Origin of the sequence: Roseovarius gahaiensis (assembly GCF_011601345.1) — a bacterium.
Lineage (GTDB): Bacteria > Pseudomonadota > Alphaproteobacteria > Rhodobacterales > Rhodobacteraceae > Roseovarius > Roseovarius gahaiensis.
In genome coordinates this window covers 1-228101 of sequence record NZ_JAAORB010000002.1, presented here as the reverse complement: position 1 = coordinate 228101, position 228101 = coordinate 1, and the positions used below count along the sequence as shown (strand labels likewise).

Sequence of the window (228101 nt, the reverse complement as noted above, 5' to 3'; positions counted from 1 at the left end):
CTGACGCCCTTGGCTGCCAGATCGGCAGCCGTGCGCCATCCGTCATCGTTGTTGGTGAACACCGCCACCTGTTGCCCCGGCGTCGTGCCGAACCGGTTGGCATAGGCGCGCACGGCCCCGGCCAGCATGACGCCGGGCCGGTCGTTGTTGCCAAACGCGATTGGCCGTTCCGTGGACCCGGCGGCCAGCACGGCACGTTTGGAATAGATGCGCCACAGCACTTGGCGTGGCTTGCCGCCCGCATCAGCCAAATGATCGGTGCAGCGTTCCAACGCGCCGTAAGTGCCGTGGTCGTAAGCGCCGTAAACCGTGGTGCGAGGCATCAGGCGCACATTGTCCATTGCGGCCAGTTCCGCCACCACTTGCGCCGCCCAGTCGGCCCCGGCCATGTCATCCACGGCCAATGTCTCGGCGTTCAGACGGCCACCCAGTGCAAAGTCTTCATCCGCAAGGATCACCCGCGCGCCGGAACGCGCCGCGGTCAGCGCCGCCATAAGGCCCGACGGCCCCGCCCCAATCACCAGAAGATCACAATGCAGAAACCCCTTGTCATAGCTGTCGGGATCATCCTGCATGGACAGGCGGCCAAGGCCCGCCGAGGCGCGGATGACCGGCTCGTACAGCTTTTCCCAAAAGGCGCGCGGCCACATGAAGGTTTTGTAGTAAAACCCCGCCGACAGGAATGGCGACAAAAGATCGGTTGCCGCCATCAGGTCAAATTCCAGCGGGCCACGGTGGTTTTGGCTGGTCGCGCTCAGGCCGTCGAACAGCTCAACCGTGGTGGCACGGGTGTTCGGCTCTTGATGGGCGCCGCTGCGCAATTGAACCAGCGCGTTCGGCTCTTCCGACCCGGCGGTGAAAATGCCGCGCGGGCGGTGATATTTGAACGACCGGCCCACAAGGCGCTGACCATTGGCCAGCAGTGCCGAGGCAAGCGTATCGCCGGGATGGCCCGTCATCCGCTTGCCGTTGAAGGTAAAGCTGATGCTGCGGGCGCGGTCGATCTGCCCGCCGGAAATGCGGTTTGTCTGGGTCATTTGTCGCGTCCACGGCTGCGGGCCACATCGCGGGCCAGTTGCACATCGGTGATGTCATGGGTGGTGGTGTCGCGCGTGACGACCAGCCACGAACGATCGCCCTGTTCGTGATACCAAAGCTCTTGGTGGGGGCCGGCGGGATTGTCGCGCAGATAAGCGTAGTCGTGAAACTGCTGCATCGCATCCTCGGCCTGCCAATCGGGGCGGTCGATCAGCGCGGCATCGCCCAGATAGATGAATTCGGCTGCATCGCGAGGGCCAAGCAGGGGGTGGTTGATGATCATCTTATGTCCCTCCTCAATGCAGGTTGGGCTGGTTGCCCATACCTTTTTCGTCGATCAGATTGCCCGCGACGAAACGATCAAGGCGCATTTGCGTGGCTGTCGGGTGCGGTTCGTCTTTTGCCAAAAGATGGGCATAACAAAAGCCGCTGGCCGGCGTAGCCTTGAAGCCGCCATAGCACCAGCCCCCATTGAAATAGAGGCCTTCGACCCCGGTCTTGTCGATGAAAGGAGAGCCGTCCATAGACATATCCATGATTCCGCCCCACGAGCGCAGAAGCCGCGCGCGGCCAATCATCGGCATGATCGCCATGCCGCCCTCGGCCACGTCTTCGACAACCGGCAGGTTGCCGCGCTGCGCGTAGGAATTGTAGCCGTCCAGATCGCCGCCAAAGACCAGACCGCCTTTGTCGGACTGGCTGACATAGAAATGACCCGCGCCAAAGGTGATAACGCCGGGAATGACCGGTTTCAGCCCTTCGGTCACGAAAGCCTGCAAAACATGGCTTTCAATCGGCAGACGCATGCCCGCTTTTTCCATCACCCGCCCCGACGACCCGGCGACGCAGACCGCCACCTTCTTCGCCCGGATCGCACCCCGGCTGGTTTGCACACCGGTGCAACGGCCGTTTTCGATGTCAAATCCGGTAACCTCGCAATTCTGGATGATATCGACGCCGCGCGAATCCGCGCCGCGCGCATAGCCCCAAGCCACCGCATCGTGGCGCACCGTGCCACCGCGCCGCTGGTAAAGGCCGCCCTTTATGGGAAAGCGCGCGTTGTCGAAATCGAGAAACGGCAATTCGGAACGCAACTGATCGGCATCGGCCAGTTCGGCATCGGCCCCGGCCAGCATCATCGCATTGCCACGCCGCACAAAGGCATCGCGCTGCGCGTCCGAGTGAAACAGGTTCAAGATCGAGCGCTGACTGATCATGGCATTGTAATTGAAATCCTGTTCAAGCCCTTCCCAGAGCTTGAGGGACATCTCATAGAACGGCTCGTTGCCCGGCAGCATATAGTTGGAGCGGATGATCGTGGTGTTGCGCCCGATATTGCCCGACCCGATCCAGCCCTTTTCAAGCACGGCAATGTTGCGCATGCCGAATTCCTTGGCCAAATAATAGGCAGTGGCCAAACCATGCCCGCCGCCACCGACGATGACGATGTCATATTCGGGCTTCGGGTCAGGCTCGCGCCAGACCGGTTTCCAGCCTTTGTTGCCGGTCAGCCCCTCGCGGAAAATCCGGAATGCAGAATAGCGCATTTGCGTTCGGTCCCATGTCAAAACTAGCTCTCAGCGTGACCCATATTTCGCGATTGCACTTTCACGAAAGGGTCGGATACGTTTCTGAAATGGACAAACCTACGCCCTCCAGCCGCCCGACCCGTGAAAAACGCAGAATCGGCATTCTGCCGATTCCCGGCTTTGCGATGATGGCCTATGCCGCCCTGACCGAACCGATGCGCGCCGCGAATCTGCTGGCTGGCGACGATTTGTATGAAATGGTGACCATCGGCACCACGGGTGATCCCGTGGTCAGCTCCGGCCACGGGCTGGTGGCCGTGCAGGCCATGGCCGGGGACGATCTGAAACTGGATTACCTGTTTGTTGTCGCGGGTGGCGATCCAACGGCCTTTCGTGACCGGGCTGTGACAGGCTGGTTGCACCGCGTCGCCCGTCAGGGCGTGGTTCTGGGCGGGGTGTCGGGTGGGCCTGTCATTCTGGCACATGCCGGGCTGATGGACGGGCGGCGCATGACCGTGCATTGGGAACATTCCGCCAGCTTGACCGAGGCGCAGCCCGATCTGCTGATTGAGCGCACGCTTTACGTGATCGACCGCGACCGGGTGACCTGTGCCGGTGGCACCGCACCGATGGATTTGATGCATGCGCTGATCATGCAGCACCACGGCGCGCCATTTGCCCGGCTGGTCAGTGACTGGTTCATGCACACCGAAGTGCGCCCCTCGATCGGGCCGCAGCGGGCCGGACTGGTCGAGCGCGTAGGCACCACCGCACCCGCCATTCTGGACGCGGTGGAGGCGATGGAGGCCAATCTGGGCGATCCCTTGCCGCTGGCACGGCTGGCCGAGGTGGCGGGCCTGTCGCCCCGACAGTTGAACCGTCTGTTCACCGACAAACTGGGCCGCCCGGCGATGCGCTACTACAGGGATTTGCGACTGGACATGGCGCAGAACCTGTTGCGCAATTCAGCCTTGAGCCTGACCGAAATCGCATTGGCCACCGGGTTTGGCAGTTCCTCGCATTTCTCACGGGTTTATGCACAACGGTTTGGGCAGCCGCCATCAGCCTACCGATAGCGCGTACTCGTCCGGCTCTGACGTGCCGGCCTCGTGGTGGCCAGCGGGGTTGGGGGCGCTGCCCCCGTCGCCTTACGGCGACTCCCCCGGAGTATTTTTGGAACAATGAAGCCGGGTATCAGCCCTGCGCCCAGTCATCGGATTGCATTTCGCGCAGGCGGCTGGCGGTGCGTTCAAACTCGAAGCTGCCTTCGCCTTCGAGGTAGAGGTATTCCGGTTCGGCTGCGGCCGAGCAGATCAGGCGCACGCCGGCCTCGTAGAGCGCGTCGATCAAGGTGACGAAACGCTTGGCCTCGTTGAAGTTCGAGCGGCCCAGTTGTGGAACATTGTCGAGCAGGAGCACGCGGGCGGCCTCGGCCAACGCAAGGTAATCAGCGGGGCCAAGCGGCTTGCCGCACAGATCGTAGAAGTTGGCGCGGGCCACACCATTGTGGAAGGCGGGGATTTCGACGGCGCGTTTCTTGATGTGCAGGGTCAGCGGCGTAGCGGGGGCATCATCGGTGAGATCATCCCAGACCGCCTGCATCTCAGCGCGGGCATCGGCCCCAAGGGGGGTGAAATAGGTCGGGCTGCCCGCCAGCCGGTTTTGGCGATAATCGGTGGGGCTGTTCATTTCATGAACGACCATACGCTCTTTCAGAAGGTCGATGAAAGGCAGGAACAATTGCCGGTTCAAGCCGTTTTTGTAAAGGTCATCGGGGGGCCGGTTCGAGGTGGTCACCACAACAACACCGGCATCGAAAAGCGCCTGAAAAAGTCGGCCTACGATCATTGCATCGGTGATATCGCTGATCTGCATCTCGTCGAAGGCCAGCAGACGCAGATTATCCGAAACCGATTTGGCGACAGGGGCCAGAGCGTCTTCGATGCCCTCTTGGCGGGCCACGTGCATACCAGCATGAATTTCTTGCATGAAGGCGTGGAAATGCACCCGGCGCGCAGGCACCGGCAAGGTTTCAACGAACAGATCCATCAGCATGGATTTCCCGCGCCCCACGCCGCCCCACAGGTACAGCCCCTTGGGCGGTTCGGGCGCGCGGCGGAACCAGCGCTTTCTGGTCGTCGTGTCGAGACCTTCGACGATGCGGTCGAACAGGGGCAAAACGGCCTGCTGGGCCGGATCGGGCGTCAGCGTGCCGTCTGCGACCTTGCGGTCATAAAGAGTGGTGAGACTGTCCATGCGGCCCCGCATAGCGCGGTCTGGCGCGCAAGAAAAGCCGCAAGCGCCCTGTCATGGCGCTGTGATGGCGGCCATCACAAAGGCTGAATTGACGGCCTGCCGGTTTTCCCTAGATTGTCGCGGCGCAGCAACAGGATACCGTGATGTCTTCGAAACCGTCTATCTTTACGCCCGTCTTGATTGCGGGGTGCATGATCATGCTGGTGTCGTTCGGCATCCGGGCCTCGTTCGGGGTGTTTCAGATCCCGATCGCCGAGGAGTTCGGCTGGCTGCGGGCAGAGTTCAGCCTTGCGATTGCCATTCAGAACCTTGCTTGGGGAATCGGACAGCCAATTTTCGGCGCGCTGGCCGAGCGGATGGGCGACCGCAAGGCAATTGTTTTGGGGGCTTTGGCCTATGCGGCGGGGTTGGTGTTGTCGTCCTTTGCGATGTCACCAGAAGCGCATCAGGTTTACGAAATTCTTGTGGGGTTTGGCATTGCTGGAACCGGCTTTGGCGTGATTCTGGCCGTGGTCGGGCGGGCCAGCTCGGACGAGAACCGGTCGATGAGCCTTGCCATTGCCACCGCCGCCGGATCGGCCGGGCAGGTCTTTGGCCCGCCGGTGGCCGAGGCGTTGCTGGGCGTGATGAGTTGGCAGATGGTGTTCATCGTGTTTGCCGGGTTGATCCTTGCGACGCTGGCCTTGCTGCCGATGATGCGCGCCCCCGAGGTCGCCAGCCGCGCCGAGCTTGAGGAAAGCATCGGCGCGCTTTTGGGGCGGGCGTTTCGCGACCCGTCTTATACGCTGATCTTTCTGGGCTTTTTCAGCTGCGGCTATCAGTTGGGCTTCATCACCGCGCATTTCCCGGCTTTCATCACCGAGATGTGCGGCCCAATCGCCCCCCGTGGCGTGCTGCATTCAATCGGGGTGACGACCACGTCGGCGCTTGGCGCGATGGCGATTGCGGTGATTGGGCTGGCCAATATCGCGGGCACGCTCAGCGCCGGGTGGCTGGGCAAGCGGTATTCCAAGAAATACCTGCTGGCCGGCGTTTACGCCGCGCGGACCGTCGTGGCGGCGGCGTTCATCATGACACCGATGACCCCGGCAACAGTTTTGCTGTTTTCGGTGTCCATGGGGGCGCTGTGGTTGGCCACGGTGCCGCTGACCAGCGGGCTGATCGCCCATATCTACGGGCTGCGCTATATGGGAACGCTTTATGGGATCGTGTTTTTCAGCCATCAGGTTGGCAGCTTCATGGGGGTGTGGCTGGGAGGTCGGCTGTATGACGTATACGGCGACTACACGCTGGTTTGGTGGGTCGGCGTGGGGGTTGGCGCGTTTTCGGCGCTGGTACATTTGCCGGTGAAGGAAAAGCGTGAGTTGCCCCCTTTGGCAGCCTGATCGCCTGCGTGTTCAGCGGATCAACTGGGTGCGTAACAGCTCCAGCACTGCGGCATCATGGGTATAAGCAACCGCATGGCCTGCGCCCTCGATCACCTCTTGGCGGGCGGCGCGGTTCCATTCGGCCAGTTTGCCAAGACCGGCAATCGGGATCACCTCATCCTCGCGCGCCCAGATGGCCAGCACCGGCAGGCCCGCCGCTGCGATAGCATGGTGGGCGGGCTGCATGTCTTCGTCCAGCACCCCGCGCAGCGATGATAGGACAGCCGGGCGAAACCCGCGCAACTCAAGCTCGGCCAGTTGCAGGTCAACCGCGTCGGGGATGGACGACGCCGTATCGCGTTCGGCCTCAAGCGCGGCGCGATAACTGCGGGCATAAAAGGCCATGAACAGCCATTGCCCCAGACGGTTGTGATTGACCACCAGCCGCGCGACCGGGCCCAGATCGTGGCCCATCCCGGCAGGCGCCAGTAGAACAAGCTGACGGATGCGCTGTATGTGCTTGGCGGCAAAGGCAGCCGCGATGGCCCCGCCCATGGAATACCCCAACAGCGTGACGGGCTGATCAACGCCAAGGGCATCCAGAAGATCCTCAAGTTGTGCCACGAAAAACGCCGCGTCCTGCGCGCCACGTGGGCGGGCGGAATATCCGCGCCCGTAAAGATCGTAGCTGAGCACGCGAAAGCCCTGCCCTGCCAACCCCTTGGCAATCGGACCCCATACAAACGACGGTGTGGTCAGGCCGTGGATACAGACCGCCATCGGCCCGTCCTGCGGGCCGGTCCATTGATAATGCGTGTCCCCGCGCGGCAAATGGGCCACCTGCCCCGGTGCATCGGGCCGCGCCTTGGCGACTGTCGGGCGGGCCCGTTCAAGCAGAAAGGGCGCGGCGGCAATGGCCAACGCGACCGCCGCCAGCGCCCACCAGATCATTGCGCCGCCAGCCACGCGTCAAGGATATAGCGGCTGGTCATCAGGTCCAGATGCGCACCGCCACCGTTCTTGAACAGGGTGATCTCATCATCAGACGTGCGGCAAAACTGGTCGGGCTGATAATGGTCGGCGATCAGATCGTCGCGGGTGATCGTGCCCTGTTCCAGCGGAATCTTAATCTCGCCGATATGGCCGATGGTGGTGTCGTAGCTGTCCACAAAGAGGCGCGCACGCTTGAGCCCTGCGTCATCAACTTCGCGCATATCCGGGCGATAGGCGCCGATCAGGTCGACATGCTGACCGGGCTGAAACCAGTCACCGCGCAACACCGGATCGGTCGACATGGTGGCGGAGGTGACGATATCGGCATCGCGCACTGCGCGTTCCAGATCGTCGGCCACGCGCAGGCCGGGGCAATCCTGAACCATCGCCTCGGCATTGGCGCGGGTGCGGTTCCAGACGCGGAAGCGGGCGTTCGGGAAGGCTGCCGAATATGCCTGAAACAGGGAACGGCCCACTGTGCCTGCGCCGACGATCAGGATATTTTCGCTGTCGGGGCGGGCCAGCTTGCGCGCGGCATACAGGCTGTCACCTGCGGTTTTCCATTTGGTGACAAGGTGGAAATCCACCAACGCAGCCAAGGTTCCACCCGCGTCGTCGTAAAGATTGACCGCGCCGTTGATCATCGGCGCGCCTTTCTTGGGGTTTCCGGGAAAGATGGTGGCGGTTTTCACGGCCATGCCCATGCCGTCGATCCATGCGGCACGGTTCAGCATCGTGTCAGGATCGCGATACAGGAAATTGTCGGCGATTTCGGCCTTGGGCAGTTTGTGACCGGCCTCGAACGCATTGCATAGGGCCAGCCAGTCAAGGTGCTTTTCGCCTTCGTCGAAGGGGATGATGGTGATGGTCATGCGGCCTCGTCCTTTGTCAGTAATCCATGATTGACCAGACAATGCGCCCAACCAGCGGGGCCGTCAAACAGGTGAGTGCGCCGCGATCTGCGCCGATGGTTTCGTCTCCGATGTGGAAAATCACGACATTAACGGTCATGCGGTTACCTGCGTCTTGGGGCCTTGGCCGCAACCATGCGGCCCTTAGCGGTTTTGCGCCACAGCAGATACAACCCCGACCCGATGATCAATGCGATACCCGCCCAAGCGGTCGGGGCCGGCCATGTGCCAAACACCGTCACGCCCCACATGATCGCCATCGGCATAGCGACATATTCGAACGGGGCAGCAAAGGCCGCTTCGGACAATCGGTAGGCTTGGCTGATGAAAAATCCGCCCATCACGCCTGTCAGGCCCAGAAGGCCAAAAAGCGGCCAGTCACCGGGGGCCACCGGCCCCCATGCACGCAACAAAAATTCCAGCGACGGGTGGCCCGAGCCTGCAAAGTTTCCGTGGCCAAGGGTGGTGCCAAAGATCAGGCTGGCCACGATGAACGTGGCCTGAATGTAGAACGCCATGGTGGCCGCGCTTTCGGTGCCGCCGATCTTGCGCGCAACAATGTGGATCACCGCATAAAGCGTGGCCGCCGCAACCGGCAAAAGCGAGGCCAGCTGAAACGCCGCCGTGCCGGGGCGCACGATCACCAGCACGCCGATAAAGCCTACGGCAATCGCCGCCCAGCGCCGCGCGCCAACGGTTTCGCGCAGGAAGATCACCGAAAAGATCGTGATCACCAGCGGCGAGACAAAGAACACCGCCACCGCATCGGCAATCGGCATCGCGGCCAGCCCCAGAAACAGGCACATATTGGCAAACACGACGCAAACGCCGCGCAGCAGGTGCATTTTCAGACGCCGTGTGCGGATCAGGGCCAGCCCGCCGCTGAGAGGCATGATGAGGCCCAGAAAGATCAGCGTCCCGATGGTCGAACGGATAAAAATAACTTGGTGCAGCGCATAGCTGTCGGACAGAAACTTGATGCCCACATCATTGAGCGAAAAACACATCACCGCCACAAGCGCACAAAGCGCGCCCATCAGGTTGGATCGCTGAACGCTGGCGGATGTCATGGGTGACCTCGAAGTGAGTTATCGGACCGCTGCACGCACGGCCCGTTCCAATGCATCCAGAAAACGAGAGCGGTCCGCCTTTGTAAACCCCTTGCCGCCACCCTGCCGGAACGGATCAGCAGCTCGTAGGTCGGTCATCAGGTCACGTGTGGCCAGTATGTTGCCGATATTGGCGGCTGTCAGTGCCTCGCCGTTGTGTTTTAACACCTGCGCGCCGGCCTCGACGCATTTGGCGGCCAGCGGGATATCCCCGGTGATCACTATGTCGGACGGGCCTGCGCGATCGGCGATCCACATGTCGGCCACATCCGGGCCATCGGGCACGATGACCGTTTCGACCAGCGGGTTTTGCGAGGGGCGCAAGCCGCCGTTCGACACGATGAACACGCGAACCCCATGCCGTGTGCCGACCTTCTCCGCCTCGGCCTTGACCGGGCAGGCATCGGCATCGACATAAATGCTCACCCCTTGGCCTGCTTGGTTTGGCCCTCGTCACGCTTGACCTTGTATTCCTTGGGAATTGGCATGCGGTTGAACGCGTCCAGCCCGGCGATTTTATAGGCTTCGGCCAAGGTGGGGTAATTAAAGGTGTTCTGAACAAAGTAATCCACTGTCCCTTTAAGGTTCAGCACTGCCTGCGCGATGTGGATCAGTTCGGTCGCGCCCTCACCCACGATCTGCACGCCCAGAACGCGGCGTGTTTTCAAGCTGAACAACATCTTCAGCATGCCATGTTCCAGCCCCATGATATGCCCGCGCGAGGTTTCGCGGAACCGCGCAACACCCACTTCGTAAGGAATGCCACGTTCCTGCATTTCTTCTTCGGACATGCCGCAGGTCGAAATCTCGGGCACGGAATAGATGCCATAGGGAAACCACGGGCTTTCGGGCAGGGTTGGCGTATCCAGCGCATGGCAGGCCGCAACACGGCCCTGTTGCAACGAGGTGGACGCCAAAGACGGGTGCCCGATCACATCACCGGCACCATAGATATGCGGCACTGCGGTCTGGTAGGTCTTGCGATCGACTGACAGGCGACCCCGGTGGTCGGTTTCCAAACCCGCCGCCTCGACGTTCAGCTTATCCGTGGCCCCCATCCGCCCGGCGGCGAACAACAGCATTTCGGCGCGCACATGGCGTCCATTGGCAAGGCTGACTTCGATATGGTCGCCCGCATCCTCGGTTTTCTCGATCGCGCTGCCAAGCCGCAAATCAACACCGTTTTCACGAATTTGGTGGGTGAAATCCTCGATCAGGTGCTTGTCGATGAAATCCAGAAACGTGTCGCGCGGTTCAATCAGGGTCACCCGCACATCCAGCGCCGAAAACATCGTGGCGTATTCCACCCCGATCACGCCCGCGCCCACCACGATCAGGCTACGCGGGATGCGGGCAAGTTCCAGAAACTCGTCACTGTCCACAACTGTTGTGCCATTGAAGGGCATGGTATCGGGGCGGTATGTCTTGGTGCCCGTGGAAATCAGGAACTTGTCGGCGGACAATCGGGTGGTTTCACCGGCTTCGGTTGCAACTTCAATTTCCGTGTCCGACACAAACCGCGCCAACCCGTCAAGCGTATCGACATGGTTGCGCGCGAACTGATGCTCCAGCACGTCCACCTCGTGATCCAGCGTCATATGCAGGCGCGATTTGAGGTCTTGCGCGCCGATGTCATCCTTGACGCGGTAAGAACGGCCATAAAAGCTGCGCTCGCGCCAACCCGACAGGTTCAGCACAGTTTCGCGCAGGGTTTTCGACGGGATCGTGCCGGTGTGCACCGACACGCCGCCGAACCGATCCTTGCGGTCGACAACCAAAACCCGGCGTTTCAGCTTCCCGGCCTGAATGGCGGCAGCCCGGCCCGCAGGCCCCGAACCAATGATGATCAGATCATAATGAGACATGGGTCACTTCGCGTATAGCGCCTCGGCATGGAAAGCGACGTGATCTTCCATGAAGGTCGAGATGAAGAAATAGCTGTGGTCATAGCCCGGCTGCATCCGCAACGTCGCGTGCTGGCGGCGTTCGGCGCAGGCGGCGGCCAAAGCCTCGGGGCGGAGCAGGTCAAGAAATTGGTCATTGGTGCCAGTATCGACCAGCACCGGCCCATCAAAGCCCCGTTCGCGCATCAGCAGGCTGGCGTCATGGGCAGCCCATTGGCTTTCGTCGTCGCCCAGATAGGCCGCGAATTGCTTGCGGCCCCAATCGCTGGCCGTGGGGTTGGAGATCGGCGCAAAGGCCGACACGCTGGTGAAACGCCCCGGCAGCGACATTGCCAAGGTCAACGCACCGTGCCCGCCCATGGAATGGCCGGTGATGGCCTGCCGTTCCTCGTCGATTGAAAAATTGGCGGTCAGGACGCGAGGCAATTCATCGGCGATGTAATCCCACATCTGAAAATGCGGCGCCCAAGGATCTTGGGTGGCGTTCACATAGAACCCGGCACCTTGGCCCAGATCATAGGCGTCGTCATTGGCCACACCGTCGCCGCGCGGGCTTGTATCGGGAAACACCAACGCAATGCCCTGCTCGGCGGCCCAGCCTTGGGCGGCGGCTTTGGTCATGGCATTTTCGTGGGTGCAGGTGAGGCCCGACAGATACCACAGAACCGGCACCGGGCCATCCTTGGCCTCGGCGGGCAGGAACAAGCCAAATGTCATGTCACAAGCGCAAGCCTTGGAGGCGTGGGTATAGACCCCCTGAACCCCACCAAAGCAGGCATTTTCCGATACGGTTTCCATGGCGGTCCTCATCTTTAAAACTTCGGTTGCCCGACACTGACCATGCTACAGGGGGCAAAGGCAAGCCCGCAGGCGTCACTGATCAGTAAAGACCCGACACCCAGCCAATAACCAGCGATACGGTCAGCACCGCAAACGCGGTCGAGATCAGGATCGACGCCGAGACCCGGTGCGGGGCAACACCATAGTGATGCGCAAGGATATAGACATTGCCCGCCACCGGCAGGGCAGCGGCGGCAATCATCACCGCAGCGGCATAAGGTTCAACCGGAAACAGCAACAATGCCGCCACCGCGACAAAGGCCGGGTGCAGGATCAGTTTACACAAACTAAGCCACCCCGCCACCACCGGGCGTTCGGCGGATTTCGAGGCCAGCGATGCACCGATGGCGAACAACGCACCGGGGGTTGCCGCCCCGCCCAGCAAGATCACGAACTGGTTCATCGGATCGGGGATCGGCAAGCGCAGCGCAGACCAGCTAAGCCCCAGCGTGACCGACACGATCATCGGGTTTTTCAAAAGGCCCAACCCGACCGTGCGCAAGACACCGATGGACATCCGCCCGTCTCGCGACCCGGTGATCAGGATCACCACTAGCGAGCCGAACACAATCAGATCGACCGCCAGCACCAACATGACCGGCACGATCGCCGCCTCGCCCATCAGCATGACCAGCATCGGAATGCCAAGGAAACCGACATTGCCGATCACCGCGCATTGCGCCTCGATCGCGGCCTCTTCGACGCTGAGTCGCCGAACCAATGCCACAATCGTCGCAATGCCGTACACAAAGGCCGTGCCCCACAGGTAGGCCATGATGAAGTGCCAATCCAGAACCTCGGCCAGCGACAGGTTGGCCGAGAACCGAAACAGCATCGCCGACAGCGCGAAATAGAACACGAATTTCGTCAGCCACGCCGTCGCTTCCTCGGTGAAAAAGCCAGTGCGGCCCGCGCCATAGCCCAGACCGATGATCAAAAAGAACGGCAGCGTTTGGAAAAAGATATCCAGCATGCCCACTTGGTAGCAGGTTGCGCCGGGGGGTCAATCTTGGGCCTGCCGCGCGCGTGGTCTGCGATTAGAGGTCAAATCGAAAAACTGTGGGTGGCTTTTCAGAAAACCGCCCTTCGATATGAAAGCAGTGACCCAGGGGGGAGGCGGGTTCCAACACCAGCCGCGCATCGTCGGGCCGCGGTGCGGCGATCCAACCGCTGAGCCGAAGCACTTTATCCCAACCACTGGCGCGAGACCTGCAAGCAAAGCGCATTGAACAACCAAATCGCCGTGCCGGGGGGGGGGCGGGCGGCCCGGCGATGCGCGGCCGCGCTCCGCGCCTGGAGTCCGCGCAAGGGAATACTCGCTTCGGGGCTGACTGCCGTCATCTGGCAGTTTCAGTCGGGCATTCTGGTCAAGCCAGGCCGCCTGAGCGGCAGCTCTGCGCAGGGAGTGGGCTTTGCAAAGTGGCACCGCCGCTGACCTTTTGCGGGATGGAGCAGACGCCGGATCAAGCCGCGCATTGCCGACGCGCGCGGTGGCGAAGCTACGATAGGGCTGGGCACTTTATGTCAGCCAAACCCGAACGACATCCAAGCGATGCGCCCAGCGTCACCAAATCGCCGCCGCGTGGGGGCGCGTCGGCGATGCGCGGCGGGGTTCGCCCTCGAGTCCGCGCAAGAGCTTCGCTTTCCCATGTCCTCTCTGGTGGCTGCCGCCATTGCCGCCCATCAAGCCAAAACCGTTCCCACCCCCGCACCCTCATAACTCAGGTGTCTTGCAGCGGGGGCCGTCAGCGCCCCTGCCCTAACCGCTGCCGATCAGCACGCCTGCGGCAAACACCAGCGCGCCGCCCAGAACCACCTGAAACGCCGCGCGGAAGAACGGGGTTTCCATGAACTTGTTCTGAATCCATGCAATCGCCCACAACTCGACGAACACAACGATGATGGCGATGATCGTGGCTGTCCAGAAATCTGGGATCAGGTAGGGCAGCGCGTGGCCCAGCCCGCCCACGGTGGTCATAACGCCCGAGGCAATGCCGCGTTTCATCGGGCTACCCCGGCCGGACAATTCGCCATCATCGCTGGCCGCTTCGGTAAAGCCCATGGAAATGCCCGCGCCCACGCTTGCGGCCAGCCCCACAAGGAAGGTCGTCCACGTATCCTGCGTGGCGAACGCGGTGGCAAAGATCGGGGCAAGTGTCGAAACGGACCCATCCATCAGCCCCGCCAGACCGGGCTGCACCCATGTCAGCACGAATTGCCTTTTGGCGGTGCGGTCCTCGGCGTCGCGGGCGTCATCGCCCAGATGCTCGGCCTGCAACTCCTCGGCGCGGGTTTGGTGGCCCGCCTCGGCAGCCGCCAGATCGCCAAGGAACTTGCGGGTGGCAGCATCGGATGTCCGTTGCGCGGCCTTGAGGTAAAATGCCTCGGCGTCGCGTTCCATCGCTTCGGCCTCGTCCCGGATGCGTTCAATCCCAAGGTTTTCCATCAGCCACACAGGCCGACGCGCGTAAAAGCCCGCCACATGTTCACGACGAATGAGCGGGATGACATCGCCAAACCGGCTGTTGTGCAGGTCAATCAACGCGCGGCGATGCGCATCCTCTTCGGCGGCCATGCCATCGAACACCTTGGCGGTATCTGGGTAGTCGCTGCGCAGACGTTCGGCGTAGTTGCGGTAGATTTGCGCGTCATCTTCTTCGGACGAGATGGCAAGCGCGAGAATCTCTTGTTCACTGAGGTCTGAGAAGCGACGGCGGGAACTGACTCCGGGGATCATGGGAAGCCTCTTTTTTAGAACAATTCTAAATTAGCGCCTGAGCAACAAAGTGCAACCCAGCAAAACTAAACTACATAGTTCACTTTTACTTGCAAACTGAACAGAACGGTTTAGAAATGCAAAAGTGAACTATGTAGTTTAGATAGGAGAACGCTGTGAAACCCTTGCTAACCGTCCTTGTTGTTGCCCTGACTGTCACACCCGTCATCGCCGCCAGTATCGACATGGGCACCCTGACCCCGACCCTGACGTACCCCGAACCAGCACCCGCCCCGGCCCCTGTCACCAAGGGCAAAGCAGGAATAAACCAGTAGGATCCAAGGTTTGACGTGCCGACAGGCTTGCGGCCTCCCCTTGCGCACGACTACACTGCGTGGGCTTTGGGGAGGTTACGCATGACGGCTATGGCCGCGGAAATCAAAAAGGGTCGGAAATTCGATCAGGTGCTTGAAGGCGCGCGTGAGGTTTTCATGCGCGATGGATTCGAAGGTGCCAGCGTCGATGAAATCGCCCGTGTGGCGGGCGTGTCCAAAGCCACGCTTTACAGTTATTTTCCCGACAAACGGCTGCTGTTTTCTGAAGTGGCCCGTCTGGAATGCAACCGTCAGGCCGAAGAAGCCCTGCAAGAAGTTGGACAGGACGACCCTGTCGAGGATGTTCTGCACGAGGCCGCCGACCGGATCGTGCGCTTTTTTCTGTCGGATTTTGGCCAGCAGGTGTTTCGCATCTGCGTGGCAGAATCGCATCGCTTCCCCGAATTGGGCTGCCGGTTTTATGCCTCGGGCCCGGCCATGGTGCGCGAGCGGCTTTCACAGGTGTTGACGCCTTACGTGAACAAAGGCGTGCTCAAGATCGACGATATGGATCTGGCCGCCAACCAGTTTGGCGAGCTGTGCAAAAGCGATTTGTTCGTGCGCTGCCTTTGCGGTGTTTGCACCGACGTGACAGAGGCCGACATCAAGCGCGTCACTGACGGCGCGGTTGAGATGTTTTTGGCCCGCTACCGGGCGTAACGGTTGAGCGGGGCCAAGGCGTTTTCAAACGCCTTGGCACAGACGCACAGGTCAGGCGCCGACGTCGATGATCGCCTTGGCCAGAACCGGCACGGTGTCCTTGTTCAACCCGGCAATGTTGATGCGGCTATCGCCCACCATGTAAATCGCGTGTTCGTCGCGCAGGCGGTCCACCGTTTCAGGTGACAGGCCCAAGCGCGAGAACATGCCGCGATGCTGCGCGATAAAGCCAAACCGGTCGGACCCAGACAGGCGCTGCAATTCGTCTGCCAGCTGTTCACGCAACGCCAACATGCCGGTGCGCACCTCTTCCAGTTCCGCCTGCCAATCGGCGCGTAAATCATCATTGGTCAGCACCAACGACACCAGCCGCGCGCCGTGATCGGGCGGGAAGGAATAGTTCTGCCGGTTCAGATAGGCCAGATTGCCTTGCGTGACGGCGTGCATTCCCTTGTCTTGCGCCACCGCCATCAACAGGCCGGTGCGTTCGCGGTAAATGCCAAAATTCTTTGAACAGCTTGCCGCGATCAGGGTTTCGGGGCAGCCCGATGCGACGGCGCGGGTGGCCTCGGCATCGGCTTGCAGGCCATCGCCAAAGCCCTGATAGGCAATGTCGATCATCGGCGTGGCACCGGTGTCATTCAGCAGGTCGATCACCGCCTTGAACTGCACAAGGTTCAGGTTGGCGCCGGTGGGGTTATGGCAACAGCCATGCAGCAACACCACATCACCGGCCCGGACCTGTGCCAAATCGGCCATCATGCCGTCGACATCGACACCGCCTGTCGCCTCGTCAAAATAGCGATAGGCAATGGTTTCCATACCCAGATGCTTGAGAATGCTCAGGTGGTTGGGCCATGTGGGATCGGACACGAACACCCGTGCCTGCGGATTGGCCATGCGGATCAACTCGAACGCCTGACGCACCGCCCCGGTGCCACCGGGCGTGGCCACGGCGGCCACCTGATCGCGGGCCACGGCATCGCCCAAAACCAAAGCGATCATCGCATCGGCAAAGGCGGGATCCCCGGCAAGGCCGGTATAGGCCTTGGTTGTTTCTTCGTCCCACCAGCGGCGCTCGGCCTCTTTTACCGCGCGCATGATCGGGGTGACGCCTTGGGCGTTTTTGTAAACGCCAACACCAAGGTCGATCTTGGTGTCACGCGGATCGTCGCGATAGGTTTGCATCAGCGCAAGGATCTTGTCCTTGGGTTGGTCTTTGAGATGTTGAAACATCAGTCCTCTCCGGTGGCGACGGGCACAGTGGGGAACGCGCCCCATTCGGTCCACGACCCGTCATAAAGCGCATGGTCGGTCTTACCGATCCGTTCCAGCGCAAGATTGATGATGGCGGCTGTCACGCCCGAGCCGCAGCTGGTGATCGCAGGTTTGCCCAGATCGACGCCCACCTCGTCCAACACCGCGCGCAGCCCATTGGGGCCTTTCATGGTGCCGTCATCGTTCAGCAAACGACGATAGTGGACGTTTTTCGATCCGGGAATATGCCCGCTGCGCAATCCTTCGCGCGGCTCGGGCTCTTCGCCGCGGAAACGACCGGGCGCGCGCGCATCAAGGATGCTGTAATCGCCCAGCTTGGACGCGGCAGAGACCTGCGTGACATCCTTGACCATCTGGTTCTGGCGGCGAACGGTCATATGCCGGTCGCGCACGATGGGCGACATGTCTTCAACCGGGTGTCCCTCGGCCTGCCATTTCGGCAGGCCACCGTCCAGAACGGCGATATTTTCTTGACCCATCAAGCGAAACAGCCACCAGACGCGGGCCGCCGAAAACAAACCTTGCGCATCATAAACGACCACCTGATGACCATCGCCCACACCCATAGAGCGCATGCGCGACATGAATTTTTCAACCGACGGCACCATATGCGGCAAGTCCGAGCGGTGGTCGCTGATATCGTCGATATCAAAAAACCGGGCACCGGGAATATGCGCCGCGTCATATTCGGCACGGGCGTCGCGGCCATCGGCGGGCATGAACCATGTGCCATCCAGCACCCGCAAATCCGGGTCTTTCAGGTGATCGGCCAACCAGCCAGTTGAAACAAGTGTTTTTGGATCGTCATGTGCCATCAGCGTCCCCCGGTTTCGGACGTCAAAGCACTAGCGCGGAGGAACGTTGAGGGCAAGCGCCTCAAGCCAAGATACGCGTTATCTTGCAAGCGCACGACTGATCAAGGCGACCACCACCAGCACAATCGCACCGCCAACCGCACCCGAGGCCGCCTGCCCAATCAGCACCCCGGAGTCGGTGCTACCGGCCGCCTTGGTAATAGCAGCACCGTCCAGAAGGGACAGGGCCTGACCGCCCAGACCACCGCCGACAATCCCGGCAATCGAATTGGCCAGAACCCCAAGGTTAATATTTTTGAAAAGCCCTCCGGCCATGTTGCCGCCAACCGCCCCGGCAATCAGGCTTATAAGCAGTTCCATCGGCATCCCCCCCAAAACAACCAACTGGACCCAAGCCTAGCAAGGCGATGCCCCAAGACAGAAGGGGAATTCACCTATGGCGATCCCCTGCGCTTACCCGTTGTCTTTAAGCAACCGTTGCTTTTGACGGTTCCAATCGCGTTTGGCTGCCGTTTCGCGTTTGTCATGGGCTTTTTTGCCCTTTGCGATCCCGATTTTCATCTTGGCCATGCCACGGTGATTGAAATACAAAACCAAAGGCACCAGCGCCATGCCCTTGCGCTGCGTTTCATTCCACAGCTTGGACATTTCTTTCTTGGATACCAGCAATTTGCGCTTGCGCTTTTCTTCGTGGGCAAAGGTTTTCGCCTGCTCGTAGGGCGCGATGTAGGAATTCACCAACCACAGCTCGCCATCTTCGACGATGGCGTAGCTTTCGGCGATGTTGGCGCCGCCGTTGCGCAGGGATTTCACCTCGGAGCCTTCAAGAATGATGCCGCATTCCAGATCTTCCTCGATCGCGTAATCAAACCGCGCGCGACGGTTTTCGGCGACCACCTTGTAATTCGGGTTATCCTTGGGCTTGGCCATCGGGGGTGTCCTGTATCTGGTCTTGGGCGGCGGGCGCGAAGCGGCAAGATAGACCTTCGGCTGCGCCGATCCAAGGGGGTGCGACTGGAATCGCACGCCACCGGCCATAAAGCCCACCGGATCAAGGCCCGGCGCGCAGGGCCACACCATGCTGAGCCACCGCAGGCATCGGCGCAATGGCTTGGCGCATTCCGCGGCATGGGCTAGGCTTGCGCACAGAAAAGCCGTGCGACAGGAGGGGACGACCCATGAAAATGAACGACGAGCGGATCATCGAAGCCGACCGCGCCACCGTTTGGGCGGCGCTGTTGAACCCCGATGTGCTGAAAGAATGCGTATCCGGCGCCCAAGAGGTAACGGGCAATGCAACCGATGGGTTTGAGGCGACGGTCACCCAAAAGGTCGGGCCGGTGAAAGCCACGTTCAAAGGGGCCGTCACCGTGTCGGACATGGTCGAACACGAACGCCTGACCCTGACCGGCGAAGGCAAGGGCGGGGCTGCCGGATTTGCCAAGGGCGCCGCCGATGTGCGTCTGGAAGAGGTGCCCGAGGGCACCAAGCTGATCTATGATGTCGAGGCCAAAGTCGGCGGAAAGCTGGCACAGCTCGGCAGCCGACTCGTTGACGGTTTCGCCAAGAAAATGGCCGACAAGTTCTTTTCCCGGCTGGAAGAGGTGATCGAGGGCCCGAAAGAAGATGACGACACCGAAGAGGCCGAAAAGAAAGGCTGGCTAAAGCGATTGATCAAGTCGTAGGCACCCGCCTAGTCGCCGATGAGCTTTGCAATACGCTGGCCGATGGCCCGACTGCCCTTGACCGAGGGGTGGATCAGATCAAGCCCATGATAGGATCGGTCGCCATGTGGCACCAGATCGGCCAGCGACACAAAGTGCACACCGCGATCCAGTGCCGCCAAGCGGGCAAGGCGGCGATCCATTTCATCACCATCATCGGTGCAGCCTTCGATGGGCGACCGAACGCCGGGGGTGCGAAGATACCCCACAAAAGCCACCTGTGCACCCGTTTGGCGCAGCTTTGAGACAAAGCCCGGAATGCGCCCCCGCGTGCCATCCTCAGAGATCAGGCGACTGATCCGGCGATCGCACGGCCCACAGCCACAGCCCATCCAGATGTCGTTGCCACCGCCGTTCAGCACGACCCAATCCCAATCACCGGGCCGATATTGCTTGGTAATGTTCAGGCCCAGACTGCCTGAAACAGGCAAGGCATAAAGATACCGCGCCCCCGACACAGACCTGTCGATCACCGGCTCGCGCAGTTCCTGTTCAATCGCATGGGAAACGCCCATACCTTTCAAACTGTGCGTGGCCATCAGCGAATCGCCCAGCAACAAAATCCGCGCCTGCTGGTCCCGGGTCACAGGCTCGGTACAGGCGGTCAGCGTGAGCAGGGCGGCAAATGCGGCAAGGCGTCGGATCATGACAGCAGCGTTCTTTCGGTCAAGCGAGAGCACTAGACTATCACAGGGGATCGTGACCGAGTCCAGCGTTGGCGGATTTCAGCCTGGAAACAGTTTGATCACGGGCCCAGAACGATCAGTCATGCATCAGCGCACAACCGGGGCTGCGCATCTGCGCCTTGGACCATACCAGCCTTTCACCTAGTTTACCGGAAAATAACGAGGCACAGCATGACATCCACCCCCATCGTAGATGTAAGGGATCTGCGCAAGGTTTATGACGACGGGTTCGAGGCACTGAAAGGTGTGAACCTGTCAATTCGGTCCGGCGAGATTCTGGCGCTGCTTGGCCCCAACGGCGCGGGCAAGACGACGCTGATCTCAACGCTCTGCGGCATCACCAGCCCCACGGGCGGGCATGCGCTTGTGGGCGGGCATGATATTATCACCGGCTACCGCGGGGCGCGGGCCATGATCGGTTTGGTTCCGCAAGAGGTGGCGCTTGAGCCGTTCGAGAAGGTGATCAACACAGTCCGGTTTTCGCGCGGGCTGTTTGGCCAATCCCGGAACGAGGCCTTGGTGGAACAAGTTTTGCGGCAACTGTCACTGTGGGACAAACGGCATAACAAGCTCAAGGAATTGTCGGGCGGCATGAAACGCCGTGTGCTGATCGCCAAGGCCTTGGTGCACGAACCCAAGGTGCTGTTTCTGGACGAGCCGACCGCCGGGGTAGATGTGGAGCTGCGTCGTGACATGTGGCAGGTGGTCGAAGGGCTGCGCGCTCAGGGCGTAACCATCATTCTGACCACCCATTATATCGAAGAGGCCGAGGCCATCGCTGACCGCATCGCCGTGATCAACAAGGGCGAGATCCTGTTGGTCGAGGACAAGGCCGCGCTGATGCAGCGCATGGCACACAAGACATTGCGGATTGATCTGGCTGATCCGATCCACGCGGTGCCGGACAGCTTGCACGACTATGGGTTGGAACTGGCGCCGGACGGCCGATCCGTTACCTATCATTACGACACACAAGGCGGAAATGGCACCGGCATCACCCGGTTGATACAATCACTGGCCGCCGAAGGGCTACATCTGCGCGACATCCACACGCAGCAATCCAGCCTAGAAGAAATATTCGTCGGGCTGGTCAAGGAGGGCGCGGAATGAACCTATATGCGATCAGGGCGATTTACGTTTTCGAAATGAAACGCTTTTTCCGCACCCTTATGGAAAGCCTGCTGTCGCCGGTGATCTCGACCTCGCTTTACTTCGTGGTGTTCGGCTCGGCCATTGGCAGCCGTATCGACCAGGTCGAAGGGGTCACCTATGGCGCATTCATCGTGCCGGGGCTGATCATGCTCAGCGTGATGACCCAAGCGATCAGCAATGCCAGTTTCGGCATTTATTTCCCGAAATTCATCGGCACGGTTTACGAGCTTCTGTCAGCGCCTGTGAACTTTTTTGAAATCGTTCTGGGCTATGTTGGCGCGGCGGCCACCAAATCCTTGATGATCGGCGTGGTGATCCTGCTGACAGCCGGGTTTTTCGTGGATATGGATATTCAGCACCCTTGGGCGATGCTGGCCTTTCTGGTGCTGACCTGCCTGTCGTTTTCGCTGTTCGGGTTCATCATCGGGATATGGGCCGAAAATTTTCAGCAACTGCAAATCATCCCACTGCTGGTGATCACGCCTTTGGTGTTTCTGGGTGGCTCGTTCTACTCGATCTCGATGCTGCCGCCGCTTTGGCAAACGCTGACGCTGTTTAATCCGGTCGTTTACCTGATTTCAGGGTTTCGCTGGTCGTTCTTTGGGCAGGCGGATGTGCCTGTTGGCCTTAGCCTGCTGGCGATTGCCGGGTTTACAGGTATTTGCCTTGCACTGGTGTGGCTGATTTTCCGCACCGGCTATCGGATCAAGGAATGATTGATCCGTATGGCGTGACTTATTTGCCCGTGTTTCCCGACTTTTTCTAAACTTGGTGAAATGGCCATGGCCTGCCGTCTTGTTTGTAGGGGGCGGGCATTCTACATCAAAGCTATGAAAATTCGTATTCCGTACCTTAGCCGCCTGTTCGAACGCGGCCCCTTGGTGGCCGTCATCCGGCTGAACGGCGCGATCGGTGCCGGTGGCCGCGCGCAATTGAATGACGAGGCTATGGCCCCTGTCATCGAAAAGGCATTCAAGCGCGGCAAACCCAAAGCCGTTGCCTTGCTGATCAACTCCCCCGGAGGGTCACCTGTGCAATCGTCGTTGATCGCGGCGCGTATTCGGCGGCTGGCGGATGAAAAAGATATCCCCGTTCACGCCTTCGTGGAAGATGTCGCCGCCTCGGGCGGGTATTGGCTGGCCAGTGCCGCCGATGACATCTGGACCGATGAAGCGTCGATCGTCGGGTCGATCGGCGTAATCTCGGCCGGGTTTGGCGCGCATGTTTTGTTGTCGCGGCAAGGCGTGGAACGGCGGGTCTATACCTCGGGAAAATCAAAAAGCTTCCTTGACCCGTTCCTGCCGGAAAAGCCCGAGGACATCGACCGCCTGACTGGACTTTTGGAACAGATGCACGACGTATTCGAACGCCAAGTCAAATCCCGTCGGGGCGACAAACTGGCGAAAGACGACGCGCTTTTCACCGGGGAGTTCTGGCTGGGCCACCGCGCGGTCGAGTTGGGGCTGACCGATGGTATTGGCCATCTGACACCCAAGATGAAAGACATCTACGGCGACAAAGTGCGCTTTGCACAATATGGCCGCAAGCGTGGTCTGTTCCAACGGTTTGGCATGGCCTTGGCCCAAGACACGATAACCACCATCGAAGAACGCGCCGCCTATGCGCGGTTCGGGCTTTGACATGATCGTAAAAATCGTCGTTCTATTCCTCGTATTCATGGGCGTCATGGCGATGTTCGGCAAACTGCGCTTTCCCGGACAACAAAAGCTGGCCTCGGCTAAATGTCCCAAATGCGGGCGATTCCGGATCGGGAAAGGCCCCTGTAGCTGCACGAAAGGCAAGCGCAAATGATGCCATGGATCTTGTCCGCCCTTGGCCTTTTGATCCTTTTGCTGGCCGGGGATGCACTGGTCAAAGGCGCGGTGAACCTGAGTTTGCGGGTCGGCATTCCAGCGCTGATCGTCAGCCTGACAATCGTAGCCTTCGGCACTTCGGCCCCCGAACTTCTGATTTCCATCAACGCCGTTCTGCTTGATAAGCCGGGGCTGGCCCTTGGCAATGTCGTAGGCTCGAACACGGCCAATATCCTGCTGGTCCTTGGTATTCCGGCGCTTTTGTTTGGGCTTCATACAAGCGGCTGCGAAACGCGCAAAACCTATGTTTTCATGCTGGTCGGGTCGGTGTTGTTCATCGGGCTGGCCTTTTTGGGTGAATTCACGCTGGTGTCGGGCCTGATTTTGCTGGCCGCTTTGGCGTTCGTTCTGACAGATTCGCTGCTTGAAGCGCGCAACCACCGACGCGAAACTACGGCGTTGGCGCTGCTGGACGCGCAAGACGGCGAAGACATCGAAGGTGCCGACCCGGATATGCCGTGGTGGCAGATCATCGTCTTTCTCGTGCTTGGGCTTATCGGCCTTCCGCTTGGCGCTGATCTTTTGGTCGACAACGCGTCGATCATCGCGCGGCAATACGGGGTCAGCGATACGGTGATCGGGCTGACGCTGGTGGCGCTTGGCACCTCTTTGCCGGAACTAGCGACCACCGTAATGGCCGCGCTGCGCCGACAGGCGGATGTGGCGCTTGGCAATGTCATCGGGTCGAACATGTTCAACCTGCTGGCCATTATCGGGGTGACCACGCTTGTTGGGCCAATCCCGGTCGACCCCGGATTCCTGCAATTTGATCTTTGGGTCATGCTGGGTGCATCGCTGTTGATCATCCCGTTTGTCTTTTTCAAACAGGATATCGGGCGTATTTGGGGTGTGATCTTGACCGGCCTATATCTGGCCTATGTCTTGATCGTGCTTTCATAAACGGGGACAGAACACATGACACGGGCATTGGTAACCGGCGCTGGTAAACGTCTGGGGCGCGCTATGGCGCTGGAACTGGCGCGCCGCGGCTTTGACGTGGGAGTGCATTACGCCACCAGCGAGGATGAGGCCAAGGCCGTCGCAGCCGAAATTCGTAGCATGGGCCAACGTGCCGAAGTTTTGCAAGCCGACCTTCTGGACGAAGACCAAGTGCGGGCGCTTCTGCCCAAGGCGGCCGAGGCCCTTGGCGGCCCGGTCACCTGCCTGATCAACAACGCCTCGATCTTTGAATATGACAACATCCAGTCTGCCACGCGCGAAAGCTGGGACCGGCACATGGAAAGCAATCTGCGCGCACCTTTTGTTCTGACGCAGGCACTGGCGGCGCAAATCCCCGATGCGGCCCGCTGCGAGATGGATGAACCCTTGGCGCAGGGGCTGGTCGTCAACATGATCGACCAAAGGGTGCGCAAGCTGACCCCCGAATTCATGACTTACACGGTGGCCAAGATGGGCCTTTGGGCCTTTACCCAAACCGCAGCCCAAGCGCTTGCGCCGCACGTCCGCGTCAACGCCATCGGGCCGGGGCCAACCTTGCAGGGTCACCGCCAAACCGACAGCCATTTTCAACGGCAACGGCAGGCGACCGTCCTGAACCGGGGCGCGAATGCCAGCGATATCGTCGCGGCGCTGGCTTATTTTTTGGAGGCCCCAGCAGTGACCGGGCAGCTTTTGTGCGTCGATGGCGGCCAACATCTGGCATGGCAAACACCCGATGTGCTTGGGGTGGAGTGAGCCGATTACCGTAAAGTTGTGCACCTGTCGCAACTTCGTTACTGAAACGTTACAAAAAGCTGTTTGTTTTCAATATTTTGCGGGCGGTTAACAAATTTATTGTTTGTTTTCAATAGACTAAAATATCGCCTAAAAATTAAGCAAATCAAGGAACCCACGTAGAAACAAGGGAATTTTGCCGTTCCCTGAAACTTGCCCCCACACTTATCCACAGGAATCGGGGACAGCTTTTCTCTTGCCCCAAGTCCGATAAGATTGCAGCGACGACCAAGAATCATATCTGAAAGTATATGCCCGAGCAGCCAACGGATAACGCGCCTAAAACCGGCCATCAGGTGATCCACGATTACCTGCGCACCCTGGATTCATCCCCCGGGGTTTACCGCATGCTCGATGCGCAGGCGCGCGTGCTTTATGTTGGAAAAGCGCGCAATTTACGCGCCCGGGTGTCCACCTATGCCCGGCCTGCTGGCCACACGCCGCGGATCGCCCGGATGATCAGCGAAACCGCAAGCATGATGTTTTTGACAACGCGTACCGAAACCGAGGCGCTGTTGCTGGAACAGAACCTGATCAAGCAACTGAAACCGCGCTACAATGTGCTTTTGCGCGACGACAAAAGCTTTCCGAACATTCTGGTCACCGCGCATGATTACCCGATGATCAAGAAACACCGTGGCGCGAAAAAAGAGAAAGGCCAGTATTACGGTCCGTTCGCCAGCGCGGGTGCGGTCAACCGGACCTTGGCCCAATTACAAAGGGTGTTTCAGCTACGAAATTGCACCGACACACAGTTCGAGACGCGCACGCGCCCCTGCCTGCAATACCAGATCAAACGCTGCACCGCCCCTTGCGTGGGGTATATCAGCAAGGCCGACTACGCGGCGGCGGTCAAGGATGCACAGCGGTATCTCTCGGGCCGCTCAACCGAGATACAGGACAAACTGAAAACCGAGATGGCCGAAGCCTCGGACGCCATGGAATTCGAGCGCGCCGCCGCCCTGCGCGACCGGATCAAGGCGCTGACGCAGGTGCAAACAGCCCAAGGCATCAATCCCCGCACCGTCACCGAGGCCGATGTTCTGGCGCTGCATCTGGAAAAAGGGCAAGCCTGCGTGCAGGTGTTTTTCATCCGTGCCGGGCAAAACTGGGGCAACCGCGATTTTTATCCCCGCGTCGGCGCAGATGTGGAAGAACCCGAGGTGCTGGAGGCCTTTATCGGGCAGTTCTATGACACCAAGGAACCGGCCCGGCAACTGATCCTGTCGCATGGCATCGAAAACGCCGATCTGATGACCGAGGCGCTGAGCGAAAAACTGGGCCGCAAGGTTGAATTGCTGGTGCCACAGCGCGGTGAAAAAGCCGAGCTGGTGGACGCGGCCCTGCGCAATGCCCGCGAAAGCCTTGCACGCAAGATGTCGGAAACCGCCACGCAGGGCAAATTGCTCAATGGGCTGGCCGAAGCCTTTGGCCTGCCCAAAGTGCCGCAGCGGATCGAGGTGTATGACAACAGCCATATTCAAGGCGCACATGCCGTCGGCGCGATGATCGTAGCCGGCCCCGAAGGGATGGAAAAAAACCACTATCGCAAGTTCAACATCCGTGGGGATGATCTGACCCCCGGCGATGATTTCGGAATGATGAAAGAGGTGCTGAAACGGCGTTTTAAGCGGTTGCTGAAAGAAGACCCGGACCGCGCGCATGGCCAGTGGCCCGACCTGTTGCTGATCGACGGCGGCGCGGGGCAGGTCAGCGCCGTGGCGCAGATCATGCGCGAAATGGGTGTCGAGGATATCCCGATGGTGGGCGTGGCCAAGGGTGTAGACCGCGATCACGGCAAAGAGGAATTCCACCGGACCGGCCAGCGTCCCATGGCGCTGCGCCACAATGACCCCGTGCTGTATTTCATCCAACGCCTGCGCGACGAGGCGCACCGCTTTGCCATCGGCACGCACCGCGCCAAGCGCTCCAAGGCCGTGGGGGCCACCCCGCTGGACGAGGTGCCGGGCGTGGGCGCGGCGCGCAAGCGTGCCCTACTGGCCCATTTCGGCAGCGCCAAGGCGATCAGCCGCGCCAATCTGGCCGATCTCAAGGCGGTGGATGGCGTATCCGAAGGCTTGGCGCAAAAGGTCTACGACTTTTTCCATGAGAAGGGCTGAGCGAGCGCTTACTTGCCCCCATGCCTTTAGCGTCTGACAGGCAGGCGCACCATCGCCCGCCCCGGCGTGATACCGGGTCGCCTTGCGTCATGGGCGCAGCTATCGCCATCGAAGGCGGTGCAGACCCAGCCGTCATAATCCCTTGGCAGCAGCCCACGATCAGCGCCACACCGAGTCGCACAACGCCCAAGCCGCCGCACCACATCTTCTTATGGCAACAAGATTGGGGATACCCCGCTGATGCAGATGCGTGGCACCAGACGGCTTGGTGCGGACGATCAGTGTTTATAGCTTCAAGACGGGCTAAATAACCGGTCTTTCAAGCCTTTTTGCGCGCGCAGGCGATAGCCGTATTCAGCTCATGCTCTGTCTTTCCACGGCGGGCAATCCGGGCTAGAACGGGGCCATGATCTGGACGGTGCCCAATATTCTGACGGTTTTGCGGCTTCTGGCGGCACCTGGTGTCGCGGTGATGTTTTTGTATTTCCATCGCCCATGGGCGGATTGGTTCGCGTTGACACTGTTCATCAGCGCCGCGATTACCGACTGGTTTGATGGCTACCTTGCAAGAGCTTGGAAACAAACAACAAAACTGGGCACGATGCTGGACCCGATTGCTGACAAAGCGATGGTTGTGATCGCCTTGATGGTGATTGTCGGATATTCCAGCATGTCACCTTGGTTGGTTTTACCCGCGACCGTGATTTTATTCCGCGAGGTGTTTGTCAGCGGATTGCGCGAATTTTTGGGCGATACTGCGGGCTTGTTAAAGGTCACAAAGTTGGCCAAATGGAAAACCACCGCGCAAATGGTTGCGATTGCTGTGCTTTTTGCCCAAGGCGTGTTTGAACACTATTTCGGAGCGCAAACGTTTGGTGCGGTCGCACTGGGCCATGTGGGGCTGTGGCTGCTATGGATCGCTGCCGCACTGACATTGATGACAGGCTACGATTACCTACATAAAGCAAGGCCATATCTGAAGGAATAAACCATGGACGTGCTGTATTTTGCATGGGTGCGGGAACGGGTCGGGCGGCCGAAAGATAAACTTGAGACCGACGCAGAAACCGTGCGCGACTTGGTGAACGAACTACGTGAAAAAGAAGAACGCTACGCCGCCGCCTTTGCCGATCTGGACGCCCTGCGGGTGGCTGTCGATCAGGAATTGACCGATTTTGATGCGCCATTGAAAAACGCCCGAGAAGTCGCGTTTTTCCCGCCGATGACAGGGGGTTAACTATGGATATCCGCGTTCAGGAACAGCCCTTTGATCTGGGGGCCGAGGCCAACGCCTTTGCCGCCAAACAAACAGGCATGGGGGCGTTGGTCACGTTTACCGGCATCGTGCGCGACCTTGCCGAGGGTGATCTGGACACCATGGAGATCGAGCATTATCCCGGCATGACCGAAAAAGCGATTGAGACAATCGCGAACGAAGCGCTAAGCCGTTGGACGCTTGGCGATATTCTGGTCATCCATCGCTATGGAAAACTACACGCCGATGAGGTGATCATGATGGTCGCCACCGCTGCCCGACACCGGGCCGATGCGTTCCAAGGCGCTGAATTTCTTATGGACTTCCTGAAATCCCGCGCGCCGTTCTGGAAAAAAGAAGTCAGCGGCACAGCGACCGATTGGGTGGCCGCCAAGGACGAGGATGAAGACGCGCTGAGCCGCTGGTAAGATGCGGGCGTTTTGTGCGACATTCGCGAAACGCCCCCCCATCTGACGTAGGGTTCCAATTGCCCCTGACATGAATTTCGCCAAGCTTCCCGCTGGAAAGTCCGTAGCGTGAGGCAAGTATGAACGACATCATCCAAAGCTATATCGAAACCCTGACCCCAAAGGCGCGGGGCACGATCAAGGGCACTGCCAAACTGGTGATCACCGACGCCGGTAGCGTGATGCTGGACGATACCGGCGCGCGAGCGGGCAACGAAGACGCCGACGTGGTCCTGATTGCCAGTGACGAGGTGTTCCGCAATATCCTGTCGGGCGAGCAAAACCCGGTGATGGCATTCATGTCTAGCAAGCTGAAAGTTGAAGGCAACACGCAGCGCGCGTTGAAAGTGAGCAGCATTTTGACGGGGTGAGGGATTGGGGCAAAAGACAAAGCCCTGATCCGCGCGACAGCCGATTTCTTGAAAAGAAATCGAACCGGAAACTTGAAAAGTTTCCGGCGTTCCGAGCAGGTCGGCACAGGCGTGTCTGACCTCGCGCGCTGCTGCCTCTGGACAGGAGCGCCGCGCAGGTGCAACAGTTTGATCAAATTCCCGACTCACGGATCAAACGGAGCTGCACGATGAAAGACGACAATTTCCTGCGCGAGATGAACGCCAAGCACCTTTGGCATCCGATGGGCCATCCCGGTGAGGCGCGCGAAAATGCGCCCCGCATCATCAAGGGGGCCGAGGGCGTCGAGATTATCGACATAGATGGGCATCGTGCGGTGGATGCCGTGGGCGGGCTTTGGTGTGTGAACCTTGGCTATTCCAACGATGCGGTGAAACAGGCGATTTCCGATCAGCTTTGGGAACTGCCGTATTATTCGGCCTTTGCTGGCACCAGCAACCCGACAGCAATCGAAGCCTCTTACGCGGTGCAGGAGTTTTTCGCCGAAGACGGCATGGTGCGCAGTTTCTTTACCAGTGGCGGATCAGATAGCGTGGACACCGCGCTGCGGCTTGCGCGGCAGTATCACCGCCTGCGTGGGGAACCCACACGCACCAAGTTCCTGAGCCTGAAAAAGGGCTATCACGGCACGCATTTTGGCGGGGCTAGCGTGAACGGCAACAACCGGTTCCGCATCAATTACGAGCCGCTTTTGCCGGGCTGTTATCACCTGCCCAGCCCCTACACCTATCGCAACCCGTTCGACACCATCGACCCCGAAATGCTGGCCCGCAAAATCGCCGCAGCCGCGGTGGACGAGATCGAATTTCAAGATCCCAGCACCATCGCGGCCTTCATAATGGAGCCGATCCAAGGCGCGGGCGGGGTGATCGTGCCTGACGCCAGCTTTATGAAACTGATGCGCGAAGTTTGTGACAAATACGGTATCTTGATGATCTCGGACGAGGTGATCACCGGCTTTGGGCGCACCGGCGACTGGTCGGGCGCGCGGCATTGGGGCGTAAAGCCCGACATGATGACCTGTGCCAAAGGCATCACCAGCGGTTATTTCCCGGTGGGGGCGGTCATGATTGGCGAAACCGTGGCTGATGTGTTCGAAAACTCGGGGCCCGAAGGCGCAATTTGGCACGGCTATACCTATTCAGCGCATCCGGTGGGGGCAGCGGCGGTTGTGGCCTGCCTGTCAGAAACCTTGCGGCTGGATACGAAAACCAACGCGGCGGCACGCGGTCAGCAATTGTATGACGGGGTGTGCGACCTGGCCGCCAAGCATGACATCATCGGTGATGTGCGCGGCGGTCATGGCCTGATGACCGGGATCGAGATTGTCAGCGACCGCGATGCCAAGACCCCGATGGATGCCGCCACGATGAAGCGCATTCACCAGACAGCTTACGAAAGCGGCGCAATGGTGCGTCTTGGGGGCCATAACATCCTGATGTCCCCACCCTTGACCATCACCGAGGCCGAGGTGAACCAGATCATCACCGCACTAGACAAAGGATTTGCCGCAGCCTGATCGGCGCGGCGCATCCGACACCACATGCGCGCCCTGTTATAAGGGCGCGCATTGTGGCTTCGGATCAGCTAAAGCGTTTCCAAGCGTTCTGCATGGCTTCGCTCATGGACTCCCACGCCTTGTCGGCACCGGCCTTCACGTCGTTCCAAGCAGCGCTTTGGGCATCCTGAAGCTTCTCTAGCTCGTCCTGCATTGCATCCCGGCGCTTTTTCAGATCGTCAATCTGTTCCTGATATTCGATTTTCGCATCAGCCTGTGCGCCTTGCGCCTTGGCTTGAAGCTTGTCAATTTCGGCCTTCCACTCGTCCAGCTTGGCGTTAAGCTTGTTCTGATAGGCTTGTTTATCGTCCATTGGTCGCTCCTTCAGGTCTGTTGATACCGTAAGGCAAAGGTAAGAAGCCTTGGTCTTTGGTTCAACATGTCAGTCAAAGCCGGGCATTGGGCGACGGCCTGAGCCGATAAAAAAGGGCCGACGCGTCAAACGCCGGCCCCTGTTTTCATAGTCTGTGAAGGTTAGTGGAACTTCTTGATTTCACCCGCCTTCAGACGCTCAAGATAGCTGTGCAGTTCGCGCCGAACGATAGGCATCAGGAAATAGAGCCCCAACACGTTGACCACCGCCATCGCAAAAATCGCCGCATCCGAAAAATCGATCACCGGGCCAAGATTGGCCGAGGCCCCGATCACCACAAAGATGCAGAAAATCACCTTGAACACGATCTCTTTGTTCTTGCCCTCGCCAAACAGGTAGGTCCACGCCTTGAGCCCGTAATAAGACCAGCTGATCATCGTCGAGAAGGCAAACAGAACAACCGCCAGTGCCAGCACGTAGGGGAACCAGCCAAACGCGCTTGCAAACGCCGCCGAGGTCAGGCTGACCCCCGAGGTGCCATCCGCAGTCTGGATCATACCCGACTCGCCAACCAGATAAAGGCCGGTCTCAGGATCGGTCAAAAGCTGCCCCGAAATGATGATGACCAATGCGGTCATGGTGCAGATCACCACCGTGTCAATAAACGGCTCAAGCAGTGAAACGAAACCTTCGGTGATCGGTTCCTTGGTGCGCACCGCCGAGTGGGCGATGGCCGCCGACCCGACGCCTGCCTCGTTCGAAAACGCGGCCCGCTTGAAGCCTTGGATCAGCGCGCCAACCATGCCGCCGGCAACGCCAAGACCGGTGAACGCGCCCTGAAAAATCTGTCCAAACGCCCAGCGGATCATATCGGCGTTCATGATGATGATGACCAGAGCGGCCAACACATAGGTCACGCCCATGAACGGCACGACCTTTTCGGTGACGCGCGCAATGGATTTCAGGCCGCCGACGATGACCGCGAACACCACCAACGCAAAGATCACGCCGGTGATCCAGCCGGGATAATCGCCGACGATACCGCTGATCTGCTGATGCGCCTGATTGGCCTGGAACATGTTACCGCCGCCAAGCGCGCCAAGGATACAGAAGATCGAGAACATGACCGCCAGAATCTTGCCGCCCGGCAAACCGCGTTCGGCAAAACCCTTGGTCAGGTAATACATCGGGCCACCTGAAACGGTGCCGTCTTCATATTCGTTACGGTATTTCACACCCAGCGTACATTCGGTGAACTTGGTGGCCATCCCCATCAGGCCCGCAAGGATCATCCAGAACGTGGCCCCTGGCCCGCCGATGCCGACAGCCACCGCGACCCCGGCAATATTGCCAAGACCCACCGTGCCTGACAGCGCCGTGGCAAGTGCCTGAAAATGGCTGACCTCGCCTGCGTCATTGGGATCGGAATAGTCGCCCTTGACCAGTGATATCGCATGCCCAAACGCGCGGAACTGAATGAACACGAAATAGATGGTAAAGACCGTGGCGGCGATGACCAGCCACGCCACGATCCAAGGAAAGGACGTGCCGGGAAAGGGGCTGAAGATAAAGCTGACGAACCAGCCGGTTGAGTTGGCAAAGATTTGGTTGACGGTTTCGTCAACGGATTGGGCAAATGCCGGCGCTGCGCCTGTCAGGCAAAGGCCGGCGGCGGCACCGGCCGCGCGTGAAATTGTGCGATACATGGAATGTTCCCTGCTGTTCTATGGCATTTACGGCACGATGGTGCATGGCACCGGGGCCGTTTGCACAAGTGCGCTTGCGACCGATCCAAAAACCCGCGCGCCCCAGGCCGAATGGCCGTTGCGCCCGATAAAGATCTGGCCAGCCTCGTTTTCCTTGGCGATATCGCACAGCACTTCGGCGATGCGACCGTAACGAATGACGCTTTCGATCTCGGCGCCTTTGCCCGACGCCGCCTTGACAACCGGGGCCATCAACGCGGTTTCAGCGCGCTCCAACTCTTCGCGGCGGCGTTTGTGACGCTCTTCCAGTTCGTTGGGCGTCAGGAAGGAATAGGGCGACCATTCCAGAACATGCGCAATCAACACGCTGCCCCCTTGCGCCGCAGCGCGATCAATTGCGAATTCCAGCGCGCGTTGCGCGGCCTCGCTGCCGTCATAGCCGACGACGAATTTTCCAGACATTTGTGAACCCCCTCGTTCTGTTGTTCTCCGCGGCGCAGAAAATGCGCGACGGAATGACGCATACTAGCACAGGTTGAGTGTGCGTTTTTCCCAAAATATTGTGGACTCTGGCCAATATGGTCGGATTTTTCGCCGATCAAGCACAAAAACACCTGCACATACCGCGCATGGCAGTCTTATCGCCACTCCAAGCGCTTAATCATAAGGCACAGCCTTGTGAATGCCGCAACAGATCCGCCCCAGCATTGAAATCGGATGGCATTTCGGCCCATATGGCCGGGCAACCCAAGGAGGCGCGCTATGGACATTCGCCAGATCACACCGGATTACGCGGTCAGCCCGCAGATCAAGGCCCAAGACATTCCCGACATCAAGGCCGCCGGGTTTCGCTCGATCATGTGCAACCGCCCCGATGGCGAGGAGTTCGGGCAACCCGACTTCGACGCCATTGCCAAAGCCGCGCAGGATGCCGGGCTAGAGGTGCGCTGTGTGCCGATCGTGTCAGGCATGGTCACACCGCAAGCTGCACAAGACTTCGCCACAGCGCTGGATCAGATGCCCAAGCCGATGCTGGCCTATTGCCGATCCGGCACGCGCTGCACGATGCTTTGGTCCATCGTCAATCATGGCGAATTAAGCGGTGAGGATATTGTCGCCGCCACGCGAAACGCAGGCTATGACATGGCTGGACTGGTTCGTCAGTTGGATCGGGGCTAAGCCATGACGAAATGGATCCTCATGGGCCGTGACGGCACCGGGGTGGTGGCCTATGCCATGCAAGGCCCAACTCTGATCCGCAGCGCCCACGGCCCCGATGAGGCTGGCGCGCTGGCGCATCTGGCCTTTGATGCGGCCAGAACGATACATGTCGGCGACGGCGCGCCAGATACGCTGCCCTGCACCATCCTACCCGAAAGCTGCACACGACTCCCCGCCCTGACCCAAACCAACCCGCCCGATGTGATCGGCGCATGGGTGCGCGTCTGGATTGCCGGGGCACTGGCAAATCGGTCAAACTGGGATGGCGTGATCTGCGTAACGCAAGGCGATGTGCGCCACTGGATTCATGTCAGCGCAGGCGAAGCTGTCAGCTGCCAAAGCACACTGACACCGCAATTAACCACAGCCCTTGAGGGCATAACGCCGCCGGATGCCAACGCGGTGGCCGATAGCCTCAGCCGCCCCGAACGGCTGGCCGCGCATCTGCGCGCGGCGCAGGTCACGGGCAACTGCCCGGCGATCACCGGCCACCTGATCGGGGCCGAATTGGCAGCAGCCCGGCCTTATTGGCTGGGCCAACAGGTCATCCTCGTCGCGCCTGAAGGCGACGCCTCGGGGATCGCGTCTGCGCTTTCGGATCAGGGCGTACCGGTGGAAACCCACGCGCCAGAACATCTTCTGCCCGCCGGATTGTCCAAGCTCGCAGCGGCCTTCAATCTGACCTCCTAGCCCTTCTTCTGTTCAAAAATATCCCGGGGAGTTTGAGGGGCAGCGCCCCTCATATAAACAAATCTGCGCGCCGAAGGCGCCCCTTTTTTCAACCCTTTGTGCGACACGGTCCAAAGACCGCCGCCAGCGCCAGCAGCACACCCGAGAAGGTGGCGATCATACCAGCCGCACTGACAGCATGTGTGCCGCCCAACCAGATCGGTCCATAGCCCGCCAGCACGTAGCCCAGCAGCGCAGACAAGGCGGCAAAGCCCATGCTCCACCACACCTGCCGCTCCAGCCGGTTGGTCATCAGCCGGGCCGCAGCAGGCGGGCAGATGAACATCGCAATCACGATGATCGACCCCACCGCATCAAACGCGGCCACAGCGGCGATGGCGGACATCGCCACAAGCAAAAGGCCGATCCCGCGCACGGGCAAGCCAAGAGTTTGCGCGAAACCTTCGTCAAACGTGGACAGTTTCAGCGGCCGCCAAAGCAGTGCAGTCAGCGTGGCCATTCCAACCAGAACCACGGCCATACGCGGCAATTCCGACGGCACGCCCTGCAAGGCTTTTGGATCGGTAAGCGAACCCCAACCAGCGGCCTCCAGCCAGATCAGACTTTCCAGATTGCCATAAAGCGCGTGTTGCACATCCAGATGCACGCTTGAGGTATCGCTGAGCTCAAGCAGCAAAACACCACCAGCGAACATCGTGGTAAAAACCACGCCCATGGCGGCCCCCGGCTCAATCCCGCCAAGGCGGCGGATGACCTCGATCAGCAAAACAGCGATCAGCGCCGCGCCCCCCGCCCCCAACATCATCGGCCATGTGGCCACAACGCCGGTCAGCAGGAAAGCCACGACTATACCCGGCAGCACGACATGGCTGATCGCGTCACTGATCAAAGCCTGACGACGCAACAGCAAAAAATTGCCCGGCAGCGCGCAGGCCATCGCGGACAGCGTGCCGATCAGCATCGGCGGCAAAGACAGGGCGACGAATTCAGCGCCCATCACGCGCGCACATTGTGGCGGCGCATGGCCACGGCCAGCACCCCACGCCGGGGCGCCGCCAAAAGCGATAGGGTAAATACGCCAGCGGCCACCAGCACGATGACCGGCCCGGTGGGCAGGCCCGGCGCGGTGGCCGAAATCGCCGCCCCGCCATAGCCCGACACCGCGCCGATCACCCCGGCCAATGCGATGACACCGCCCGCCCGATCCGTCCAGAACCTTGCGGCGGCCGGTGGTATGATCAGCAGCGCCACGATCAGGATCAGCCCGACAACTTTCAGCCCCACCACGGTGATCGCCATCGCCAAGACCATCATTGCCATCTCAACCCGCCGGACGTTTACCCCCTGTGTGGTGGCATAGCCGGGATCGAACGCCACCATCAGCATCGGGCGGCGCAACAAAAACGCCAGCGCCAACACCAGCGCCCCACCCAACGCAATGATCAGCGCATCGGCACGCAACATTCCGGCGGTCGCGCCCAGAAGGAAGGTCTCAAGCCCCGCCTGACGACCCGCGCCCAGCGTCTGGATCACCGTCAGAAGCACCACGCCCGCGCCGAAGAACACCGATAGGACCGCCCCGATCGCCGCATCTTCGGTCAACCGGGTTCGGGCGGTCAGCCAACTGACGCACACAAGGCCCACCCCAGCCGAGAGCGCGGCCCCCAACAACAGCCCCGGCAGCGCGCGACCATCGCCTCCCAGCGCGACCATGGTCAAAAAGGCCAGCGCGATACCGGGCAATGTGGCGTGGCTGACCGCATCGCTGACCAGCGCGCGTTTGGCCAAAAACAGGAACGTTCCAACAGCACCCGAGGCAGCCCCCAGAAGGCCTGCGCCAATCGCCACAAGCGTGGCGTTGTAACCAAGTTGTAAGGTCAGGGCGTCAATCAGCATGGGCGGCACATTGGGCTGACGTGCGAGGGGCCAGCCCCTCGCGCTCCCCGGGATATTTTTGAACAGAAGAAGGCAGAGGGATCACGACCCTGCCCCCGGCAGCGTTGCGGCCAGCCGCCCACCATACGTGATGTGCAGGTTGGCATTGGTAAAGGTGGTCAAGACCGGGCCTTCGGCAATCTGGTGACGGTTGAGTAGCAGCACACGCTCAAAATAAGTGGACACGGTAGAAAGATCGTGATGCACGGCCACGATGCTGCGCCCTTCGGATTTCAGCGATTTGAGCACGTCGATGATGGCCTTTTCGGTGGCGGCGTCGACCCCGGCCAAGGGTTCGTCAAGCAGGTAGAGATCCGCACCCTGCGCCAAGGCACGCGCGAGGAACACACGCTGCTGCTGCCCACCCGAGAGCTGGCCGATCTGGCGCGTGGCGAACCCCTCCATACCGACGCGCGACAGGCAGGCCATGGCGGCATCGCGGTGGCGGGCACGGACCCGGCCCAGCAGGCCAAGTTGACGGTAGAGACCCATCAGCACCACATCAAGCACCCGCGTGGGAAAATCCCAATCAACGCTGGCGCGCTGTGGCACATAGGCGATGCGATAGCGTTGGCGCGACAAGGGCCTGCCCCAGCAAGTGACCCTGCCGGATACGGGCCGCACGATGCCAAGCGCGGATTTCAACAAGGTGGACTTGCCCGCCCCGTTGGGGCCGATGATGGCGGTCATCTGCCCCGGTTGAAACGTTGCGTCCACGGCTTCGATGGCGGGGCTATCGCCATAGGCGACTGTCAGACCACGCAGGGCCAAGGGGCTGTCGGCAAGGTCAACCGGTTCAGGATCAATAGCTTGGGTGGCGTCCAGCATCATCCTAGAAGCCTTCGCGCAGCTTGCCATCCATGCCGCGCGGCGGCACTTGCCCGCCAAGGGCCGCGGTGATGGTGGTGGCGTTGTGATCAATCATGCCCATATACGTGCCTTCGTAGGTTTCGGGCGGGCCCATCGCATCGGAATAAAGCTCGCCTCCGATCTGCACCTTGTGGCCACGTGCAGCGGCACCTTCGACCAGCGCGCGAATGTTGCGATCCGAGACCGAGGTTTCGACGAACACCGCGCGGATCCGGCGGCGAACCAGAAGATCGACCAAGCTGCGGATCCGGCTAAGCCCAGCCTCGGATTCGGTTGAAATGCCTTGGATTCCCATAACCTCGAACCCGTAAGCGCGGCCAAAATACCCAAAGGCATCATGCGCTGTCAGCAACACGCGCGATGCTTCGGGGACAGTCGCCAGAACCCCGGCAACATAGGTGCCAAGGCGATCCAGCTTCGCAAGATAGGCATCAGCGTTGGCCGCAAACAGATCGGCGCGGTCGGGGGCGGCGGTGATCAGCGCATCACGCACCGCGCGCACCACATGCGCCCACAGATCGGGCACCATCCAGACATGCGGATCAAATTTGCCGCTGTAATCCTCATGGGCGATCAGGCTGTCGCGCGGCACCGCCTCGCCCACGGCAACGACCTGGACGCGATTGGACAATTTCAGCAACACGTCCTGCATCTGGGCCTCAAGATACAAGCCGTGCCACAAGACCAGATCGGCCCGGGTCAGCGCGACGATATCACTGCGCGTCTGGCGGTAGGAATGCGGATCGATGCCGGGGCCCATCAGGGCCTGCACCTGAACCTCGGCGCCACCAACGACACGGGCAGCATCAGCAATCATTCCGGTGGTGGCGACCACAACCAGCGGTGCGGATTGCGCGCGGATCGGGCTGGCGGCCACCAGCGCAGCGCTTGAGGCCATAGCCAGAACGCCACGTCGGGTGAGGGGTTTGGCATCCGATGTCATCATGACGCGCAATATGTGGCCGGGGATAGCGAGAGTCAATGCAATTGCGAACTATTCGCATTTGCATTTATATATGCGCTGTGCTTGCCATGAATAAAGCGCCGTGCGACGTTGGGGGGCGACTTTCCACCCTTCATCCGGACATATCTATGCAAAGCCTTGGACAGGATAACGTCAGCCACCTGCCGCAAGCGATGATGCCGCGCAATGACGGGATCGGTCTTCATCTTGGCTGGCTGAAATCACTGCGCGTGAACCCTGCCGCCGTGCATGAGCGGGCCAACGCCCTGCCAGGCCTACGCCGCCTACCCGCTGAGGATAGGGCGCAATGGCTGTGCCGTGCCATTGCCTGCATGGACCTGACCACCCTGTCGGGCGATGACACCGCTAACCGGGTGCGCCGTTTATGCACCAAGGCGCGCCAGCCGCTGCGTCCCGATCTGGCGCAGGCCCTTGGGCAAGAGGCGCTGACCGTCGCAGCGATTTGCGTCTATCACGAGATGATCGAACCGGCGCGCACGGCACTGGAGGGGTCTGGCATTCCGGTGGCCGCCGTCTCGACCGGGTTTCCGGCGGGCCTGTCACCATTTCACCTACGCGTGGCCGAGATCGAGGAAAGCGTGAGCGCCGGCGCGCAGGAAATCGACATCGTAATTTCGCGCCGCCACGTGCTGGAAGGCAATTGGAAGGCGCTTTACGATGAGCTGCGGACGTTCCGCGACGCCTGTGGCCCGGCGCATATGAAGGCAATTCTAGCCACCGGCGAATTGGGCGATCTGCGCAATGTGGCGCGGGCCTCGCTGGTGGCGATGATGGCGGGCACGGATTTCATCAAGACCTCGACCGGAAAAGAGCCTGTGAACGCGACGCTGCCGGTTGGGTTGGTCATGCTGCGGATGATCCGCGCCTATCATGCGCGCACGGGTTTTCAAGTTGGCATGAAACCGGCGGGTGGCATTTCACGCGCCAAAGATGCGCTGACATGGCTGATCATGGTGCATGAAGAATTGGGCATGCCATGGCTCTCGCCCGCGCTGTTCCGCTTTGGTGCGTCGTCGCTGTTGAGCGATATCGAGCAAGAGTTGGACCGCATGGTAAGCGGCCATGGGTCGGTCGGGTGGCGCCATGCGATGGGCTGACGCGCCGGAGTGCGGCGGCAGGGTTTCAACGAGTCAAATCGGGATAAAAACATGACCGAACACCAAAGTGATCCGGTGCTGCGCTATGGCCCCGCCCCCGAAAGCGCGGCAGATGCGTTGGCGTGGCTGGTGGATCAGGGCGACCGTTTCGGACAGTTCATCGGTGGCACGTTCACCCCACCGGGCGACGGGCCAGACAGCCGAAACCCCGCCACGGGCGAGGTGCTGGCCACACTGACACAAGCCCGGCAAAGCGATGTCGATGCGGCCTTGGCCGCAGCGCATAAAGCACAGGATGCGTGGGCTGATCTGGGCGGCATGGGCCGTGCGCGCCATCTGCGGGCCACGGCCCGAACGGTGCAAGACAACGCGCGACTGTTAAGCGTGATGGAAGTGCTGGACAGCGGCCAACCTCTGCGCAGGGTGCGGGATGTTACCTTGCCACTGGTCCAGCGGCAGTTCGAGTATCACGCAGGGCTGGCCCATGCGATGCCACGCATGTTTCCGGATCGGACTGCACAAGGCATCTGCGCCCTGATCATCGGCGACACTGCGCCACTGGCCACACTGGCGGCTCGGCTGGCCCCGGCGCTGGCGGCCGGGAATACCGTGGTCGTCAAGCCCTGCGATAAGACCACGTTAAGCGCGCTCCTGCTGGCCGATCTGTGCCACGCTGCGGGGCTGCCCAGCGGGGTAATCAATATCATCACCGGCGATGCGCGCGTGGGCGACATGCTGGCCCAGCATGAAGGTGTGGACATGGTCGCCTTTGAAGGGCCAACCGATGCGGGGCGGTCCATCCGGCAACTGACCGCAGGACACGGCAAAACCGTGACGCTGGAATTGGACGATACGCCGCCGATCCTTGTGTTCGACGATGCCGATCTCGACTCGGCCATCGAAGGTATCGTTGATGGTATGACGCGCGACGGCGGCATCGGCAGGGCGCGCCTGCTGATACAGGAAAGCGCGGCCCGTCAGACACTTGAGGCGCTGCGCATCCGGATAACACGGCTACGGGTGGGCAATCCGTTGGATGCCAACACCGATATCGGCGCCCTGACCGATCCGGCGTGGCGCGACCATTTGGCGGCATTGGTGCAACGCGCGGGCGGTCAGGTGTTTGCGCCGGATATGGACCTTCCGGACACCGGTGCCTTTTATCCGCCAACCCTGATTTCCGGGCTGTCCCCCGCCGATCCGGCGATGCAAGCGGCCTTTCCCGGACCAGTGGTGGTCTCCGACACGTTCCGCACACAGGCCGAAGCCGTGCAAATGGCCAATGCCACAGGGTGTGGCCGCACCGCCATGATCTGGACCGAGGATATCAGCCGCGCCCTGACCGTCGCGCCGCAATTGATGGCCAGCCTTGTGACCCTGAACGGGACCACCGTGATGGACCCTAAGTTGCCGGTGGATAGCTTGCGCGACAGCGGCACCGGCGTGATCGGCGGGTGCGCGGGCCTGATGGCCTATACACGGCGCACCGGGCCACGTGATCACCACCCCGGTCGTGACGCGCAGGATACTCCGGCGCGCATTGCCCTGCCCACATCACTTGATGCAGCGATCAAAGCGGCGCATGGGGCGGTGGGCTGGCGCAGACTTGACGGCACCGCGCGGGCCCAAGCCCTGAACCAAGTTGCCGAGGCCCTTTTGCAACACCAAACAGATCTGACGCAACATGTCAGCGCCCAAGAAGTGCAGGCCAGCGCCGATCAAATCTTCACATTCGCCGCCCTTGCCGAGACACGTCACGCGCCCCCTGCGCCGAGCCGGACCTTGACACTGCACGACCCGCTTGGCGTTATCGGTATGCTTTACAGCAAAGACGCAAAACCGCTGTTGTCACTGATGACTGCCCTCGGCGCGGTTCTGGCATCGGGGAACTGCACTGTGGTGGCCCTATCGAAACGCGGCCCAGACCTGTGCAAGCCGGTTGCGCGGGTGCTGGGCGAGGCCGGGCTGCCAGCCGGGGCTGTAGCTCTGATGCATGCTGATCTTGACGATCTGGCCACACCCATCGCCGGGCACATGGGCATTGACGCGATTTGGAACCTGTCCAGCCCGGATTTGACCGGACGGATCGAACATGCAAGCGCTGGCAATTTCAAACGGGTTTTCACCGCCTATGGCCCATGCGACGCGGAACATTGCATTCAAGACATGCTGACTGCGGCCAGCCGGATCAAATCCGTGCACCTGCCAGACCTGCCCTGACACAACGACGTGCACCAAACAAGAATGCCCGGCACGGCTAGGCCTACCGGACATTGCAAGTTTTGCGGGGCATCAGCCTGCGTTCCGCGCCTCATCGCGAAAATCGGTTTCATCGGTCACGGCAAACCGCCCACCCTTGAGCTTTTGCAGCTTACCATCACGCAAAAGCTGGCCAAAGCTGCGCAACCCATCCTCGCGCGAAAAACTGTCTTGGCTGACCTCTTTCAGCTTGCCCATCAGCATCGGGCGCGAAAACTGCGGGCGGCCTTCAACATCGGACAGATAGGCCGCCGCCGCCTCAAGCAGATCGGGCAGGCGTGTTGCGCCCATCTGCTCGGCGAAATCGGCAAAGCCGCTATCAGTCGCAAGGTCAGCAGTCTGAGCCGGGATCATCGTCGCGGACGCAATACGGCGCGGACGCACCGGTTCGCGCGGCGCTTCTGCATCGACACGCTGTTCGGCAACCAATTTCAGCGGCGCGGCGCGCTGATCTTCGGGCCGGGCCGAGCGCGCGGCACCGCCGGCTTGTGGACGGCGCGGACGCACGACCTCTTGCAGATCGGACCGATAGGGCGTGTCATCAACATTTTTGTCGAGGTCAGAGCCTGCGTTCTTTTCGGCGCGCGTGGCGGCCACGGCGGCGCGCAGGTGGCGGATCACACTGCGGCGCTGGTTCGATTCAGGCTCCTCAAGATGCGTGTCGGCCTTTTCAAAGATGCGGTTGACGTCCGCCGGTGGCGCTTGCTCATGGTCCAACTTGTCCCGACCACGCGGAGCGCTGTCATCCTGTTCGCCGGCAGGCTGGGAGTCGGCCTGTGGCTGTGCTTGGTCGGCGGGGTCGATCTTGTCGGGCTGCGTGCCCTGCGCATCTGCGATATCTTGCAGCGTGGCGTCCTGTTCCGGCGTGGCGTCCATGCGCAGTTCGGCCTCAACCTCGGCCAACTCACGCTGCAACTCGGCCTCTTCCTCGGATGAGAGGCCTGACTCGTCACTATCGGAATTGTCACCGTCATCGCGAGTCGCCTCGTTAAAGACATTCCAAGTCTCGGTCTCGTCTTCATCCTCTTCGATATAACCCTCGGCCAACGCAGCCTCGAATTCGCTGCGCTTCATCTTGACGACGCGGGCGCGCAGCACCGGCTGGCCCTCGGGCTGATCATCCGTGTCTTCGGCAACGTCAACCGCTTCGGTTGGGTCGTTGTCGGCGGAACCGTCTTTGTCCGCGGTGTCTACGGTATCAACGGCGCTGTCGGGGCCAAGACGCAGCGGCGCGCCCTCATCGTCTTCGGCCTCCTCTGGTCGATCCTGCGGGTCATCCTGTGCGGGCATGGCATCGGCCAGCAACTGGGCCAGCGTATCCTCGGCCAAGTCAACACTGTCGCTCTGCGGTTCAGGCTCCGACGAGTCGGGCGTGCTGGCCATCGCATCCTCGTTCGTGTCGTCGTCAAAGCGCGCCAACAGGGCATCCAGATCGTCACTGTCGTCCGGCATTTGCTCGGGCTCAGCCTGCGCTTCTTCGGCGATATCGGCGGCTTCGTCCTGTCCAAGCGCATCATCCAGTTCGGCGGCGGTGGCATCGACGAAATCCTGTGCGTGTTCGTCCTCGGCGTGTTCGTCTTCGGTATAGTCACTGTCGCCATAATCCTGCTCGGCATGGGAGACGACCGACCGAATCCGGCGCAGTTTGGCGGCAACACTATCGGACTCGGCCTCTGGCTGGTCTGCAACCACAACACTATCGGATTCGGCATCGGGCTGATCTTCAACCGCAGCGGCGATCGGCTCTGCCTCTGGCGGCTCGGCCGAGGCTGCGGACGGCTCATCCTCCGCTGCAACCTCTTGGGCTTCGGTTTCTGACTCGGGGTCGTGCTCGGCTGGCGCTTCGGCCGCGGTGTCGGATTGAGGCGCCGGTTCCGGCTCATCTTCGGCCTCGGTCTCGACAGCCTCTTGCACGTCACTGTGTTGAGTGTCTTCCGCACCCTCATCGGCAGCTGGGCTGGTGTCGTCCACCGCGTGATCCGACTCGGCGCTAGCAGCATCCCCAGCTTCAGTCTCGTCCGGCGCATGCGCAATGGGCGTTTCGTTTTCGACAGTTTCGTTTTCGACAACGGCATCGTCTGCTTCGACTGGTTCCGTCACCTCTTCGGTGGCGTCCTGCATGTCTTCAGGCGGTTGCGACGCAGCGGTGTCGTCGCTTGCAGGCTCTTCCACTTGGTCGTGTGGCTTGGACGCGGGCGTTTCTTCGGCAGGCTGGTGTTGCGGGGCTTGCGCGGCGGCCAAGCCAGCCAAAGCGGGCGCGTCCCCGGCACGCAGCACGATTTTACCCTCGTTTTCATGGGCCTCAACGCGGCGCGCAATCTCACGTTCAGCGATGCGGGCCAGCATATCGGCGTCTGGCGCCGGGGGTTCAGCCCCGAAATATCGATCATCGGCTGCAAGATCCCGGAAATATTCGGCAATCGCTTTCATCGTATCAAAGGAATCGTCGAATCCCTCAAGCGTGCACGAAAAAGTGCCATAAGAAACTGTAAGAATTTTACTTGTGTTAACCATAGGAATGCTCGCTTTACTTTGCCTGCGACACTCGTGTTTACCATCCCGTACGCGTCGAAAGCGGCTCGATTCTTAGAATTTTACAGTATCATTTCGTGGTCAGAATGTGTTCTGTTTCCGAAATATGCGTTAATTCCGGTTTTTACAGATGATTGTTGACGAAAAACGCCCCATTACCCTTGTTGGCGGCGCTGAGGTTACCAAGGCCACGCTGAACCGGGCACGTGCGCTGGCCCCGGTGGTTGTGGCTGCCGATGGCGGGGCCGACGTGGCATTGATTAACCATGCTGTGCCGCAAGCGGTGATTGGTGATTTCGATTCCCTCAGTGATTGGGCGCGTGGACAATTGCCAAGCAGCGCCCTGCATCCGATCCCCGATCAGGACAGTACGGATTTCGACAAATGCCTGCGCAACATTCACACGCCGCTGGTGATTGGCGTGGGATTTTCCGGCGCGCGTCTGGATCATCAACTGGCGGCGTACAACACGTTGGTGCGCCACCCGCATCGACGCTGCATTCTTCTGGGCACCGAAGAACTGGTGTTTCTGGCCCCGCCCGAGTTGCGACTGGACTTGCCCAAGGGATGCGAGGTGTCGCTGTTTCCGTTCGGCGCGGTCGAAGGCGTGTCGGACGGGCTGAAATATCCGATTGGTGGGCTGAATTTCGCACCCGACGGCCGGGTCGGGACATCGAACCACGCCACCGGCCCGGTCAGCCTGTCGGTGACAGCACCCAAAATGCTGGTGATCCTGCCCCAGATAATGCTTGAAATCGCTGCCGAGGCCCTTTTGCACGCGCGGGCCGACTGGCCCGAAAATTAACTCAGACCGGCGGCAGCGGACGACGACGGATGCTTTGCAGACGCTCGCGCGTGAAAACATAAAGCCCCGAGCCGACGATGATCGTGATTCCAACCCACGTCAGAGCATTGGGGAAATCGCCAAACCACCAATAGCCCACGGCGGTGGCCGCCACGATTTCCAGATATTGCAACGGCGCCACCGTGGCCGCCGGGGCCAGCCGCACCGAAAAACTGATGAACAGATGCGACACGGTCGAAAGCAGCCCGACGCCCAGCAGCATCCAGACGGCGAAACCCTGCGGCATTGCCGGATCCAGCAGCGCGTTTCCGGTGCCGTCAAAGGCAAACAACAGCGGCCCGATGATCAGCATCGCCGCAAGCGCGGTATAGGCTTGCAAGGTGATCGGATGGGTGGCGCGGGCCATGTTGCGCGTCATCACCATGTAAAGCGCAAAGCATAGCGCCGTACCCAAGGGAAACAGCGCCACCAGCCCCAGATCCTGAAAGCTGGGTTGGATTACGAAAATTGCACCGCCAAACCCGACCATACAGGCCACGATTCGACGCCAGCCCACCTCTTCTCCCAGCAGAAAACCACCCAGCAGGGTCAGAATGAACGGCTCGACAAAGAAAATTGCGATGGCATTGGCGATGGGCATGTAGCGGATGGCGGTGAAAAACAGGCCCGTCGCCACCACGATCAGAACGGCCCGCATCATATGCAGCCCCAGTTCGCGCAGGCCGGGACGATGCGCCATACGCAGGCTCAACGCCAGCGGCAAAAGGCACAGCCCCTGAATGCCAAAACGAAAGGCCAGAATTTCCATGACCGGAATGTAATCCGGCGTGGCCTTGGCAAAGGCATCCATGATCGGCGCAATGGCTGCAAAGGCAACCATGCATAAGATTCCCAGCAGGACACGATCATTCGGTTGGGTCATGGGGCACTCCGCCGTTGGGTTGCCCCAAGGCTTAGGATGTGTGCCGGCCCCACGTCCAGCCCAAATGCGACAGTGTGGCGCGGCTTAGCAGTTGGGGACGTTCACCGCCAAGCCACCCAACGAGGTTTCTTTGTATTTCTCGCTCATGTCGGCGCCTGTCTGGCGCATGGTCTCGATACAGGCATCCAGCGGCACCAGATGCGTGCCATCGCCCCGCATGGCAAGGCTCGCGGCACTAACCGCCTTGATCGCACCCAGACCGTTGCGTTCGATACAAGGCACCTGCACCAACCCTTTGACGGGGTCGCATGTCATGCCCAGATGGTGCTCAAGCGCGATTTCGGCGGCGTTTTCGATTTGCGCGGGCGTGCCGCCCAAGACGGCGGCCAGCCCTGCCGCCCCCATCGCAGCAGCGCTGCCCACTTCGGCCTGACATCCCGCTTCGGCCCCCGAGATCGAGGCGTTGTATTTCACCAGCCCGCCGATGGCAGACGCGGTCAGCAGAAACTCTTCGATCTGCGCCTCGGATGCGCCAGGGACATGCTCAAGCCAATACTTGATCACCGCAGGCACCACGCCCGCCGCGCCATTGGTGGGGGCGGTCACCACCTGCCCGCCAGCGGCGTTTTCTTCGTTCACCGCCATGGCGTACAGGCTGATCCAATCGTTGATCTTGTGCGGCGCTTGCAGGTTGGTGCCGCGTTCAGCCAGCAGGGCATCGCGGATGCCCTTGGCGCGGCGGCGCACCATCAGGCCGCCGGGCAATTCGCCTTCGGTGTGCATGCCCCGTTCGATGCAGTCATCCATCACCTGCCAAATCCGCGCCACGCCCGAGCGCAGGTTCTCTGGCCCGCCGCGGGAAATCTCGTTGGCCTTTTTCATCTGCGCGATGGACTTACCCGCGCGTTCGGACATTTCCAACATCTCAGCGGCGGATTTGAACGGATAGGGCACCGGATCGCCCTCGTCGGTGTTGCGGCCTTTGGCAAGCTCGCCCTCGGTCATCACGAAACCGCCACCGATGGAATAATAGGTTTCCTGCAAGATCACGTCGCCTTGGGCGTCGGTCGCCATCAGGATCATCCCGTTGGCATGGCCCGGCAAGTTTGGGCCAAAATCAAAAATTAGATCATCCTTGGGATGAAATTTCAACTCTGGCAGACCGGGCGGGCGAACACTGTGCGTTTCGCGAATTTGCCTCAGCGTTTCTTCGGCCGTGTCGTGATCGTAATCTTCGGGCCTGAACCCGGCCAGCCCCAAGATCGTGGCACGATCCGTGGCATGGCCCACCCCGGTAAACGCCAGCGAGCCGTGTAGGGATCCGCGCACGCCATGCGCCTCGAAAGGCGCGGCGCGCATCTTGTCCAGAAACCGCGCAGCGGCCACCATCGGCCCCATCGTGTGCGAGGATGACGGGCCGATCCCGACCTTGAACATCTCGAAAACCGAAAGAAACATGTGAACCTTCCTGTTGCTGGTCACGCTCCGACAGGCGGACCTTGGGGCGTTATGCCGCATAGTGACGGGCCTGCCGCATGCAAAAGCGACCCCGTTGGCAAAATCTGCGCCAACCCTGCCAATGTCGGAGGGGTGGTGCGGGAATTCAACGGGTTTGCCGGCTCAGGTCGCGCTGCCCTCGGGTGGGTTGGGCATTTGCGGCGCGGTAAAGGGAGTTGGCCCCAGCCCTTCGGCCTGAATAGCGGCGCGGGTGCTGGCGCGGCGCTCTAATCCTCGTGCCATGGCGCGCAGGCGCGGCCATTGGGCAAGGTCGAACCAATCGGTTTCGCCCGGCGGGTAAAGGGCAGTCCAGCGCAAGACCGGACCAAGGTAAAGGGCAATCACCGTCGGCGCGGCCCCGTCGAACAGCGCAGGCACATCGCCTGCCGCCTGCTCAAGCGTATCCAGATGGCGCGTGATTTCGCCGCGCATGTGAATACGCATCCGGGTTTGCGCCGCCACTTCGGACCCAATGTAACGCTCTGGATGAAAACGCATCCCAAGCGCAGGGTGCAGGGTGTTGGACACGAAAAACAGCCATTTCAACGCGCCGGCGCGCGACGGATCCTTGGGGCCGGGGGCCAGCCCGCCGTGGCGGTCGGTCAGCCACAAAAGGATCGCGCCAGTTTCAAAAATCGGGCCGTCAGCGGTTTCAAGCACCGGGATCAACCCGTTGGGATTAAGCGCGCGATAGGCGGGGCCTTCGTGTTCACGCGCGGCGCGGTTTACCAAAACGGTCGCATAAGGCTGGCCCAACTCCTCCAATGCCAGGCGGATGATCAGCGAGGCGTTATCGGGCGCGTAATGCAGGCGGTAGGTCTGTGTCATGGCGCCACGATACCGCGCAGCGGGCTACATGCCAGCCTGAAAACGACACCCATGCGCCGGGCATGTCCTTTGCCTCTCGCACCCGGCGCTTAACTTGCCTATAACCGGGGCCGAACCATACGAGGAGTCGCTGCCATGACCGGGGAATTGTCACCCATCGACAAGGCCAAATTCGTCGCTGCAAAGCGGTCTGTTGACTATGTAGAAGATGGCATGCGGGTTGGGCTTGGCACAGGATCCACCGCGGCATGGATGGTGCGCTGCCTGGGCGAGTTGGTGCGCGATCAAGGTCTGAAGATCAAGGGCGTGCCCACCTCGACCCGCACCGCCGAATTGGCCCGCGATGTCGGGATCGAGGTGATCAGCCTTGATGAGGCCAAGTGGCTGGACCTGACGATTGACGGCGCCGACGAGTTTGACGCCAACCTGAACCTGATCAAAGGCGGCGGCGGTGCATTGTTGCAAGAAAAGATCGTTGCAACCGCCAGCGACCAGATGATCGTGATCGCCGATGTCGGCAAAGAGGTTGAAACGCTGGGCGCCTTTCCCCTGCCCGTCGAGGTGATCCCGTTCGGCTGGGAAACCACCAAATCACTGATCGAGGAAATGCTGATCTCGATGGATGTGCTGGGGCGCGACGCATCTTTGCGGATGAACGGAGACCGGCCTTTTGTCACAGACGAGGGGAATTATATCCTTGATCTGCACCTTGGGCGTATCGGCGCGGCCAATCAGTTGGCCATGGTGCTGAACCAGATGCCGGGTGTGGTAGAAAACGGCCTGTTCATCGACATCTGCGATGTGGTGATCCTTGGCTTTGGCGACGGGCGCGTGGAAACCCGCGACATCAACGAAGGCACCGTGGAAGAGGGCAAGCTGGATTTCCTTGAATCCGACAACCTGTTCACCGATCTGCAAGACTGACACGACTGACCTGAAAAAGGGACGCACATGGCATTCGACTACGACCTTTTCGTAATTGGCGGCGGCTCGGGTGGGGTGCGCGCAGCGCGTGTCGCGGCCCAAGGCGGGGCCAAGGTGGCACTGGCCGAAGAAGACCGTTACGGCGGCACCTGTGTGCAGCGCGGCTGCGTCCCGAAAAAGCTGATGGTCTTTGCAAGCGAATACCCCGGCCAAATGGAAGATGCGCAGGCCTATGGCTGGACAGTGCATGCCGGTGGCTTCGACTGGCCAACCTTCCGAAACAAGCTGCACAGCGAACTGGACCGGCTGGAAGGCATTTATCGTAACATTCTGGGCAATGCCGGGGTGCAAACCTATGACGCCCGCGCCACCGTGGCCGATTCACACACCGTGGCCCTGTCCACCGGCGAGACGTTCACCGCCAAGCACATCCTTATCGCCACAGGCGGCTGGCCCGTCAGACCACCCGATCTGCCGGGCACTGAAGACACGCTGACCAGCAACGAAATTTTCCATCTTGAGGATTTGCCGCGCTCGATCCTGATTGTCGGGGGCGGCTATATCGCCAGCGAATTCGCCTGCATCCTGAACGGCCTTGGCGTGCAGGTGACGCAGTATTACCGCGGCGCGCAGATCCTGCGCGGCTTCGACGAAGAGGCGCGCGGCCTGATCGCTGACGAGATGATCCAGAATGGCGTCGATCTGCATCTGGGCTGCAACATTGTTGACATGGAAAAGCGCGATGGCGGTTTTTGGGTCAAGGCCACCAACGGTGATGAGCGCATGTTCGACCAGATCATGTTTGCCACCGGACGAGCCCCCAACACCACCGGTCTGGGTCTGGAAGAGGTCGGGGTCAAACTTGGTCGCAAGGGCGAGGTGATGGTCGACGACTACAGCCAAACAAGCGTGCCCTCGATCTATGCCATTGGCGACGTAACAGACCGGGTCAACCTGACGCCGGTGGCAATCCGCGAAGGCATGGCCTTTGTCGATACGGTGTTCAATGGAAACCCCACGCCCGTGGATCATGCGATGATCCCCACCGCGATTTTCACCCAGCCGGAATTCGGCACCATAGGCCTATCGGAACAGGACGCGCGCGACCAAGAACCCATCGAGGTCTATGCCACGTCGTTCAAGCCAATGCAGCAGGCTTTTGCAGGCCGGGCCGACAGGGTGCTGATGAAACTGATTGTATCCAAGGCCAGCCGCAAGGTGCTGGGCTGTCATATCGTCGCGCCGGGCGCGGGCGAAATGATCCAACTTGCCGGCATTGCCGTAAAAATGGGTGCCACAAAAGAGGACTTCGACCGCACGGTCGCAGTCCATCCAACCATGTCCGAGGAATTGGTCACAATGCGCGATCCGGTGCGCAACGCTTGATTTTTCGGACATGCTGCACAGTTTAGAAACACAGCCTTGTGTGATACGCAGGGCAAAAGGTCAGTAAAGGGAAATATATTCATGGCTGGACAGTCTGGCGGCCCTTGGGGCGGCGGCGGAAACTCAGGCGGCGACGGGGATGATGATCGCCGTGGCAATCGGGGCGGGCAGCGCCCCCCTGAAGGCGGGTCGCAAATCCCCGAAATCGACGAACTGGTGCGCAAAGGCCAAGACCAACTGCGTGTGCTGATGGGCGGCCGCGGTGGCGGCGGCAATAATGGCGCAGGCAGCGGCGGCGGCGGTGGGCCAAGCATCGGCCGCGGCGGCATCGTGATCGGCGTGATCATCGCAGTGGTGTTGTGGGCTGCAGCCAGCTTTTACACCGTCAAACCCGAAGAACAATCGGTTGAATTGTTCTTGGGCGAGTATTCCTCGACCGGGCAGCCGGGTCTGAACTTTGCACCTTGGCCCTTGGTCACGCACGAGGTGATCAACGTCACCTCGGAACGGACAGAAGATATCGGCCAAGGGCGCGGCAGTGGCAATGATGGGCTTATGCTCACCACCGACGCCAATATCGTCGACATCGACTTTCAGGTGGTGTGGAACATCAACGATCCTGCCAAACTGCTTTTTAACATTCGCGACCCGCAGCTGACCGTGCGCGCCGTGTCCGAAGCCGCGATGCGCGAGATCATCGCCGCATCGAACCTTGCGCCGATCCTCAACCGTGATCGTGGCCTTATCGCTGACACCGCGCGTCAAAATATTCAGGGCACGTTAGATGACTACGAAAGCGGCATTACGATCGTGCGGGTGAACCTTGATACTGCTGACCCCCCGCGCGAGGTGATCGACTCGTTCCGCGAGGTGCAAGCCGCCGAACAGGAACGTGACCGACTGCAACGTCAGGCCGATGCCTACGCAAACCGCGTTCTGGCCGAAGCCCGGGGTGAAGCCGCACGGGTGATCGAAGCCTCGGAAGGGTACCGCGCCCGCGTGGTCAACGAATCCATCGGTGAGGCCAGCCGCTTCATCGCCGTGGCACAGGAATTCAACCGCGCGCCCGAAGTTACACAGCGTCGTCTTTATCTGGAAACGATCGAACGCACGCTTGGCCAGTTGGACAAGGTGTTGATCGATGAAAGCAGCGGTAGCGCGAATGGCGGTCAGGGCATTGTGCCTTACCTGCCCCTGAATGAACTGCGCCGCGGTAGTGGCGCATCCTCCAACACCAACACCGGAGGCTCGAACTGATGCGTAAATCCGCACTTATCCTGCCGGTCGTCGTCGTCGCCGTAATCGGTGTGCTGTCGTCGATCTTTATCGTGGACGAGCGTGAAAAGGCGCTTGTCCTGCAATTCGGCCAAATCCGTCAGGTGGTCGAGGAACCGGGGATCGGGTTCAAGATCCCGCTCATTCAGGAGGTCGTGAAATATGACGACCGAATCCTGTCGTTCGACACTGACACGATCGAGGTGACGCCTTCGGATGATCGCCGCTTGGTGGTTGATGCCTTTGCCCGCTTCCGCATCGCAGATGTGGTGCAATTTCGGCAGGCCGTTGGCGTGGGTGGCATTCGCGCCGCCGAAGACCGCCTGTCGTCGATCCTGAACGCGCAAATCCGCGAGGTTCTGGGTGCCGATCAGGTCACCTCGGATACGATCCTGTCGCCGCAACGTGGCGATCTGGCCCGCCGTATCCGCGCACAGGCCCGCACCAGTGCCGAAGGCCTTGGGTTGGAAATCGTCGACGTTCGCCTGAAACAAACCAACCTGCCGCAGCAAAACCTTGAAGCCACCTTTGCACGGATGCGCGCCGAGCGTGAACGTGAAGCGGCCGACGAGATTGCCCGCGGTAACGAGGCCGCACAGCGCGTGCGCGCCGCAGCTGATCGAACAGTGGTTGAAACGGTGTCCAGAGCCGAGCGCGAGGCGGAGATCACCCGCGGTGAAGCAGACGCCGAACGTAACCGGATTTATGCGGAATCGTTCGGGAAAAACCCGGATTTCTTCGCCTTCTACCGGTCGCTGGCTGCGTTCGAAACCTCGCTTCAAGGTGAAAATTCCACATTGGTCTTCTCACCCGATAGCGAATTTCTGTCCGAGATGTTCAACTCGATCCGCGCCGATGGCCTGAGCGAGGTTACGCTTGAGGATATTGACATCGATAGCCTGCGTGACATGGCGCCCGGGATGGAAATCTCGCCCGATCTGCCTGACGCCGAGCGCCAACGGCTGGAGGAAGACGAGGCAAAGCGAAACGCCACTGACGAAGAGGCCGAAGCAGAGGCCAACAATTGATCGAAACACTGCTTCTGGCCCTCGGGCTGGTGCTGATTGTGGAGGGGCTGGTCTATGCACTGGCCCCTTCGCTTTTGGAACAGATCCTTGCCGCGCTGGCGCAGCTGCCAATTGACCAAAGGCGTCTTTTGGGGCTGGCGTCGCTGGCGGTGGGTGTGGTGATGGTCTGGGCCGCAAAACAGCTTGGCGCTTGATTTTCTGTTCACTACGCATTCACATGAGCGTGACACAGTGTTGCGAACTTTGCGTTCCTGCAGACACTACCTAAGTAAGACGCACATCAATGCGCCGCACCGGAACCACCCGATGCGACCCAAATCGGACAAAGGCAAGGAGACGTGACCGTGATAGCCCAATCCGCCACCCTTTCAAAAACCAACCCCGGCGCCTTGCGCGCCCTGTGGGTGACGGCGCTGACCATGGCGCTGGTCATCGCGCAGGCCATCAGCGCCCAAGCCCGCCCCGAAAGCTTTGCCAATCTGGCTGACCGGGTCAGCGAGGCCGTGGTTAACATCACCACCTCGACCGTTGTCGCGCAGGGGACCGGCCCGGCACCTATGGTGCCCGAAGGCTCCCCGTTCGAAGATTTTTTCCGTGAATTTCAAGATCGCAATGGCGAGGGCAACAGACCGCGCCGCACCTCGGCACTTGGTTCGGGTTTTGTGATTTCCGAAGACGGCTTTGTGGTGACAAACAACCACGTGATCGAAGCCGCCGATGAGATCATCATCGAATTTTTCTCGGGCGAAGAACTGACGGCCGAAGTGATCGGCACTGATCCGAAAACCGATATCGCCCTTCTCAAGGTGGACACCGATCAGCCGCTGCCCTTTGTCAGCTTTGGCGACAGTGACACCGCCCGCGTTGGCGATTGGGTGATGGCGATGGGCAATCCGCTTGGTCAGGGCTTTTCAGTCTCTGCCGGGATCGTATCCGCCCGCAATCGGGCGCTGTCGGGCACCTACGACGACTATATTCAGACCGATGCCGCCATCAACCGCGGCAACTCGGGTGGTCCCCTATTCAACATGGACGCTCAGGTAATCGGTGTGAACACCGCCATCCTGTCGCCCACCGGCGGCTCGATCGGGATCGGGTTTTCGATGGCTTCGAACGTCGTGACCCGCGTGGTCGATCAGTTGAAGGAATTTGGGGAAACCCGCCGTGGCTGGTTGGGCGTGCGGATTCAGGATGTGACTGACGACGTGGCCGAAGCCATGGAATTGGAAGAGGTCCGCGGCGCATTGGTCACTGATGTGCCTGAAGGCCCCGCAGCAGAAGCGGGCATGGAAGCCGGGGACGTGATCCTGTCTTTCGACGGCAAACCCGTCGACGATACGCGTGGCCTTGTCCGTCAGGTCGGCAACACCGAGGTTGGCAAAACGGTTCGCGTCGTGGTTTTCCGTCAGGGCAAAACGCAAACGCTGAAGGTGACACTTGGCCGCCGCGAAGAGGCCGAAGGTGCCGTGCCCACCGCACAGCCCAATGCGGACACTCCGGAAGAACCCGACAGCGCCAACATGATGGGCCTGACCCTTAGCCCGCTGGATTCAGAACTGCGCGAGCAGCTTGAACTGAACGACGATGCGACAGGTCTTGTTGTCACCGATGTCGACAATCTTTCAGACGCCTACGAAAAAGGTGTGCGCGCCGGTGATTTGATCACCGAAGCAGGACAGCAGAAAATCGCGTCGATTTCTGACCTGCAAGATCGGGTGACCGCCGCCCGCGAGGCTGGCCGCACATCGATCTTGCTGCTGGTGCGCCGCGCAGGCGAGCCGCGCTTTGTGGCCTTGCCGGTGGCAAACGACGATTGATTGTCCCGAAATATACGATGAAAGGGCGCCCACGCGGGCGCCCTTTTTTTTGCAACAGAACCAAGCGAAATCGAGTCAGTCTGGTCTGAAAGCTGCCTGATTTGTGCATGAAACCATACCTTGAACGAGGCACCGTTCAGGGTAAATCATCCAACATCATCGGGTAAACCAAACCGCCTGCGGACGCCCCCGCCCCCAGATAATCCACCCATTGATCGGTGGCCGCATTGTATCTGCGGTAACGCTCGATTTTCTCATATAACTCGTTCACAACCGTCTGCTGCTCCGAGATCGACATGCGCACCCAATCCGCCTCGGTGATCGCCATGATCCGGGATTTATAAGGCAGGTCTTCGATGAATTCGGATACGTTCACAGCCTCCGCCAGCGTTGGATCAGATCGGCGCGAGACCTTGTCGGGCCGACGGCTCATATCTGCGGCCGCCCCAAGAACCTGACCAAAAAAGTCATCGGGATTGATCACGTTTTCCTCGGCTTTTTCAATGATGATGCGCAATGCCTCGTCCAGATTGCTCAGCTCGGCCTTGGTCAGCAAAAGACGGATCGACAAAGGTTTCAGGCCGGGGCGCGCGAAATCGCGGTCTGCGACAACCGCCTCAAAAACATCCGGGGCCTCGGAACCGCGCGAGCGGCCAAGATATTCCAACTGCATCGTGCGGCCCGCCGCCCGAAAGGCCTTGGTATCCTCGTCAATAGTGTCATCGTCATCAGAAAAATCGCGGGGATCCTGACCACCACGAAAGCGGTTGACCTGATCTGCAACGATCTGACCAAGCTGACGCGCTCTGGCCTGATATTCGTCGCGGTCGCCATTTTCTATGGGAAAATACAACGGCGGCACGTTGGGCTGGCGTGTCAATTCACGATAGGCGGCTTCCGCCCGGTCGTGGTCATTTGGCCCTTGCGGTGTGCGCAGATGCATCACCGCGATCGCCCCGTTGATATTTTCCCGTACCAACGTTCCAAGTCCCTTAGCACTGAGGCGCGTTTTGGAATAGCCGTCATTGGCTTCACGCGGGCTTGCATCGGTCACCAGAACGATAAATTTCGCCCCGAACGGCGACCAGTCCATGGCTTGCAAGGCGTGTTCGATCCCGGCATAGCTGTCTTCGCGAAAGTTCCGGCTGGATGCGCCCGCTTCGGTCATACGAGTGATGCCATTCAGGAACGCCGACGCATCAAAACCGGCATTCAGATCGACAAAAGTCTGAACGTCATAGCCAAGGCCGGGCGCAGCCTGAAGGTTGTCGCGAAATCCGATCAGCCCGAATGATACCGCCTCTTGCGCTCCGGTACGCCGAACCCCGTCATATACCTCTTCCAAGGCGGCCTGTGTTCGACGAATAAACGGCTCCATGGAAATGGTCGTATCAACGACGAACACAACCCCGGCCCGAAACGCGCCTTGCGCCTCTTCCGGGGTCACGTCGGCGACCGGATCATTGTCAATCGGCGCATCATCCGGTTGTGCGCGCGCCACAGCAACCTTCAACAGGTTCACGAACGAGCCGTTTTCAAAAATAGCCTCCTCGGTTTCAAGGATCGGCATGACATACAGATTGTCGCGCAAATTAACGGCATCGCGTGGGCCCAAGGCTACGATCCGTTCAGAATCGCCATTGGCCGTTTCAGCGGCTTCCGCCTCTTGGCGCAGAGTTTGTGCGGACAGGCCGGGGGCTTCGCTTTCGACAACATCATAAATTGCGTCATAGTCCGAAAAGAACAATGTCCGATCCAAATTCGCACTGGTTTGCAACGTGGCCACGATATTTTGCCGCCACGGTGTGACGGTGTTCGCCGGAACCCAGAATAGATCATCGCCCTTGTCGCCGCGCGCTACACGCAACCAATCCCCGCTTTCGGCGTACACATAAAGCGGTTGCAACGGCCGCAATTGCCCGCTGCCGCGCCCGTCAGGCGCATCGAACATCGCGGTGCTGTCTCGGACAAGAACGCGTTCGAACAACGACTCCTTGCCATCCATAAGCAACGGGCGATCAGCGGCGCTTGCCATCGACCCCCAGAGAAACGCGCCCAGAACACCAGCTAAAACAACGGTTTGCAGCACTTGTGAAGCACGATTAATCATCACCGGTTTCCTTTCAATCGGACAACCGCGCAAGCGCTTGCGCGGCAGAGTTGGAGCCCAGATCAGCGGCCCGCTGATAGTGCCGTTTGGCCGCCAAGGGATTCGCGCTTGGAAACGGAGAACGGGCGGTGTCATGTGTCGCCGGGTCATACATTTCCGCAATCATGATATTGGCGCGCATCCGGATGTCGGCGGATTGACTGTCATCACCGGACAGGGCCATCAAGGCGCCAAACGCGGCATTCAGGTTATCCGCACCCGAGGCCGCGATCAGTTTTTCAGCCTCGGTCAATGGATCGTTGGATTGGGCCGCATCCTGTGCAAGCGCGGCCTGCCCGGTGCTTGCATCCGAGGTTGCACTGGCCCCCGGCCCCATCAGGAAAAACCACGCAGCCCCACCCGCTATAATCACGAATCCAGCAATCAAAGCCACGAAAGGCGCTGTGCGTGCGCCGGTGTCGGGCTTGCGGTCTTGGGCGTCCGGCGCCGATCTGTCCGTATGTCCGGCGGGCTGATGCGCCTCGGCATTTTCGGCGGCCAATGCCTTGCGCACAAGGGCCAGTGGATCGTCTGGCCGCAACGACGGATCGGCCCGCAGGAACGCCTCAAGCACACCTCGCAGATTGCGCGACACCCGGTCATCGCGAATTTTGATATCTTCACGGCGGTCATCAATTGCGGCCCAGCCCTTGCCATCACCCGGCACGGTGAGCCCCGCACAACGCATCAAGACCAACCCCAGCGCGTAAATATCTGTTGCAGGGGTGATCCGATTGTCGAACAATCCCAGTTGCTCGGGCGCGCAATACCTTAGCTTGCCCGCAAAGTCGCTGCCCAAGATAGATTTGTCCGTGCCCACCGAATCCGACGCCAACCCAAAATCAATGAATTTGGCTTTGGAAACATCCTCATCCGGGACCAGAATATTGTCTGGCGCAACGTCCCGATGCACGATTCCAAGCGCATGGATCGCCGCCAACCCCGAAGTCAGGCGCGCGGCAAGTTTCAACACATCCTCCGAGGCCAATCTTGCGCCCTTGTCGAGGTAGTAAAGAAGTGGCTTGCCGGATAAATACTCCATCACCAGATAAAGCTTGCCCGCCTTGTCCTGCAACGTTGTTTCATATCGAACGACCGCGTCGTTCTGAACGGTCCGCAGCAGGCTGGATTCCCTGCGAAACAATTCAACCGCACGGGAATTGCGCGCGAACTCCGGTGTCATCACCTTGATCGCCACGGCATGACCTGCCGCCGTGTTGGTGCCACGAAACGTTGCGCCCATCCCACCCTCGCCCAGCAAGCTGTCAATGCGATACGTGTCCTGGATCATGTCGCCGGGTTTCAGCCCCAGTACGGTTTTTTCCATCTGTCTAACTCCATCCGCATGTAAACAAGGCCGTCACCGGCGGGCCGATTTGCGCAGGCCGATTGCCGTGTGCTTGGTAAATTCGCGAATATCCATGATCTGGAAACAGATGCCCGCAAACACAAAAGACATCGTGACCCCGAAAATGATGGTCAGGAAACCACCAATCACTGCCCAAATATCAAAGCTGTAAATTGCTCCGCCATAGCGAATGATCATTGCGCCAGAAAAGCACGAACTGAGGATGAAAAACCCGGTCGTGATCCAGATCAGCATGGGCATGGCATTGTTCAGCATATCTCGCATAGGTCACCTTTTTCTTGTCTTTTGGTCATCGTCTCACTCCGCCGCTTGCTCGACCGCAATGTTCTGAATATCCAGCGCAATCAAATCGACATCCGACTGTCCCGCCGCCCTGCGGGCCGCAAGATGGGTCGACATCAACCCAAGGCACTGGGTCCGGCGCGCGCCTTCCGCTTCGACCTCGGGACGTATGAAATCGGTTTGCTTGTCCAGCAAGGCGCGCGAGTAATCCTCGGACAGCCCTTCGATCAGGTTGGCATATTCCACCACGTTGGCCACCGCCTTGCGTTCCAGACCGGCCAACTGGTCCTCCGCCTCTCGCTTGGCCTCAAGCACCTGCTGCAAAAACGCATCATCGCCCGCGCGGCGGGCGTCGTCCTCTAACTCGGCCAGATCGTGTTGAATGGTCAGGGCGGCGGCAAGGGCGTTCAGATACCGTTGCACCGCCTGATCACAGACCAGAACCGCAGAATTCAATATCAAGCGAATGGATTTGTCGCGCAGGGTGTTGCGCGCCACCTGTCCGCGTTGCAGCGTGGATTTGATGGCATCCAGCCTGCTTTTGTCTCGTTCCGAACCGGCGGCGTCGCGCATCGCGTCCAACAGGGCAATCACCTCTTCCTCGGATGATGCGGTGCTTAGCGCAGGGTCGGGCTTGGCAAGCTCTTGCAGGCTGCTGTTCAAAGCGTCGGCTTGCGCGGCAGAAGTGATCGCCAGTCCGGCCACCACCAAGCGCGTCGCCGCGAACCTGTCCTGCGTGGGTTCGTTGGACAGCACATCGAACGGCGGCAGCTCGTCTCGCGTGGCGCTGGTAATTGACGACAAGGGCGTACGCGCATCGCCCCCGCGCTTGACCAAACCACCGGCCTGCCCGTGCTGGCGCCCGTGTCGGATCAGTGAAAACGGCGTGCCGACAATTTCGGCGGCGTTGCCCAGCATGTCGTGCAGCCCCAAAGGGTTGGCCGCAAGCGAGCCAATCACCTGAATGCGGCCCGCAGCACTGTCTGACCCGCCATGCGCAATGTATTCACTTTGCTGCCGACCATCGGGAATGGGTGGCCGTGTCTTGCGAAACAATGCGCTTTCCACGTTCATGCCGCCGCGTGCGGCAAATTCCCACTCCTCTTCCGTTGGTAAGCGCAAATAGGCCCGTGTTTCCCCGACTTGCGGCAGGTGTTCCGGTGCGTTCTGCATCAGCCACAGGCTGTAGGCTTGGGCAAAACTTTGATACTCCAGTTTCGTCTGACCCACCTTGGGCAAAAACGCCCGTCTGCGCGGGGTCTTGTCAGGGCAGCCCGACATGACGACATCGTATTGCGCTTCGGCCAGTTCATATTTGGCCATGTAGAAATAACCCTTGGTCGGGCTGCCATCATCAGAGAAGGCACCGGATACATAAGACCGCCAAACACCATTCAGATAGGGCCGATCGTCGCCCTCCTGCCCCAAGGTCACAGGCACGTCACCAATTGCACCATCGACATTCGGCGTGGACACTTTGCGGAACACCATCGCCCCACCGCAGGGCATGGGCAGGATCAGATCATCATCGGCAGGCTGCGGGTTGTAATAGCTGTCACGCCATTCAATGCCCGTGGTCTGGGCCATGACAGGCCCTTGGGCAACAAGGACAGTGCAAACCGCCAAGACGGTCCTGAAAAATGGCAATCGCTTGATGGGTTTCTGGTCAACCATGGCGCAACACCTCTGCTTTCTCAATTCCCTTGACGGCCCAAACGGCCCAGCCTGACGCTGTGAAGGCGGTCAGCAGTCCGACACCACAGGTCGCAATCAAATCTTGCGCTCCCAATGTGGCGATCGCATTTCCCGTGCTGGCCGAAAACATGCTGTTGATGATCAACGTGGCCGGAACGACCAGACAAAATGTCAAAAAGATACCAGCCATGACCAATATCAGCCCCTGACACACCGGAATCAAAATGCGGCCGCGACGCGACAATCCAAGCAGTCGCAACAGGCTGAAGGCAATGCGCTGCCGTTCGACGGCACCGCGCAGATTGGCCGCCATCGAGGCCCAGAACCCGGCCGCAGCCAAAATCGCAACGCCCGTGTAAAGCACGTTCAGATTGTCGCGAAAGGCCAGCAACAAAGCCGCGTTTTGCGCACGCAAGCGCGTTGTGATCCCTTGGTCCTCCAACCAGCCGCGAAGGCCCTTCAGCTGGTCAAGTTCCTTGGCGTAAAGCCTGAAACTGGCATAGGCCACGGGCGCGGGACGATCATTCATCCACGTGGCAGGGGTGATCGCGGCATCATCGCGGAACCGCTCGATCGCCAACAGGTCGGGCAGTGACAAAAACAGGGCATCGCGCCCATACATGTCGTCCGGAACGAGACCCAGAACCTCCAGTTCCCGGCGGGCCAGCTCCTCTCAGCCGTCAATCTCGCGGCCAATCAGAATCTCAAGCATTGCCCCGGCGCGCAGACCGCCCAACGCCTCAGACAGTGCTGCGCTGACATATACCTGACCCGGGCCAACAGGCGCGAACGCGGTGATCAACGGATCGCCCGCAGCACTGGGCACAAGCGGCACAGCGCGTTCCAACTGACGGTTCGCCATGTTTTGCACGGCATCCGCCGATGTGTTGATTGACCGTGTGGCAGGCATAGCAAACTCAACATCGCCGCGTGCAGCAAGGGCGTTGAAAAAATCCTGATCATACCGCCCGGCCCCGACCGCCAGAATTTCACGGTTCGACGGGTCTTCGACCAGACGGCCAACCATCGTGCCGATCACACCGTTCTTTAGTGCCAGAACAATCAACAAAGGCGCCAAAACGCCGACCAACGCCGCAATAAAACACACGGCCGCTTGCCAATCATGGCGCAAATCCTTGAGCGCAAGGGTTATCGGCAGATACGTCATGCGGCGCGCTCCTGCGTCAAGGAGCCGCCAAAAACCGAATATGTCACCTGTTGGTGGCTGAAAACACTATGCGTGCCCCGGCGCGCGTCTTCAAACGCGCCACTTTGTGATTGATGGCTGGCCAAAACCACTGCCGATCCGGCCTCTTGCGCGAGAATGGCAATCAATTGCTCAACCTGAGCGACATTGGCAGGATCAAGCGCCGAAACAGGCTCATCCAACAGCAACACCCGTGGCCGGGCCAGCAGCGCACGCGCGATCGACGCCCGCTGTCGTTGACCAACCGAAATTTGCGCGGGCTTGCGCGCAAGAAGACCTGAAATCCCCAAGGCTGCGATCAAATGATCGTGCCAGTCCTGATCTGGGGTATGCCCCTTTATGGCAAGCGGCAGACGAATATTTTCTTGGATCGAAAGATACGGGATCAGGGCGTTTGTCTGAAGAACAAAGCCCATGACATCAGGGGCCGCCACTGCGGCACGGCCTTGCGGTGTGAACAGATCATGCCCAGCCACGCGATGGTCACAATCGGCAAAATCATCCGGCGCAATCGCACCTGAAATCAGGCCCAGCACCGTGCTTTTGCCGGTGCCACTGACCGCATCAAGAATCAATGTTTCGCCGCGCTGCAAATTCATCGTTTCGATCACGACGGCAAAGTCATGCGCCAAGCGCACGCCGAGGTTACGGATATGCAGCACGGCGTCCGTCATGATTTACCCGGCTTTGCCAGCTTGAGCGGGATGCCCCCCAACCGAATATCCGAGGCCGTCGTGACCTGTACGGGCGTATTCGGGGTTAGCTTCTGACCATTCACGGTGGTTCCGTTTGTCGTCCCCATATCAGTCACGCGCAGCACACGGTTTTGCAAATCTATGCGCGCGTGAACGCGGCTTAGCCCCTCTTGGTTGACCACAAGGGCATTCTCAGAGGACCGCCCGATTGTGACCCCGGCTTTCAGCTGTCCAGCGGTCAGGGTTGTGTCAGGGCTGCCAGCCATCCGCAGCCGCAGCGCGGCTTTGCGGCCCCGCCCCACTGGTTTTATACCTGTGGCACCCTGCGTCTTGTTCGTAAGAAACAGGGTTACCCCGCCCCCGATCAGCGCAACGCCGATCACCCCCGCAACGATGTAAACCCAAGCTGGCACGCCGCGAGTCATCGCCGAGCCAGACGCCCCCGACGCGTCAGACCCACATGAACTGTTTTCAACGTAATAGGGCACTTTGACAATCGACAAGAAACCCGCAATCGAATTTGACGACGAGGCCCAGAACGTGCCGTTTGTGGGGAAGCCGCTTGGCGTCTCCTGTGAAATTTTAGTGTTGACCCCAATCACCTGTCCGCACGAATCCAGCAACGGGCCACCCGAATTCCCCTTATTCACAGAGGCCGTGTGCTGCACAATTTCAAGCGACGATCCATCACGCACCCATGTGCCCATGAACACCTTGGACACCGCGCCTTGGGTAAGCGTAGTCTCGAACAGCGCCGGGTTTGCATCATTTGAAACTATCTCGTCAGCCGAGCCAGGATAGCCAAGCGCGGCCACCGGCTCACCCTTGCGCATGTCGCGCGATGCAATCGGCAAGAACACCGGGTCGGGCAGGGTATCGCCGTCAGGGCTTAGCCGTAGAACCGCCAAATCCAGCCCCGCGCTGGTGTGCAATACCTTTGCGTTGTATTGAAAAATCTCGCCATTGCTTGAGAAGAACACAGCCAGCGCTCTGCTACCCTCAATCACGTGTTTGTTGGTCAGATAATAAAAATCTGAACTGTCCGGCACCGGCGCCAACAAAAATCCAGATCCAGTGATAAGCTCGGCGGTAACCGTCCGACCCATCGCTTTGTCAGCCGTCACTACGATCTCTTCAAAGTCTTCCGCCGTGACAGACGACACGCCCGTCATCACCCAGACCAACCCCACGACTGCCGCAAAAACGACCCTTCTTACAAACATGCTTCAGTAGTCCCTCATAATGAATCCAACAGCCGCAGCCAGACAGGCAAGCAGTATGATAATCATCAAAATCGCGGCCTGGCCTTTGAATTTCCGTTGTCTTGTTGTCTTGCGTGAGCGCCCGGCAGGCACCCCTGCCGGACGCAATTCCGACCCTTTGGACGATGGCACGGGTTGATGGCGCGGCGGCGAAACGACCGGGCCGTCGGCCACGCGCGCGGTGAACCGCCGCGCATTGCTTGGCCGGTCTTCGGGCATCAGCGCGCAGCCTTCGTCGATCATGTCCAGCAAAGGCGCGGGGTAACTTGCATCCACCCGGTTGCGCCGCAAATTTTCGCGGACGGGCACATATATATCGCGCCCTGTAGACTTTAGCGCCTTGAAACGTTGATCCGCCGATGGCGGCAAACTGGTCGAAACCAGCTCATACAGCATGACCGACAATGCAAAAATATCTGCCTGTGGTCCTTCTTGGATGGAGCGGGGCAGCGGCACCACCTCACGCGGGAATTGTTCGATCGCCGCATATTTGCGTGTGAACATCGACCCCATCGATACCGTGCGCCCCAAAGGCCGGGCGGCCCCGAAATCAATCAAGATCGGCTGACCATCGCGCCGGATCATGATGTTGCCCGGTTTGACATCACGATGGATCAGCCCCACCTGATGAACGGCGCTCAGGGCATCGCCCAACGACGACGCCACCGAGCGCACCAACGCTTCGGGAATAGGTGTCCCCCTTTGCGAAAATCGAGCCGCCATCCGATCAAGCGGATCGCCCTCGATATAGTCCATGATACAATACGCCGTGCTGTGCTTGCTGAACGCGGCCCGAACACGCACAAGGCCCGGCACATTGGGCAGATCACGCAGCAGATTTGCCTCTTCGAAAAAGGCATCAAGGCCCATGTGGTAGAATTTCTTATACTGTTCGCGCGGCGCGACACTCAGGTCCAACTCGCGCACGGCGTGTTCATGCGGGAAAAACTCCTTGATCGCCGCCGGTTCACCGAATTTCAGATTCTCAGCCTTATACGTTATCCCAAAGCCGCCTTGGCCCAGAACATCAACAATCTGGTGCCCCGCTATTTTGGTGCCTCTTGGAAGGCGGTCCGACATATCGCCTTCTCCTTGGTCAAGACCCACTGTCACTATCGCGGGTCGCATCCCCCAAGCTATCGTCAACCGGGTCCGCGCCTTCGGGGCCGACCGATGACCCCGCTGGATCAGGTGACGCATCAGACGGCGGCGTGTCGTCCTCGAAGCTTTGGCTCTCGGAATTCGGATCAGGGTTGGTTTCCCCGATGGCATCGTCTTGCGCCGGGTCGACGGGTTGCCCCTCTTGCAGTTGGTCACCGTCATTTTCGGCCCCATCGCTGTCGGTAATGGCGCCTTCGGACCGATCCACCGTGTCCACGGACCTATCAGAGGGGGCTGTCTGCACAGCCTCGGGCTTGCCGGAAAACCCAACCACCCAGATCATCAGCCCCAACAAGATGACACCGATTGCCACAGCCCCAGCCGCCAACATGCCACGCAGTCCGGAAAACCGCGACGAGGCATCGCGCAATGTCCAACGGCTGTCGCGGTAAAGGCCGCTCATACCTTCATGGGCGTGGCGATACATCACGACGGTCGTGTTGTCCTGCTTGGGCTTGGCACGTTCATCGACCGCGTTCAGCAAATCCGAACAGACACCGCGCACATCACCGATCTGGTCACGCTCCAAAATCTGCCGAATGGCGTCATCCTCAAGCGTTTCGAGACCATCCGAGGCCAGCAAAACAGCATCCCCGGCCTGCAACTCTAGCCCCGACAGATCAATAAGCGCCAGCTTGTCCCCCATCACTGCAGAGCGCAGCGAATTGCGTTTGGGATGATGATCGGCCTCGGCCTGCGTGATCTTTCCGGCACGGACCATTTCCAGCAATTCACCATACAGCGAATGGTCAGCATTCAGCCGGCGCAAGCGGTTGTTGCGATATAAAAACAAAACGCTGTCACCGACGCTGGCCCACAGCAGCCGATCGCCGATTTTCAGAACGGCGAGCACAGTACACCCCATCCCGCGCAGTTTGGGGTCTTGCGCCACACGCTGTCCGATGGCGTCATTTGCGGCAATCACCGCCTCGTGCAATCGCTTCAGAGGTTTCGGGTTTTGAGAGACAGATACGAAATGTTTTTCAATGCTTTCGAGCGCCAGATTAGAGGCAACCTCGCCCCCGGCATGCCCGCCCATCCCATCGGCCAACAACAACAGGATATCCGCTTTCGGATCTTGTTCGCTTTGAAGAATGATCCGAAATGCGTCTTCCTGTGTCTCGCGTTGCCCTAAACTTTGTTTACCGCCGACGATGCTCATTTCTGGTCGGTGTTTTCAGCAACATCTGACCAATCAAAATCTTCGTTGCAGAAGGCCACAAACCTGACATGCGTTTGCTTGCTCAGGCGGATCAACGAATAATTCTCAAGAGGTTGCGGCGTTGCCACGATTTTCGTCCCGATCTTTGTGACGTTCGAGCCACTGCCCGGCGCGATCAGAAATTCGCGGGACTCATCATCATAGATCACGCGCACATGGTCCTTGGACGAAATCAATGTATCCCCGAACGGCAGCGCCACACGCTCGTCGGGGTCGCGTCCGATTGTATTCATCCCCGAGCCCAGATTGACCGATTGCCCGATACCCGGCCCCTGCACCACCACGAACCAGCCGACAATTGGATCGACCATGTCATCAAATTCGGCTTTTTCTGAATACTTGCCAGCAACGCCACCGTGATAGATTTCGGTTTTGTCGGTGCTTGGCACGAACTGGGTTTCAGCTTCGTTTTCACCAAAGCCCAGATAGGCATGCGTCGGTGCATCGCCAGAATGCTGCATGCTCTCGGTGAAAACCCCTGTGCTTTCATCGCCCAAGCCCAGATCATCACCTGTATCGTTGTCGGTTTCGTCAAACAGCCAACTTGTCTTGTCTTTTCCCATAACCCATCCCCTTTTTGCCGTGGCCATTCTCCCAACAAGGGATTTAGGCCTTTACGATGCTTGCCCTGACCGTTCCAAAACCCAACGTGTCGCCGATATTCACCTGCCGCGTTCCCGAGACTTTTTTCTCGTTCACAAAGGTGCCGTTCAAGCTGTCCAGATCTGTCAATGAAAACCCGCCGCCGCGCCCAGTGGCCAATTGCGCATGCACGCGGGACACGCTTGGATCGGTTAGCGTGATACTGTTTTCATTCGATCTGCCGATGCCCACGCCGCCGGCATGAACCGGCAGGCGTTCCCCCGTTGGCTTCAAAACAAGGAATGCAACCGGCGGCGGCGCATTTTGCGGGCGCGCAGGCGGTGGAACAAAACTGGTGCTGTCGGTATCGTCGAAAACTGGGTGACTATCGTCCTCGTGCAGGTCCAGTTCCTCGGTGCTGCGCGGTTTTCGCAGCAGCAAAAGCGCCAAAAGCAGCAATAAAAGCGCGCCCAGCACGCCCGCGGCGATGTAAACATAAAGCGCAGGATAGCCGAATATCAAATTCTCGGCATCCTTTTGCGTTCCGGTGTCTTGCGGGCTGTCTTCTGCAACCGATGGTGCCGGGTTTGGGGCGTCGGGCACAAAGCTGGCCGTGATCTGCTGCTCGTCAAAGCTGCCCTCCTGCCCCGGCACGGGCACTTGCATGGTCACCGTGATTTCGGCTGGCGCGGGCTCACCCACAGGGACAATAAGGCCCGATTTCCCGATCGAAGAATTGAAGCTTTCAATGAAACGGCCAACCTCAATCCGCGCTTGTTCGGGTTGAAGCAAACGCACCGTGCGGTATGATCCCAGAGACCCTTTCGTCAGCTCTTCCAAGAAATCAATGTGCGTGCCGGTCTGTGGATCTCCCAAACCGGCCCAGATCATCCCCAGCGCTGAAATCGTAACCCCAGCATCTTGCGCTGCCTCGTTCAACGAGGCAATCGAACTGGCCCCTTCTTCAATCCCATCCGTGATCACGACCACGTTTTTCAAAAGAACATCCGACTGGTCATCCAGCACTGATACGATATCGCGGACATTTGTTGCGATCCGGGTGTTTAACCCATCCAGTTGCATATTCTCGATCGCCGACAGAACCCGGTTGCGATCCGATGTGAAATCCACCAACCGCTGCAGCGTTTCGTCAAAGGTATAGACCGCCACTTGCTCGTCAGACGGAAGCGATTGCGCCAGCCGCCGCGCATGCGCGCGCACTTGCGGCCATGTCGCGCGACGGGCACCATTCAACCCCGGAGTACGATCAATCAACAAGACCGTTGCCGATACGTCGACATCAGACGGAAACAGGTCGTCGCCCGATCGCACAAACCTGAATTCGGCTGGCCTGTCGCTTGTCGGACGTCTGGTCAATTTCCCGCGCGTTTGGTTCGGGGGCACACGCACAATGCAACTGTCGGCGGGCGCAGGTGCGGCAGGGCTGCAATCAAGCAGGGGCATACCGTCCACCGGGACACGGGCCGGGGGCGTGCCATCACCGACAGCTTGTGCTGAAACACGGTCGGTTTCCGCCGCCAAACTCATTATTGCCAGACCAAGAGTAGCAATCAAACGCAAGAAATTCATGCGCGGGAACCTCGCTATGGTTTCAAATAAATCAGCTCAAGCGCCAGCGATCAGCTCGTCAAAGCTGAAATCGCCAAGCTTACACGGCTCAGTTCCGAACGCGTCGCCGCCGAGACCGAGCCCGTGTTGACATCAGACTGAATTCCCGAAAGCTGCGCCTCAAGCGCGTTCAAGCGCTGAACCTTCGCCGGATCCGAAGCCACCTTTGCCCGCGCCGCAGCCGCCTGTGCCTTGACCTGTGAAAGTTGCGATTTCAGTGCCGATATCTCACCGGCGTTGCTGGAAACTTGGCGCTCCTTCGAGTCGATCCGGCGCTGGCTGGCCTGATTGTTGGCGATGATTGCCTGTGCCTCGCGGTCTTTTTCGGCGATCTGGCGATCATACTCACCGCTGTTCAAATTCTTGATGTTGTCAAACAGCGAGGCCGTTTCCGGATCGGTCGAGCCGGTGCACCCGGCCAAAGCTCCGACAAGACCCGCAGCAATCAGACCTTTGAACGAAAACTCATATCTGTTTCTCCTCTAAACCATTTAATACATGCCCGGTCACAGTTTGCGCCCGGGCAAAGTTCCAAGCCTTACTGGATCAAGCGCAGCTTTTGTCGGTTGCGCGCCAGACGGGATTGATTGCTTGCCGCCGCCTTATCGAGCGACACCAGCCCGGATTGACCTTTTTGCTGTGCAACACGAATTTCATTTCGCGTTTTGACAATGTTGTTTTCACTTTTCTGCAACTCATTCTTCACCGTTTGCCGGTTCGAATTGATGGCACGAACACGCGCGTCATACTCAGATTTCGACACCTGCTGTGCGTTGACCCGACGCCGCAATGAACTCAGTTCTGCGTTTTGCGAATTCAAGACCCGGTTCAAACGCGTCTCGACCCCATTAAGGCGCTGGCTGACACCACGCAGATTGGCCAGAACCTTGTCGCGTTGGACAAGTTCCACCTTCTTTTGTGCGGCTTGCCGACCAACGGCGTTGCCTCCAACGCCACCGATAACACCCCCGGCTGCCGCGCCTTTGGCACAGTCGCCGCCATCGCCGCCCAGCAGCAACGCGATACCACAGCCCGCCGCAGCGCCGATAACGGCACCCTCGACTGTGTTTTACACAATTATGTTTTTCGTGACTTGGTTCAGGCTGCGTGCTTCCGCTTCAAGTTGCCGTTCTTCCTTGGTCTTAGCACCCGATCCCGACAAAGAAGCCGCCGGTCCACCCGTCTGCTCCATGCATCCCGCAAGCAGCATCGGAACCAAAAACAAAATGCCCCACACATATGCATGATTCACTCGCCCCGCGCGAAACACACAATTCGCGCATCACGTTGACAAAGCGCCGCAAAACAGTCGTCATGAAGCTACCAAACTCAATCCACTCACTGGCAGACCTGACGACGCTGATCATCAACGGTGTGACCATTCTTGGAACATTGGCTGCCGCATTGGCAGGCACCTCGGCCACGGTTGCCGGTTTGTCCGGCATGCCACAAATTTCCCTGCATGATGTCGCATTACCATGGCGCCTTGTAGCGTTCGGCCTGCTGGCCGCAGCCCTCGGCTGGGGATTGGGGGCCATCGTTCGGCATTACAGCCAATCGCATCGCGAAGGTCTAAGGCTATTGTGCCCAATCGCAGGGTTATGCTGGGGCGGGCTTCTTGTTGGAACAGCGCAATGGGCAACGGCAGGCGCGGCCACCGAATTTCCAGAACTTGTGTTCTTTACACTTGTCGGGTTGGGTCTGGTCTTCCGTCTTGCAGTGTTCCAGTTTCGCTCGGAAATCGGCCCAACCACCGGCACGACAATCCGGTTGCGCAGCGATGCATTGTTGTTTTTCGCCGCCTCCGCAACGGTACTTTTGATCCTGACTGACGTCGCGGGGGGACAATGAGCAAACCCGGACGTCTGCCAGAGCCCATCTCATCCCGGCTGTTGCTGACCGCAGCCCTGATGGACGCCGTGTTCGTTTTGTTTTTGACGCGAGTGATCGGCCCCACCATCGTTGACCAACTCACACGCCTGTTTTCCACCACCCCACCCGAAGCACTTTGGCTTGGCGTGTTTGCGCTTCTCCTCGTGATCTACGCGATCATGTCCGATGTCGTTCTCGGCGGAGCCAGCCTTGGCCGTATCCTCCTTGGCCTAAAAATGCGCGACACCGCGGGACAGCCAGTCAAAGCCGGGCGCAGAACCCTGCGCGCGATCAAGAAATATGCGCTGATGGGTTTGGGGGGCATACGTCTGGACAGCGCCGCCAGCTACGACAAATCGACCGGGATCGCGTGGTTCTCGGAAATGGCCCCCCGCGGATATCGTCACCCCAAAACCTGGAACATTATCGCCATCGGGCCCAAAAACCAAAAAACAAAGTACACCCTTGGCAACATCGCCAGATTTGCATCCAAAGGCATGGTGCATGTCGGACGCGATCCGGGTTGGGCCGATATCGTCCTGCCACGCGATGCAATCAGCGTATCGGGACGCCACTGCATGCTGCGGTACCACAAGGGTGAACTCTACCTAAGGGACGGCGACGAAAACGCCAAAGCCTCCAGTAATGGCACCGCCATCAACGCAAAGCGCCTGCCATCTGGAAAATGGATACCACTGCGCGGGATACAGGCATTCAACGCAGCCAACGTCACAATCACGCTCGACCGCTCGGATTGATAGACCCCCAAGCCCTTTCATTGTTCCAAAAATACTCAAATCCGACAGCGCCCCAACCGGGCTGCCGTCATCTATCTGCACCACAGCCGCCCCACACGGTCCGAGGCGGCGGCCACAGGCCGACGACGAGACAACCAGCGCGCGAGCTTGCCCGCGCTCATTTTGATTGGGGGAAATCCCTCAGCGGGGTGTCCTTGCGCAGATATAGCGGATGTTTGGCCGATCCGTCCTTGTTCAGGCCCAGACATTGCAACGGCTTGCCCGTGGCTTGCATGGCGCGCAGCACCTCTTGAACCACGGGCTGGAACCGCTTGTGCAGCTTGCCATAGGCCAGCACGATCAGTTCGGCTTCGTGCGCCATGTCCACAAGCGCGCGGATATTGGCCGGGCTGCAGGCCAACGCCGGGTCGGCGGGGATATCCTTGGGCAAGGTCGCGCGCCAATCCAGCACATTGCCTTTCAGGTACCGGGTAAAACCCCAATCGCGGGCGAACATCAGCTCGCGGTGGCAGGTCGGGTCCGACACGTCGGCGGCGGCGACCGACGGGTTCATGCCCACGAACAACACCGCGCGCGGCGCGGCGCCTTCTGGCGTCCAATCGCGAGTCAGCGCCTGACGGTAGCGGCCACACTCTGAAAACGTCGCACCGCCCACCACCCCGTCGGGTAGTTTCAGGCGCACCTTGCCGCCGGGGTCATGCGCCCCTGTGTCTGTCACTGGTTGAACACCCGGCTGGGGTGCAGCTCTCCGGCCTTGAAACGGCCGACGGCCACGGCGCGGCCATCATATGACGCCCAGCATTCCTCGCCATATTCGACATCATGGGCGATCACCATGCCGGGGTTGCCGTTCTTCAGTCGGGCCAGCCCCGCCTCCGTGCAAGTCACCTGCGGCAAGTCGTGCAACCCCTCTTCAAGCGGGCGGATATACGCGTCCAGATCCGGGCTATGCGCCATCTGTTCGATCTGTTCCAGCGTCAGGCCATCACTTGCCTGAAACGGCCCCGACCAGACCCGCCGCAGCCGCGTGACATGGCCATAGCATCCAAGTGCCTCGCCCAGATCCCGCGCGATCGACCGCACATAGCCGCCCTTGCCACAGGTCATTTCCAGCGTGACATGATCGGCATCGGGCCGGTCGGCCATCAACAACGCCTCCACCCAAAGCGGGCGGGCCTCGACCTCGAACTCCTCACCGTCGCGCGCAAGTTTATAGGCGCGCTGCCCGTCGATCTTGACGGCGGAATATTTGGGCGGCACCTGCATGATCTCGCCAACAAAGGCGTTCAGCGCGTCCTTGATCACCGCATCATCGGGGCGCGTATCACTTTCGGCGATCACCTTGCCCTCGGCGTCATCGGTGTTGGTGGCTTGGCCCAAGCGCACGGTAAATTCATAGGCTTTCAGCGCATCGGTGATGTAGGGCACGGTTTTCGTGGCCTCGCCCAATGCCACGGCCAGCACGCCCGTCGCCTCCGGGTCCAGCGTGCCGGCGTGTCCTGCCTTTTTCGCCTGCAACGCCCAGCGCACCTTGTTGACCACCGAGGTCGAGGTCATGCCCGCAGGCTTGTCCACCACCAGCCAGCCGGAAATATCGCGCCCCTTGCGTTTGCGTCCCATGGTCTTGCCCTTTTGCCCGATGAAGGCGGCGGCGTAGCCCAAGCCCTGCACACTGTCAATTCGGCATCCGGGGCAGCGCCCGCATTAGCCGTAGCGCGGGCAAGCGCACGACAACCCAGTTCAGACGCAAAAGACCAACCGCGCGAGCCGCCACCAGCGCGCCCCATGCGCCGGCCAGATTGGCCATAACTGTCGCCGCCAGAATGCCGCCATAGCCCAGCAGCAAAACTCCGGCCCACGCCAGTGGAATGAACACCACCGCAATGCGCAGCGTGCTTAGCCCCATCGACCAAAGCGCGCGGTCGCGGGCATTCATCGCCGCGTTGGCCGTCACCAACATGCCGTAGCCAAAAAAGCCCCACGCAACGACCCTCAGGTAATCGGCGGTATAGGCCATTGCGCCCTCTTCTGCAGTCATCACCCGCGCAATCGGTTCCGCCAGCACAACCATGCCAAGCGCCACAACTAAACCATAGCCAAGACACAACCCAAAGCTCAGTCGCAGCGCGTCGCGCGCACGCGCTCGGTTGCCCGCGCCCCATGCTTGTCCCACCACCGGGCCGATACCCGATGACAGCGCCAGCATTGGGACGAAAAGTAGCGATTGCACCCGTGCCGCCGCCCCGAACCCGGCCACCGCAGTATCTCCGATGACGGCCACAGCTGCCGTCACCACTGTCAAACCGGCCGGGTTGATCGCATTTGACACTGCGGCAGGCATGCCAACCCGCGCAATTCTGCGCAGGGATTTGGCGATGTCCTGAAACGGGGCACAGTCCAGCCGGATCGCCCCGCGCCATAGGGCAAAGGTCACCAAGCCTGCAAAGGCAAGACTTCGCGCCAAAAAGGTCGCAAGCCCTGCGCCCTCGGCCCCTAGATCGGGGAGCGGGCCCAATCCGAAAATGAAAATCGGGTTCAGAGCCACGTTCAAAATTGCTTGCAGGCTCATCACCGTCGCGGCCACCTCGCTGCGCCCCGCCGCGCGGAACACCGCGTTCAGCGCCATGCCGGTCACCATCGGCGGAAAGCTGAGGCACCAATAGGGGACATAACCCAGAACAGCCTCCAGCACCGGGCCCTTGGCCCCCATCGCCGCGAACAAATAAGGTGCCCCCAGCCAGAACAACAGCGACAGCGTGCTTGACAGCATCGCCGCCAGTGCCATCGCGTGCAGGGTCAGGCGATAGCGCGCCGCGCCGCGCTCACCCCTGCCGATGGCCTGCGACACCACGGCGTTGGTGCCTGCGGCCAAACCGATAGACAGCGACACTAGTGCGACGATCACCGGATAGATAAACCCGATGGCAGCCAGCGCCGAATTACTATGGCGCGCCAGAAAAAAGCATCAGCCAGCCCAACGGACAAAACACCCAGAATGCCCAGCGTCATCGGCGCGCTGACTGAGATCAACGCGCGGCTGACTGGCCCCGCGTTCAGATCGCGATCAATGCTCATCTGATGCTCCGCTGTGTCATTTACCCCGATCTAGCGCTTGGGGCGATATGTTCCACCAAGGCAGTATGCGCGGGATCAATCGGCGTTTTCCACGACACCCACGATCGGCCCCATCGGAAACCCGCCGTCATGCCGCCCGATGCCCGGCGCATACAAGCGCGAGATATTGCCATCAAAATACAACGCCTGCGGCGTGTTCAGCACGTCACGAAACAAGATGCCGAATTCATGAAAGGTCACCCGGCCTTGCGATATGGCGAACACCACGCGACTGCCATCGTCGGATGTGCCTACACCGTTGCGGATATAGCGGCTGTCGCTGTCAGGCAAAAAGCGCGGGTGCAATGCCCCGTCGATCACCAGCATCGGCCCCGACTGCGTGGCATCCCGGCACTCGGGCGCCTCGCGGTCAAACCGCAGGGTTTCGATGACATCGGCACGGCCTTGGCGGACACAGAACACCCCGTTGGGCAGCAGCCCAAAATTCCCCGGTCCGGCCGAGGTGACCAGCCGCGCGCTTTCTTGCCCGTCTTCGACGTAAAGGCCCACCGGGCTGCGATCGGTGTGATACATGCCAGCATTCATGCCAAAACTCAGCCGCTTGCCATCCCGGACCAAAGCGGCCTCGACATTGCGAAAGCTTGCCAGCGGCGTTCCGCTTTCGGGATCAGTCAGAAAAAGGCGGATATCTTCGCGTGTGGCGTCCACCTCGCAGACGGTAAAGGTCTGCCCAGCATTGGCAACGTCGCGGCATTCCAGCGCCGTTGCCACCGACCCTGCAAACAGCGCACCCAGCACCACCAATCCGCACAGGATGCTCTTAGCTTTCGACATCCCGGCGCACTTTGTCTTGGTCGAACAACCGTCGGGTTTCGTCCATCTGGTCAAAGGTCTTGTCGATGCGAAAGCGCAGATCAGGCGAAAACTTCAGCCCCAGCTTTTTGCCGATGCTCCGGCGCAATTCACCCTTGTTGCGCGCCAACAGGGGGACAATATCGTCTTGTCCATCACCGCCCAGCGGCAGCACATACGCCGTGGCAATCTTCAGATCGGGCGAGACACGCACCTCGCCCACCGTCACCGACATGCGGTTCAGGTCAGGATCGTGAATATCGCCGCGCATCAAGACCTCGGACAAGGTCCGCCGGATCAACTCGCCTACCCGAAGTTGCCGTTGCGAGGGGCCGGGCCCATCATGAAATTTGTTATTAGCCATGCCCTGCATCTAATCGCTCTGCCACCCTTTGCCAAGGTGAATGCAAGGGCTGGCCGACGTTCATCGCGGGAAAATATGCCCCGGCCACCCCCCACGCTTGCCCATTGTGCGCGCCCCCCGCACCGCGCTACACAACACCAAAACCACAAGACGGAGACCCCGACCATGACTGACCTGCCCGGAATCGTTGTCACCGGCGCCTCGGGGCGCATGGGCCAGATGCTGATCCGTACCGTGCTTGACAGCGCTCGCGCCCGCCTTGTCGGCGCGCTGGAACGTCCGGGCCACGACTGGATCGGGCAGGATGTCGGCCAAGCCATGGGCGGCGCGGCCATCGGCGTTCACGTCACCGACGACGCGCTAGAAGCCTTCGCCAAGGCCCAAGCGGTGGTTGATTTCACCGCGCCTGCTGCAACGGTTGAATTTGCCGGCATCGCAGCGCAGGCGCGCTGTGTGCATGTCATCGGCACCACCGGCATGACCGATGCCGATCTGGCCAAACTCACCGCCGCCGCGCGTCACGCCACCATCGTCCGCGCCGGCAACATGAGCCTTGGCGTCAACCTGCTGGTGCAACTGACCAAAAAGGTCGCCGCGGCACTGGATGAAGATTACGACATCGAAGTGATCGAGGCCCACCACAACCAAAAGGTCGATGCCCCCTCGGGCACCGCGCTGATGCTGGGTCAGGCCGCCGCCGACGGGCGCGGCGTGTCGCTGGATGCGGTGTCAGACCGTGGCCGCGACGGGATCACCGGCAAACGCGAACGCGGCCATATCGGCTTTTCCGCCATTCGGGGCGGCGATATCGTGGGCGAACATGACGTGATGTTCGCCGCTGCGGGCGAACGCGTGATCCTGCGCCACGTTGCCACTGATCGGGCGGTCTTTGCCCGCGGCGCGCTTAAGGCGGCACTGTGGGGGCAAGGGCGCAAACCCGGCGAATATGACATGCTGGATGTTCTTGGGTTGAGCGACAACTGATCCAATCCGCAAATGCGCGCGTAATACCCTTGTATATACGAAGGGTGAGTCGCCATGCGTTTTCTTATGATGTTCTGCCTGTCTTTGGCCCTATCCGCCCCGGCCAAGGCCCAAGGCTTTTCGCAAGTAAGCGAGCGGCAAAAATTCGTATCCTTGGTCGAAGGCCGCAAACTGACCCGATTTGGAATCAAGCTGGACGTCACAGGCGATGGCCGCATTATCGGGCGTGCCTTTGGCCGCCCCGTAACAGGCGCATGGAATTGGCGGTCGGGGTATTTCTGCCGCGATCTTTATTGGGGCGATTACGCGATTGGTGCAAATTGTCAGGCGGTCAAGGTGCAGGGCGAAACACTGCGCTTCATCTCGGATCGCGGCGCCGGACAATCGGCCGACCTGCAACTGCGTTGACGCACCTCATGGCGAGGCTGGCCATCAGGCCGGACAAGCCGCGCTTGGATCAGAAATCTATCGCAATCCCTTTTTTCTCCCAGTCGCCATAACGGACAGGCTCTAGCCCCTCACGGCGGCCACCCAATTCTTTGGGTAATGCCAGCTCTGCGGCTTCGCGGCGGCGTTCCTCGGCCTCGGCCAAGGCCCGAATGGCCTCGGGCGGCAGATCGCGTTTTTCCTCGCTCATGGTCAGGCTTCCTTTGATCCAATACCCCTGATATATGCCCGCACCAGCCCAAGGCCAAGGAAAACCAATGTCGCAGCGCCCTCCCCAACCCTCTGCCCGCCGCAGCGCGGTCTATCTTCTCGATCAGGTTCTGGGCGAAGGGCGGCTCACGTCCGAGCTTATCGCCTCGGGCGCGCTGGATCATCTGAGCCCTGCAGACCGCGCCCGCGCGCGACGTCTGGCCAACGATACGCTACGCGGTTTGGATCGCGCTGACCGTCTGCTCAAACGCCACCTGCGCAAACCGCCGCCGCTGCATGTGTTCAACATCCTGCGCCTCGGCACGGTCGAACTGTGCAATGGCGGAGACGCGCATGGCGTTGTCAACGATCTGGTCGGGTTGATCGACGGGCACAAACGCTATGGCAAGCTCAAGGGGCTGGTCAACGCGGTCCTGCGCAACATGGCCGATGGCGCGGGCCGCTCGTGGAACGATCTACGCTTGCCACGGTTGCGCGATTGGCTGCGCGATCCGTTGGTTCAGGCATGGGGGGCCGGCCCTGTGGGCGCGATGGAAAAGGCACATTTCAACGGCGCGCCGCTGGACCTGACGGCCAAGGGCGATGCCGCCGATCTGGCGGCACGGCTTGGCGGCACGCTTTTGCCAACCGGCACGGTGCGCCTGTCCGATGCCGGGCAGGTGTCGGCATTGCCGGGCTATGACACAGGTGACTGGTGGGTTCAGGATGCCGCCGCCGCCCTGCCCGCACGGGTTTTGGCCGCCCAGCCCGGGGAAACCGTGCTGGACATGTGCGCCGCGCCGGGGGGCAAAACCCTGCAACTGGCCGCCGCCGGGGCGGATGTCACGGCGCTTGACCTGTCCGAGCGGCGGATGCAGCGGGTCCGCGAAAACCTTGCCCGGTGCGGGCTGTCGGCCAACTGCATCACCGGTAACGCGCTGGAACAGTCCGGCGGGCCCTATGACGCAATCCTGCTGGATGCGCCCTGTTCCGCCACGGGCACCATCCGTCGCCACCCCGACCTGCCCCATGCCAAGGACGGATCGGAATTCGGGGCGCTGATCGAATTGCAGGCGGCAATGCTGGATCATGCGCTGACTCTGCTTAAACCCGGCGGGCGGTTGGTGTTTTGCACCTGTTCGCTTTTGCCAGACGAAGGGGAATGTCAGGTTGACGAGGCGCTGGCGCGGCATCCGGGCCTGTCGGTTGACCGCACAGCCCTGTCCGATCTGGCGGGCGTCGATCCGGCATGGATCACCGAAGAGGGCGGCTTGCGCCTGCGGCCCGATTACTGGCCCGATCTGGGCGGGATGGACGGTTTCTATATCGCCTGCCTGCGCGCCTGACAGCCGGGACAGTAGACAAAATCGGCACCCGTTTCACATAGCGCCTGCGTTGTGTTCGCCACCCCGCTGCAATCTTTCGGTGACTCGGCACGCGGGGCGGTCTATACTGCCGCCAACAGCGCCGCAAAGAGCGCTTAGAGGTCAGGTCTATGTCGCATTCCGAAACCATGTCGGCGCAGCTTTCGCGCGTGATGAACCGGCTTGCCGCGCGCCGCGCGGCATGGTCGCGCCCGGCGACCGCCTTTGTCTCTCAGCCCGAACCACGCACCATCGGCAGCTTTGCCCGCGGGCGGCAGTTATGTGCAGGCAACTTTTTGTTTTCCGGCCACCTTTTGCAACATCCCAACACCAATATGTGGGATCTTTCAGCACCCGATACGGCCTTTGCCGAGGATCTGCACGGCTTTGGCTGGCTGGATGATCTGGCGGCAGCGGGCGATCTGTCGGCGCGCGCACGCGCTCAGGATTGGGTCTGGACGTGGATAGACCGCTACGGCAGCGGCAAAGGCCCCGGCTGGACCCCCGATTTAACCGGGCGACGATTGATCCGTTGGATCAATCACGCCTTGTTCCTGCTCAATGGCCATGATGGCGATGCGTCTGCCGCATTCTACAAATCCTTGGCACAACAAACAATTTTCCTTGGCCGAAGGTGGAAAGCCTCGCGCCCCGGGCTGCCGCGGTTCGAAGCGTTGACCGGGCTTATCTATGCCGGTCTGTCGCTTGAGGGCATGGAACTCCATGTCGACCCGGCGGTCCGTGCCTTGGCCCGCGAATGCAACAGCCAGATTGACAGCGCAGGCGGCATTCCAACGCGCAACCCCGAAGAGTTGCTGGATGTTTTCGCCCTTCTGACGTGGGCTTCGATCGCCCTGTCCGAGTCGGGCCGCGCCGCCAGCGCATCGCATTGGGCCGCAATCGAACGGATTGCCCCCACGTTGCGCACCCTGCGCCACGCCGATGGCGGGCTGGCGCGATTCCACGGCGGCGGTCGCGGACTGGAAGGCCGATTGGATCATGCCTTGGCCAATAGCGGGGTCAAAACCAAGCAACCTGACGGTTTGTCCATGGGATACGCGCGCCTTAGCGCGGGCCGCACCAGCCTTGTCATCGACGCGGCCCTCCCGCCCCAAGGACGTGCTTCGATCCATGCACATGCATCAACCCTCGCGTTTGAACTGACCTCGGGCCGCCGCCCGCTGATCGTGAATTGCGGCTGCGGCGCACAGTTTGGCGCACAATGGCAACGCGCAGGGCGCGCCACGCCATCGCATTCCACCCTTGTGGTGGCCGGGCAATCCAGTTCCCGTCTGGGCAGTAGCGCCAATCGTCAAGAATGGCTGACCCAAACCCCCCAAAACGTGCCGATAACCATCGGCCACGCACCTGACGGGCTGCGGTTTGAAGGGGGGCATGACGGATACCTGAAAACCCATGGCCTGACACATGCGCGCACGCTGGACATGACGTTTGATGGCAGGGCCGTCGCCGGAGAAGACATGCTGTTGGCGCTCAGCGAGGCCGACAAGCGCCGCTTTGACAAGGCGATGGACGCTGTCACGTTACAAGGCATCCGATTTGCTGTGCGGTTTCACCTGCATCCCGATGTCGATGCCAGCCTTGATATGGGCGGCGCGGCCGTGTCGATGGCCTTGCGTAGCGGTGAAATCTGGGTGTTTCGCACTGATGGTCAGGTGAAATTATCGCTTGAATCCAGTGTTTATCTGGAAAAAACCCGCCTCAAGCCGCGTGCGACCAAACAAATCGTTCTATCCGGGCGCATGATGGAGTATGCGACGCGCACAAGGTGGTCATTGGCCAAGGCGCAAGACACCCCCATCGGGATACGCGACCTCACACAGGACGCGGTTGAGCCTGCGCCGGTCTATGACAACGACTGAACAGAATGTAACTGACTCTAGGATCCGCTGCCAATGACCGATCTCGCCCCCGTGCGCCGCGCACTTCTTTCCGTTTCCGACAAAACCGGACTGGTCGAACTGGGCCAAGCCCTGTCAGACCGTGGGGTCGAACTGCTGTCGACCGGCGGCAGCGCCAAGGCGCTGCGCGATGCCGGACTGCTGGTCAAAGATGTGGCCGATGTCACGGGCTTTCCGGAAATGATGGATGGCCGGGTGAAAACCCTGCATCCGGGGGTGCATGGCGGGCTGTTGGGTCTGCGTGACAACGATCAGCACATGGCGGCCATGACCGCCCACGGGATCAAGCCGATTGATCTGCTGGTCGTCAATCTTTACCCGTTCGAAGACACCGTCGCCAAGGGCGCCGATTATGACACCTGTATCGAAAATATCGACATCGGCGGCCCGGCCATGATCCGCGCGGCGGCCAAGAACCATGCGTTTGTCAACGTCGTGGTGGATGTCGAAGACTATCTGCCCCTGCTTGATGAATTGGCTGCCAATGACGGCCAAACCACCTATGCCTTCCGCCAACGGCTGGCGCTGACGGCCTATGCCCGCACCGGTGCCTATGATGCGGCGGTATCGACGTGGATGGCCGACACCCTGAATGCAAAGGCCCCGCGCCGCCGCGCGGTGGCGGGCAAGCTGGCCCAGACCCTGCGATATGGCGAGAACCCGCACCAAAGCGCGGCCTTCTATCTGGATGGCAGCAACCGGCCCGGCGTGGCCACCGCCACACAGCTTCAGGGCAAGGAACTGAGCTATAACAACATCAACGATACTGATGCCGCGTTTGCACTGGTCAGTGAATTTCTGCCCAAGGACGGACCGGCCTGCGCAATCATCAAGCACGCCAACCCCTGTGGCGTGGCACGGGGTGAGACCCTGAAAGACGCCTATATGCGCGCCTTCGATTGCGACCGAACCTCGGCCTTTGGCGGGATCATCGCGCTGAATTCGACCCTTGATGGCGAAACCGCCGAGGAAATTTGCAATATCTTCACCGAAGTCGTCATCGCCCCCGGCGCGCATCAAGATGCCAAGGATATCTTTGCCAAGAAAAAAAACCTGCGCCTGCTGACCACACCGGGCCTTGCCAACCCCGCCGAGGCGGGGCTGATGCTGCGGCAGGTCTCGGGCGGCTATCTGGTCCAAGACAAGGACAACGGGCGGCTGGATTTGTCAGACCTCAAGGTGGTTACGAAACGCGCGCCCACTGATCAGGAACTGGCCGACATGCTGTTTGCATGGCGGGTGGCAAAACACGTGAAGTCAAACGCGATTGTCTATGTCAAAGACGGGGCCACCGTCGGCGTCGGTGCCGGCCAGATGAGCCGCGTTGACAGTTGCCGCATCGCCGCGCGAAAATCACAAGATATGGCCGATGCTCTTGGCCTTGCGGCCCCTTTGACACAGGGCAGTGTCGTGGCGTCTGACGCGTTCTTTCCGTTTGCCGATGGCCTGCTGACCGCGGCCGAGGCCGGGGCAACAGCGGTGATTCAACCGGGTGGGTCTATGCGTGATGACGAGGTGATCGCCGCCGCGGACGAGGCCGGGCTGGCCATGGTCATGACCGGCATGCGCCATTTCCGGCACTGACACAGGAGCACGTGATGCGGTTGGTATTCTGGGTAGGGCTGTGCACCTTCGTGATCGATCAGGCGACCAAGTACTGGATCGTGCATGGCCTGAATCTGGCGCAGGTCCGCGCAATCGACGTATTTCCACCCTATCTGAACCTGCGCATGGCGTGGAATTACGGAATCAACTTTGGCCTTATGGGCCATGACAGCCCGGTGACCCGTTGGGTGTTGATTGCCGTCGCCTTGGTGATCTCGGGTGCCGTGTTGTGGTGGGTCCACCGCGAACCCGGTGGCTTGTGGCAGAAAATTGCCGCGGGCCTTTTGGTTGGCGGCGCGCTTGGCAATGTGATCGACAGGCTGATCTATGGTGCCGTTGCGGACTTTTTGAACATGTCATGTTGTGGGCTGAACAATCCTTATGCGTTCAACGTGGCCGATATTGCGGTTTTTGTCGGCGCATTCGGCATGGTCGTGTTCAGCGCAGATGATAAAAAGGCCGCGTGACGTCGGGCGCAGGATGCGTTACATCTGATCGCGAAATTGCAGGAGACGGACGATGGGTTTGCCGCGCATCACATTTTTGATCCTTTGTCTTGGCCTGGCCGCGTGCAGCAGCCGGGACGATGATATCGCGCTGAAGCGGATCAAGGACAAAGGCAACGGCCCCAACGAATTTACCATCCTGCCCACCAAGCCGCTGCAATCACCGGACGATTTCAATACCCTGCCGACACCTGCGCCGGGGGCCGTCAATCTGGTGGACCCGCGCCCCAAGGAAGACGGTGCAGCAGCCTTGGGCGGCAACCCTGCCGTGATGCAAGGCACCGCACCGGCCGCGTCGGATGGCGGGCTTGTGCGCCACGCCAACCGCTTTGGCGCGACCGCAGGCATTCGTCAGCAGGTTCGTCAGGAAGACATCGAAACCCGCCGCAATCATGGCCGCGTCAATTTGATCCGTATCGGCAATTCGGATGACTACACCGATGCCTACAAAAACCAGTGGCTGGACGCATCGCGCGAAGAACGCCGCTTGCGTCAGCGTGGGATCGAAACGCCAAGCGCGCCGCCGGAAAAAGACTGACCGTCGCGCGCTTTCACGACATTGTCAGCGCGCTTGAAACCCCGCGACGGCAACGTATCTATACATCAACGTTCGCCGAAAACGGAGTTTGCCATGCGCCGACTGATTGCCAGCGCCTTATTGTCTATCGCCATAACCCTGCCCGCCGGATTGCGTGCCGCTGAGGATCAGGTCAGCTCATTCACCTTGGACAACGGGATGGACGTGGTCGCGATCGAAGATCACCGGGCCCCGGTTGTTGTGCATATGGTCTGGTACCGGGCCGGCGCAGCGGACGAGATGCCAGGCGTGTCCGGCGTGGCACATTTTCTGGAACACTTGCTGTTCAAAGGCACCGAAACCATGGAGCCAGGTGAATTTTCCGCGACCGTCGCCCGCAATGGCGGCAGCGACAATGCGTTCACCAGCTATGACTATACCGCCTATTTTCAGCGTGTTGCGGCCGACCGTCTGGATCTGATGATGCAGATGGAAAGTGACCGTATGGTCAATCTGCAATTGGGCGAAGACGACATTAAAACCGAACGCGACGTGATCATCGAAGAGCGCAACCAGAGGGTTGAAAACAACCCCGGTGCCTTGATGCGCGAACAGAAGAATGCTGCGCAATATATGAACCACCCCTACGGTGTCCCAATTATCGGCTGGCAATCCGAGATGGAGAAACTGGGCCTGCAAGATGCGTTGGAGTATTACGAAACCTATTATGCTCCGAATAATGCCATCCTGATCGTCGCGGGGGATGTGACCCCCGAAGAAGTGCGCACACTTGCCCAGACACATTACGGGAAATTGCCCGCCAACCCCGACCTGCCCCAGCGGGCCCGCCCACAAGAGCCGCGCCAGATGGCGGAAAGACGGCTGGTGTTCGAAGATCCGCGCGTCGCGCAACCTTATGTGACCCGGTCATATCTAGCACCCGAGCGGGACAGTGGCGCGCAAGAAAAGGCCGCCGCGCTGACCCTGCTTGCCGAGGTTTTGGGCGGGGGGTCAACCTCGGTTCTGGCAGAGGCGCTGCAGTTCGACACCCAACAGGCGGTCAATACCGCAGTTTACTACAGCGGGACGTCTTTGGACGACACAACCTTCAATCTTGTTGTTGTCCCCGCCCCCGGCGTGACCTTGCAACAGGCCGAAGACGCGATGGACGACGTTCTTACCGGGTTTTTGGAAACCGGGATTGATTCTGATCAGCTGGATAGGATCAAGATGCAGTTGCGGGCGTCGATGACCTATGAACGCGATGACGTAAACCGCATGGCCAATCGGTATGGCCGGGCGCTGACCCAAGGCCTGACCATTGAAGATGTGCAAGCATGGCCCGACATCGTGCAGGCCGTGACACCCGATCAAATCATGGCCGCGGCCCGTGATGTGCTGGATCGCGACAACGCCGTGACTGGATGGCTGACCGCGCCGGAGGTGACCCAATGATACGTCTGTTATTGCCCGTCTTGGCACTGTGTGCGGCGCTGCCGGCATGGGCCGAAGTGAACATCAAGGAAATGACCACACCGGGCGGCATCGATGCTTGGCTGGTCGAAGAACATTCTATTCCCTTTGTGGCGCTTGAACTGCGCTTTCAGGGCGGCACATCGTTGGATCCACAGGACAAAGACGGTGTGACCAATCTGATGGTGGGGCTGTTGGAAGAAGGCGCCGGTGACATGGACGCGCGCGCTTTTGCCCGCGAAACCGAAGCCCTTGCAGCCTCATTCCGCTATGATGCCTCTGATGACAGTGTTGGCGTTTCCGCACGCTTCTTGACGGAAAACCGGGACGAAGCCGTCGCTCTTTTGCGCGAAAGTCTGGTGAACCCCAGCTTTGACCAAAGCGCCATTGATCGCGTGCGCGCACAGGTCAATTCGATCATCCGCTCGAACCAGAAAGACCCGCGCGATATCGCTGGCGATGCCTTTGCCAAACTGGTTTACGGCGATCATCCCTATGGCCGGCCCGAATATGGAACGCTGGACAGCGTGGCCGAATTGACGCGCGAGGATATCGTCAAGGCCCATCGGGCTGCGCTGACCCGTGACCGGCTGTATGTCAGTGCCGTGGGCGACATCACCGAACAAGAGCTTGCCGCCCTTTTGGACGATCTTTTGCTTGACCTGCCCGAAACCGGCGCTGGTCTGCCGGGTGCCGCGGATATCAATATGCCCGGCGGCATCCAGATCGTGGAATTTGACACACCGCAATCGGTTGTCATGTTCGGCCAGCCCGGCATTGATCGCGATGATCCTGATTTCTTTGCAGCCTACATTCTGAACCACATTCTTGGCGGTGGATCTTTTGAAAGCAGGTTGATGCAGGAAGTTCGCGAAAAGCGCGGTTTGACCTATGGTGTCTATTCCTATCTGGCGAACAAGGACCATGCAGACCTTTGGCTGGGGTCTGTCGCCTCGGCCAATGGCCGCATCGCTGAATCGATTGACGTGATCCGGTCCGAGTGGGATCGCCTGCGCAGCGAAGGGGTCACACAGGCCGAACTTAACGATGCGAAAACCTATCTGACCGGCGCGTATCCACTGCGGTTTGACGGGAACGCCCCGATTGCCAATATCGCTGTTTCAATGCAGATGGAGGGGCTGGAAACTGACTATATCAGCAACCGTAACGATATGGTCAATGCGGTCACGCTGGAGGATGTCAACCGGGTCGCCCAAGAGTTGGTGGACCCGGCAAAGCTGACGTTTGTCGTGGTGGGTCAGCCGGAGGGGCTGACCAGCTCGATCAAACCCGGCGGTTGATCTTTAGCGCAAGCCGTCGCGGGCAATCGTCAGCGCCAGATCGCGCACCGCTTGGCCGCGCGCGGCGGCAATGTCTGTCGCGCCAGCCTCGCCAGCAATCGCAACGCTAAGATCGAACAGTTTTGCTCGGTCGCGCCCGTTTTCCGGGGCCACGAAATACTGACCGCTTAGCCTGAACGTATTGTCAGAAAGCGCCAGCATATCTTCGATCCGAACCTCGATGTCCGCATCAGGGTAGCCTTCAAACGGCCATGGTGCCGAGGCAACCTGCGCCCCTGTAATCTGGGACAGGTAGCGCGAAAGCTCTAGCGTGATGGCCCGGCTTGGATCGTCGGCCCACAAAAGGCCCGCTGTCATGCTGAGGCGGCCATTGGCATCGGCCACATAAATATCCTCTGAGGCGGCATAAGTCGGGAGTGACACCTCACGCAGCGCAACCGCGTCGTAGCTGATACGCTGTGTTGCATCGACCTGCGCCTTGGGTACGGTGATCCGTTGATCTTGGGCCCCACTGCACGCGGACAGGACAAAAGCCATTAGAACGAACGGGGTAAATCCAATTTTGCGCATGATACTCATCGTCCTGTAAGGAGGGAATTCGGGTTTCGTTCAATCGCGCGCGCCAGCGAGGCGACCGCCTTGGCGGCTTTTTGCACCTCGATCAGGGCCGTGCGCGCATCGCGACCAAGGCCATTGCTGGCCTCGTAGCCTTCCAATGTGGAATTGGCACGCGCCAGAACCCCTTGGGCCTGCTTGATCAGGTCGGGCAGGTCTCGGCCCGCCTCGGCAACGGTGTCGGCGGCCTGACTGGCAGACGCCAAGGCGTTCGTGGCGTTTTCCACAACGCCGCCTTCGCGCAATTGCGCCAGAACAGCACTCAGTTCAGACAAGGCACTGTTCAACTTGGTGGGCAATTCAGCCGCAGCATCGCTGGCCAGCAAGGTTTCGGTGGTGGTCAACAACGCGCTTAAATCATTGGCCAGCCGGTCAATCTCAACCGTTTCAGCCTTGGCCGCCACTGCATTCAGTCTTTCGATCAAATCGGGAACACCAGATACCGCCGTGGTGACACCTTCCGCAGCTTCGGTCGCGCTGTCGACGGCATCGGTCAGCCGTTCGACTGTCTGCGCGTCGTTCAACCGGGTCAGCGTGTCCTGAAGGTCGGCAACGACATCGTTCAATCGAGCGGGCAGTGTTTGCACATCATCCGACGTCACCAAGCCGCGCGCATCCCCAAGCAATCCGTTCAAGGTTTGCGGAACATTGCGCAGATCCTCATTGGTGATCAGGGTATTTGCGTTGTCCATCAGGTTGATGGCTTGTGCCATCACCTCCTCGACCGGCAAGGCATTGATGCGTTCAAACACACCTTGGGCGGTGGCCGACACATCGGCAATGTCACTTTGCGTGGTCGGTATATAAAGCGCGCCCGAGTCGCCGGTTTCAAGTTCGGCGGCAGAAGCATCGGGGACATCAATCAATTCAACTTTCAACCCGCCCGTCAGGATCGAGGCGGTGGTCAGCCGCGCGCGCAATCCCTGTTCCACCCGCTGGCGCAAAAAGTCCAGCGCCGCTTCGGTGCTGGCCTTGCCAGCAAGGCCAAGGCGGCCGGGGCTAATCGACAGGGTCACGATCAACCGCACCTGCGTATCACCAAATGCTTCGGGGTCGACCAACCCGTTCAATGCGCTGACCCGACCAATGCGCAGGCCGTTCAACTCGACCGCAGCATCTGTTGCCAAGCCTTCGACGTTTTCGTCGAACACTGCAGATATGGTCAGGTTTTCGCTATCGTCGCGGGCAAAAATACTGGACCGCGCCGTCGATTCATCAGGGTGCACAACAAAACTGTCGCCGGGGTCAACCGCTTCGCCGCCCGACACCATGGTTTCAAACGTCACCCCACCCGAAACCAACGAGGCGAGCGACGAAAAATCAAGCGCAGCGCCATTCTGGCCAAGCGAAAAAGAAAACCCCGACGCGTCCCAGAACCGTGTTGCAGAACTGATCAACCTGTCGTGTGGTTTGAATATCAGGGCCTCCGCCTCGGCGGCGGAGCCATCTTGCGCGATCTTCGTCTTGCCAAGTCGGCCAACGGTGATCCCGCGATACAGGATTGGTGCGTTTTGGGTCAGCGTGGCCTTTCCCGAAGCGCGCAACGTGATGCGCAAACCATCTTGGCCTGCTTTTTCCAAGGGCGCGTCAGGCAAACCGGAAAATTCGTAGGTGACGCCGTCTGGCGTATTGTCCCACAGGCTTTCGATATAGACCCCGGACAGAACCGTGTTCAGGCCCGAGACACCTTGCGCCGTCACTTGCGGGCGCACGACCCAAAACTGAGAGCTTGCATCAACATAGGGCGCCACATCCTTATCGATCCGGATCGCCACAAGCACACGATCCAGCCCGTCAGCAAAGCTGACATCTTCAACCAAACCAACAGTCACATCCCGATAGCGCAATTCGGTCGTGCCCGGCTGAATACCCGATGCGTTTTCAAAGCTGACGGTGATCAGGGGGCCACGATCAAAATACGCCTGTGCGGCAATGGCCAAAACAGCCACCACGGCAATCAATGGCACGATCCAAACGATCGTGACCCGCTGGAACAGGGTTTGGTCGCCTTTTTTGATCGGGGGCGTCGGGGGATGTTGGCTGTCACTCGTCAAGCTGAAAGGTCTCCTTTGACATCAACAGCAGGTGTTCTGCGGTTGGATGCAATATCGGATTGGCCAGTATCCCAAATCAGACGGCTGTCAAAGCTTTTGGCCGCAAGCATCGTGAATATCACCGATAGGGCGAAGAACAGGCTGGCCCGGCCCGGCGTGATGGATGCCAAGGCTTGAAGTTGAACCAGCGACGACAGGATCGCAACGACAAACACGTCGATCATGGACCAGCGCCCGATATACTCAACAATCTCATACCAGAAATGACGCTGCCCCTCGGGCACCTTTGGCCCCAACCACACGCCAAGCGCCAACCCGGCGACAATTACGAACTTGACGACGGGTATCAAAACGCTGGCCACCAGAATAATCGCCGCCACGCCCCAATTTCCGTGACGCGCCAAATCTACTGCGCCGCCCACAATCGTGTCACTTTGGACACTGACAAGGGTGCGCGTCTCCAACATAGGGTATAGATTGGCGGGAATGTAACACATCAAACCCACCAGCCACCACGCCCAGACCTTTTGCAATGACAGCCTGTCCCGCGACTGCAAAGCACTGCCGCAGCGGGGGCAATGCGCCGTGCCGCGTGACGACACACTGTAACACCGGGTGCAGCCAACAAGGCCCATATCCCGCGCGGTTGTTACTGATCCAGAGACTTCCATATCGAATACCTGCACATCAAGGAATCGGTCACAACAACAATCACAACGAGAATCGCAAACAGCCACGCCGCCGGACCGTATTGAACCTGCGCCAAATCACTCAGCTTGACCAAGGCGACAGCGCAGCCAAGTGCGAAAATTTCTGCCATCGACCAAGGGTTCAACGCCTCGGACAGGCCAAAAGCACGTTTGGCCCACCGGGCCGGCGGGCGATCGCGGATGATGGGGGTCAGCACATAAATCAGCAAGATCAGCCGTAGCATCGGAATGACGACGATGAACATCATCACGGCAACCGACAGGCCCAGCAACGCGCCCTCGAATGCAAACGCCGTTTGCAGGATAGACGCGTCATGGTGCATGCCACCAGCATCAATGGCTAGAAATGGAAACAGCGTGGCGGCGGTGATCAGGATCAAAACGGTCAGAGCCAAGGCAATCAATTGCTTTCCAGCCTTGCGTCTTGGCGCAATCAAAACCGTGTGGCAGCGCCCGCAATATGCCTTGTCTTGGGACTCGACCGTTGGCGTCGTGTAAAGCGCATCGCAATTGGGACAGGCGATAAGGCGGTCCAAATCAATTGGTGGTGACGGTTGTTGCGTTGGCATCTGTGGCGTTGTCATCGGCGGTTGGGAACGCTCCTAATTTTGGCGTTATGGCTTTTTGGCGTGGCGGCACAACTTGGCCCGATCAGCACCGATTGTCACGTTATGCTACGGCAAACTATGTTGCGGTGCCTGCGTGCAGCCTAACGCAAGCACGATCTATCCGCGACCGCTTTCCATGCCGGTGGCTGCAAACACGTGCTATCAAACAAAAAATAAGGGCGGCCCGATCGCCGCCCTTCAGAAGAAACATGCACAAAACCTTTGATCAGAAATCAAGATTTTCCACGTTCAGCGCATTTTGCTGGATGAACTCGCGGCGCGGCTCAACAACGTCGCCCATTAGCTTGGTGAACAGGTCATCGGCTTCGGCCACATCGTCGATCTTGACCTGCAACAATGTACGCGCCTCAGGGTCCAGAGTGGTTTCCCACAATTGGCCCGGGTTCATTTCACCCAGACCTTTGTAGCGCTGCATCTGCAGACCTTTTTCGCCTTCTTTCAGAATGGCATCCAACAAATCCAGCGGCCCGTAGATATTCTGAACACGGTCTTTGCGCACCAAGGTCGCCGGGTGGGTGTAGATATCCCGCAGCCCCTGTGTCAGTTGGCCAAGGCGTCGCGCATCACCGCCACGCAGAACCGGGCCATCCAGCGTGCGCACCTCTTCGACACCACGCACCGTGCGCGTCAGACGAATGCCGTGATCTTGGGTCGGCCGGCCTTGCCAGCCACGTTCATATTCCAACGCGATCAGGTCCAGACGTTCTGCGATGGTATCCGCCACGCCTTGTAGGTCGGCATCGACGCGGCCGGGCAAGAACGCCTCGGCAATCGCGGCCTGCTCCAGAATGTGACGGGGGTAGTGGGTGGGAAATGACTCGAGGATGCGTTTGGTTTGCCGGGCCTCTTCAACCACGCGCACCAGATCCTGACCAATGATTTCCTCGCCCGTTCCCAGACGCAACACTGCATCATCGGTGCCCTGCTGAATCAAGTAGTCCTCTAGCCCGGGTTCGTCTTTCAGATACACTTCGGATTTTCCGCGGGACACTTTGTAAAGCGGTGGCTGCGCGATGTAGAGATAGCCGTTTTCGATCAGCTCGGGCATCTGCCGATAGAAGAACGTCAAAAGCAACGTGCGGATATGTGCGCCGTCAACATCGGCGTCTGTCATAATAACAATCTTGTGGTAACGCAGTTTCGACAGGTCGAATTCATCACGCCCGATGCCTGTGCCAAGCGCCATCACCAGATTGCCGATTTCCTGACTGCCCAACATCCGGTCAAAGCGCGCACGTTCGACATTCAGAATTTTACCGCGCAACGGCAAAACAGCTTGTGTCGAGCGGTCACGCCCCGTTTGCGCCGATCCGCCGGCGCTGTCACCCTCGACAAGAAACAATTCTGTCTTGGACGGATCTTTTTCCGAGCAATCCTTCAGCTTCCCGGCAAGGTAGTTCACGTCCATCGCGGTTTTGCGCCGGGTCAGTTCACGGGCTTTTCGCGCGGCTTCACGGGCCAATGCCGCCTCGATGATCTTGCCGACGATCTGTTTGGCCTCGTTCGGGTTTTCCTCGAACCACTCCGACAGTTTTTCCGTCACCAAGCTTTCGACAGCCGGTCGCACTTCGGAGCTGACAAGCTTGTCCTTGGTCTGGCTGGAAAACTTGGGATCGGGGACTTTGACCGACAAAACACAGGTCAAACCTTCGCGCGCATCGTCGCCGGTAAAGTTTACCTTTTCCTTTTTCGCGATCCCGCTTTCCTGCGCGTATTTTTGAATGGTGCGCGTCAGCCCACCGCGGAATCCGGCCATGTGTGTGCCGCCATCGCGTTGTGGAATGTTGTTGGTGAAAGGCAAAACCGTTTCGTGATAGCTGTCGTTCCACCACATCGCGACCTCGACACCGATATCGTCGCGATCTCCGGTGATAAAGATCGGATCTCCGATCATCGCAACCTTATGCCGGTCAAGGTATTTCACGAATTCTTTGACGCCACCGTCATAGTGCAATTCAATTTCCAGCGGCTCTTCGGGGCGTTCGTCACGCAGAATAATGCTTACGCCGGAATTCAGAAACGCCAATTCGCGCAGGCGCTTTTCAAGCGTTTCGAAACTGTATTCCAGATTCGAGAACGTATCGGTCGAGGCCATAAAGCGAACCTCGGTGCCTTTACGCCCATTGGCCGGGCCAAGCTCGCGCAGATGTTCAACAGTATAGCCGTGCTCGAAACGGGCGTAATGTTCCTTGCCGTTACGCCAGACCCGCAGTTCAAGCCAATCGGACAGGGCGTTCACCACCGATACGCCAACACCATGCAAGCCGCCTGACACTTTGTAAGAATTCTGGTCAAACTTACCGCCCGCGTGCAATTGGGTCATGATGACCTCAGCGGCGGAAACGCCTTCTTCTTCATGGATCGCGACGGGAACACCGCGGCCATTGTCGCTGACCGATACGCTGGAATCCGCGTGAATCGTGACGTTCACGGCATCCGCGTGACCGGCCAAAGCCTCATCAATGCCGTTGTCGACAACTTCGTAAACCATATGGTGCAGGCCCGACCCGTCATCGGTGTCACCGATATACATGCCAGGGCGCTTGCGAACTGCCTCTAACCCTTTGAGAACCTTGATTGATTCCGCGCCATAGTCTTCAGGCGACGGTGCTACTTCGGCCATGCTTTTGTCCCTTCGCACTTTTATGATTTTATACGATTTTCTGGTGGGAATGTCACGCGTTTACCCCAATATTTAGGGGTTGCGCCACAAGGGAAGAACGCCGCCCGTCAACGGCGCTGTCAGGTCAGCGCAATCGCGGCACCAACCACGATCAGCAACCAACCCGAAACGATGTTTGTTCGGCGGATGGCGCCCGGCGAACTCATGATCCGGCGGATGCGATCCACGAACAGGGCAAGTGACAAATTGCCGATCAACGGGATCACAAACGACAAAAATACGATGGCCGCGATATCCATCGGCGTGATCCGGGACAGATCAAAAAACCCCGGCAAGACGCCCATGTAAAACAGGATCGCCTTGGGATTACCAAGGATTGCGGCCAAGCCGGCCATGAAGCCCGCCAAGGTTCCCGGGCGGGTCAGACGGCTGTCAGCAGCGATGGAACGGTCCGCATTGCGGATCAGCAAGAAACCCATCCCGACAAACATCGCCACAGCCAGAATTTGCAGCGCCAGCATGAAGCCCGAAAACACCGATACAATCCAACTGACGCCAAGAATGGCCAAGAAAGGCCAAAGCATATCGCCCACCACCACGCCAAGGGCCAAAGGCCACGCCGCATGAAACCCGCCCGACATGGAACGCGCCAGCATCGCTAGCCACACCGGACCGGGGGTAAGGAACAGCACCAGCAAGGCGCCCGCATAAAGCGCGAGATCAGACAGTGAGAGGGTCATTCAGCCCTCGGCAAGGTCAGGCTGCCATCTGCGGCCAAGGACCAAAAAGGATTCATCGCCAACTCCCAGACATGACCATCTGGGTCGGCATAATAGCCCGAATACCCACCCCAAAACACCATTTCCGGGCGCTTCAAGATCGTCGCGCCTGCGGCGACCGCCTGATCAAAAGCGGCATCCACCTCGGCTTGGGTGTCGAAGTTCTGCGCCAAGGTCATCGCACCCGTGCCCAGATTGGCATCCGGGCGGCCCTGATCCTTGGCCAAGTCCTCGCGCCCGAACAGGCCGATGACCTGCCCGTGCATTTGGTAAAACACGATACTTGGCGTTTCTTCAGCGGGACGCCAACCAAGCGCGGCATAGAACGCTTTGGCCCGGTCCAGATCCTGAACACCAAGAGTGATAAGCGTCACGCGTTGCGGGGTCATGGGGCAGGCCTTTCGTTTACGGTGCTGATACCGTTTGTTTCGGTCACTTCGATGAATTGCGCCCTGCCGTCCAGTTCGGCAAAAAGTTCCGGTCCGGTGCCCGTCATCCAAGCCTGCGCGCCAAGCGCACAGATTTCATCGTAAAGCGCGGCCCGGCGACCAGCATCGAGATGGGCAGCGACCTCATCCAGCAACAATACGGGCGGCGCACCGAAATCGCGGGCAAGCGCACGCGCATTGGCTAGGATCAAAGACACCAAAAGCGCTTTTTGCTCGCCTGTTGAACATTCGCGCGCGGGCACGCCCTTGGCTGCATAAACCGCGTATAGATCGGCACGGTGCGGCCCCACCAAGGTGCGCCCTGCCGCCAGATCACGAAACCGGCTTTCGGCCAAGGCATCGGCCAGATCAGCCGGTGTCTCGGGCAGGGTGCCTTCGGTGGCGATCAAGTCAAGCGCGGCCACGGGAAAGGCGGTTTCCGCCTCATCCTGCGCGGCCTGCAATTGGTCGATTGCAAACAATCTGTTGGCATGGATTGCCGCGCCGCTTTCGGCCATCTGCCGTTCAAGCGCGATATACCAATGGGAATCGCGCACCTGATCTTTCAATAGGCGGTTGCGTTCGCGCATGGCTTTTTCATAGCTCAGAGTGGCATCTGCGTGATCGGGCCGGAAGCTGAGCGTCATGCGGTCCAGAAACCGGCGACGGCCTTCGGTTGCCTCGATCCAGAGCCGATCCATCGACGGAATAAGCCAAAGAACCCGTGCAATGCGGCCAAGCGCCGTTTGCGACGCAGCTTTTCCGTCAATACGAACCTGCCGCGCGCCGCCCTCTTCTGACCAGGTTTCAACCTCGTGAACCTGATGCAGCGAATGCAAAATACCGCTGACCTTCCAGCCCAACGCCTCGGGGCGGCGGGCCATATCCTGCGCGGCCGCGCGGCGCATCCCGCGACCGGGGGAAAACAACGACACCGCTTCGAGTATATTGGTTTTCCCGGCCCCGTTTGGGCCATGAATGGCCACAGGCCTGCCGTCGAACGCAAGCCGCGCGCCTTTGTGTGAGCGGAAATGCGACAGACGCAACTGAGACAGATACAGGCCAGTCATGACCCAGCCCTATTTTCTGGACAGAAAACAGGCAGGTTCACACCCGCATCGGCATCACGACATAGACAGCGCTGGTGTCGTTGCCTTCACGCATCAGCGTGGGGTCACCGGACGAGTTGAACATGAACACGGCGTTTTCGCGATCAACCTGACTGGCAATCTCCAGCAGGTATTTCGCGTTGAACCCGATCTCCAGCCGCTCGTCGCCATAGGCCACGGCCAGTTCTTCTTCGGCGGCGCCGCTGTCGGGGGCGTTCACGGACAGGATCAAGCGATCCTCATCCAGTGTCAGTTTGACGGCGCGCGAGCGTTCCGAGCTGACAGTCGCCACACGATCAACCGCTTTGGCGAATTCGGCGGCGTCCACCTCTAGTTTGCGGGTGTTGCCCTGCGGGATGACGCGGGTGTAGTCGGGGAAGGTGCCGTCAATCACCTTGGAGGTTAGGGTGATGTCGGGTGTGGCAAACCGCACCTTGGTTTCGCTGACCGACACTGCGATTTTCATGTCATCGTCTTCCAGCAATTTCCGCAGTTCGCCCACGGTTTTGCGGGGCACGATCACACCGGGCATATCCGCCGCACCTTCGGGCAAGTCCGCGTCGATCCGGGCCAGACGATGACCGTCCGTCGCCACGCAGCGCAGAACCTTGCCGCCTTCGGCATCGGCGACATGCATGTAAACGCCGTTCAGGTAATAACGGGTTTCTTCGGTGGAAATGGCAAATTTCGACTTGTCGAACAGACGGCGCAAAACCGGGGCCGGGGCGCTGAAATTGCTGCTGTATTCCGACGAGGCCATCACCGGAAAATCTTCTTTCGGGAGGGTCGCAAGATTGAAGTTCGAGCGCCCAGCCTCAACCGTCAGGCGGCCCGCGGCGCTATCGTCGGTCAAGGTGACAAGCGCACCATCGGGCAGCTTTCGCACAATTTCATGCAGGGTCACCGCGCTTACGGTTGTCGCGCCGGCCCGTTCGACCTGTGCGAGGGCCTTATCAACCACTTCGATATCCAGATCGGTCGCGCGAAAATGCACCGACTCGCCTTCGGCTTCGATCAAAACATTTGCAAGAATTGGAATGGTGTTGCGCCGCTCGACGACGGATTGCGCCTGCGACACGGCCTTGAGCAGTGTCCCGCGTTCAATGCTGAGTTTCATGCCCTCGCTCCCTGCAAATGGGTCACCGGCTTTGTGCCGGAGGGGCACGTTAGCAACTTCCCCTTTCGGCTCAAGCCTTTTGTTGTGTTTTGAGTGCTAAATGCCTGAGCGTCAAGTGCAGCCCGGCCTTAGGGCCACGCTGCATCTAAGAAGCTTGCAAAGCAATAACATATCAACTTTCCAAGGTGCGCCGCAGAATTTCAAGATCTTCGGAAATCTGAGCATCCTGAACCTGCAACTCGTCGATGCGTTTGACGCCATGCATCACGGTGGTGTGGTCGCGGCCCCCAAACCGGCGCCCAATCTCGGGCAACGAGCGGCTGGTCATTTGCTTGCACAGATACATTGCCACCTGCCGCGGGCGCGCAAAGGCGCGCAAGCGTTTCGGGCCAATCATATCGCTCAGGCGGATATTATAGTGGTCCGCAACTTGCCGCTGAATTTCCTCGACACTGACTTTGCGTTCTGACGCCCGCAGCACATCAGCCAGACAGTCTTGCGTCAGTTCCAATGTAATCTCATGTCCAACCAGTGATGCAAAGGCGAACAGCCGGGTTAGCGCCCCTTCCAGAACACGCACGTTCGAGCTGATCCGATGGGCGAGAAATTCCAAAACACCGTCGGCCAATTGAAGGCCCGGATAGGTTTTGGCAAACTGTTCGGATTTGGATTGCAGAATGCCCAAGCGCAATTCGTAATCCGTTGGATGCAGGTCAACCACAAGGCCACACTGCAGGCGCGACTTGATACGGTCTTCCAGATTGGCAATCTCACCGGGGGCACGATCACCCGAGATGATGATTTGTTTGTTATGGTCAACCAAGGCGTTGAATGTGTGAAAAAATTCTTCTTGCGTGCTATCCTTGCCAGCGATGAATTGAACATCGTCAACCATCAGCACATCAACCGAGCGGAACAGTTCCTTGAAATCCATCATCTTGCGGTCGCGCAACGCTTGAACAAAGCGATACATGAACTGCTCGGCCGACAGATACAGCACGTTGATGTCCGGTCGGCGGCTTTTCAACTCCCACGAAATGGCGTGCATGAGGTGGGTCTTACCAAGTCCAACACCCCCGTAAAGAAACAGCGGGTTAAATGTGACGGGGCCACCCTCGGCAACACGCTTGGCAGCGGCATGGGCCAACTCGTTCGGTTTCCCAACCACAAAGGTGTCAAACGTGAACCGTGCATCCAAAGGCGCTGTATTCAGGCGCGTATCAAAGGCCGACGGCTTTTCAGCAGTGGCCACGGCCGCTGGCGTGTCTTGGCTTGGGCTGGCAGGTTCGTTTGCTGAATGGTTGGCGGACGGTTTACCGCTCATGCTGGCCGCGCTGAACTTGACCCGCCTGATCTCGGGCGCAACCCTGTTCATCTGGTACAAGATCAGATCACCGAAGTTTTGCGACACATAATTGCCAAGAAAACTGGTCGGAACCGAGAACGTAGCGACACCTTCTGAAACATCCGACAGCTCAAGAGGTTCGATCCAGTTCGCGTAGTTGTTCTTGCCGATCGTTTTGAGGAGCTCTTGTTTCAGTTGGCCCCATTGTTCTTGCGTCATTACTGTCCCGTCCCGTGCTCTTCGCGTTATCCATTGCCCGCGCGTGTCACGCGCCGGTCGTGTGCGATCGCCTTGGGCCGTCGACAAAACAATACTGCTTAGCTCCGTTGTCGAAGACAACGGATCAAAGACCTGTTCGAGGCTCAACTTATCAATAGACACAATGGCGTGCTGATTGATGCCCGTCCCCATACGGCTGCAATATACATACCATCACTTTACGTATCGTGGACGTCACGCGAAACGGTCGAAATCCGTTTGCGCGCCCGGCAGTGACCCAGACCATTTGGCCTTGATCGCCGATTGTCCCCCCAAGCGTGAATCGCAGGCTAAAGCTAGCAATTTGTAGCGCATTGCGGCAACTGTTCTTAGCGCTTGACATGACGTTTGCGTGAAAAGAATCTCTTGGGTGTTTCCAAGAAGCGCACACAAAAAAAAGCGCCGGTTCGACCGGCGCCTTTGGTATCAATGATTTAGCCCGAAAGCTTTAGCCAAGCGCCTTCACGCGGGCGGCCAAGCGCGATATTTTGCGCGAGGCGGTATTCTTGTGGAAGACACCCTTGGTGACGCCACGCATCAATTCGGGCTGGGCATTGCGGAGGGCGGTCTGGGCCGCGTCCTTGTCACCCGAGGCCAGCGCCTCTTCGACTTTGCGCAGGTAGGTACGGATGCGCGAACGACGGGCTTTGTTCACTGCATAGCGGCTTGCATTCTGGCGCGCGCGCTTTTTGGACTGGGGCGTATTTGCCATTTAAATCAGACCTCTTTCAGGTTTGCGTTGTCTTAAAGCGCGTCGCGAACCTACAGGCCGGCACCTAAAGATACCGTAACTGATTCTGGCCAAAGCGGGCCGCACGCGCATGTATAACGCAGCCCTATAGAGCAGTTTCGCAGGCTTGCAAAGCCGAATCTGGCCAGTCTGCGCACAGGCAGCCCTGTCTTGGCGTGGTTCGAAAGGTGCGAAATGGCAGCGCGTTTCGCACAAAACGCAAAAGGGACGCACCAGTCAGGCGCGCCCCTTCAAGCCCAAAACGCCACAAGATCACTTGTCGCGGAACTGGGGCTCTCGTTTTTCGACGAAGGCGGCCATGCCTTCAGATTGGTCTTCAGTCGCGAAAAGTGAATGAAACACCCGACGTTCGAACAGCAGACCTTCACGCAAGGTCGTCTCATAAGAGCGGTTCACCGATTCCTTGACCGCCATCACGGTGATCATGGATTTTTCAGCGATCTTGTCGGCCGCGCTGCGGGCTTCTTCCATCAGCTTCTTGACGGGCACAACCCGGCTCACCAGACCCGATCTTTCAGCCTCTTCCGCGTCCATGAAGCGGCCCGTCAGGTTCATGTCCATCGCCTTGGACTTACCGACAAAGCGGGTCAGACGTTGGCTGCCACCAAGGCCCGCCATAACACCAAGGTTAATCTCGGGCTGGCCAAACTTGGCGGTATCCGATGCGATGATGAAATCACACATCATAGCCAACTCGCAGCCACCGCCAAGCGCATATCCCGACACCGCGCCGATGATAGGTTTGCGAATGCCCATGATGGCATCGCTTTCGGATCCGAAAAGGTCTTCGGTGAACACATCGACAAAACCCTTGCCGCTCATCATCTTGATATCGGCCCCGGCGGCAAACGCCTTTTCCGAGCCGGTCAGGATGATGCAACGCACCTTGGCATTCGTCTGTGCCTCTTTCAACGCCTTGCACAGCTCGGTCATGAGCTGATCGTTCAGCGCATTTAGAGCATCAGGGCGATTGAGTTTTATGAGGGCGACGTGGTCTTCTATTTCGACGATGATCGTCTCATAGGCCATGAAATCTGCTTTCGCTTGTTTCTGTCAGGACCGATTCCTTATCACGGTCTGCGGCTGGATCAACCTCATCTTTGGCAGGAAGGACAATAGAAACTGGACCGCCCCGACTGAACGACGCGGCGGATCGTGTCGGAGCAGCCCGTGGTCCGACATGGCTGCGCTTCGCGGTCGTACACATCGAAACTGTGTTGAAAATAACCAAGTTCTCCGTCTGCCTGCCGAAAATCACGCAGCGATGATCCACCCGCAGAAATGGCATCGCGCAGCACATCGCGGATGATCGGGACAAGCGATTCCGCCCGCATCCGCGAAATGTTGCTGGCGCGCCGTTTTGGCGAAATCCCGGCCCGATATAGCGTTTCGCACACATATATATTGCCAAGCCCCGCAACGATTCGCTGATCCAACAGGGCCGATTTGATCGGCGTTTTTCGGAATTTCAGGGCCTCGGCCAGATAGGAGGGGTAAAACGCATTCCCCAATGGCTCGGGGCCCAGCTTGGCCAAAAGCGGGTGCATGTCTGCGGTGGACGTCTCTATCAGGTCCATCGCCCCAAAGCGGCGCGGATCGTTGAAGGTGATGCGCGCGCCGTTCGACATATCCAGCACAACATGATCATGCTTTTCCGGCGCAGGGTGATCGTGATGAAACCGGCCCAAGGGATCACCCGAAACGGTCATGCGGCCCGACATGCCAAGGTGAACCAAAAGGGTCTCGCCACTCGACAGATCGGCCAGAACATATTTCGACCGCCTGCGCAGTGCTTGCACGGTTTGGCCGGTCAGGCGCTGCGCCATGTTTTCCGGGAAAGGCCAACGCAGATCGGGGCGGTTGACCTGCGCGCAGATGATCTGCGCCCCTTCCATGGCAGGGGCAAGGCCGCGGCGCACTGTCTCAACCTCGGGCAATTCGGGCATTTGCTGCATCCTGTGACAAATGGGGCGCATTGTAACCACCCCCAAGCGCCCTATAAGAAGGGCGTGAGCGATCAACGGCAAGCCCCGAGGCAACAATGACCGAGAAAACCACCCATTTCGGATTTCAGGACGTGCCAGAGGGCGAAAAGGCGGGCCGCGTGCGCGGCGTCTTTGGCTCGGTCGCGTCGAAATACGACGTTATGAACGATGCTATGTCTTTCGGTATTCACCGTGTCTGGAAAGATGCGATGATGGATTGGCTGGCCCCGCGCCCCGGCCAGCGGCTGCTGGATGTGGCGGGCGGCACGGGCGACATCAGCTTTCGCTTTCTGAAACGTGCGGGTCACGGCCATGCCACGGTGCTGGACCTGACCGAACCGATGCTGGTCGAGGGCCGCAAACGCGCCGAGGCAGCAGCCATGGCCGACAGTCTGGATTGGGTCGCAGGCGATGCAATGGCCCTGCCGTTCGAGAATAACAGCTTTGATGTCTACACCATCAGTTTCGGCATCCGGAACGTCACCCGCCCGCAGGAAGCCCTGAACGAAGCCTTTCGCGTGCTAAAGCCCGGCGGGCGGCTGATGGTGCTGGAATTCAGCCAGATCCCCAATGACCTGATGCAGCGCGCCTATGATCTGTATTCGTTCAATATCATCCCGCGCATGGGGCAGGCGATTGCGGGCGACCGGGACAGCTATCAATATCTGGTCGAATCGATCCGCAAATTTCCCGATCAGGAAACGTTTCTGGGCATGGTCCGCACCGCCGGGTTTGAAAACGCCAAGTATCGCAACCTAAGCATGGGCATTGCCTGTTTGCATTCCGGCTGGAAGATCTGAGGATGCGTGGACCCCACAACATTCTGCGCCTGATCCGCACCGGCGCAACGCTGGAACGCACGGGCGCAATGGGCGTCGTGATGGAAGCCATGGACGCGCCGCCGCAGGTGCGGGCGATCATGCGGTTTCTGGCTTGGCCGTTCCAATGGCTGGGCTATCGCGGCAACCCGGATATGCCACCGGCCACGCGTGCACTTTCGGCGCTGGGTCCGGCCTACATCAAGTTCGGGCAAATTCTATCGACCCGGCCCGATCTGGTGGGCGATGAGTTGGCCATGCAATTGCGCGTCCTGCAGGACAAGCTGCCACCTTTTCCGGTGGATGTGGCCAAGCGCTCGGTCGAAGAGCAGCTGGGCAAGCCCGTGGAAGATGTTTTCGATGAATTCAGCCCACCGGTGGCAGCGGCCTCGATTGCGCAGGTGCATAAGGCCCGGCTTCGCGAAACCGGCGAGGCGGTGGCCATCAAGGTGCTGCGCCCCGGCATCGAAAAGGCGTTTCGCACCGATATCGACGCGTTCTATTTCGCCGCGCGCATGATCGAAGTGCTGTCGCCCGCTTCACGGCGGTTGCGGCCCACCGATGTGATCGCGCATTTCGAAGGCGTGGTCATGGGCGAGCTGGATTTGCGGCTTGAGGCATCATCAGCCAGCGAGTTCGCCGCCAACACCAACGGGGATGAAGGATTCAAGCTGCCAGCCATCAAATGGCCCCTGTCAGGACGCCAGGTTATGACCATGGGCTGGGCCGATGGCGCGCCTTTGGGCGATAACGCCGCGCTGGATGCCGCAGGGCATGATCGCGTCGCGCTGGGCGAGCGGGTTTTGCAACTGTTTCTCAGCCATGCACTGCGCGACGGGTATTTCCATGCCGACATGCATCAGGGCAATCTCAAGGTCGCGCCAACTGGCGAGATCATTGCTTATGATTTCGGGATCATGGGGCATATCGATGAGTATACACGCAAAGTATATGCAGAAATCCTGTATGGGTTCATCAAGCGGGATTACCGGCGTGTGGCCGAAGTGCATTTCGAGGCCGGATATGTGCCACCCGATCGCGATGTAAACGAGTTTGCCCGCGCCCTGCGCGCCGTGGGTGAGCCGATTTTCGGTATGGACGCCACCCAGATCTCGATGGGCAGTCTGCTAAGCTACCTGTTCGAGGTCACGGAACGGTTTGGCATGGAAACACGGACCGAGCTGATTTTGCTGCAACGCACGATGGTGGTGGTCGAAGGTGTCGCGCGGTCATTAAGTCCGCAGATTAACATCTGGCAAGTCGCCCGCCCGGTGGTTGAGGATTACATTCGCAAGAATATCGGCCCGCGCGCCGTCGTCCACGATTTGCAAAAAACCCTGGCAGTGCTTGCGCGCTATGGTCCGCGCCTGCCGGGGATCGTGGAAAACGCACTGATCCGGCAGTCCATGCCGCTTGAACCGCCGCGCGCCCCAAATCGCCTGTCGCCTGCTATCTGGGCCGTGGGCGGGGCTGGATTGGGCGGCGCAGCCGTGCTGGTCGCGCTTTTGCTGGGCTGACTCACACAATCCATAGCGCGAAAAAGTGACACTCTGCACAAACAGGCATGGAAATTTCCTAGAGGCGAGTTGTTGTTTGGCGGCCTCACCGCTAGGGTGCAAATCTAAAGATCTACTTGGAGTGGCAGAGTGACGCGTTTTTCCAACAGGTTTGCCCTCGCTGCGGCTGTGGCACTGTGCCCGGTTCTGGCGGCAGCCGATAACCTGACAACGACTGTAACCAACAGCTACGGTGTGCCGGGTGGGCTTATTGACATGCCGACGGCAGAAATGGCCCCCGATGGGCAACTGTCGGCAACAGCATTTTATTTTGACGGTTTCGGGCGCAGCACGCTGTCGTTTCAAATCACGCCGTGGCTAAGTGGCAGTTTTCGCTACGCAGGAACCAAAGACCTGACGCCACAGTTTTCAACCTACTACGACCGCAGTTTCGATCTGAAATTACGGCTGTTGAAGGAAGGCACATACACCCCCGCAGTGGCCATCGGCTTGCAGGATTTTCTAGGCACCGGTCTTTTGGGGTCGGAATATCTTGTCGCCAGCAAATCGTTTGGCGACCGCCTGACCGTGTCCGGCGGTTTTGGCTGGGGGCGTTTGGGGTCGCGCAATAACTTTGACGGGTTTGGCACACGCGATCCGTTCAGTTTTGCCGGTATCGGCACGGGCGGCGATGTCGATACCTCGAACTGGTTTCGCGGCGATATTGGCGTATTTGGCGGGTTCACCTATGACATCACGGACCGGCTCTCGTTTGCGGCTGAATATTCATCCGACGGATATGATATCGAACAGGCGGCGGGCGTGTTTCGGCGCAGTTCGCCCTATAATTTCGGCCTGACCTACAAATTAACGCCAGATGCCAACCTGCGGGTGTATTCGCTCTATGGCAACGAGGTGGGCGTCAGCCTGTCCTTCGGCCTCAACCCCAAGAACATGCCCGTTCCCGGTGGGACCGAACAGGCACCGCTTCCGGTGGCCGTCAGAGACCCGGACGCCGCGCGCGATCTGGGGTGGTCGGTGCAGCCAACCGCCCGCAAAGCACTGTCAGAACAGTTGCAGGAGATGCTGGCCACAGACCAACTGGACCTTGTCGGGCTAGAGATAAGCGGCACAACGGCACATGTGGCGATTAACAATCCCACCTATGATCAACCCGCGCAGGCGATTGGCCGAACCGCGCGTATCATGACGCGGGCCCTGCCCGCCTCGGTCGAGACGTTTCATATCACGTTTTCCGATATGGGCGGCATGCCAAGCACCACCGTCAGCTTCAAGCGCAGCGATCTGGAAAGGTTGGAACACGCCTCGGCAGATCAGGCGTTGGCGGCAGCCAGTTTTGATGACAGCCTGCGGTTCGGCGGCTTGCCGGCCCCCGTGGCCGACCGTTTTCCCCGCTACAACTGGTCGATTTCACCGTTCACCCGCATCAGCCTGTTTGACCCCGACAACCCTGTTCGGGCCGACGTGGCGCTGCGGTTTCAGGCACAGGCCGAATTGGGACAAGGCTGGGTGGCAGATGGCGGCATATCGGTCAAATTGTTCGGCAATCTGGACAAGACCACCCAGACCAGCGATTCACGCTTGCCACGCGTCCGGTCGGACGCCGCGATTTACGCGCGCGAGGATGGTCCGCGTCTGGATTGGCTGACACTCAGCAAATATCATCGCCTTGCGCCAGATGTCTTTGCCCGCGCCACGGTGGGATACCTTGAACAGATGTACGCCGGGGCATCGGCCGAAGTCTTGTGGCGCCCGCTGAACAGCCGCTTAGCCGTCGGCGGCGAAGTGAACTATGTGCAGCCGCGCGATTTCGATGGTGGTTTCGGATTGCGCAGCCGTCGCACCGTCAGCGGCACAATCCCCGAATTCAACGGTCATGCCTCGATCTATTACGATTTCGGCAACGGATTTCACGGCCAATTGGATGCAGGCCGGTATCTGGCCGGTGATTGGGGGGCCACGATTTCGCTGGATCGCGAATTTGAAAACGGCTGGCGCGTCGGGGCCTTCGCCACGAAGACCGACGTTTCGTCGCAGGACTTTGGCGAAGGCTCGTTCGACAAGGGCATCCGGATAACTGCGCCTTTGTCGTGGCTTTTGGGAAAACCGTCACGACAAGCCCCAACCGCGGTGATCCGCTCTTTGACGCGGGACGGTGGCCAGCGCCTGAATGTGCGCGGGCGCTTGTATGACACCGTGCGCCCGTCACGGCAGACCGATATCGCTGACAGCTGGGGGAAATTCTGGAGATGACCGTGACATGCACGACTCGACTGGCCCTTTTCGGCTGTGTTGCCCTTTTGACCGCATGCAGCAATACGCAAGGCGATGAAAACGTATTCACCGTTGGCAAAGCGCTGTATCAGAACATGAAAACCGAGGCGACCACAGAGCCAGACCCGAATGCCGTAGCGCAAGTGGCCCAACATGCCTTGGCCAATAGCGACGGGGCGCTGGCCATCTATCGCTTGGAAAAGCGCAAAGCGGTCGCGGTCATCCGCCCGATTGCGGACAACGGCGCCTATCGAAGCTGGGCCTCTTATGGCGTATCCGACCGACGCAGCGTGAGTAGTCGAAATGGTATTCTGACCTCAACCCGCGGGCTTGGGAATGATCTGATATCCTCGGACCTGTCGGCCCTGCTGAGCTTGGTCGCAGATCGCAAAGAAGGGGAAGCCCAGATTGAACAGCGGTATCTGGATGGTGAAAACCAGATTGTCACCATTGCATCGGATTGCACCGTAACGCGCGGTGATCGCGCGCATTTCGCCACCCCGGTGGAGCCACATGTGCACGTGACGCGAATGACGGCGGCGTGCAATCAAGACACGCAGACTGTGAACAACTGGTATCTGGTGACCGATTCCGGCGACATTGTGCAGTCTCGGCATTGGGCCGGGCCAGATTTTGGATACAGCACGCTACAGCGCCTAAGGTAAATTCCGATACACAAACGGGCCCTTAAAAAGGGCCCGTTTATTCATGTCAGAAACTGAAGTTACAGCTTGGAATTCAGTTTCAGTACGATGTGACGGTTGTCGGAGTGCCATCGCTACCCGACGCCGCAACGGCACCAACAAGAATGACACCGCCGATGATGGCCAGCGTGGTCCCGGCGCCAGCGCCGGCCAGGGCGAAGGACGGCACGGCACCTTGGGTGGACACAAACGGATCTGCATTCACGTTGGCTTTGGATTCTTCAGCAACAACCGGAGCGGCAGTTGCAACAGCGATGGAAGCTGCGGCTGCGATCGACAAAAACTTATTCATAACACTCTCCAATCCATGGATGGGCAATTTACACCTCAAAGAGGACTGGCTTCAGTATGTCACACGAGACTATGAAAACAACATGAATTCATGTGTATTTCCCCAAAAAGCTGTGTTTTGCGTATTTTTACAACAACAAAATGCTCAACCAAACGCACGAATCACGGTTGTGACGCTTGCGTCAAACATATCTGCTCTGCCTGTGCCGCAGACCGGGCCCTTCTGTCGCCGCGTTCGTATCGCCACAAGCAATAGGCGAGCATGCGCCAGTGATACCATGGCGCAAGAACACGATATCGCGCCACTGTGTCGGCACAAGGGTAGCTGACAAGAAAGGCCTCTCTTTCCACCGGGCTAAGCGCGTGACCGCGATAGGTCATCTGCATCGCAGGCGACAGAAAAATGGCCAAATCATTGCAGGGATCGCCGATGGCGGGACATTGCCAATCAATGTACTGAACATCCCCATCAAGCACGATCATATTGCCGGGCACGGGATCACCATGCAAAAGCATTCGGCGTTCGGAAGGTGCCACCGGTAGACCGGACGGGGCGAGGCTGGCGGCGGCCCGGGCAGCGTTCGAGGTGCACCGATCAAGGATGGCGCAGGTTTGGTCCGTCAGCGCGGCGCTGCCGTCCGGGGCACACGGCAACCCATCGGGCGCGGCGACATGATGCAAGCGATACAGCGACCGCGCCGCCATAGCGACGCCCGTTGTCCAGTTGGCCCCAGAAATATACCGGTACACAAGACACGGGCCATCGGACGTCTTAAAGGCATCCAGTATCCGTGGAGCGATGTCATGACCGGCCAGCCAATTCAGCATCTTGCCTTCCACATCAGGGTTGTTGTGAAACAACGGATTGTCCGTGGCGGGCGCGTAAAGTTTGACGACGACAAAGCGACCGTGTTGCGTTTCCACGCGCCATGCGCGGTTCGTTCGCCCGCCGGAAAGGGGCTGCCAGTCGCCCCCGATGTCCAAGACGCCCCGTTCCTCGATCTGCCGACGCAGCCTTTCAACTAACGCCGGATCGGTATGTTGGGGTGAAGCCGTCATGAAAAGCATGGCACCTTGACGTGTAAGGAACGCCGGACGCTAGGCCACCACGTTGATCGAGGCAAGGGCGCTTAGCCGTCCGGCGCGCGCAAGCTGAGGATTTTCTCAGATGCCACCTCTTGCCCGCCGTCCATCACCAAGGTGATTTGACCATCGGCATTGCGGGCTTCCACTATCCGTCCATGCACCTGCACCGGACTGTCAGACAGATGTTGACCACTGTTGAATGATGCAAGTTCAGCCGTATAACGCCCTTCCGGCAACGGAACCCCGGCGGCGTCGACACCTGTCCAAATCGCTTGGTCAACCTGTGGAGCAACATCAATCAGTTGCACGACGGTTCCGTTTGCGTCCGAGACCACCAACTGCGCGGCATCCGCCAGCTTATCCGGCGTCAACGTCAGGGTAACCGGTGTGCCATCGAACTGCACAGGCACTTGCGCGCGCGCCTCCATTCCGACCCACCCGGAAAGCTGCGCCATGCCCATCGCGCCCATCCTGTCACCCAAAGATTCGAGTAACTGATTGGTGCGCACCTGTTGTTCCACATTCGAAAACGTCGCCAATTGCACCGCGAAATCGGCCGATTCAACCGGGTTTAAAGGATCTTGATTGCGCATTTGGGCTGTCAACATCTTGAGAAACGTTTCAAAATCCGAACTTAGCGCAGGCTTTTCAGACCCAGAATTAGTAGTGCTGTTCGAACCGCCGGTGGCGGGTTGTGGATTGGTTGTTGGCGCAGGTGTTTGTGTAACTGTATCCATAATTTCTGCCTCGTTAGAGTCGAATATCTACGCGATCCGCGTTCAGATGCATGGGCCGCGGCGATCCGTCGGATGATGAGATGGTATCGCTTGGCACCACGGCCCCACTGGCCGCACCGTCCTGCGCCCCGCCCTGCCCATCAGAATTCTGTCCAAACGCGAATTCGGTGGAACCATATCCAAGATCATGAAAATCCTGCGCAAGCTGATCCGCATGACGCCGCATCAGATCCAGCGTTTCCCCACGTTCGGCCAGAACAGTTACGATAATCGTACCATCGCCGGGCGCCATACTGATACGCACCCGCCCCAACTCGGCTGGGTTCAGGGTAACTTCGATGGGCCGGTCGCCACTGCCACTGCGATGTACGGCCTCGGCCAGTTGCGCCGCAACGTGACGCGGCAGATCACTTCGGGCTGGCGCATCGGATCGGCCTGTATGCACAATTTCTGTCAAGGCGCGTTGATCGGTCACTACCCCGATGTCCGGCTGAAACCCAACGCGGGACAGGCGTACCTCTTCCATAAGCACGGCACCTTTTGAGACCGCAGGCAATGGCGAAGCGGGCGGAGAGGCCGCCTGAACAGGCTTGGAGGTTAGGCCATCAACCACGGCTGGCGTGCCTGCGGCAAGTATCTCGTCGCGCTTTGCAAAATCCCCCAATACGCCATCGTGCCGTGGTCGCATTTCCAGTTCGGGCAGCGCTTGGCGTGCTGCAGACAAACCAGCCAAAGGCGTTGGTCGGCCACTCTCTGTCGCCGCGGGGGTTATGACGCCACGGTCCACCATGGAAAATCCAGGCTCTGAAGCGTTTTCGGACGCCCCCCAGACTTGACCAGACAAAGCAGCCCGAACAGGTGCCCTTGCCTTGGTCTCTGCCATGCCGAGCACGTCTGGTGCCGCACCGCGCATCATTTCCACTGGGCGCACCGGATCTCGGACGCGTTGGACAGGTATGCCGTTTTGGGCGTAATCAGTAACTGAATCCGCCGTCTGGCCTTGCACCATGGAAGGCGGGTTCGCAGCGGCAGACGGCACCGAAGGTGCAGACCGTGCAGCCAGATCAAAGGCCGTAACCCGGCTGGCTTGCGTTGACATTTCGACCTGCGGTTTGGGGCTATCCGCCTGCTCAGCAACAGTCGGTCGCGGCATATGGGGCAAGACATCATCGGGCATCACTGCCAAAACGCGCCCGACCTCAGGTGTCTCGATTTTTCCTGATGCGGCCAACTTCGGATTGTCAGGCGCTTCGCCTGCATGCCCCTCACCCTTTGCCCCTTCTGATCGCTGGATCGTTATTTGAGGCGCTTCAGGGTCGATCATTTCGGGCATCAGTTGGTTATCTGGCGTTTCCATAAGTTCAGTGTCGGGAAGATCCAACGCGTCATCCTCTGACTTGTCCTGTTGCCCAGCCTCAATGGTCTGGCTTGGGTGTGGCCATGGGTGTGCTGGCAAAGCTTTGGCCGGTGCACCACTGAGGGAAAAGACCACGTCAAAACTGTCATGCTGGTTCGGATCGACGCGGAACATATCCCCCTCCGCCTCGGGCTGTGCCGACATGTCATTAGGTGCCAGCGGCAAGGTCACCGCACCGGTTGCGGAGGGGTCGAAATATGTCAGGGATAGGATCATCACATGCTCCGGGATTTCTTCCTCAGTGCCTTGAGCATGTCAGACATCAGTTACTGCTTCTTTACCGCTTTCGGCTTGAATGAGGATCAGTTCTCTCAATTCGAGGTAATACAGTGACTGATTTTTTACCGATTCCCGCGACCACCAGCACTCAAACACGGCAGACCGGCACAAAACCCGTGATGACCGCCGCCAAACAGCTTGAGGCCGGTTTTTTGGCCGAAATGCTCAAATCAGCCGGTTTTGGCGAACAAGAAAACGGCTTTAGCGGCAGCACGGGTGAGGATCAATTCGCCTCATTCCACCGACAAGCCATCGCCGACCGTATGGTTGAAAACGGCGGTATCGGATTGGCCGAGATGTTTTACAAATCCCTGATGGAGAAAGCCAATGACTGATACCACAGCCCAAGACCTGATCGAAAAACTGGACAAGCTATTGGAAACCGAGCGCGTGGCGCTTTTGGCCGGTGATCTGGAAACGATTGGCGAGCTTCTTGAACAAAAAGAAGATCTGATTGATCGCCTGAACATAATTCAGCCGCAAAACCAGCCCGCACTGGCGGGGCTGCACGACAAGGTAACATGCAATCAAGCCCTTTTGGATGGCGCGCTGCAAGGCATTCGAAAGGTGGCCGCACGCATGGCCGCGATGCGGCGAATTCGCCGGTCGTTGGAGACCTATGACAAAAGCGGGCAGCGTCAGACGATCGAAGGCGAAGTGCTCCACAAGGTTGAAAAACGGGCCTGATGAAATTGTGTCAAATGCTGGCAATCTGGGCCTCTAGGCTTAGCATTCCATTAGCACTTGCACGCAATGCTGGACGAGCATCCGAAACCGGGTGGCGCGGCGACGGTTCCGCCAAAGCTGCATAGGTCAGAACGACACCCAAACCGGCAACATTCAGCCGGACAGTTCAACCGGTGCAAAGCACCAAAGTTCAAAGGAAAATGCTATAGCGACTTTCCACGCACCCCCATGGTGCCCGTCACCGCCTGTGATCTTTTTCCTCTTGATGATGACTGGCGCGACGTTATCGCCCGGCGCGCGCATATCCACCACCTTTCAACTCACCCAGATCAAGACGTAACAGGTTAGGTGTTATTGCGACGTTAACGTTTAAAGTTTTCAGATTTCTGGCGACACGGAGAAACCTACGGGAGCACCTATGCGCTTGGATGTAGACAGCCAAAATAAGCCATAAAAAAAGGGGCTGTAAACCAGCCCCTTTTTGTCTTGATACGAAAAGCTTAGTCCAACTTACGTTCAAATTCTTCACGTTCGAAGATTTCGATCACATCGTTGGGTCGGATGTCTTCGTAGTTTTCGAAGGCCATCCCACATTCCTGACCCGATTGAACTTCGGTCACTTCGTCTTTGAAACGCTTAAGCGTTTTCAATGTGCCTTCGTGAATCACAACATCGTCACGCAACAGACGCACACCCGCCGAACGACGCGCAACACCTTCGGTCACAAGACAGCCAGCCACCTTGCCGACGTTGGACACCTTGAAGACCTCTTTGATCTGCGCATACCCGATGAACTTCTCGCGCACTTCCGCGCCCAACAAACCTTCGGCAGCCGCTTTAACATCATCCACAAGGTCATAGATCACGCTGTAGTAGCGAATTTCCACGCCCTTCTGGTTGGCGCTGTTACGGGCCGGAGCATTCGCACGGACGTTGAAACCCAAAACCGGAGCGCCTGATGCTTCAGCAAGGCTGATGTCTGATTCGGTGATGGCCCCGACACCCGAGTGCAGAACGCGAACGCGAACCTCTTCGTTGCCGATTTTTTCCATCGCCTGAACAATCGCCTCGGCACTACCCTGCACATCCGCCTTCATCAGAATCGGAAGTTCTTTGACGTTCTCGTCTTCCTTGGCCTTAGCCAAAAGTTGCTCCAACGACGTGCCAGCACCGGCTGTAGCGCGTTTTTCCTTGGCCGCTTGTTCGCGGTACTCGGCAATCTCGCGCGCCTGTGCCTCGGTATCGACCACGTTCAACACGTCGCCGGCCTCGGGCGTGCCATTCAGGCCCAAAACCTCGACCGGAACCGATGGGCCCGCCTCTTTGACGCGCTCTCCGCGGTCGTTGATCAAGGCCCGCACCTTGCCCCATTGCTCACCGACGACAAAGATATCGCCCTGATGCAATGTGCCTTTCTGAACCAGAACCGTTGCGACAGGACCACGGCCCACATCCAACTGCGCTTCGATCACCGCACCTTCAGCCGCCCGAGTCGGGTTGGCCTTCAGTTCGAGAATCTCGGATTGCAGGGCAATCGCCTCAAGCAGTTCGTCCAGCCCTTGACCGGTCTGTGCCGACACTTCGACATCCTGCACATCACCCGACATCGCCTCGACGACCACTTCATGCTGCAACAGATCGGTGCGTACTTTATCCGGGTTCGCCGCGGGTTTGTCGCATTTGTTGATCGCCACGATGATCGGCACCTCGGCGGCCTTGGCATGGTTAATCGCCTCAATCGTTTGTGGCATCACCGCGTCATCCGCAGCTACAACAAGCACGACGATATCTGTCACCTGCGCCCCACGAGACCGCATGCTGGTAAACGCGGCGTGGCCCGGCGTATCAAGAAAGCTCAGAACAGCGCCGCTGTCGGTCGTCACCTGATAGGCGCCGATATGCTGCGTGATTCCGCCAGCTTCGCCTGCCACAACCTTGGCATCGCGGATCGCATCCAGAAGCGACGTTTTGCCGTGGTCAACGTGCCCCATGATCGTGATGACCGGGGGACGCGATTTCAGATCATCAGGATTGTCTTCGACCGAAGCGATCACGTCTTCGACGTCCGAATCGCTGACGCGAACCACACGGTGGCCAAACTCTTCGATGATCAATTCAGCCGTATCGGCGTCAATCGACTGGTTCTGCGTGACCATCATGCCGTTGTTCATCAAAGCCTTGACGACATCGCCGACGCGCTCGGCCATACGATTGGCTAATTCCGAGACAACAATCACCTCGGGCAACTGAACGTCACGAACGATCTTTTCACGTTCTTGCGTGCCACCCATAGCTTTTTGGCGCGCGCGCTCTTGTTTGCGCTTCATCGCGGCCATGGATTTCTGACGGCCACCTTCGCCACCAGACAAAGCCTGATTGAGCGTCAACTTACCGCCACGGCGTCCGCCGTCGTCGCGGCCTTTGCCGCGCCCACGGTTTTGGTCGCGCTCCTTGTCGGTTTTCTCGACTTTGCGCGGGGGCTGCTTGGCCGGTGCGCGCGCCTCTTCAGGCTGCGGCGCAGGGGCGGCTGCAGCTTTTTCAGATTCAAGGCGCTTGCGACTTTCCTCATCGGCCTTGGCGCGTGCGCGCTCTTCGGCCTCACGCTGCTCGCGCTCTTTGGCTTCAGCCTCATCGCGGCGGCGCTGTCGCTCTTCCTCGCGCTCTTTCTCTTCGGCTTGTCGGCGCGCGGCGTCTTCTACCTCACGGGCCTGTGCAGCCTGCAAAGCCTTCATCCGGCGTTCCATCTCGGAATCCGAAATCCCAGCCGGACGCTTGGAAGAACCGCCAGTAGATCCCTGCGACGAACCCGAAGCACCGGTACTCGGCTTGGGTTTGACGACACGCTTGCGCTTGGTTTCCACCACGACGTTCTTGGTCCGGCCATGGCTGAAGCTTTGCTTCACGTTCCCTGCACGGGGACCGCCACGAACACCCAAAGTCTTTTTTCCGTCGTTGTCGCTCATATGGTTCAACTTCCTTTCCGACGGGTCGGCCCGCCGTTAAAGACGCGCAGGCCCTTCAACCTTGCCGCCTCATCTACAACACGTTGGGACAAACCTCCAGCACCCAGTGCGGCGTGTATGGTGGTTTGTCGCCCAAATGCACGCCCCAGTTCACCGGCGGTTAACCAACCGATGAATGTTCCATGGTGAGGCGTGCTTAATTTCGACTTTCCCCGTTCAGATCCATCGCTTGCCTGAATCAAAACAGTAGCTTGTTCCTTGGATAGCCAATCCTTTACCTTTTCATAGCCGGATACAGCGCCGCCGCCCTTGCGGGCAAGACTGATCAAATTCACAACGCGTGCGGCCAACTGGTCTTCGACAAAACCAACAAGATTGTCCGGCACTGTCACGGGCTGGCGCGCTGCGCGGGCAAACAGGCCTTTGTTCACGGCCTTTTCGAGTGCGCTGCGATCAGACGACACCCAAATACCACGCCCGGGCACTTTCTCGGCGATATCCGGCGCGATTTGCCCATCCGGCCCAATAACAAAACGTATCAGCCCATGCTGAGGGCGCACCTCACCTGTGGCGATACACTTGCGTTCCGGACCATTCGAGTGGTCCTTGGGTTGCCCTGCGCGACCCATCAAAACCTCCGAGGCCTGACGGATCAGGCCTCGGCCTCCTGTTCATTGCCTTCGAGGTCACCCTCTTCGGCCTGATCTGGCTCAAGCTCGGTCGGATCAACCCAACCCAGCATAACACGTGCCGTCATCACCATGTTCTGCGCTTCCTCAAGCGAAACCTCGAACGGTTCAAGCACGCCGTCATCTTTGACGCGCTCACCATCGACTGTGGTCCAGCCGCCGGCCAATTCCCAATCAGCGCAGGTTGCGAAATCTTCCAGCGTTTTCACGCCGTCTTCGGCCAATGCAACAATCATCTGGGGTGTCAGCCCGTCAAATTCAATAAGGCTGTCCTCTGCCCCCATAGCACGCGCTTTTTCCATTGCTTCACGGGCCTGCGCTTCCAGCATGTCGCGCGCCCGTGCTTGCAATTCGTTGGCTGTATCTTCGTCAACGCCATCAATGACCAAAAGTTCATCGAGCTCAACATAGGCAACCTCTTCGAGGTTCGTGAACCCTTCGGACACCAGAAGCTGCGCAAAGAATTCATCAAGGTCCAGCGTATCCATGAACAGCTTGGTGCGCACTTCGAATTCTTTTTGGCGGCGCTCGGAATCCTCAGCCTCGGTCATGATGTCGATGTCAAGGTGGGTCAACTGACTTGCCAGTCGCACGTTCTGACCACGACGACCAATGGCCAGCGAAAGCTGATCCTCGGGCACGACAACCTCGATCCGCTCGGCCTCTTCGTCCAGCACCACTTTGGAAACTTCGGCGGGCTGCAAAGCGTTGACCAAGAATGTCGGCTGATCTTCGTTCCACGGAATGATGTCGATCTTTTCGCCCTGCAATTCGTTTACAACGGCCTGCACACGGCTGCCGCGCATCCCCACGCAAGCGCCGACCGGATCAATAGAGCTGTCATGAGAAATGACAGCAATCTTGGCGCGGCTGCCCGGATCGCGGGCCACGGCCTTGATCTCGATGATGCCATCATAGATTTCCGGCACTTCCATCTTGAACAATTCGGCCATGAATTCCGGTGCCGTCCGGCTGAGGAAAATCTGAGGGCCGCGCGCTTCGCGGCGGACATCTTTGATATACGCGCGCACACGATCACCGTTGCGATAGCTTTCGCGCCCGATTTTATCGTTGCGGCGCAGGATCGCTTCGCCCTGGCCCAAGTCAACGATCACGTTGCCGTATTCCTCGCGCTTGACAACACCGTTGATGATGGTGCCGGCCCGATCTTTGAATTCTTCGTATTGACGATCACGCTCGGCTTCGCGCACTTTCTGCAAGATCACCTGTTTGGCCGACTGCGCCGCAATCCGGCCCAGATCAACCGGCGGAATCTCTTCGATGTGTTGATCACCGACGGCGGGGTTTTCCAAATACTGTTTGGCCTGCTCAACGGTCATTTCAGCTTGATAGTTCTCAAGCTCATCGTCTTCGACCACTGTGCGCACGCGGGTAAAGGTTGCCTTGCCCGTCTTGCGGTCAATGCTGACACGAATGTCCATCTCGGCACCGTAGCGGCTCTTGGCGGCTCGTGCGAGGCTTTCTTCCATCGCTTCGACAACCAAACCGGGGTCGATCATCTTTTCGCGGGCCACCGCATCGGCGGTTTGCAACAGCTCAAGCTGGTTTGCAGAGGTAATTGCCATTGTCTCAGTCCTCCTCAGACCCATCGGTCTCGATCTCGTCAAAAGCGTCTTCGTTCAGTGTACCGGCAGCTTTGCGCGCCTTCAGCATTTCCTTGATCAACTCATCGGTCAGCACCAACTTGGCATCCGACAACCAGTCAAACTTCAGACCTACAGTGCCTTCTTCGATGTTGATCAGCACCTCGTCGTCCTCAACCCCGGTCAAAACGCCCTTGAAGCGCTTACGCCCGTCGATCAATTCGGATGTTTCCAGCTTGGCCTCGTAGCCCTCGAACTCTTCAAAATCCTTCAACCGGGTCAAAGGGCGGTCGATGCCCGGGCTGGACACTTCAAGCGCGTAGGCATCAAGAATAGGGTCTTCGACATCCAATACCGCGCTAACCCCGTTCGAGATATCGGCGCAATCGTCAACTTCGATACCACCATCGGGTTTTTCCGCCATGATCTGCAAGATTGACGTTTTACCAGACATCAGCCGCACACGCACCAGCTCATAACCCATGTCTTCAATGACAGGAGTTATGATTTCGGCCAATCGGCGATCAATCGCGGCTTTGGCAATCAGGTCGTTGCTCATGACTTTTCCAAGCACAAAAAAACGGGCGCGCGGCCCGTTGGAATTTCCCGGTGGAACCTGCCGGTGTGGACCCGACGGCGCCGCTGTTAAAGGCGATATACGCATGTTCACCCGAGTCTGCAAGGCCAACCGGCACAAACATGTTGCTGAACACAAACAATCGCCAACATGGCCGGTTTGAATCTGGCTTTTGACAAGTCAGACAGGCGATTTGCGCCGGGCAAGCTCATTCATGACTTTTACCAGTTCTGCACTGATCCCGGGTTCTGATAGGGCATGGCCAGCTACGGGAATCATCCGCAGATCTGCATTCGGCCAATTGTCAGCCAGATGATACGCCGCAGCCGGGGGGCAAATCATATCATAGCGCCCCTGCACGATCGTGCCGGGAATGTGGGAAATCTTTGGCATATTGCGAAGGATCTGGCCGTCGGATTCGAGAAAGCCAGCATTGATGAAATAATGGTTTTCCAAGCGCGCAAAGGCGCGGGCATATTCAGCCGGGCTATCAACCATGCTTCCGTTGGACTGCACCGTTGCCAAGGCGTTTTCCCATGCCGACCACGCCCGCGCATGGCGCACCTCGTCGGCCTTGTCCCCGGAAAACAGACGCCGATGATACGCCGCGATCATGTCGTGCCGTTCGCTCTCGGGGATCATGTCCCGAAATCGTTTCCACGTTTCGGGCCAAAATTTTCCGGCACCTCCGCCGTAGAACCAATCCAATTCCGACTGCGTCATGGTGAAAACGCCGCGCAAGATCAAATGACGCACAGGCTCGGGATGGGCTTGGGCATAGATCAGGGCCAGCGTTGCGCCCCAACTGCCACCAAAAACCAACCAACTATCAATCTGCAAGTCCTGACGGATCATTTCGATGTCCGAAACCAGATGCCACGTGGTGTTGGCCTCGACGCTGGCATGTGGCTTTGACCGGCCGCACCCGCGTTGATCAAACAAAATGATCCGGTAAACCGACGGATCAAAATAGCGGCGCATGGCAGGGCTGCTGCCACCACCGGGGCCACCGTGGAACACGATCACCGGAACACCATCCGGGTTGCCGGATTGCTCAATATAGATCTGGTGCCCGTCGCCCACATCCATCATACGCCGATCAAAAGGCTCGATCGGGCGGTAGAGAAACTGCGCTGCGCTCTTTTGGCCTGAGAATTTATCCATGAACGTCCTATATATGGGTTAGTGAACAAAAGAGCACACGGAGAGCAGAATGCAAGCCGCTCAGACCACGATTGACCCTGCCGAGGTCGCCAAGTTCGAAGCCATGGCCGCCGAATGGTGGGATCCGAACGGAAAATTCAAGCCCCTTCACATGCTTAATCCCTGTCGGTTGGATTACATAACATCCCAAATCGCCGCTGAATTCGACCGTGATCTTGGGGTTGATTCGCCCTTTGCCGGGCTGCGCATTCTTGACATCGGGTGTGGCGGTGGCCTGCTGTCCGAGCCGATGGCGCGCCTTGGTGCTGATGTTGTCGGGGCCGACGCCGCCGAGCGTAATATACCCGTCGCGCAGGTTCACGCCGAACAGTCAGGGCTGACCATCGACTATCGCCACACAAGCGCCGAAGCGCTTGCCGCGGCCGGAGAACAGTTTGACGTGGTTATGAATATGGAGGTGGTCGAGCATGTTGCCGACCCGCAAGCGTATCTGACCGCATGCCAGCAACTGCTTAGGCCGGGCGGGCTGCAGATCTGTTCGACCATCAACCGCAACGCCAAAAGCTATGCCATGGCCATCGTGGGCGCAGAATATGTCATGCGGTGGCTGCCCAAGGGAACGCATGAATGGAAAAAATTCATCACGCCGGATGAGCTGTATTCACTGCTTGAAAAGGCCGGATTGTCGCCGGTTGACCGCAAGGGTTTTGTCTTTAATCCAATCAGCTGGCAATGGTCCTTGTCTGCCAAAGACCTGAGCGTGAATTACGTCACCGCCAGTGTGAAACCAAGCTAACGCTTCAGTCACTTTCCAGTTTCGCCCTCAGCTCGCGCAGGACCGGCAAAGTCGCCCGAACTTTCTCATCCCCCAACTCTCCGACAAGTTCGGAAATCATCGGGGTAATGGCAGCAATCGCCGCCTCGCGGGCCTGCCGCCCTGCCGGGCTGATCGCGACCATCTTGCGTCGCGCATCATCCCAATCGGGCCGGATATGCACGTAACCCGCCCATTCCAGTTTGCCCAAGGTGTTGGTCATCGCACCACGCGTGACATGAAAACTTTTGGCCAATTGGGCCGGGCTTTTTTCGTCACCAACACGGGCCAAGTGATTCAAAACGGAAAAATGGCTGATTTCCATACCCTTTGGCAACACACGGCTTAGCCGATTGCGGATCAACTGATCGTTGGTCAGGATCTCGCTGAACAGGGCGACGGCCAGTGAATTGCTGCTACTGTCGTTCATTTCGGATTGCCATAATCAGGCGTCGCAAACAGCGACGGTATACGTTGTCTGGCTTGTGACACTTCCGAGAGGTCCAAATCAATGTATATGACACCCGGCTCGGTTCCGGCATCGGCCAAAACGTCACCCCACGGACCAATCGCCATGCTGTGACCATAGGTTTTCCGCTGTTTCCCACGAACCGCATGATGCGCCCCGGTTTGCGCCGGGGCCAGAATGTAGCAGCCGGTTTCAATCGCGCGGGCGCGCAGCAAGACCCCCCAATGCGCGGCCCCCGTGACCGGCGAAAATGCCGAAGGCACGGTTAGGATTTGGGCACCGGCCTGCGCCAGTTGTCGGTATAAATGCGGAAAACGGACATCGTAGCAAACGGTCAGGCCAACCTTACCAAACTCCGCTTGCGCCAAAACGCTACGGGTTCCCGGCCGGTAGCCTGCGGATTCGCGGTATGTTTCCTTGGCCGAGACCTGAACATCGAACATATGGATCTTGTCATACCATGCAGCGACCGCGCCATCGGGGCCAATCAGAAACGACCTGTTGGCAAAACGGCCATCGGGATCATCGGTTTTCAAGGCAAGCGACCCAATCAACAGCCAGATATTCAAATCAGCCGCCTGCTGCCGCAGGGCCGCAAGGGTTATATCCGCCTGTTCGGTTTGCAGCACCTGGGACTGTCGGGTTCGGCTTGCTGAAACACAGTTTGTCACCTCTGGTGTGAGGATGAATCTGGCACCGTTTTCAGCAGCACTAGCGATAAAAGCCTGCGTCGTGGGCAGGTTTTCTGCCGGATCATCACTGCTGTTGAGCTGGACAAGTGCGGCGCGCATGGTGCTTACCCGTTCAGCAATGAATCGAGTTTGCCAGCCCGCTCCAACGCATAAAGTTCATCACATCCGCCAACATGCGTCGTGCCAATAAAAATCTGAGGAACAGTTTTCTTGCCATTCGCGCGCTGAATCATTTCAGGTTTACGTGAGGGATCAACAAGCACGTCAACTTCAGAAAAGTTTACGTCCTTTTGTTTCAACAGACGTTTGGCCGCGTGGCAAAACCCGCAGAGGGGTGAGGTATAGATTTCGACAGGTTGCATGTGTTCCATTTCCATAAGCTTGATTTAACCGGAACTTAAGCATCCTTGCCCACACGCGCCAGTGTGACAATGCAAACGTCTGCGGCACCGCCCGAAAAACAGGCTTGCGTTGCCGCCGACAGGGTCGCCCCCGAGGTCATGACATCATCCACGATCAAAACCGGACGGCCTGCTATATGCTGACGCCTTTTCGGGTGCACCGTGATCGCGCTTTGCAGGGTGGCATATCTTTGATCGCGGCCCAGACCCTCAAGACTGCGGGTTTGGACCGTTCGCTGCAACAGATCCGGGCAACACGGCAACCCAAGCTGCTTAGACACGTCGTGCGCCAAAAGCGCCGCCTGATTAAAGCGTCTGCGCAGTAATCGTGTCCAATGCAGTGGAACTGGGACCACCAGTGTATCTGGCGTGACCACTGGGCGGATTGCGTTTGCCATCCACAGCGCGGCGGGGCGCACGATATCGTGCCGGTCACCATGCTTGAGCGACAAAACCAGTTTCCGTCCATTATCACGATACAAGAGCGCCGCGCGCCCCCTGCTCCACGGTCGGGCAATGGTCAGGCAATCATCGCATAATTCCGTGGTTCCAGTGTCTTGCCCCAGCAATGGGACACCGCAGGCATCGCAACACAAACCCGAAACAAACGGCGTGTCCCGCCAGCAAGACCCACATAATCCAAAATCGCTTTCGACAGGCACTCCGCACAAAGTGCAGCGAGGCGGATAAACCAAACGCAAGGCCGTTTGAAAAGCACCTCTCAACACACTATCCTTTCACCATGACATCGCACCTGACAGACCACGAGGCTTTGGCCCGCAATCGCCGCCGCGCCCTGCGCGGTCCTGAGTTTTTTCTTCAGCAAGCCGCTGCTGATGACATTCAGGATCGCCTAACCTTGGTTAACAGAACCTTTAAAAACATCGCCGTGGTTACAGGGTTTCCCGATTTCTGGAAGAAACAGTTTCCGGACGCCGTTTGCATCGAAGATGGGGACTATCTTGATCTTTCTGAAGGCGGTCATGATCTGGTCGTGCATGCGATGTGCATGCATTGGTCAAACGATCCGGTTGGCCAGTTGATACAATGCAGGCGTGCCTTGCGGCCGGATGGGTTGTTTCTGGGTGTATTTTTTGGCGGTGAAACGCTGCATGAACTTCGAAGTTCCCTTGCACAAGCAGAAGCCGATGTGATCGGGGGGCTATCGCAAAGGATTGCGCCGATGGGCGAAATTCGCGATTTGGGCGCACTTTTGCAAAGGGCTGGGTTTTCTTTACCCGTAGCAGACACCACAACGCTGACGGCCTCTTATGACAGCGCGTTGGCGCTTATGCACGATTTGCGCGCCATGGGGGAAGGCAACGCCTTGAATGGGCGGCCCCGCTATATGATGCGCCGCGATGTTTTGCGCCGGGCCTGCGATATTTATTCAGATCATTTTTCCGGGCCAGACAACCGCGTTCAGGCGACGTTCGAACTGATCACGTTGACAGGTTGGGCCCCGGACGAAAGCCAACCCCAACCTTTGCGCCCCGGATCGGCCACGGCGCGACTTGCCGACGCACTTGGCACAAAAGAAACAGCAGTCAAAGATTGACGGCGCTATCTAAGCGGTTATCTGAGTACCAACTCCGCAAAAAAGGGACAGACAATGCTTGATTCAAGCTCAACCGCAAAACGGCCGGAGCATGCCCCGGCGGATCACCCCGCCATTCCGAAATATAAAACCGGCATCCTTTTGGCCAACCTGGGCACGCCCGACCACTATTCTTACTGGTCGATGCGCCGCTATCTGAATGAATTTTTGTCTGATCGACGTGTGATCGACTATAGCCCGTGGATATGGCAGCCACTGCTGCAACTTGTCATTCTGACGAAACGCCCGTTTTCCAGCGGTGAGGCGTATAAGTCGATCTGGAATGAAGACAAAAACGAAAGCCCGCTGATGACAATCACCCGTGACCAGACCACAAAAATGGCTGAGTCGCTTCACGAGCGCTATGGCGATCAGGTGATGGTCGATTTCTGTATGCGTTATGGCAACCCATCCACGACATCCAAGGTCCGTGAAATGGTTGCGGCGGGCTGTACCCGTATCCTGTTTTTCCCGCTTTATCCGCACTATGCTGGCGCAACGTCGGCCACGGCGAACGATCAGTTTTTCCGCGCTTTGATGGCAGAACCATGGCAGCCAACAGCACGGGTTGTAGAGCCGTATTTTGAAAACCCCCTTTACATCGAAGCCTTGGCACAATCTGTCGAAAAGGCTTATGCAGAGGTCGAAGACCGGCCTGACATTCTTGTCGTTTCCTATCACGGAATGCCAAAGCGGTATTTGAAGCAGGGCGATCCGTATCATTGCGAATGCCAGAAAACCACGCGTCTGCTAAAAGAGCGTTTGGGGTGGGATGACACGCAAATCACCACCACATTCCAGTCGGTTTTCGGGCCCGAGGAATGGCTGAAGCCTTACACCGTCGATCATGTGGCCGAACTGGCAAAGCAAGGCAAAAAGAAGATCGCCGTAATGGCACCGGCGTTTTCAGCCGATTGCATCGAAACACTGGAAGAGATCAACGAAGAGATCAAAGAAAGTTTTGAGGAAGCAGGCGGCGAGCAGTTCACCTATATTCCCTGCCTGAATGACGACGATGCGCATATTCACGCGCTGAGCACGATTGTTCAGGACAACCTGAAGGGCTGGTTAGACTGAAGACGCTTTCAATCCTTTAGGACAAACAAAAAAGGCAGTGGTTATCCACTGCCTTTTTCATATTCAGTATGTCGACTGACTTAGTCAGCGGCAACTGCGGCTGCGATGATCGCCAAAACGACCAGCGGAACCCAAACACCAGCTGCGGACGAGCTTGCGTTGGTTTCTTCAACAACCACTGGGGCCTCCATGACGGGCTCTTCCATGTTACCGGCAAAAGCAGTCGAAGCAGCAGCAGTCAGAGCAGCGGCGAGAACGAGTTTTTTCATAGTATCCTCCAGAAATTTGCTTGCACGCCGATGGTTCGGCGCCAAGCACCCAAGACTTACCTCGTAAAGTTGTCTAATCAGCAAACTTTGCCGATTGCAAATGTAACTTATATATACACACCGCTACAGTCTCAAAATTTCGTCAAATTAGCAACACTTGCGTGCCAACTTTTGTCATCGAGAACAACTCGGCAATGTGTTGATTATAGAGGCCAATGCAGCCATTCGAAGACCGACGGCCAATTTTGCGCGTGTCATGCGTTCCGTGTATCCGGTAATAAGTCCAGCTGAGATAAAGCGCGTGCGTCCCTAACGGATTGTCGGGCCCAGGCCCCACATAGGCAGGCCAATCGGGGTTTCTTTTCAGCATGGAAGGCGTCGGTCGCCAACTTGGGCCCTCCACTTTGCGAACAACACGGGTCCGCCCAAGGCGCGTAAGATCTTCGGATAGCGGCACGCTGGATGGATAAAGCTTGTAGGTTTCCCCATCTTCAGACCAGTAGTGCAATGCCCGCGACGAGATATCGACCAAGATCGCCCCGTTCGTAAGGTCGGAAAAATATGGCCGCCAGTCCAAGGCGCGAAAGCTGGAAATGTTACGCCGCGCGGTCTGTGTCACGTCACTTTCCATCTCGACGGTGTCACTGCCGTTGAGGTCTTGCGCCAGAGCCGGAGCGCCAATTGCTGCCGCCGTTCCTGCCAAAAAGTTTCGACGGCTTAAGCTGGTGATGAATTTCGTGGACATCTTTTTGACTCCAGTAGCTTGGCTATCCAAGCCTATAACATATGGCGATAATGCTTCAGTCGCAAATCAAAGAGTCGTCATTTGGCGTTTGAACGTGCGACAGGGGTTTGAAAGCGTGACCCAGCCAAGGTAAAGCGTTTAAAACACTTATCAGGGTAGTCACACTTATGGCACGCATTCTTGGTCTTCTCTTTTCCGCGCTGATCGTCTTGTCGGCCTGTGCCGCCCCGCCCGCCGAACCGCAGTTGGGCCCGGATGGCAAGCCTTTGCCTAAAATGTATCGCATCCGTTCAGGCGACACGGCAGATATTCAGTTCAGAATGCTGGATTCGATAAACTCTTTACGACAAGCTGCCGGCCAGACGCCTGTGAGCATGAACGCGAATTTGACCGCGGCCGCAGCCACACATTCGCGGGATATGTCGATCCAAAACCGCCCATGGCATTTTGGGTCGGATGGATCCTCTCCCATCGATCGCATCCGTCGTGTCGGGTATAGCGGCAACCTTATCGGCGAAAATATCTCCGAAACCTATGAAACCGAGCTTGAGACTCTGGCGGCTTGGATGGAACAGCCTGCGACACGCGATGTCATTTTGTCACCGCAGGCCCGGGAAATGGGCTTTTTCTGGATACAGGAACCCAACGGCAAAATTTGGTGGACCTTGGTGATGGGCGGTTAAACGCCGGTCTAAGGGGTGACCAGAATGGGTGTACCGTTTCTTACCATGGCGTAGATGTCTTCCATCTCGCGATTTGTGACCGCGATGCAACCCCACGTCCAATCCCGTTTTGCGGCAAGCCCGCGTTTGGACTCACCATGGATAAAGATATCACCGCCAGGGCTTAGTCCGGCCATTCTGGCACGGGTCACATCCGCCGGGTTTGGGTAGGATATACCAATCGAAAGGTAGAACTGACTGTTTGGGTTGCGGCGATCAATTACATACTCACCCTCGGGCGTTTTGCCATCCCCCTCAAACTCCTTGTGCCCTTCCGGAGCAAATCCCAGATCTACGTCGTAGGATTTCAACAGTTGATCATGATGCAAAAGATGCATTCGACGGTCGGCTTTATTAACCACAACCTTGGTCACTTCAGGGCCATTGTATGTGCGGAATTTTGATGTGCTGCAGCCAGCAAGGCCCACAGACAGCACAATAATCATCACTGCCCCGAAAACGCGCATGTCTTTTCCTGATTTGCCTGCTTTATCTGCTCTGCCTGAACATTAGCTTGGATTTGGCAAAATACGAATATCACTTTTCCGCATGATTCAATTTACCGCATGAAGTGCGCCACTAATTCAACATGCGAAGACCACCGGAACTGATCGACGACCCGCAACGCCTTGAGTTGATAGCCTTGATCAACCAGATACTTTGCGTCCTTGGCAAAGGTCACCGGGTTGCAGGACACATAAGCAATCTTTGAAATATCGGATTTTGCCAATTCTGCTATTTGGGCACTGGCCCCTGCGCGCGGCGGGTCAATGACCGCCGCATCGAATTTGGCCAATTCATCCGGCATCAAAGGACGCCGGAACAGATCGCGCGTTTCATGCGTCACCGCTTTTAGCCCCTGCGCCATGCGCCAACCCGAATCCAGGGCAGCCATCATGGCCTGATCGCCTTCCACCGCATGCACAGCCGCATTCCGCGCCAAGGGCAAAGCAAAGGTTCCGCACCCGGCGAACAAATCTATCACTTTGGCGGAAGCCCCAACGATATCCTGCACGTCTTGGCGCAGCGCCTCTTCCCCTTGTTTAGTGGCTTGCAAGAATGCACCGGGGGGCGGAACCACATGGATATCACCAAACTCCTGCTCGGGCGGAAGGCGGGTTGCGATTACCTCGTCCTCCCATGTCAGTCGGGCCAGCGCGTGTTGTTCGGCCAAAGCCGCCAGTTCAACACGCAATGGCCCATCCAGCGGTTTGCCATCGGCTACGCAAATATCCAGCCCCGACGCTGACAAAGTGGTCGCAACGGAAATACTGTGCTTTCGGCTGGCCCCGATCTGGGCCAAAGCCTTGGCCACGGGAAGTGCGGCCATCAAATCAGGATGCAAAAGCTGACAATCGGGAATCTCCACAAGGGTATCCGACGCCCGCGCGTGAAACCCCGCCATAGCCCCCTTCTTGGTGCGCCGTGCCGCAAACGTCGCACGACGCCGCGCCTGTGGCGGCGACACGGCGATCGGCAAAAAATGAGTCTCCAACCCGTTGGACGCCAAAGCCGTTTTAACGACCTCCTGCTTCCAATTCTGCAAAAACCGATCAGAGGCATGCTGTAACTGACAACCACCGCAAGATTTGAAATGGCGGCACGGCGGGCTGACCCGGTCCGAAGACGGCTCGATAATCCGGATCTCCTCCAGCTTTTTGCCAACCGGTTGACCAGTCACAACCTCGCCCGGCAATGTGAGGGGGGCAAAAAGCGGGCCATCTGCGATACCATCCCCGTGATGGCCCAACCGTGTGATTTTGAATTGATCCATAGACTGTGCCGGTTCTGTCATTTCAATAGTTCATCTTTGGTCAGCTTAAAGCCAGACGCGATCCAGCGCTTTTCAAGTTCTTTCAAACGCGCACCAAGTGCGGGGCCAGAATAAGTGGGCATCAGATCACGCGCGCTGACAGGAAATTCAGCCTGCGCGCCAGTTTCGGCCAAATGACGCGACGACGGATCAAACGCCGTTTCCAACATGGCATCACGCAACACCACGATATCAAGCGCCACATCCACGCCGTGACGATAGCCCAATTCGGCGATCGTTGCAGGGCTCTGCATACCCTCACGTAATATCTGCAAACGCTTTGCCTGTGCTTTGCTCAACCGCAACAAAGGGGCCGGATCATCGCCACCAAGGCAGGCGAGCCTGCGCATCGGCTCGGCAGCCAAATTTGCCGATTGTTCAAGATGCACCAAAAAGGCCAGCATCCGATCATCCGCACCGGGCAACACAGCCGTCAGAACACCAGCCGCCCGCATGGCTGCAACCGATGGCGCAGGATCAGACGCCGATAGAAGTTTGACCATTTCAGACCCGACGCGTTCGCGCGATAGCCCTTGCAGCCCCTCAAGATGCGCCGCAACAGCCGCCAACCCTTCTCTGTCCAATCCATTGGATGGGTCGCCATACCATGCGTGAAATCGGAAAAACCTCAGGATTCTAAGATAATCCTCGCGAATACGCTGATCCGGATCGTCGATAAACCGAACATGGCGGGCCTCAAGGTCCGGCAGACCCGCCAATGGGTCCAACACTGTGCCATCGGGCCGCGCATAAAGGGCATTCATGGTGAAATCACGCCGCTTTGCATCTTGCGCCACGTCATTGGAATAGGCCACCACAGCATGCCGACCAAAGGTTTCCACATCTTGCCGAAAGGTTGTGACCTCATGCGGCAGATGGCCCGACACAATCGTGACAGTGCCGTGATCAATACCCGTTGGCACCGCTTTCAAGCCCGCCGCAGCCGCAAGCGCCATCACGGTTTCGGGGTGCGCATCCGTTGCAATATCAATGTCATGCACCGGGGCATTCAACAAAGCATTGCGCACACAGCCGCCGACAAACAGCGCCTGATGGCCCGCTTTGGTCAGCATATGACACACAGCTTGGGTTTCGGTCATGTGAATCCACTCGCCCGCAATCTTCATCACATACCCTTCGAGGCATCTGCCAAAGTGCGCAAGATACGCGCCGTCGCCCCCCAAATGTAATAGGGGCCAAACGGAATTGTATAATAACGCCGAGCGCGGCCACGCCATCGCCGTGACTGGATGCTGAAACGGGCTGCGTTCAACAGATGATCAAGCGGAACATCAAATACTTCGTCCACTTCACCAATTTCGGGCCGCGGCTGAAACGGTTCGCGTATGCGCGCAACAACCGGCGTGACATCAAACCCGGTCACCGTTTCATGCGAGGGCATAAGCCCCAAAACGTCAACATTGTCCCGCTCAAGCCCGATCTCTTCATGTGCTTCACGCAAGGCGGCGGCAGTGATATCAGGATCGCCCGCATCTTGCTTTCCACCGGGAAACGCAATCTGGCCCGGATGATGCCGAAGGGCCGATGAGCGTTTCGTCAGATAAACGCGCGGGTTCGGCGCTTCGCACAAAATCGGAATCAATACGCCCGCAGGACGCAGGCGCCGCCCAGCGGGCAAAACGGTATCGGGGTTCAGATCATAATCCGATGAGGTCTGCCCCCCCTTTGCCAGACCCGCACGCACATGATGCAGAGGGTCACTCATCTTTGTCGTTTGGGGTTTGCGCTTCGAATCCAAGCGTCTTTGGGTCCATCCGGTAATGCGCACCACAGAACTGACAATCGGCGGTAACTGTCCCCTCGTCGGTGGTCATTTTTTCGATATCTTTAGCCGAGTAAATCGACAAGCTGCTGCGCACGCGATCCTCGGAGCAGGTACAGCCAAACCGAACGGCCTGAACATCGAAAACACGGGGGGCTTCTTCGTGGAACAAACGCACAAGCAAATCGCTTGGCGCAACAGACGGCCCGATCATTTCCAAGTCTTCTGCCGTATCCAAAAGCATGTTGGCGCGATTCCAGTTTTCCGCATCATCGCCTTCGACGATATCTGATGCTACCAATACCCCGCCTTCGCCCGACGCGCCGCCTTGGGCGAATGGCGATGCCTTTGGCATGTGCTGCAACATTACACCGCCAGCGCGCCAATGCTCGACCCCGCCTTTTTCTTTCGATTTACCAAAGGACAACTTGAACCGCGTCGGAAGCTGTTCGGACTGGGCAAAATATGCTTCGGCACAGGCCCTTAGGCTACCTGCGGCAACCGGGGTAATGCCTTGATACGGCGCGGTTCCCTTGCCTTGATCAATCAAGACGGCGAAATAGCCTTGTCCCAATTGATCGAACGGGGATGTATCTGTGACACGATCCCGATCAAAGCTGGCATAGGCGCGGATACGCGCGGGTTCACCCTCGCTTGCGGGTGCATAGTAATCGGTTGCGATCATCCGAACCGCGCCCTTGGTCTGGACCTGTAAGGAAAGTTTCCAGCGCAGCTTTATGGTTTGTCCGATCAACGCCGTCAGAAGGGCCATTTCAGCCACCAACGCTTCGACCGGTGCGGGGTAATTGTGTTGCTTGAGTATGCCATCAAGCACCCCGTCAAGCCGTGCGACGCGCCCGCGAATATCCGCGTTGTCCAGCTGGAACGGCAATATCGTGTCGTCCCAAGCGATTTTCTGTCCAAGTGTCATGGGGTTTCCTTGTGTGCCTGAAATTGGCATATCGCGTCTATATAATCAGAACAACACTATGGCCAAGGGGAAGCAGGCAATGATCCGGCGATTCGGCGACAGTCCAAGGCATGACACGCGGTATACGCGCCGCGCCGGTGTGTACGCGATCCTGCCGCGCAACAGGCAGCTTTTGCTGACGCATCAAGCGGACCCAACACCCGAGCTTCAGCTTCCCGGCGGCGGAATTGACCCCGGTGAATCGCCAGCGCAAGCGTTGCACCGTGAAGTGCTGGAAGAAACCGGCTGGAAGATTGGCGCTATTCGCCGCGTGGGGGCCTTTCGGCGATTTACCTACATGCCGGAATATGACCTCTGGGCCGAGAAACTGTGCTTGATCTACCAAGCGCGCCCAATACTGGAACTTTCCTGCCCAAGCGAGCCGGGGCACACTGCAGTTTGGTCTGATTGGACCATCGCGGCACAGGAATTGGGCAACGCCGGAGACCGGCATTTTGTCAAACAGCTATGGGCGAAGGTTTGAATTCAAGCAAAACTGCGGAGACGTCATCGGAAAAGTCCTCGGTGCCAGCAAAATCGGCCAACTTCCAGACAAGGGATTCAAGGCAGGCCATCCCGTGTGTTTGGCGAAGCTCGGACAGGATTTGCGCAAGGCCCATATCGTCAAGCAGCACGCCTTGGGCATCGGCACATTCAACAACACCATCAGAATGGATTATCAGCCGATCACCGGGATGCATCGTAACAACCGTCTGGTCATAGGTCGCACCGTCAACCAACCCAACAGGCAAACCACCGACGCCCACCATCTCGACTTGCCCGTTTGCACGCTGAAGCGCCGGATATGGATGGCCCGCTTGTGCCATGGTGACCTGACCACTGGACAGATCCACATCAGCCAGCAGCATCGTAAAATAATGCTCTGTCTCCATCTCACCAAGGATCAGTTGATTCAACATCGCAAGTGTTTCAGCCGGCGGATAGCAACCGTATCCACCACCCGGCAGGCGCCGTAGGGCCAGGTTTTGTTCAGGTGCCGTGGCAGACAGATATCCAGCCAATCGCGCCGTCATCAGCGCAGAACTGACACCATGGCCGGATACATCAATGCCATACAGGCCAATCCGCGTTGCATTGACAGGAAACATACCCACCAAATCACCACCAACATGCCCACTCGACCGCAGCATCAATGACACCTCGGCAGGGCCAAAATCGCGATAGCGGTCACTGACCAAGGATTGCTGCAGCTTCTTGGCCTCGATCAAATCGCTGTCCAACGAATCGTAAAGCGCTTGCAGCTCATCCAAGGTGGATTTCACAAGACGGTTCTTCTCGGTCAGCTCGCGTTCCATGCGCAAAATACGATCGCCCGCGGCGATACGGGCGCGCAACTCAGTGGCATTAACCGGTTTGGTCACGAAATCATCAGCACCAGTATCCAGACCGTGTGCGATTTCGTCTTTCTCAGATTTGGATGTCAGCAGGATAAAATATCCGTAGCTGTCGCGCGGCATGGCGCGGAAGGCCCGGCAAAATTCCAGCCCGGTCATGCCCGGCATCATCCAATCACTCAAAACCAGATCTGGCTGAATATCTTGGCACAGCTGCAGCGCCTTTTCACCCGATGCGGCCTCGGTCACAATATACCCCCAACGTTGCAACAAGGCCGCCAATATGTGGCGCTGTAGGCGGCTATCATCGACGACCAGAACCTTGCGAATAGCCTGGCAATCTATGTGTTCCGACGGGCAAGATTGCGCATTTCCAACTGACATGACGATATGAAACCCCATTTTCTATCGGAGATAGCGCACCGACGTTTAACGCAGGGTGAATGTTAAAATTGTCCGGTTTTCGTGGCCCACCTTGGGAATTTGTTAAGCCCGTGATCCGACAATCGACGCGAGCAATGCAATGGACACGACATGATCAACTGGAACAGGGTTCGGGAACTGCGCGATGAAATCGGCGAAGCAGAATTCGCCGAGGTGGTTGCGATATTTCTTGAAGAAGTCGAAAGCGAGATCGACGTTTTGCGACAGCAGCCCGATCTGCACAATCTGGAAGCACAATTACATTTCCTCAAAGGCAGCGCTTTGAACCTTGGGTTTGCCGATTTCTCAACGCTGTGCCAGCATGGTGAAGTGGCGGCCCGCCAAGGCCAGACCAGCCTTGTCGACATATCGGCGATATTGCGATGTTATGAACAATCCCGCAGCGTGTTCGTTCATGGGCTGCCTGATCTAGTCGCCGCCTAGATCAGAAATTCCGCCAGAACTTCGTCGTTGGTAATATCACGATAATCAAACCCTGCCGCGTCAAGCTGTGTTTCGATATGTCCAAAATTCTCGGGGTTTGTGGTTTCTATCCCGATCAGGACCGACCCAAAGTTGCGCGCGGATTTCTTGAGATATTCAAAGCGTGCAATGTCATCATCCGGGCCCAGCATTTCCAGAAAATCCCGCAAAGCGCCGGGGCGCTGCGGCATCCGCAAAATGAAATACTTCTTGATCCCGGAATAGCGCTGCGCGCGCTCTTTGACCTCGGGCAAGCGTTCGAAATCAAAATTACCGCCCGAGGTAACGCAAACAACGGTCTTGCCACGAATTTCCGCTTCCATATCCTTTAACGCATCAACCGCCAAAGCCCCCGCAGGTTCCAGCACGATACCTTCGACATTCAGCATCTCAAGGATGGTGGTGCAAACCCTGTCTTCGTTGATCGTCAAGACGTCGGCAGGGTTAGTATCGCGCAACCGCTGAAACGTCTTCGCGCCAATCTGCGCCACGGCGGCCCCATCGGCGAAGGTATTCACGTGATCAAGTCGCGTGGGCTCGCCAGCCTTCAATGCCGCCGCCAAACAGGCCCCGCCTTCAGGCTCGACCAAGGTCACGGCGGTGCGATCCCCTAGATAACTGCACACGCCAGACGACAGGCCACCACCGCCAACCGGCATGATGATCCGATCAGGAAGATCGGACAGTTGCTTTTCGATCTCAACGCCGACCGAAGCCTGACCTTCGATCACGTCCTCATCATCGAAGGGCGAAAGGAAATGCCCGTTTATCTCGTCGCAATAGGCCTGCGCGGCGGCAAGCGTATCATCGAAATAATCGCCGGTCAGACGGATCGACACGGCATCACCGCCAAATTTTTCGGTCTTGCCGATTTTCTGCTGGGGTGTTGTCACCGGCATAAAGATCACGCCCTTGACCCCGAAATGCCGACACATGAACGCAACACCCTGCGCATGGTTGCCAGCGCTTGCGCAGACGAACTGTGTTGTTTCTGGATTGTTTTCCAAAACCTTGCGCATGGCATTGAACGCCCCGCGCAATTTATACGACCGCACCGGCGACAGGTCCTCACGCTTCAGCCAAATGTCGGCCTTGTAGCGATCCGACAGGTGATCGTTGCGCTGCAACGGCGTGGCGTTGAACACGCCGCGCATCGCGGTTTCGGCAGCTTGGGCAAGGGTACGAAAATTTGTCATATGTCTTGATTGGCGCAATGTTTGCTGGCTGGCAAGGGCAGGGCGCAAAGCATACCGAAGAATACCGACCAGGCGACCGTCTTGCCCCTTTCGCCAAAACCCGGTATCGCCCGAACGCGTATTTGACGGAAGGAAAAACGATGTCCGCGCCCAAGAAAGTCGTGCTGGCCTATTCCGGGGGCCTTGATACCTCGATCATCCTGAAATGGCTGCAAACCGAATATGGTTGCGAAGTGGTGACATTCACCGCCGATCTGGGGCAGGGCGAAGAGCTTGACCCGGCGCGTAGGAAGGCGGAGCTGCTTGGAATCAAACCCGAAAATATCTTCATCGAAGATATCCGCGAGGAGTTTGTGCGCGATTTCGTGTTCCCGATGTTCCGCGCCAATGCGGTGTATGAGGGGCTGTATCTGCTGGGCACCTCGATTGCCCGGCCGTTGATTTCCAAGCGTCTTGTCGAAATTGCCGAAGAAACCGGTGCCGATGCCGTGGCGCATGGCGCGACCGGTAAAGGCAACGATCAGGTGCGGTTCGAATTGGCCGCCTACGCGCTGAACCCCGACATCAAGGTGATCGCGCCTTGGCGTGAATGGGATCTGACCAGCCGGACAAAACTGATTGACTTCGCAGAAAAAAATCAAATTCCAATTGCCACAGACAAGCGCGGTGAAGCGCCGTTCTCGGTGGACGCAAACCTGCTGCACACCTCGTCCGAGGGGAAAGTTCTGGAAGACCCGGCCGTGGATGCCCCCGACTACGTGTATCAGCGCACCGTTAACCCAGAGGACGCCCCAAACGAGCCCGAGTTCATCGAGATCGGCTTTGAAAAAGGCGATGCCGTCAGCATCAACGGTGAGGCCCTGAGCCCCGCAACCCTGTTGACCAAGCTGAACGAGCTGGGTGGCAAGCACGGGATCGGCCGGTTGGATCTGGTCGAGGGTCGATTCGTAGGCATGAAATCCCGAGGGATTTATGAAACCCCCGGCGGCACCATTTTGCTGGAGGCGCACCGCGGAATCGAGCAAATCACGCTGGACCGTGGCGCGGCCCATCTGAAAGATGAACTGATGCCGCGCTATGCCGAGTTGGTTTACAACGGCTTTTGGTACAGCCCAGAACGTGAAATGTTGCAGGCGGCGATTGATCACTCACAACATCATGTGACGGGAACGGTGCGCCTGAAGCTGTACAAAGGGTCGGCCCGAACGGTTGGCCGCTGGTCCGAGCACAGCCTGTATTCCGAAGCGCATGTGACCTTCGAAGACGATGCAGGTGCCTACGATCAGAAGGACGCCGCAGGCTTTATTCAGTTAAACGCCCTGCGCCTAAAGCTGCTGGCCGCACGCGAACGCCGCCTGAAAGGCTAAGTCGAATAGGCTGCGCGCGGGGTTAGCACATTACAAAATCAACGTTGCGCCCAAATGGGCGCAACATCCTAAATCGCGACGGCGCGAAGACGTTGATAGGCCGGCATCGCGGCCTTGGCCAATGCGGCACGCGGGCCGTCTAAATCGGGCAGATCCCCCTCGGGGCCAGCAAAACCGGTTGAGCCATGCACAGCAGCATACCAATGTGTCGCCCAAACCCCATCGGACGGATGGCCGCCAGCGGGCCATGACAGCATCGCCGGATCCCACGCCAGACCAATCGCATCACAAAGCCGCCGCAACATGATTTCGGGGTCTTTGCGAATGTCATGGGAATCGATCACCACAGGGTTTGCCCCCCCCGCCTGAAGCTGGTCGTAAAGTTCGACCTGCTGAACAAAGCCTATATCGGCCAGCGTGGGGTTGTCATATTTGGCGGAAAAACTGGTGGCGACGCGGGTAGGGTGGCGGATAAGAAAGACATTGGTAAGCTGGGAAACCCAATCACGGGGGATACCGGCGATCATATGCTGCGACATGTGTTTTTGATAAAAATGCGGTTTTCCCTCTGGAATTGGCCCAAGCAATTGATCAATCACCTGCACCGGATCGGTGCTTTGCGACGCAAGGATCGCCTCGCGCATCGGGTGGGCCAGCCCGGTTTGGGCAAGGTAAGCGGCATAAAACGGTTCATCCACCACGGCGAAATCTGACCGCGCGCCAAAGGAATACATCATTGCCGTCGACAGGTTGCGAGGGCCTGACCACATGGCAAGGCGCATGGGATATCTCCTAACGTAAGGGGTTGGCGGGGCTGTTCAGGCTGTTTCACACTGAATCAGAGCCTTGTATAAGTCTTGAATGCGTTTGGTGACCGGGCCCAGCCCACCGTTACCAATGACGCGCCCGTCGATATCACTCACCGGCGTTTGTGCACCGAACGTGCCTGTCAAAAACGCCTCGTCCGCGCCGTAAGTATCGACAAGGGAAAAGTTTCGCTCAAACACCGGAATATCATTGGCGCGGCACAGGTCGATCACCTTTTGCCGGGTGATGCCATTCATGCAGTAATCGCCAGTGCTGGTCCAAACCTGCCCTTTGCGCACGATAAAAAAGTTACAGGCGTTGGTCGTGTTCACAAAGCCATTTACATCCAACATCAAGCCTTCGTCTGCACCGGCCTTTTCGGCGGCAATACAGGCCAGAATACAATTCAGTTTGGAATGAGAATTCAGTTTTGGATCCTGCGTCATGGGCAGGCCACGGATATGCGGGACGGTGGCAAGTCGGATCGGACGGGCAATCTTGGGCTTGGAATGCTCCATGATAATGGTCACGGTCGGCCCGTGCTGCGACAGTGACGGATGCTGAAAGGGGCGGGTTTTCACGCCGCGTGTCACCATCAGGCGGGCATGTGCATCGGTGGTCATGTCATTGGCGCTTTGTGTGTCTAACACGGCCTGAAGCACCTGTTCGCGGGTCATTCCGATATCAAGGTCGATGGCCTTGGCGGCCTCGAACAAACGATCGAGATGTTCGTCGATAAAGGCCCATGTTCCATTATAAAGGCGCAGCCCCTCCCACACCCCATCGCCCAGCATGAAGCCACTGTCATAAACGCTGACCTTGGCCTAATCTTTGGGCAGGATATCCCCGTTAAGCCAGATCTTGATGGTTTCATTGCGCGCATCTTCGGCAGCCTGATGGGTTGTTTGGTGGTCGGTCATTGGGGCCTCTCGCATCTATTCGATGGCCCGACGCTAGGACGGGGCGCAAATGGTGCCAAGCGGTAAATTCTGATCACCAAGCCGTGACAACACAGGGGCTTGAATTGGCCTATCGCCAGCAATGCGGCACAATAAGGTTAATCGGAGGGCTAAGTTGATGAAAGATAAATTGGCAAACTTGAAAGCGGTGACACTGGCTGCGCTGATCGTGTTGGGTTTTGGCCTTGAGCACGGCAAGGCCCATGCTGCGTCCACCGAGGTGCTGACCGTGGCAGGCGGGTGTTTTTGGTGTGTCGAGGCCGATTTTGAAAAGGTCACCGGGGTGCAAGAGGTGGTATCAGGTTACACCGGTGGCACCGTCGAAAACCCGACCTACAAGCAAGTTGTACGCGGCGGGACCGGCCATTATGAGGCCGTGGAAATTATGTATGATCCAGCCAAAGTGTCAGCGCGTGACTTGTATGATCTGTTCTTCCGATCTGTTGACCCAACGGATGCAGGCGGGCAGTTCTGTGATCGCGGTGAAAGCTATCGCACAGCGATTTTCGTCTCGAACCCAGCGCAAAAGACAGCAGCAGAGGCCGCCAAGGCCGATGCGGCAAAAGCATTAGGCCAAAAAATCGTGACGCCGATTCTGGACGCCAGCCCATTTTACGAGGCCGAGGCCTATCATCAGGATTACTACAAGGGCGAGAAACTGATCCTGACACGGTTCGGCCCCAAGTCACAGGCATCCGCCTACAAACGCTACCGCGACGCCTGTGGCCGCGATGAGCGCCTGCGCAAGCTGTGGGGCAATGCCGCACCTTTCGTGAACTGAGTCGAAGGCACGGATGTGCTGGCTTAACCCACCTTGCAGGCTGCCAGCACCGCCATGTTCAACACGTCGCTGGCCGTTGACGTGGATGAACAAATTTGAATCGACTTGTCGATGCCCGACAAGATCGGGCCGATCACAGTAGCACCAGCCATTTCCTGCATCAGCTTGACCGAGATCGAGGCCGAGTGGCGCGCAGGCACAACAAGAATGTTGGCCGGGCCGGTCAGACGCTGAAACGGATAGGCGTCCTGCGTGCGGGCGTTGAGCGCGACATCAACCGTCATTTCGCCCTCGAACTCAAAATCGACACCGCGCCGCTCCAACACATCAGGGGCGAGGTGCATTTTCTCGGCCCGTTCGGATTTGGGATAACCAAACGTCGAGAAGCTGACAAAGGCAACACGCGGTTCAAGTCCAAGATGCCGCGCAACCCCGGCGGCGCGGGTGGCGATGTTGGCAAGGTCTTCTTCGTCGGGCCATTCATGCACCAGCGTATCAGCGATCAGGACGATCCGGCCTTTGTGCAAAAGAGCGGTCACACCGGCCACGCCGTTTTCTGCATTAGCGTCAAAGACGTGATTGATCCGCTCCATCACGTGCGCGGATTTACGGGTTGCGCCGGTAACAAGACCATCGCCATGCCCATGCGCCAGCATGAGGGCCGCAAATACGTGGCGGTCACGTGCGGCCATACGGTGGATATCGTGGCGGTCGTGGCCTTTGCGTTGCAGGCGCTGATACAAGAAATCCTTGTACTCATCCAAGCGGTCGGTTTTCGCTGCGTTGACAATCTCAAGCTCACGCACGGCATCGCCAAGGCCAGCCGCCTCAAGTTTGGTTTTCACGTCGTCATCGCGGCCCACGACAATCGCCTTGCCAAGGCCCGAACGCTGATATTGGACAGCGGCGCGCAAAACGCGAGGGTCATCGCCTTCGGCAAAGATCATGCGGGCCTGTGCATTGCGGGCGCGCGCGTTGATCGAGCGCAAGATGCTGGCCGTCGGGTCCATGCGCGCAGCAAGCGTTTGTTCATAGGCATCCATATCAACGATGGGCCGCCGCGCGGCCCCGGTGTCCATACACGCTCGCGCCACGGCAGGGGGCACGATATGGATCAGCCGGGGGTCGAACGGGGTGGGAATGATGTAATCGCGCCCGAATGCCAGCTTGCGGCCATAGGCCATTGCCACCTCATCCGGCACATCGGCGCGGGCCAATTTGGCCAAAGCCTCGGCGCAGGCGATTTTCATCTCGTCGTTGATGGCACGGGCGTGAACATCCAGCGCGCCGCGGAACAGGTAGGGGAAGCCCAGCACGTTATTGACCTGATTGGGGTAATCGCTGCGCCCGGTGGCGACGATTGCATCAGGGCGCACCTCGTGGGCTTCTTCCGGCGTAATCTCGGGGTCGGGGTTGGCCATCGCAAAGATCACCGGGTTATCGGCCATCGAGGCCACCATATCCTGCGTAACAGCGCCCTTGACCGACACGCCAAGGAACACATCGGCGTCTTTCATCGCCTCTTCCAATGTGCGCAGGTCGGTCTTGATGGCATGGGCTGATTTCCATTGGTTCATGCCTTCGGTACGACCCTGATAGATCACGCCCTTGGTGTCGCAAACAATACAGTTTTCATGCCGCGCACCCATCGCCTTGAGCAATTCAATACAGGCAATGCCAGCGGCCCCGGCACCGTTCAGCACGATCTTGCAGTCTTCAATTTTCTTGTCCGACAGATGCAACGCATTGATCAGACCTGCCGCACAGATCACGGCAGTGCCGTGCTGATCGTCGTGGAACACCGGAATATCCATCTGTTCCTTGAGCGCCTGTTCAATGATGAAACATTCGGGTGCCTTGATGTCTTCAAGGTTGATGCCCCCAAAGGTGGGGCCCATCAGCTTGACCGCATTGATAAATGCCTCGGGGTCTTCGGTATCAAGTTCGATGTCGATCGAGTTTACATCGGCAAAACGTTTGAACAGAACCGCTTTGCCCTCCATCACCGGCTTGGACCCCAGAGCCCCCAGATTGCCAAGGCCCAGAACCGCCGTGCCGTTGGAAATGACCGCCACCAGATTGCCCTTGTTGGTGTAGTCATAGGCCAGTTCGGGATTGGCGGCGATTTCCTCGCACGGGACGGCAACACCGGGGGAATAGGCCAGCGACAAATCGCGCTGCGTGGTCATCGGCACGGTGGCCGTGATCTCAAACTTGCCGGGGGAAGGTTCAAGATGGAAGGCAAGCGCCTCTTCACGGGTGAACTTGGGTTTGGACATGTCGCGGCCTTGTGTCATTTGTTCGGTTTTTCCCTCCATAGCGAGGGTTTGCGCCAGCCTCAACTGCGCATCGGTTTTCGGGTTTTCGGCAAAGCCTTGGCTTTGTAAGGTCTGCGGCAACCAAACCGGGGGCAAATGTGAATACCGCCAAAACCAATGTCACGCCGATGATGGCGCAGTACCTTGATATCAAGACCGAGTATCCGGGGGCGCTTCTGTTTTACCGGATGGGCGATTTCTATGAGCTGTTCTTTGACGATGCCGTGGCAGCCGCCGAGGCGCTGGACATCGCCCTGACCAAACGCGGCAAGCATCAGGGCGACGATATCCCGATGTGCGGGGTGCCTGTGCATGCAGCGGAAAACTACCTGCTGACTCTGATCCGCAAGGGATTTCGCGTCGCGGTTTGCGAGCAGATGGAAAGCCCCGAAGAGGCTAAGAAACGCGGCTCCAAATCTGTGGTCAAGCGGGGTGTTGTGCGGCTGGTCACTCCCGGCACATTGACCGAAGAAAGCCTGCTCGATGCGCGGCGGCACAATTATCTAGCCAGTTTCGCCCGTGTCCGCGGCGAAGGCGCGCTGGCTTGGGTGGATATTTCGACCGGCAGTTTCCGCGTGATGCCACTGGCCGAGGTTCGGCTGGGCCCCGAACTGGCGCGGCTGGCCCCGTCCGAGGTGGTGTTGGCCGAGGGCGATGAGGCGGTTTTGGGTGAAATCGTGACTGAATCCGGCGCGTCCAGCACCGAACTGGGGCGCGCCGCCTTTGACAGTGCGGGCGGCGAGCAAAGGCTGTGCGAGTTGTTCAAAGTCGGCACGTTAGAGGCCTATGGACAATTCACCCGCCCCGAACTGGCCGCGATGGGCGCAATCGTGGACTATCTGGACATAACGCAAAAGGGCAAGCTGCCGTTGCTGCGCCCGCCCCAGCGCGAGGCACAGGGTCGCGTGATGCAAATAGATGCTGCTACGCGGCGTAATCTAGAGATCACGAGCGCACTAACCGGCGGAAAAGCAGGTTCGCTACTGTTAGCGGTAGACAGAACCGTAACCGCTGGCGGGGGCCGCTTGCTGGAACGGCGCCTGTCTAGTCCCAGTCAGGTTTTAAGCGTGGTGCAGGATCGGCTGGATGCTGTTGGCTTTTCGGTAGAACAGTCTCGATTCAGTGATAATTTGCGCAATGCCCTACGCAAGGTGCCTGATCTGGATCGGGCATTGTCGCGCTTGTCACTGGACAGAGGCGGGCCACGTGATCTGGCCGCAATTCGCAATGGGCTGACCCAAGCGGTGGAAATTGCAGCCCTTGCGACCAACAATGACATGCCGCGCCTGATGAAAGACGCGGCCAGCGATCTGACCGGACACGAAGACTTGTTAAACCTGCTGGATCAGGCGCTGGTTGCGGAACCGCCGTTATTGGCGCGCGATGGCGGCTTTATCGCACCCGGCTATGACGTTGAGTTAGACGAGGCGCGAAAGCTGCGGGACGAGGGGCGCGGTGTTATTGCAGGGATGCAAAGCGAATATCAAGACCTGACCGGAATCCAAAGCCTGAAGATCAAGCATAACAACGTATTGGGCTATTTTGTCGAAGTCACAGCAACCCATGCCGAGAAAATGCTATCGGCCCCGCTGAACGAGACATTCAAACACCGCCAGACCACGGCCAATCAGGTGCGGTTCACCACTGTACCGCTCAGCGAAATGGAAACCAAGATTCTGAATGCCGGTGGCCGGGCACTGGACATCGAAAAACGGCTCTACGACAGCTTGAAAGAGGCTATTCTGGGCGCCTCGGCACATATTTCACAAACAGCACGCGCACTGGCAGAACTGGATTTGACGACCGCCTTGGGCGATTTGGCGCGCGGTGAAAACTGGTGCAAGCCCCACGTCGACGAAAGCCATGCCCTGAACATCCAAGGCGGGCGGCACCCGGTGGTGGAACAAGCCCTGCGCAAGACCGGAGAGCCGTTTATCGCCAATGACTGCCAGTTGGGGCAGGGGAGCGATATCTGGCTTCTAACTGGCCCCAACATGGCCGGTAAATCCACCTTTTTGCGGCAAAACGCGCTGATTGCGTTGCTCGCGCAGGCGGGTAGCTATGTGCCCGCCAAGGCCGCACATATCGGTATGGTCAGTCAATTGTTCAGCCGGGTTGGCGCAAGCGATGATCTGGCGCGTGGGCGTTCAACCTTCATGGTGGAAATGGTTGAAACTGCTGCGATCCTGAATCAAGCGGATGATCAGGCACTGGTGATACTGGATGAAATCGGGCGGGGCACCGCCACCTATGACGGGCTGTCGATTGCTTGGGCCACGTTGGAGCATCTGCACAATGTCAACGGAAGCCGCGCCTTGTTTGCAACGCATTACCATGAAATGACGAACCTCAGCGACAAGCTGGACCGGGTTGAGAACGCCACAGTGACCGTCAAAGAGCATGACGGACAGGTGATTTTCCTGCACGAAGTGCGGCGCGGCGCAGCCGATCGAAGCTACGGGGTTCAGGTGGCCAAATTGGCCGGCCTACCCGATGCGGTGGTCGAGCGCGCGCGCGTCGTTCTGGACGCACTTGAAAAAGGCGAGCGCGAAGGCGGAACCGCGCAAAAAGCACTGATTGATGATCTACCATTGTTTTCGGCGACACCAACGCCCGCACCGCGACCGACGCAGGAGTCGGAATTGGACAAGCGCTTGGCGCGCGTCCTGCCCGATGAGCTGACGCCGCGCGAAGCGCTTGACCTGATCTATGAACTGAAAGGCTTGGCCAACGAACCTTAGCCGGGGTTCGACGACACACCAACCTGCGCAGGGCGCAGGATGCGATCGTGCAGCATGAAGCCTTCGGCAGAAACTTGAATGATTTCGCCTGCTTTGGTGCCGGGCACCGGGGCTTCGAACATGGCTTCGTGTTGCTGCGGGTCAAACTTATCGCCGACCTCGGGTGTGATTGGCGTAATTCCGTGCTTGGAAAAAACGTTGACCAACTCGCGAAGCGTTAACTGGATACCTTCGATCAATGCCGCCGATACCTGCTTTTGTTCATCGGTCGCAGAACCAAGCGCACGTTTCATGTTGTCGTAGACGGGCAACATGTCACGGGCCAGTTTGGAACCGCCGTAATTTTCTGCTTCGCGGCGATCTTTTTCACTGCGCTTACGGGCATTTTCGGCATCGGCCAACGCGCGCATGAATTTGTCTTGTAACGCGTCACGCTCGGCGCGAAGCGCTTCCAGTTCGGCGTCTTCATTAAGGATTTCTTCCTCAGAGATCGCCTGCTCTTCGGCCTCGGCCTGCTCAATATCGTCAAGAAAGTCGTCGTTCTTAGGCTCTGCCATGTCTCACCTCTAACTGCGGTCGGCGATCAGTTTGCCAACCAGCTGTGCCGTATAATCCACGATCGGAACAATCCGACCGTAGTTGAGGCGCGTGGGGCCGATCACACCCACCGCGCCAATGATCTTTCGGTCAGCGTTCATATAAGGAGACACCACCAGAGAGGAACCCGAAAGTGAGAAAAGTTTGTTCTCGGAGCCAATAAAAATGCGCACACCTTCGCCTTCGTCCGCAAGTTCGAGGAATTCAGCGATATCACGCTTGCGTTCGAGGTCGTCAAACAGTGTCCGGATACGTTCAAGGTCTTCTTCTTGGGCCTCATCGCCCAACAGATTCGCACGCCCCCGGACGATCAGGCGTTCGTAATTGGCACCCTCGTCATCCCAGACGGCAAGGCCGCTTTTCACCAACGCTTGCGCCAGTTTGTCGATCTCTTGGCGTCGGTCTTTTATCTGGCGGGTTATCACGGTCTGCAGTTCAGACAGGGTCCGCCCTTCGGCCAAAGCGTTCAGGAAGTTGGCCGCTTCGCGCATCGAGCTGGGCGTCTGACCCGGCGGAGGCGTGAAAATACGATTCTCCACATGGCCATCCCCAAAAACCAGAACCGCAAGCGCGCGATCTTGGGCAAGGCTCACGAACTCGATATGCTTGATCGGGGCCTCATGTTTCGGCGCCAGAACCAAGGACGCGCCTTGCGTCGCCCCCGACAACGCGGAGCCGATCCGATCCAAAATACCCGACACATCCTGTGAATTGCTGCCAAGGGTGGCATCTATTTTCTGGCGATCGTCGCTTTGCAGATCACCGACCTCAAGCAGACCATCAACGAACATGCGCAAGCCTTGTTGCGTGGGAACACGCCCCGCGCTGATATGCGGACTTTCCAACAGACCCAGGTATTCCAGATCCTGCATGACGTTGCGGATCGTGGCCGCGCTTACCTTTTCGCTGAAATCGCGGGTTAACGAGCGCGACCCAACCGGCGCACCGGACAGAAGATAGGAGTCAACGACACGACGAAACACCTCGCGTGAGCGGTCATTCATTTCCTCCAGAATTTTACCTGTATCGGTCATATCTTTGGCGTGTTCGCTTTCCTGTGTCATTAAAGACGCGTGAGGCAAAAGGTCAATCGGGGTTGCTATCTGCGGCGTGCCGGCTGTATCCCCGGCATGAAGATTAAAAAGGGATATCACATGCGGCCTTCGGGTAGAAACTTAAGTGAAATGCGCGCAGTTTCAATCGAGACTGATGTCACGAAACATGCAGAAGGATCATGCATGATCCGTGTGGGAGATACCCATGTGCTGTGCACCGCCAGCCTTGAGCCCCGCGTTCCGCCGTTTCTGAAAGGTGCTGGGCTTGGCTGGGTCACCGCCGAATATGGTATGCTACCGCGTTCAACGTCGTCACGGATGCGGCGCGAGGCTACGGCGGGCAAGCAAGGTGGGCGAACCGTGGAAATCCAACGGCTGATCGGGCGCAGCCTGCGCGCCGGGGTGGACCGCGTTGCGCTTGGCGAACGTCAGATAACCGTGGATTGCGATGTGATTCAGGCCGATGGTGGCACCCGCTGTGCCGCAATTACCGGGGGGTGGGTTGCCCTGCGCCTTGCGGTCAACAAGTTGATCAAAGCTGGGGATATCCTAAGTGATCCTTTGGTTGACCCTGTCGCGGCTGTTTCCTGCGGCATTTATGCTGGGCAGCCTGTTCTGGATCTGGATTACCCCGAAGACAGTGAGGCCGGCGTTGACGGCAATTTCATCATGACCGGCAGCAAGCAATTGATCGAAGTTCAAATGAGCGCAGAGGGTGCCACCTATAACCGTGACCAGATGAACCAGTTAATGGATCTGGCGGAAAAAGGGGTTTCCGAACTGGTCAGCGCACAAAAGGCCGCAACGAATGCGTGAATTCAGCGGCGATACCCTACTGGTGGCAACCCATAACGCGGGCAAGCTGGAAGAAATCGCCAATTTGCTGGAGCCCTACGGCGTGAACGTGGTCGGCGCAGCAGAAAAAGGGCTGAGCGAACCAGACGAAACCGAGACCACTTTTGTTGGCAATGCGCGGATCAAGGCCCATGCAGCGGCCAAGGCAACCGGGCTACCCGCGTTATCGGATGACTCGGGGATCGAGGTTGATGCGCTAGATGGTGCGCCGGGCGTTTATACCGCGAATTGGGCCGAAACAGACAAAGGCCGCGATTTTATCATGGCCATGGGAAAAACCCACGACAGACTGCGTGAAAGCGGTACCCCGCAACCTTGGGCCGCGCGTTTCTGTTGCACGCTTGTTCTGGCGTGGCCGGACGGCCATTATGAAGTGTTCCCCGGAACGGTGGAAGGTCAAATCGTATGGCCCATGCGCGGCGACGAAGGGCATGGATATGATCCAATTTTCCAACCCAAGGGATATGAGATGACGTTCGGCGAAATGGACCGGTGGGAAAAGAACAAGATCAGCCATCGCGCAGATGCGTTTGCCAAACTGGTAAAGGGTTGTTTTGATTGAGGATTGGCAACATGGTGGCTTTGGCCTGTACATCCACTGGCCGTTTTGCGAGGCCAAATGCCCCTATTGCGATTTCAACAGTCATGTTGCGCGAGAAATTGATCATTACCTCTGGTTAAGAGCCTATTTGGCCGAAATTGATCGATATGCCGAGGCACTGCCGGATCGGGTTTTGTCATCAGTATTCTTTGGTGGCGGCACGCCAAGCTTGATGGATCCCGACGTTGTTGCCAAGATTTTGGAACATGTGCGCAAATCCTGGCCCACGGCCAATGATTTGGAAGTCACGCTTGAGGCTAACCCCGGATCTGTCGAAGCCGGACGCTTTCGCGCCTTTGCACAAGGCGGCGTATCCCGGATTTCGATGGGCATTCAGGCGCTGAATGACGATGATCTCAGGCGGTTGGGCCGCATACATTCAGTATCTGAAGCCATCCAAGCCTTTGATATCGCAAGGAAAAACTTTGATCGTGTCAGTTTTGACCTGATTTACGCACGCCAACATCAAACGCTAGACGCATGGCGCGCTGAGTTGCGTGAAGCGCTTTCCATGGCCATTGATCACTTGTCACTTTACCAGCTAGCCATCGAACCTGGAACCGCGTTTGGCGATCGATACGACAAGGGCGGCTTGCGTGGTTTGCCCGAGAACGACCTTGCCGCCGATATGTATGATACCACACAAGAGATATGCGAAGCCGCAGGTCTTGGAGCCTATGAAGTGTCAAACCATGCCAAATCCGGCGCGGAATCGCGACATAACCTGATCTATTGGCATTATGGGGATTATGCGGGCATTGGCCCCGGCGCCCACGGGCGGATCACCATGCAGGATCAACGCCATGCAACCGAAGCCTGGTCAAACCCCGAACGCTGGCTTCAGGCTGTTGAGGCTGGAAACGGCGAAAAACGGCGCGGCGTTATTGCACAGTGTGATCAGGCCGACGAATACCTGATGATGGGCTTGCGGGTGACCGGCGGTATCGACCGGCACCGGTATATTCGGATGGCTGGCCAAGATTTACCGCAAGATCGTATGGCCTACTTGGAAGATTTACGTCTGATCGAACTGACAGATACAACCGTCAGGGCCACGCAACGGGGGCGCATTGTCTTGAATTCTGTGCTACGCGAACTCATCGGGGGTTAGGTCATGCGGTTTCTTTGGGCGACAATAGGGCTCGTCTGTGTCGGGCTTGGGATGCTTGGTGTTATTTTACCGCTGTTACCCACGGTGCCATTTATGCTTCTGGCGGCATTTTGCTTTGCGCGCTCCTCAGAGCGACTGCATAACTGGCTTTTATCCCATCCGCAGTTCGGACCCGCCATAACGGATTGGCAGGATCGGGGCGCGATCAACGCGCGCGTCAAACGAATATCGACAATCGCCATTGCCGCCGTTTTCGGCTTGTCGGTTATTATGGGCGTGAAAACCATTATTCTGGGTATTCAGGCGCTCGTTTTGTGCTGCGTTTTACTTTTTATCTGGACTAGGCCGGATTATTAGACGTCAGGATACGACACAGGGTGTCTAGGTCTTCCAAGTTATCATAGCTGATGGTCATCTGACCTTTTTCTTGTCCTGGCTTATGGTTTAGGGACACTTTCATTCCCAAATTCGCCGCCAAATCCCCTTCAAGCGCTTTTGTGTCAGCATCTTTGGAGGGCGATTTGCTTGTCTTAGCCTTTCCGCTTTCGGCAGTGTTAGTCCCTACCGGCTTCTTGGCAAGCTTCTCTGCTTCCCTGACTGACAGGCCTTTCTTGATCACCTCACGCGCAAGTCCCGCTGGGTCGTTGGACGTGATTAACGCGCGGGCATGACCTGCCGACAGTTTGCCTTCGCTCAGATAAGTTTGCACTTCAGCCGGAAGGGACAGAAGTCGAACTGCATTGGCGATATAGCTGCGGCTTTTGCCAAGAACTTCGGAGAGTTTTTCCTGCGTGTGGCCGAATTTTTCCATAAGCTGGCTATATCCGGCAGCCTCATCGACTGGATTAAGGTCGGCCCGCTGGACGTTCTCAATAATCGCGACTTCGAGAACCTCAATATCGGTGAAATCCCGCACCAAAATTGGTATGTTATGTAGTTTTGCCTTTTGCGCAGCACGCCAGCGGCGTTCCCCTGCGACAATCTCGAACTCGCCATCCTTGCCAGCCTTGGCGCGGACGATCAAAGGCTGAATAATGCCCTTTTCCTTGATCGAAGCCGCAAGATCATCCAAGGCAGATTGATCAAAACTGCGTCGAGGCTGGTCTGGGTTCGGGGTGATTTTTTCAATCGGCACGACCCGGTCTGCAGTTATGGAACCATCCTCTGATTCCGGGGCGGCTTCGTTTACATCGGCCATAAGCGCAGATAGTCCGCGCCCCAGTCCGCGTTGCTTGGATTTCTTATCGGCCAAGGTCACGTTCCTTATTGTATTATGCAGCTACGCGGCTCTGGTTTGTCATCAATTCGTCGGCCAAAGCTCGATAGGCCTGCGCCCCTTTGGAGGTACTGTCATATTGCAAAACAGGCAGCGCATACGAAGGCGCCTCACTTACTCGCACATTACGAGGGATTCGGGTTTGAAACACCAGGTCACCAAGGTTGTCGCGCGCGTCCTGCTCAACCTGTGTCGACAGGTTATTCCGAGCATCAAACATCGTCAAAACAATCCCTTCAATTCTGAGGTTTGGATTTGCCGATTGACGGACTTCCCGGATGGTCAGCATTAATTGTGACAGACCCTCAAGCGCAAAAAATTCGCTCTGCAACGGCACAAGAACAGAATGGGACGCGACCATCGCATTTACGGTCAATAGATTGAGCGACGGAGGACAATCAATCAGAATGTAGTCCAATTCATATCTATCCATATCCGCTTGCCGTAAGGCATCATGCAAAAGGTAGCTTCTTTTTTCATTTGAAATCAACTCGATATCGGCGGAGCTAAGATCAACGGTCGCAGGCACAATACGTAGATTTTCAATTTCCGTATCTTGGACAACCTGAGACAGTTTAATCTCTTCCAGCAGCAATTCGTATGTCGTGTATTCTCTTTCATCGGGCTCAATGCCAAGGCCTGTTGATGCATTTCCCTGCGGATCTAGGTCAACAATCAGCACACGCTGCCCCGCCTCAGCCAGTGCCGCACCAAGATTGATCGTTGTCGTCGTTTTACCCACGCCGCCTTTTTGGTTTGCAATGGCGATAATTTTGGGGCCGTGAGGGCGGGTTGGGTCAGACACGATTTATTCCTGCAATGGTCAAAATAACGGGGCCAGCTTCTGTTTTACTTTTAACAACCTGGTGGCTGAAATTCCACGTGCTTTGTGCAAGTGTCAGCTCTTTTGTCCAAGACGCGCCTTTTGGAAAGATTGCTATGCCGGATTGATTAAGATGTCGCTCCGCATAACCAAGTAAGCTCGAAAGGTCGGCCAAAGCCCTGGCGGATACGACATCGGCTTCCAGCGGTGGAATATTTTCGACGCGATCATTAATTATGGTCGCTGGCGCTCCTGTTTCGCGAACAACGCTACGCAAGAAGGCGCATTTACGGGTGTCGCTTTCTACCAAGGTTACATTTACGGGTGATTTTTTCTCAACGCCCATGATTGCGATGACAAGTCCAGGAAAACCACCCCCAGACCCGATGTCGACCCAGTGATCAACAGGGTGTTGCGCAAGCCCGTAGATTTGCATGGAGTCTAGAATATGCCGATTCCATGACTCCTTTAGGGAGGCTTGCGACACAAGATTAATCCGAGGATTCCACTTGTGTAAAAGGGCTTCGTAGAGCTTTAGACGTTCTACTGTTTCACGTGAAACATTCAGGTCATCCACATCGATCATGCGGATCTTTCCCGTTTTTCAGCCCGCAATCGAGCCAAAATAAGCGTCAGAGCAGCCGGCGTCATCCCATCAACACGGCTGGCTTGCGCAAGGTTCGCTGGTCTTGCGCTTTCAAGCTTGAGTTTAAGCTCATTCGATAATCCATCAATGGACTTGAAGTCGAAGAAAGAGGGAATATCCTGCGCCTCATCACGCTTCAACATCTCTACATCGCGCTTCTGCCGTTCAATATAATTGGCATATAGCGCATCTTTTTCAAGCTGAGTGCGCGAGCCACAATCAATATCCGACAGCGTAGAATCAAGATCGATAAGCTGATCGAAACCGATGTCCGGGAAAGCCAGAAGCTGAAAACCAGTTCGCCGCGATCCGTCTTGGTTGACCTTAAGCCCAATTTTCCAAAGATCGCGCGGTGTGTAGCTTTTGTTTTCCAAACGCTCTCGCGCAGCTGTTAAGCGCGACATCTTATTTTCAAAAGCTTGACGGCGGCCGTCCCCCACGCATCCAACCTTGATCCCAAGCGGGGTTAGCCGCTGATCCGCATTATCGGCACGCAACGACAGCCGAAACTCTGCGCGCGATGTGAATATGCGATAGGGTTCGGTCACTCCGCGCGTGATCAGATCATCAATCATCACGCCAATATAGCTATCTGACCGGCTGAATAGGATCGAGTCATCGCCCTTCGACGCAAGCGCAGCATTCAAACCAGCCACCAGACCCTGCGCTGCTGCTTCCTCGTATCCAGTAGTTCCGTTAATCTGCCCAGCAAGATACAATCCAGGAACCGATTTCACTGCAAGCGTTCCATCCAAAGCGCGCGGATCGACATAATCATATTCAATTGCATAGCCCGGTTGAAGGATTGATGCGTTTTCCAAACCCTTAATTGAGCGGACATAATCCAACTGAACGTCTTCGGGAAGTGACGTAGAAATCCCATTGGGATAAATCACACTATCCGAAAGACTTTCAGGCTCAAGAAAAATTTGGTGTGATTCTTTATCCGCGAATCGAACGATTTTATCCTCAATCGACGGGCAATATCTTGGACCAACGCCATCGATATGCCCCCCATACATTGCGGAACGGTCAAGGTTGTCGCGGATAATGTCGTGCGTGCGCGCATTGGTGTGCGTAATCCCACAAGAAATCTGCTTGGCCTCTGGTTTGTTTGACAGGAAAGAAAAAAGCGTTGGCTCGTCATCACCCGGTTGATGATCAAGCTCAGCCCAATTGATTGTCTTCCCATCCAAACGCGGCGGCGTCCCCGTTTTTAACCGCCCAAGAGAAAGCGCAAAGGTGTCAATTCGCTTAGCCAAATTGATCGACGGCTTATCGCCCATACGACCACCGGGACGAGAAACATCCCCGATATGAATCACACCCCGAAGGAACGTACCTGTCGTCAAAATGACTGTGCTTGCAAGAACTTCAGATCCATCCGCGAGCGTGATACCCACGACACGGTCACCATTCATGACAAAGTCCGACGCTTCCCCCTCGATAATCACCAGATTTGGTTGATTTTCCACTTCTGTCAGCATCGCTTCGCGATAAAGTTTGCGGTCTGCCTGAGCGCGTGGCCCTTGCACTGCTGGTCCTTTCCGACGGTTTAGTAATCGAAACTGTATGCCTGCTTTATCCGCAACACGCCCCATAACCCCGTCAAGAGCGTCAATCTCACGGACGAGATGGCCCTTACCCAAGCCACCAATCGCCGGATTGCATGACATAACACCGATGCCGGATTTTTTAAGTGTTACCAGCGCCGTGGACGCACCTAACCTAGCCGCTGCATGCGCCGCCTCAGAGCCAGCATGACCACCGCCGATCACGACGACATCAAAATGTTTCACGTGAAACACTCCTTATTTTCCAAGGCAAAAGCTTGCGAAAATTTCATCCAACACGTTTTCGATATCTATCCGTCCTACCAGAGAATCAAGCGCACGAATAGCAATTCGTACCTCTTCGGCTGCAATATCCGCTTGATCCTCCCCTTCGGGTAACAGAACCATCACCGTGTTCAACGCCGACAAACCCCTGTCCATAGCATCCCGGTGTCGCGCCCGTGTCGCAAGGCCCGCATTTGACGCCCGGTCAACTAAGACGTCGGTTATCTGGTTTATCAGATCTGAAACGCCTGCCCCTGTTTTGCCGGATATAGCGCCTGTGCCATCTGTCAAAAGGTCGGCTTTGGCACGCAGAATAATATCGTCCGTTTCCACTGATAACTCCGGCAGCTGGTCCTGATCCACAAGGAATACCCGGAGGTCTGCCAGTTTCGCCCTTTGTTTTGCACGATTTATACCGATCGTTTCGACAGCATCCTGTGTTTCCCGCAAGCCAGCCGTATCAAGCACCGTGACAGGAAGACCGCCCAAATCCATACGAACTTCGATGACGTCACGCGTTGTTCCGGCAAATTCCGATGTAATCGCCGCATCCCGCCCCGCAAGCGCATTCAACAGCGTGGATTTGCCAACATTTGGCGCTCCAACAATCGCGACCTCAAAGCCAGAGCGCACACGTTCAGCGGTAGATACACCTGAAATTTCGTTCTCGAGATCAGAAATCACCGCGGTTACCAGATCTGATACCTCTGGCGACACATCAACAGGCACCTCTTCGTCCGCGAAATCAATCGTCGCTTCCAAAAGTGCTGCGGCACGTATCAGGTTTTTACGCCAGCCTTCCGCCCGTCGACCAAGATCACCGGAAAGGACTCGTAACGCCTGACGCCGCTGCGCTTCGGTCTCGGCGTCGATCAAATCTGCCAAGCCCTCAACCTGCGCCAGATCAAGCTGCCCATTTTCCAACGCGCGCCGGGTAAATTCACCCGGCTCGGACAAGCGAAGATTCCCCAAGGCGGCTAAACAATTCATCACAGCGGCAATTACGGCCGTGCTGCCGTGCACCTGCAACTCAGCCGTAGGTTCACCCGTAAAGCTGTGGTTTTTCGCGAATGTCAAAACAAGTGCTTCGTCCAACCGCACGCCTTGCGCATCCGTCAAAACCCGCAGCGAAGCTTTGCGCGGGGCCGGCACGTCACCCGCTAACGCCTGCACAGCCTCAAACGCGTGTGGCCCAGAGATACGTATTATTGCAACGCCAGCTTTGCCTTGCGCTGTTGAAAGAGCGTAGATCGTATCCATCGGGTAGGCCCCACGCCAACGCGTCAGGTGTTCATTGAATCAAAGAACTCGGCGTTGGTTTTGGTTTGCTTCAACTTCGACAGCAAGAATTCCACGGCATCGGTGGTGCCCATCGGGTTCAATATCCGCCGCAGAACGAAGGTTTTCTGCAAATCGACCTTGTCGATCAATAGTTCCTCTTTCCGCGTGCCGGACTTCAATATGTCGATTGCAGGGAAAACACGTTTGTCAGCAATCTTGCGATCCAGCACGAGTTCCGAGTTCCCTGTGCCTTTGAATTCTTCAAAGATAACTTCATCCATCCGGCTACCAGTATCAATCAGGGCGGTCGAGATGATTGTAAGCGATCCACCTTCTTCGATATTCCGCGCGGCACCAAAGAAACGCTTGGGGCGTTGCAGCGCATTTGCATCAACACCACCCGTCAAAACTTTGCCTGAAGACGGGACAACAGTGTTGTAGGCCCTACCAAGTCTTGTGATCGAGTCCAGTAGAATAACAACATCTCGTTTGTGTTCGACCAGACGTTTTGCCTTTTCAATCACCATTTCAGCCACAGCCACGTGGCGCGCGGCGGGTTCGTCGAAGGTCGAGCTTATCACCTCGCCTTTCACAGACCGCTGCATATCGGTAACTTCTTCCGGCCGCTCATCAATCAACAGAACAATCAAATAGCACTCGGGATGGTTCTTCTCGATGCTGTTGGCGATGTTTTGCAAAAGCACGGTTTTACCCGTCCGCGGGGGCGCAACAATCAGCGACCGCTGGCCTTTGCCGATAGGCGCCACCAGATCAATAACACGCGACGAGCGGTCTTTGAGCGTCGGGTCGTCCACTTCCATATTCAGGCGCTCATCGGGGTAGAGCGGCGTCAGGTTATCAAACGCTATTTTGTGGCGCGCGCGTTCAGGATCTTCAAAATTGATCTGCTCAACGCTGGTCAATGCAAAATAGCGTTCTTGATCCTCTGGGGCGCGAATTTCACCTTCGATCGTGTCGCCGGTGCGCAAGGAATGCTGGCGGATCGTGTCGGGGGACACATAAATATCGTCGGGGCCGGGCAGGTAATTTGCCTCGGGCGACCGCAAGAAACCGAACCCATCTTGCAAGACTTCCAAGACACCATCGCCGTATACAGTCCAACCTTCATCTGCGCGTTCACGCAGAATCTGAAACATCATCTCGCCCTTGCGCATGGTCGAGGCATTTTCGATCTCAAGCTCTTCCGCCATGGAAAGGAGGTCTTTTGCAGCATGCGCCTTGAGGTCGGCTAGATTTAGGCGGTCGTCGGACATGGTGGAAATCCTTGTGACACAAAATACAAAGGCCTTCGCCTGTGATGGTGTCATTATCTGATCTGGAGAATAGGCAACCCGGACGGGCGCTTAAGTTTCCATAACCAGACCCAAGCCCGGAGTCAATGATGCTAGAAACGCACCACCACGGCCAGAACGATCAAAACCATCAATACTGTCGGAACTTCATTCATCATCCGGTATTGACGGCCCGTCAGGGTGTTCTGGCTTGCGGCAAAGTCTTTCATACGCAACCCAAGCCAATGATGAAACCAAGTCATCGCCACGATGCTGGCCCCCTTTACATACGGCCAGACGGCACCCCAATCTACGATCCCAGGCGTAAAGACCAAGACCAGACCGGCACCCCACGATGCGATCATTGCTGGATTCATGATCACCCGCAGCAGCTTTGTTTCCATAACCTGAAACACTTCGTCGCGGCTGTCACCCGGCGTCGATTGTTCCGCATGATATACGAACAAGCGTGGCAGATAAAACAACCCTGCCATCCATGAGATTACCGACATGATGTGGAATGCCTTGGTCCACGGATAGAGCGTAATCAAGAAATCGGTCATGTCAGCGCCTTCTCTTCTGATCCTTCTCTATAAATAAAAAAGAATTTTAGAAAGGATGATGTTTAGGTAGGGATCATAAGGTCTGTGGATTAACCGGTTTTCCCTGTTTCTTGCACAGAAGTCTTGGAAATGGGATAAGTTTGGGGATAAATACAGTATATCACGACTTCACTGAAAAAAGATTATTTATCAACAACTTACATTTTATTATCTGCGCAGCTTATGTACAAAGCTTAGGGTTTATTTGGTAAAACCCTCAGTGGTCACGAACATGACTTTATCCTAATCCACAGATGCATGACTGACTGATGACACGGTGAAAGTTACCCGGTTTGATTTATAAACTGGATCGGTGTGGAATTATCAGCCGACTGTTCTTAAACATACGTTAAATTATCCAAGAGGTTGTCCACACCATGTCGAAAATCGTATTGGCCTCTAGCTCGGATATTCGGGGGCAGCTGTTACGTAATGCGGGCGTGAGCTTTGATGTCGTGCCCGCCCGCGTGGACGAAGAGGCGTTCCGCGACGCGATGCTGGCAAGCGGATCAAGCGCGCGGGACATTGCCGATGGTTTGGCTGAGATCAAGGCGCAAAAGATCAGCGCCAAAAGACCTGATGATCTGGTTATCGGCTGTGATCAGGTCTTGAACTTTCAAGGTCAGCTGATCAGCAAGCCTGATAGTCCTGATACAGCCCTAGAACAGCTGCGCCAGATGCGCGGAGCGCGGCACGAACTTTTGTCCGCTGCCGTGATTTGTGAAAACGGACAACCGATTTGGCGCCACGTTGGCGTTGTTCGCCTGATGATGCGCTCGTTTTCTGATGAATACCTAGAGTCTTATGTCACAAGGAATTGGGACAGCATCCGGCATTCTGTTGGTGCTTATAAACTGGAAGAGGAGGGCGTGCGGCTTTTCTCTCAGGTGCAGGGCGATTATTTCACGGTTTTGGGCCTGCCACTACTAGAGCTGCTGTCTTATTTGACGCTTAGGGGGGATCTGGACGGATGAGTTACGATAAAGTTCCGCTGGCGGGTGTGATTGGGTCACCCATCGCGCATTCCAAATCGCCACAACTGCATGCCCATTGGCTCAAAGTGAACGGCTTGAAGGGTTTTTACATCCCGATGGATGTAGCATCCGACGATCTTGAAACCGTCCTGCGCACTATGCCCAAAATGGGTTTCGTTGGGGCCAATGTGACGGTCCCGCATAAAGAAAAGGTCATGGAGTTGGCCGATCTGGTCACAGACCGCGCCACGCTGATCGGGGCGGCGAATACATTGATTTTTCGCAAGGATGGCAAAATTCACGCCGACAATACCGACGGCTATGGATTTATTCAAAACCTGCGGGAAAACGCCCCAGATTGGAACCCAAAGACTGGGCCAGCGGCTGTATTGGGTGCCGGCGGTGCGGCGCGCGCCGTTGTTGCATCTCTTTTGGATGCCGGTGTTCCTGAAATTATGATTTCAAATCGAACCCGCGTCAGGGCCGAGGCCCTGCAAGCGGACTTTGGCAGTCGTCTGACAGTCGTGGATTGGGTGCAAGCCGGCAACATGCTCGAAGACGCTTTGACTGTGGTGAACACAACGTCGCTTGGGATGGTCGGAAAACCACCCCTGCGCGTGCCCCTTGATGGGCTTCGTAAAGATGCCGTTGTTACCGATTTGGTTTATGCGCCCCTGAAAACCCGGCTATTGCTTGAGGCGGAAAAGGCGGGCTGCACAACGGTCGATGGTCTGGGCATGTTGCTATATCAAGCTATTCCAGGCTTTGAACGTTGGTTCGGTGTGCGCCCTGTCGTCGACAGCGCCACACGCGCGGCGGCATTGCGATGACGTTTTGCTTGGGGCTGACGGGATCGATCGGCATGGGCAAATCGACCACCGCCCGCATGTTTGCCGATGAAGGGTGTGCGGTTTGGGATGCAGACGCGGCTGTGCACCGGCTTTATGCCAAGGGCGGTGCAGCGGTTGAGCCGATACGCGCCGCTTTTCCAGACGCGGTTGTCGATGGGGTTGTATCGCGGGACAAGCTGAAAGAGATCCTTGCAAAGGATGCCACCGCGCTGAAACGTATCGAGCAAATCGTTCACCCTCTGGTGGCCCGTGATCGCGCTGACTTTATAGATCAAAACAAAGCGGAGATCGTGGTTTTGGACATACCGCTGCTGTTTGAAACAGGTGGGAATGCCAAGATGGATGCCGTTGCATGTGTGACTGTTTCACCAGAGCAGCAGAAAAAACGCGTGTTGGCGCGCGGAACAATGACGCTTGAACAATTTGTGGCCATTCGAGACAAACAAATGCCAAACGATGAAAAATGCCGACGCGCGGATTACGTGATTGAAACCGATACCCTTGAGTACGCGCGCCGACAGGTTCAAGATATTGTCAAACAGATCAAGAACAGGCTGACCCATGCGTGAAATCGTTCTCGATACCGAAACCACCGGCTTTGATCCGCATAAGGGAGATCGCATCGTCGAGATCGGTGCGATCGAACTGTATAACCATATGCCAACAGGTCGAATCTACCACCAATATATCAACCCACAGCGCGACATGCCCCATGACGCCTTTGAGGTTCATGGGATTGGCCCTGATCTGTTGATCGAACCACGTCCCCCCAAGCAAGGGGAGGTCACCCTGAAAGACAAACCTTTGTTTGCGCATGTTGCACAAAGCTTTGTCGAGTTTATTGGCGATGCGAAGCTGATAATTCACAATGCTGCGTTTGACATGAAGTTTTTAAACGCTGAATTGGGCTGGATGAATTTGCCACAGCTGCCGTGGGAGCAGGCGATTGATACGCTGGATATGGCGCGCAAACGTTTTCCGGGCTCACCCGCCTCGCTGGATGCGCTGTGTCGCCGATTTGCGATCGACAACGCATCACGCACCTTGCACGGCGCGTTGCTTGACTCGGAAATTCTGGCCGAGGTGTATCTTGAGCTGATTGGCGGGCGACAGCCAGATTTCGCCTTGGCCACAACCGCATCAGGACGATCAGGGCAGGCCGGTGGTGATAGCGATTGGCGCCCGCAACCTCGGGCGAACCCGTTACCGTCGCGATTGACTGAAAAAGAAACCGCCGCCCACTCCGAATTCATCGAGAGTCTGGGCGACGGTGCGCTTTGGAAAAAGCTGGGCTAGATCAAGTGACCGGTTGGTCTTTTTGTTCTGCCTGAGCTTCCGCCTGACGGCGGGCGATTTCGTTGCGATAAAGCTGGACGAAATCAATGTTTTCAAGGTTAAGCGGCGGGAAGCCACCATCGCGGGTGACATCGCTGATGATGCGGCGAATGAAGGGGAACAACATTCGCGGGCACTCGATCATAAGGAACGGGTGCATTTGATCATCAGGCACGCCTTCGATGTGAAATACGCCGGCATATTCCATTTCCAGAACGAAAAGTGCCTCTTCGCTACCTTTGTTTTTGGAATCAACGCGCAGTTTAACGATCACTTCATACTGGTTTTCGGTCGTGCGCTTCTTGGCGTCGAGATTGACAGCCACTTGCATCTCAGGATTGACTTCGCCGCCAGTGCCGCGCTGTGACAAGACATTTTCGAACGACAGGTCGCGTACGAACTGCGTAAGCGTGCTCATCTTGACTTGCGGTTGCTGTTCGGCTGCGCCGTTTTCTTGTTCGGCCATGGGCTATCTCCGATGTAAAAAACTATTAGGACGACGGTTAGCAGGATGGCTCGGGGGCCTCAATGCTTTGTCGACCACCCTGAAGCGCCTTTTGTGTCGGGCTGATCATCCCCAACCTCGTAGTAATCCGCATCAATGATGTCAGGCGTGTGCGGCGTTTGTGGATCATTGGGATGTCGCGGACCGTTTGGCCCCATATCAAAGCGTTGGACGTGAACGCGCTTGCGAATGAATGCAAACACCGCGTGCCGCACCGCCGGGACCAAAAGTGCAAAACCAATGGCATCGGTGAAAAAACCCGGCGTCAAAAGAAGAGCGCCTGAAAACAGGATCATTGCACCATGGGCCAAGGGTTCGGTCGGATCATCAAGATCGGAAAACGAGCGGCGCAACTGCCCCATCGCCAGTGCGCCCTGCGTGCGCACCATCCATGTGCCGATCACGGCAGTTATCACCACGATGGCCAGTGTTGGCCATAGTCCAATCAAATCGCCTACCTGAATGAACAGGCCAATCTCGATTAAGGGAACAGCGATGAAGGCCAGAAGCAGCCACATTGCGAAAACTCCGTTATTATGACCGCGTGCAAGGTGGACTTGACCGCGCCTGTCACCTACATAAGGGCGAGTAACGCACGATACCATGCCCCGCATGACAAGAGGTGTCCATGAATTCCCCCCTTATTCAAATTTTGGTTCTGGCCGGAATCGCGATTTTTCTGATTTTGCGATTGAAAAGTGTTCTGGGCACCCGTGATGGGTTTGAAGGCCCGCCGCGCAGCGAACGCGCCGCTGCCAACGATCAACGCCGAGAAGCGTTCGAAGTGATCGATGGCGGCCCGGATTACGATATTCTCGACAATGTCCCCGAAGGATCCGATGCCGCAGACGCGCTGGCCCAAATGAAGCGTGTTGAGCCATCTTTCGGAGTGGGTGAATTCCTGCAAGGCGCGCGTGGCGCATACGAGATGATCCTGATGGCGTTCGAGCGCGGCACGCTGGAAGATGTGACACCCTTTTTGGCCGAAGACGTCTACGAGGCGTTTGCGCAGGTGGTAGATGCGCGCGAAGAACAAGGCCTGACCATCGAAGCCGAGTTTCTAGGTGTTCATGAGACCCGTCTGGTAAACGCGGATTTCGATGATGGCACCAAAATCGCCTCAATAACCGTGCGGTTTGTGGGTGAGTTGACGTCGCTGGTGCGTGACAGCAGCGGTGAAATCATCGAGGGCAAAGAGCGTCAGCCGAAACGACAAAAAGATATTTGGACGTTCGAGCGGGCCATGGGCTCGGGTGATCCGAATTGGCGGCTTGTTGCCACGGGCGAATGATCCGGGGTCTGTGGGCGGTTGTGGCTGTTTGGCTGTCCTGCGTGGGCAGCCTTTCGGCGAGTGAACGCGACACAACCCACAGCCTTCTGAGCTTTGACGAACTGGACGGCTGGACAGAGGATAATCACGCACGTGCATTGGATGTGTTCCTGAACACTTGCCCCGATATGGACGATCCGGATTGGCAGGCTTTATGTGCTTTGGGCCAGCAAAAACCCGATCCGAAAGCGTTTTTTGAATTGTTCTTTCGGCCTGTTGTCATTGAAAACGGCAAGGACGCTTTGTTCACCGGATATTTTGAGCCCGAGCTGAACGGGTCTTTGCAACGCTCAGAGCGATATCGCTACCCCGTGTATCGACAGCCCCCTGAATCAAAGGCGCATTCACCGTGGTTAACCCGCCGGGAAATTGAAACTGGCGACGCGATGCGCGGGCGCGGGCTTGAAATAGCGTGGGTAGATGACCCAGTAGAGTTGTTCTTTTTACAAATCCAAGGCTCAGGCCGTATCCGCTTGCCAGATGGCCGAGTGATCCGTGTTGGATATGGCGGTAAGAACGGCCACAATTACCGCTCGGTCGGGGTTGAGATGGTCCGGCGCGGCATCTACGAGGCGCATCAAGTGTCGGCCGATGTGATCAAGAACTGGGTCCGGCGCAACCCGGCGCAGGGGCGTGAACTTCTGTTTCACAACCCGTCATATGTTTTCTTTCGCAGGGTTGATCGGGTTGCGGCCGCAGATGGCCCGTTGGGTGCGATGAACCGGTCTGTCACGGCGGGGCGCACGATTGCTGTTGATCCCGCCTTTGTTCCGTTGGGCGCACCGGTGTGGATTGAAAAAGACGGTGCCAATCCGATCCGCCGCTTGATGGTGGCGCAAGACACAGGGTCGGCGATTAAGGGGCCGCAACGGGCCGATATTTTCTTTGGCACGGGCACCGCCGCCGGGCGCGCGGCGGGCAAACTGCGTGATCCGGGGAGAATGGTTGTGCTGATGCCAATTCAACGCGCTTTTGCGATGCTATCCGAGACACTACCGTGACTCGCCGTCGTCTCAAACCTGACGAGCTGGACCTTTGGCGCAAGGTAGCCCAAACAACCGACAGGCTGCATCCCGAGCGAAAACATAAAGATCCGCCGCTGCCCAAACCGACCCCCTCCAAGCACAACAAGACAAGGATTGAGGGGTTTGATCTGGGCCAAAAGGCTGATCCGGCCCATCATGGCCATGATATCGCCCCCGACATTTCGCAGACTATCGCGGCACAGCCTGTGCGTATGGATAAAAAGACCTTCGGCAAGCTGAGGCGGGGTAAGGTTGTGCCTGAGGGAAAGCTTGATCTTCACGGTATGACTATGGATCAGGCGCATCCTGCGCTGATGGGCTTCATCCTGCGCGCGCATGACAACAACAAACGCCTTGTTCTTGTGGTCACCGGCAAAGGCAAATCGCGCGACGAAGGCGGCCCAATTCCAACGCGCCGGGGTGTCTTGCGCCATAATGTGCCGCAGTGGCTGTCTGCGCCGCCGTTGTCGGGCGTTGTTTTGCAAGTGACCGAAGCGCATCTAAAGCACGGCGGCGGCGGCGCGTATTACGTCTATCTACGACGGCGGCGCTAACAGGGGCCGCGCGCGGGTGATGCCAATGGCCATCATCACGCTGGCAAACAGGAAATACGCGGCGATGCCGATGTATTGCGCCTCGATCCCAAGGCCAAGATCTATGCCAAGCCCGGTAATACCCGGCCCGATCGCCGACCCAAGCACCATGATAGCCGCCGCCATCGCCTTGATCGCGCCAATGTGTTTTGTGCCATAGAACTCGGCCCAGAACGCATTGGGTAAAGTTGTGTTCATCCCCGTGGTCAGGCCCAAAAAGAAAAAGCCCAGAAATGTCGCCACCGGCCCACTGGCCAGAGCGAACAAAACAAAAGCAGCGACCATTGGCAATTGCATGAACGGGATCAAACGGGCGGTGCCCACCTTGTCCAAGGCCCAACCTGATAACATCATCGCCGCAATGGAAATCCCGGTATAGAGCGGAAACATCGCCACCAGTTCGACATGGGCGATGCCTTTGACCTCGGCAAAATGGACCTGATGAAAGAAAAATGCCGTGTTAAACGCGGATGGCCCCAAGAGCGCTGGCACCATGAACCAGAACAAAAACTGGCGCAGGGTTTGGTTTCGGCTCCAATGCCGCCCGGACATGCCAACCGAAAACTCGGAATGCGCCATGGATTGCGGCGTGCGCTCATGACGCAACAGCCCCAACAACACAGGTATTCCACAAAGGGCGATTATGGCAGCCAGACCCCATAACAGACGCCAATCGTAATAGATCATCAGCGCCACGAAGATCAGCGGCAAAAGTGCCTCACCTGCTGCAAAGCCAAGCGTTGCGATTGATAGCGCTTTGCCCCGGGTTGCAATGAACCACCGCGACATCGCCACAACGGCCACATGGCCGGTCATCCCTTGGCCGGCAAACCGCAAGGCAAATATGACAACCGGCAACAGCCACCAGACGGGGTTGAGCGCCATCGCAACACAGGCCATTGCAAGAAACGCCAGAACAACGGGCCCAAGGCCGCGCACCCTGAACCTGTCAGTCAATCCCCCGGCCCAGACCATCAGAGCCGCCGACACCCCGGTGCCAAGCGTATAAATCCCGCCCCATTCGCCATGCGAGAGACCAAACCCTTCACGGATTTCCCCGGCAAAAATCGAGATAAAGAAGGTTTGGCCAAAGCTGCTGAGAAAGGTCAGCAGCACTCCGGCGGATAGCCACGGCGCGTTCTCTCGAAGGAAGGTAATTATATTCATTCCCTTTGGTCATATGAAACAACGCCGAAGGAAAGAGGCTTTTGTAAATTGCTGGCCGTATATGCCGATGCCAACAGCCTGATCGCCGTCAGGTCACGGGGCGTCAGGCCGGATTAAACCTGATCTATGTCCTCACCCGAAAACTCGGATATCAACGATTTGACCACCATGGCCAAATAGATCGCTGACATTGCCACTAGGGTGATCCATTCGAACAAGATCAGCGCAGCGGTGACCAGAAGAACGCAAAAAATGGTCAGCGGAAGCGTATCACGCGAAAATCGCAGTGCTTTGGGCGAGGGGGTAGGAATCCGGCTGGTCATCAGAAGCCCGATGAACAGCAGATAGACGCACAATAGAACGCCGGGGATGTAGGGCCGGTCGGTAAAGGCAAACGCCAGATACATCGGCGCAAGCGCTAGCAACGCACCAGCGGGGGCCGGAACGCCGGTGAAATGTGCGCCGCTGGCGCAGGTGTCGGGGTTGCGGGCGCTGACGTTGAACCGGGCCAGACGCAAGACACAGCACAGGGCAAAAGCCAAAACCGTGCTCCAGCCAAAGCTGCCCATACCTTGTAGGCCCCAGAAATATAGAACCAAAGCGGGGGCAACGCCGAAATTCAGAAAGTCGGCCAGCGAATCCAGTTCCGCGCCAAAGTCGCTATCGCTTCCAACAAGGCGCGCAACACGACCATCAAGACCGTCGAGGACCGCAGCAAGGATGATCAGGTACACCGCGCCGACATAGTTTTCCTGCATCGCGAAACGGATCGCGGTGAGGCCGGCACAGATCGCGGCAAGCGTCATGATGTTTGGCAATAGCCGCACAAACGTCATGTCTGTCAGCGACTTACCCGGAGGATGTATCATGTGGGTCAGGCCTGTTTTTGTTGTGTCAGGTCGGCCAGAACGGTTTCACCGGCGATCATCGTCTGGCCTACGCTTACACGGGGGGCAACCCCTTGGGGCAGGTAGACATCAAGCCGAGAGCCGAAGCGGATCAGGCCGAACCTTTCGCCGGACACTACACGATCTGACGGTTTTACAAAACAAACAATCCGCCGCGCCACCAAGCCCGCGATCTGGACAACGACAATATCCTGTCCGTCATCTTTGCGGATCACAAGGCTGTTGCGTTCATTATCGCTGCTGGCCTTGTCCAGCGAGGCGTTGAAAAACTTGCCGGGGCGATACGAGACAGCGGTGATTTCGCCCGAGACGGGGGCGCGATTGATGTGGCAGTTGAACACCGACATGAAGACACTGACACGGGTCAGCGGGGTGTCGGACAGGCCCAACTCGGACGGGGGAACGGCGGGTTCGATCAGCGACACGATGCCATCGGCGGGGCTAAGGACAAGGCTGTCACCTTGCGGAGACACGCGCTCAGGATCACGGAAAAAGTAGTAACACCAGATGGTCAGCCCAACCCCGACCCAACCCAGAACATCCCAGATCAGGAACAACACAAGCGTGATCGCGGCAAAAATAGCGACAAACTTGCGCCCCTCGGGATGCATGGGTTTGACGAAGGTGGAAAGCATATTCATGGGACGCCCCGCTGACTTGGATCAGCGCGAGATACGCGAAAACCCCGCCCTTGCCTAGCCCGCACGTTTTGTGCGGAATCCCGCGAGGTGCCGCTGCAAAATATACAGGATGGACGAAAGTAGAGCGAGATCGCGGCGTCTATTCTGTCTTCCTGCCATGCCGGAATGTGCAACTTATCGCGCGCCCCACGTATCCGATAGCCGATAGCCCTCGGGCCAGGGGTCCGAGGGATCGAGCATGTGTTGATGTATCCCGGTGATCCAACCACGACCGGAAATCTCGGGATGGATCGCTGGCGTTCCGCCGACCGTGGTTTCACCGAGAATCTGTCCAGAGAACGTGGACCCGATAAGCGACCGCGCGGTCAGCCGATCACCGGTCTTCATGGTGCCGCGCGCGTGCAGCACCGCCATGCGCGCCGAAAGCGCCGTGCCGGTGGGCGAGCGATCGACCTTGCCGGGCTGAATGGCAACGGCTGCACCCGTCTCCAGCCCGTCCGGTCCGTCGCGCAGTGGGCCGGCGAAAAGGCAGAATGAAATGTGCTTCCAGTCGTGGTTCTCGGGGTGGTGAAAGCCAAGCTGTGCATTGGCGGCATTGGTGATCTGCACGCCGAGTTTGGCGATGGCATGGGCCTCGTCCTGCGTCAGATTGAAGCCCAGCTTTTCCGCATCGACAATCACGAAACTGTCGCCGCCATAGGCGGTGTCGACGGTCAGCTCGCCGAGGCCCTCGACCGTCAGCTTGACGTCCAACTGCGCAGCAAAGGACGGGACGTTGCGCACGAAGATGCGTTCGGCCTTGCCATCCTTGCATTCGGCACGCACCCGCACCAGCCCGCCGGGCGCTTCGAGCACAAGATGCGTCTCTGGCTCCTGCATTGGCACGAGGCCGCCATCCAGCAGCACGGTCGCCACGCAGATCGAATTCGAGCCGGACATAGGGGGCGTATCCTCGGGCTCCATGATGATCCATGCTGCCTGGGCCTCGGGATGCTTGGGAGGCACCAGGAGGTTCACATGTCTGAAGACCCCACCGCGCGGTTCGTTCAAGACGAAGTTGCGCAGGGTCTGGTCGTTCGCGATCCAGCGGCTTTGGTCCCAGATCGTATCACCGGGCGGGGGCAGGACGCCCCCGACGATGACATCGCCCACCTCACCCTCGGCATGGGCGGAAATCACGTGGATTGTCTTGGATGAGCGCATGTCAGAGCACCTTACACAGGCGCAGCGCGTCGTAGATCGCGGCATGGGTGTTGCGGGCGGCCACCGCATCGCCGATGCGGAAAAGCTGGTAACCACCCTCGGCATTCCGCGTCACATCCTGAGGGCGGCCTTCGACAAGCGCCTCGTAATCCACCTCGCCAAGGTTGGACGAGTCCGAACGCAGATCGAAATACAGATCGTCAAGCGGCCGCGTGCCGTGGTTGACGACCACCTGATCGACGTGCCGTTCGCGGGTCACCGCACCATAATCACTACCGATTGTCGCGCAAAGCTCATTGCCCTCGCGCCGCACTGCATCAAGTTTCCACGTTACAGTGAAGGTCACGTCACGCTCCTGCAACTCGCGCATTGACGGGGTAAGCGACATCGCCATCACCTCGGGCGCAAAGCTGCGGTCGCGGGTCATGATCTCGACCTTTGCGCCGGTGGCGGCGATTTTCTCGGCTGCTTGCAGCGCGGCATAATCCCCGGCGTCGTCGTAGATCAGCACGTTCTCGCCCGGTTGCGCGTCGCCCGACAAGATGTCCCACGCTGACACGACAAGCTCGTCGCCCGTGTTCAGAATCTCGGTATGGGGTAGCCCGCCGGTGGCGACGATGACCGCGTCAGCGTTGTGCGCGCGCACGGTTTCGTTGTCGGCGAAGGAGTTGAAGTGGAAAGTCACACCCATCCGCTCGCATTCTTCAAAGCGCCACTGGATGAGCTGTATCATTTCCCTCCGGCGGTCTGTCTGCGCCGTCAAGCGAACCTGCCCGCCCGGATCGTTCGCGGCCTCGTGGACGATCACCTCGTGACCACGTTCGGCCGCGACGCGCGCGGCCTCAAGCCCCGCAGGCCCGGCACCGACGACAACGATGCGGCGGCGCGCGTTGGCTTTGGGAGCCACATGCGGCTGTTCCAACTCGCGCCCCGTTGCGGGATTGTGAAGGCAGAGCGCCATCCCGCCCTGATAAATGCGATCAAGGCAGTAATTCGCCCCCACGCAGGGGCGGATGCGCTCTTCTTCGCCGCGCATGATCTTGGCGACGATATGCGGATCGGCCATGTGCGCGCGGGTCATGCCCACCATGTCGAGCTTGCCGCTGGCGATGGCGTGCCGCGCGGTCGCCACGTCTTGAATCTTGGCGGCGTGAAAGGTCGGGAATTGCGTTTCCGCGCGGATCTCGCCCGCGAAATCCAGATGCGGGGCTGACCGCATGCCCTGAACCGGAATAACATCGGTAAGGCCTGCATCGGTGTCGATATGCCCCTTCACCACGTTGAGGAAATCGACCATCCCGCTGTCTTTCAGGCGGCGCGAGATTTCCAGCCCATCGTCCTTTGTCAGCCCGCCGGGCAGATCCTCGTCGCCGGTATAGCGCACACCGACGATGAAATCGGGGCCGACACGTTCGCGGATGGCCTTCAGCGTGTCGAAAGTGAAACGCAGGCGGTTGTCGAGGCTACCACCATAGTCGCCCCCCAGATCGTTGGTCAGGGGCGACCAGAACTGATCCATCAGGTGGCCATAGGCTTGCAGTTCGATCCCGTCGAGCCCGGCGGCCTGCATCCGTTCTGCGGCGTCGGCGTAATCTTCAATGATGCGTGTGATGTCCCAGTCCTCGGCCTTTTTTGGGAAGGCCCGATGCGACGGCTCGCGCTCATGGCTTGTGGACACCACTGGCAGCCAATCCGCCTTGTCCCAGCGGGTGCGGCGACCGAGATGGGTCAATTGGATCATCACCGCGCAATCATGTTCGTGGCATTCGTCGGTAAGCTGTTTCATCCAGCCAACGACCTCGTCCTTCCACGCCAGGATGTTGTTGAAGACCGGCGGGCTGTCCCGCGCGACCGAGGCCGAACCGGCGGTCATGGTCAGCGCCACACCGGCCCGCGCCCGTTCCACGTGGTAGGCGCGATAGCGGTTCTTCGGCATTCCATCTTCGGGATAGGCGGGCTCGTGGCTGGTGATCATCAGCCGGTTTTTTAGCGTCAGGTTCTTGAGGTGATAGGGCTGCAGGAGCGGGTCTGTAGACATGGGATCCTCCGTGATTTGAACGGACGATTCCACATAATGTTCATAACTGTCAAGTTTTGGTTCACGTATGTATATTTTTCTTGAACTTGTAAAAGGTCAGCCATACTGTCCGGTGCATGAATATGAAGCAACCCATGACGGATGATCCCGAGAAAAGCTCGGGCTGGCGCGGATCCCGCGAAGTCTGGCTTGCAGCGGCCAAGCAGGTCTTTCTGGAAACCGGGCTTGATGCCGTCAAAATCCAGCCCTTGGCGACGAGGTTGAACATCGCGCGCACCAGCTTCTACTGGTTCTTCAAGGACCGGAACGCGCTGTTGGATGCCCTGCTGGAAGACTGGGACACCCAGAACACCGGGGCCTTCGTCGAGGCGACCAGCGCCTATGCCGAAACGATCACCGAGGCTGTTCTCAATCTCATCGTGGTGTTCCACGACGAAGACCTGTTCGAGCCGCAACTCGATTTCGCGGTCCGGGGGTGGGCGCACCAATCCGACGACGTCATGGCGCGCGTCAATGCGGCGGACGAGCGGCGGCTGGATGCCATCCGCGAGATGTTCGAACGCTTCGGCTTTTCAGTCGCAGAGGCAGATGTCCGGGCGCGTACCGTCTACCTTGTCCAGATCGGCTATATCTCGATGCAGGTGCAGGAAAGCCAAGCGGTGCGCATGGTGCGGGTGCCGGGTTACGTCAAGACCTTTTGCGGACATGCCCCGACGCAGAGCGAACTTGCCCGGTTCGAGGCAAGGCTTGGGTTTCGAGCCTCCGGCCCCAAAACGTCTAAAGAAGATCAGCCGAGATGACGCGCACAGAAATCAGCGCATTCTAAGGCGCGTTGTTTGACGTTGCCCGCATAGGGCTTGGCGAAGGCTGTTGCAGTCGAAAGACCAGCCTGCCTATGCCCCTACAAAACATACCTCGACAAATCCGTCGATTTCATCAGCTCGCCCAGGTTCTCTTCGACAAAGCCCGCGTCGACTGTCACGGAGTCACCGGCACGGTCGGGGGCGGTGAAGCTGAGTTCTTCAAACACCCGTTCCATGACGGTATAAAGCCGCCTTGCACCGATGTTTTCGATCGACTGGTTCACGTCCGCCGCGATGCGGGCCAGCGCGGCGATGCCATCCTCGGTAAAATCAACGGTCACCTCTTCGGTCCCCATAAGCGCCGTATACTGGCGGGTCAGGGCGTTGTCGGTCTCGGTCAAAATCCGCACGAAATCATGCTCGGTCAGGGCGCGCAGTTCGACCCGGATGGGCAAGCGGCCCTGCAATTCGGGCAGCAGGTCGGAGGGTTTGGCGATGTGGAAGGCGCCCGAGGCGATGAACAGGATATGATCGGTTTTCACCGGACCGTGCTTGGTTGACACGGTGGTGCCTTCGATCAGCGGAAGCAGGTCACGCTGCACGCCTTCGCGGGACACATCACCGCCGCGCGCATCGGATTTGGCGCAAACCTTGTCGATCTCATCCAAAAACACGATGCCGTTCTGCTCGACCGCCTCAAGCGCAGTTTTGGTCACGGCCTCGTCATCAAGCAGTTTGTCAGCCTCTTCGCTGATCAGGGCCTGATAGCTGTCAGCGACGGTCATTTTCTTGCGCACCGTGCGCCCACCAAAGGCTTTACCGAAGATATCGCCAAGGTTCATCATGCCCATCTGGCTGCCGGGCTGGCCGGGAATGTCCATCATGCCCATGGGGTTGGATTGATCGGCCAGTTCAAGCTCGATCTCGGTGTCGTTCAAAAGGCCATCGCGCAGTTTCTTGCGGAACATTTCGCGGGTGGCGTCGCGCGCGTCTTCCCCGGCGATGGCTGAAATGACACGCTCTTCGGCCAATTCATGGGCGCGGGTTTTGACATCCTCGCGCATCCATTCGCGGGTTTGCGCAATGGCGCTATCGACCAGATCGCGGATGATCTGTTCCACGTCGCGGCCCACATAACCGACCTCGGTGAACTTGGTGGCTTCGATCTTGATAAAGGGCGCGCGGGCCAGTTTGGCCAGACGTCGCGAGATTTCGGTTTTGCCCACGCCGGTGGGGCCGATCATCAGGATGTTCTTTGGATACACCTCGTCGCGCAGGTCGTCGGACAGTTGCTTGCGCCGCCAGCGATTGCGCAGGGCGACGGCGGTGGCGCGCTTGGCCTCCTTCTGGCCAATGATGAAACGGTCAAGTTCGCTGACGATTTCGCGGGGGGTCAGGTCGGTCATTTGGAGATGCTTTCTACGGTCAGTTTGCCGTTGGTGTAGACGCAGATATCGGCGGCGATGGCCATGGAATCGCGGGCGATCTGTTCGGCGGTGCGGTCGCTGTCCATCATGCCGCGCGCGGCGGCGAGGGCAAAGTTGCCGCCCGATCCGATGGCGGTGCAATTGTGTTCAGGCTCCAGAACGTCACCCGCGCCGGTGATCACATAGATCTGGTCGCCGTCAGTGACGATCAGCATCGCCTCAAGCTTTTGCAGGTATTTGTCGGTGCGCCAATCCTTGGCAAGTTCGACGCTGGCGCGTTGCAACTGACCGGGGGTCGCTTCCAACTTGGCCTCAAGCCGTTCCAGCAGGGCGAAGGCATCAGCGGTTGAGCCTGCAAAGCCCACCAGCACGTCATAGCCGCCGGGTGAGATGCGGCGCACCTTGCGGGCGGTGCCTTTTATGACGGTCTGGCCAAGGCTGACCTGCCCGTCGCCGGCGATCACAACCTCGCCGCCTTTTTTTACAGCGACGATCGTGGTGCCGTGCCAGCCGGGGAATTCGTTGCTCATGGGGTCTCCGTTCGGTTGGTGCCTATATGGAAGGGCGGGGCGTGCGGTGCAAGGGGCCTATCCGCCCAGTATGTCACGTGTGACCTGTTCAAAAATGCGCGCGCCGATTGGGGTCAGATCGTCGGGAAAGTCATAATCAGGGTTGTGCAGAGCCGGATGGTCCATGCCTGCGCCGAGAAACAGCATGGCCGATTTGGCAGTGTGGCCAAACCGCCCGAAATCCTCGGACGCGCGCATCGGCAAGCCCGACGCGTCGTGGCGGATGTCCAGAGTATCCAGCGCGGTGCGCAGAATATCAGTGGCGTGTGGGTCATTTTCGCAGTGCAGAAAGATGTCTTCAAACCCATGCGTCACCGTCAGTTTATTATGTGCGGCGGTTTCGTTGATCATCTTCAACGCAGTCTCGCACAGGGCATTCATCCGGTCATCGGTTAGCGTGCGCAGGGTGGCGAACAGCGTGGCGTCACCCGGTGCGATGCCAAAGGCCGCTGCGCCCATCTGAACATGGGTGACAGTGACAAGTGTGAAATCTGGGTCTTGCGTGGTGCCATGGCTGAGCGCGGTAAGGTCTGGCATCAACCCGGACAGCGCCGCCATGGGCGAGGTGCCGTTTTCCGGCTCGGACGCATGAGCGGGCTTGCCGGTAAAGGCCACACGCAGCCCGCGCGAGGCGCAATTGACAGGACCGGCGATCAGGCCAACATGGCCAAGCGGCAAGTTGGGCATATTGTGTAACGAAAAGGCATAGTTCGGTGCAATCGTCTTGAATCTTGGGTCATCGATTACAGCAGCGGCACCTGCGCCAGTTTCTTCGGCGGGCTGAAACATCAATACCACGCGCCCCTTGGCCGGGCGCCGCCGCGATAGCAGCCGGGCCATCGCCATCAGAATTGTCGAGTGACCGTCATGGCCGCATAGGTGCCCGGTGCCTGCAGTCGACGAGGCATATGGCGCAGCCGAGAGTTCTTGAATGGGCAGCGCGTCCAGCTCTGCCCGAAACAGAACGGTCGGGCCATCGGCAGGCCCGGCATACACAGCAGCAAGGCCATGACCGCCAAGGCCCGTTATAAGGGTGTCTGGCGGATGGTTGGATAGGGCGGACACAACACGCCGCGCGGTCTCACGCTCTTGGCCCGACACTTCGGGGTGGCGGTGCAGATCACGGCGGAACGCCGTAAGTTCAGCAATATCTGAGTTGGTCAGGGTCATACCAATGTTTTCACCGTAATTCCGGCAAAAGAAAAGGGCCGCGCTGTGGCGGCCCTTCGATCTTTTGGCACGACAGCGTTTAGATGCTGTCTTCGATCCAGCTTTGCAAGGCGGCTTTCGGGGCGGCACCGGCGCGGTTGGATACAACCTCACCGTCCTTGAAGATGAACAGCGCCGGAATACCGCGCACGCCCATCGCGGCGGCGGCGTTGGGGTTGCTGTCAACGTCAACCTTGGCCACTTTAATCTTGCCGTCCATTTCGGCGGACAACTCTTCCAAAGCGGGGCCGATTTGTTTGCACGGGCCGCACCATTCGGCCCAGAAATCCACCACAACGGGGATGTCGGAATTTTTAACTTCGGCGTCAAAGGTCGCGTCTGTTACGGCAACTGTGGCCATGATCATGTCTCCTGACAGAATTTGAATTGTTGCGAACCTAGGTCTCGCTAACCGAAGCGTCAAGCGCAGGCGTGTCGCAGAGGGCGCCAGTCACAAGATCGTGCGGCAAACGCATAAGCGTTGCGGTGCGTGTCCAAAGCAGGGCGGTTTCGATTTGGCGATCAGGGTAAATTTCGGCCAGCGCATGCGCATAGGCCCCCATTTGCCGCAGCAACCCCACGGGGCACGTTGCCGGGCCATGGGGCACGGCCGCGTTGGTTTTGTAATCAACCGCAAGAACGGTCTCAGGTGTCACGATCAGCCGATCAATCGTGCCGTGAATGCGGCGGTTTTGCAGGGCATCAAGCGTGGCGGTGATCGACACCTCGGTTAATGTGTCGGGCGCGAACAGGTCGCCCAGTGACGGCTTGGTCAGTACCTTTTCGGCCTCGGCCAGCAAAAGCGCATGTTCATCGGCGCTGGCCACATCAGCCCCCGTGGACATCAGGCGCGCGGCGACCACGGGCCAATCCGCTTGGGGCGCTTGCGGTAAATATTCCAGCAGGCGATGGATCAGGCGGCCGCGGCGCTTGGCGGCGTCTTCGTCAAGACCACGTTCATCCGGCAGGGCCTTGGTCCCGCCCAGATCGGTCGAGGGGCTAAGGGTTTTGGGCCTGTCTGGCGCGATAGGGGCCGGGGCGCGGAACAAACCGGGTAAAATGGGTGCCGCGCCCGGTGGGTCATCTTGGAGATCAGAGCCTGACCCAGCCCAATTGCCATGTTCCAGCCGCAACCCGGATCCACTGTCGAACCTGTGCTCCTGTGCGCCTGACCGCTGCAATCCAGCCTCGATCATGTCGTACCAAGTATCGCCTTGCTTCCCCAGATCGCCAGCTGCGGCCACGATCAGCCATTTTTCAGCCCGCGTCATGGCGACGTATAACAGCCGGTCACGCTCGGCGCGTTCAGCGGCTTTGGCGGCCTCGTTCGCTTGGATCATAACACTGGGCATATCCCCCGCGCTGGTGCGCCAAAGCGGGGTGCCGCCACTGATGGCGATTTGATCGCGCACCGTGACATTGCGTTTGCCGGTATCGGGCAAAATGACCAAGGGCGATTCAAGCCCCTTGGCCCCATGCACCGTCATCACGCGTATCCGGTCGCCTGCACTGTCCAGTTGCCGCTTGATTTCCAAGTCATCGGTTTCCATCCAGACCAGAAACCCCGTCAGGCTATCGACGGCGCGTTGTTCATAGGCCATGGCCTGCGACAGCAGGGCGTCGATTCCATCCTCGGCCTCGCTGCCCAAACGGGCCAGCAATTTGCGGCGGCCATCGTGGCGGGTCAGGATGCGTTCGATCAGGTCATAGGGGCGTAGATAATCGGCTTGCCCGCGCAGATCATTCAGCATGGCCATGGTTTCGGGGTGGTCCTCCGCCCGGTCGCGCAACGCGGCCCACAGGTATTTTTGGCGGCGCTCATGGGCCAGCTTGTAAAGATCGGCTTCGGACCAGCCAAAGAGCGGTGAGCGCAAGGCGATTGCCAGTGAAAGGCTATCCTCGGGCGTGGCCAGAAATGACAAAAGCGCCGCCAAATCCTTGACCGCAAGCTCCGCCCCGACCTTGAGCCGATCCGCCCCGGCAATCGGCAGGTCTTGGGCCTTACATTCGCGGATGATCTCGTGAAACAGATCCGAACGACGCTGCACAAGGATCATCACATCACCGGGCCGGACGGGGCGCAGGCCGGTTTCTGCGTTATCGTCCGGGATCAGTTGCCGCTGGTCCACCATGCAGCGGATCGTTTTGGCCACGTGTTGCGCCAGCACCGTCGCCGGATCGTTGGCAGCCTTGACGTCGACCGGGCTATACCAAACCGGATCGTCATCTTTGGCGGGCTTTTCCACCACAGGCCATAGATCCACCCGTCCGGGCAGATCAGACTTGAACGCCTTGTGGCCCTGTGACGGCGTAAAGCCGCTATCTTGGCTGTTGGCAAAAGTCCGATCGACCAAGTCCAGAATGGCGCGCGAAGAGCGGAAAGAATATTCCATCTCCATGTCTTGCAATGGTTGTCCCATGGCCTGAAGGCGCGCCGCGAAATCGGTTTTCATGCGGTCAAATTCGCGCGGATCAGCCCCTTGGAAGGAATAGATCGACTGTTTCTTGTCGCCAACCACGAAAATCGTGCGGGTCACATCGGCGCGGGCCCCTTCGCCACTGGTGAATTCCTGTGCCAGCCGTTCGATGACCTGCCATTGCACTGGGCTGGTATCTTGGGCCTCGTCGACAAGGATATGATCAATTCCGCCATCAAGACGGAACAAAACCCAAGCCGCCACAGCGGGATCAGTCAGTAGTTGCCGCGCCCGCAGGATCAGATCATCGAAATCCAGCCAGCCGCGCTGGGCCTTGGCACGGTCATAGGCGGGCAGAAACACGGCGGCGAATTCGGTCAGGGTGCGGGTTTTCTGAATGGCCAGCGTCGCAAGCCGGGCCTCGCGCGCCGTTTCAACCCGGGCCATCCACTGTTCGATCTGTGTCATGATCGCACCAAGGCCATCGCGGCACGCCTTTGTTGGAAAAGAGCCTATCTTGGCTGAAAATGGCTCTTTCGCGCCGGAGCTATTCAGAAAGACGCTTTCCAGAATGGGCAGGGCCGAGGCATCCAGTTGGCTTATCCCCCGCAACTTGGCGGCAGCCTTTTGATCGTTCGTGCTGCTGGCCTCAAGTGCCGAAAGGAGCGATGTCAGCAACGTCTGCTCGCTACCCAAGAAAACCTGTTTTGAAATATCATCCAGCGTCATGTTCGGTGTCTGACCAAATGCGGCGGCCAGCTTGGCATCCGATGTGTCACCATCGAAAAACGCACGCCGCCGCACGATCTCGGCGGTGAGAGTGTCGAGATCATCGTTGGTGTGATGTCGGACAAGGGCGGCTAACGTATGTGCGTCGGGACCAGTGGCGATTTGTTCGAGAATCTCATCGCGCAGCAAGGCGGCGGTGCGGTCCTCCATCTCGGTGAACTGGGGGCTGACCCCGGCCTCAAGCGGGAACCGCCGCAACAACCCGGCGCAAAACGAATGGATCGTCTGGATTTTCAACCCGCCCGGTGCCTCGATCGCGCGGGCAAACAGGCGGCGGGCGCTGCGCAGGGCGTCATCGTCGATCAGCCCCTCGAACCCAAGGTCATCAAGGGCCTTGCGCAGATCATCATCACTCAACATCGCCCAAGCGCCCAAGCGCTTGAAAAGACGGTTCTGCATCTCGCTGGCGGCGGCCTTGGTGTAGGTCAGGCACAGAATATGCTGCGGATCGACGTCATCTAGCAAAAGCCGTGCAACCCGGTCGGTCAAGACCCGAGTCTTGCCCGATCCGGCATTGGCCGACAGCCAAGTGGACCTGTCAGGGCGGGCCGCATCAATCTGGCGTTGGGTGGCATCATCGCGGGGCATTATCCAACCTCCTGCGTGTCGGGGGTGTCGGTGATATCCCATTCGCCAAAGCGTGCCAGTTGATCGTAATCGCCCTTGTCGATCTTTTTTTGCATCGCACGACGCGAGATAAAGCCACGATCTGCTTCCATGTAGGCCCGCATCAACGCTTCGAACTCTTTCCAGACCTGCGCGGGCGGCTCTTTGTCCAGCGGCGCGAGGACCGTTTTCGGCGGATTGCCCAACCCGATGAAAACGGCCTGAGCCACCGGCGATGGGCTGAGATCGCCAAAGCCCGCCTGTTCGGCAATCGCGGCCTCAAGCAGCAATTGCTTGTCGAAAAACTCTTGCTCTTTGTCCGATGGCGGCGCGCCGGTCTTGTAGTCGTAGATATGTAGCGCGCCACGTTGGTCGATGTCGATCCGGTCGGCCTTGGCCGTTAGTGTGACGCCTAGTTCTGGCAGCGTGGCCTTACCCCCTGACTCAAGCGCAGTGGGTTGTGCAATGGTGCGGCGGTGATGCTCGCCTTCGATAAACCAGTCTGCCACCCTGTCCATCCGGGCCCGCCAGACCGCCTGAGACTGCGCCCAAGGCACGATTTCCGCTAAAACAGTCTCGGTTTTCTGCATCAAAGCATCACGGGTGCACAGCGCGGGATCATTGCGGGTATCTGCGATGAATCCTTCCAGAATCTCGTGCAGGACGGTCCCGCGTAGCAGCGCGTCGGGGGTTTTCATCAGCGGGTCAAGTGGCCTGAGCTTAAGCAGGTGCTTTGCATAGATCGCATAGGGATCACGAATAAGTCGCTTGATTTCGGTAACCGACAAATCATGTGGCCGCGCGGCCACCGGCGGGCAGGGCGCGGGCCTTGTTGCGGCGGGGGTGCTGCCGGGCTCTTCCAGTTGGTTGGCCAGCTCCAGCCAACGCGTCCCGCGCGCCGACATGGCATCAAGCGCGGCGCGTCCGCCCTGATCGGGTAGACCCTGAAGCAAGTTCTTGATCCGGTTCAGCCAGCGTGACGGCACGGTTTCGGCGTCATCCGAGCGGATCGAACGTGTCATCCAGACCTCAGGTGCGCTGGCGGCCTGCTGAAAATCATGGGCCGACAGGCCAATGCGCCGCTCGGGCAGTAACAGCCCCGCTTGATTGCGCAGGGCACGGTTCAGCCACGGGTCAGGCTTGGGGGCTTCGGGCCAACTGCCTTCATTCAGCCCGGCCAGGATCAAAACGTCGGCCCCTTGAACGCGGGCCTCAAGCGTGCCCCAGATCAGGACATCGGGATGCGGCGTATCGGGGTTGCGGACCTCCTGACCGGACAGGATGCCGTGAAACAGGCTGGTGTAATCCGAGGCGTTGATACGCCCACCATGCGGTGCATTGTCTTGCAGGGTGCTGACGGTTTTCCAGGCCTCTTGCCCGGCATCTTTTGCCCACAGGTTGCCTGCAGCTTCTGCATTGGGGCCACTGGCGATGCGAGAGGCCAGATCAATGTGGCGGGTCACAAATTCGGCCAGTTGCAGATCGCCTGAAACCTCTTTTGCGGTGATACAGTCACTGATCCAAGCGGCCCAAGATTGCGCCATGGGGTCGGTCTGCTTATCCGCCCACGCCGTCAGATCGGCGGCCTGCGGATAGGGGGGGCCGTGGCGACGCAGATGCAGTTCCAACTCGCGCGTCAGGCGCAGATGCGTGCCACGATCCGCGCCCGAATGGGCCAGCGGATGCTTGAGCAGGGTCAAAAGCAACTCGGCGGTCAGCCTGTCCCGAAACAGATCGCCCACATGCCGCAGGAATCGGCCCGGCGCTGACAGATGCAAGGGCATCCCGGCGCTGTCATCGGGCAGGATGTTCCAACGGTCCAGCGCGGCAGTGACTTGTCGTGTCAGCGTGCGATCAGGGGTGATCAGCGCAGCAGTTTGACCGTCTTCGGCCGCTTGCCGCAACCGCATGGCGATTGTCAGCGCTTCGATCCGGGCCGAAGGCGCCTCAACCAGCGTGACATCGGCGGTGGCGCTGCCCAGATCGGCCAATTTCGGGCCATCCTCAAGCCATTGGTCGGTCACTGGCGCCGGGCGCAGCGCCAGTGACAAAAGTTGATTGCGTGCCGGATTGGTGGGTGCGGTATCGGTCCAACGGCCAATGGCATCAGGTGTCAGGCCAAGACCGTTCATCAGATCGGCAAAGCGGTATTGTGGATGGTCCTCGGATAGCATGGCATCGTTCAGCGCTTGCCAGACCTGCTGTGGCATATCAAAATCGACGCCCGGTAAAACGACAGCCCCCTGCGGCAATTGTGTGACCGCGCGCATCAGAAGTTGCGTGGCACCGCGTGACCCTGTTGACCCGGCGATGATCACCGGGTGATTGGGCGGTGTATCCTGCCATTGGGTCGTGACATGTTCGATCACCATTCGTTGGCGTGTTTCGACATCGGGGTGTTCGGTTCCCGTTTCGAAATAGTGTCTGACAATGCCCAAAAATGTCTTGATCCGCTCCCAGTGGCCAGATTGATCGGCGATGTCGAGATCGGCGATCCTGTCGGGGGACACGCCTTCGCCATGCATTTCATCCATCAGAGCGGCAAGGCTGTCGGATAGGGCATAAAGTGACGAGCGCGGCGCGATATCGGGCTGCGCCTGCAATAGTGAGGCAACAAGCTGCGTCAGCTCAAGTCGCCTGCGCAGGGGCGGCACCGGATCGGGGATATGGGCCAAATCCCAGTCTTCGCCCAGATCGGTCAGCAGGCTGATGCGGGGCAGCAACATGGCTGGACCTTGATCAAACAGGGTGCGGATACGTCGCGCCATGCGGCGCGTGTTCACGATCAGATGCACCCGCGCCAGCGCCTCGGGCGGGTGGCCCTGATGACGGGCCATTAGGCCATCCACCAGAGCACGCGGAAAATCAACGCCCAGCGGCAGGCCAAAGACGCGCGGCTGATCTGATTTTTCAAACATCGCCATACCCCAGCAACGTCTCTGCCAGAACGATTCCATCGGGGCGACCCACATCGCACCAACGACCAGTATAGGCAGTCGCAAACAAACGCCCTTTGGCAAGCATTCGATCCCACGCAAGGTTTAGCGAAAAGGCGCTTTCCGGGATGTCATGGAGGATGTCAGTTTTCAGGATTTGCAGACCCGAATACACCAAGCCCGGCCCCCGTCCGGCGCGCCCGTCGTCACCCTGAATAAAATCGCCCGGCCCGTCATGCCCAATGGCGTTGTCGTGTGGCAGGCACAACAGCAAAGCATCCATGCGCGCGGGATCCCATGTGGAGGCAAGCTGTTGCAATGGGTTCGGCCCTGACCAGACGGCATCGGTGTTCATGGTAAACACAGGCCCGTCACCCAGATGCGACAGGGCGGCGCGCAATCCACCGCCGGTGTCTAAGATCTCGGGCGTTTCATGGGCGATGTGAACATTGGATTTTTGCAGGTGGTCGATCAAAGTTTGCGGTTTGTAATGCACGTTCGCCACGATGGTTTCGGGTCCGTATTCGCGCACCAACTCCAGCGCGTGATCAATCAGCGGTCGCCCCGCGACCGGGATCATCGGTTTCGGGCGGTCAGCGGTAAGAGGCGCCATGCGCGTGCCGAACCCGGCCGCAAACAGCATTACGGCTTGGGGCTGGTCGCGCATTGGGCTTTTACCTTTTGCAAAATGGTTGGGCGGGGCTGTGGCAATACGGTCGACAAGATCGCGGCCACGTTGGAAAGGGCCGGGTGCGCAAGATCACGTTGCAAAAGCCCCCAGACACGCGGGATCAGATCCACATAGTGGGCTTTTCCGTCGCGCACACACAGCCGGGTGAACACGCCCAGAATGCGCAGATTGCGTTGCGCGCCCAGCACCGCATAGGCGGCGCGAAAGCACTCGGGCTGCGACTGCGTGGCTTTGATATAGCGGTCGATCATCGCGGATTCGATTTCGGGGGAAACATCGCGGCGCGCGTCTTGCAGAAGCGACACCAGATCATAGGCTGGGTGGCCCAACATGGCATCTTGGAAATCCAGCAGGCCAACGCGGGCCACACCCTCGCGATCCGGTAGCCAAAGCAGGTTTTGCGCGTGATAGTCCCGCTGTATCAACACCGAGCAATCGGCGGCGTGGCATTGCAGTGCCTCCAGCATGGCGGTGTGAAAGCGGCTTCGCGCATCCGGGTCAGGGGCCGCTGTGGCTGGCAGGTACCAATCAAACGCCAGCGCGGCCAAATCGGCCATCAGAGGCGGATCATAGGTCTGCAGGTTTTCAGGCGGTGTTTCGGCGTGCAGGGCAACCAAAAGGTCTGTTGCGGTGGGGTAGAGCCTGTTTTCAAGTTCTGGCCGCTGCGGAATGACCGCGGCAAACAAATCGTCACCCAGATCTTCAAGCAACAGGAAACCGGCCTGAGTGTCCTGCGCCAGAATGCGCGGCGCGCTGAGGCCAATGCCGATAAGGTATTCGGTAATCCGAATAAAGGGGCGCACATCTTCGCCTCGGTCGGGCGGGGCATCCATCAGCACTGCGGTGCCATTCGTCACGGGATGGGTGATACGCAGATACCGACGGTTGGAAGCATCGCCAGCCAGCGGGTCAAGGGTGGCTTTGGCCCAATCGGTGCTGTCCACAAAGGACCGGATCAAGGTATTTCTGTCACTCATACTGAAGGTCTTTCAACTTGGCGTTCCACTTCGGGGATGCCCATCTGGCGGTCATCACGCGGGTATCGTCTTCACCGTTGGGGTCAAGCGTGATCCAAAGCGCGGTTTCCGGGGCCAGATTGTGCAGGCGGTCGGGCCATTCCACAAGGCAGATGGCGGTATCGAAGGCGTCAAGCAGGCCAAGCTCTTCGACTTCGGATGTATCGCTCAGCCTATAGAGGTCTGAATGCCAGATTTCGCCCGACTGACCGGGATAGGTTTGTACCAAGGTGTAGGTTGGTGAGGGCACATCTTCTGGCGTGTCCAGCAGCGCCAAGATCAAACTGCGCGCAAAATGAGATTTTCCGGCACCCACCGGGCCCGACAACAGGATAACATCCCCAGATCGCAAGCGCGGCGCCAGCGCATGTGCCAACGCGGTGGTTTGTTCAGGGCTGGATAGGTGGAATTCGCGCGTGTTGTCGGACATGTGCCGAGACTACACGCACCGCCCCGGCCTGCAAGTCAGATCAGTCGCTGACAGTCAGATCTGTTTGCGCAGTCTTGGTTGTCGTGGTCAGCGGGGCGATTGTCAGCATCGCCGCCCCACCCGGCAAAGACGCGGTACGGCAGTGGTAAGACTTGTTCTGGATATCGAAAAGTTGTGCTTCGATCGGGTTGGCCAGCCGACGACCATCAAGACCCTGCACCACCTTGGCCCAGAATTCTGCGCTGGGCAGGCGGCAATTGCAGATCTGTGTCAGGTCGTTCAGTGACATTTCAGCAAAGCTGCTGTCGGGGTCGATGCCCAGCAGTCTTGAGCATGTCGAATTACATAGCAAAACCGTTTTGGCGGGTGACAAAACCACGACCGCTTCGGACAGGTTGTCCAAAACCGCTTGTCGCATATCCATTTGCGAGCGAAAGCGGCGGGTCAGTGAAATCTCGTCTGATATGTCTTCGAACAGGAACGCGATTGCGCCATCGGGGTGCGGGCGCCCAGTGACCCGATAGGTCAAGCCCGAGGGCAAAGTCCATGTTTCGCGATAAAGCCCGTCGGTGGCGGTTTCGATCATTTGCAGGATTTGTGTGCGCCAATCGCCATAGTTTCGCGGTTCGGGCAAAACATGATTGTCGCGTAGACTATCGAAAAACCCCATCAGATTGGGCTGCGCGCTCAGGAATTCGGGGCCAAGGCCTGTCAGGTCTACAAGTGCTGGGTTGAACAGCGCCAATTGCTTGTCGCGGTTGAATATCGCCAGCCCCGTTGTCAGGTTGGCAAAGGTCTTGGTCAGGGTTTGTACGAATTCGCGGCGCAGGTTTTCGGCAGTGACCACTTTGGTCACATCCGCCACATAGTGGATTGTTCCGCGCTCTACCGGAACCGAGCGTGTTTCAAGCCATTTGCTGGCCGTTCCGTCATCAATGCAGCGGCGTTCGATCTTGGGTGTGCTATCGTCCAGCACGGGCCGGGAGCCGGAGATGGCATTGCCGGGGTCACTGATTTTGAGGGCATCAAAGGCCCTGTTTGTCCACAAGATTTGGCCGTCGTGATCTGTCATGACCACGCCACAGGTTGCATTATCCAGACACGAGCCCCAATTGCGACCCTCTGACAGAAGGCGCAGCCGTTCGTGCCTTTCGACCGCGTCAAGCGTCTTGGGATCGTGCAGAACAACATGGGTGGTGTCGCCCGTCTTGGTGCAAACAAGTTGCGCAGGATCACCGGGATCATCAGCGACGGAAAAAACGCTTTGCCCGTCTGGCAGGGCATCCGTGGTGTCGGGCAACCCTGAAAACCTGAAATGCAGCCAATTTCGCATCTCGCGCCAGTCACAAGTTTTGAAAGCTGTGTTGTCCGCTGGCAAGTCGTGATCCATAAGACTGTCTTGGTCGAATAAAAAATGCACGGCCCCGGATGTGATCGCTGGCCCAGTTTCTCCAAAGCTGGAAGTGGCCGGGCGCTGCAGGCCGATCAGCCAGACGATTACCAGCGCAAAGCACAGCGAAAAGACAGGAATGACCGCCCAAATCCAAATCGGAAAATCGTACATGTCGTGCCCCACCCTTTTCGCGGCTTTAACGCTAGGATCGGACGTTCAGGTTAAGCCTTAGTTAACCACGGGCGGATGCAGTCAGGACAAACCGGGGTCAGGCACGAATGGGCTGATTTTCTCCGGGTGCGGCGCGCGCGTCAGGGGCAATTTTCTGCCGTGGCCATGTCACCTCGACCACGGCACCATGCCGTTTGGGCCCCCCTTGATCGGGATGGGTCAGGTTGGCCCCATTGGCAAAACTCAGTGTGGCGCCGGACCGTTCCAGCAGTGTTTTGGCGATAAACAGGCCCAAGCCCATCCCATCGTATTCGGGGCGGCGCTGATCGGGGGTTGCGTTGCGGCGGCGCATGAACGGCTCGCCGATCCTGTTGAGCGCATGAGCAGAAAATCCGCGCCCGTCATCCATGATCCGCAAGGTCACGTGCCGATCAGTCCATTGGCTTTCGATCCAGACATTGGCGTTGGCGAAATCCACCGCGTTTTGCACGAGGTTGCGCAGGCCGTGGATGATCTCGGGGCGCCGATAGATCGTGGGCTGGCTGTCTGGTGCATGGGTATTGGCCGAATACTCGAAATGGATCGCCTTGCCGCGGTCCTGATGTGGCTCGGCGGCCTCTTCCAGAACGGCGGTCAGGGGGGCGGTGCGCAGGTGCAGATCGTCCTTGCCGGCGCGGCCCATCGACCGCAATATATCGCGGCAGCGGTCGGCTTGTTGGCGGATCAACAGGGCGTCGTCGCGCAAGTCTGGATGATCATCCAGTTCCTCGGCCAGCTCCGAGCTGGTCAGCTTGATCGTTGCCAAAGGCGTGCCCAATTCATGCGCGGCGGCGGCCACGACGCCACCCAGATCGGTTAGTTTTTGTTCACGAGCAAGGGCCATTTGTGTGGCTTGTAGCGCGTCTGACATTGAATCCATTTCGGCCACGATCCACCGCGAGTAGACGCCAAGAAAAACCACCGCAATCACAATCGCTGCCCAATTGCCAAACAGGAACACCGTCGGCATCCGCAAAACGAATCCCATATCTGTGCGCAGCGGCAAGTGGAATTGGGTCAAAAGGGATACGATCAAGATCGCCGTCAGCCCCAAAAACAGTGTTGACCGCGATGAAATGGCCGAGGCCGACACCGTGACCGGCCCAACAATCAGGATCGAGAACGGGTTGTTCAACCCGCCGGTCAGATACAGCATCAGGCCCAGTTGCAGCATGTCGAACAGAACCACCAAAAGGGTTTCGGTTTCCGACAGGCGTTTGTTTTCAGGGTAAATGAACGCGGCCACGAGATTTGAAATGACAGCAATGCCAACCACCAGATAGCAAAGCCCGATTTCCAGATCCAGATCATACAGCCGTTGCGCTGCAACCAGTGCTGAAACCTGACCTGCAATTGCCCACCACCTTAGCAGGATCAAGGTCCGCAACCTGATCCAGTTGCCCCGTCTGCGAGATTTGAATACGCCGGGTGAGATATCGGTCATCTGCGCGCTCTGGTCCCGTTGTAACTTCGTGTTTCGGTGATAGATGTGCCATAGACGGCATGACATGCATAGCAGAATGAGGATTCACCTATGACCCGGACAATTGTGATTACAGCTGCGGCTTCTTTGGTGGCGGCGCTGGTGTTGGTCTATGTCATGACCATGGGTGGTAGCAGTGATGACAAATTCGCACAGTGTCGTCAGGGTCAAGTGGCAGGGGGCATGTCTCAGATCGGCGGACCATTCACCTTGGTCAGCGAAACTGGCGAGACGGTGACCGATACGGATGTGATCGACAAACCTGCCCTAATTTATTTCGGATATACCTTCTGTCCCGATGTTTGCCCTATGGATACGGCACGCAATGCGCAGGCCGTCGAAATTCTTGAGGAACGCGGCCGCATGGTGAAGCCTGTCTTTATTTCGATCGACCCAGATCGTGATACGCCCGAAATTCTGGCTGACTTCACAGACAATCTGCATCCTCGTATGCTGGGGCTGACCGGCTCGGCCGAGCAAGTAAAAGCCGCCAGCAAAGCCTACCGCACCTATTATCAGAAGCAGGAGCCGGCCGAAGGAAACGAAGCCTATTATCTGGTAGATCATTCCACTAGCACATACCTTGTTCTGCCTGAGCATGGGGTTGCAGAATTCTTTCGGCGGGATGCAGCGCCGGAAGAGATGGCAGACCGTGTCGAATGCTTTATGGATGCGATGTAAGCGCTGCGCCGGTTTGACGCACAAAGCGCAGCAGGCTAGGTATGCCATAGGGCACGTTGTACGGCTGAAAAGGACATAAGCATGGCCGAGACTTTGCAGGACTTAGGTAGTGACCGAACACTTCTTTTGGTCGATGACGATGAAACATTTCTGCGCCGTCTGGCAAAGGCTATGGAAAAACGTGGTTTCGAGGTTGAAACAGCCGATTCCGTGACCACAGGCAAAGCAATCGCAATGGCACGACCGCCTGCCTTCGCGGTATGTGACCTTAGGCTTGGGGATGGCAACGGCTTGGACGTTGTTGAGGCCATTCGCGAAAAGCGCCCGGATAGCCGGATCGTTGTTCTGACGGGCTATGGTGCGATTGCCACGGCCGTGGCGGCGGTAAAGATCGGGGCCACCGATTATCTGTCGAAACCCGCTGATGCGACCGATATCACCAACGCGCTTTTGGCCGGTGGGGATGAATTGCCGCCCCCGCCCGAGAACCCAATGAGCGCAGATCGTGTGCGCTGGGAACATATTCAGCGCGTTTATGAACTGTGTGATCGCAATGTCAGCGAAACTGCTCGTCGCCTGAACATGCACCGCCGCACATTGCAACGGATTTTGGCCAAGCGCAGCCCCCGGTAATCAATTCCCTGCGAATTGGGTGTCCGTCGGTTGCCTTCGGCGAGGGTATTTTTGCCAAGAAAAAACCCAAAGCGCCTCAAAGATCATAGCGTTTTGAAATCTTGTCGACGATCTGACCATTGCAAAGTTTTTGATTGGGCAGGCGGGTGTAATCCTCAAACCCGCGGCTTTGGTAATAGGCCAGCCCCCCGGTGTTATCGGCGCGGATCGTGGCGTTGATCCAGCCATAACCCAATTCGCGGGCGGCCTTTTTGGTTGTCTCAAATAGTTTCGAGCCGATACCAAGGCCATTTGTGCCAAGTTTCACAAAGGTTGCGATATCGCAGGCCCCGGGCGGCAGGTTCGCGTTGGGCTTGACGTATTGAAAGCCTTGGATCGTGCCCGTGTCATCCTCGGCCACATGCCAAATGGAGTTGGGTGGCGTTTGTTTGAGCCAGCCAAGAAGAGTTTCGCGGGTGACCTCTTGGGTAAGGGCCGTGCTGCCGCCTTTGCGAATGATGGCGGTAAGCAGCGCTGCCATATCGCGGGCATCCATGGGCCCGGCGTGACGGATGTGGATCATCCGATGTCTTCCAAAAGGTCGTTATGTCGCATGACGTAGTCGCGCCGCGCCTCCAGAGGTGGGCGCAGGACTATATCAAGGCCTTCGGTCACGTCGGCAATTGGACGGCCAAAGAACTTGTCAGCCTCCTGCGTGGTGAAACCTGCGATCTGCGTGGCCTCCATCCATGCGCTGACCCTGTCGGCTTTTTTGATCTGTTTTTTGATCTGTGCCGGGATCGTTGTGGGCAGGCCAAACCGGATGTGAATTGCGGCTGTCAGGCGTTTATCCAATTCATCATATCCGGGTCCAACGGCGGCTTTGACAGGTGAAATCATATCCCCGATCACGTATTCGGGTGCATCATGCAGCAATGCCGCCAGTTTCCATTTGGCGGGGCTGCCGGGATTGAGCCGGGAAAACAGCTGCTCGACCAGCAAGGAATGCTCGGCGACCGAATAGGCGTAATCCCCTACCGTTTGCCCGTTCCACCGCGCCACGAAGGCCAATCCATGTGCGATATCCTCGATCTCGATATCGACAGGCGTGGGGTCCAACAGGTCCAACCGACGCCCCGAAAGCATCTTTTGCCATGCGCGCTGTGGTTTCATCAAAGCCTCTTTGTCGCGTCGGTCAGGCAGGCTTGGCGTTGCCCGCTGGTTGATCCGGTGCTATCTGCACGTCAAACAAATGTATTACAAGGAGCCATGGTAATGGCGAACGACTATATCGTTAAGGATATCGCACTGGCTGAATTCGGCCGCAAGGAACTGGACATCGCCGAGACGGAAATGCCGGGCCTGATGGCGCTGCGTGAAGAATACGGCGCCGACAAACCCCTGAAGGGCGCGCGCATCGTGGGCTCGCTCCACATGACCATCCAGACCGCCGTGTTGATCGAAACACTGACAGCGCTGGGCGCCGATGTGCGTTGGGCGTCGTGCAATATCTTTTCAACGCAGGATCATGCGGCGGCGGCGATTGCCGCCGGTGGAACCCCGGTTTTCGCGATCAAGGGGCAGACATTGGAAGAGCATTGGGATTACCTTGATAAATCCTTCCTCTTCGAGGATGGCCCCAACATGATCCTCGACGATGGCGGCGATGCCACACTGTATGTCCTACTGGGCGCACGTGCCGAAGCGGGTGAAGATGTCATCCCGGTGCCCACGTCCGAGGAAGAGGAAGCCATCAAGGCACAAATCGCCAAGCGGATGAAAGAAAGCCCCGGCTGGTTCACCAAGGTGCGTGACCAGATCAAGGGTGTGTCCGAGGAAACCACCACCGGCGTGAACCGCCTGTATCAACTGGTGCGCGACGGGCAACTGCCTTTCCCGGCGATCAACGTGAACGACAGCGTCACCAAGTCGAAGTTCGATAACAAATACGGCTGCAAGGAAAGCCTTGTTGACGGTATCCGCCGTGCCACCGACACCATGATGGCCGGTAAGGTTGCCGTGGTCATGGGCTATGGTGATGTGGGCAAAGGCTCTGCCGCGTCGTTGCGCGGTGCCGGTGCCCGTGTGAAAGTGACCGAGGTTGACCCGATCTGCGCCCTGCAGGCCGCGATGGACGGGTTCGAGGTTGTTTTGCTTGAGGATGTCGTTTCAAGCGCCGATATCTTCATCACCACCACTGGCAACAAGGACGTGATCCGCATCGAGCATATGCGTGCGATGAAAGATATGGCCATCGTCGGCAATATCGGCCACTTCGACAACGAAATTCAGGTGGCAAACCTGAAAAACCACAAGTGGACCAACATCAAGGAACAGGTGGACATGATCGAGATGCCCTCGGGCAATCGCATCATTCTTTTGTCCGAAGGTCGCTTGCTGAACCTTGGCAACGCCACCGGGCACCCGTCGTTTGTGATGTCGGCCAGCTTTACCAATCAGGTTCTGGCGCAGATCGAGCTGTGGCGGAACGGTGGTGAGTACAAGAACGAGGTTTATATCCTGCCCAAGCATCTGGATGAAAAGGTGGCGCGGCTGCATTTGGACCGGATCGGCGTGAAATTGACCCCGCTCGACCCTGAGCAGGCCGCCTATATCGGTGTCAATCCCGAAGGGCCGTTCAAGCCCGAGCATTACCGCTATTAAGCGTCTCTACTATCTGGCACATCGCGAAAGCCCCGGTTCTTTGACCGGGGCTTTTTCGTAGCGCTCCCGGATAAGGGGAGTCGCCTCTCAATTTTCCCTTTGTGAGGTGGAAAACTGTCGTTATCGTACAACCAGCACCATTCGGGGCTGCACGATTAACGCGAAAACCGGCCAATTGCCGGACAGGTGGGAGAATTGATTATGGGCAAACGCGACGAACTAATCGCACAATACGCGGATGATCTTCGCAACAAATGCGGTATGACGCCGGATATGGACCTTTTGACCAAGGTGACCATTGGCTGTGGCCCGGCCATTTACAATGCCGATGCGTCGACCGTCGCAGCCACCCAACCGGCCGAGCTTGAGACTGTCAAAAACAATTTCCTCATCAAAAAACTGGGGCTTGCCGATGGTCCACAATTGATGGACGCGATCAATCAGGTTCTCGAAACCTATGGCCGCTCGGAGCGGAACAAATACCGCGCGGTTGTCTACTACATGCTGACCAAGCACTTTGGCAAAGAATCCGTTTATGGGTGAACCAGCCTTATAGAATATTCAAAACGCCCGCCAAACCGGTGGGCGTTTTTGTTTTGATGAATATTCTAAACATTCTGCATTTGGCCGTTCCGCCTGTTTGCGGTAATGTCATTTCACAGGCCAGTATGGCCGAGACCTATTCCAAATACACGTGTGGTGCGTAGGGAGCACGTGGGGTGACGGGGGGTGTCGGCATATGGCTGGTGCCCTCCGTTCTATTTACGGCGCAACTCCTGCCATGTCACAGACAATGCGCCATTCGTCCTCGGTGACCGGCTGAACCGACAAACGCGGGCTTTTGACCAATGGCATCGCCGACAGGCGCGGATCGGCCTTGATCATGTCCAATGTCACGGGTGTTTTCACCGGCTTTACCGCTTTTATATCCACACAGTCCCAACGATCATCGTCGGTGGTGCTGTCTGGATGCGCTTCGGCGATCACTTCAACGAGACCGACAACCGCTTTTTCCTTTTGGCTGTGATAGAAAAAGCCACGGTCACCGACTGCCATCTCGCGCATGAAATTGCGGGCCTGATAGTTGCGCACGCCATCCCACTCTTCACCGGTATCGCCTTTGGCCACCTGATCAGCCCAGCCCCATGTGGATGGCTCTGATTTGAACAGCCAGTACCGCATCGCTCAGATCACCTTTTTCCATTCGACCAACTCGACCGAGTCAAACAAGCCTGCCTTGGCATAAGGATCGTTTTCGGCCCAATCCTGCGCCTGTTTCATTTCTGCGACGTCCAGAATAACCAGCGATCCGGCCATGTTGCCGCTGTCGTCCAGCAATGGCCCGGCCTGCGCAACAATGCCGGTTTGTTTGATATAGGCCAGATGGGCATCACGGGTATCCATACGCGTTTTCAACGCGCCGGGTTTGTCTTTGGCAATAAGGGCAATCAGCATCATTCTTCCTTCAGTGGGCGTGACAATAACATATCCATGGCCTGCTCGACCTGTAAATCACCATTGATCAGGGCCGTGATTGCGCGTGTGATGGGCATGTCGACCTGCAGCGCGCTTGCGCGGTCGCAGACAGCGCGCGCCGTTGCGGCCCCTTCGACAGTGATTGTTGGGTCAAACCATTCTTTTTGACCCAAACTCGCCCCAAAACGATAATTCCGTGACTGGTCCGATGTGCAGGTCAGCACCAGATCACCAAAGCCGGACAGGCCGGATAATGTGTCGGGCTGCGCGCCAAGGGCCGTGGCCATACGTGCCATTTCGGCGAAGCCACGTGTCATCAGGGCGGCCCGCGCACTATCGCCCAGACCGGCGCCAATCACCGCGCCGCATCCGATGGCCATGACGTTCTTGAGTGCGCCACCCAGTTCCGCGCCGATCACGTCGGTTGTGCGGTAAATGCGCAAGTTGGGCGTATTTAGGGCCTGTTGTAGCGTTCCGCTGGCGGCTTCGTCGGCACAGGCAAGCGTCAGCGCCGTAGGCAGGCCGCGCGCAATATCCGCGGCAAAGGACGGCCCTGTCAGAATCGCACCCACCGCGTCGGGCACAACGGAATTTATGAGTTGCACGGGGCCTGATCCGCTGCCCAATTCCATGCCCTTGCAGCAGGCCACCAATTGGTGTTGGCGTAATGTTGCGGCGCGTTCTGTCAGAACACCGCGCAATTGTTGCAAAGGAACGGCAAGCAAAACCGGATTTTGGGCGGGAATCGTATCTATATTTTCCGAGATTGAGATGTTTTCTGACAGGTCGACACCCGGCAATCGTCGATCATTGCGGCGGGTGTCTTGCATCGCTTTGGCGTGATCGGGATCATGAGTCCATAACTGCACCGGGCCTTTGCGCGCCAGTGATATCGCCAAGGCGGTTCCAAATGCGCCAGCCCCTAAAACCGTGATCATGCCTTGGCCCCTTTCTTGCCACTGCCCAGCAGGGCAGGGCTGGTCTGGTCCAGCGGCCATCTGGGCCGTGCGATCATATCCAATTCGTCGCGGTGACCCGCAGCAAAAAGTTCTGCCCCGGCATAGGCGATCATCGCCGCGTTGTCCGTACACAGCGACAGCGGCGGCGCCACAAAACCAACCCCGCTATCGTGCGATAGCGTCTTTAGTTTGGTGCGAATTTCACAATTTGCCGCCACGCCCCCGGCCACCGCCAGATTGGGAATTTGCGGGGCTTCGGCCATGTATAGATCCAGTGCGCGGCGTGTTTTCTCGGCCAGCACATCGGCAACGGCAGATTGAAACCCTGCACATAAATCGGCTCTATCCTGCCGTGAAAGGCCACCTTTCTCGGCAACCAAACTGTCTCGGGCGCGTAAAACGGCGGTTTTCAACCCGGAAAACGACATGTCGCATCCGGGCCTGTCCAGCAAAGGCCGTGGAAACCGGAAACGGCTTTTGTCTCCGTCTATGGCTTCACGTTCAACCGAGGGCCCACCCGGCTGTGGTAGTCCAAGCAGCCGTGCGGTTTTGTCAAAGGCCTCGCCGGGGGCGTCGTCAATCGTGCCGCCGAGGCGGGTAAAATCCTGACAGCCTTTGACGATCAGGAACTGACAATGCCCGCCCGACACCAGCAACATCAGGTAGGGATAAGCGATACCATCGGTCAAACGCGGTGTCAGGGCGTGCCCAGCCAGATGGTTGACGCCAATCAGCGGCAATCCGGTCGCAACCGAAATTCCCTTGGCGCACATCACGCCAGACAAAACGCCGCCAATCAGGCCCGGCCCAGATGTAACCGCAACAGCATCAATGCCATCAAGGGTTAATTCCGCCTTAGTCAGAGCCTGTTTCACGCAGGTATCAAGCTTTTCGGCATGGGCGCGCGCGGCGATTTCCGGCACCACGCCACCGAACGCGGCGTGCAGATCGGTTTGCCCAAACACAACCGAAGATAATATGCGCGGTTGCCCCTCTGACACCCGAACAACCGCCGCTGCGGTATCGTCGCAGCTGCTTTCCAGTCCAAGGATGGTCAATGGGGCGGTCATGGTCTCTGCCGTTGCGTGTTGCCTGACAGGGAGGTAACACCGGCCGTGACTGCAAACAACTATGGACCGAGCATGACGCCGACGATCCTGATCACGCGGCCAGAGCCATCGGGCGCGGCTTTTGCCAAGCAATTGGAAAAAGTGATCGGTCCGGCATCAAAAATCGTCCTCTCACCCGTTTTGCAAATCGAACCGTGTGGCACGCTACCGGATCTGGCCGCGGTCCGTCAGCTAGTCTTTTCATCCCGGCACGGGGTTGAGGCCTTCGCGCGCCACAGTAACCGCCGGGATATTCCGGCTTATGCCGTTGGAGAGGCCACGGCAAAGGCCGGGCGGGACATTGGCCTATCGGTGACGGCTTGCGGGGGTGACGCGCGCCAGATGATGAAGCGTATTCTTGCAGACGCCTTGCCGGGGCCTTTCCTGCATGTCCGGGGGGAGTATACGACAGGAGATTTGGCGCGAGATTTGACTCTTGCAGGAATAGAGACGTACGAAGCGGTGATATATCGCCAGCGTGCGGTCGGTCTTACAGATCAGGCGAAAGAATGCCTGCAACAAAGAACGCCTGTCATCCTACCTTTGTTTTCGCCGCGATCAGCGCGCCTTGCCTTGTCCGGGGTTCTTGTCAAAGCCCCTTTGTTTGTGGCCGCGATCAGTGAAAATGTTGCGCAGGAGATCCCACTGGCCATCGCTCAAGACGTGGTCGTTGCGGATGAACCAACTACCATTGGGATGCTGGATGTCGTTCAGGGCTTGTTTGACGCGGCCAAGCGGCTTGAGGGTGGAAACACGGCAAAGTAAGGTCGTTTAAACGATCCGGATGGTGGGATTCGAAAGGGTGGTAGAAAGTGGCTGATAAGAAGACATCTGAACAAAGCACCGATACGGATCAGGAAAAGCCGGATAACGACGAGGGCGTCGATATCGAACAGTCGCAAAGCGACGCTTCGGAGGAGACAGATCAGGTGGTCGGCGATGACGCCGATCAAGAAACGTCAGCTACAGCCGACACAGATGGCGATAGCGATACATCCGGTGAGGGGGCCGATACCACAGGCGGCTCTGAACCTGCGCCGGACAAAGACGATGCGCCACAGGCCGAAGACGATGGCCCGGCAATTGCATCATCTGCCCCAGCGGTCGCCACCGAGCAGGTTGTCATCCGCAAAGGTGGTTTCTTTCCGATGTTGGTGGGCGGTGTGGCTGCGGCTGCCATTGGCTTTGGCGTGTCGCAGTATATGGGTGACGATTGGCCATTTGCAGACGACGATACAAGCGCGCAATTCACCGCGTTGGAGGGCCGTCTTGATGCGCAAAACGAAACGCTGACCTCTCTCCAAGAACGCCTTGACCAAGCACCGGATTTGGCAGGACTGGAAAACACGCAAGCCGATCTTGCAAGCCAGCTTTCCGGTCTTGACGAAGATGTCGCACAATTGACGTCACAGGTTACATCGCTTGATGAAAGGCTGACCGAGGTTGAAAAGCGCCCGGTTGACGAGGCCGCTTCGGATACTGCAATCGCCGCCTATGAGCGCGAATTGCAAGCCCTGCAGGATGCGATGGCGCAGCAAAGGGCCGACATCGAATCCATGGCACAAGAAGCCCGCGCGATGGAGCAAAGCGCCGAAGAAACAGCCGAAACCACCATGCGCCGCGCAGCCGTGACCCGCATTCAAACCGCGCTTGATTCCGGCACCGGATTTGCCTCGGCCCTTGCTGATCTACAGGGCACAGGTGCAACGGTGCCAGATGCACTAAGCCGCATGGCCAGTTCCGGTGTTCCGACATTGGCCGACCTTCAGGACAGCTTTCCCGAGGCGGCGCGGCGTGCGCTGCGTGTCGCGCGTGGATCATCAGACACCGGTGCCAGTGGTGTTGGCGGTTTCTTGCGCGATCAACTGGGTGTCCGGTCGTTGACCCCGAAAGAGGGCAATGACCCCGATGCTGTTTTATCCCGTGCAGAAGCCGCGGTTGGCGATGGTCGTCTGCAGGATGCGCTTGCAGAACTTGAGGCGTTGCCAGAAGCAGGGCGTGCAGAATTGTCAGACTGGTCAGAGCAAGCCAAGCAGCGGCTGGATGCCGTCAGCGCGGCCGAAGCCCTGACTCAAGACATGAATTGAGAGCGAGGAACGCGTTATGCTTTGGTCTATTATTAAGATTGTTGGGTTCATCGCTCTTGTCGCGGGGGCGGCTTTCGGCGCAGATCATCTGTTAGAGCTTGAAGGCGGTGTGCGCATTGTCTTTGCCGGGGTCGAAATCAACCTGACACCGCTCAAAGCGGTGATTGCCCTGATCCTTTTGGTTCTTACGGTTTGGCTGTTCCTCAAGCTTTTTGCGCTTTTGATTGCCACGCTGAAGTTCATCAACGGCGATGAAACCGCCATTTCGCGCTATTTTGATCGTAGCCGGCAGGAAAAGGGGTATCGAGCCCTGTCCGAAGGTATGATGGCCTTGGCCTCTGGCGAAGGGGAATTGGCCATGTCACGGGCGAACAAGGCGGAAAAGTACCTTCGCAAACCGGCCTTGACCAACCTGATTACCGCGCAGGCCGCTGAACTGTCGGGCGATCGCCGCAAGGCCGAAGCCGTTTACAAACGTCTTTTGAAGGACGAGAAAACACGCTTTGTCGGCGTGCGCGGCCTGATGCGGCAAAAGATGGAACAAGGCGAAACAGAAACCGCTTTGAAACTTGCGGAAACCGCTTTTTCACTCAAGCCCAAGCACCCCGAGGTGCAAGACACGCTATTGCAGCTTCAGGCGGAAACCGCCGATTGGAAGGGCGCGCGCGCCACCCTGAACGCCAAACTGAAATACGGAAGCTTGCCGCGTGATGTGCACAAGCGGCGCGACGCGGTGTTGGCCCTGTCCGAGTCACGTGATGTTTTGGACGAAGGCAAAGATATCGAAGCCCGCGAAGCCGCGATCGAAGCCAACAAGCTGTCGCCTGATCTGGTGCCTGCGGCTGTGCTGGCGGCGCGTGGCTATATCGCGCAAGGCTCAAAACGCTATGCGGCGCGAGTTATTCGCAAGGCGTGGGGTGCCCAACCGCATCCCGATCTTGGCGCCGCGTTTGCCGAGATCGAACCGGATGAAAGCCCTGAACAGCGTCTGAAGCGTTTTGCGAAACTTTTGAAAGTGCACCCCGATCATCGCGAAACACGGCTACTGAACGCCGAGCTGCATCTTGCAAACGAAGACTTCCCCGGCGCACGGCGCGCCCTTGGCGATCTTGTTGACGTTGATCCAGATGCTCGTGTGCTCACGATCATGGCCGCGGTTGAGCGTGGCGAGGGCGGATCGGATGCTGTGGTTAAGGGCTGGTTGGCAAGGGCACTTGCCGCGCCGCGCGGCCCGGCGTGGGTCTGTGAGAAATGCCATCACATTCATGCCGATTGGGTGCCAACCTGTGAAAACTGCCATGCCTTCGACACTCTAAGCTGGACAGCGGCGCCAAAGACTAAGGTTGGCACATCGACAGGTTTGGAAATGCTGCCGTTGATTGTGGGTAGCCTAGAAGACAACACCGATGAACCCGCAGAAGACGACGCAGATGTTCTGGACGCGGAAGTGGTAGAGGACGAGGCGAAAAGCAAACCCGACACGCCCGCCTGAACATAGGCCCTATCGCACCTTTCACGTGGTGCGCGGATGCTGTTTTGTGATGGGCTTGGTGCCGCTGAAGGGACTCGAACCCCCGACCCCATCATTACGAATGACGTGCTCTACCAGCTGAGCTACAGCGGCTTTCTGCGCCGTCATTTAGACCCTTGCGTTCGGGCGCGCAAGGCAGAATCAAAAGTTGCGTTTGGTGTCTTCCCAGACCACATATCGCCGATCCCAGAGGGCTTTGATAACCACGCTTGCAGCTTTGTCAGCTGACAGGGCACCCGCCCTTTTGGCTGCTTTCTTGATATTGGTCAGCACCCCGCAAAGGTTGCCGAAAGACCATGTTACAAGATTGACGGATCGTGCGGATTCAAGCCGGAAACATCTACAGCCAGTCCCGCAAGATCGGGATCAACGGGATATCGGCGGGCGGCATGGGATATTCGCGCAGGGCGTTTGCACGGACCCATTTAAGCGCCTGTCCTTCGCGGCCTTGCGGGGTGCCCTCCCATTTGCGGCAGGCAAATAGCGGCATCAGAAGGTGAAAGTCATCATAGCTGTGGCTTGCAAAAGTCAGCGGTGCAAGGCAACTGGCCCATGTATTGATGCCCAACTCTTCCTCAAGCTCACGGATCAAAGCGTGCTCGGGCGTTTCGCCCGGTTCAACCTTGCCGCCCGGAAACTCCCAAAGGCCCGCCATGGATTTGCCTTCGGGGCGTTGTGTCAGCAAAATGCGGCCGTCGACGTCGATTAACGCCACGGCGGAAACAAGCACTGTTTTCATGAGCGATAATCGGCGTTGATATCGATATAGCCATGGGTCAAATCGCAGGTCCACACAACAGCCGTGCCGCCCCCCAAACCCAGATCGACATGTATGGTCAACTCTTGCTGCTTCATGTAGGCGGCAGCCGCGGCTTCGTTATAGCTGGGATCGACCCAGCCTTCATGCGCCACGCGGATATCGCCAAACCAGATGGACAATGTGTCCCGGTCGGCGGGAGCACCGGATTTGCCGATTGCCATAACCACACGGCCCCAATTGGCATCCTCACCCGCGATTGCGGTTTTCACCAGCGGTGAGTTAGCGATGGCCATGGCATGGGTGCGGGCGTCGGTATCGCTTGACGCGCCAGTCACCGAAATTTCAACGAATTTCGTCGCGCCTTCGCCGTCACGCACAACTTGATGGGCCAAATCCAGCATGACTTGCCGGAGGCCTTCCATGAACCCAACCGAGTTTTCGGTGACCCGAATGCCCGATGCCCCGGTCGCCCCAACGATCAGGGTGTCCGAGGTTGAGGTATCGCTATCGACGGTGATGCAATTGAATGTCTTGTTGTTCAGGGCGGATACCATGGACTGCAACACTGTCTGGTTCACCACGGCGTCGGTGAAAATATACACCAGCATGGTCGCCATGTCCGGGGCAATCATGCCTGACCCTTTGGCGATACCGGCAATGTGAACGGGTTGACCGTCGACGTGCACCGTTGTTCCCGACCCTTTGGGGAAGGTATCGGTTGTCATGATGGCTTGGGCGGCGTCCTTGATCGTGTCAGCGGACAGGTTGACCACCAACTCATCCAGTTTAGTGGTGATCTTGTCGTGGGGCAGAGGCTCTCCAATCACCCCGGTCGAAGACGTGAAAATGCGGGATTCCGGCAGGTTCAGGGCCTTTGCCGCTGCTTCAGTGACGAACTTGACCGCGTCCGTTCCATGCCGCCCGGTGAACGCGTTTGCGTTGCCCGAGTTCACCAGTATCGCAGCGCCCTGATCGCTGATGTGCCCGGTTTTTTCCTGACAATCCAGCACAGCGGCCGACCGCGTTGCTGATCGTGTGTATGCCCCGGCAATCGTCGAACCGGGAGACAGCACGGCCAACATCACATCGTCGCGCCCCGTATATCGAACGCCAGCTTGCGTTGTTGCGTACCGAACGCCCGCAATCGCGGGAAGATCGGGAAAGGCGCCGGGTGCAAGTGGCGATAAGGGAATAGGGGCGCCCATGATCAGTTCTCCAAAAGGTCCAGATTGTTCACGGTTTCCGGGTCAATCTCAGATGTATCCGCGCGATTGATCTTTGCACCCTCTGTCAGCTTTTCCAGATGCGCGTCAAACGCGGCTTGCCGCAATTGTTCTTCGATATCGGCGCGAACCTCATCAAGCTTGGGGGCGTCCTTAACCCGCGTTTCGTTCAACTTGATGACATGCCAGCCGAATTGTGTTTCCACCGGATCCGAGACTTGTCCGGGTTCAAGGGCCGCGACCGCCTGAAAGAACGGCTCAACCATGACCCCGGCTCCAAACCACCCCAGATCACCGCCGTTCGGACCAGACGGGCCGGTGGATTTTTCCGCAGCCAACTCAGCGAAATCCGCGCCATCGGTGAGGTCTTGAACAATGCTGTTTGCGTCATCTTCCGTTTCAACAAGGATATGCGCGGCTTGGTATTCTGTTTCAGCTTCGGCCCCGGCATAGTCTTCATCATATACGGCCTGAACTGCCTCATCGGACAGATCCGCGGTCATGACTTCGTCAATCACTTCGCCGGCAATGATGCCACGCCGCTCGTTTTCCAGAACCAGCGCGTTGCGGCGAGACAAATCGCCATTGTGATCCTGCATAAGAAGGGTCTGTTGGATCAGTTGATCCAGAATGCCGTCGAACAACAATTCAGCGGGCAATTGCGCGTATTGCTCCGGCAGCCCGGCGCGCAGGGCAATCATATGTCCAAGCGTGATATCGGTGCCGTTGACAGTTGCCAGAACGGCGTCTGGATCAGGCGTATCCTGTGCGGCTGCGGGAACCGGCAGCGCCAGCACCGAAGCCAAGGCAAAAACCGACAGAAAACCGGAACGAATGGACATGACAGACCTTTCTTGCATAACTGCATAACGGAGCCGCGCCGTTGCGCGACGTTGACACTCAATCGGCGGCCCCTTACATCGTCGTTGGACCAACAAAACCGCCATCTTGTGCCCGTTTTAGGGTGGCGCGACGGGCGGGGCAAGCAATTGCCTGATACGAATAAGCACAAACATCGGAACGGATAGAACATGCTGGGTATCGGAACTGTCGCCAAGAAGATCTTCGGCACACCAAATGACCGCAAGATCAAGGCGACTCGCCCACTGGTTGAAAAGATCAACGCCCTTGAGCCCGAGTTCGAGGCATTGAGCGACGAAGGGCTGATTGAAAAGACCCAAGACTTTAAAAAGCGTGTCGAAAATGGCGAAAGCCTTGACGTGTTGCTGCCCGAAGCCTTTGCAAATTGTCGCGAGGCCGCGCGACGTGCCTTGGGATTGCGGGCCTTTGATGTTCAGTTGATGGGCGGTATTTTCCTGCATCAGGGGAATATCTCGGAAATGAAAACCGGCGAAGGTAAAACGCTTGTCGCGACCTTCCCCGCCTATCTGAACGCGTTGACTGGCCGTGCCGTCCATATCGTCACGGTCAACGATTATCTGGCCCGCCGCGATGCTGAATGGATGAGCAAGGTTTACGGCGCATTGGGCATGACCACCGGTGTCGTTTACCCGCAGCAGCCCGAAGACGAGAAAAAGGCCGCATACGAATCAGATGTCACCTATGCCACCAACAACGAGTTGGGGTTCGACTATCTCCGGGACAATATGAAATCCTCGTTGGAGGAAATGAACCAGCGCGATCACTTCTTTGCCATCGTGGACGAAGTGGACAGCATCCTGATCGATGAGGCGCGCACGCCGCTTATCATCTCGGGGCCGGCGCAGGATCGCAGCGATCTATATGTCGCGATTGACCAGTTGATTCCCAACCTGACGGATGAGCATTTCCAGCTGGATGAAAAAACCCGCAACGTCACCTTCACCGATGAGGGCAACGAATTTCTGGAAAACCTGCTGCGCTCGAACGGGTTGCTGGAAGAAGGCCAATCTTTGTACGACCCTGAAAGCACGACGATTGTGCATCATGTCAATCAGGGGCTTCGCGCGCATAAATTGTTCCAGCGGGACAAAGACTACATCGTGCGCAACAGTGAGGTTGTCCTGATTGATGAATTTACGGGCCGCATGATGGCGGGCCGCCGTTTGTCGGATGGGTTGCATCAGGCGATTGAGGCCAAGGAAGGCTGCAATATCCAGCCCGAAAACGTCACCTTGGCCAGTGTTACGTTCCAGAACTATTTCCGCCTGTATGACAAGTTGTCAGGTATGACCGGTACAGCCGTGACCGAGGCCGAGGAATTTGCCGAGATCTACGGCTTGGGCGTGGTCGAAGTGCCCACGAACAAACCAATTGACCGCCTCGATGAAGATGACGCCGTCTATCGCACGGCCGAGGAAAAATTCAACGCGATTGTCGAAACGATCCGCGAGGCACATGAAAAAGGTCAGCCGATTCTTGTCGGGACCACCTCGATTGAAAAGTCCGAGATGCTCAGCCAATTGCTGACCAATGCCGGGATCACGCACAACGTCCTGAACGCCCGCCAGCACGAACAGGAAGCCCAGATTGTTGCCGATGCCGGCAAACTGGGCGCGGTCACAATTGCCACCAACATGGCTGGCCGAGGGACGGATATCAAACTTGGCGGGAATGTTGATTTTAAGATCATGCAGGCCTTGGAGGCCAATCCAGACGCCGACCCAGAAGAGATCCGCGAAAAGATCGAACAAGAACACACCGCCGATGAGCAGGCCGTCAAGGATGCGGGTGGGTTGTTCGTTCTGGCCACCGAACGGCACGAAAGCCGCCGGATAGACAACCAGCTGCGCGGTCGTTCGGGCCGACAGGGGGATCCGGGGCGCTCGTCTTTCTTCCTGAGCCTTGAAGACGACCTGATGCGCATTTTCGGGTCCGAGCGTTTGGAAAAAGTATTGTCGACCCTTGGGATGAAAGAGGGTGAAGCCATCGTTCACCCTTGGGTCAATAAATCGCTTGAACGGGCGCAGGCCAAGGTCGAAGGCCGTAACTTTGATATCCGCAAGCAGCTGCTGAAATTCGACGACGTGATGAACGAGCAGCGCAAGGTGATCTTCAAGCAACGTCTTGATATCATGAAGGCCGAAGATTTGTCGGATATCGTGCAGGACATGCGCGGTGAAGTGATTGATGAGCTGATCGACACGTATATGCCCCCCAAAACCTATGCCGACCAATGGGATACTGACGGGCTTCATGCGGCTGTTGTCGAACAGTTGAACATGGACTTGCCCGTTGTCGATTGGGCGGCAGAGGAAGGCGTTGATGACGATGAGATTGCCGAACGTCTTGATGCCGCCGCCGAAGAAATGATGGCCGAGAAAACGGCAGCCTTCGGCCCGGAAAACATGCGGGCGATTGAAAAGCAGATCCTTTTGCAAACGATCGACGCCAAGTGGCGCGAACACTTGCTGACGCTGGAACATTTGCGCAGCGTGGTTGGCTTCCGTGGCTATGCGCAGCGTGACCCGCTGAACGAATACAAAAACGAATCTTTCCAGTTGTTCGAGACAATGCTCGATAGCCTCAGGCAGGACGTGACACAAAAACTGTCGCAAATCCGGCCCATGAGCGAAGAGGAACAAAAGGCGATGATACAAGAAATCGCCGAACAACGTGCCGCGATGGAGCAAGCTGCCAAGCCCAAGCAGGGAGGAGAAGCGTCAAGCGCGACTCCAGCACCATCCGCTGACGCAATCGAAGGATTCGACGAAAATGATCCGTCCACATGGGGCAATCCAGGCCGTAACCAGACCTGTCCGTGTGGCTCGGGCCGGAAATTCAAGCACTGTCACGGGCGACTGTCCTGATCGAAATAACCTCGGCGCTGGTCTAATTAACTCCTCAAGACTGCCATATGGCTGCCCAGATCACTGTTTACGCTTTCCATGTCTATGGTGGACAGGGGAGTGAACGTGATGATCGGGCCAAGACGGATTTTGACGGCTGGTGGCACCTTCGCATGCGCCCTTGGTATTGGGTTTATCATGCAAAATATGGCCACGCCGCCGGAAGGGGCGGTGCCAGACAACAGTACTCAAATCGCCAGCCTGACAGCGACAGCACCGGACAATGCGTGGGACCCACTGCAAGACACTGTTGCCGTCGCGGTGCAGGACACACAGCACCAAACCTCGCCGAAACTGACCGATGTCAGATACACATCTGCGATGATTCCAGCACCACCGAAATCCGCGCCACAGCCGGAAAGACTGCCGTCAATGTCGGTTGACCGCGCGGTGGCCGTACCTGCATCACTGACCGATCAACCGATTGCCGTGCCGCCCCAAGATGTTCCGGCACCAGGATTTTCCTGCGACATCGAAATGACGGCAAATGTGCAGGCCGCAGCGATGGTCGAGGTTTCGCTTAATGCGCCCTGTATGGCGCACGAACGGTTTACGCTGCACCATAATGGCATGATGATTTCAGAGATTTTGGACGACGATGGGCAAAGCCGTATAAAAGTTCCGGCGTTGTCGTCCGATGCCGTTTTCATGGCGTCATTTGTGAACGGCAAGGCCGCCATGATCAGTGCAAAGGTCAATACATTGGAATATTACGACCGGGCGGTCATTCAGTGGCAAGGCGAAAGTGGCCTGCACCTTCATGCCTTTGAATTCGGGGCCGACTATGACGATGCCGGGCATATCTGGGCAAAGACCAAAGGCGATCTGAAGCAGGCCGTTGGTGGCAAAGGCGGTTTTATGGTCCGGTTGGGTGTAGATAGTTTGGCGGCGGCTTATATGGCAGAGGTCTATACTTTCCCGACAGGCGTTGCGCAGAAATCCGGGAACGTTGCGCTTACCGTAGAGGCTGAGGTTACACAGGCCAATTGTGGCCGGGATATCACCGCGCAGTCGCTTGAGGTTGCGGGCGCGGGCCCCCTCAGAGTTCGGGATCTGGAGCTGGCAGTGCCCGCTTGCGATGCGACTGGTGATTTTCTGGTGTTGAAAAACATGTTGAATGACCTGAAGATCGCGCAGAAGTAATCCGTAGCACTCGGGGGTCGTTTGATGATGATTGTGCGTGCGGCGCGTGTCGCCGCACTTTATTGGTTTTGTAGTGTCGGCGCGGTCGTGGCGCAGGATGTAACGTTGATTTCCCGTGATGGCGACGTGGAAATTTCGGGTGATTTGCTGGGTTTTGACGGTGAATTTTACCGTGTCCAGACGATCTATGGCGAATTGACTGTCGACGGCTCGGGGGTGCGCTGCGAGGGGCCGGGCTGTCCTAACCTTGAAAGCTATGTCGCGCGCGTTGGATTTTCCGGTGCGCCAACCATTGGACGGGTTTTAATGCCTGCCCTGCTTGAAGCATTTGCCTTGCGTCATCAATACGACCTAACCCGCGAAACTCTCGATGATGACCGGTTTGTGTATATCCTTTCCAATCCTGAAACAGCCACCGTGTTGGGTGAATTTACGTTGCGATTGTCCAACACAGATGAAGGGTTTGCCGACCTTCTGGCCAATGAGGCCGATATCGTCATGTCGGTGCGCGAAGTGCGACAGTCCGAGCGCCAACGCGCCCGCGAGGCAGGCTTGGGTGACCTGTCCGCACGCGGCCGCAGCCGCATTGTGGCGTTGGACGCGCTTGTTCCGGTCGTGGCGCCCAGCAATCCTGTTCAAAGGATCACAACGCCGCAACTGGCGCGCGTTTTGTCTGGTGATATCGCAAGCTGGGCCGAATTGGGTGGGCCTGATGCCCCGATAACCGTTCATGTGCTTGATGGGGCGTCGGGTATTGGACAGGCAACGCAAGACAGGCTGTTGGCGCCGATTGACAAATCTATGTCTGACGCGGCTCAAGCGCATCCCGATGGTCCGACACTGGCGCAAGCCGTTGCTGGCGATCCATTTGGATTGGGTGTCACCAGCCGTTCGGAGTTGGGCAATACTTGGGAATTGGCGCTGGAAGGGGAGTGTGGTTTTGCACTTCGTGCGACACGGCGGGCCGTCAAAACCGAGGATTACCCACTTACGGCGCCGTTGTTTTTGTACATGCCCGCCCGCCGGTTTCCAAAATTGATGCGCGAGTTTTTGGCGTATTTGCGCGATCCATCCGCCCAATTGGTTATTCGCCGCGCTGGATTTGTTGACCGGGCACCAGAAGAGATTGCGATAAATGCCCAAGGTGACAGGTTTGCAAATGCCATCGCCCGCGCCGGACCCGAAATAGATTTATCCGAACTGCAAAGAATGGTGCGGATTTTGGCGCCATTGCGACGTCTGACAACAACGTTTCGGTTCGAGGCAGGATCGGCAGGGTTGGATGCACAGTCGCGATCAAACGTGCAACAATTGGCGCGCGCTTTGGAGTTGGGGCTATATGATGCGCGCCGTTTGGTGTTTGTGGGGTTCAGTGACGGCGAAGGCCCTGCAGGGCCGAACAAAGCGATTGCAATGCGCCGGGCCGAGGCCGTGCGCCGCGCTGTGACGACAGCCGCGGAAACCGCGAATCTGGATCGCATAACACTGGAAACTGACGCCTTTGGCGAAGCGATGCCCATGGCCTGCGACGATAGCGAATGGGGCCGACAGGTAAATCGCCGGGTCGAGGTGTGGGTGCGTTAAAGATATCCTTCTGCGCGAAAGCTGACCTCACAGGATTTCCCGATGATGAGGTGATCATGCAATGCGATACCAAGCGCATCCGCCGCGATGCGAATTTGGTGGGTCATGCTGATATCGGCATCAGATGGGGTGGGGTCGCCCGAAGGATGATTATGCACCAAGATCAAAGCACTGGCATTCAGGTGCAACGCCCGTTTGACCACTTCGCGCGGGTATACCGGAACGTGATCAACTGTGCCGTCCGCTTGTTTTTCATCCGCAATCAGTACGTTTTTGCGATCAAGGTAAAACACTCTGAATTGTTCGACATTTTGATGCGCCATGGTGGTGTGGCAATAATCAAGCAACGAATCCCAAGACGAGATGACCTGTCGCTGCAAAATGCGGGCGCGCGATAGACGATGGGCCGCCGCTTCGATGATCTTAAGCTCGCACACAACCGCGTCCCCGACGCCTGCAACCTCGGCCAGATGGTCAGGCGGTGCCGACACAACGCTGTTAAAGTCACCAAATTTCTGCAACAGCTGATGCGCCAGAGGTTTAACATCGCGCCTTGGAATGGCCCGGAACAGCACCAGTTCCAACAGTTCGTAATCTGGTAGTGCTTGTGGTCCCCCGGACAAAAACCTGTCGCGCAGCCGCTTGCGGTGGTCTTTGATATATGACGGCAGGCGTTTGCCTTGCGGCACATGTTGTGCCGCAGCTTCATCCCCGCTGAACAGCGGAAGAGCGCGTTCGTTAAATGAACAAGGATCGGTCATGCCGATTAGCCTGACGCAGCCGGGTTAGGGATTGGTTAACAACGGGCCAATCTTCGTATCTGGGGCAGAGGGGCTGCCAAGGCGCAAAGAAAAGGGGCGCGCCAAACAAGCACGCCCCTGACTATTTCTAATTGGAAGCCCTTAAGAGACTGATGTCAGCCTTTCATGCCATCCCAAAAGCTTTTCACCGAAGAGAAAAAGCTTTTGCTTTCGGGATTGTTGTCTTCTGACAAAGCCTCGAATTCGCGCAACAGTTCTTTTTGGCGCGATGTGAGGTTCACGGGTGTCTCTACGGCCAGTTCAATGAACATGTCGCCGCTGCCGCCACCACGCAATGCGGGCATCCCTTTGTTCCGCAATCGCATCTGGCGACCTGATTGCGACCCGCAGGGAATCTTGACGCGGCTGCGGCCACCATCAATTGTCGGAACTTCGATGTCACCGCCAAGGGCGGCGGTGGTCATCGAAACAGGGACGCGGCAGAACAGGTTCGTATCTTCGCGCTCGAAAATATCATGCTTGGCGACTTCTATAAAGATATAGAGGTCTCCGGCTGGTCCGCCGCGCATTCCGGCCTCGCCCTCGCCGGCAAGCCGGATACGTGTCCCGGTTTCAACGCCAGCAGGGATATTTACGTTGAGTGCGCGTGTCTTTTCAATCCGCCCCTGTCCGTGGCAGGTGTTGCAGGGGTTCTTGATGATCTGGCCCAGCCCCGAGCAGGTTGGACAGGTGCGTTCCACCGTGAAGAAGCCTTGCTGTGCGCGCACCTTGCCCATGCCGGAACATGTTGGGCATGTGGTGGGCTCTGCACCGCCTTCGGCACCTGATCCGTTGCAGGAATCGCATTGCACGGCAGTCGGGACGTTGATCGACTTTTGAAGGCCGTTATAGGCCTCTTCCAGAGTGATCCGGAGATTGTAGCGCAGGTCTGATCCGCGCGCGGCCCTTTGCCGCCCGCCGCCTGCGCGTCCGCCACCCATAAAGTCGCCAAACAGGTCGTCGAATACATCCGAAAAGGCCGATGCAAAATCGCCCTGACCTGGACCCCCGCCATATCCGCCGCCCGGACGTTGGCCACCACCGCCCATGCCGCCTTCGAAGGCCGCATGCCCAAAGCGATCATAGGCCGCCTTTTTTTCGGGGTCTTTCAGAACGTCATAGGCTTCGCCAGCTTCTTTGAACTGCGCCTCGGATTCAGGATTGTCTTTGTTGCGGTCGGGGTGAAGTTCCTTGGCCTTTTTCCGGTAGGCCTTTTTGATCTCGTCCTCCGACGCGCCCTTGGATATGCCGAGCACTTCGTAATAGTCGCGTTTGGCCATCGGGGATCTCCTTTTGTTGGAACATGCGGGGCCGGCCCAGTTATTGGACCGGCCCCAATGGTCCCGTCAGGCGCCTTACGAGCGCTTGTCGTCGTCCAGGTCCTCGAAGTCGGCGTCGACGATGTCTTCGTCACCCGACCCGGCACCTTCATCAGCGGCAGACGGCTCACTGCCGCCTTCGTCGGCCTGCGCTTTGTAGATCGCTTCGCCCAGCTTCATGGCCGCTTCGGTCACGTTCTGAATGCCCGACTTGATCTTTTCAGCGGTCGCATCGTCTTTCTCAAGATCGTCTTTCAGCGCCGCGATGGACAGTTCGATCGCTTCAACGGTGGTTGGGTCAACCTTGTCGCTGTGTTCTTCCACCGACTTCTCCGTCGAATGAATCAGGCTTTCGGCCTGGTTCTTGGCTTCGATCAGTTCACGACGCGCCTTGTCAGCGTCGGCGTTTTCCTCGGCCTCTTTGACCATCTTTTCGATGTCATCATCACTTAGGCCGCCAGACGCCTGAATGGTGATTTTTTGCTCTTTGTTGGTGCCCTTGTCTTTGGCAGATACAGAAACGATACCGTTGGCGTCGATGTCGAATGTCACCTCGATCTGGGGCATGCCGCGCGGTGCTGGCGGGATGTTTTCAAGGTTGAACTGACCCAGCAACTTGTTGTCTGCGGCCATTTCACGCTCGCCTTGGAACACCCGGATCGTCACGGCACCTTGGTTATCCTCGGCGGTCGAGAAGATCTGCGATTTGTTGGTCGGGATCGTGGTGTTGCGGTCGATCAGGCGTGTGAAGACACCGCCAAGCGTTTCGATCCCAAGCGAGAGCGGCGTCACGTCGAGCAGAACAACATCCTTGACGTCGCCTTGCAGAACACCGGCCTGAATGGCGGCGCCCATGGCGACAACCTCGTCCGGGTTCACACCCTTATGGGGTTCTTTGCCAAAGAACTTGGTAACCTCTTCGACCACCTTGGGCATGCGGGTCATGCCGCCGACCAAAACGATCTCGTCGACTTCGTTGGCCGAAAGGCCCGCATCCTTGAGAGCGGCGCCACAGGGCTTCATCGATGCTTTGATCAAGTCGCCAACAAGGCTTTCCAGCTTGGCACGGGTCAGCTTGATGACCATGTGCAGCGGCTGACCGTCTGAGCCCATCGAGATGAACGGCTGGTTGATCTCGGTTTGCGAGCTGCTGGACAGTTCGATCTTGGCTTTTTCAGCGGCCTCTTTCAGGCGCTGCAATGCCATCTTGTCTTTGGTCAGATCGACGCCGTTTTCTTTTTTGAACTCGTCCGCAAGATAGTTGACGATCCGCATATCAAAGTCTTCGCCGCCAAGGAAGGTATCGCCGTTGGTGGCTTTGACTTCGAACAGGCCGTCGTCGATTTCAAGGATGGTCACGTCGAACGTGCCGCCGCCAAGGTCATAAACGGCGATGGTGTGCGTGTTTTCCTTGTCCAGACCGTAGGCCAGCGCGGCAGCCGTCGGTTCGTTGATGATGCGCAGCACCTCAAGCCCGGCAATCTTGCCTGCGTCTTTCGTGGCCTGCCGCTGAGCGTCATTGAAGTAAGCCGGCACGGTGATGACGGCCTGTGTCACGTCTTCGCCCAGATAGCTTTCGGCAGTTTCCTTCATTTTGCCAAGGATGAAGGCCGAAATCTGCGAGGGGCTGTATTTTTCGCCGCGGGCTTCGACCCACGCATCGCCGTTGCCGCCATCAATGACGTTGAACGGCATGTTTTTCTTGTCCTTGGCCAAATCCGCATCGTCTTCGCGGCGACCAATCAGGCGCTTGACGCCGAAAATGGTGTTTTCCGGGTTGGTGACAGCCTGCCGTTTTGCGGGCTGACCGACAAGGCGTTCGCCTTCGGCAAACGCAACGATGGACGGTGTGGTGCGCGCCCCTTCCGAGTTTTCGATGACGCGGGCCTGACTGCCGTCCATGATAGCGACGCAGCTGTTGGTGGTCCCAAGGTCAATACCGATCACTTTAGACATGTTTTTCGATCCCTTCGTTTTCAAGGCGATGTTCCGGACGCCCGGCCCATTATGGCACCGACCCCCCGATGGTTGGGCGGCCCCGGACAGAACTGGCCGGGTTCCGCGCTTTGCGGGTATATAGGCAGGGGAAACTGCCCCTGCAAGCACAGTAGGAGTTTGGATATGCCTATTTTTCGCATAATTCTTGGCAGGCAACATTTGATCAGGGGGCAGTATGGCGAATACGGTGCTTAGGATCCGAGGGATCGACATTTACAAGGAATATCTAACGCCGGATCGGCAGGCCGAATTGGTTGACGATATTCGGCAGGTCGTGCGGCGTGCGCCCTTTGCCCACCCGGTGACGCCCGGAGGACGGCGCATGTCGGTCAAGATGACGTCGGCGGGGCGATTTGGCTGGGTGACCGATCAATCCGGCTATCGCTACGAGAGGCGGCAAGCCAATGATGATCCTTGGCCCGAGATTCCCGAGGCCGTGTTGCGCATTTGGGCGGATCTGGTCAGTGCCAGTCGCGGCCCGGATTGCTGCTTGGTCAATTTTTATACCGATACGGCAAAGATGGGGATGCATCAGGACAAGGACGAGGCCGATTTTCGGTGGCCCGTTCTGTCTATTTCGCTTGGTGATGCCGCGCTGTTTCGGATTGGCAACCTGACGCGCGGCGGCAAGACCGAGTCCCTTTGGCTTGAATCCGGCGATGTCATGGTCATGGGAGGGGATGCGCGACTGACCTATCACGGGATCGACAGGATTAGGCCGGGGTCATCAAGAGTGTTGCCGCATGGTGGCCGGATTAACCTGACATTGCGCGTCGTGGAATGACACCTGACATCTAGCGGCGTGCATCCCAGCTTTTGGATGCATATTGCCGCGTGTAAAACTCGCCCATCATGCCAATGACAAGCAAGGTCACCCCGACGATCAACGGATATTCATACGAGGAGTTGCGCGGGAAGTAGTTTACGAAGGTGAAGCCGCGGCATTGATCAATCGCGTGAAACAACGGATTCCAGTCGAACATCGTCAGCATGAACGATGGAAGAGAGTTGGCCACGAACATCTTGCCCGAAGCAATCATGTTGGCGCGTTGGTAGATCGTGGTGAAAATCTCTACAAATGCTGGAAACCACGGCTTGATCGCAAGCAACACCAATCCAATCGATACGCCGGTAAACCATGACAGCAGTAGCATCCCAAAGGCCGGAATAGGTTCGGCAATTTCAAACGGTGTGACCGCGACATGATAGGTAAACAAGATAACGGTGACCGACAGAACCTGAATGTAAAGAGAGCCAAGCGCCGCTGCGGCAACCGAAATCACAGTGTTCATGGGGGCATGTTGCATCATCGGCGATGAGGGCCCCTCGGCCCCGACAACCGCGCCAAGCGCCTTGATGTGTGTCAGGAACAGAAAAATACCCGACATCATGTAAAGCAAAAAATCGCCGCGCAATTTGGCACCGCGCAGGCCAAGAACCGAGAACATCAAATAGAAAGCCATAACAAAGATCACGGCTTGCAAAATGTTGTTGATCAGGGCGAAAAACGCGTTCCCATGGGTCTTTCGCACGCTGCGCACGGTTGAGTGATAGATCAGCTCAAGCGTCGAGATCGCCGATTGCTTTTGGGAGTCGTCTTTTGAAACATAGCCTCACCTGACCGGCACTTTTGTGGGTTTCTGACACGGATTTCTTGCTGATCCGTTAGTTGCATACCATAAGGGGAGCCAATCGTTGGATCAACACACGCTATTTTCAACGTGTGCGCAAGAGTGAACAGGAGTGGTACCTTGAATTATGAGCGACTGGAGCAAACCATGCGCCAACTGGCCCTTCAGGCCGGTGATCGGATTATGGACATTTATAATTCAGAAGATTTTGACGTAAAAGTAAAGTCTGATGACAGCCCGGTCACCGAGGCGGATGAGGCCGCTGATGCCCTGATTTCAGAGGGTTTGCGCCGCGCCTTTCCCGATATGGCCCTTGTCACCGAGGAACAAGCCAATTCGCACACGCAAAAGGTCGATACCTTCCTGATCGTTGATCCTTTGGACGGCACCAAGGAATTCATCCACCGCCGGGGCGATTTTACGGTCAATATCGCTTACGTGGAAAACGGCGTGCCGGTGCGCGGCGTCGTTTATGCGCCGGCAAAAGGGCGCATGTTCTATACCCGCGCCGATGGTGTTTCCGTTGAAGAGGATGGACCTTTCGACAAGGACACCCCCGGCACCTTGCGCCCGATACAGGTTGCACAGCCGAACAACGATTCGCTTATGGTCGTGGCAAGCAAATCGCACCGCGATCAAGCCACGGATGACTATATCGGCAAATATAGCGTCAAGGACATGACCAGTGCGGGCTCGTCCTTGAAGTTTTGTCTGGTCGCGACAGGCGAAGCAGATATTTACCCGCGCGTCGGCCGCACGATGGAGTGGGACACGGCCGCCGGGCAAGCGGTGTTGCACGGTGCAGGTGGTCAGGTGGTGCAGTTCCAAGACCACGCGCCGCTACGCTACGGCAAAGACGGTTTCGCCAATCCGTTTTTCATCGCCTATGCCCCCGGTGTCGAGTTGCAGGAGGCCTGATGCAGCCCCTTATCGTTATCCCGGCGCGCTATGCATCAACCCGTTATCCGGGCAAACCCTTGGTCGAGTTGACGGGCGCAACCGGGGCAAAGAAAAGCCTGATCCAAAGAAGCTGGGACGCGGCCAAGCAGGTGGCGGGCAATCCGCGCGTGGTGGTTGCGACGGATGATGATCGCATCCGCGACGCAGCGGAAGCTTTTGGTGCCGAGGTTGTTATGACCTCCCCGTCATGTCGCAACGGCACCGAGCGTTGCGCCGAGGCGCATACCGTTCTGGGCGGATCTTATGAGGTGATTGTCAATCTTCAGGGTGACGCCCCACTGACGCCGCATTGGTTTGTCGAAGCCCTGATAGACGAACTATCAAACGATCCCGCTGCAGGCATGGCAACACCTGTTTTGCGCTGTGACGGGCGGGCTTTGAACGGGTTCCTTGAAGATCGCCAAGAGGGGCGTGTGGGTGGAACGACTGCGGTTTTCGATGCTGTGCATCATGCGCTGTATTTTTCAAAAGAGGTGATCCCGTTCACATCGCGCACTTATGCCGATGATGAGGCGACGCCGGTCTTTCATCATGTCGGTGTCTATGCCTATCGCGCGCACGCTTTGAAAGACTACCTTGGCTGGTTCGAAGGTCCGCTGGAAACGCTTGAAGGTTTGGAACAGCTGAGATTCATGGAGAACGGTGCGCCGGTGCGCTGTGTCGAAGTGAATGCACGCGATCGTCAATTCTGGGAGTTGAACAACCCTCAGGATGTGGCGAAGATCGAAGCGATGATGGCGGAGATGGGATTAGAGTAAAATTCAGGTTGGATCGGCTGTCGTCATGCGGTGATGTGCAAATTCTAATTCCCGTTAAATGCGAAGTTTCAGTTTACGATTCAGCCAATTTATCGCATGTAGGGTGAATTAGTCAGCGTTGTCTGGTTGAGCGGTGAAGGGCAGTCAGGAGTGGTCATGCGTAAAAAGGTTACCAAAGCGATTTTTCCAGTGGCAGGATTGGGCACGCGTTTTTTGCCTGCAACCAAATCTGTCCCCAAGGAAATCATGACATTGGTAGACCGGCCATTGGTGCAATACGCGATTGATGAAGCGCGGGCCGCCGGGATCAAGGAATTTATCTTTGTCACGTCCAGAGGCAAAAGTGCGCTAGAGGACTATTTCGATCTTGCTCCGCAGCTTGAACAGGAACTGCGCAAAAAGGGCAAAGACGATCTTCTCAAGATTCTCAAATCGACAAACATGGATAGTGGTGAAATCGCCTATCTACGACAGCACAAACCCCTTGGGCTTGGGCACGCGGTATGGTGCGCCCGGCATCTGATCGCGAACGAGCCGTTTGCCGTGCTTTTGCCGGATGACGTTATTGCCGCCGACAAACCGTGTCTGGCCCAGATGGTCGAAGCCTTTGAAGAAACCCAAGGCAACATCGTTGCCGCCATGGAGGTGCCAGACGACAAGGCATCGTCTTATGGCGTTCTGGATATCAAGGAAGATATGGGGCGGATTGTTTCAACCAACGGCATGGTCGAAAAGCCACCGATGGGCCAAGCGCCGTCGAACCTTGCCGTGATCGGACGCTATATTCTGACGCCACGGGTGCTTCAGCAGTTGAACAGAAAGAAAACAGGTGCCGGCGGCGAAATCCAGTTGACGGATGCCATCTCGGATGCACGCGAAGCCGGGGACGAGGTGTTCGGGTTCCGATTTGATGGAACGCGCTTCGATTGCGGGTCCAAGGCTGGATTTTTGCAAGCCACGGTGTCCTTCGCACTCCAACGCGATGACCTGCGCGATGACCTCTACGGATATCTAAGCGAGATCCTGTCCGCTGATAAAGCTGCGCAGTAAAAATCGGGGGACGATGTGTCCAATATACTGGTGACAGGCGGGGCGGGTTATATCGGCTCGCATGCGTGCAAGGCGCTCAAGGCTGCGGGCTATACGCCGGTAACCTACGACAATCTTAGCACCGGGTGGGAAGATGCGGCAAAGTTCGGGCCGTTTGAACAAGGTGATCTGACGGATCGAGACCGCTTGGATCAGATTTTTGCGGCCTACCAACCCACGGCGATCCTGCACTTTGCCGCCTTAAGCCAAGTGGGCGAAAGCATGCGCGATCCTGGCATGTACTGGCACAACAATGTTTCGGGGTCGCTGACGTTGTTTCAGGCTGCGGTTGCGGCCGGTTGCTTGAATGTCGTTTTTTCGTCAACCTGTGCCACCTATGGGGATCAGGATAATGTCGTTCTGGACGAAAACAGCGCCCAGCATCCGATTAACGCATATGGCGCGTCAAAGCGCGCAATCGAAGATATGCTGCGGGACTTTCAAAACGCCTATGGCTTGAATCACGTTATTTTCCGTTACTTCAACGTGGCCGGTGCCGACCCCGATGCAGAAGTGGGCGAATTTCATCAGCCTGAAACGCATCTGATCCCGCTGATCCTCGATGCCATCGATGGAAAGCGCGATGCGCTGACGATTTTCGGAACGGATTACGACACACAAGATGGCACCTGCATTCGTGACTATGTCCATGTGATGGATTTGGTGGATGCCCATATTTTGGGCTTGAAGTGGCTGGAAGACTCCAAGGGCTGCGACGTGTTCAACCTTGGGACCGGGACTGGATTTTCTGTTCGGGAAGTGATGCAGCAAGCACAGGCTGTCACCGGCAAAGATGTGCCTTTTATCGAAGGCCCGCGTCGTCCGGGCGATTGTACAAAACTGGTCTCGGGCTCTGACCGGGCCGAGGCCGATCTGGGCTGGACGCCCAAACGCTCGACCTTGGAGCATATGATCGGAGACGCGTGGCGGTGGCATCAAACTGGACATTATGTGAAATAACACCGAGTCTGCCTGCCATAACGCGGACGGGGCGGATCATCAGGCATGGAGTGGTTGAAAAAGGCGGCACAAGCATACCGGCTGCGTTGGAAGCGCCGCCGCTTTCTGGCCCGCGCCGTGCGCAAGCGCCGCGAATTGTGCTGTGTGAAAAACCGTACAAATCAGATTGCACCTGATGCTATTCTTGGCTTTTGCACGATGCGCAACGAAATGTTGCGGTTGCCGTATTTTCTCGACCACTACAGGCGTTTGGGCGTCGTGCATTTTCTGATCGTCGACAATGACAGTGATGACGGTACGCTTGAGTATCTCGGGACTCAGCCTGACGTTTCGCTTTGGCATACAAAACACAGCTACAAGTCTTCGCGCTTTGGGGTTGATTGGCTGACATGGCTGCAAATGCGCTATGCCCACGGTCATTGGTGCCTGACCGTCGATGCGGATGAGATATTGGTTTATCCCCATTACGAAACCCGCCCCTTGCCTGCCCTGACAAATTGGCTGGACCGCCGTGGGCGGCGGTCAATGGGGGCCTTGATGCTGGATATGTATCCCAAAGGCCCCGTGCAGGATCATCCCTATGCCGCAGGCGATGATCCCTTTCGCACATTGTGCTGGTTCGATGCGGGCAATTACGTGATCCAGAAAAAGCCAGATCTTGGGAGTTTATGGATCCAAGGCGGCCCGCGTGCGCGCTGCTTTTTCGCCGACAATCCCCGCCGGGCGCCAACGATGGGAAAGGTTCCGCTGGTGAAATGGCATTGGCGTTATGCTTATGTCAGTTCGGCGCATTCGCTTTTGCCCAAACGATTGAACCATACGTATTGCGAAAACGGGGGCGAGATATTTTCGGGTATTTTGTTACATACGAAATTTTTGCAGGTCATCGTTGATAAATCCGCCGAGGAAAAAAGCCGACAAGAGCATTTTGCCAACAGCACCCTTTATGATGCATACTATGACCGCTTGATCGAAAATCCCAACCTTTGGTCTGAAGGATCGACTAGATTGATCAGTTGGCGGCAATTGGAGGCCATGGGCCTGATGTCAAAGGAAGATTGGGTTTGACGTGAAGGCGTGAAACAACATTACGTTGTTGCGTAGTATTGTTTTCTGTTTGGAAAAATAATGTGTTAATCGTCAGCCTGCTACACATCACAGTGCGTTAATCGGGCAAAGGGGTAAGGCGTGAGCTTGGTTCAATCATATCGTATGCGTCTGAAACGCAAGCGGGCCAAGATTAGGGCGTGGCGCAAGCATTTTTCGTTGCGTTCCGTTTCCGACAGAACAAACAAGATCAAGCCCGGCGATATTTTAGTGTTTTCGACCTTTCGGGACGAATATGTGCGGCTGCCGTATTTCATGGAATATTACCGCAATCTGGGCGTGTCGCATTTCCTTATGGTGGACAACGACAGTCAGGATGGCGGACGCGAATATCTGGCTGATCAGCCAGACGTATCTTTGTGGACAACCAAGGCCAGCTACAAAAATGCACGTTTCGGCGTGGATTGGCTCAATTGGTTGCAGGCGAAATATGGTGACGGTCATTGGATCCTTGTGGTCGATCCGGATGAATTCTTTGTCTACCCTTTTTGCGATACACGCCCGATCCGCGCCTTGACAGATTGGCTGGACGTGTCGCACCTGCGGTCCTTCGGTGCGATGCTGCTGGATATGTATCCCAAGGGGCGCATGGATGCGGTGCGCTATCTTCCCGGCCAAAACCCGATCGAAATTGCGTCTTGGTTTGATCCTGGGAATTACGTGATCCAGAAAAACGGCGCCTTTGGAAATCTGTGGATACAGGGCGGGCCGCGGGCGCGCGTTTTTTTCGCCGATAAGCCCAAAAAGGCCCCTGCCTTGAACAAGGTGCCGCTGGTCAAATGGGATCGGCGCTATGCGTTTGTCAGTTCAACACATATGCTGCTGCCGCGCGGTTTGAATCAAACGTACGATACATTGGGCGGCGAAAAAGCCAGCGGCGTTTTGCTGCATGCCAAGTTTCTGGATACCTTCGCCCACAAGGCCGAAGAAGAGCTTGACCGCAAGCAGCATTATGCGGCCAGCGTTGAATATCAGTCGTATTACGACAACCTGCATGACAACCCAGACCTTTGGTGCAAATGGTCGGAAAAATATATAAACTGGCGCCAATTGGAAATCCTTGGGCTGATGTCCAAAGGAAACTGGGCTTGAGGGAAGGGCAGTAAAGGGTGAGTGTCGGTATCATCATGTTGGTGCACACGGCCTTTGACCGGGCCGAACAGGTGGCGCGGCATTGGGCGGCATCGGGCTGTCCTTTGGTGATCCGTTCCGCGTGATGTCTTTAACGCTTTTACCAAGGCGTTGTCCGATTTGCCGGATGTGCGTTACAGCAAACGCCACCGCTGTGAATGGGGCACGTGGGGGTTGGTTGCCGCCACCCAAGGCGCGGCCGAGTTGATGCTGCAAGAGTTTCCCGATGTCCGTCATGTCTATTTGGCGTCAGGCTCATGCCTTCCGCTGCGTCCGGTGCAGGAATTGAAGGACTATCTGGCCGACAGGCCAAATACGGATTTCATTGAATCGGCAACAACTGCCGATGTTCCTTGGACGATCGGTGGTTTGGACCATGAAAGGTTCACCCTGCGATTCCCGTTTTCATGGCGCAAAAATCGGTTTTTGTTCGACCGTTACGTCGCCCTTCAGCGCAGGATGGGCTACAAACGCCATATTCCCAATGGCATCGTGCCCCATATGGGCAGCCAATGGTGGTGCCTGACCCGGCAGACGTTGTCAGCGATCCTGTCAGATCCGGAGCGCGATATTTATGATCGCTATTTCAAGCGTGTCTGGATTCCGGATGAAAGCTATTTTCAGACATTGGCGCGCCAATACTCACGCCAGATCGAAAGCCGCTCGCTGACGCTTTCGAAGTTCGATTATCAGGGAAAGCCGCATATTTTCTACGATGATCACCTGCAATTGCTGCGGCGGTCTGATTGCTTTGTTGCGCGCAAGATTTGGCCATTCGCCAACCGTCTATACGATGCGTTCCTGACCGATAGTGCCGGCGCGATGAAGCGGACCGAACCAAATCCCGGCAAGATTGACCGCATCTTTTCCAAAGCGGTCGAACGCCGCACACTGGGGCGGCCCGGCCTTTACATGCAAAGCCGGTTCCCCGTTGAGGGCCGTGAAAATGGCCTGACATGCGCGCAGTATTCTGTTTTCGAAGGCTTCAGCGATCTCTTTGAGAACTTCGAATCTTGGCTGGCGCGGGTCACGGGAACGCGGGTGCATGGCCATCTGTTTGCGCCAGAACACGCCGAATTTGCTGACGGGCAAACCGTGGTAAACGGCGCGTTAAGCGATAGTGCCACCCTGCGCGATTATAATCCGCGGGCTTTTTTGACCAGCCTGATCTGGAACACGCGGGGCGAACGCCAGTGTTTTCAGGTCGGCCCCCAAGACACGATCAAAAATATCGAATGGGATATCGCCAAAGACCCCAATGCACAGATTTCCGTGATCAGCGGGGCTTGGGCCGTACCACTGTTCAAATCGAACCGAAATTTTTCTGAGATCAGGCAAGAAGCGGCGCGTTTGCAGCAAGCAGAAAGCAAGCATCTTGGCGTTCTTAGGTCACAATGGTCCAAGGCACGTATTCGGATTTGGACGATGGCAGATTTCATCGAAGCCCCGATGGAGCCTTTGCAAACCATCATTGATGAAATCGGCCAGCAGAATATGCGGGGCATTGCCGAGGTGCCGAAAATGGCCGAGCTGACCGGCTTTGGCCAATTCCTGCAAAATCTGAAAAACCAAGGGATGCATCCCTATCTGATGGGCGATTTCCCAGTGGCGCATGACCCGCACGAGCAGCAGAACAACAAACCAAAACCCTATTTGGTAAAGTAACCCAGTATGTCTGATAAATTCGATTATTTTGTCGTGTTCGCCGAAATGCGCACCGGCTCGAACTTTCTTGAAAACAACCTCAATGCCTTCGACAGCTTTGACTGCCATGGGGAGGTGTTTAATCCCTACTTCATTGGCTACCCGAACCGCACCGAAATCTTGGGCATGACGCAAGCGATGCGGGATGCCGATCCGGCGCGGATGATCGAGGCGGTTAAAACAAACTCCAATGGTCTGGGTGGATTTCGGTTTTTCCATGACCATGATCGCAGGGTGCTGGATATCTGTCTGGATGATCCGCGCTGTGCCAAGATTATCCTGACCCGCAACCCGGTGGATAGCTATGTATCATGGAAGATTGACCAAGCGACGGGGCAGTGGAAACTGACCAACGTAAAGCGCCGCAAAGACAGCAGCATCAAGTTTGACGGGCCGGAGTTTGAAACGCACGTGTCGCAGTTGCAGAAGTTCCAAGTGTTTTTGCTGAACCGGCTGCAAATCACCGGCCAGACCGCGTTTTATGTCGATTACGACGATCTTCAGTCTGTCGAAATCATCAACGGGATGGCAACGTTTCTTGGCAGCGATGAACGGCTGGAGGCGCTTGATGCGTCGTTGAAAAAGCAAAACCCTAGCCCGCTTGAGGCCAAGGTGTCCAATTTCGATGAAATGGAACAGGCACTTTCAGGTTTGGACCCGTTCAATCTGTCGCGGACCCCGAATTTCGAACCCCGTCGCGGCCCTGCTGTGCCAGCATATGTGACATGTGCGCATGCGCCCTTGTTGTATATGCCCGTGCGTTCGGGCCCCGAGGCCGAAGTGCGCCAGTGGATGGCGGCGCTTGATGAAGTCCCGGAAGATACGCTGCCAACACATCTGAATCAAAAGGCTTTGCGCCAGTGGAAAAGACGCAACAAAGAGCACCGCAGTTTCACGGTTTTGCGTCACCCTGTTGCGCGTGCGCATGATGCGTTTTGTTCAAAAATCCTGTTGCAGGATCAGGGCAGCTATACTGATATCCGCAAGACCCTGCGCAATTTTCATAAACTTCCGATACCGGGTGGCGACTTGGGGCCTGACTATGACCGGCGTGCGCATAGAGCGGCATTTGTGGCTTTTTTAGAGTTTTTGCGCCTGAATCTGGCGGGCCAAACCAATATTCGAATTGATGCACATTGGGCGTCGCAAACAGCCGTTTTGCAAGGTATGGCGCAGTTTTCCGTGCCGGACATCGTGTTGCGCGAAGATGAAATGGCTAGCCAATTGCCAGCCTTGGCTGCCAAAGTGGGGTATCCCAAGGCACCCAAGCCGCCGGCTGCAGCCTCACAAGTTCCGTTTGAATTAAGCGATATCTATGACGCAGATATCGAGGCCTTGGTCAGCGATGTCTACCAGCGCGATTACATGATGTTCGGTTTTAAAGCCTGGCAATAGCAATGCCGGTCAGGCCGCTTGCGCGGCCTGCGCTTCGGTCACGATGGTATAAAGCGTTGCCGGATCGGTATTGGAGCGTAACTTGGCACAGACAGAGGGGTCGCGCAGGGTGCGCGACACCAAAGCCAACGCCTTGAGGTGTTCAACCCCTGCATCACTGGGCGCAAATAGCGCAAAAGCCAAATCCACAGGCTGTCGGTCGACCGCATCGAAATCAATCGGTTTTTCCAGCAGCACAAAGGCGCCAACCACGTCTGTCAATCCGTCCAACCGTGCATGTGGCAACGCAACGCCATTGCCCACGCCTGTTGGCCCAAGGCTTTCGCGTTCTTGTAGCGCTTCCACAGTGGTTGATTGGCTGACCCCGTAGACAGAACTGGCAATTCCGCCCAGTTCATGCATCAGTCGCTTCTTACTAGAGACAGCAGACAACACACGCACGGCCTCTGGCTTGAGGATGATAGACATATCCATTGGTACTCGATGCTCCGCCGGGCGCGACGCATTCACGCCCGGCCCTGTGCCTGTTTAGGGATCAATCCAGCCTATGTTACCGTCGTCGCGACGGTATACGACGTTCAGACCCTTATTCCCCTCGTTTCTGAAGACAAGAACAGGCAAACCGGAAAGTTCCATTTGCATAACCGCTTCACCGACCGAAAGTGCTGGAATTCGTGTTTCCATTTCCGCGACAATAATCGGCTGAAGGCTTTCCGGCTCCGAATCCCCATCTCCACTATCAGAAGCGAGGATATAAGAGGAAGCACCGGAAAGTTCAACCGGCTGCAGGCGTTCACGATGATGGTCTTTCAGCCGACGCTTGTAGCGCCTGAGCTGTTTTTCCATTTTATCGCAGCATTTGTCGAATGCCGAGTATATCTCGTGGGAATGCGCTTTGGCCTGAGCGGTCAAGCCCGTGGACAGGTGAACAGTCGCTTCGCATACGAACTCACTGGCGCTTTTGGAAAATATCACCAATGCATCTGTCGGGCGCTCTGCGTATTTGGCAACGGCCGCCCCAAGTTCGTCTTGAACATGCGTTTGCAGCGCGTCGCCGATATCGATCTGCTTACCACTGATTTGATAGCGCATCTTAGCTCCTTTATTTTACGATCCGGTCGCGTGCAGCACGTGCGATGGCACGGCTTTCGCTTATGTCCGAATGCGGGAAGAAGACATATCAGTGGATTGCCCAACCCCCTGCCCGCAAAGCGGGTCCAACGGGTAAATGCGGACAGAAGCCTGAAATGTCATACCCCAATTGAGGCGTTTTCGCAGTCAATTGTCAACTGAGATCGGACCCATAACGGTTCTATCGGCTGAAGCTTACGATATTCTGAAGTTGTCACCCAGATAGACACGGCGGACGTTTTCGTTCTCGACCACTTCGGCAGGGGTGCCTGACATCAAAACCTTGCCGTCGTGTAGAATATAAGCACGATCAACAATTTCCAGCGTTTCGCGTACATTGTGGTCGGTGATCAGAACGCCGATACCGCGCTTTTTCAGATCAGCCACCAGATGCCGGATATCCCCGACCGAAATCGGGTCAACGCCAGCAAAGGGTTCATCCAACAACAGATACTTTGGATGCGCGGCCAAGCACCGGGCAATTTCAACGCGGCGTCTTTCCCCACCTGACAGGGCCAGTGCGGGTGCGCGCCGCAAGTGTTCTATTGAAAACTCTGACAGCAACTCTTCCAACCGCTCGCGGCGTTTGTGGCGGTCGGGTTCGGAAATATCCAGAATTGCAAGAATGTTATCCTCGACCGAAAGACCGCGAAAAATTGACATTTCCTGCGGCAAGTAGCCGATTCCCATCTTTGCGCGGCGATACATGGGCAGGTTGGTAACGTCTTGCCCATCAATCAAAACGTGACCGCCTTCGGGATAAACCAACCCGGCCACGGCATAAAATGTCGTGGTTTTACCAGAGCCATTGGGGCCCAAAAGCGCGACAACCTCGCCCTGTTTCAAAGACAGCGACACATCGCGAATGACGACCCGTTTTTTATAGCTTTTGCGCAAGCTGCGCACTTCCAGCCCGCCGCTTTCATGTGCAATCTTAAGATCAGGGCCGGGCATATCCTTACTGCTCTTCAGGCTGCAAAACGGTTTTGACGCGTCCGGTCATGCGTGCCGTACCTGCATGGGTGTCGACGGCCATCTTGTCTGAGGTCAGGGCCTGCGGTCCTTGCACCAGCAAGACATTGCCGCGCAGTTCGATCATACCGCTGTCAATATCGTAATCGGCTTCGCGGCCTTCTGCCGCATCCTGACCGCTTACAATGGTGACCCCACCGCGCGCCTCCAGCCGTTGGATGCCACTTTGATCAGCTTTATAGACCACAAGCACACGCGGCGCGGACAACCGCATTTCGCCCTGACCGATAACGACGTTTCCGGTGAAAACAGCGGTATTGTCGTTTTGATTGACGTCCAGCGTTTCTGCGGTGACTTCGACAGGTAGATTGCTGTCCTGCTGGGTGTTTCCAAACGCAACCTGTGATCCTTGGGCAAGGCTGGAAACAGGCGCACTAAGACATAAAAGACAAGCAATCAGCCGGGGTAAACAGGTCACGTTTGATCAATCCTTTGGGTTCTGAGGTTGGTATATCAGCTTGACCCCATCTGTGAAAAGCAAATGTGCCGCATCTGTGCTGTCATCATTGCGCAAGACCATGCGACCGGCTTGCAGATTACCCGGTGGGCCCGAACCGCTAACCGGGCCGGGCGTGTCAGTGTAAAGCACATCGAAACGGGCATTCAAAACCTCGGTTTCAAGATCGAATCCCGTGCTGGACACAATTCGGACATCCCCAATCAACTGGACGGTGAACGCAGTGCTGTCGACCTTGGCTGACTGCGAGGTGATGTTGAACTTGCTGCCAGACTGCAGTTCGAGTGTGGCGTTGATCTGTTCGGCATGCACCTTGCTCATGTCATCGGTGTTGGGCACCGCTGATCTGGCGCGAACGGTGACCTGATCGCCTTCTTCCGTAACCCCTGAGAAGGTCGGGTTCGATGCGCCTTGCTCTGCGGCGCGTTTTTCGATGTCGATTTGCGAAACCGGCACAGAGCGGGTCGGATCAACCGTTCGCGACAGCAGGAAAAGTGTCGACAACAACCCAAGAGCGGCCAGCGGCAGGATGATTTTCATCCAAGCCACCAGTTTCGATTGAAGGTTGTTGTGTCTGGCCATGGATCAATGCGCGAAGATATCGATCTCGGGCCAACCGGCCAGATCAAGACTGGCCCGCATCGGCAGGAAATCGAAACAGGCTCGCGCCATCTCAACGCGGCCTTCCCGTGCCAGCATGCGATCTAGTTCATCCCGCAGGCGATGCAGGTACAAAACGTCTGACGCGGCATATTCCAACTGGGCTTTGGTCAGCTCGGGTGCCCCCCAATCTGACGATTGCTGCTGCTTTGAGACATCGACGCCCAGCAATTCCTGCAGAAGGTTTTTCAGACCATGCCGATCGGTATAGGTGCGCACCAGTTTGCTGGCGATTTTGGTGCAGTAGACCGGGGCCGCCAAAGCGCCAAAGGTGTTGTGCATCGCGGCGATATCGAAGCGCCCGAAATGAAACAGTTTCAGAATATCGGGATTTTCCAGCATTGCCTTTAGGCTCGGTGCCTCGGTCTGGCCTTTTTCGACCTGCACCAGGTGAGCATTGCCGTCACCGCCCGACATCTGGATCACGCATAGTCGGTCGCGATGCGGGTTCAGCCCCATCGTTTCGCAATCAATCGCCACAACCGGACCGAGGTCCAGATCAGCGGGGAGGTCGTTTTTATATAGATAATTCGTCATTTTCATTCCCTTCGTGGAGGGAATGGTGCCCAGGAGAGGACTCGAACCTCCACGTCCATACGGACACTAGCACCTGAAGCTAGCGCGTCTACCAATTCCGCCACCTGGGCAGGTGTCGTGCAGGGGCGTTTAGACCCGGCGCGTGACGGTGTCAACGTAGATTTTACCGAATGCCCTGTGCTGATCTTAGCACCTTGTTCAAAACACCTTTGCGGATTAGGAAGAGGGTGGATTTTTAGTTGGGAGGCCCACCTATGTCGAAACTCGTCACCATCTTCGGCGGATCGGGATTCGTCGGTCGTTACATCGCGCGCCGTTTGGCCAAGGAAGGCTGGCGAATTCGTGTTGCGGTGCGTCGTCCCAACGAAGCGATGCACGTGAAACCCTATGGCGCCGTCGGCCAGGTTGAGCCGGTGTTTTGCAACATCCGTGACGATGACAGCGTGCGCGCGGTATTGCATGGCGCAGATGCTGTGGTGAATTGCGTGGGCACCTTTGACCGCAACGGGAAAAATAATTTTGGCGCGGTTCAATATGAGGGGGCCGCACGCATCGCGCGTTTGGCGGCCGAGCTTGGCGCACAGCGTTTGGTGCAGATTTCGGCCATCGGTGCTGATTTGAACTCTGACAGCGTTTACGCCCAAACCAAAGCCAAGGGCGAAGCCGCGGTGTTGGAAGCATTTCCTGATGCGGTTATCCTGCGCCCATCCGTGGTTTTTGGACATGAAGACGCGTTTTTTAACCGGTTTGCCGGAATGACACGGTTTAGCCCGGTCTTGCCCGTCGTTGGTGCCGAGACCAAGTTTCAGCCGGTTTATGTGGATGATGTGGCCCAAGCCGCTGTCAAAGGCGTAACAGGCGACGCCGCGCCGGGAATTTATGAGCTGGGTGGCCCTGACGTGAAGACCTTCCGAGAGCTGATGCAGCAAATGCTGGGCGTGATCCGCCGCCGCCGTTTGATTGCGAACATCCCCTTTGGGATCGCGGCCATCATGGCGGCTGTCATGGAATTGGTGCAGACCATAACGCTCAAGCTGGTGCCGCCGCAGATCACCCGCGACCAAGTGCGCAGTCTTCGGGTTGATAACGTGGTGTCTGACGGTGCCAAGGGCTTTGAGGAGTTGGGCATACAGCCGGTTTCCATCGAGACAATTCTACCTGACTACCTGTGGCGTTTCCGGCCCGCCGGACAATATGAAGCGATCAAAGAATCGGCGTCAAACTTGCGCGCTGATTAAGTATAGGCCACCACCAACAGGATCAGGCCAAGCACGACACGGTAGATCACATAAGGTGTGAAGCTGACCCTGTTCAGTAGTTTCATCATGGCGCTTAGCGCAATGAGGGCGGATACAAAGGCCAACAGGGCCGCGATAAGCCCATCGCGCAGAACAGTCGTATTCGCTGTGATGACCGATTCAGCCCCAAGCAGAACACCGCTGGCGACTATCGTTGGAATAGACATCAACATCGCGATCTTGGCGGCATCGTGTCGCGTATAGCCCAAAAAGCGCGCGCCAGTGACCGTGATACCTGATCGTGAAGCGCCGGGGATCAGCGCCACGGCCTGCCATACGCCCATCACCATCGCGTCCTGAAGGTTCCATTTGGTATCGTCTTTTGTACGTGGGCCGGTTTGATCTGCCCAATACAGCACGATTCCAAAGATCAGCATGGCCCATCCGATAACCTCGATCGAACGCATTTCTGCGTCCAGCCCGGTTAGGTGCAGGATCAGCCCGAAAGCGACCACTGGAATGGATGCGATCAACAGCAACAGCGCAAGGCAGGCACCTTGGGTGTCGGCGCGCCCGATCATCAGGCGGGGTAGGCCGATCAGGGCCTGTCTGACATCAGGCCAAAAATACAACATCACCGCAAACAAGGTGCCGACATGAACCGCGACGTCGATCACTTGCCCTTGATCTTCAAGGCTGGTGAGCCCCGGCAAAAGAATCAGGTGGCCCGACGACGAGACCGGCAGAAATTCAGTTATGCCCTGAATGATGGCGACTAGAAACAAGTGGAACAACGGCATCGGGCATGTCCTGTGAAAAGTGACGCCCAAGCTATAAATCACTGAGAATTTTCGGAAACCCATGATTTAGGTCCGATACGGAATTAAAAAATGGTAAGAAGACAAGGTGGACAGGTATTTTGCCGCAAAATTTTCACATTAGGTCAGCACATGTGACTTTTCTTTGCTGTGGCAATCCAGTAAGGAGTCGCGGTGCTAGATCATTCCGGAGGCCATGCCATGGCAAAGCAACCGATGCTGACATTCGTATCCGTCCAGCGGGACATGCCCGAAAAGCGTGAAGCTGAGACGCGTCGTGAAGATTTTCACGAGATTTATGCCGAGTATGCCGACGCGAAAGCGAAAGAGCAGTCAAGCCGGTGCAGCCAATGTGGGGTGCCCTATTGTCAATCGCACTGCCCGTTGCACAACAACATCCCCGATTGGCTGCGGCTAACGGCGGAGGGCCGTTTGCAAGAGGCTTATGACGTCAGTCAGGCAACCAACACGTTTCCCGAAATCTGTGGGCGGATTTGCCCGCAGGATCGTTTGTGCGAAGGCAACTGCGTGATTGAGCAGTCGGGCCATGGCACCGTGACCATCGGCGCGGTCGAGAAATATATTACTGACACCGCATGGGACGAGGGCTGGGTCAAGCCTGTGACCCCGGCGCAGGAACGTCCAGAATCCGTTGGTATAATTGGCGCGGGTCCCGGTGGCCTGTCTGCGGCGGATGTGCTGCGCCGTGCCGGTGTGCAGGTGACTGTCTATGACCGCTATGATCGCGGCGGCGGTTTGATGACCTATGGTATTCCCGGCTTCAAGCTGGAAAAGGATGTGGTCATGCGCCGGATCGACCAACTGGAGCAGGGCGGCGTCGCGTTTGTGCTGAACTGTGATGTTGGCAAGGACATCACGTTTGAGGAAATACGCAACAAACACAATGCCGTTATGATCGCGACAGGTGTTTACAAAAGCCGTGATTTGCCCGGTCCGGGCGCGGGTGCAAAAGGTATCGTGCGGGCGATTGACTATCTGACAGCCAGCAACCGGCTGTGCTTTGGCGATACGGTTGAAGAATTTGAAAGCGGCGACTTGAACGCCGAGGGCAAGCAAGTTGTGGTGATCGGTGGCGGCGATACCGCGATGGACTGTGTCCGCACAGCGATCCGGCAGGGGGCCAAATCGGTCAAGTGCTTGTATCGTCGTGACCGCGACAACATGCCGGGCAGCCAGCGCGAAGTCCAAAATGCCGAAGAAGAAGGCGTGGTCTTTGAATGGCTGAGTGCGCCGCAAGGCTTTGCTGGTGATCCTGTCAGCGCGGTGAAGGTGCAAAAAATGCGCCTTGGTCAGCCTGATGCGACCGGGCGCCAAAGCCCCGAGCCAATCGAGGGCGCCGAGCATGACGAGCCTGCCGATCTGGTGATCAAGGCATTGGGCTTTGAGCCTGAAGACTTGCCTACCCTTTGGGGTCAACCGGAACTGGAAGTCACGCGCTGGGGCACCATCAAGGCCGAGTTTACCACCGGCAAGACAGCGATGGACGGCGTTTTTGCCGTGGGCGACATCGTGCGTGGCGCGTCATTGGTGGTTTGGGCCATCCGCGACGGTCGGGATTCAGCCGAGGCAATCCTTGACCATCTGAACGCCGCGCAATCCATCGCGGCCGAGTAGGACGTTCGGACCAAACGCCGATACGACCACCGCGCAAGCGTATATATTGAACAAACCTGCGCTGCACATGCGGGTCAGACAACAAACAGGGCGGCGGCCCTGACCCACCGGATGAAGGAAGGGTTACGAAAGATGACGAAACTGGATCTTAACTGGAAGGCCGAAGAAGAGGCCAAGCGCAAGTTTCTGGCCGAAAACGGCATGTACAGCGAGGAAGAAGAGCATTCGTCCTGTGGTGTTGGCTTGGTCGTGTCGATTAACGGCAAGCCCAGCCGCAAGGTGGTCGAGGCCGGGATCGACGCGCTGAAAGCGATCTGGCACCGCGGTGCCGTGGACGCCGATGGCAAAACCGGCGACGGTGCGGGCATTCATGTGCAGATTCCGGTGCCTTTCTTTTACGACCAGATCCGCCGCACCGGGCATGAGCCGCGCGAAGATCAGTTGATGGCCGTCGGTCAGGTGTTCCTGCCGCGCACCAATTTCGGCGCACAAGAGGCCTGCCGGACCATCGTGGAAACCGAAGTTCTGCGCATGGGCCACTCGATCTACGGCTGGCGGCATGTGCCGGTGGAAATCAGCTGTCTTGGCGAAAAGGCCAACGCCACGCGCCCCGAGATTGAACAGATCCTGATCTCGAATGCCAAAGGTATTGATGAAGAAACGTTTGAGCGTGAACTTTATGTCATCCGCCGCCGGATCGAAAAAGCGGCCGCTGCGCAAAGCATCAACGAAATGTATATCGCTTCGCTGTCGTGCCGCAGCATCATTTACAAGGGCATGATGCTGGCCGAACAGGTGGCCGAGTTCTATCCGGATTTGCAGGACGAGCGTTTCAAATCGGCCTTTGCGATCTATCATCAGCGGTATTCCACCAACACATTTCCGCAGTGGTGGTTGGCCCAGCCGTTTCGCATGTTGGCCCATAACGGCGAAATCAACACGCTGAAGGGCAATATCAACTGGATGAAAAGCCATGAAATTCGCATGGCAAGCAGCGCCTTTGGTGATTTGGCCGAGGATATCAAACCGATCATTCCCGGCGGGTCCAGCGATTCAGCCGCACTGGATTCAGTGTTCGAAGTGCTGGTGCGCGCGGGCCGCAATGCGCCCATGGCCAAAACCATGCTTGTGCCTGAAAGCTGGTCCAAGCAGGCAGAAGAACTGCCGCAGGCGTGGCGTGACATGTATTCCTATTGCAACTCGGTCATGGAGCCGTGGGACGGCCCCGCCGCCTTGGCGATGACAGATGGTCGCTGGGTCTGTGCCGGTCTTGATCGCAATGGCCTGCGCCCGATGCGTTACGTGGTCACCGGCGACGGTCTGGTGATTGCCGGGTCCGAGGCTGGAATGGTCCCGGTGGATGAATCCATGGTCAAGGAAAAGGGCGCATTGGGGCCGGGGCAGTTGCTTGCCGTCGATATGACCGATGGGAAATTGTATCACGACACCGACATCAAGGATAAGCTGGCGCATGCGCAGCCCTTTGGCGAATGGGTTGGCAAGATCAACGACATGGACGAGGTGCTGGCCGGCGTGTCCGAAGCGCCTTTGTTCACCGGTGGTGAGTTGCGCCGTCGCCAGATGGCGGCTGGATATTCGATTGAGGAAATCGAGACTATTCTTGCGCCAATGGCCGAAGACGCAAAAGAGGCCATTGCCAGCATGGGCGACGATACCCCGTCTGCCGTGTTGTCCAAAAAGTACCGCCCACTCAGCCATTATTTCCGCCAGAACTTCAGTCAGGTGACAAACCCGCCCATCGACAGCTTGCGCGAATTCCGGGTGATGAGCCTGAAAACACGGTTCGGGAACCTGAAGAACGTATTGGACGAATCCAGCGCACAGACGGAAATCGTGGTGCTGGAAAGCCCGTTTTTGGGCAATGCCCAGTGGGATGAATTGCTGCGCCAGTTCGACGGCGATGTTACGCAAATCGATTGCACCTTCGAGCCGGGCCAAGGCACCCTTCAGGCTGGCTTGGAGCGTATCCGCGCCGAGGCCGAGGATGCCGTGCGCAGCGGAGCCGGGCATTTGGTGCTCAGCGATCAGACATTGGGCGAGGGCCGGGTCGGCATGCCGATGATTCTGGCCACTAGCGCGGTACATTCGCATTTGACACGCAAGGGCCTGCGCACCTTCTGTTCGCTGAACGTGCGGTCGGCGGAATGTATTGATCCGCATTATTTCGCCGTTCTGATCGGTGCGGGGGCCACTGTGGTCAACGCCTATCTGGCCGAAGATACCTTGGCGGATCGGCTTGACCGCGGCCTGCTGGATGGCAGCCTGACCGAAGCGGTCGCGCGCTATCGTAATGCCATTGATCAGGGTCTTTTGAAGATCATGTCGAAGATGGGGATCAGCGTAATTTCATCTTATCGCGGCGGCTTGAATTTCGAGGCCGTGGGCCTGAGCCGGGCCATGTGCAACGAGTATTTCCCCGGGTTGACCAGCCGCATCAGCGGTATCGGCGTCAGCGGTATTCAGGCCAAGCTGGAACAAATTCATAGCGATGCCTTTGCCGGGGGCAAGGACGTGCTGCCGATCGGCGGATTCTACAAGATGCGCAAATCGGGCGAGACCCATGCATGGGGTGCGCAAACGATGCATATGATGCAGATGGCCTGTAACAAGGCGTCTTATGCGCTGTGGCAGCAATATTCCAAGGCGATGCAAGCCAACCCACCCATTCACTTGCGTGACCTGATGGCGATCAAGCCGATGGGTGAGGCGATTGCGCTGGAAGAAGTGGAAAGCGTCACCGCGATCCGTAAACGGTTTGTCACGCCGGGGATGTCCTTGGGCGCGCTTAGCCCCGAGGCCCACAAGACCCTAAATGTGGCGATGAACCGGATCGGCGCGCGCAGCGACAGCGGTGAAGGGGGCGAAGACCCCGCCCATTTCGTGCCCGAACCCAATGGCGACAACCCAAGCGCCAAGATCAAGCAGGTGGCGTCGGGCCGTTTTGGTGTCACGGCCGAATATCTGAACCAGTGCGAAGAGCTGGAAATAAAGGTGGCGCAAGGGGCCAAGCCCGGCGAGGGCGGCCAGCTACCGGGCATGAAGGTGACCGACCTGATCGCGCGGTTGCGCCATTCGACACCGGGCGTGACGCTGATTTCACCGCCGCCGCACCACGATATCTACAGTATCGAGGATCTGGCCCAGCTGATCTACGACCTCAAGCAGATCAACCCGGCGGTGAAGGTCACTGTCAAACTGGTCGCGCAATCCGGCGTCGGCACGATTGCCGCCGGTGTGGCCAAGGCCAAGGCCGATGTGATCTTGATCTCGGGGCACAATGGCGGCACGGGTGCTAGCCCGGCGACCAGCATCAAATATGCCGGTCTGCCGTGGGAAATGGGCCTGACCGAAGCGCATCAGGTGCTAAGCATGAACAAGCTGCGCGACCGGGTGACTTTGCGCACCGATGGCGGGCTGCGCACCGGGCGCGACATCGTGATGGCCGCGATGATGGGGGCCGAGGAATACGGCATCGGCACCGCCGCGCTGATCGCCATGGGCTGCATCATGGTGCGCCAGTGCCAGTCGAACACTTGCCCGGTAGGCGTTTGCACGCAGGATGAAGACTTGCGCGCCAAATTCACAGGCAATGCCGACAAGGTGGTGAACCTGATCACCTTCTATGCGCAGGAAGTGCGTGAAGTGCTGGCCAGCATTGGCGCGCGGTCACTGGATGAGGTGATTGGCCGGGCCGATCTGTTGACGCAGGTCAGCCGCGGCAGCGCGCATCTGGACGATCTGGACCTGAACCCGATGCTGATCACCGTCGAGGGGGCAAAGAATGCCCGCTATGATCGCACCCGCCCGCGGAACCCTGTGCCCGATACGCTGGACGCCGAGATTGTACGCGATGCGCAGCGGTTCCTTGAAGACGGCGAAAAGATGCAACTGCATTACGCGGTGCAGAATACGCACCGCACCGTCGGCACGCGTGTCTCAAGCCACATCGTGCGCAATTTCGGGATGCGCAACAGCCTGCAACCCGATCACCTGACCGTCAAGTTGACGGGCAGTGCCGGGCAGTCCTTGGGCGCGTTCGCGGCGCCGGGGCTCAAGCTGGAAGTGTCTGGCGATGCCAACGACTATGTTGGCAAGGGCCTGTCGGGCGGCGCGATCGTTGTGCGACCGCAGCAGCAAAGCCCGCTGGTGGCCGCTGACAACACGATCATCGGCAACACCGTGCTCTATGGCGCGACCGATGGCTATCTGTTTGCTGCTGGTCGTGCGGGCGAACGGTTTGCGGTACGTAACTCGGGCGCGAAAGTGGTGGTCGAGGGCTGTGGCAGCAACGGTTGTGAATATATGACCGGCGGTGTCGCAGTGATCCTGGGCAGTATTGGTGCGAATTTCGGAGCCGGGATGACGGGCGGTATGGCCTATCTGTACGACCCCGAGTGCACGTCGGCCAAACTGATCAATATGGAATCGTTGGTCACCTGCCCAGTCACGCAGGATCACTGGTTGGCTGAACTGGAAGGCCTTGTGCGCCGCCATGCCGAAGAAACAGGCAGCCGCAAGGCACGTGATCTGCTGCAATACTGGGATCTAGAGAAAAACAACTTTGTTCAGGTCTGCCCAAAAGAGATGTTGAACAAGCTAAGCCATCCGCTGGGCATCGAAGACAGCGCGATCCCCGCTGAGTAAGTCACGTACGATAACAGGAAAACCCCGCTTTGGCGTTGCCAGGCGGGGTTTTTACATGTCCTTTGAGTGTCTAAGAGTGACCGCTGCAGGTTTTGATATGGACCAGTGAGGTTTGCCAGAAGTCATTGCTATTGCGACAGCTTTGTACTTTTCTCGTATGGTTTAGCCCATAGCGAATAATTATTCTGGTGTAAGTGGATAGTAACCGGTGAAAACAGGTCCATTCACTCCTGACTTATGGAAACATCTTTAGCGTTTGCAGTGAATCCAATGAAACAGTGACCGCACTGACTGAGGCCGGGACCAAAGAGCTAACAGACATTATGCGCGCTGCACGCGTCACCATCAGAACCTAGTATAAGTTCATTGATTGCGTCACAGGTGATGCTTACCTACTGGCACATATCCAGGTTAAATTCGCGCAGTAGCAATGGCGCAGTTGTTATTACTCTATAGATATAATTCCAAATTGATATTTTTTTGTAGAAATACATTTTACAATCATAGCGTGCTTGTGGAATCTTAGAGCGTGTCGCCCCTGATCAGATTCAGGATTCCCATGATGCTTGCTTTGTGATTCCATGCTTTTGAGGCATAT

General features: G+C 57.9%; 219 protein-coding genes, 2 tRNA genes and 4 pseudogenes (1 of these 225 running past the window's edge). 87 read left to right on the top strand and 138 right to left on the bottom strand.

Annotated elements, in window-relative coordinates; genetic code table 11:
- The 3 genes in view from HAT86_RS02345 to HAT86_RS02335 are tightly spaced (at most 13 nt apart) and all read right to left on the bottom strand, a layout consistent with a single transcriptional unit that may run on beyond the window.
- Positions 1 to 1037 carry the beginning of a sarcosine oxidase subunit alpha family protein gene (locus HAT86_RS02345; protein WP_167192974.1) on the bottom strand. The gene continues 1912 nt to the left of window position 1, outside the view, so only the first 1037 of its 2949 coding nucleotides appear in the window; it begins with the start codon at positions 1035 to 1037; its stop codon lies off the left edge, out of view.
- Positions 1034 to 1321: a sarcosine oxidase subunit delta gene (locus HAT86_RS02340; RefSeq protein WP_167192973.1), complete on the bottom strand. Its 288-nt coding sequence runs from the start codon at positions 1319 to 1321 to the stop codon at positions 1034 to 1036. Before HAT86_RS02340 ends, HAT86_RS02345 begins: the two co-directional genes overlap by 4 nt.
- A 13-nt stretch (positions 1322 to 1334) precedes the next feature.
- Complete coding sequence (locus HAT86_RS02335; RefSeq protein WP_167192972.1) at positions 1335 to 2585, bottom strand: sarcosine oxidase subunit beta family protein; 1251 nt, start codon at positions 2583 to 2585, stop codon at positions 1335 to 1337.
- An 89-nt stretch (positions 2586 to 2674) separates the two neighbouring features.
- On the opposite strand from HAT86_RS02335, the gene HAT86_RS02330 reads away from it, so the two are divergent.
- Positions 2675 to 3643, top strand: coding sequence for a GlxA family transcriptional regulator (locus HAT86_RS02330; protein WP_167192971.1), 969 nt, complete (start codon positions 2675 to 2677; stop codon positions 3641 to 3643).
- A gap of 118 nt (positions 3644 to 3761) precedes the next feature.
- Here the strand turns inward: HAT86_RS02330 and zapE are convergent, their stop codons facing one another.
- Positions 3762 to 4823: a cell division protein ZapE gene (gene zapE / locus HAT86_RS02325; protein ID WP_167192970.1), complete on the bottom strand. Its 1062-nt coding sequence runs from the start codon at positions 4821 to 4823 to the stop codon at positions 3762 to 3764.
- 143 nt (positions 4824 to 4966) lie between these two features.
- Between zapE and HAT86_RS02320 the strand changes: the two genes are divergently transcribed.
- Positions 4967 to 6208, top strand: coding sequence for an MFS transporter (locus HAT86_RS02320; RefSeq protein ID WP_167192969.1), 1242 nt, complete (start codon positions 4967 to 4969; stop codon positions 6206 to 6208).
- Between the two features lie 12 nt (positions 6209 to 6220).
- Here the strand turns inward: HAT86_RS02320 and HAT86_RS02315 are convergent, their stop codons facing one another.
- The 9 genes from HAT86_RS02315 to mbfA form a co-directional block, all read right to left on the bottom strand.
- Positions 6221 to 7156 (bottom strand): alpha/beta fold hydrolase, encoded by a 936-nt coding sequence (locus tag HAT86_RS02315; RefSeq protein ID WP_331272488.1) that lies wholly within the window; start codon positions 7154 to 7156, stop codon positions 6221 to 6223.
- Positions 7138 to 8055, bottom strand: coding sequence for an ornithine cyclodeaminase family protein (locus HAT86_RS02310; RefSeq protein ID WP_167192968.1), 918 nt, complete (start codon positions 8053 to 8055; stop codon positions 7138 to 7140). Before HAT86_RS02310 ends, HAT86_RS02315 begins: the two co-directional genes overlap by 19 nt.
- A gap of 16 nt (positions 8056 to 8071) precedes the next feature.
- Positions 8072 to 8194 (bottom strand): hypothetical protein, encoded by a 123-nt coding sequence (locus tag HAT86_RS16960; protein WP_269204292.1) that lies wholly within the window; start codon positions 8192 to 8194, stop codon positions 8072 to 8074.
- Positions 8195 to 8198: 4 nt separating this feature from the next.
- Entirely contained in the window at positions 8199 to 9164 is a 966-nt protein-coding gene (locus HAT86_RS02305) for a DMT family transporter (protein ID WP_167192967.1), read from the bottom strand.
- A gap of 18 nt (positions 9165 to 9182) precedes the next feature.
- The gene (locus HAT86_RS02300; RefSeq protein ID WP_167192966.1) at positions 9183 to 9629 is read right to left on the bottom strand and encodes a YaiI/YqxD family protein; all 447 of its coding nucleotides are present in this window, start codon (positions 9627 to 9629) and stop codon (positions 9183 to 9185) included.
- Complete coding sequence (gene sthA / locus HAT86_RS02295) at positions 9626 to 11068, bottom strand: Si-specific NAD(P)(+) transhydrogenase (protein WP_167192965.1); 1443 nt, start codon at positions 11066 to 11068, stop codon at positions 9626 to 9628. Before sthA ends, HAT86_RS02300 begins: the two co-directional genes overlap by 4 nt.
- 3 nt (positions 11069 to 11071) lie before the next feature.
- Positions 11072 to 11905 (bottom strand): S-formylglutathione hydrolase, encoded by an 834-nt coding sequence (gene fghA, locus HAT86_RS02290; protein WP_167192964.1) that lies wholly within the window; start codon positions 11903 to 11905, stop codon positions 11072 to 11074.
- A gap of 82 nt (positions 11906 to 11987) precedes the next feature.
- Complete coding sequence (locus HAT86_RS02285) at positions 11988 to 12920, bottom strand: AEC family transporter (RefSeq protein ID WP_167192963.1); 933 nt, start codon at positions 12918 to 12920, stop codon at positions 11988 to 11990.
- A gap of 786 nt (positions 12921 to 13706) precedes the next feature.
- Positions 13707 to 14684, bottom strand: a complete 978-nt coding sequence (gene mbfA / locus HAT86_RS02280) for an iron exporter MbfA (protein ID WP_167192962.1) — start codon at positions 14682 to 14684, stop codon at positions 13707 to 13709.
- Positions 14685 to 14839: 155 nt separating this feature from the next.
- Between mbfA and HAT86_RS02275 the strand changes: the two genes are divergently transcribed.
- Positions 14840 to 14998: a hypothetical protein gene (locus tag HAT86_RS02275; RefSeq protein ID WP_167192961.1), complete on the top strand. Its 159-nt coding sequence runs from the start codon at positions 14840 to 14842 to the stop codon at positions 14996 to 14998.
- Between the two features lie 81 nt (positions 14999 to 15079).
- On the top strand, positions 15080 to 15697 hold the full coding sequence (locus HAT86_RS02270; RefSeq protein WP_167192960.1) for a TetR/AcrR family transcriptional regulator: 618 nt from the start codon (positions 15080 to 15082) through the stop codon (positions 15695 to 15697).
- A gap of 51 nt (positions 15698 to 15748) precedes the next feature.
- Here the strand turns inward: HAT86_RS02270 and HAT86_RS02265 are convergent, their stop codons facing one another.
- The 4 genes from HAT86_RS02265 to smpB form a co-directional block, all read right to left on the bottom strand.
- Positions 15749 to 16933 (bottom strand): amino acid aminotransferase, encoded by a 1185-nt coding sequence (locus HAT86_RS02265; protein WP_167192959.1) that lies wholly within the window; start codon positions 16931 to 16933, stop codon positions 15749 to 15751.
- Positions 16933 to 17790 (bottom strand): 3-mercaptopyruvate sulfurtransferase, encoded by an 858-nt coding sequence (sseA, locus tag HAT86_RS02260; protein ID WP_167192958.1) that lies wholly within the window; start codon positions 17788 to 17790, stop codon positions 16933 to 16935. Before sseA ends, HAT86_RS02265 begins: the two co-directional genes overlap by 1 nt.
- A 78-nt stretch (positions 17791 to 17868) precedes the next feature.
- A complete protein-coding gene (locus tag HAT86_RS02255) occupies positions 17869 to 18150 on the bottom strand; it encodes a hypothetical protein (RefSeq protein ID WP_196780474.1) in 282 nt (93 codons plus the stop codon).
- Positions 18151 to 18243: 93 nt separating this feature from the next.
- The gene (gene smpB / locus HAT86_RS02250; protein WP_167193012.1) at positions 18244 to 18720 is read right to left on the bottom strand and encodes an SsrA-binding protein SmpB; all 477 of its coding nucleotides are present in this window, start codon (positions 18718 to 18720) and stop codon (positions 18244 to 18246) included.
- A 248-nt stretch (positions 18721 to 18968) separates the two neighbouring features.
- Between smpB and HAT86_RS02245 the strand changes: the two genes are divergently transcribed.
- Positions 18969 to 19475 (top strand): CoxG family protein, encoded by a 507-nt coding sequence (locus HAT86_RS02245; protein WP_167192956.1) that lies wholly within the window; start codon positions 18969 to 18971, stop codon positions 19473 to 19475.
- A gap of 8 nt (positions 19476 to 19483) precedes the next feature.
- Here HAT86_RS02245 and HAT86_RS02240 read toward each other — a convergent pair whose 3' ends face one another.
- Complete coding sequence (locus tag HAT86_RS02240) at positions 19484 to 20161, bottom strand: SGNH/GDSL hydrolase family protein (protein ID WP_167192955.1); 678 nt, start codon at positions 20159 to 20161, stop codon at positions 19484 to 19486.
- Positions 20162 to 20371: 210 nt separating this feature from the next.
- Between HAT86_RS02240 and HAT86_RS02235 the strand changes: the two genes are divergently transcribed.
- From HAT86_RS02235 to HAT86_RS02180, 11 genes are all read left to right on the top strand, one after another.
- A complete protein-coding gene (locus tag HAT86_RS02235) occupies positions 20372 to 21310 on the top strand; it encodes an ABC transporter ATP-binding protein (protein WP_167192954.1) in 939 nt (312 codons plus the stop codon).
- Entirely contained in the window at positions 21307 to 22068 is a 762-nt protein-coding gene (locus tag HAT86_RS02230) for an ABC transporter permease (RefSeq protein ID WP_167192953.1), read from the top strand. Before HAT86_RS02235 ends, HAT86_RS02230 begins: the two co-directional genes overlap by 4 nt.
- A 114-nt stretch (positions 22069 to 22182) precedes the next feature.
- Positions 22183 to 22992 (top strand): S49 family peptidase, encoded by an 810-nt coding sequence (locus tag HAT86_RS02225; protein ID WP_167192952.1) that lies wholly within the window; start codon positions 22183 to 22185, stop codon positions 22990 to 22992.
- 168 nt (positions 22993 to 23160) lie between these two features.
- On the top strand, positions 23161 to 24126 hold the full coding sequence (locus HAT86_RS02215) for a calcium/sodium antiporter (protein ID WP_167192950.1): 966 nt from the start codon (positions 23161 to 23163) through the stop codon (positions 24124 to 24126).
- Between the two features lie 15 nt (positions 24127 to 24141).
- A complete protein-coding gene (locus tag HAT86_RS02210) occupies positions 24142 to 24921 on the top strand; it encodes an SDR family oxidoreductase (RefSeq protein ID WP_167192949.1) in 780 nt (259 codons plus the stop codon).
- A gap of 290 nt (positions 24922 to 25211) precedes the next feature.
- Positions 25212 to 27080: an excinuclease ABC subunit UvrC gene (uvrC, locus tag HAT86_RS02205; protein WP_167192948.1), complete on the top strand. Its 1869-nt coding sequence runs from the start codon at positions 25212 to 25214 to the stop codon at positions 27078 to 27080.
- A 406-nt stretch (positions 27081 to 27486) separates the two neighbouring features.
- Positions 27487 to 28068, top strand: a complete 582-nt coding sequence (gene pgsA, locus HAT86_RS02200; protein WP_167192947.1) for a CDP-diacylglycerol--glycerol-3-phosphate 3-phosphatidyltransferase — start codon at positions 27487 to 27489, stop codon at positions 28066 to 28068.
- 3 nt (positions 28069 to 28071) lie between these two features.
- Positions 28072 to 28317 (top strand): molybdopterin converting factor subunit 1, encoded by a 246-nt coding sequence (moaD, locus tag HAT86_RS02195; RefSeq protein ID WP_167192946.1) that lies wholly within the window; start codon positions 28072 to 28074, stop codon positions 28315 to 28317.
- A gap of 2 nt (positions 28318 to 28319) precedes the next feature.
- Positions 28320 to 28763 (top strand): molybdenum cofactor biosynthesis protein MoaE, encoded by a 444-nt coding sequence (locus HAT86_RS02190; protein ID WP_167192945.1) that lies wholly within the window; start codon positions 28320 to 28322, stop codon positions 28761 to 28763.
- Positions 28764 to 28882: 119 nt separating this feature from the next.
- Positions 28883 to 29173, top strand: a complete 291-nt coding sequence (locus HAT86_RS02185; RefSeq protein ID WP_167192944.1) for an SCP2 sterol-binding domain-containing protein — start codon at positions 28883 to 28885, stop codon at positions 29171 to 29173.
- A gap of 209 nt (positions 29174 to 29382) precedes the next feature.
- Positions 29383 to 30732, top strand: a complete 1350-nt coding sequence (locus tag HAT86_RS02180; RefSeq protein ID WP_167192943.1) for an aminotransferase class III-fold pyridoxal phosphate-dependent enzyme — start codon at positions 29383 to 29385, stop codon at positions 30730 to 30732.
- Positions 30733 to 30796: 64 nt separating this feature from the next.
- Here HAT86_RS02180 and HAT86_RS02175 read toward each other — a convergent pair whose 3' ends face one another.
- The 3 genes from HAT86_RS02175 to HAT86_RS02165 all read right to left on the bottom strand — a co-directional run bounded on the left by HAT86_RS02175 (position 30797) and on the right by HAT86_RS02165 (position 33252).
- Positions 30797 to 31084, bottom strand: coding sequence for a sll1863 family stress response protein (locus HAT86_RS02175; RefSeq protein WP_167192942.1), 288 nt, complete (start codon positions 31082 to 31084; stop codon positions 30797 to 30799).
- A 161-nt stretch (positions 31085 to 31245) separates the two neighbouring features.
- Positions 31246 to 32790 (bottom strand): alanine/glycine:cation symporter family protein, encoded by a 1545-nt coding sequence (locus HAT86_RS02170; protein ID WP_167192941.1) that lies wholly within the window; start codon positions 32788 to 32790, stop codon positions 31246 to 31248.
- Positions 32791 to 32817: 27 nt separating this feature from the next.
- Positions 32818 to 33252: a universal stress protein gene (locus HAT86_RS02165; RefSeq protein ID WP_167192940.1), complete on the bottom strand. Its 435-nt coding sequence runs from the start codon at positions 33250 to 33252 to the stop codon at positions 32818 to 32820.
- 300 nt (positions 33253 to 33552) lie between these two features.
- Here HAT86_RS02165 and HAT86_RS02160 point away from each other — a divergent pair, with 300 nt between their 5' ends.
- Together HAT86_RS02160 and HAT86_RS02155 are read left to right on the top strand one after the other, a co-directional pair.
- Complete coding sequence (locus HAT86_RS02160; protein ID WP_167192939.1) at positions 33553 to 33969, top strand: TIGR01244 family sulfur transferase; 417 nt, start codon at positions 33553 to 33555, stop codon at positions 33967 to 33969.
- Between the two features lie 3 nt (positions 33970 to 33972).
- The gene (locus HAT86_RS02155; RefSeq protein WP_167192938.1) at positions 33973 to 34701 is read left to right on the top strand and encodes a 2-dehydro-3-deoxygalactonokinase; all 729 of its coding nucleotides are present in this window, start codon (positions 33973 to 33975) and stop codon (positions 34699 to 34701) included.
- An 88-nt stretch (positions 34702 to 34789) separates the two neighbouring features.
- Here HAT86_RS02155 and HAT86_RS02150 read toward each other — a convergent pair whose 3' ends face one another.
- From HAT86_RS02150 to HAT86_RS02135, 4 genes and pseudogenes are all read right to left on the bottom strand, one after another.
- Entirely contained in the window at positions 34790 to 35701 is a 912-nt protein-coding gene (locus HAT86_RS02150) for a metal ABC transporter permease (protein ID WP_167192937.1), read from the bottom strand.
- Positions 35702 to 35718: 17 nt separating this feature from the next.
- Positions 35719 to 36597, bottom strand: a pseudogene (locus HAT86_RS02145) (metal ABC transporter permease); the annotation flags it as partial.
- 81 nt (positions 36598 to 36678) lie between these two features.
- On the bottom strand, positions 36679 to 37464 hold the full coding sequence (locus tag HAT86_RS02140) for a metal ABC transporter ATP-binding protein (RefSeq protein ID WP_167193010.1): 786 nt from the start codon (positions 37462 to 37464) through the stop codon (positions 36679 to 36681).
- Positions 37465 to 37468: 4 nt separating this feature from the next.
- On the bottom strand, positions 37469 to 38452 hold the full coding sequence (locus HAT86_RS02135; RefSeq protein ID WP_408014983.1) for a metal ABC transporter solute-binding protein, Zn/Mn family: 984 nt from the start codon (positions 38450 to 38452) through the stop codon (positions 37469 to 37471).
- 146 nt (positions 38453 to 38598) lie between these two features.
- Between HAT86_RS02135 and deoC the strand changes: the two genes are divergently transcribed.
- Together deoC and HAT86_RS02125 are read left to right on the top strand one after the other, a co-directional pair.
- Positions 38599 to 39588, top strand: a complete 990-nt coding sequence (deoC, locus tag HAT86_RS02130; RefSeq protein ID WP_167192935.1) for a deoxyribose-phosphate aldolase — start codon at positions 38599 to 38601, stop codon at positions 39586 to 39588.
- A 51-nt stretch (positions 39589 to 39639) separates the two neighbouring features.
- Positions 39640 to 41808 carry an aldehyde dehydrogenase family protein gene (locus tag HAT86_RS02125; RefSeq protein ID WP_167192934.1) on the top strand — a complete coding sequence of 723 codons (2169 nt, stop codon included), beginning with the start codon at positions 39640 to 39642 and terminating at the stop codon, positions 41806 to 41808.
- A gap of 72 nt (positions 41809 to 41880) precedes the next feature.
- Here HAT86_RS02125 and HAT86_RS02120 read toward each other — a convergent pair whose 3' ends face one another.
- Complete coding sequence (locus HAT86_RS02120) at positions 41881 to 44361, bottom strand: hypothetical protein (protein ID WP_408014982.1); 2481 nt, start codon at positions 44359 to 44361, stop codon at positions 41881 to 41883.
- 148 nt (positions 44362 to 44509) lie between these two features.
- Here HAT86_RS02120 and HAT86_RS02115 point away from each other — a divergent pair, with 148 nt between their 5' ends.
- Positions 44510 to 45184 carry a thiamine diphosphokinase gene (locus HAT86_RS02115; RefSeq protein ID WP_167192932.1) on the top strand — a complete coding sequence of 225 codons (675 nt, stop codon included), beginning with the start codon at positions 44510 to 44512 and terminating at the stop codon, positions 45182 to 45184.
- Position 45185: 1 nt separating this feature from the next.
- On the opposite strand, the gene HAT86_RS02110 is transcribed toward HAT86_RS02115, so the two are convergent.
- From HAT86_RS02110 to HAT86_RS02100, 3 genes are all read right to left on the bottom strand, one after another.
- On the bottom strand, positions 45186 to 46106 hold the full coding sequence (locus HAT86_RS02110) for a DMT family transporter (RefSeq protein WP_167192931.1): 921 nt from the start codon (positions 46104 to 46106) through the stop codon (positions 45186 to 45188).
- An 84-nt stretch (positions 46107 to 46190) separates the two neighbouring features.
- Positions 46191 to 47564: an L-serine ammonia-lyase gene (locus tag HAT86_RS02105; protein ID WP_167192930.1), complete on the bottom strand. Its 1374-nt coding sequence runs from the start codon at positions 47562 to 47564 to the stop codon at positions 46191 to 46193.
- Positions 47565 to 47726: 162 nt separating this feature from the next.
- The gene (locus HAT86_RS02100; RefSeq protein WP_167192929.1) at positions 47727 to 48431 is read right to left on the bottom strand and encodes a glutathione S-transferase family protein; all 705 of its coding nucleotides are present in this window, start codon (positions 48429 to 48431) and stop codon (positions 47727 to 47729) included.
- A gap of 135 nt (positions 48432 to 48566) precedes the next feature.
- Between HAT86_RS02100 and rpiA the strand changes: the two genes are divergently transcribed.
- The 6 genes from rpiA to HAT86_RS02070 all read left to right on the top strand — a co-directional run bounded on the left by rpiA (position 48567) and on the right by HAT86_RS02070 (position 54861).
- Positions 48567 to 49355, top strand: coding sequence for a ribose-5-phosphate isomerase RpiA (rpiA, locus tag HAT86_RS02095; protein WP_167192928.1), 789 nt, complete (start codon positions 48567 to 48569; stop codon positions 49353 to 49355).
- Between the two features lie 27 nt (positions 49356 to 49382).
- Positions 49383 to 50741, top strand: a complete 1359-nt coding sequence (gene gor, locus HAT86_RS02090) for a glutathione-disulfide reductase (protein ID WP_167192927.1) — start codon at positions 49383 to 49385, stop codon at positions 50739 to 50741.
- 81 nt (positions 50742 to 50822) lie between these two features.
- Positions 50823 to 51998, top strand: coding sequence for an FtsH protease activity modulator HflK (gene hflK / locus HAT86_RS02085; RefSeq protein WP_167192926.1), 1176 nt, complete (start codon positions 50823 to 50825; stop codon positions 51996 to 51998).
- On the top strand, positions 51998 to 53044 hold the full coding sequence (gene hflC, locus HAT86_RS02080; RefSeq protein ID WP_167192925.1) for a protease modulator HflC: 1047 nt from the start codon (positions 51998 to 52000) through the stop codon (positions 53042 to 53044). Before hflK ends, hflC begins: the two co-directional genes overlap by 1 nt.
- The gene (locus tag HAT86_RS02075) at positions 53041 to 53238 is read left to right on the top strand and encodes a DUF2065 domain-containing protein (RefSeq protein WP_196780472.1); all 198 of its coding nucleotides are present in this window, start codon (positions 53041 to 53043) and stop codon (positions 53236 to 53238) included. Before hflC ends, HAT86_RS02075 begins: the two co-directional genes overlap by 4 nt.
- A gap of 225 nt (positions 53239 to 53463) precedes the next feature.
- Entirely contained in the window at positions 53464 to 54861 is a 1398-nt protein-coding gene (locus HAT86_RS02070; protein ID WP_167193004.1) for a Do family serine endopeptidase, read from the top strand.
- 136 nt (positions 54862 to 54997) lie between these two features.
- Here HAT86_RS02070 and HAT86_RS02065 read toward each other — a convergent pair whose 3' ends face one another.
- From HAT86_RS02065 to HAT86_RS02005, 14 genes are all read right to left on the bottom strand, one after another.
- On the bottom strand, positions 54998 to 56971 hold the full coding sequence (locus HAT86_RS02065) for a vWA domain-containing protein (RefSeq protein WP_231125788.1): 1974 nt from the start codon (positions 56969 to 56971) through the stop codon (positions 54998 to 55000).
- 13 nt (positions 56972 to 56984) lie between these two features.
- Complete coding sequence (locus HAT86_RS02060) at positions 56985 to 58337, bottom strand: serine/threonine-protein kinase (protein ID WP_167192924.1); 1353 nt, start codon at positions 58335 to 58337, stop codon at positions 56985 to 56987.
- A 33-nt stretch (positions 58338 to 58370) separates the two neighbouring features.
- Complete coding sequence (locus HAT86_RS02055; protein ID WP_167192923.1) at positions 58371 to 58643, bottom strand: hypothetical protein; 273 nt, start codon at positions 58641 to 58643, stop codon at positions 58371 to 58373.
- Between the two features lie 33 nt (positions 58644 to 58676).
- A complete protein-coding gene (locus tag HAT86_RS02050; RefSeq protein ID WP_167192922.1) occupies positions 58677 to 60248 on the bottom strand; it encodes a formylglycine-generating enzyme family protein in 1572 nt (523 codons plus the stop codon).
- 79 nt (positions 60249 to 60327) lie between these two features.
- The gene (locus tag HAT86_RS16815; RefSeq protein WP_231125787.1) at positions 60328 to 60978 is read right to left on the bottom strand and encodes an FtsX-like permease family protein; all 651 of its coding nucleotides are present in this window, start codon (positions 60976 to 60978) and stop codon (positions 60328 to 60330) included.
- Between the two features lie 51 nt (positions 60979 to 61029).
- Entirely contained in the window at positions 61030 to 61524 is a 495-nt protein-coding gene (locus tag HAT86_RS16810; protein WP_231125786.1) for a hypothetical protein, read from the bottom strand.
- The gene (locus HAT86_RS02040) at positions 61521 to 62237 is read right to left on the bottom strand and encodes an ATP-binding cassette domain-containing protein (protein WP_167192921.1); all 717 of its coding nucleotides are present in this window, start codon (positions 62235 to 62237) and stop codon (positions 61521 to 61523) included. Before HAT86_RS02040 ends, HAT86_RS16810 begins: the two co-directional genes overlap by 4 nt.
- Positions 62234 to 63448, bottom strand: coding sequence for a trypsin-like peptidase domain-containing protein (locus tag HAT86_RS02035; RefSeq protein ID WP_167192920.1), 1215 nt, complete (start codon positions 63446 to 63448; stop codon positions 62234 to 62236). The genes HAT86_RS02040 and HAT86_RS02035 overlap by 4 nt, the downstream gene beginning before the upstream one ends.
- 36 nt (positions 63449 to 63484) lie before the next feature.
- Positions 63485 to 64600, bottom strand: a complete 1116-nt coding sequence (locus HAT86_RS02030; protein ID WP_167192919.1) for a serine/threonine protein kinase — start codon at positions 64598 to 64600, stop codon at positions 63485 to 63487.
- A gap of 16 nt (positions 64601 to 64616) precedes the next feature.
- Entirely contained in the window at positions 64617 to 65843 is a 1227-nt protein-coding gene (locus tag HAT86_RS02025; RefSeq protein WP_167192918.1) for a PP2C family protein-serine/threonine phosphatase, read from the bottom strand.
- A complete protein-coding gene (locus tag HAT86_RS02020; RefSeq protein WP_167192917.1) occupies positions 65840 to 66466 on the bottom strand; it encodes an FHA domain-containing protein in 627 nt (208 codons plus the stop codon). The genes HAT86_RS02025 and HAT86_RS02020 overlap by 4 nt, the downstream gene beginning before the upstream one ends.
- Positions 66467 to 66509: 43 nt before the next feature.
- Complete coding sequence (locus HAT86_RS02015; RefSeq protein WP_167192916.1) at positions 66510 to 68033, bottom strand: FHA domain-containing protein; 1524 nt, start codon at positions 68031 to 68033, stop codon at positions 66510 to 66512.
- Between the two features lie 92 nt (positions 68034 to 68125).
- Entirely contained in the window at positions 68126 to 68536 is a 411-nt protein-coding gene (locus tag HAT86_RS02010) for a hypothetical protein (RefSeq protein ID WP_167192915.1), read from the bottom strand.
- Between the two features lie 116 nt (positions 68537 to 68652).
- Positions 68653 to 69132: a hypothetical protein gene (locus tag HAT86_RS02005; RefSeq protein ID WP_167192914.1), complete on the bottom strand. Its 480-nt coding sequence runs from the start codon at positions 69130 to 69132 to the stop codon at positions 68653 to 68655.
- Between the two features lie 296 nt (positions 69133 to 69428).
- Here HAT86_RS02005 and HAT86_RS02000 point away from each other — a divergent pair, with 296 nt between their 5' ends.
- Positions 69429 to 69965, top strand: coding sequence for a hypothetical protein (locus tag HAT86_RS02000; protein ID WP_167192913.1), 537 nt, complete (start codon positions 69429 to 69431; stop codon positions 69963 to 69965).
- On the top strand, positions 69962 to 70744 hold the full coding sequence (locus HAT86_RS01995) for an FHA domain-containing protein (protein ID WP_167192912.1): 783 nt from the start codon (positions 69962 to 69964) through the stop codon (positions 70742 to 70744). The genes HAT86_RS02000 and HAT86_RS01995 overlap by 4 nt, the downstream gene beginning before the upstream one ends.
- 157 nt (positions 70745 to 70901) lie before the next feature.
- Here HAT86_RS01995 and HAT86_RS01990 read toward each other — a convergent pair whose 3' ends face one another.
- From HAT86_RS01990 to rbfA, 6 genes are all read right to left on the bottom strand, one after another.
- Positions 70902 to 71462 carry a DUF1643 domain-containing protein gene (locus tag HAT86_RS01990; protein ID WP_167192911.1) on the bottom strand — a complete coding sequence of 187 codons (561 nt, stop codon included), beginning with the start codon at positions 71460 to 71462 and terminating at the stop codon, positions 70902 to 70904.
- Complete coding sequence (gene truB / locus HAT86_RS01985; RefSeq protein WP_167192910.1) at positions 71459 to 72364, bottom strand: tRNA pseudouridine(55) synthase TruB; 906 nt, start codon at positions 72362 to 72364, stop codon at positions 71459 to 71461. Before truB ends, HAT86_RS01990 begins: the two co-directional genes overlap by 4 nt.
- Positions 72365 to 72419: 55 nt before the next feature.
- Positions 72420 to 73649, bottom strand: a complete 1230-nt coding sequence (locus HAT86_RS01980) for an MATE family efflux transporter (RefSeq protein WP_331272486.1) — start codon at positions 73647 to 73649, stop codon at positions 72420 to 72422.
- Positions 73646 to 73819 (bottom strand): hypothetical protein, encoded by a 174-nt coding sequence (locus HAT86_RS16805; RefSeq protein WP_231125785.1) that lies wholly within the window; start codon positions 73817 to 73819, stop codon positions 73646 to 73648. Before HAT86_RS16805 ends, HAT86_RS01980 begins: the two co-directional genes overlap by 4 nt.
- Before the next feature lie 75 nt (positions 73820 to 73894).
- Positions 73895 to 74653, bottom strand: a complete 759-nt coding sequence (locus tag HAT86_RS01975) for a phosphodiester glycosidase family protein (RefSeq protein WP_167192909.1) — start codon at positions 74651 to 74653, stop codon at positions 73895 to 73897.
- The gene (gene rbfA, locus HAT86_RS01970) at positions 74640 to 75035 is read right to left on the bottom strand and encodes a 30S ribosome-binding factor RbfA (protein ID WP_167192908.1); all 396 of its coding nucleotides are present in this window, start codon (positions 75033 to 75035) and stop codon (positions 74640 to 74642) included. Before rbfA ends, HAT86_RS01975 begins: the two co-directional genes overlap by 14 nt.
- A 165-nt stretch (positions 75036 to 75200) precedes the next feature.
- Between rbfA and dapB the strand changes: the two genes are divergently transcribed.
- Both dapB and HAT86_RS01960 read left to right on the top strand, forming a co-directional pair.
- Positions 75201 to 76019, top strand: coding sequence for a 4-hydroxy-tetrahydrodipicolinate reductase (gene dapB / locus HAT86_RS01965; RefSeq protein ID WP_167192907.1), 819 nt, complete (start codon positions 75201 to 75203; stop codon positions 76017 to 76019).
- A gap of 54 nt (positions 76020 to 76073) precedes the next feature.
- Entirely contained in the window at positions 76074 to 76427 is a 354-nt protein-coding gene (locus HAT86_RS01960) for a dihydrodipicolinate reductase (protein WP_167192906.1), read from the top strand.
- A gap of 49 nt (positions 76428 to 76476) precedes the next feature.
- Here HAT86_RS01960 and HAT86_RS01955 read toward each other — a convergent pair whose 3' ends face one another.
- Positions 76477 to 76656, bottom strand: a complete 180-nt coding sequence (locus HAT86_RS01955) for a DUF1674 domain-containing protein (RefSeq protein WP_167192905.1) — start codon at positions 76654 to 76656, stop codon at positions 76477 to 76479.
- Positions 76657 to 76723: 67 nt separating this feature from the next.
- Between HAT86_RS01955 and HAT86_RS01950 the strand changes: the two genes are divergently transcribed.
- The 7 genes from HAT86_RS01950 (at position 76724) to HAT86_RS01920 (ending at position 85343) form a co-directional block, all read left to right on the top strand.
- The gene (locus tag HAT86_RS01950; RefSeq protein WP_167192904.1) at positions 76724 to 78001 is read left to right on the top strand and encodes an RsmB/NOP family class I SAM-dependent RNA methyltransferase; all 1278 of its coding nucleotides are present in this window, start codon (positions 76724 to 76726) and stop codon (positions 77999 to 78001) included.
- 149 nt (positions 78002 to 78150) lie between these two features.
- Positions 78151 to 79902, top strand: a complete 1752-nt coding sequence (locus tag HAT86_RS01945; protein WP_167192903.1) for a heparinase II/III family protein — start codon at positions 78151 to 78153, stop codon at positions 79900 to 79902.
- Between the two features lie 33 nt (positions 79903 to 79935).
- Positions 79936 to 81525 carry a bifunctional phosphoribosylaminoimidazolecarboxamide formyltransferase/IMP cyclohydrolase gene (gene purH, locus HAT86_RS01940; protein WP_167192902.1) on the top strand — a complete coding sequence of 530 codons (1590 nt, stop codon included), beginning with the start codon at positions 79936 to 79938 and terminating at the stop codon, positions 81523 to 81525.
- A gap of 14 nt (positions 81526 to 81539) precedes the next feature.
- Entirely contained in the window at positions 81540 to 82013 is a 474-nt protein-coding gene (gene lspA, locus HAT86_RS01935) for a signal peptidase II (protein WP_167192901.1), read from the top strand.
- Positions 82014 to 82065: 52 nt separating this feature from the next.
- Positions 82066 to 82590, top strand: coding sequence for a DUF3035 domain-containing protein (locus HAT86_RS01930; protein WP_167192900.1), 525 nt, complete (start codon positions 82066 to 82068; stop codon positions 82588 to 82590).
- A 93-nt stretch (positions 82591 to 82683) separates the two neighbouring features.
- On the top strand, positions 82684 to 84024 hold the full coding sequence (locus tag HAT86_RS01925) for a M16 family metallopeptidase (RefSeq protein WP_167192899.1): 1341 nt from the start codon (positions 82684 to 82686) through the stop codon (positions 84022 to 84024).
- Positions 84021 to 85343, top strand: coding sequence for a M16 family metallopeptidase (locus HAT86_RS01920; protein ID WP_167192898.1), 1323 nt, complete (start codon positions 84021 to 84023; stop codon positions 85341 to 85343). The genes HAT86_RS01925 and HAT86_RS01920 overlap by 4 nt, the downstream gene beginning before the upstream one ends.
- 3 nt (positions 85344 to 85346) lie before the next feature.
- On the opposite strand, the gene HAT86_RS01915 is transcribed toward HAT86_RS01920, so the two are convergent.
- The 13 genes from HAT86_RS01915 to mutM form a co-directional block, all read right to left on the bottom strand.
- The gene (locus tag HAT86_RS01915) at positions 85347 to 85922 is read right to left on the bottom strand and encodes a PqiC family protein (RefSeq protein WP_231125784.1); all 576 of its coding nucleotides are present in this window, start codon (positions 85920 to 85922) and stop codon (positions 85347 to 85349) included.
- Complete coding sequence (locus HAT86_RS01910) at positions 85919 to 88012, bottom strand: PqiB family protein (RefSeq protein ID WP_196780471.1); 2094 nt, start codon at positions 88010 to 88012, stop codon at positions 85919 to 85921. The genes HAT86_RS01915 and HAT86_RS01910 overlap by 4 nt, the downstream gene beginning before the upstream one ends.
- A complete protein-coding gene (locus tag HAT86_RS01905; RefSeq protein ID WP_231125783.1) occupies positions 88009 to 88683 on the bottom strand; it encodes a paraquat-inducible protein A in 675 nt (224 codons plus the stop codon). The genes HAT86_RS01910 and HAT86_RS01905 overlap by 4 nt, the downstream gene beginning before the upstream one ends.
- Positions 88662 to 89291 carry a paraquat-inducible protein A gene (locus HAT86_RS01900; RefSeq protein ID WP_167192897.1) on the bottom strand — a complete coding sequence of 210 codons (630 nt, stop codon included), beginning with the start codon at positions 89289 to 89291 and terminating at the stop codon, positions 88662 to 88664. The genes HAT86_RS01905 and HAT86_RS01900 overlap by 22 nt, the downstream gene beginning before the upstream one ends.
- Before the next feature lie 265 nt (positions 89292 to 89556).
- Entirely contained in the window at positions 89557 to 91974 is a 2418-nt protein-coding gene (gene gyrB / locus HAT86_RS01895) for a DNA topoisomerase (ATP-hydrolyzing) subunit B (protein WP_167192896.1), read from the bottom strand.
- 119 nt (positions 91975 to 92093) lie between these two features.
- Complete coding sequence (locus tag HAT86_RS01890; protein ID WP_167192895.1) at positions 92094 to 92714, bottom strand: LysE family translocator; 621 nt, start codon at positions 92712 to 92714, stop codon at positions 92094 to 92096.
- On the bottom strand, positions 92711 to 93142 hold the full coding sequence (locus tag HAT86_RS01885) for a VOC family protein (RefSeq protein ID WP_167192894.1): 432 nt from the start codon (positions 93140 to 93142) through the stop codon (positions 92711 to 92713). Before HAT86_RS01885 ends, HAT86_RS01890 begins: the two co-directional genes overlap by 4 nt.
- Positions 93139 to 94251: a DNA replication/repair protein RecF gene (gene recF, locus HAT86_RS01880; RefSeq protein ID WP_167192893.1), complete on the bottom strand. Its 1113-nt coding sequence runs from the start codon at positions 94249 to 94251 to the stop codon at positions 93139 to 93141. Before recF ends, HAT86_RS01885 begins: the two co-directional genes overlap by 4 nt.
- 37 nt (positions 94252 to 94288) lie before the next feature.
- Positions 94289 to 95407: a DNA polymerase III subunit beta gene (gene dnaN, locus HAT86_RS01875; RefSeq protein ID WP_167192892.1), complete on the bottom strand. Its 1119-nt coding sequence runs from the start codon at positions 95405 to 95407 to the stop codon at positions 94289 to 94291.
- Between the two features lie 172 nt (positions 95408 to 95579).
- Complete coding sequence (gene dnaA / locus HAT86_RS01870; protein ID WP_167192891.1) at positions 95580 to 96971, bottom strand: chromosomal replication initiator protein DnaA; 1392 nt, start codon at positions 96969 to 96971, stop codon at positions 95580 to 95582.
- Positions 96972 to 97458: 487 nt separating this feature from the next.
- The gene (gene rpsT, locus HAT86_RS01865; protein WP_167192890.1) at positions 97459 to 97722 is read right to left on the bottom strand and encodes a 30S ribosomal protein S20; all 264 of its coding nucleotides are present in this window, start codon (positions 97720 to 97722) and stop codon (positions 97459 to 97461) included.
- A gap of 291 nt (positions 97723 to 98013) precedes the next feature.
- The gene (locus HAT86_RS01860; RefSeq protein WP_167192889.1) at positions 98014 to 98790 is read right to left on the bottom strand and encodes an enoyl-CoA hydratase; all 777 of its coding nucleotides are present in this window, start codon (positions 98788 to 98790) and stop codon (positions 98014 to 98016) included.
- 65 nt (positions 98791 to 98855) lie between these two features.
- Entirely contained in the window at positions 98856 to 99707 is an 852-nt protein-coding gene (mutM, locus tag HAT86_RS01855; RefSeq protein ID WP_167192888.1) for a bifunctional DNA-formamidopyrimidine glycosylase/DNA-(apurinic or apyrimidinic site) lyase, read from the bottom strand.
- A gap of 95 nt (positions 99708 to 99802) precedes the next feature.
- Between mutM and ubiE the strand changes: the two genes are divergently transcribed.
- The 4 genes from ubiE (at position 99803) to HAT86_RS01835 (ending at position 105020) form a co-directional block, all read left to right on the top strand.
- Positions 99803 to 100546 (top strand): bifunctional demethylmenaquinone methyltransferase/2-methoxy-6-polyprenyl-1,4-benzoquinol methylase UbiE, encoded by a 744-nt coding sequence (ubiE, locus tag HAT86_RS01850; RefSeq protein ID WP_167192887.1) that lies wholly within the window; start codon positions 99803 to 99805, stop codon positions 100544 to 100546.
- A 2-nt stretch (positions 100547 to 100548) separates the two neighbouring features.
- A complete protein-coding gene (gene ubiB, locus HAT86_RS01845) occupies positions 100549 to 102081 on the top strand; it encodes a 2-polyprenylphenol 6-hydroxylase (RefSeq protein ID WP_167192886.1) in 1533 nt (510 codons plus the stop codon).
- 129 nt (positions 102082 to 102210) lie between these two features.
- A complete protein-coding gene (locus tag HAT86_RS01840) occupies positions 102211 to 104334 on the top strand; it encodes a YjbH domain-containing protein (protein ID WP_167192885.1) in 2124 nt (707 codons plus the stop codon).
- Entirely contained in the window at positions 104331 to 105020 is a 690-nt protein-coding gene (locus HAT86_RS01835) for a YjbF family lipoprotein (RefSeq protein ID WP_231125782.1), read from the top strand. Before HAT86_RS01840 ends, HAT86_RS01835 begins: the two co-directional genes overlap by 4 nt.
- Before the next feature lie 79 nt (positions 105021 to 105099).
- On the opposite strand, the gene HAT86_RS01830 is transcribed toward HAT86_RS01835, so the two are convergent.
- The 4 genes from HAT86_RS01830 to HAT86_RS01815 form a co-directional block, all read right to left on the bottom strand.
- Positions 105100 to 105351 carry a hypothetical protein gene (locus HAT86_RS01830; protein ID WP_167192884.1) on the bottom strand — a complete coding sequence of 84 codons (252 nt, stop codon included), beginning with the start codon at positions 105349 to 105351 and terminating at the stop codon, positions 105100 to 105102.
- A gap of 161 nt (positions 105352 to 105512) precedes the next feature.
- A complete protein-coding gene (locus HAT86_RS01825) occupies positions 105513 to 106409 on the bottom strand; it encodes a phosphotransferase (protein WP_167192883.1) in 897 nt (298 codons plus the stop codon).
- 71 nt (positions 106410 to 106480) lie between these two features.
- Complete coding sequence (locus HAT86_RS01820) at positions 106481 to 107173, bottom strand: flagellar hook capping FlgD N-terminal domain-containing protein (RefSeq protein WP_167192882.1); 693 nt, start codon at positions 107171 to 107173, stop codon at positions 106481 to 106483.
- Positions 107174 to 107186: 13 nt separating this feature from the next.
- Positions 107187 to 108806, bottom strand: a complete 1620-nt coding sequence (locus HAT86_RS01815; RefSeq protein ID WP_167192881.1) for a flagellar hook-length control protein FliK — start codon at positions 108804 to 108806, stop codon at positions 107187 to 107189.
- 113 nt (positions 108807 to 108919) lie between these two features.
- On the opposite strand from HAT86_RS01815, the gene HAT86_RS01810 reads away from it, so the two are divergent.
- Positions 108920 to 109204 (top strand): rod-binding protein, encoded by a 285-nt coding sequence (locus HAT86_RS01810; protein ID WP_331272484.1) that lies wholly within the window; start codon positions 108920 to 108922, stop codon positions 109202 to 109204.
- Positions 109197 to 109556, top strand: a complete 360-nt coding sequence (locus HAT86_RS01805; RefSeq protein WP_167192880.1) for a hypothetical protein — start codon at positions 109197 to 109199, stop codon at positions 109554 to 109556. Before HAT86_RS01810 ends, HAT86_RS01805 begins: the two co-directional genes overlap by 8 nt.
- Before the next feature lie 201 nt (positions 109557 to 109757).
- Here HAT86_RS01805 and HAT86_RS16800 read toward each other — a convergent pair.
- The 6 genes and pseudogenes from HAT86_RS16800 to pip form a co-directional block, all read right to left on the bottom strand.
- A pseudogene (locus HAT86_RS16800) lies at positions 109758 to 109859 on the bottom strand (chemotaxis protein MotB); the annotation flags it as partial.
- Positions 109860 to 110056: 197 nt separating this feature from the next.
- Entirely contained in the window at positions 110057 to 112519 is a 2463-nt protein-coding gene (gene infB / locus HAT86_RS01800; protein WP_167192879.1) for a translation initiation factor IF-2, read from the bottom strand.
- 5 nt (positions 112520 to 112524) lie between these two features.
- Complete coding sequence (locus HAT86_RS01795) at positions 112525 to 113148, bottom strand: RNA-binding protein (RefSeq protein WP_167192878.1); 624 nt, start codon at positions 113146 to 113148, stop codon at positions 112525 to 112527.
- 23 nt (positions 113149 to 113171) lie between these two features.
- Positions 113172 to 114794: a transcription termination factor NusA gene (gene nusA, locus HAT86_RS01790; protein WP_167192877.1), complete on the bottom strand. Its 1623-nt coding sequence runs from the start codon at positions 114792 to 114794 to the stop codon at positions 113172 to 113174.
- Between the two features lie 4 nt (positions 114795 to 114798).
- On the bottom strand, positions 114799 to 115371 hold the full coding sequence (gene rimP, locus HAT86_RS01785; RefSeq protein ID WP_167192876.1) for a ribosome maturation factor RimP: 573 nt from the start codon (positions 115369 to 115371) through the stop codon (positions 114799 to 114801).
- Positions 115372 to 115569: 198 nt separating this feature from the next.
- Positions 115570 to 116553 carry a prolyl aminopeptidase gene (pip, locus tag HAT86_RS01780; protein ID WP_167192875.1) on the bottom strand — a complete coding sequence of 328 codons (984 nt, stop codon included), beginning with the start codon at positions 116551 to 116553 and terminating at the stop codon, positions 115570 to 115572.
- 49 nt (positions 116554 to 116602) lie between these two features.
- Here pip and ubiG point away from each other — a divergent pair, with 49 nt between their 5' ends.
- Positions 116603 to 117349 (top strand): bifunctional 2-polyprenyl-6-hydroxyphenol methylase/3-demethylubiquinol 3-O-methyltransferase UbiG, encoded by a 747-nt coding sequence (ubiG, locus tag HAT86_RS01775; RefSeq protein WP_167192874.1) that lies wholly within the window; start codon positions 116603 to 116605, stop codon positions 117347 to 117349.
- Between the two features lie 4 nt (positions 117350 to 117353).
- Here the strand turns inward: ubiG and HAT86_RS01770 are convergent, their stop codons facing one another.
- From HAT86_RS01770 to HAT86_RS01755, 4 genes are read right to left on the bottom strand one after another with little or no spacing between them, the layout of a single operon-like run.
- Positions 117354 to 117797, bottom strand: coding sequence for a MarR family winged helix-turn-helix transcriptional regulator (locus HAT86_RS01770; protein ID WP_167192873.1), 444 nt, complete (start codon positions 117795 to 117797; stop codon positions 117354 to 117356).
- A complete protein-coding gene (locus tag HAT86_RS01765; RefSeq protein WP_167192872.1) occupies positions 117794 to 118627 on the bottom strand; it encodes a carbon-nitrogen hydrolase family protein in 834 nt (277 codons plus the stop codon). The genes HAT86_RS01770 and HAT86_RS01765 overlap by 4 nt, the downstream gene beginning before the upstream one ends.
- A 5-nt stretch (positions 118628 to 118632) precedes the next feature.
- Complete coding sequence (gene grxC / locus HAT86_RS01760; protein WP_167192871.1) at positions 118633 to 118890, bottom strand: glutaredoxin 3; 258 nt, start codon at positions 118888 to 118890, stop codon at positions 118633 to 118635.
- 35 nt (positions 118891 to 118925) lie between these two features.
- Positions 118926 to 119654, bottom strand: coding sequence for a double zinc ribbon domain-containing protein (locus HAT86_RS01755; RefSeq protein ID WP_231125781.1), 729 nt, complete (start codon positions 119652 to 119654; stop codon positions 118926 to 118928).
- Between the two features lie 17 nt (positions 119655 to 119671).
- On the opposite strand from HAT86_RS01755, the gene HAT86_RS01750 reads away from it, so the two are divergent.
- Positions 119672 to 120487, top strand: coding sequence for a methyltransferase domain-containing protein (locus tag HAT86_RS01750; protein WP_167192869.1), 816 nt, complete (start codon positions 119672 to 119674; stop codon positions 120485 to 120487).
- A gap of 54 nt (positions 120488 to 120541) precedes the next feature.
- A complete protein-coding gene (hemH, locus tag HAT86_RS01745; RefSeq protein ID WP_167192868.1) occupies positions 120542 to 121603 on the top strand; it encodes a ferrochelatase in 1062 nt (353 codons plus the stop codon).
- Positions 121604 to 121683: 80 nt separating this feature from the next.
- Here hemH and HAT86_RS01740 read toward each other — a convergent pair whose 3' ends face one another.
- Both HAT86_RS01740 and HAT86_RS01735 read right to left on the bottom strand, forming a co-directional pair.
- Positions 121684 to 121872, bottom strand: coding sequence for a hypothetical protein (locus HAT86_RS01740; protein WP_167192867.1), 189 nt, complete (start codon positions 121870 to 121872; stop codon positions 121684 to 121686).
- 142 nt (positions 121873 to 122014) lie between these two features.
- Complete coding sequence (locus HAT86_RS01735; protein WP_167192866.1) at positions 122015 to 122617, bottom strand: L,D-transpeptidase; 603 nt, start codon at positions 122615 to 122617, stop codon at positions 122015 to 122017.
- Between the two features lie 167 nt (positions 122618 to 122784).
- On the opposite strand from HAT86_RS01735, the gene dalA reads away from it, so the two are divergent.
- On the top strand, positions 122785 to 123300 hold the full coding sequence (dalA, locus tag HAT86_RS01730; protein WP_167192865.1) for a divisome-associated lipoprotein DalA: 516 nt from the start codon (positions 122785 to 122787) through the stop codon (positions 123298 to 123300).
- A gap of 8 nt (positions 123301 to 123308) precedes the next feature.
- Here dalA and HAT86_RS01725 read toward each other — a convergent pair whose 3' ends face one another.
- From HAT86_RS01725 to hslO, 5 genes are all read right to left on the bottom strand, one after another.
- The gene (locus HAT86_RS01725) at positions 123309 to 123806 is read right to left on the bottom strand and encodes a L,D-transpeptidase family protein (protein WP_167192864.1); all 498 of its coding nucleotides are present in this window, start codon (positions 123804 to 123806) and stop codon (positions 123309 to 123311) included.
- 92 nt (positions 123807 to 123898) lie between these two features.
- Positions 123899 to 125113 carry a class I SAM-dependent RNA methyltransferase gene (locus HAT86_RS01720; RefSeq protein ID WP_167192863.1) on the bottom strand — a complete coding sequence of 405 codons (1215 nt, stop codon included), beginning with the start codon at positions 125111 to 125113 and terminating at the stop codon, positions 123899 to 123901.
- A gap of 17 nt (positions 125114 to 125130) precedes the next feature.
- Positions 125131 to 126279: a CCA tRNA nucleotidyltransferase gene (locus HAT86_RS01715; protein ID WP_167192862.1), complete on the bottom strand. Its 1149-nt coding sequence runs from the start codon at positions 126277 to 126279 to the stop codon at positions 125131 to 125133.
- Entirely contained in the window at positions 126279 to 126878 is a 600-nt protein-coding gene (locus tag HAT86_RS01710) for a CoA pyrophosphatase (RefSeq protein ID WP_167192861.1), read from the bottom strand. The genes HAT86_RS01715 and HAT86_RS01710 overlap by 1 nt, the downstream gene beginning before the upstream one ends.
- Entirely contained in the window at positions 126871 to 127866 is a 996-nt protein-coding gene (hslO, locus tag HAT86_RS01705) for an Hsp33 family molecular chaperone HslO (RefSeq protein ID WP_167192860.1), read from the bottom strand. The genes HAT86_RS01710 and hslO overlap by 8 nt, the downstream gene beginning before the upstream one ends.
- Positions 127867 to 127945: 79 nt before the next feature.
- Here hslO and HAT86_RS01700 point away from each other — a divergent pair, with 79 nt between their 5' ends.
- Entirely contained in the window at positions 127946 to 128389 is a 444-nt protein-coding gene (locus HAT86_RS01700) for an NUDIX domain-containing protein (RefSeq protein WP_167192859.1), read from the top strand.
- On the opposite strand, the gene HAT86_RS01695 is transcribed toward HAT86_RS01700, so the two are convergent.
- The gene (locus HAT86_RS01695) at positions 128364 to 129644 is read right to left on the bottom strand and encodes a PP2C family protein-serine/threonine phosphatase (RefSeq protein WP_167192858.1); all 1281 of its coding nucleotides are present in this window, start codon (positions 129642 to 129644) and stop codon (positions 128364 to 128366) included. The two genes, HAT86_RS01700 and HAT86_RS01695, sit on opposite strands and share 26 nt — an antisense overlap.
- A 150-nt stretch (positions 129645 to 129794) precedes the next feature.
- Here HAT86_RS01695 and HAT86_RS01690 point away from each other — a divergent pair, with 150 nt between their 5' ends.
- Positions 129795 to 130127, top strand: coding sequence for an Hpt domain-containing protein (locus HAT86_RS01690; protein ID WP_167192857.1), 333 nt, complete (start codon positions 129795 to 129797; stop codon positions 130125 to 130127).
- Here HAT86_RS01690 and ilvA read toward each other — a convergent pair.
- Complete coding sequence (ilvA, locus tag HAT86_RS01685; protein ID WP_167192856.1) at positions 130124 to 131362, bottom strand: threonine ammonia-lyase IlvA; 1239 nt, start codon at positions 131360 to 131362, stop codon at positions 130124 to 130126. The two genes, HAT86_RS01690 and ilvA, sit on opposite strands and share 4 nt — an antisense overlap.
- A gap of 140 nt (positions 131363 to 131502) precedes the next feature.
- On the opposite strand from ilvA, the gene HAT86_RS01680 reads away from it, so the two are divergent.
- Positions 131503 to 132729 (top strand): argininosuccinate synthase, encoded by a 1227-nt coding sequence (locus tag HAT86_RS01680; protein ID WP_167192855.1) that lies wholly within the window; start codon positions 131503 to 131505, stop codon positions 132727 to 132729.
- Between the two features lie 68 nt (positions 132730 to 132797).
- Here the strand turns inward: HAT86_RS01680 and HAT86_RS01675 are convergent, their stop codons facing one another.
- Together HAT86_RS01675 and HAT86_RS01670 are read right to left on the bottom strand one after the other, a co-directional pair.
- Entirely contained in the window at positions 132798 to 133511 is a 714-nt protein-coding gene (locus tag HAT86_RS01675) for a sulfotransferase (RefSeq protein ID WP_167192854.1), read from the bottom strand.
- Between the two features lie 36 nt (positions 133512 to 133547).
- Positions 133548 to 134456, bottom strand: a pseudogene (locus HAT86_RS01670) (D-amino acid aminotransferase).
- A 157-nt stretch (positions 134457 to 134613) separates the two neighbouring features.
- Here HAT86_RS01670 and msrA point away from each other — a divergent pair.
- The gene (gene msrA, locus HAT86_RS01665) at positions 134614 to 135276 is read left to right on the top strand and encodes a peptide-methionine (S)-S-oxide reductase MsrA (RefSeq protein WP_167192853.1); all 663 of its coding nucleotides are present in this window, start codon (positions 134614 to 134616) and stop codon (positions 135274 to 135276) included.
- A gap of 23 nt (positions 135277 to 135299) precedes the next feature.
- On the opposite strand, the gene HAT86_RS01660 is transcribed toward msrA, so the two are convergent.
- On the bottom strand, positions 135300 to 137555 hold the full coding sequence (locus HAT86_RS01660) for an NADP-dependent malic enzyme (protein WP_167192991.1): 2256 nt from the start codon (positions 137553 to 137555) through the stop codon (positions 135300 to 135302).
- A 167-nt stretch (positions 137556 to 137722) separates the two neighbouring features.
- Here HAT86_RS01660 and mutS point away from each other — a divergent pair, with 167 nt between their 5' ends.
- Positions 137723 to 140335, top strand: a complete 2613-nt coding sequence (mutS, locus tag HAT86_RS01655; RefSeq protein ID WP_167192989.1) for a DNA mismatch repair protein MutS — start codon at positions 137723 to 137725, stop codon at positions 140333 to 140335.
- Here the strand turns inward: mutS and HAT86_RS01650 are convergent.
- Both HAT86_RS01650 and hrcA read right to left on the bottom strand, forming a co-directional pair.
- On the bottom strand, positions 140332 to 140892 hold the full coding sequence (locus HAT86_RS01650) for a nucleotide exchange factor GrpE (protein ID WP_167192852.1): 561 nt from the start codon (positions 140890 to 140892) through the stop codon (positions 140332 to 140334). The two genes, mutS and HAT86_RS01650, sit on opposite strands and share 4 nt — an antisense overlap.
- 9 nt (positions 140893 to 140901) lie before the next feature.
- Positions 140902 to 141966, bottom strand: coding sequence for a heat-inducible transcriptional repressor HrcA (gene hrcA, locus HAT86_RS01645; RefSeq protein ID WP_167192988.1), 1065 nt, complete (start codon positions 141964 to 141966; stop codon positions 140902 to 140904).
- A 120-nt stretch (positions 141967 to 142086) separates the two neighbouring features.
- Here hrcA and rph point away from each other — a divergent pair, with 120 nt between their 5' ends.
- From rph to HAT86_RS01625, 4 genes are read left to right on the top strand one after another with little or no spacing between them, the layout of a single operon-like run.
- Positions 142087 to 142803, top strand: a complete 717-nt coding sequence (gene rph, locus HAT86_RS01640) for a ribonuclease PH (RefSeq protein ID WP_167192851.1) — start codon at positions 142087 to 142089, stop codon at positions 142801 to 142803.
- Positions 142796 to 143404 carry an RdgB/HAM1 family non-canonical purine NTP pyrophosphatase gene (gene rdgB / locus HAT86_RS01635; RefSeq protein ID WP_167192850.1) on the top strand — a complete coding sequence of 203 codons (609 nt, stop codon included), beginning with the start codon at positions 142796 to 142798 and terminating at the stop codon, positions 143402 to 143404. The genes rph and rdgB overlap by 8 nt, the downstream gene beginning before the upstream one ends.
- The gene (gene hemW / locus HAT86_RS01630; protein WP_196780470.1) at positions 143397 to 144554 is read left to right on the top strand and encodes a radical SAM family heme chaperone HemW; all 1158 of its coding nucleotides are present in this window, start codon (positions 143397 to 143399) and stop codon (positions 144552 to 144554) included. The genes rdgB and hemW overlap by 8 nt, the downstream gene beginning before the upstream one ends.
- A gap of 3 nt (positions 144555 to 144557) precedes the next feature.
- Entirely contained in the window at positions 144558 to 144911 is a 354-nt protein-coding gene (locus HAT86_RS01625; protein ID WP_167192849.1) for a YbaN family protein, read from the top strand.
- On the opposite strand, the gene HAT86_RS01620 is transcribed toward HAT86_RS01625, so the two are convergent.
- The 7 genes from HAT86_RS01620 to hemJ form a co-directional block, all read right to left on the bottom strand.
- On the bottom strand, positions 144895 to 145806 hold the full coding sequence (locus HAT86_RS01620; RefSeq protein ID WP_167192848.1) for a ParB/RepB/Spo0J family partition protein: 912 nt from the start codon (positions 145804 to 145806) through the stop codon (positions 144895 to 144897). The genes HAT86_RS01625 and HAT86_RS01620 overlap by 17 nt on opposite strands.
- Positions 145807 to 145825: 19 nt before the next feature.
- Positions 145826 to 146635 (bottom strand): ParA family protein, encoded by an 810-nt coding sequence (locus HAT86_RS01615; RefSeq protein WP_167192847.1) that lies wholly within the window; start codon positions 146633 to 146635, stop codon positions 145826 to 145828.
- Entirely contained in the window at positions 146628 to 147239 is a 612-nt protein-coding gene (rsmG, locus tag HAT86_RS01610; RefSeq protein WP_167192846.1) for a 16S rRNA (guanine(527)-N(7))-methyltransferase RsmG, read from the bottom strand. Before rsmG ends, HAT86_RS01615 begins: the two co-directional genes overlap by 8 nt.
- The gene (mnmG, locus tag HAT86_RS01605; RefSeq protein ID WP_167192845.1) at positions 147236 to 149098 is read right to left on the bottom strand and encodes a tRNA uridine-5-carboxymethylaminomethyl(34) synthesis enzyme MnmG; all 1863 of its coding nucleotides are present in this window, start codon (positions 149096 to 149098) and stop codon (positions 147236 to 147238) included. The genes rsmG and mnmG overlap by 4 nt, the downstream gene beginning before the upstream one ends.
- 12 nt (positions 149099 to 149110) lie before the next feature.
- Positions 149111 to 150397, bottom strand: a complete 1287-nt coding sequence (gene mnmE / locus HAT86_RS01600) for a tRNA uridine-5-carboxymethylaminomethyl(34) synthesis GTPase MnmE (RefSeq protein ID WP_167192844.1) — start codon at positions 150395 to 150397, stop codon at positions 149111 to 149113.
- A gap of 23 nt (positions 150398 to 150420) precedes the next feature.
- Positions 150421 to 151692: a transcription termination factor Rho gene (gene rho, locus HAT86_RS01595; protein ID WP_167192843.1), complete on the bottom strand. Its 1272-nt coding sequence runs from the start codon at positions 151690 to 151692 to the stop codon at positions 150421 to 150423.
- Positions 151693 to 151823: 131 nt separating this feature from the next.
- Positions 151824 to 152273: a protoporphyrinogen oxidase HemJ gene (gene hemJ / locus HAT86_RS01590; RefSeq protein WP_167192842.1), complete on the bottom strand. Its 450-nt coding sequence runs from the start codon at positions 152271 to 152273 to the stop codon at positions 151824 to 151826.
- Between the two features lie 416 nt (positions 152274 to 152689).
- Here hemJ and HAT86_RS01585 point away from each other — a divergent pair, with 416 nt between their 5' ends.
- Genes HAT86_RS01585 through dnaQ form a run of 4 tightly spaced genes read left to right on the top strand, consistent with a single transcriptional unit; the run spans position 152690 to position 155433 of the window.
- A complete protein-coding gene (locus HAT86_RS01585; RefSeq protein WP_167192841.1) occupies positions 152690 to 153286 on the top strand; it encodes a Maf family protein in 597 nt (198 codons plus the stop codon).
- A complete protein-coding gene (locus tag HAT86_RS01580; RefSeq protein WP_167192840.1) occupies positions 153283 to 154116 on the top strand; it encodes a shikimate dehydrogenase in 834 nt (277 codons plus the stop codon). The genes HAT86_RS01585 and HAT86_RS01580 overlap by 4 nt, the downstream gene beginning before the upstream one ends.
- Complete coding sequence (coaE, locus tag HAT86_RS01575) at positions 154113 to 154706, top strand: dephospho-CoA kinase (RefSeq protein WP_167192839.1); 594 nt, start codon at positions 154113 to 154115, stop codon at positions 154704 to 154706. Before HAT86_RS01580 ends, coaE begins: the two co-directional genes overlap by 4 nt.
- Complete coding sequence (gene dnaQ / locus HAT86_RS01570) at positions 154699 to 155433, top strand: DNA polymerase III subunit epsilon (protein ID WP_167192838.1); 735 nt, start codon at positions 154699 to 154701, stop codon at positions 155431 to 155433. The genes coaE and dnaQ overlap by 8 nt, the downstream gene beginning before the upstream one ends.
- A 1-nt stretch (position 155434) precedes the next feature.
- Here dnaQ and secB read toward each other — a convergent pair whose 3' ends face one another.
- On the bottom strand, positions 155435 to 155938 hold the full coding sequence (gene secB / locus HAT86_RS01565; protein WP_167192837.1) for a protein-export chaperone SecB: 504 nt from the start codon (positions 155936 to 155938) through the stop codon (positions 155435 to 155437).
- A 59-nt stretch (positions 155939 to 155997) separates the two neighbouring features.
- A complete protein-coding gene (locus HAT86_RS01560) occupies positions 155998 to 156495 on the bottom strand; it encodes an FxsA family protein (protein WP_167192836.1) in 498 nt (165 codons plus the stop codon).
- A 110-nt stretch (positions 156496 to 156605) separates the two neighbouring features.
- Here HAT86_RS01560 and HAT86_RS01555 point away from each other — a divergent pair, with 110 nt between their 5' ends.
- From HAT86_RS01555 to HAT86_RS01545, 3 genes are read left to right on the top strand one after another with little or no spacing between them, the layout of a single operon-like run.
- Positions 156606 to 157268, top strand: coding sequence for a Tim44/TimA family putative adaptor protein (locus HAT86_RS01555; protein ID WP_167192835.1), 663 nt, complete (start codon positions 156606 to 156608; stop codon positions 157266 to 157268).
- Positions 157265 to 158308 (top strand): murein transglycosylase A, encoded by a 1044-nt coding sequence (mltA, locus tag HAT86_RS01550; RefSeq protein WP_167192834.1) that lies wholly within the window; start codon positions 157265 to 157267, stop codon positions 158306 to 158308. The genes HAT86_RS01555 and mltA overlap by 4 nt, the downstream gene beginning before the upstream one ends.
- Positions 158305 to 158886, top strand: a complete 582-nt coding sequence (locus HAT86_RS01545) for a Smr/MutS family protein (RefSeq protein ID WP_167192833.1) — start codon at positions 158305 to 158307, stop codon at positions 158884 to 158886. Before mltA ends, HAT86_RS01545 begins: the two co-directional genes overlap by 4 nt.
- On the opposite strand, the gene HAT86_RS01540 is transcribed toward HAT86_RS01545, so the two are convergent.
- The 5 genes from HAT86_RS01540 to HAT86_RS01520 form a co-directional block, all read right to left on the bottom strand.
- Positions 158869 to 160092: an MFS transporter gene (locus tag HAT86_RS01540; RefSeq protein WP_167192832.1), complete on the bottom strand. Its 1224-nt coding sequence runs from the start codon at positions 160090 to 160092 to the stop codon at positions 158869 to 158871. The two genes, HAT86_RS01545 and HAT86_RS01540, sit on opposite strands and share 18 nt — an antisense overlap.
- Before the next feature lie 113 nt (positions 160093 to 160205).
- Complete coding sequence (gene pssA / locus HAT86_RS01535) at positions 160206 to 160961, bottom strand: CDP-diacylglycerol--serine O-phosphatidyltransferase (RefSeq protein ID WP_167192831.1); 756 nt, start codon at positions 160959 to 160961, stop codon at positions 160206 to 160208.
- Between the two features lie 5 nt (positions 160962 to 160966).
- Positions 160967 to 161641 carry a phosphatidylserine decarboxylase gene (locus HAT86_RS01530; protein WP_167192830.1) on the bottom strand — a complete coding sequence of 225 codons (675 nt, stop codon included), beginning with the start codon at positions 161639 to 161641 and terminating at the stop codon, positions 160967 to 160969.
- Positions 161642 to 161815: 174 nt separating this feature from the next.
- The gene (locus HAT86_RS01525; RefSeq protein WP_167192829.1) at positions 161816 to 162844 is read right to left on the bottom strand and encodes a trans-3-hydroxy-L-proline dehydratase; all 1029 of its coding nucleotides are present in this window, start codon (positions 162842 to 162844) and stop codon (positions 161816 to 161818) included.
- A 1-nt stretch (position 162845) separates the two neighbouring features.
- Positions 162846 to 164882: an NADH:flavin oxidoreductase gene (locus tag HAT86_RS01520; RefSeq protein WP_167192828.1), complete on the bottom strand. Its 2037-nt coding sequence runs from the start codon at positions 164880 to 164882 to the stop codon at positions 162846 to 162848.
- A 122-nt stretch (positions 164883 to 165004) separates the two neighbouring features.
- On the opposite strand from HAT86_RS01520, the gene HAT86_RS01515 reads away from it, so the two are divergent.
- Positions 165005 to 165682, top strand: coding sequence for a TetR/AcrR family transcriptional regulator (locus HAT86_RS01515; protein WP_167192827.1), 678 nt, complete (start codon positions 165005 to 165007; stop codon positions 165680 to 165682).
- 101 nt (positions 165683 to 165783) lie between these two features.
- Here the strand turns inward: HAT86_RS01515 and hslU are convergent, their stop codons facing one another.
- The 11 genes from hslU to regB form a co-directional block, all read right to left on the bottom strand.
- Positions 165784 to 167091, bottom strand: coding sequence for an ATP-dependent protease ATPase subunit HslU (hslU, locus tag HAT86_RS01510; protein WP_167192826.1), 1308 nt, complete (start codon positions 167089 to 167091; stop codon positions 165784 to 165786).
- A complete protein-coding gene (gene hslV / locus HAT86_RS01505; protein WP_167192825.1) occupies positions 167088 to 167642 on the bottom strand; it encodes an ATP-dependent protease subunit HslV in 555 nt (184 codons plus the stop codon). Before hslV ends, hslU begins: the two co-directional genes overlap by 4 nt.
- Before the next feature lie 57 nt (positions 167643 to 167699).
- Complete coding sequence (locus HAT86_RS01500) at positions 167700 to 168851, bottom strand: amidohydrolase (RefSeq protein ID WP_167192824.1); 1152 nt, start codon at positions 168849 to 168851, stop codon at positions 167700 to 167702.
- A 79-nt stretch (positions 168852 to 168930) separates the two neighbouring features.
- Entirely contained in the window at positions 168931 to 169251 is a 321-nt protein-coding gene (gene trxA, locus HAT86_RS01495; protein WP_167192823.1) for a thioredoxin, read from the bottom strand.
- 37 nt (positions 169252 to 169288) lie between these two features.
- Positions 169289 to 172684: a double-strand break repair helicase AddA gene (addA, locus tag HAT86_RS01490; protein ID WP_196780469.1), complete on the bottom strand. Its 3396-nt coding sequence runs from the start codon at positions 172682 to 172684 to the stop codon at positions 169289 to 169291.
- Entirely contained in the window at positions 172684 to 175620 is a 2937-nt protein-coding gene (gene addB, locus HAT86_RS01485; RefSeq protein ID WP_167192822.1) for a double-strand break repair protein AddB, read from the bottom strand. The genes addA and addB overlap by 1 nt, the downstream gene beginning before the upstream one ends.
- The gene (locus HAT86_RS01480) at positions 175613 to 176305 is read right to left on the bottom strand and encodes a nucleotidyltransferase family protein (protein ID WP_167192821.1); all 693 of its coding nucleotides are present in this window, start codon (positions 176303 to 176305) and stop codon (positions 175613 to 175615) included. The genes addB and HAT86_RS01480 overlap by 8 nt, the downstream gene beginning before the upstream one ends.
- Positions 176281 to 177306 (bottom strand): aminoglycoside phosphotransferase family protein, encoded by a 1026-nt coding sequence (locus HAT86_RS01475; RefSeq protein WP_167192820.1) that lies wholly within the window; start codon positions 177304 to 177306, stop codon positions 176281 to 176283. Before HAT86_RS01475 ends, HAT86_RS01480 begins: the two co-directional genes overlap by 25 nt.
- Entirely contained in the window at positions 177299 to 177775 is a 477-nt protein-coding gene (gene tsaE / locus HAT86_RS01470) for a tRNA (adenosine(37)-N6)-threonylcarbamoyltransferase complex ATPase subunit type 1 TsaE (protein ID WP_167192819.1), read from the bottom strand. Before tsaE ends, HAT86_RS01475 begins: the two co-directional genes overlap by 8 nt.
- A 40-nt stretch (positions 177776 to 177815) precedes the next feature.
- The gene (locus tag HAT86_RS01465) at positions 177816 to 179339 is read right to left on the bottom strand and encodes a PAS-domain containing protein (protein WP_231125780.1); all 1524 of its coding nucleotides are present in this window, start codon (positions 179337 to 179339) and stop codon (positions 177816 to 177818) included.
- Positions 179340 to 179436: 97 nt separating this feature from the next.
- On the bottom strand, positions 179437 to 180822 hold the full coding sequence (regB, locus tag HAT86_RS01460) for a sensor histidine kinase RegB (protein ID WP_167192818.1): 1386 nt from the start codon (positions 180820 to 180822) through the stop codon (positions 179437 to 179439).
- 90 nt (positions 180823 to 180912) lie between these two features.
- Here regB and HAT86_RS01455 point away from each other — a divergent pair, with 90 nt between their 5' ends.
- On the top strand, positions 180913 to 181542 hold the full coding sequence (locus tag HAT86_RS01455; protein ID WP_167192817.1) for an SCO family protein: 630 nt from the start codon (positions 180913 to 180915) through the stop codon (positions 181540 to 181542).
- An 81-nt stretch (positions 181543 to 181623) separates the two neighbouring features.
- Positions 181624 to 182175: an ActR/PrrA/RegA family redox response regulator transcription factor gene (locus tag HAT86_RS01450; protein ID WP_167192816.1), complete on the top strand. Its 552-nt coding sequence runs from the start codon at positions 181624 to 181626 to the stop codon at positions 182173 to 182175.
- A gap of 76 nt (positions 182176 to 182251) precedes the next feature.
- On the opposite strand, the gene HAT86_RS01445 is transcribed toward HAT86_RS01450, so the two are convergent.
- Entirely contained in the window at positions 182252 to 182695 is a 444-nt protein-coding gene (locus tag HAT86_RS01445) for a GNAT family N-acetyltransferase (RefSeq protein WP_408014980.1), read from the bottom strand.
- A gap of 38 nt (positions 182696 to 182733) precedes the next feature.
- On the bottom strand, positions 182734 to 183327 hold the full coding sequence (locus tag HAT86_RS01440) for an HD domain-containing protein (RefSeq protein WP_167192814.1): 594 nt from the start codon (positions 183325 to 183327) through the stop codon (positions 182734 to 182736).
- Between the two features lie 102 nt (positions 183328 to 183429).
- On the opposite strand from HAT86_RS01440, the gene ahcY reads away from it, so the two are divergent.
- Together ahcY and HAT86_RS01430 are read left to right on the top strand one after the other, a co-directional pair.
- Complete coding sequence (gene ahcY / locus HAT86_RS01435; protein WP_167192813.1) at positions 183430 to 184818, top strand: adenosylhomocysteinase; 1389 nt, start codon at positions 183430 to 183432, stop codon at positions 184816 to 184818.
- 201 nt (positions 184819 to 185019) lie between these two features.
- The gene (locus HAT86_RS01430; RefSeq protein ID WP_167192984.1) at positions 185020 to 185361 is read left to right on the top strand and encodes a DUF2853 family protein; all 342 of its coding nucleotides are present in this window, start codon (positions 185020 to 185022) and stop codon (positions 185359 to 185361) included.
- 219 nt (positions 185362 to 185580) lie between these two features.
- On the opposite strand, the gene HAT86_RS01425 is transcribed toward HAT86_RS01430, so the two are convergent.
- From HAT86_RS01425 to tsaD, 4 genes are read right to left on the bottom strand one after another with little or no spacing between them, the layout of a single operon-like run.
- Entirely contained in the window at positions 185581 to 186000 is a 420-nt protein-coding gene (locus tag HAT86_RS01425; RefSeq protein WP_167192812.1) for an EVE domain-containing protein, read from the bottom strand.
- A 3-nt stretch (positions 186001 to 186003) separates the two neighbouring features.
- Positions 186004 to 186273, bottom strand: a complete 270-nt coding sequence (locus HAT86_RS01420) for a YciI family protein (RefSeq protein WP_167192811.1) — start codon at positions 186271 to 186273, stop codon at positions 186004 to 186006.
- Positions 186273 to 187232, bottom strand: a complete 960-nt coding sequence (locus tag HAT86_RS01415) for an NAD(P)H-dependent glycerol-3-phosphate dehydrogenase (RefSeq protein WP_167192810.1) — start codon at positions 187230 to 187232, stop codon at positions 186273 to 186275. The genes HAT86_RS01420 and HAT86_RS01415 overlap by 1 nt, the downstream gene beginning before the upstream one ends.
- The gene (gene tsaD / locus HAT86_RS01410; protein ID WP_167192809.1) at positions 187229 to 188323 is read right to left on the bottom strand and encodes a tRNA (adenosine(37)-N6)-threonylcarbamoyltransferase complex transferase subunit TsaD; all 1095 of its coding nucleotides are present in this window, start codon (positions 188321 to 188323) and stop codon (positions 187229 to 187231) included. Before tsaD ends, HAT86_RS01415 begins: the two co-directional genes overlap by 4 nt.
- Before the next feature lie 72 nt (positions 188324 to 188395).
- On the opposite strand from tsaD, the gene HAT86_RS01405 reads away from it, so the two are divergent.
- Genes HAT86_RS01405 through HAT86_RS01395 form a run of 3 tightly spaced genes read left to right on the top strand, consistent with a single transcriptional unit; the run spans position 188396 to position 191941 of the window.
- Complete coding sequence (locus tag HAT86_RS01405; RefSeq protein WP_167192808.1) at positions 188396 to 189127, top strand: uroporphyrinogen-III synthase; 732 nt, start codon at positions 188396 to 188398, stop codon at positions 189125 to 189127.
- Between the two features lie 47 nt (positions 189128 to 189174).
- Entirely contained in the window at positions 189175 to 190449 is a 1275-nt protein-coding gene (locus HAT86_RS01400; RefSeq protein WP_167192807.1) for a COG4223 family protein, read from the top strand.
- A 16-nt stretch (positions 190450 to 190465) separates the two neighbouring features.
- A complete protein-coding gene (locus HAT86_RS01395) occupies positions 190466 to 191941 on the top strand; it encodes a heme biosynthesis protein HemY (protein WP_167192806.1) in 1476 nt (491 codons plus the stop codon).
- A 56-nt stretch (positions 191942 to 191997) separates the two neighbouring features.
- Here HAT86_RS01395 and HAT86_RS01390 read toward each other — a convergent pair.
- The 4 genes from HAT86_RS01390 to HAT86_RS01375 form a co-directional block, all read right to left on the bottom strand.
- Positions 191998 to 192073, bottom strand: a tRNA-Thr gene (locus HAT86_RS01390).
- A 247-nt stretch (positions 192074 to 192320) separates the two neighbouring features.
- Positions 192321 to 192719, bottom strand: a complete 399-nt coding sequence (mutT, locus tag HAT86_RS01385; RefSeq protein WP_167192805.1) for an 8-oxo-dGTP diphosphatase MutT — start codon at positions 192717 to 192719, stop codon at positions 192321 to 192323.
- Entirely contained in the window at positions 192716 to 193945 is a 1230-nt protein-coding gene (argJ, locus tag HAT86_RS01380; protein ID WP_167192804.1) for a bifunctional glutamate N-acetyltransferase/amino-acid acetyltransferase ArgJ, read from the bottom strand. The genes mutT and argJ overlap by 4 nt, the downstream gene beginning before the upstream one ends.
- Positions 193946 to 193947: 2 nt before the next feature.
- A complete protein-coding gene (locus tag HAT86_RS01375) occupies positions 193948 to 194805 on the bottom strand; it encodes a peptidylprolyl isomerase (protein WP_167192803.1) in 858 nt (285 codons plus the stop codon).
- 189 nt (positions 194806 to 194994) lie between these two features.
- Here HAT86_RS01375 and secA point away from each other — a divergent pair, with 189 nt between their 5' ends.
- From secA to HAT86_RS01360, 3 genes are all read left to right on the top strand, one after another.
- Entirely contained in the window at positions 194995 to 197712 is a 2718-nt protein-coding gene (gene secA / locus HAT86_RS01370) for a preprotein translocase subunit SecA (protein WP_167192802.1), read from the top strand.
- An 84-nt stretch (positions 197713 to 197796) separates the two neighbouring features.
- On the top strand, positions 197797 to 198894 hold the full coding sequence (locus tag HAT86_RS01365; RefSeq protein ID WP_231125779.1) for a hypothetical protein: 1098 nt from the start codon (positions 197797 to 197799) through the stop codon (positions 198892 to 198894).
- Positions 198895 to 198918: 24 nt separating this feature from the next.
- Positions 198919 to 200478, top strand: a complete 1560-nt coding sequence (locus HAT86_RS01360; protein WP_196780468.1) for a substrate-binding domain-containing protein — start codon at positions 198919 to 198921, stop codon at positions 200476 to 200478.
- On the opposite strand, the gene radC is transcribed toward HAT86_RS01360, so the two are convergent.
- The 3 genes from radC to dnaK form a co-directional block, all read right to left on the bottom strand.
- Positions 200475 to 201239: a RadC family protein gene (gene radC, locus HAT86_RS01355; protein ID WP_167192800.1), complete on the bottom strand. Its 765-nt coding sequence runs from the start codon at positions 201237 to 201239 to the stop codon at positions 200475 to 200477. The genes HAT86_RS01360 and radC overlap by 4 nt on opposite strands.
- Positions 201240 to 201394: 155 nt before the next feature.
- Positions 201395 to 202558 (bottom strand): molecular chaperone DnaJ, encoded by a 1164-nt coding sequence (gene dnaJ, locus HAT86_RS01350; protein ID WP_167192799.1) that lies wholly within the window; start codon positions 202556 to 202558, stop codon positions 201395 to 201397.
- A 75-nt stretch (positions 202559 to 202633) separates the two neighbouring features.
- Complete coding sequence (dnaK, locus tag HAT86_RS01345) at positions 202634 to 204553, bottom strand: molecular chaperone DnaK (RefSeq protein WP_167192798.1); 1920 nt, start codon at positions 204551 to 204553, stop codon at positions 202634 to 202636.
- 217 nt (positions 204554 to 204770) lie between these two features.
- On the opposite strand from dnaK, the gene HAT86_RS01340 reads away from it, so the two are divergent.
- Positions 204771 to 205379 carry an alpha-ketoglutarate-dependent dioxygenase AlkB family protein gene (locus HAT86_RS01340; protein WP_167192797.1) on the top strand — a complete coding sequence of 203 codons (609 nt, stop codon included), beginning with the start codon at positions 204771 to 204773 and terminating at the stop codon, positions 205377 to 205379.
- A 10-nt stretch (positions 205380 to 205389) separates the two neighbouring features.
- On the opposite strand, the gene HAT86_RS01335 is transcribed toward HAT86_RS01340, so the two are convergent.
- Positions 205390 to 206058, bottom strand: a complete 669-nt coding sequence (locus tag HAT86_RS01335) for an ABC transporter permease (protein WP_231125778.1) — start codon at positions 206056 to 206058, stop codon at positions 205390 to 205392.
- A gap of 288 nt (positions 206059 to 206346) precedes the next feature.
- Between HAT86_RS01335 and cysQ the strand changes: the two genes are divergently transcribed.
- The 8 genes and pseudogenes from cysQ (at position 206347) to HAT86_RS01295 (ending at position 215330) form a co-directional block, all read left to right on the top strand.
- Positions 206347 to 207144 (top strand): 3'(2'),5'-bisphosphate nucleotidase CysQ, encoded by a 798-nt coding sequence (gene cysQ, locus HAT86_RS01330; protein WP_331272482.1) that lies wholly within the window; start codon positions 206347 to 206349, stop codon positions 207142 to 207144.
- A complete protein-coding gene (locus HAT86_RS01325; RefSeq protein WP_167192796.1) occupies positions 207144 to 207944 on the top strand; it encodes a 3-deoxy-manno-octulosonate cytidylyltransferase family protein in 801 nt (266 codons plus the stop codon). Before cysQ ends, HAT86_RS01325 begins: the two co-directional genes overlap by 1 nt.
- A 156-nt stretch (positions 207945 to 208100) precedes the next feature.
- Positions 208101 to 208994 carry a UTP--glucose-1-phosphate uridylyltransferase gene (locus HAT86_RS01320; RefSeq protein WP_167192795.1) on the top strand — a complete coding sequence of 298 codons (894 nt, stop codon included), beginning with the start codon at positions 208101 to 208103 and terminating at the stop codon, positions 208992 to 208994.
- A 15-nt stretch (positions 208995 to 209009) separates the two neighbouring features.
- Entirely contained in the window at positions 209010 to 209993 is a 984-nt protein-coding gene (galE, locus tag HAT86_RS01315; protein ID WP_167192794.1) for a UDP-glucose 4-epimerase GalE, read from the top strand.
- A 45-nt stretch (positions 209994 to 210038) separates the two neighbouring features.
- Positions 210039 to 211061, top strand: a complete 1023-nt coding sequence (locus tag HAT86_RS01310) for a glycosyltransferase family 2 protein (RefSeq protein ID WP_167192793.1) — start codon at positions 210039 to 210041, stop codon at positions 211059 to 211061.
- A gap of 144 nt (positions 211062 to 211205) precedes the next feature.
- On the top strand, positions 211206 to 212192 hold the full coding sequence (locus tag HAT86_RS01305; RefSeq protein ID WP_167192980.1) for a glycosyltransferase family 2 protein: 987 nt from the start codon (positions 211206 to 211208) through the stop codon (positions 212190 to 212192).
- Between the two features lie 17 nt (positions 212193 to 212209).
- A pseudogene (locus HAT86_RS01300) lies at positions 212210 to 213896 on the top strand (DUF5927 domain-containing protein).
- Positions 213897 to 213902: 6 nt separating this feature from the next.
- A complete protein-coding gene (locus HAT86_RS01295; protein WP_167192792.1) occupies positions 213903 to 215330 on the top strand; it encodes a sulfotransferase family 2 domain-containing protein in 1428 nt (475 codons plus the stop codon).
- Positions 215331 to 215339: 9 nt separating this feature from the next.
- Here HAT86_RS01295 and HAT86_RS01290 read toward each other — a convergent pair whose 3' ends face one another.
- The 7 genes from HAT86_RS01290 to HAT86_RS01260 all read right to left on the bottom strand — a co-directional run bounded on the left by HAT86_RS01290 (position 215340) and on the right by HAT86_RS01260 (position 219257).
- Positions 215340 to 215804: a PTS sugar transporter subunit IIA gene (locus HAT86_RS01290; protein ID WP_167192791.1), complete on the bottom strand. Its 465-nt coding sequence runs from the start codon at positions 215802 to 215804 to the stop codon at positions 215340 to 215342.
- 54 nt (positions 215805 to 215858) lie between these two features.
- Positions 215859 to 216422 carry a ribosome hibernation-promoting factor, HPF/YfiA family gene (gene hpf / locus HAT86_RS01285; protein ID WP_167192790.1) on the bottom strand — a complete coding sequence of 188 codons (564 nt, stop codon included), beginning with the start codon at positions 216420 to 216422 and terminating at the stop codon, positions 215859 to 215861.
- A 234-nt stretch (positions 216423 to 216656) separates the two neighbouring features.
- A complete protein-coding gene (lptB, locus tag HAT86_RS01280; protein WP_167192789.1) occupies positions 216657 to 217415 on the bottom strand; it encodes an LPS export ABC transporter ATP-binding protein in 759 nt (252 codons plus the stop codon).
- Positions 217416 to 217419: 4 nt separating this feature from the next.
- Complete coding sequence (locus tag HAT86_RS01275) at positions 217420 to 217911, bottom strand: LptA/OstA family protein (RefSeq protein ID WP_167192788.1); 492 nt, start codon at positions 217909 to 217911, stop codon at positions 217420 to 217422.
- A 6-nt stretch (positions 217912 to 217917) separates the two neighbouring features.
- Complete coding sequence (gene lptC / locus HAT86_RS01270) at positions 217918 to 218532, bottom strand: LPS export ABC transporter periplasmic protein LptC (protein WP_167192787.1); 615 nt, start codon at positions 218530 to 218532, stop codon at positions 217918 to 217920.
- Between the two features lie 3 nt (positions 218533 to 218535).
- Positions 218536 to 219147, bottom strand: a complete 612-nt coding sequence (locus HAT86_RS01265; protein WP_167192786.1) for a ribonuclease D — start codon at positions 219145 to 219147, stop codon at positions 218536 to 218538.
- A 23-nt stretch (positions 219148 to 219170) separates the two neighbouring features.
- Positions 219171 to 219257 (bottom strand) — tRNA-Leu (locus tag HAT86_RS01260).
- A 144-nt stretch (positions 219258 to 219401) separates the two neighbouring features.
- Between HAT86_RS01260 and HAT86_RS01255 the strand changes: the two genes are divergently transcribed.
- Positions 219402 to 220385 carry a complex I NDUFA9 subunit family protein gene (locus tag HAT86_RS01255; RefSeq protein WP_167192785.1) on the top strand — a complete coding sequence of 328 codons (984 nt, stop codon included), beginning with the start codon at positions 219402 to 219404 and terminating at the stop codon, positions 220383 to 220385.
- Here HAT86_RS01255 and HAT86_RS01250 read toward each other — a convergent pair.
- Positions 220382 to 221185 carry an undecaprenyl-diphosphate phosphatase gene (locus HAT86_RS01250; protein WP_167192784.1) on the bottom strand — a complete coding sequence of 268 codons (804 nt, stop codon included), beginning with the start codon at positions 221183 to 221185 and terminating at the stop codon, positions 220382 to 220384. The genes HAT86_RS01255 and HAT86_RS01250 overlap by 4 nt on opposite strands.
- A gap of 219 nt (positions 221186 to 221404) precedes the next feature.
- Here HAT86_RS01250 and HAT86_RS01245 point away from each other — a divergent pair, with 219 nt between their 5' ends.
- A complete protein-coding gene (locus HAT86_RS01245; protein WP_167192783.1) occupies positions 221405 to 222838 on the top strand; it encodes an NAD(P)-dependent oxidoreductase in 1434 nt (477 codons plus the stop codon).
- A 132-nt stretch (positions 222839 to 222970) separates the two neighbouring features.
- A complete protein-coding gene (gene gltB / locus HAT86_RS01240) occupies positions 222971 to 227503 on the top strand; it encodes a glutamate synthase large subunit (protein ID WP_167192782.1) in 4533 nt (1510 codons plus the stop codon).
- Positions 227504 to 228101: the final 598 nt, after the last annotated feature.

Excerpts from the sequence above, each read along its gene's own strand:
- HAT86_RS02340 (WP_167192973.1), bottom strand. The coding sequence starts at position 1,321 with ATGATCATCAACCACCCCCTGCTTGGCCCTCGCGATGCAGCCGAATTC.
- HAT86_RS02335 (WP_167192972.1), bottom strand. The coding sequence starts at position 2,585 with ATGCGCTATTCTGCATTCCGGATTTTCCGCGAGGGGCTGACCGGCAAC.
- HAT86_RS02330 (WP_167192971.1), top strand. The coding sequence starts at position 2,675 with ATGGACAAACCTACGCCCTCCAGCCGCCCGACCCGTGAAAAACGCAGA.
- zapE (WP_167192970.1), bottom strand. The coding sequence starts at position 4,823 with ATGGACAGTCTCACCACTCTTTATGACCGCAAGGTCGCAGACGGCACG.
- HAT86_RS02320 (WP_167192969.1), top strand. The coding sequence starts at position 4,967 with ATGTCTTCGAAACCGTCTATCTTTACGCCCGTCTTGATTGCGGGGTGC.
- HAT86_RS02310 (WP_167192968.1), bottom strand. The coding sequence starts at position 8,055 with ATGACCATCACCATCATCCCCTTCGACGAAGGCGAAAAGCACCTTGAC.
- HAT86_RS16960 (WP_269204292.1), bottom strand. The coding sequence starts at position 8,194 with ATGACCGTTAATGTCGTGATTTTCCACATCGGAGACGAAACCATCGGC.
- HAT86_RS02305 (WP_167192967.1), bottom strand. The coding sequence starts at position 9,164 with ATGACATCCGCCAGCGTTCAGCGATCCAACCTGATGGGCGCGCTTTGT.
- sthA (WP_167192965.1), bottom strand. The coding sequence starts at position 11,068 with ATGTCTCATTATGATCTGATCATCATTGGTTCGGGGCCTGCGGGCCGG.
- fghA (WP_167192964.1), bottom strand. The coding sequence starts at position 11,905 with ATGGAAACCGTATCGGAAAATGCCTGCTTTGGTGGGGTTCAGGGGGTC.
- HAT86_RS02285 (WP_167192963.1), bottom strand. The coding sequence starts at position 12,920 with ATGCTGGATATCTTTTTCCAAACGCTGCCGTTCTTTTTGATCATCGGT.
- mbfA (WP_167192962.1), bottom strand. The coding sequence starts at position 14,684 with ATGATCCCCGGAGTCAGTTCCCGCCGTCGCTTCTCAGACCTCAGTGAA.
- HAT86_RS02270 (WP_167192960.1), top strand. The coding sequence starts at position 15,080 with ATGACGGCTATGGCCGCGGAAATCAAAAAGGGTCGGAAATTCGATCAG.
- HAT86_RS02265 (WP_167192959.1), bottom strand. The coding sequence starts at position 16,933 with ATGTTTCAACATCTCAAAGACCAACCCAAGGACAAGATCCTTGCGCTG.
- sseA (WP_167192958.1), bottom strand. The coding sequence starts at position 17,790 with ATGGCACATGACGATCCAAAAACACTTGTTTCAACTGGCTGGTTGGCC.
- HAT86_RS02255 (WP_196780474.1), bottom strand. The coding sequence starts at position 18,150 with ATGGAACTGCTTATAAGCCTGATTGCCGGGGCGGTTGGCGGCAACATG.
- smpB (WP_167193012.1), bottom strand. The coding sequence starts at position 18,720 with ATGGCCAAGCCCAAGGATAACCCGAATTACAAGGTGGTCGCCGAAAAC.
- HAT86_RS02245 (WP_167192956.1), top strand. The coding sequence starts at position 18,969 with ATGAAAATGAACGACGAGCGGATCATCGAAGCCGACCGCGCCACCGTT.
- HAT86_RS02240 (WP_167192955.1), bottom strand. The coding sequence starts at position 20,161 with ATGATCCGACGCCTTGCCGCATTTGCCGCCCTGCTCACGCTGACCGCC.
- HAT86_RS02235 (WP_167192954.1), top strand. The coding sequence starts at position 20,372 with ATGACATCCACCCCCATCGTAGATGTAAGGGATCTGCGCAAGGTTTAT.
- HAT86_RS02230 (WP_167192953.1), top strand. The coding sequence starts at position 21,307 with ATGAACCTATATGCGATCAGGGCGATTTACGTTTTCGAAATGAAACGC.
- HAT86_RS02225 (WP_167192952.1), top strand. The coding sequence starts at position 22,183 with ATGAAAATTCGTATTCCGTACCTTAGCCGCCTGTTCGAACGCGGCCCC.
- HAT86_RS02215 (WP_167192950.1), top strand. The coding sequence starts at position 23,161 with ATGATGCCATGGATCTTGTCCGCCCTTGGCCTTTTGATCCTTTTGCTG.
- HAT86_RS02210 (WP_167192949.1), top strand. The coding sequence starts at position 24,142 with ATGACACGGGCATTGGTAACCGGCGCTGGTAAACGTCTGGGGCGCGCT.
- uvrC (WP_167192948.1), top strand. The coding sequence starts at position 25,212 with ATGCCCGAGCAGCCAACGGATAACGCGCCTAAAACCGGCCATCAGGTG.
- pgsA (WP_167192947.1), top strand. The coding sequence starts at position 27,487 with ATGATCTGGACGGTGCCCAATATTCTGACGGTTTTGCGGCTTCTGGCG.
- moaD (WP_167192946.1), top strand. The coding sequence starts at position 28,072 with ATGGACGTGCTGTATTTTGCATGGGTGCGGGAACGGGTCGGGCGGCCG.
- HAT86_RS02190 (WP_167192945.1), top strand. The coding sequence starts at position 28,320 with ATGGATATCCGCGTTCAGGAACAGCCCTTTGATCTGGGGGCCGAGGCC.
- HAT86_RS02185 (WP_167192944.1), top strand. The coding sequence starts at position 28,883 with ATGAACGACATCATCCAAAGCTATATCGAAACCCTGACCCCAAAGGCG.
- HAT86_RS02180 (WP_167192943.1), top strand. The coding sequence starts at position 29,383 with ATGAAAGACGACAATTTCCTGCGCGAGATGAACGCCAAGCACCTTTGG.
- HAT86_RS02175 (WP_167192942.1), bottom strand. The coding sequence starts at position 31,084 with ATGGACGATAAACAAGCCTATCAGAACAAGCTTAACGCCAAGCTGGAC.
- HAT86_RS02170 (WP_167192941.1), bottom strand. The coding sequence starts at position 32,790 with ATGTATCGCACAATTTCACGCGCGGCCGGTGCCGCCGCCGGCCTTTGC.
- HAT86_RS02165 (WP_167192940.1), bottom strand. The coding sequence starts at position 33,252 with ATGTCTGGAAAATTCGTCGTCGGCTATGACGGCAGCGAGGCCGCGCAA.
- HAT86_RS02160 (WP_167192939.1), top strand. The coding sequence starts at position 33,553 with ATGGACATTCGCCAGATCACACCGGATTACGCGGTCAGCCCGCAGATC.
- HAT86_RS02155 (WP_167192938.1), top strand. The coding sequence starts at position 33,973 with ATGACGAAATGGATCCTCATGGGCCGTGACGGCACCGGGGTGGTGGCC.
- HAT86_RS02140 (WP_167193010.1), bottom strand. The coding sequence starts at position 37,464 with ATGCTGGACGCCACCCAAGCTATTGATCCTGAACCGGTTGACCTTGCC.
- HAT86_RS02135 (WP_408014983.1), bottom strand. The coding sequence starts at position 38,452 with ATGATGACATCGGATGCCAAACCCCTCACCCGACGTGGCGTTCTGGCT.
- deoC (WP_167192935.1), top strand. The coding sequence starts at position 38,599 with ATGCAAAGCCTTGGACAGGATAACGTCAGCCACCTGCCGCAAGCGATG.
- HAT86_RS02125 (WP_167192934.1), top strand. The coding sequence starts at position 39,640 with ATGACCGAACACCAAAGTGATCCGGTGCTGCGCTATGGCCCCGCCCCC.
- HAT86_RS02120 (WP_408014982.1), bottom strand. The coding sequence starts at position 44,361 with ATGGTTAACACAAGTAAAATTCTTACAGTTTCTTATGGCACTTTTTCG.
- HAT86_RS02115 (WP_167192932.1), top strand. The coding sequence starts at position 44,510 with ATGATTGTTGACGAAAAACGCCCCATTACCCTTGTTGGCGGCGCTGAG.
- HAT86_RS02110 (WP_167192931.1), bottom strand. The coding sequence starts at position 46,106 with ATGACCCAACCGAATGATCGTGTCCTGCTGGGAATCTTATGCATGGTT.
- HAT86_RS02105 (WP_167192930.1), bottom strand. The coding sequence starts at position 47,564 with ATGTTTCTTTCGGTTTTCGAGATGTTCAAGGTCGGGATCGGCCCGTCA.
- HAT86_RS02100 (WP_167192929.1), bottom strand. The coding sequence starts at position 48,431 with ATGACACAGACCTACCGCCTGCATTACGCGCCCGATAACGCCTCGCTG.
- rpiA (WP_167192928.1), top strand. The coding sequence starts at position 48,567 with ATGACCGGGGAATTGTCACCCATCGACAAGGCCAAATTCGTCGCTGCA.
- gor (WP_167192927.1), top strand. The coding sequence starts at position 49,383 with ATGGCATTCGACTACGACCTTTTCGTAATTGGCGGCGGCTCGGGTGGG.
- hflK (WP_167192926.1), top strand. The coding sequence starts at position 50,823 with ATGGCTGGACAGTCTGGCGGCCCTTGGGGCGGCGGCGGAAACTCAGGC.
- hflC (WP_167192925.1), top strand. The coding sequence starts at position 51,998 with ATGCGTAAATCCGCACTTATCCTGCCGGTCGTCGTCGTCGCCGTAATC.
- HAT86_RS02070 (WP_167193004.1), top strand. The coding sequence starts at position 53,464 with ATGGCGCTGGTCATCGCGCAGGCCATCAGCGCCCAAGCCCGCCCCGAA.
- HAT86_RS02065 (WP_231125788.1), bottom strand. The coding sequence starts at position 56,971 with ATGATTAATCGTGCTTCACAAGTGCTGCAAACCGTTGTTTTAGCTGGT.
- HAT86_RS02060 (WP_167192924.1), bottom strand. The coding sequence starts at position 58,337 with ATGGAAAAAACCGTACTGGGGCTGAAACCCGGCGACATGATCCAGGAC.
- HAT86_RS02055 (WP_167192923.1), bottom strand. The coding sequence starts at position 58,643 with ATGCGAGATATGCTGAACAATGCCATGCCCATGCTGATCTGGATCACG.
- HAT86_RS02050 (WP_167192922.1), bottom strand. The coding sequence starts at position 60,248 with ATGGCCCAGACCACGGGCATTGAATGGCGTGACAGCTATTACAACCCG.
- HAT86_RS16815 (WP_231125787.1), bottom strand. The coding sequence starts at position 60,978 with ATGTATGGGCGCGATGCCCTGTTTTTGTCACTGCCCGACCTGTTGGCG.
- HAT86_RS16810 (WP_231125786.1), bottom strand. The coding sequence starts at position 61,524 with ATGACGTATCTGCCGATAACCCTTGCGCTCAAGGATTTGCGCCATGAT.
- HAT86_RS02040 (WP_167192921.1), bottom strand. The coding sequence starts at position 62,237 with ATGACGGACGCCGTGCTGCATATCCGTAACCTCGGCGTGCGCTTGGCG.
- HAT86_RS02030 (WP_167192919.1), bottom strand. The coding sequence starts at position 64,600 with ATGTCGGACCGCCTTCCAAGAGGCACCAAAATAGCGGGGCACCAGATT.
- HAT86_RS02025 (WP_167192918.1), bottom strand. The coding sequence starts at position 65,843 with ATGAGCATCGTCGGCGGTAAACAAAGTTTAGGGCAACGCGAGACACAG.
- HAT86_RS02020 (WP_167192917.1), bottom strand. The coding sequence starts at position 66,466 with ATGGGAAAAGACAAGACAAGTTGGCTGTTTGACGAAACCGACAACGAT.
- HAT86_RS02015 (WP_167192916.1), bottom strand. The coding sequence starts at position 68,033 with ATGAGTTTGGCGGCGGAAACCGACCGTGTTTCAGCACAAGCTGTCGGT.
- HAT86_RS02000 (WP_167192913.1), top strand. The coding sequence starts at position 69,429 with ATGAAGCTACCAAACTCAATCCACTCACTGGCAGACCTGACGACGCTG.
- HAT86_RS01995 (WP_167192912.1), top strand. The coding sequence starts at position 69,962 with ATGAGCAAACCCGGACGTCTGCCAGAGCCCATCTCATCCCGGCTGTTG.
- truB (WP_167192910.1), bottom strand. The coding sequence starts at position 72,364 with ATGGGACGCAAACGCAAGGGGCGCGATATTTCCGGCTGGCTGGTGGTG.
- HAT86_RS16805 (WP_231125785.1), bottom strand. The coding sequence starts at position 73,819 with ATGAGCATTGATCGCGATCTGAACGCGGGGCCAGTCAGCCGCGCGTTG.
- HAT86_RS01975 (WP_167192909.1), bottom strand. The coding sequence starts at position 74,653 with ATGTCGAAAGCTAAGAGCATCCTGTGCGGATTGGTGGTGCTGGGTGCG.
- rbfA (WP_167192908.1), bottom strand. The coding sequence starts at position 75,035 with ATGGCTAATAACAAATTTCATGATGGGCCCGGCCCCTCGCAACGGCAA.
- dapB (WP_167192907.1), top strand. The coding sequence starts at position 75,201 with ATGACTGACCTGCCCGGAATCGTTGTCACCGGCGCCTCGGGGCGCATG.
- HAT86_RS01960 (WP_167192906.1), top strand. The coding sequence starts at position 76,074 with ATGCGTTTTCTTATGATGTTCTGCCTGTCTTTGGCCCTATCCGCCCCG.
- HAT86_RS01955 (WP_167192905.1), bottom strand. The coding sequence starts at position 76,656 with ATGAGCGAGGAAAAACGCGATCTGCCGCCCGAGGCCATTCGGGCCTTG.
- HAT86_RS01950 (WP_167192904.1), top strand. The coding sequence starts at position 76,724 with ATGTCGCAGCGCCCTCCCCAACCCTCTGCCCGCCGCAGCGCGGTCTAT.
- HAT86_RS01945 (WP_167192903.1), top strand. The coding sequence starts at position 78,151 with ATGTCGCATTCCGAAACCATGTCGGCGCAGCTTTCGCGCGTGATGAAC.
- purH (WP_167192902.1), top strand. The coding sequence starts at position 79,936 with ATGACCGATCTCGCCCCCGTGCGCCGCGCACTTCTTTCCGTTTCCGAC.
- lspA (WP_167192901.1), top strand. The coding sequence starts at position 81,540 with ATGCGGTTGGTATTCTGGGTAGGGCTGTGCACCTTCGTGATCGATCAG.
- HAT86_RS01930 (WP_167192900.1), top strand. The coding sequence starts at position 82,066 with ATGGGTTTGCCGCGCATCACATTTTTGATCCTTTGTCTTGGCCTGGCC.
- HAT86_RS01925 (WP_167192899.1), top strand. The coding sequence starts at position 82,684 with ATGCGCCGACTGATTGCCAGCGCCTTATTGTCTATCGCCATAACCCTG.
- HAT86_RS01920 (WP_167192898.1), top strand. The coding sequence starts at position 84,021 with ATGATACGTCTGTTATTGCCCGTCTTGGCACTGTGTGCGGCGCTGCCG.
- HAT86_RS01915 (WP_231125784.1), bottom strand. The coding sequence starts at position 85,922 with ATGAGTATCATGCGCAAAATTGGATTTACCCCGTTCGTTCTAATGGCT.
- HAT86_RS01905 (WP_231125783.1), bottom strand. The coding sequence starts at position 88,683 with ATGGAAGTCTCTGGATCAGTAACAACCGCGCGGGATATGGGCCTTGTT.
- HAT86_RS01900 (WP_167192897.1), bottom strand. The coding sequence starts at position 89,291 with ATGCCAACGCAACAACCGTCACCACCAATTGATTTGGACCGCCTTATC.
- gyrB (WP_167192896.1), bottom strand. The coding sequence starts at position 91,974 with ATGGCCGAAGTAGCACCGTCGCCTGAAGACTATGGCGCGGAATCAATC.
- HAT86_RS01890 (WP_167192895.1), bottom strand. The coding sequence starts at position 92,714 with ATGACCCTCTCACTGTCTGATCTCGCGCTTTATGCGGGCGCCTTGCTG.
- HAT86_RS01885 (WP_167192894.1), bottom strand. The coding sequence starts at position 93,142 with ATGACCCCGCAACGCGTGACGCTTATCACTCTTGGTGTTCAGGATCTG.
- recF (WP_167192893.1), bottom strand. The coding sequence starts at position 94,251 with ATGACTGGCCTGTATCTGTCTCAGTTGCGTCTGTCGCATTTCCGCTCA.
- dnaN (WP_167192892.1), bottom strand. The coding sequence starts at position 95,407 with ATGAAACTCAGCATTGAACGCGGGACACTGCTCAAGGCCGTGTCGCAG.
- dnaA (WP_167192891.1), bottom strand. The coding sequence starts at position 96,971 with ATGACGCAAGAACAATGGGGCCAACTGAAACAAGAGCTCCTCAAAACG.
- rpsT (WP_167192890.1), bottom strand. The coding sequence starts at position 97,722 with ATGGCAAATACGCCCCAGTCCAAAAAGCGCGCGCGCCAGAATGCAAGC.
- HAT86_RS01860 (WP_167192889.1), bottom strand. The coding sequence starts at position 98,790 with ATGGCCTATGAGACGATCATCGTCGAAATAGAAGACCACGTCGCCCTC.
- mutM (WP_167192888.1), bottom strand. The coding sequence starts at position 99,707 with ATGCCCGAATTGCCCGAGGTTGAGACAGTGCGCCGCGGCCTTGCCCCT.
- ubiE (WP_167192887.1), top strand. The coding sequence starts at position 99,803 with ATGACCGAGAAAACCACCCATTTCGGATTTCAGGACGTGCCAGAGGGC.
- ubiB (WP_167192886.1), top strand. The coding sequence starts at position 100,549 with ATGCGTGGACCCCACAACATTCTGCGCCTGATCCGCACCGGCGCAACG.
- HAT86_RS01835 (WP_231125782.1), top strand. The coding sequence starts at position 104,331 with ATGACCGTGACATGCACGACTCGACTGGCCCTTTTCGGCTGTGTTGCC.
- HAT86_RS01830 (WP_167192884.1), bottom strand. The coding sequence starts at position 105,351 with ATGAATAAGTTTTTGTCGATCGCAGCCGCAGCTTCCATCGCTGTTGCA.
- HAT86_RS01825 (WP_167192883.1), bottom strand. The coding sequence starts at position 106,409 with ATGACGGCTTCACCCCAACATACCGATCCGGCGTTAGTTGAAAGGCTG.
- HAT86_RS01820 (WP_167192882.1), bottom strand. The coding sequence starts at position 107,173 with ATGGATACAGTTACACAAACACCTGCGCCAACAACCAATCCACAACCC.
- HAT86_RS01815 (WP_167192881.1), bottom strand. The coding sequence starts at position 108,806 with ATGATCCTATCCCTGACATATTTCGACCCCTCCGCAACCGGTGCGGTG.
- HAT86_RS01805 (WP_167192880.1), top strand. The coding sequence starts at position 109,197 with ATGACTGATACCACAGCCCAAGACCTGATCGAAAAACTGGACAAGCTA.
- infB (WP_167192879.1), bottom strand. The coding sequence starts at position 112,519 with ATGAGCGACAACGACGGAAAAAAGACTTTGGGTGTTCGTGGCGGTCCC.
- HAT86_RS01795 (WP_167192878.1), bottom strand. The coding sequence starts at position 113,148 with ATGGGTCGCGCAGGGCAACCCAAGGACCACTCGAATGGTCCGGAACGC.
- nusA (WP_167192877.1), bottom strand. The coding sequence starts at position 114,794 with ATGGCAATTACCTCTGCAAACCAGCTTGAGCTGTTGCAAACCGCCGAT.
- rimP (WP_167192876.1), bottom strand. The coding sequence starts at position 115,371 with ATGAGCAACGACCTGATTGCCAAAGCCGCGATTGATCGCCGATTGGCC.
- pip (WP_167192875.1), bottom strand. The coding sequence starts at position 116,553 with ATGGATAAATTCTCAGGCCAAAAGAGCGCAGCGCAGTTTCTCTACCGC.
- ubiG (WP_167192874.1), top strand. The coding sequence starts at position 116,603 with ATGCAAGCCGCTCAGACCACGATTGACCCTGCCGAGGTCGCCAAGTTC.
- HAT86_RS01770 (WP_167192873.1), bottom strand. The coding sequence starts at position 117,797 with ATGAACGACAGTAGCAGCAATTCACTGGCCGTCGCCCTGTTCAGCGAG.
- HAT86_RS01765 (WP_167192872.1), bottom strand. The coding sequence starts at position 118,627 with ATGCGCGCCGCACTTGTCCAGCTCAACAGCAGTGATGATCCGGCAGAA.
- grxC (WP_167192871.1), bottom strand. The coding sequence starts at position 118,890 with ATGCAACCTGTCGAAATCTATACCTCACCCCTCTGCGGGTTTTGCCAC.
- HAT86_RS01750 (WP_167192869.1), top strand. The coding sequence starts at position 119,672 with ATGACATCGCACCTGACAGACCACGAGGCTTTGGCCCGCAATCGCCGC.
- hemH (WP_167192868.1), top strand. The coding sequence starts at position 120,542 with ATGCTTGATTCAAGCTCAACCGCAAAACGGCCGGAGCATGCCCCGGCG.
- HAT86_RS01740 (WP_167192867.1), bottom strand. The coding sequence starts at position 121,872 with ATGAAAAAACTCGTTCTCGCCGCTGCTCTGACTGCTGCTGCTTCGACT.
- HAT86_RS01735 (WP_167192866.1), bottom strand. The coding sequence starts at position 122,617 with ATGTCCACGAAATTCATCACCAGCTTAAGCCGTCGAAACTTTTTGGCA.
- dalA (WP_167192865.1), top strand. The coding sequence starts at position 122,785 with ATGGCACGCATTCTTGGTCTTCTCTTTTCCGCGCTGATCGTCTTGTCG.
- HAT86_RS01725 (WP_167192864.1), bottom strand. The coding sequence starts at position 123,806 with ATGCGCGTTTTCGGGGCAGTGATGATTATTGTGCTGTCTGTGGGCCTT.
- HAT86_RS01720 (WP_167192863.1), bottom strand. The coding sequence starts at position 125,113 with ATGGATCAATTCAAAATCACACGGTTGGGCCATCACGGGGATGGTATC.
- HAT86_RS01715 (WP_167192862.1), bottom strand. The coding sequence starts at position 126,279 with ATGAAGATTGCGGGCGAGTGGATTCACATGACCGAAACCCAAGCTGTG.
- HAT86_RS01710 (WP_167192861.1), bottom strand. The coding sequence starts at position 126,878 with ATGAGTGACCCTCTGCATCATGTGCGTGCGGGTCTGGCAAAGGGGGGG.
- hslO (WP_167192860.1), bottom strand. The coding sequence starts at position 127,866 with ATGACACTTGGACAGAAAATCGCTTGGGACGACACGATATTGCCGTTC.
- HAT86_RS01700 (WP_167192859.1), top strand. The coding sequence starts at position 127,946 with ATGATCCGGCGATTCGGCGACAGTCCAAGGCATGACACGCGGTATACG.
- HAT86_RS01695 (WP_167192858.1), bottom strand. The coding sequence starts at position 129,644 with ATGTCAGTTGGAAATGCGCAATCTTGCCCGTCGGAACACATAGATTGC.
- HAT86_RS01690 (WP_167192857.1), top strand. The coding sequence starts at position 129,795 with ATGATCAACTGGAACAGGGTTCGGGAACTGCGCGATGAAATCGGCGAA.
- ilvA (WP_167192856.1), bottom strand. The coding sequence starts at position 131,362 with ATGACAAATTTTCGTACCCTTGCCCAAGCTGCCGAAACCGCGATGCGC.
- HAT86_RS01680 (WP_167192855.1), top strand. The coding sequence starts at position 131,503 with ATGTCCGCGCCCAAGAAAGTCGTGCTGGCCTATTCCGGGGGCCTTGAT.
- HAT86_RS01675 (WP_167192854.1), bottom strand. The coding sequence starts at position 133,511 with ATGCGCCTTGCCATGTGGTCAGGCCCTCGCAACCTGTCGACGGCAATG.
- msrA (WP_167192853.1), top strand. The coding sequence starts at position 134,614 with ATGAAAGATAAATTGGCAAACTTGAAAGCGGTGACACTGGCTGCGCTG.
- HAT86_RS01660 (WP_167192991.1), bottom strand. The coding sequence starts at position 137,555 with ATGTCCAAACCCAAGTTCACCCGTGAAGAGGCGCTTGCCTTCCATCTT.
- mutS (WP_167192989.1), top strand. The coding sequence starts at position 137,723 with ATGATGGCGCAGTACCTTGATATCAAGACCGAGTATCCGGGGGCGCTT.
- HAT86_RS01650 (WP_167192852.1), bottom strand. The coding sequence starts at position 140,892 with ATGGCAGAGCCTAAGAACGACGACTTTCTTGACGATATTGAGCAGGCC.
- hrcA (WP_167192988.1), bottom strand. The coding sequence starts at position 141,966 with ATGACCGATACAGGTAAAATTCTGGAGGAAATGAATGACCGCTCACGC.
- rph (WP_167192851.1), top strand. The coding sequence starts at position 142,087 with ATGCGGCCTTCGGGTAGAAACTTAAGTGAAATGCGCGCAGTTTCAATC.
- rdgB (WP_167192850.1), top strand. The coding sequence starts at position 142,796 with ATGCGTGAATTCAGCGGCGATACCCTACTGGTGGCAACCCATAACGCG.
- HAT86_RS01625 (WP_167192849.1), top strand. The coding sequence starts at position 144,558 with ATGCGGTTTCTTTGGGCGACAATAGGGCTCGTCTGTGTCGGGCTTGGG.
- rsmG (WP_167192846.1), bottom strand. The coding sequence starts at position 147,239 with ATGATCGATGTGGATGACCTGAATGTTTCACGTGAAACAGTAGAACGT.
- mnmE (WP_167192844.1), bottom strand. The coding sequence starts at position 150,397 with ATGGATACGATCTACGCTCTTTCAACAGCGCAAGGCAAAGCTGGCGTT.
- rho (WP_167192843.1), bottom strand. The coding sequence starts at position 151,692 with ATGTCCGACGACCGCCTAAATCTAGCCGACCTCAAGGCGCATGCTGCA.
- hemJ (WP_167192842.1), bottom strand. The coding sequence starts at position 152,273 with ATGACCGATTTCTTGATTACGCTCTATCCGTGGACCAAGGCATTCCAC.
- HAT86_RS01585 (WP_167192841.1), top strand. The coding sequence starts at position 152,690 with ATGTCGAAAATCGTATTGGCCTCTAGCTCGGATATTCGGGGGCAGCTG.
- HAT86_RS01580 (WP_167192840.1), top strand. The coding sequence starts at position 153,283 with ATGAGTTACGATAAAGTTCCGCTGGCGGGTGTGATTGGGTCACCCATC.
- coaE (WP_167192839.1), top strand. The coding sequence starts at position 154,113 with ATGACGTTTTGCTTGGGGCTGACGGGATCGATCGGCATGGGCAAATCG.
- dnaQ (WP_167192838.1), top strand. The coding sequence starts at position 154,699 with ATGCGTGAAATCGTTCTCGATACCGAAACCACCGGCTTTGATCCGCAT.
- secB (WP_167192837.1), bottom strand. The coding sequence starts at position 155,938 with ATGGCCGAACAAGAAAACGGCGCAGCCGAACAGCAACCGCAAGTCAAG.
- HAT86_RS01560 (WP_167192836.1), bottom strand. The coding sequence starts at position 156,495 with ATGTGGCTGCTTCTGGCCTTCATCGCTGTTCCCTTAATCGAGATTGGC.
- HAT86_RS01555 (WP_167192835.1), top strand. The coding sequence starts at position 156,606 with ATGAATTCCCCCCTTATTCAAATTTTGGTTCTGGCCGGAATCGCGATT.
- mltA (WP_167192834.1), top strand. The coding sequence starts at position 157,265 with ATGATCCGGGGTCTGTGGGCGGTTGTGGCTGTTTGGCTGTCCTGCGTG.
- HAT86_RS01540 (WP_167192832.1), bottom strand. The coding sequence starts at position 160,092 with ATGAATATAATTACCTTCCTTCGAGAGAACGCGCCGTGGCTATCCGCC.
- pssA (WP_167192831.1), bottom strand. The coding sequence starts at position 160,961 with ATGATACATCCTCCGGGTAAGTCGCTGACAGACATGACGTTTGTGCGG.
- HAT86_RS01530 (WP_167192830.1), bottom strand. The coding sequence starts at position 161,641 with ATGAATATGCTTTCCACCTTCGTCAAACCCATGCATCCCGAGGGGCGC.
- HAT86_RS01525 (WP_167192829.1), bottom strand. The coding sequence starts at position 162,844 with ATGCGCTCATCCAAGACAATCCACGTGATTTCCGCCCATGCCGAGGGT.
- HAT86_RS01520 (WP_167192828.1), bottom strand. The coding sequence starts at position 164,882 with ATGTCTACAGACCCGCTCCTGCAGCCCTATCACCTCAAGAACCTGACG.
- HAT86_RS01515 (WP_167192827.1), top strand. The coding sequence starts at position 165,005 with ATGAAGCAACCCATGACGGATGATCCCGAGAAAAGCTCGGGCTGGCGC.
- hslU (WP_167192826.1), bottom strand. The coding sequence starts at position 167,091 with ATGACCGACCTGACCCCCCGCGAAATCGTCAGCGAACTTGACCGTTTC.
- hslV (WP_167192825.1), bottom strand. The coding sequence starts at position 167,642 with ATGAGCAACGAATTCCCCGGCTGGCACGGCACCACGATCGTCGCTGTA.
- HAT86_RS01500 (WP_167192824.1), bottom strand. The coding sequence starts at position 168,851 with ATGACCCTGACCAACTCAGATATTGCTGAACTTACGGCGTTCCGCCGT.
- trxA (WP_167192823.1), bottom strand. The coding sequence starts at position 169,251 with ATGGCCACAGTTGCCGTAACAGACGCGACCTTTGACGCCGAAGTTAAA.
- addA (WP_196780469.1), bottom strand. The coding sequence starts at position 172,684 with ATGCCCCGCGATGATGCCACCCAACGCCAGATTGATGCGGCCCGCCCT.
- addB (WP_167192822.1), bottom strand. The coding sequence starts at position 175,620 with ATGTTTGAAAAATCAGATCAGCCGCGCGTCTTTGGCCTGCCGCTGGGC.
- HAT86_RS01480 (WP_167192821.1), bottom strand. The coding sequence starts at position 176,305 with ATGCGCGACCAGCCCCAAGCCGTAATGCTGTTTGCGGCCGGGTTCGGC.
- HAT86_RS01475 (WP_167192820.1), bottom strand. The coding sequence starts at position 177,306 with ATGAGTGACAGAAATACCTTGATCCGGTCCTTTGTGGACAGCACCGAT.
- tsaE (WP_167192819.1), bottom strand. The coding sequence starts at position 177,775 with ATGTCCGACAACACGCGCGAATTCCACCTATCCAGCCCTGAACAAACC.
- HAT86_RS01465 (WP_231125780.1), bottom strand. The coding sequence starts at position 179,339 with ATGTACGATTTTCCGATTTGGATTTGGGCGGTCATTCCTGTCTTTTCG.
- regB (WP_167192818.1), bottom strand. The coding sequence starts at position 180,822 with ATGACCGATATCTCACCCGGCGTATTCAAATCTCGCAGACGGGGCAAC.
- HAT86_RS01455 (WP_167192817.1), top strand. The coding sequence starts at position 180,913 with ATGACCCGGACAATTGTGATTACAGCTGCGGCTTCTTTGGTGGCGGCG.
- HAT86_RS01450 (WP_167192816.1), top strand. The coding sequence starts at position 181,624 with ATGGCCGAGACTTTGCAGGACTTAGGTAGTGACCGAACACTTCTTTTG.
- HAT86_RS01445 (WP_408014980.1), bottom strand. The coding sequence starts at position 182,695 with ATGGCAGCGCTGCTTACCGCCATCATTCGCAAAGGCGGCAGCACGGCC.
- HAT86_RS01440 (WP_167192814.1), bottom strand. The coding sequence starts at position 183,327 with ATGAAACCACAGCGCGCATGGCAAAAGATGCTTTCGGGGCGTCGGTTG.
- ahcY (WP_167192813.1), top strand. The coding sequence starts at position 183,430 with ATGGCGAACGACTATATCGTTAAGGATATCGCACTGGCTGAATTCGGC.
- HAT86_RS01430 (WP_167192984.1), top strand. The coding sequence starts at position 185,020 with ATGGGCAAACGCGACGAACTAATCGCACAATACGCGGATGATCTTCGC.
- HAT86_RS01425 (WP_167192812.1), bottom strand. The coding sequence starts at position 186,000 with ATGCGGTACTGGCTGTTCAAATCAGAGCCATCCACATGGGGCTGGGCT.
- HAT86_RS01420 (WP_167192811.1), bottom strand. The coding sequence starts at position 186,273 with ATGCTGATTGCCCTTATTGCCAAAGACAAACCCGGCGCGTTGAAAACG.
- HAT86_RS01415 (WP_167192810.1), bottom strand. The coding sequence starts at position 187,232 with ATGATCACGGTTTTAGGGGCTGGCGCATTTGGAACCGCCTTGGCGATA.
- tsaD (WP_167192809.1), bottom strand. The coding sequence starts at position 188,323 with ATGACCGCCCCATTGACCATCCTTGGACTGGAAAGCAGCTGCGACGAT.
- HAT86_RS01405 (WP_167192808.1), top strand. The coding sequence starts at position 188,396 with ATGACGCCGACGATCCTGATCACGCGGCCAGAGCCATCGGGCGCGGCT.
- HAT86_RS01395 (WP_167192806.1), top strand. The coding sequence starts at position 190,466 with ATGCTTTGGTCTATTATTAAGATTGTTGGGTTCATCGCTCTTGTCGCG.
- mutT (WP_167192805.1), bottom strand. The coding sequence starts at position 192,719 with ATGAAAACAGTGCTTGTTTCCGCCGTGGCGTTAATCGACGTCGACGGC.
- argJ (WP_167192804.1), bottom strand. The coding sequence starts at position 193,945 with ATGGGCGCCCCTATTCCCTTATCGCCACTTGCACCCGGCGCCTTTCCC.
- HAT86_RS01375 (WP_167192803.1), bottom strand. The coding sequence starts at position 194,805 with ATGTCCATTCGTTCCGGTTTTCTGTCGGTTTTTGCCTTGGCTTCGGTG.
- secA (WP_167192802.1), top strand. The coding sequence starts at position 194,995 with ATGCTGGGTATCGGAACTGTCGCCAAGAAGATCTTCGGCACACCAAAT.
- HAT86_RS01365 (WP_231125779.1), top strand. The coding sequence starts at position 197,797 with ATGGTGGACAGGGGAGTGAACGTGATGATCGGGCCAAGACGGATTTTG.
- HAT86_RS01360 (WP_196780468.1), top strand. The coding sequence starts at position 198,919 with ATGATGATTGTGCGTGCGGCGCGTGTCGCCGCACTTTATTGGTTTTGT.
- radC (WP_167192800.1), bottom strand. The coding sequence starts at position 201,239 with ATGACCGATCCTTGTTCATTTAACGAACGCGCTCTTCCGCTGTTCAGC.
- dnaJ (WP_167192799.1), bottom strand. The coding sequence starts at position 202,558 with ATGGCCAAACGCGACTATTACGAAGTGCTCGGCATATCCAAGGGCGCG.
- dnaK (WP_167192798.1), bottom strand. The coding sequence starts at position 204,553 with ATGTCTAAAGTGATCGGTATTGACCTTGGGACCACCAACAGCTGCGTC.
- HAT86_RS01340 (WP_167192797.1), top strand. The coding sequence starts at position 204,771 with ATGGCGAATACGGTGCTTAGGATCCGAGGGATCGACATTTACAAGGAA.
- HAT86_RS01335 (WP_231125778.1), bottom strand. The coding sequence starts at position 206,058 with ATGGCTTTCTATTTGATGTTCTCGGTTCTTGGCCTGCGCGGTGCCAAA.
- HAT86_RS01325 (WP_167192796.1), top strand. The coding sequence starts at position 207,144 with ATGCAGCCCCTTATCGTTATCCCGGCGCGCTATGCATCAACCCGTTAT.
- HAT86_RS01320 (WP_167192795.1), top strand. The coding sequence starts at position 208,101 with ATGCGTAAAAAGGTTACCAAAGCGATTTTTCCAGTGGCAGGATTGGGC.
- HAT86_RS01310 (WP_167192793.1), top strand. The coding sequence starts at position 210,039 with ATGGAGTGGTTGAAAAAGGCGGCACAAGCATACCGGCTGCGTTGGAAG.
- HAT86_RS01305 (WP_167192980.1), top strand. The coding sequence starts at position 211,206 with ATGCGTCTGAAACGCAAGCGGGCCAAGATTAGGGCGTGGCGCAAGCAT.
- HAT86_RS01295 (WP_167192792.1), top strand. The coding sequence starts at position 213,903 with ATGTCTGATAAATTCGATTATTTTGTCGTGTTCGCCGAAATGCGCACC.
- HAT86_RS01290 (WP_167192791.1), bottom strand. The coding sequence starts at position 215,804 with ATGGATATGTCTATCATCCTCAAGCCAGAGGCCGTGCGTGTGTTGTCT.
- hpf (WP_167192790.1), bottom strand. The coding sequence starts at position 216,422 with ATGCGCTATCAAATCAGTGGTAAGCAGATCGATATCGGCGACGCGCTG.
- lptB (WP_167192789.1), bottom strand. The coding sequence starts at position 217,415 with ATGCCCGGCCCTGATCTTAAGATTGCACATGAAAGCGGCGGGCTGGAA.
- lptC (WP_167192787.1), bottom strand. The coding sequence starts at position 218,532 with ATGGCCAGACACAACAACCTTCAATCGAAACTGGTGGCTTGGATGAAA.
- HAT86_RS01265 (WP_167192786.1), bottom strand. The coding sequence starts at position 219,147 with ATGACGAATTATCTATATAAAAACGACCTCCCCGCTGATCTGGACCTC.
- HAT86_RS01255 (WP_167192785.1), top strand. The coding sequence starts at position 219,402 with ATGTCGAAACTCGTCACCATCTTCGGCGGATCGGGATTCGTCGGTCGT.
- HAT86_RS01250 (WP_167192784.1), bottom strand. The coding sequence starts at position 221,185 with ATGCCGTTGTTCCACTTGTTTCTAGTCGCCATCATTCAGGGCATAACT.
- HAT86_RS01245 (WP_167192783.1), top strand. The coding sequence starts at position 221,405 with ATGGCAAAGCAACCGATGCTGACATTCGTATCCGTCCAGCGGGACATG.
- gltB (WP_167192782.1), top strand. The coding sequence starts at position 222,971 with ATGACGAAACTGGATCTTAACTGGAAGGCCGAAGAAGAGGCCAAGCGC.